At 36.3% G+C, this 230,686-nt stretch carries 186 protein-coding genes, 17 tRNA genes, 3 rRNA genes, 8 pseudogenes, 1 riboswitch and 1 other annotated feature (2 of these 216 cut by a window edge); of the genes and pseudogenes, 164 read left to right on the forward strand and 50 right to left on the reverse strand.

The annotated features are described in order from the left end of the window. On the forward strand, positions 1 to 929 hold the final stretch of the coding sequence (locus KDN24_RS06375; RefSeq protein ID WP_409972139.1) for a hypothetical protein. 1,261 nt of this gene lie to the left of the window's left edge; the window shows 929 of its 2,190 coding nt (coding positions 1,262-2,190); its start codon lies off the left edge, out of view; it ends in the stop codon at positions 927 to 929. A gap of 9 nt (positions 930 to 938) precedes the next feature. Here KDN24_RS06375 and KDN24_RS06380 read toward each other — a convergent pair. Next, positions 939 to 1,427, reverse strand: a pseudogene (locus tag KDN24_RS06380) (transposase); the annotation flags it as partial. Here KDN24_RS06380 and rlmD point away from each other — a divergent pair. Together rlmD and KDN24_RS06390 are read left to right on the forward strand one after the other, a co-directional pair. Further along, a pseudogene (gene rlmD / locus KDN24_RS06385) lies at positions 1,423 to 2,612 on the forward strand (23S rRNA (uracil(1939)-C(5))-methyltransferase RlmD); the annotation flags it as partial. The pseudogenes KDN24_RS06380 and rlmD overlap by 5 nt on opposite strands. Positions 2,613 to 2,787: 175 nt before the next feature. Next, positions 2,788 to 2,937 (forward strand): hypothetical protein, encoded by a 150-nt coding sequence (locus KDN24_RS06390; RefSeq protein WP_409972138.1) that lies wholly within the window; start codon positions 2,788 to 2,790, stop codon positions 2,935 to 2,937. A 693-nt stretch (positions 2,938 to 3,630) separates the two neighbouring features. On the opposite strand, the gene KDN24_RS06395 is transcribed toward KDN24_RS06390, so the two are convergent. Continuing rightward, positions 3,631 to 3,789 carry a hypothetical protein gene (locus KDN24_RS06395; protein WP_409972137.1) on the reverse strand — a complete coding sequence of 53 codons (159 nt, stop codon included), beginning with the start codon at positions 3,787 to 3,789 and terminating at the stop codon, positions 3,631 to 3,633. Positions 3,790 to 4,069: 280 nt separating this feature from the next. On the opposite strand from KDN24_RS06395, the gene KDN24_RS06400 reads away from it, so the two are divergent. From KDN24_RS06400 to KDN24_RS06415, 4 genes and pseudogenes are all read left to right on the forward strand, one after another. Continuing rightward, complete coding sequence (locus KDN24_RS06400; protein WP_409972136.1) at positions 4,070 to 5,107, forward strand: hypothetical protein; 1,038 nt, start codon at positions 4,070 to 4,072, stop codon at positions 5,105 to 5,107. Beyond that, entirely contained in the window at positions 5,097 to 6,710 is a 1,614-nt protein-coding gene (locus tag KDN24_RS06405; RefSeq protein WP_409972135.1) for a coiled-coil domain-containing protein, read from the forward strand. Before KDN24_RS06400 ends, KDN24_RS06405 begins: the two co-directional genes overlap by 11 nt. Positions 6,711 to 7,410: 700 nt before the next feature. Continuing rightward, on the forward strand, positions 7,411 to 8,046 hold the full coding sequence (locus KDN24_RS06410) for a hypothetical protein (protein ID WP_409972134.1): 636 nt from the start codon (positions 7,411 to 7,413) through the stop codon (positions 8,044 to 8,046). A 245-nt stretch (positions 8,047 to 8,291) separates the two neighbouring features. After that, positions 8,292 to 8,363 (forward strand): annotated as a pseudogene (locus tag KDN24_RS06415) (IS200/IS605 family transposase); the annotation flags it as partial. Here the strand turns inward: KDN24_RS06415 and KDN24_RS06420 are convergent. Beyond that, positions 8,336 to 8,569 carry a hypothetical protein gene (locus tag KDN24_RS06420; protein ID WP_409972211.1) on the reverse strand — a complete coding sequence of 78 codons (234 nt, stop codon included), beginning with the start codon at positions 8,567 to 8,569 and terminating at the stop codon, positions 8,336 to 8,338. The pseudogene KDN24_RS06415 and the gene KDN24_RS06420 overlap by 28 nt on opposite strands. Positions 8,570 to 9,251: 682 nt before the next feature. On the opposite strand from KDN24_RS06420, the gene KDN24_RS06425 reads away from it, so the two are divergent. The 8 genes and pseudogenes from KDN24_RS06425 to KDN24_RS06460 all read left to right on the forward strand — a co-directional run bounded on the left by KDN24_RS06425 (position 9,252) and on the right by KDN24_RS06460 (position 21,747). Then, positions 9,252 to 10,424, forward strand: coding sequence for a beta-ketoacyl-[acyl-carrier-protein] synthase family protein (locus tag KDN24_RS06425; protein WP_409972133.1), 1,173 nt, complete (start codon positions 9,252 to 9,254; stop codon positions 10,422 to 10,424). A gap of 626 nt (positions 10,425 to 11,050) precedes the next feature. Beyond that, the gene (locus tag KDN24_RS06430) at positions 11,051 to 12,172 is read left to right on the forward strand and encodes an ATP-binding protein (protein ID WP_409972132.1); all 1,122 of its coding nucleotides are present in this window, start codon (positions 11,051 to 11,053) and stop codon (positions 12,170 to 12,172) included. A gap of 100 nt (positions 12,173 to 12,272) precedes the next feature. After that, positions 12,273 to 12,365 (forward strand): annotated as a pseudogene (locus KDN24_RS06435) (3-ketoacyl-ACP reductase); the annotation flags it as partial. A gap of 944 nt (positions 12,366 to 13,309) precedes the next feature. After that, a complete protein-coding gene (locus tag KDN24_RS06440; protein ID WP_409972131.1) occupies positions 13,310 to 14,065 on the forward strand; it encodes a MerR family transcriptional regulator in 756 nt (251 codons plus the stop codon). A 1-nt stretch (position 14,066) separates the two neighbouring features. Beyond that, a complete protein-coding gene (locus KDN24_RS06445; protein ID WP_409972130.1) occupies positions 14,067 to 14,564 on the forward strand; it encodes a hypothetical protein in 498 nt (165 codons plus the stop codon). A 161-nt stretch (positions 14,565 to 14,725) separates the two neighbouring features. Beyond that, positions 14,726 to 15,589, forward strand: a complete 864-nt coding sequence (locus KDN24_RS06450; protein WP_409972208.1) for a YkwD family sporulation-associated protein — start codon at positions 14,726 to 14,728, stop codon at positions 15,587 to 15,589. Between the two features lie 453 nt (positions 15,590 to 16,042). Next, positions 16,043 to 20,557: an endonuclease gene (locus KDN24_RS06455; protein ID WP_409972129.1), complete on the forward strand. Its 4,515-nt coding sequence runs from the start codon at positions 16,043 to 16,045 to the stop codon at positions 20,555 to 20,557. 656 nt (positions 20,558 to 21,213) lie between these two features. Next, on the forward strand, positions 21,214 to 21,747 hold the full coding sequence (locus tag KDN24_RS06460; protein ID WP_491348354.1) for a hypothetical protein: 534 nt from the start codon (positions 21,214 to 21,216) through the stop codon (positions 21,745 to 21,747). 282 nt (positions 21,748 to 22,029) lie between these two features. Here the strand turns inward: KDN24_RS06460 and KDN24_RS06465 are convergent, their stop codons facing one another. Then, positions 22,030 to 22,956: a poly(ethylene terephthalate) hydrolase family protein gene (locus KDN24_RS06465; protein ID WP_409972127.1), complete on the reverse strand. Its 927-nt coding sequence runs from the start codon at positions 22,954 to 22,956 to the stop codon at positions 22,030 to 22,032. Between the two features lie 263 nt (positions 22,957 to 23,219). On the opposite strand from KDN24_RS06465, the gene KDN24_RS06470 reads away from it, so the two are divergent. From KDN24_RS06470 to KDN24_RS06495, 6 genes are all read left to right on the forward strand, one after another. Continuing rightward, positions 23,220 to 23,747, forward strand: coding sequence for a DUF402 domain-containing protein (locus KDN24_RS06470; RefSeq protein ID WP_409972207.1), 528 nt, complete (start codon positions 23,220 to 23,222; stop codon positions 23,745 to 23,747). A 104-nt stretch (positions 23,748 to 23,851) separates the two neighbouring features. Then, positions 23,852 to 24,424: a histidine phosphatase family protein gene (locus KDN24_RS06475; RefSeq protein ID WP_409972126.1), complete on the forward strand. Its 573-nt coding sequence runs from the start codon at positions 23,852 to 23,854 to the stop codon at positions 24,422 to 24,424. 575 nt (positions 24,425 to 24,999) lie between these two features. Next, complete coding sequence (locus KDN24_RS06480) at positions 25,000 to 25,260, forward strand: heterocycloanthracin/sonorensin family bacteriocin (RefSeq protein ID WP_491348470.1); 261 nt, start codon at positions 25,000 to 25,002, stop codon at positions 25,258 to 25,260. Between the two features lie 343 nt (positions 25,261 to 25,603). Then, the gene (locus KDN24_RS06485; protein ID WP_409972124.1) at positions 25,604 to 27,529 is read left to right on the forward strand and encodes a putative thiazole-containing bacteriocin maturation protein; all 1,926 of its coding nucleotides are present in this window, start codon (positions 25,604 to 25,606) and stop codon (positions 27,527 to 27,529) included. Beyond that, positions 27,529 to 29,469 carry a TOMM precursor leader peptide-binding protein gene (locus tag KDN24_RS06490; protein ID WP_409972123.1) on the forward strand — a complete coding sequence of 647 codons (1,941 nt, stop codon included), beginning with the start codon at positions 27,529 to 27,531 and terminating at the stop codon, positions 29,467 to 29,469. Before KDN24_RS06485 ends, KDN24_RS06490 begins: the two co-directional genes overlap by 1 nt. Before the next feature lie 24 nt (positions 29,470 to 29,493). After that, positions 29,494 to 31,065 (forward strand): SagB family peptide dehydrogenase, encoded by a 1,572-nt coding sequence (locus KDN24_RS06495; protein ID WP_409972122.1) that lies wholly within the window; start codon positions 29,494 to 29,496, stop codon positions 31,063 to 31,065. Between the two features lie 253 nt (positions 31,066 to 31,318). Here KDN24_RS06495 and KDN24_RS06500 read toward each other — a convergent pair whose 3' ends face one another. Both KDN24_RS06500 and KDN24_RS06505 read right to left on the reverse strand, forming a co-directional pair. Beyond that, positions 31,319 to 31,831, reverse strand: coding sequence for a DUF4279 domain-containing protein (locus KDN24_RS06500; protein WP_409972121.1), 513 nt, complete (start codon positions 31,829 to 31,831; stop codon positions 31,319 to 31,321). Positions 31,832 to 31,875: 44 nt separating this feature from the next. Then, positions 31,876 to 32,100 (reverse strand): hypothetical protein, encoded by a 225-nt coding sequence (locus tag KDN24_RS06505; protein WP_409972120.1) that lies wholly within the window; start codon positions 32,098 to 32,100, stop codon positions 31,876 to 31,878. A 653-nt stretch (positions 32,101 to 32,753) separates the two neighbouring features. Between KDN24_RS06505 and KDN24_RS06510 the strand changes: the two are divergent. The 4 genes and pseudogenes from KDN24_RS06510 to KDN24_RS06525 all read left to right on the forward strand — a co-directional run. Then, positions 32,754 to 34,316, forward strand: a pseudogene (locus KDN24_RS06510) (IS1182 family transposase); the annotation flags it as partial. Between the two features lie 253 nt (positions 34,317 to 34,569). After that, entirely contained in the window at positions 34,570 to 35,100 is a 531-nt protein-coding gene (locus KDN24_RS06515; protein ID WP_409972118.1) for a GNAT family N-acetyltransferase, read from the forward strand. A gap of 183 nt (positions 35,101 to 35,283) precedes the next feature. Continuing rightward, complete coding sequence (locus KDN24_RS06520) at positions 35,284 to 36,021, forward strand: MerR family transcriptional regulator (protein WP_491348355.1); 738 nt, start codon at positions 35,284 to 35,286, stop codon at positions 36,019 to 36,021. A 55-nt stretch (positions 36,022 to 36,076) separates the two neighbouring features. After that, complete coding sequence (locus KDN24_RS06525) at positions 36,077 to 38,338, forward strand: ATP-binding cassette domain-containing protein (protein WP_409972116.1); 2,262 nt, start codon at positions 36,077 to 36,079, stop codon at positions 38,336 to 38,338. Positions 38,339 to 38,405: 67 nt separating this feature from the next. Here the strand turns inward: KDN24_RS06525 and KDN24_RS06530 are convergent, their stop codons facing one another. Further along, positions 38,406 to 39,293 carry a hypothetical protein gene (locus tag KDN24_RS06530; protein WP_409972115.1) on the reverse strand — a complete coding sequence of 296 codons (888 nt, stop codon included), beginning with the start codon at positions 39,291 to 39,293 and terminating at the stop codon, positions 38,406 to 38,408. Positions 39,294 to 39,592: 299 nt separating this feature from the next. Here KDN24_RS06530 and KDN24_RS06535 point away from each other — a divergent pair. The 4 genes and pseudogenes from KDN24_RS06535 to KDN24_RS06550 all read left to right on the forward strand — a co-directional run bounded on the left by KDN24_RS06535 (position 39,593) and on the right by KDN24_RS06550 (position 43,754). Beyond that, positions 39,593 to 40,392, forward strand: a pseudogene (locus tag KDN24_RS06535) (zinc-dependent alcohol dehydrogenase family protein). A gap of 546 nt (positions 40,393 to 40,938) precedes the next feature. Further along, positions 40,939 to 42,489, forward strand: coding sequence for a caspase family protein (locus tag KDN24_RS06540; protein ID WP_409972114.1), 1,551 nt, complete (start codon positions 40,939 to 40,941; stop codon positions 42,487 to 42,489). 160 nt (positions 42,490 to 42,649) lie between these two features. Beyond that, positions 42,650 to 42,859, forward strand: a complete 210-nt coding sequence (locus KDN24_RS06545) for an AAA family ATPase (protein WP_409972113.1) — start codon at positions 42,650 to 42,652, stop codon at positions 42,857 to 42,859. Positions 42,860 to 42,983: 124 nt separating this feature from the next. Then, positions 42,984 to 43,754 carry a hypothetical protein gene (locus KDN24_RS06550; protein ID WP_409972112.1) on the forward strand — a complete coding sequence of 257 codons (771 nt, stop codon included), beginning with the start codon at positions 42,984 to 42,986 and terminating at the stop codon, positions 43,752 to 43,754. A gap of 396 nt (positions 43,755 to 44,150) precedes the next feature. Here the strand turns inward: KDN24_RS06550 and KDN24_RS06555 are convergent, their stop codons facing one another. Beyond that, positions 44,151 to 45,170 carry a hypothetical protein gene (locus tag KDN24_RS06555; protein ID WP_409972111.1) on the reverse strand — a complete coding sequence of 340 codons (1,020 nt, stop codon included), beginning with the start codon at positions 45,168 to 45,170 and terminating at the stop codon, positions 44,151 to 44,153. Positions 45,171 to 46,077: 907 nt separating this feature from the next. Here KDN24_RS06555 and KDN24_RS06560 point away from each other — a divergent pair. From KDN24_RS06560 to KDN24_RS06595, 8 genes are all read left to right on the forward strand, one after another. Beyond that, a complete protein-coding gene (locus tag KDN24_RS06560; protein WP_409972110.1) occupies positions 46,078 to 47,808 on the forward strand; it encodes an ABC transporter ATP-binding protein in 1,731 nt (576 codons plus the stop codon). Beyond that, entirely contained in the window at positions 47,801 to 49,639 is a 1,839-nt protein-coding gene (locus KDN24_RS06565; protein ID WP_491348356.1) for an ABC transporter ATP-binding protein, read from the forward strand. Before KDN24_RS06560 ends, KDN24_RS06565 begins: the two co-directional genes overlap by 8 nt. A 215-nt stretch (positions 49,640 to 49,854) precedes the next feature. Next, a complete protein-coding gene (locus tag KDN24_RS06570; RefSeq protein ID WP_409972108.1) occupies positions 49,855 to 50,727 on the forward strand; it encodes a phosphotransferase in 873 nt (290 codons plus the stop codon). Between the two features lie 120 nt (positions 50,728 to 50,847). After that, a riboswitch (SAM riboswitch) is annotated at positions 50,848 to 50,956 on the forward strand. Positions 50,957 to 51,061: 105 nt separating this feature from the next. Then, positions 51,062 to 52,078, forward strand: coding sequence for a methionine ABC transporter ATP-binding protein (locus tag KDN24_RS06575; RefSeq protein ID WP_409972107.1), 1,017 nt, complete (start codon positions 51,062 to 51,064; stop codon positions 52,076 to 52,078). Continuing rightward, a complete protein-coding gene (locus tag KDN24_RS06580) occupies positions 52,078 to 52,740 on the forward strand; it encodes a methionine ABC transporter permease (protein WP_409972106.1) in 663 nt (220 codons plus the stop codon). The genes KDN24_RS06575 and KDN24_RS06580 overlap by 1 nt, the downstream gene beginning before the upstream one ends. A 316-nt stretch (positions 52,741 to 53,056) precedes the next feature. Further along, positions 53,057 to 53,929, forward strand: coding sequence for a MetQ/NlpA family ABC transporter substrate-binding protein (locus KDN24_RS06585; RefSeq protein WP_409972105.1), 873 nt, complete (start codon positions 53,057 to 53,059; stop codon positions 53,927 to 53,929). Between the two features lies 1 nt (position 53,930). Next, complete coding sequence (locus tag KDN24_RS06590; protein ID WP_409972104.1) at positions 53,931 to 55,139, forward strand: M20 family metallopeptidase; 1,209 nt, start codon at positions 53,931 to 53,933, stop codon at positions 55,137 to 55,139. A gap of 592 nt (positions 55,140 to 55,731) precedes the next feature. Then, the gene (locus tag KDN24_RS06595; RefSeq protein ID WP_409972103.1) at positions 55,732 to 59,391 is read left to right on the forward strand and encodes a S8 family serine peptidase; all 3,660 of its coding nucleotides are present in this window, start codon (positions 55,732 to 55,734) and stop codon (positions 59,389 to 59,391) included. Between the two features lie 58 nt (positions 59,392 to 59,449). Here the strand turns inward: KDN24_RS06595 and KDN24_RS06600 are convergent, their stop codons facing one another. Continuing rightward, the gene (locus KDN24_RS06600) at positions 59,450 to 60,163 is read right to left on the reverse strand and encodes a hypothetical protein (RefSeq protein WP_409972102.1); all 714 of its coding nucleotides are present in this window, start codon (positions 60,161 to 60,163) and stop codon (positions 59,450 to 59,452) included. Between the two features lie 476 nt (positions 60,164 to 60,639). Here KDN24_RS06600 and sipW point away from each other — a divergent pair, with 476 nt between their 5' ends. The 5 genes from sipW (at position 60,640) to KDN24_RS06625 (ending at position 63,594) form a co-directional block, all read left to right on the forward strand. Further along, positions 60,640 to 61,218 carry a signal peptidase I SipW gene (gene sipW, locus KDN24_RS06605; protein ID WP_409972101.1) on the forward strand — a complete coding sequence of 193 codons (579 nt, stop codon included), beginning with the start codon at positions 60,640 to 60,642 and terminating at the stop codon, positions 61,216 to 61,218. 264 nt (positions 61,219 to 61,482) lie between these two features. Further along, positions 61,483 to 62,118, forward strand: coding sequence for a TasA family protein (locus KDN24_RS06610; protein WP_409972100.1), 636 nt, complete (start codon positions 61,483 to 61,485; stop codon positions 62,116 to 62,118). A gap of 377 nt (positions 62,119 to 62,495) precedes the next feature. Next, positions 62,496 to 63,062 (forward strand): DUF4256 domain-containing protein, encoded by a 567-nt coding sequence (locus KDN24_RS06615; protein ID WP_409972099.1) that lies wholly within the window; start codon positions 62,496 to 62,498, stop codon positions 63,060 to 63,062. A 140-nt stretch (positions 63,063 to 63,202) separates the two neighbouring features. Continuing rightward, positions 63,203 to 63,397: a hypothetical protein gene (locus KDN24_RS06620; RefSeq protein WP_409972098.1), complete on the forward strand. Its 195-nt coding sequence runs from the start codon at positions 63,203 to 63,205 to the stop codon at positions 63,395 to 63,397. Next, complete coding sequence (locus KDN24_RS06625) at positions 63,397 to 63,594, forward strand: YwbE family protein (RefSeq protein WP_409972097.1); 198 nt, start codon at positions 63,397 to 63,399, stop codon at positions 63,592 to 63,594. The genes KDN24_RS06620 and KDN24_RS06625 overlap by 1 nt, the downstream gene beginning before the upstream one ends. 293 nt (positions 63,595 to 63,887) lie before the next feature. On the opposite strand, the gene KDN24_RS06630 is transcribed toward KDN24_RS06625, so the two are convergent. The 3 genes from KDN24_RS06630 to KDN24_RS06640 form a co-directional block, all read right to left on the reverse strand. Next, a complete protein-coding gene (locus tag KDN24_RS06630; RefSeq protein WP_409972096.1) occupies positions 63,888 to 65,141 on the reverse strand; it encodes a YvbJ-related protein in 1,254 nt (417 codons plus the stop codon). Between the two features lie 13 nt (positions 65,142 to 65,154). After that, positions 65,155 to 65,943, reverse strand: coding sequence for a hypothetical protein (locus tag KDN24_RS06635; RefSeq protein WP_409972095.1), 789 nt, complete (start codon positions 65,941 to 65,943; stop codon positions 65,155 to 65,157). A gap of 139 nt (positions 65,944 to 66,082) precedes the next feature. Next, entirely contained in the window at positions 66,083 to 66,247 is a 165-nt protein-coding gene (locus KDN24_RS06640; protein ID WP_491348357.1) for a hypothetical protein, read from the reverse strand. 180 nt (positions 66,248 to 66,427) lie between these two features. On the opposite strand from KDN24_RS06640, the gene KDN24_RS06645 reads away from it, so the two are divergent. The 19 genes from KDN24_RS06645 to phoU all read left to right on the forward strand — a co-directional run bounded on the left by KDN24_RS06645 (position 66,428) and on the right by phoU (position 94,849). Continuing rightward, positions 66,428 to 68,212, forward strand: coding sequence for a vWA domain-containing protein (locus KDN24_RS06645; protein ID WP_409972094.1), 1,785 nt, complete (start codon positions 66,428 to 66,430; stop codon positions 68,210 to 68,212). A gap of 12 nt (positions 68,213 to 68,224) precedes the next feature. Further along, complete coding sequence (locus tag KDN24_RS06650; protein ID WP_409972093.1) at positions 68,225 to 71,614, forward strand: tubulin-like doman-containing protein; 3,390 nt, start codon at positions 68,225 to 68,227, stop codon at positions 71,612 to 71,614. 22 nt (positions 71,615 to 71,636) lie between these two features. Next, complete coding sequence (locus KDN24_RS06655) at positions 71,637 to 73,943, forward strand: hypothetical protein (RefSeq protein WP_409972092.1); 2,307 nt, start codon at positions 71,637 to 71,639, stop codon at positions 73,941 to 73,943. Between the two features lie 212 nt (positions 73,944 to 74,155). Continuing rightward, a complete protein-coding gene (locus tag KDN24_RS06660; RefSeq protein ID WP_409972091.1) occupies positions 74,156 to 75,436 on the forward strand; it encodes a vWA domain-containing protein in 1,281 nt (426 codons plus the stop codon). A 12-nt stretch (positions 75,437 to 75,448) separates the two neighbouring features. Continuing rightward, positions 75,449 to 76,084 (forward strand): beta-mannanase, encoded by a 636-nt coding sequence (locus KDN24_RS06665; protein WP_409972090.1) that lies wholly within the window; start codon positions 75,449 to 75,451, stop codon positions 76,082 to 76,084. Positions 76,085 to 76,096: 12 nt separating this feature from the next. Beyond that, positions 76,097 to 77,353 (forward strand): TRAFAC clade GTPase domain-containing protein, encoded by a 1,257-nt coding sequence (locus KDN24_RS06670; RefSeq protein WP_409972089.1) that lies wholly within the window; start codon positions 76,097 to 76,099, stop codon positions 77,351 to 77,353. A gap of 3 nt (positions 77,354 to 77,356) precedes the next feature. Further along, positions 77,357 to 80,086, forward strand: a complete 2,730-nt coding sequence (locus KDN24_RS06675; protein WP_409972088.1) for a GAP1-N2 domain-containing protein — start codon at positions 77,357 to 77,359, stop codon at positions 80,084 to 80,086. A 306-nt stretch (positions 80,087 to 80,392) separates the two neighbouring features. Next, on the forward strand, positions 80,393 to 81,760 hold the full coding sequence (locus tag KDN24_RS06680) for an MATE family efflux transporter (RefSeq protein ID WP_409972087.1): 1,368 nt from the start codon (positions 80,393 to 80,395) through the stop codon (positions 81,758 to 81,760). A gap of 328 nt (positions 81,761 to 82,088) precedes the next feature. Further along, the gene (locus KDN24_RS06685; protein WP_409972086.1) at positions 82,089 to 83,888 is read left to right on the forward strand and encodes a sigma-54-dependent Fis family transcriptional regulator; all 1,800 of its coding nucleotides are present in this window, start codon (positions 82,089 to 82,091) and stop codon (positions 83,886 to 83,888) included. 307 nt (positions 83,889 to 84,195) lie between these two features. After that, complete coding sequence (lpdA, locus tag KDN24_RS06690; RefSeq protein ID WP_486303955.1) at positions 84,196 to 85,551, forward strand: dihydrolipoyl dehydrogenase; 1,356 nt, start codon at positions 84,196 to 84,198, stop codon at positions 85,549 to 85,551. A gap of 18 nt (positions 85,552 to 85,569) precedes the next feature. Then, the gene (locus tag KDN24_RS06695; protein WP_409972085.1) at positions 85,570 to 86,538 is read left to right on the forward strand and encodes a thiamine pyrophosphate-dependent dehydrogenase E1 component subunit alpha; all 969 of its coding nucleotides are present in this window, start codon (positions 85,570 to 85,572) and stop codon (positions 86,536 to 86,538) included. Positions 86,539 to 86,553: 15 nt separating this feature from the next. Continuing rightward, positions 86,554 to 87,585, forward strand: coding sequence for an alpha-ketoacid dehydrogenase subunit beta (locus tag KDN24_RS06700; protein ID WP_486303954.1), 1,032 nt, complete (start codon positions 86,554 to 86,556; stop codon positions 87,583 to 87,585). 13 nt (positions 87,586 to 87,598) lie between these two features. Next, positions 87,599 to 88,804 (forward strand): dihydrolipoamide acetyltransferase family protein, encoded by a 1,206-nt coding sequence (locus KDN24_RS06705; RefSeq protein WP_409972083.1) that lies wholly within the window; start codon positions 87,599 to 87,601, stop codon positions 88,802 to 88,804. A 504-nt stretch (positions 88,805 to 89,308) separates the two neighbouring features. Then, the gene (locus tag KDN24_RS06710) at positions 89,309 to 90,256 is read left to right on the forward strand and encodes a hypothetical protein (RefSeq protein WP_409972082.1); all 948 of its coding nucleotides are present in this window, start codon (positions 89,309 to 89,311) and stop codon (positions 90,254 to 90,256) included. 395 nt (positions 90,257 to 90,651) lie between these two features. Next, complete coding sequence (locus KDN24_RS06715; RefSeq protein ID WP_409972081.1) at positions 90,652 to 91,494, forward strand: phosphate ABC transporter substrate-binding protein; 843 nt, start codon at positions 90,652 to 90,654, stop codon at positions 91,492 to 91,494. A gap of 95 nt (positions 91,495 to 91,589) precedes the next feature. Next, complete coding sequence (gene pstC, locus KDN24_RS06720; RefSeq protein ID WP_409972080.1) at positions 91,590 to 92,498, forward strand: phosphate ABC transporter permease subunit PstC; 909 nt, start codon at positions 91,590 to 91,592, stop codon at positions 92,496 to 92,498. Position 92,499: 1 nt separating this feature from the next. Then, entirely contained in the window at positions 92,500 to 93,324 is an 825-nt protein-coding gene (gene pstA / locus KDN24_RS06725; RefSeq protein WP_409972079.1) for a phosphate ABC transporter permease PstA, read from the forward strand. A gap of 18 nt (positions 93,325 to 93,342) precedes the next feature. Then, positions 93,343 to 94,176, forward strand: a complete 834-nt coding sequence (gene pstB / locus KDN24_RS06730; protein WP_409972078.1) for a phosphate ABC transporter ATP-binding protein PstB — start codon at positions 93,343 to 93,345, stop codon at positions 94,174 to 94,176. 13 nt (positions 94,177 to 94,189) lie between these two features. After that, positions 94,190 to 94,849: a phosphate signaling complex protein PhoU gene (gene phoU / locus KDN24_RS06735; RefSeq protein WP_409972077.1), complete on the forward strand. Its 660-nt coding sequence runs from the start codon at positions 94,190 to 94,192 to the stop codon at positions 94,847 to 94,849. A 133-nt stretch (positions 94,850 to 94,982) separates the two neighbouring features. Here phoU and KDN24_RS06740 read toward each other — a convergent pair whose 3' ends face one another. Next, the gene (locus tag KDN24_RS06740; RefSeq protein WP_409972205.1) at positions 94,983 to 96,443 is read right to left on the reverse strand and encodes an alanine/glycine:cation symporter family protein; all 1,461 of its coding nucleotides are present in this window, start codon (positions 96,441 to 96,443) and stop codon (positions 94,983 to 94,985) included. Positions 96,444 to 96,673: 230 nt separating this feature from the next. Here KDN24_RS06740 and KDN24_RS06745 point away from each other — a divergent pair, with 230 nt between their 5' ends. Then, positions 96,674 to 98,137 (forward strand): alpha/beta hydrolase family protein, encoded by a 1,464-nt coding sequence (locus KDN24_RS06745; RefSeq protein ID WP_409972076.1) that lies wholly within the window; start codon positions 96,674 to 96,676, stop codon positions 98,135 to 98,137. Positions 98,138 to 98,214: 77 nt separating this feature from the next. Here the strand turns inward: KDN24_RS06745 and KDN24_RS06750 are convergent, their stop codons facing one another. Continuing rightward, a complete protein-coding gene (locus tag KDN24_RS06750; RefSeq protein WP_409972075.1) occupies positions 98,215 to 98,712 on the reverse strand; it encodes a MarR family winged helix-turn-helix transcriptional regulator in 498 nt (165 codons plus the stop codon). A gap of 165 nt (positions 98,713 to 98,877) precedes the next feature. Between KDN24_RS06750 and KDN24_RS06755 the strand changes: the two genes are divergently transcribed. Further along, entirely contained in the window at positions 98,878 to 100,932 is a 2,055-nt protein-coding gene (locus KDN24_RS06755) for a DUF4179 domain-containing protein (protein ID WP_409972074.1), read from the forward strand. Positions 100,933 to 101,020: 88 nt separating this feature from the next. Here the strand turns inward: KDN24_RS06755 and phnE (KDN24_RS06760) are convergent, their stop codons facing one another. The 4 genes from phnE (KDN24_RS06760) to KDN24_RS06775 all read right to left on the reverse strand — a co-directional run bounded on the left by phnE (KDN24_RS06760) (position 101,021) and on the right by KDN24_RS06775 (position 104,534). Then, on the reverse strand, positions 101,021 to 101,827 hold the full coding sequence (gene phnE / locus KDN24_RS06760; protein ID WP_409972073.1) for a phosphonate ABC transporter, permease protein PhnE: 807 nt from the start codon (positions 101,825 to 101,827) through the stop codon (positions 101,021 to 101,023). A 12-nt stretch (positions 101,828 to 101,839) separates the two neighbouring features. Next, positions 101,840 to 102,643, reverse strand: coding sequence for a phosphonate ABC transporter, permease protein PhnE (phnE, locus tag KDN24_RS06765; RefSeq protein ID WP_409972204.1), 804 nt, complete (start codon positions 102,641 to 102,643; stop codon positions 101,840 to 101,842). A 2-nt stretch (positions 102,644 to 102,645) separates the two neighbouring features. Then, positions 102,646 to 103,407, reverse strand: a complete 762-nt coding sequence (gene phnC / locus KDN24_RS06770) for a phosphonate ABC transporter ATP-binding protein (RefSeq protein WP_409972072.1) — start codon at positions 103,405 to 103,407, stop codon at positions 102,646 to 102,648. A 68-nt stretch (positions 103,408 to 103,475) separates the two neighbouring features. Then, positions 103,476 to 104,534, reverse strand: a complete 1,059-nt coding sequence (locus tag KDN24_RS06775) for a phosphate/phosphite/phosphonate ABC transporter substrate-binding protein (protein WP_409972071.1) — start codon at positions 104,532 to 104,534, stop codon at positions 103,476 to 103,478. Positions 104,535 to 104,655: 121 nt separating this feature from the next. Here KDN24_RS06775 and KDN24_RS06780 point away from each other — a divergent pair, with 121 nt between their 5' ends. After that, on the forward strand, positions 104,656 to 106,194 hold the full coding sequence (locus KDN24_RS06780; protein ID WP_409972070.1) for a bifunctional metallophosphatase/5'-nucleotidase: 1,539 nt from the start codon (positions 104,656 to 104,658) through the stop codon (positions 106,192 to 106,194). A 56-nt stretch (positions 106,195 to 106,250) separates the two neighbouring features. Here the strand turns inward: KDN24_RS06780 and KDN24_RS06785 are convergent, their stop codons facing one another. Further along, positions 106,251 to 106,415 carry a hypothetical protein gene (locus KDN24_RS06785; protein WP_409972069.1) on the reverse strand — a complete coding sequence of 55 codons (165 nt, stop codon included), beginning with the start codon at positions 106,413 to 106,415 and terminating at the stop codon, positions 106,251 to 106,253. A 214-nt stretch (positions 106,416 to 106,629) separates the two neighbouring features. On the opposite strand from KDN24_RS06785, the gene KDN24_RS06790 reads away from it, so the two are divergent. The 4 genes from KDN24_RS06790 to KDN24_RS06805 all read left to right on the forward strand — a co-directional run bounded on the left by KDN24_RS06790 (position 106,630) and on the right by KDN24_RS06805 (position 114,064). Next, positions 106,630 to 108,858, forward strand: coding sequence for a DEAD/DEAH box helicase (locus KDN24_RS06790; RefSeq protein ID WP_491348358.1), 2,229 nt, complete (start codon positions 106,630 to 106,632; stop codon positions 108,856 to 108,858). Positions 108,859 to 109,045: 187 nt separating this feature from the next. Next, positions 109,046 to 109,603, forward strand: coding sequence for a hypothetical protein (locus KDN24_RS06795; protein ID WP_409972067.1), 558 nt, complete (start codon positions 109,046 to 109,048; stop codon positions 109,601 to 109,603). A gap of 12 nt (positions 109,604 to 109,615) precedes the next feature. After that, positions 109,616 to 112,513 (forward strand): tetratricopeptide repeat protein, encoded by a 2,898-nt coding sequence (locus KDN24_RS06800; RefSeq protein WP_409972066.1) that lies wholly within the window; start codon positions 109,616 to 109,618, stop codon positions 112,511 to 112,513. Between the two features lie 300 nt (positions 112,514 to 112,813). Then, a complete protein-coding gene (locus tag KDN24_RS06805; protein WP_409972065.1) occupies positions 112,814 to 114,064 on the forward strand; it encodes an ATP-binding protein in 1,251 nt (416 codons plus the stop codon). 69 nt (positions 114,065 to 114,133) lie between these two features. Here KDN24_RS06805 and yfkAB read toward each other — a convergent pair whose 3' ends face one another. After that, on the reverse strand, positions 114,134 to 115,258 hold the full coding sequence (gene yfkAB / locus KDN24_RS06810) for a radical SAM/CxCxxxxC motif protein YfkAB (RefSeq protein WP_409972064.1): 1,125 nt from the start codon (positions 115,256 to 115,258) through the stop codon (positions 114,134 to 114,136). A 266-nt stretch (positions 115,259 to 115,524) separates the two neighbouring features. Between yfkAB and KDN24_RS06815 the strand changes: the two genes are divergently transcribed. The 8 genes from KDN24_RS06815 (at position 115,525) to KDN24_RS06850 (ending at position 122,587) form a co-directional block, all read left to right on the forward strand. Further along, on the forward strand, positions 115,525 to 115,917 hold the full coding sequence (locus tag KDN24_RS06815) for a nuclear transport factor 2 family protein (protein ID WP_409972063.1): 393 nt from the start codon (positions 115,525 to 115,527) through the stop codon (positions 115,915 to 115,917). Positions 115,918 to 116,120: 203 nt separating this feature from the next. Continuing rightward, positions 116,121 to 116,633 (forward strand): YehS family protein, encoded by a 513-nt coding sequence (locus tag KDN24_RS06820; protein ID WP_491348359.1) that lies wholly within the window; start codon positions 116,121 to 116,123, stop codon positions 116,631 to 116,633. A gap of 28 nt (positions 116,634 to 116,661) precedes the next feature. Then, on the forward strand, positions 116,662 to 117,369 hold the full coding sequence (locus KDN24_RS06825; RefSeq protein ID WP_409972203.1) for a M48 family metallopeptidase: 708 nt from the start codon (positions 116,662 to 116,664) through the stop codon (positions 117,367 to 117,369). Positions 117,370 to 117,838: 469 nt separating this feature from the next. Further along, positions 117,839 to 119,077, forward strand: coding sequence for a serine/threonine transporter SstT (gene sstT / locus KDN24_RS06830; protein ID WP_409972061.1), 1,239 nt, complete (start codon positions 117,839 to 117,841; stop codon positions 119,075 to 119,077). Between the two features lie 260 nt (positions 119,078 to 119,337). Beyond that, positions 119,338 to 120,345, forward strand: coding sequence for a hypothetical protein (locus tag KDN24_RS06835; RefSeq protein WP_409972060.1), 1,008 nt, complete (start codon positions 119,338 to 119,340; stop codon positions 120,343 to 120,345). Positions 120,346 to 120,483: 138 nt separating this feature from the next. Then, entirely contained in the window at positions 120,484 to 121,296 is an 813-nt protein-coding gene (locus tag KDN24_RS06840; protein ID WP_491348471.1) for an alpha/beta fold hydrolase, read from the forward strand. Between the two features lie 86 nt (positions 121,297 to 121,382). Next, the gene (locus tag KDN24_RS06845; RefSeq protein ID WP_409972058.1) at positions 121,383 to 121,616 is read left to right on the forward strand and encodes a hypothetical protein; all 234 of its coding nucleotides are present in this window, start codon (positions 121,383 to 121,385) and stop codon (positions 121,614 to 121,616) included. Between the two features lie 83 nt (positions 121,617 to 121,699). Next, complete coding sequence (locus KDN24_RS06850) at positions 121,700 to 122,587, forward strand: GNAT family N-acetyltransferase (RefSeq protein WP_409972057.1); 888 nt, start codon at positions 121,700 to 121,702, stop codon at positions 122,585 to 122,587. A gap of 36 nt (positions 122,588 to 122,623) precedes the next feature. Here KDN24_RS06850 and KDN24_RS06855 read toward each other — a convergent pair whose 3' ends face one another. The 3 genes from KDN24_RS06855 to KDN24_RS06865 all read right to left on the reverse strand — a co-directional run bounded on the left by KDN24_RS06855 (position 122,624) and on the right by KDN24_RS06865 (position 125,272). Beyond that, entirely contained in the window at positions 122,624 to 123,178 is a 555-nt protein-coding gene (locus KDN24_RS06855) for a VanZ family protein (protein ID WP_409972056.1), read from the reverse strand. A gap of 398 nt (positions 123,179 to 123,576) precedes the next feature. Further along, positions 123,577 to 124,554 (reverse strand): sensor histidine kinase, encoded by a 978-nt coding sequence (locus KDN24_RS06860; protein WP_409972055.1) that lies wholly within the window; start codon positions 124,552 to 124,554, stop codon positions 123,577 to 123,579. Between the two features lie 19 nt (positions 124,555 to 124,573). Continuing rightward, a complete protein-coding gene (locus KDN24_RS06865) occupies positions 124,574 to 125,272 on the reverse strand; it encodes a LytR/AlgR family response regulator transcription factor (protein ID WP_409972054.1) in 699 nt (232 codons plus the stop codon). A 184-nt stretch (positions 125,273 to 125,456) separates the two neighbouring features. On the opposite strand from KDN24_RS06865, the gene KDN24_RS06870 reads away from it, so the two are divergent. From KDN24_RS06870 to KDN24_RS06890, 5 genes are all read left to right on the forward strand, one after another. Then, the gene (locus tag KDN24_RS06870) at positions 125,457 to 126,209 is read left to right on the forward strand and encodes an ATP-binding cassette domain-containing protein (protein WP_409972053.1); all 753 of its coding nucleotides are present in this window, start codon (positions 125,457 to 125,459) and stop codon (positions 126,207 to 126,209) included. Further along, positions 126,199 to 127,356, forward strand: a complete 1,158-nt coding sequence (locus KDN24_RS06875; protein ID WP_409972052.1) for an ABC transporter permease — start codon at positions 126,199 to 126,201, stop codon at positions 127,354 to 127,356. The genes KDN24_RS06870 and KDN24_RS06875 overlap by 11 nt, the downstream gene beginning before the upstream one ends. A gap of 161 nt (positions 127,357 to 127,517) precedes the next feature. Further along, positions 127,518 to 129,896 (forward strand): penicillin acylase family protein, encoded by a 2,379-nt coding sequence (locus KDN24_RS06880; protein WP_409972051.1) that lies wholly within the window; start codon positions 127,518 to 127,520, stop codon positions 129,894 to 129,896. 187 nt (positions 129,897 to 130,083) lie between these two features. Continuing rightward, positions 130,084 to 131,163, forward strand: a complete 1,080-nt coding sequence (locus KDN24_RS06885; protein WP_409972050.1) for a hypothetical protein — start codon at positions 130,084 to 130,086, stop codon at positions 131,161 to 131,163. A 60-nt stretch (positions 131,164 to 131,223) separates the two neighbouring features. Then, on the forward strand, positions 131,224 to 132,183 hold the full coding sequence (locus tag KDN24_RS06890) for a 2-hydroxyacid dehydrogenase (protein ID WP_409972049.1): 960 nt from the start codon (positions 131,224 to 131,226) through the stop codon (positions 132,181 to 132,183). A 65-nt stretch (positions 132,184 to 132,248) separates the two neighbouring features. Here KDN24_RS06890 and KDN24_RS06895 read toward each other — a convergent pair whose 3' ends face one another. Beyond that, complete coding sequence (locus tag KDN24_RS06895; protein WP_491348472.1) at positions 132,249 to 134,099, reverse strand: SLC13 family permease; 1,851 nt, start codon at positions 134,097 to 134,099, stop codon at positions 132,249 to 132,251. A 148-nt stretch (positions 134,100 to 134,247) separates the two neighbouring features. Beyond that, complete coding sequence (locus tag KDN24_RS06900; protein WP_409972048.1) at positions 134,248 to 135,006, reverse strand: AAA family ATPase; 759 nt, start codon at positions 135,004 to 135,006, stop codon at positions 134,248 to 134,250. A gap of 286 nt (positions 135,007 to 135,292) precedes the next feature. On the opposite strand from KDN24_RS06900, the gene KDN24_RS06905 reads away from it, so the two are divergent. Further along, on the forward strand, positions 135,293 to 135,535 hold the full coding sequence (locus tag KDN24_RS06905) for a hypothetical protein (protein ID WP_409972047.1): 243 nt from the start codon (positions 135,293 to 135,295) through the stop codon (positions 135,533 to 135,535). A 101-nt stretch (positions 135,536 to 135,636) separates the two neighbouring features. Here KDN24_RS06905 and KDN24_RS06910 read toward each other — a convergent pair whose 3' ends face one another. The 5 genes and pseudogenes from KDN24_RS06910 to KDN24_RS06930 form a co-directional block, all read right to left on the reverse strand. Then, the gene (locus KDN24_RS06910) at positions 135,637 to 136,449 is read right to left on the reverse strand and encodes an ABC transporter ATP-binding protein (RefSeq protein WP_409972046.1); all 813 of its coding nucleotides are present in this window, start codon (positions 136,447 to 136,449) and stop codon (positions 135,637 to 135,639) included. Positions 136,450 to 136,553: 104 nt separating this feature from the next. Then, on the reverse strand, positions 136,554 to 136,853 hold the full coding sequence (locus KDN24_RS06915) for a YrdB family protein (protein WP_409972045.1): 300 nt from the start codon (positions 136,851 to 136,853) through the stop codon (positions 136,554 to 136,556). 42 nt (positions 136,854 to 136,895) lie between these two features. Beyond that, complete coding sequence (locus KDN24_RS06920; protein ID WP_409972044.1) at positions 136,896 to 137,477, reverse strand: TetR-like C-terminal domain-containing protein; 582 nt, start codon at positions 137,475 to 137,477, stop codon at positions 136,896 to 136,898. 43 nt (positions 137,478 to 137,520) lie between these two features. Continuing rightward, positions 137,521 to 138,218, reverse strand: a pseudogene (locus KDN24_RS06925) (MBL fold metallo-hydrolase). A gap of 169 nt (positions 138,219 to 138,387) precedes the next feature. Continuing rightward, entirely contained in the window at positions 138,388 to 138,942 is a 555-nt protein-coding gene (locus tag KDN24_RS06930) for a DJ-1/PfpI family protein (RefSeq protein ID WP_409972043.1), read from the reverse strand. 226 nt (positions 138,943 to 139,168) lie between these two features. Between KDN24_RS06930 and KDN24_RS06935 the strand changes: the two genes are divergently transcribed. Further along, entirely contained in the window at positions 139,169 to 139,510 is a 342-nt protein-coding gene (locus tag KDN24_RS06935; protein ID WP_409972042.1) for a zinc ribbon domain-containing protein YjdM, read from the forward strand. A 110-nt stretch (positions 139,511 to 139,620) separates the two neighbouring features. Here KDN24_RS06935 and KDN24_RS06940 read toward each other — a convergent pair whose 3' ends face one another. The 3 genes from KDN24_RS06940 to KDN24_RS06950 all read right to left on the reverse strand — a co-directional run bounded on the left by KDN24_RS06940 (position 139,621) and on the right by KDN24_RS06950 (position 141,616). Next, the gene (locus KDN24_RS06940) at positions 139,621 to 140,127 is read right to left on the reverse strand and encodes a hypothetical protein (RefSeq protein WP_409972041.1); all 507 of its coding nucleotides are present in this window, start codon (positions 140,125 to 140,127) and stop codon (positions 139,621 to 139,623) included. Further along, positions 140,124 to 140,501 carry a hypothetical protein gene (locus KDN24_RS06945; RefSeq protein ID WP_409972040.1) on the reverse strand — a complete coding sequence of 126 codons (378 nt, stop codon included), beginning with the start codon at positions 140,499 to 140,501 and terminating at the stop codon, positions 140,124 to 140,126. Before KDN24_RS06945 ends, KDN24_RS06940 begins: the two co-directional genes overlap by 4 nt. Before the next feature lie 206 nt (positions 140,502 to 140,707). Then, positions 140,708 to 141,616, reverse strand: coding sequence for an EamA family transporter (locus tag KDN24_RS06950; RefSeq protein WP_409972039.1), 909 nt, complete (start codon positions 141,614 to 141,616; stop codon positions 140,708 to 140,710). A 182-nt stretch (positions 141,617 to 141,798) separates the two neighbouring features. Between KDN24_RS06950 and KDN24_RS06955 the strand changes: the two genes are divergently transcribed. From KDN24_RS06955 to KDN24_RS06965, 3 genes are all read left to right on the forward strand, one after another. Beyond that, complete coding sequence (locus KDN24_RS06955) at positions 141,799 to 142,659, forward strand: methyl-accepting chemotaxis protein (protein ID WP_409972038.1); 861 nt, start codon at positions 141,799 to 141,801, stop codon at positions 142,657 to 142,659. A gap of 187 nt (positions 142,660 to 142,846) precedes the next feature. Next, positions 142,847 to 143,332 carry a PTS sugar transporter subunit IIA gene (locus KDN24_RS06960; RefSeq protein WP_409972037.1) on the forward strand — a complete coding sequence of 162 codons (486 nt, stop codon included), beginning with the start codon at positions 142,847 to 142,849 and terminating at the stop codon, positions 143,330 to 143,332. 35 nt (positions 143,333 to 143,367) lie between these two features. Then, complete coding sequence (locus KDN24_RS06965; RefSeq protein ID WP_409972036.1) at positions 143,368 to 144,171, forward strand: PRD domain-containing protein; 804 nt, start codon at positions 143,368 to 143,370, stop codon at positions 144,169 to 144,171. 147 nt (positions 144,172 to 144,318) lie between these two features. Here the strand turns inward: KDN24_RS06965 and KDN24_RS06970 are convergent, their stop codons facing one another. After that, complete coding sequence (locus KDN24_RS06970) at positions 144,319 to 145,506, reverse strand: CynX/NimT family MFS transporter (protein WP_409972202.1); 1,188 nt, start codon at positions 145,504 to 145,506, stop codon at positions 144,319 to 144,321. Positions 145,507 to 145,807: 301 nt separating this feature from the next. Between KDN24_RS06970 and KDN24_RS06975 the strand changes: the two genes are divergently transcribed. Next, positions 145,808 to 147,505 (forward strand): methyl-accepting chemotaxis protein, encoded by a 1,698-nt coding sequence (locus tag KDN24_RS06975; RefSeq protein ID WP_409972035.1) that lies wholly within the window; start codon positions 145,808 to 145,810, stop codon positions 147,503 to 147,505. Positions 147,506 to 147,591: 86 nt separating this feature from the next. Here KDN24_RS06975 and KDN24_RS06980 read toward each other — a convergent pair whose 3' ends face one another. Further along, the gene (locus KDN24_RS06980; RefSeq protein ID WP_409972034.1) at positions 147,592 to 147,966 is read right to left on the reverse strand and encodes a DUF1360 domain-containing protein; all 375 of its coding nucleotides are present in this window, start codon (positions 147,964 to 147,966) and stop codon (positions 147,592 to 147,594) included. 291 nt (positions 147,967 to 148,257) lie between these two features. Between KDN24_RS06980 and KDN24_RS06985 the strand changes: the two genes are divergently transcribed. The 5 genes from KDN24_RS06985 (at position 148,258) to KDN24_RS07005 (ending at position 155,210) form a co-directional block, all read left to right on the forward strand. Continuing rightward, entirely contained in the window at positions 148,258 to 149,661 is a 1,404-nt protein-coding gene (locus tag KDN24_RS06985; RefSeq protein ID WP_409972033.1) for a cytochrome ubiquinol oxidase subunit I, read from the forward strand. After that, positions 149,648 to 150,661 (forward strand): cytochrome d ubiquinol oxidase subunit II, encoded by a 1,014-nt coding sequence (cydB, locus tag KDN24_RS06990; protein WP_409972032.1) that lies wholly within the window; start codon positions 149,648 to 149,650, stop codon positions 150,659 to 150,661. The genes KDN24_RS06985 and cydB overlap by 14 nt, the downstream gene beginning before the upstream one ends. Further along, the gene (gene cydD / locus KDN24_RS06995; RefSeq protein ID WP_409972031.1) at positions 150,661 to 152,391 is read left to right on the forward strand and encodes a thiol reductant ABC exporter subunit CydD; all 1,731 of its coding nucleotides are present in this window, start codon (positions 150,661 to 150,663) and stop codon (positions 152,389 to 152,391) included. The genes cydB and cydD overlap by 1 nt, the downstream gene beginning before the upstream one ends. After that, a complete protein-coding gene (cydC, locus tag KDN24_RS07000) occupies positions 152,388 to 154,115 on the forward strand; it encodes a thiol reductant ABC exporter subunit CydC (RefSeq protein ID WP_409972030.1) in 1,728 nt (575 codons plus the stop codon). The genes cydD and cydC overlap by 4 nt, the downstream gene beginning before the upstream one ends. 108 nt (positions 154,116 to 154,223) lie before the next feature. Continuing rightward, positions 154,224 to 155,210, forward strand: coding sequence for a diaminopimelate dehydrogenase (locus tag KDN24_RS07005; protein WP_491348360.1), 987 nt, complete (start codon positions 154,224 to 154,226; stop codon positions 155,208 to 155,210). 156 nt (positions 155,211 to 155,366) lie between these two features. On the opposite strand, the gene KDN24_RS07010 is transcribed toward KDN24_RS07005, so the two are convergent. The 3 genes from KDN24_RS07010 to KDN24_RS07020 form a co-directional block, all read right to left on the reverse strand. Continuing rightward, a complete protein-coding gene (locus KDN24_RS07010; protein ID WP_409972028.1) occupies positions 155,367 to 155,549 on the reverse strand; it encodes a YfhD family protein in 183 nt (60 codons plus the stop codon). 93 nt (positions 155,550 to 155,642) lie between these two features. Then, on the reverse strand, positions 155,643 to 155,768 hold the full coding sequence (locus KDN24_RS07015; RefSeq protein WP_409972027.1) for a YfhE family protein: 126 nt from the start codon (positions 155,766 to 155,768) through the stop codon (positions 155,643 to 155,645). Between the two features lie 103 nt (positions 155,769 to 155,871). Next, positions 155,872 to 156,774 (reverse strand): TIGR01777 family oxidoreductase, encoded by a 903-nt coding sequence (locus tag KDN24_RS07020; protein ID WP_409972026.1) that lies wholly within the window; start codon positions 156,772 to 156,774, stop codon positions 155,872 to 155,874. 107 nt (positions 156,775 to 156,881) lie between these two features. Here KDN24_RS07020 and recX point away from each other — a divergent pair, with 107 nt between their 5' ends. After that, positions 156,882 to 157,679 carry a recombination regulator RecX gene (recX, locus tag KDN24_RS07025; protein WP_409972025.1) on the forward strand — a complete coding sequence of 266 codons (798 nt, stop codon included), beginning with the start codon at positions 156,882 to 156,884 and terminating at the stop codon, positions 157,677 to 157,679. Between the two features lie 35 nt (positions 157,680 to 157,714). On the opposite strand, the gene KDN24_RS07030 is transcribed toward recX, so the two are convergent. Then, positions 157,715 to 158,389: an SDR family NAD(P)-dependent oxidoreductase gene (locus KDN24_RS07030; RefSeq protein ID WP_409972024.1), complete on the reverse strand. Its 675-nt coding sequence runs from the start codon at positions 158,387 to 158,389 to the stop codon at positions 157,715 to 157,717. A 185-nt stretch (positions 158,390 to 158,574) separates the two neighbouring features. Here KDN24_RS07030 and KDN24_RS07035 point away from each other — a divergent pair, with 185 nt between their 5' ends. After that, positions 158,575 to 158,898: a YfhH family protein gene (locus tag KDN24_RS07035; protein WP_409972023.1), complete on the forward strand. Its 324-nt coding sequence runs from the start codon at positions 158,575 to 158,577 to the stop codon at positions 158,896 to 158,898. Positions 158,899 to 158,940: 42 nt separating this feature from the next. Here the strand turns inward: KDN24_RS07035 and KDN24_RS07040 are convergent, their stop codons facing one another. The 3 genes from KDN24_RS07040 to KDN24_RS07050 all read right to left on the reverse strand — a co-directional run bounded on the left by KDN24_RS07040 (position 158,941) and on the right by KDN24_RS07050 (position 160,383). Beyond that, positions 158,941 to 159,099, reverse strand: a complete 159-nt coding sequence (locus KDN24_RS07040; RefSeq protein ID WP_409972022.1) for a YpzG family protein — start codon at positions 159,097 to 159,099, stop codon at positions 158,941 to 158,943. A gap of 28 nt (positions 159,100 to 159,127) precedes the next feature. Further along, positions 159,128 to 159,283 (reverse strand): small, acid-soluble spore protein K, encoded by a 156-nt coding sequence (locus KDN24_RS07045; RefSeq protein ID WP_409972021.1) that lies wholly within the window; start codon positions 159,281 to 159,283, stop codon positions 159,128 to 159,130. Between the two features lie 119 nt (positions 159,284 to 159,402). Next, positions 159,403 to 160,383 (reverse strand): metal-dependent hydrolase, encoded by a 981-nt coding sequence (locus KDN24_RS07050; protein WP_409972020.1) that lies wholly within the window; start codon positions 160,381 to 160,383, stop codon positions 159,403 to 159,405. A 196-nt stretch (positions 160,384 to 160,579) separates the two neighbouring features. Here KDN24_RS07050 and mutY point away from each other — a divergent pair, with 196 nt between their 5' ends. The 10 genes from mutY (at position 160,580) to KDN24_RS07100 (ending at position 171,323) form a co-directional block, all read left to right on the forward strand. After that, the gene (gene mutY, locus KDN24_RS07055) at positions 160,580 to 161,680 is read left to right on the forward strand and encodes an A/G-specific adenine glycosylase (protein WP_409972201.1); all 1,101 of its coding nucleotides are present in this window, start codon (positions 160,580 to 160,582) and stop codon (positions 161,678 to 161,680) included. A gap of 93 nt (positions 161,681 to 161,773) precedes the next feature. After that, positions 161,774 to 162,523 (forward strand): enoyl-[acyl-carrier-protein] reductase FabL, encoded by a 750-nt coding sequence (gene fabL / locus KDN24_RS07060; protein WP_409972019.1) that lies wholly within the window; start codon positions 161,774 to 161,776, stop codon positions 162,521 to 162,523. A gap of 132 nt (positions 162,524 to 162,655) precedes the next feature. Continuing rightward, positions 162,656 to 162,865: a gamma-type small acid-soluble spore protein gene (locus tag KDN24_RS07065; protein ID WP_409972018.1), complete on the forward strand. Its 210-nt coding sequence runs from the start codon at positions 162,656 to 162,658 to the stop codon at positions 162,863 to 162,865. A 145-nt stretch (positions 162,866 to 163,010) separates the two neighbouring features. Then, a complete protein-coding gene (ntdP, locus tag KDN24_RS07070; protein ID WP_409972017.1) occupies positions 163,011 to 163,541 on the forward strand; it encodes a nucleoside tri-diphosphate phosphatase in 531 nt (176 codons plus the stop codon). A 105-nt stretch (positions 163,542 to 163,646) separates the two neighbouring features. Further along, the gene (locus KDN24_RS07075) at positions 163,647 to 165,401 is read left to right on the forward strand and encodes an ABC transporter ATP-binding protein (protein WP_409972016.1); all 1,755 of its coding nucleotides are present in this window, start codon (positions 163,647 to 163,649) and stop codon (positions 165,399 to 165,401) included. 210 nt (positions 165,402 to 165,611) lie between these two features. Continuing rightward, entirely contained in the window at positions 165,612 to 166,607 is a 996-nt protein-coding gene (locus tag KDN24_RS07080; protein WP_409972015.1) for an ABC transporter ATP-binding protein, read from the forward strand. Continuing rightward, the gene (locus tag KDN24_RS07085) at positions 166,600 to 167,580 is read left to right on the forward strand and encodes an ABC transporter ATP-binding protein (RefSeq protein WP_409972014.1); all 981 of its coding nucleotides are present in this window, start codon (positions 166,600 to 166,602) and stop codon (positions 167,578 to 167,580) included. Before KDN24_RS07080 ends, KDN24_RS07085 begins: the two co-directional genes overlap by 8 nt. Before the next feature lie 88 nt (positions 167,581 to 167,668). After that, positions 167,669 to 169,291, forward strand: a complete 1,623-nt coding sequence (locus KDN24_RS07090; protein WP_409972013.1) for an ABC transporter substrate-binding protein — start codon at positions 167,669 to 167,671, stop codon at positions 169,289 to 169,291. Between the two features lie 109 nt (positions 169,292 to 169,400). Further along, on the forward strand, positions 169,401 to 170,405 hold the full coding sequence (locus tag KDN24_RS07095) for an ABC transporter permease (RefSeq protein ID WP_409972012.1): 1,005 nt from the start codon (positions 169,401 to 169,403) through the stop codon (positions 170,403 to 170,405). A gap of 18 nt (positions 170,406 to 170,423) precedes the next feature. Then, entirely contained in the window at positions 170,424 to 171,323 is a 900-nt protein-coding gene (locus tag KDN24_RS07100) for an ABC transporter permease (protein WP_491348361.1), read from the forward strand. A 33-nt stretch (positions 171,324 to 171,356) separates the two neighbouring features. Here KDN24_RS07100 and KDN24_RS07105 read toward each other — a convergent pair whose 3' ends face one another. Next, the gene (locus KDN24_RS07105) at positions 171,357 to 172,427 is read right to left on the reverse strand and encodes an FUSC family protein (RefSeq protein WP_409972010.1); all 1,071 of its coding nucleotides are present in this window, start codon (positions 172,425 to 172,427) and stop codon (positions 171,357 to 171,359) included. A gap of 228 nt (positions 172,428 to 172,655) precedes the next feature. After that, positions 172,656 to 173,948 carry a glutamate-1-semialdehyde 2,1-aminomutase gene (locus KDN24_RS07110; protein ID WP_409972009.1) on the reverse strand — a complete coding sequence of 431 codons (1,293 nt, stop codon included), beginning with the start codon at positions 173,946 to 173,948 and terminating at the stop codon, positions 172,656 to 172,658. A gap of 186 nt (positions 173,949 to 174,134) precedes the next feature. On the opposite strand from KDN24_RS07110, the gene KDN24_RS07115 reads away from it, so the two are divergent. From KDN24_RS07115 to perR, 3 genes are all read left to right on the forward strand, one after another. Beyond that, positions 174,135 to 174,539 carry an ion channel gene (locus KDN24_RS07115; protein WP_409972008.1) on the forward strand — a complete coding sequence of 135 codons (405 nt, stop codon included), beginning with the start codon at positions 174,135 to 174,137 and terminating at the stop codon, positions 174,537 to 174,539. Between the two features lie 95 nt (positions 174,540 to 174,634). After that, entirely contained in the window at positions 174,635 to 175,105 is a 471-nt protein-coding gene (bcp, locus tag KDN24_RS07120) for a thioredoxin-dependent thiol peroxidase (protein WP_409972007.1), read from the forward strand. A 349-nt stretch (positions 175,106 to 175,454) separates the two neighbouring features. Continuing rightward, complete coding sequence (gene perR, locus KDN24_RS07125; protein WP_409972006.1) at positions 175,455 to 175,892, forward strand: peroxide-responsive transcriptional repressor PerR; 438 nt, start codon at positions 175,455 to 175,457, stop codon at positions 175,890 to 175,892. A 56-nt stretch (positions 175,893 to 175,948) separates the two neighbouring features. Here perR and KDN24_RS07130 read toward each other — a convergent pair whose 3' ends face one another. Then, a complete protein-coding gene (locus tag KDN24_RS07130; protein ID WP_409972005.1) occupies positions 175,949 to 176,296 on the reverse strand; it encodes a YgzB family protein in 348 nt (115 codons plus the stop codon). Positions 176,297 to 176,448: 152 nt separating this feature from the next. Between KDN24_RS07130 and KDN24_RS07135 the strand changes: the two genes are divergently transcribed. The 26 genes and pseudogenes from KDN24_RS07135 (at position 176,449) to KDN24_RS07260 (ending at position 191,482) form a co-directional block, all read left to right on the forward strand. Next, positions 176,449 to 177,324, forward strand: a complete 876-nt coding sequence (locus KDN24_RS07135; RefSeq protein ID WP_409972200.1) for a nucleotidyltransferase-like protein — start codon at positions 176,449 to 176,451, stop codon at positions 177,322 to 177,324. A 414-nt stretch (positions 177,325 to 177,738) separates the two neighbouring features. Beyond that, positions 177,739 to 179,288, forward strand: a 16S ribosomal RNA gene (locus KDN24_RS07140). 641 nt (positions 179,289 to 179,929) lie between these two features. Continuing rightward, positions 179,930 to 182,865 (forward strand): 23S ribosomal RNA (locus KDN24_RS07145). A gap of 272 nt (positions 182,866 to 183,137) precedes the next feature. Then, positions 183,138 to 183,254: ribosomal RNA gene (rrf, locus tag KDN24_RS07150) — 5S ribosomal RNA — on the forward strand. Together the 16S, 23S and 5S rRNA genes with 16 tRNA genes alongside form the textbook arrangement of a ribosomal RNA operon. 17 nt (positions 183,255 to 183,271) lie before the next feature. After that, positions 183,272 to 183,346 (forward strand) — tRNA-Asn (locus KDN24_RS07155). Between the two features lie 3 nt (positions 183,347 to 183,349). Next, positions 183,350 to 183,442 (forward strand) — tRNA-Ser (locus tag KDN24_RS07160). Positions 183,443 to 183,460: 18 nt separating this feature from the next. Next, positions 183,461 to 183,535: transfer RNA gene (locus tag KDN24_RS07165), tRNA-Glu, on the forward strand. A 67-nt stretch (positions 183,536 to 183,602) separates the two neighbouring features. Continuing rightward, a tRNA-Val gene (locus KDN24_RS07170) sits at positions 183,603 to 183,678 on the forward strand. A gap of 154 nt (positions 183,679 to 183,832) precedes the next feature. Then, positions 183,833 to 183,906 (forward strand) — tRNA-Met (locus KDN24_RS07175). A 3-nt stretch (positions 183,907 to 183,909) separates the two neighbouring features. After that, positions 183,910 to 183,986, forward strand: a tRNA-Asp gene (locus KDN24_RS07180). 170 nt (positions 183,987 to 184,156) lie between these two features. Beyond that, a tRNA-Phe gene (locus KDN24_RS07185) sits at positions 184,157 to 184,232 on the forward strand. A 27-nt stretch (positions 184,233 to 184,259) separates the two neighbouring features. Next, positions 184,260 to 184,332: transfer RNA gene (locus KDN24_RS07190), tRNA-Thr, on the forward strand. A gap of 13 nt (positions 184,333 to 184,345) precedes the next feature. Continuing rightward, a tRNA-Tyr gene (locus tag KDN24_RS07195) sits at positions 184,346 to 184,430 on the forward strand. Positions 184,431 to 184,433: 3 nt separating this feature from the next. Further along, positions 184,434 to 184,507: transfer RNA gene (locus tag KDN24_RS07200), tRNA-Trp, on the forward strand. A 9-nt stretch (positions 184,508 to 184,516) separates the two neighbouring features. Continuing rightward, a tRNA-His gene (locus tag KDN24_RS07205) sits at positions 184,517 to 184,592 on the forward strand. A gap of 46 nt (positions 184,593 to 184,638) precedes the next feature. Next, positions 184,639 to 184,714, forward strand: a tRNA-His gene (locus KDN24_RS07210). A 60-nt stretch (positions 184,715 to 184,774) separates the two neighbouring features. After that, a tRNA-Gln gene (locus KDN24_RS07215) sits at positions 184,775 to 184,849 on the forward strand. Between the two features lie 3 nt (positions 184,850 to 184,852). Further along, positions 184,853 to 184,927, forward strand: a tRNA-Gly gene (locus tag KDN24_RS07220). 9 nt (positions 184,928 to 184,936) lie between these two features. Then, positions 184,937 to 185,011, forward strand: a tRNA-Cys gene (locus tag KDN24_RS07225). A gap of 33 nt (positions 185,012 to 185,044) precedes the next feature. Beyond that, positions 185,045 to 185,126, forward strand: a tRNA-Leu gene (locus KDN24_RS07230). Between the two features lie 742 nt (positions 185,127 to 185,868). Then, positions 185,869 to 186,624, forward strand: a pseudogene (locus KDN24_RS07235) (class I SAM-dependent methyltransferase). 312 nt (positions 186,625 to 186,936) lie between these two features. Then, the gene (locus tag KDN24_RS07240) at positions 186,937 to 187,608 is read left to right on the forward strand and encodes a response regulator transcription factor (protein WP_409971454.1); all 672 of its coding nucleotides are present in this window, start codon (positions 186,937 to 186,939) and stop codon (positions 187,606 to 187,608) included. Between the two features lies 1 nt (position 187,609). Beyond that, positions 187,610 to 188,245: an ATP-binding protein gene (locus tag KDN24_RS07245; RefSeq protein WP_409971455.1), complete on the forward strand. Its 636-nt coding sequence runs from the start codon at positions 187,610 to 187,612 to the stop codon at positions 188,243 to 188,245. An 80-nt stretch (positions 188,246 to 188,325) separates the two neighbouring features. Next, the gene (locus KDN24_RS07250) at positions 188,326 to 188,610 is read left to right on the forward strand and encodes an ATP-binding protein (protein WP_409971456.1); all 285 of its coding nucleotides are present in this window, start codon (positions 188,326 to 188,328) and stop codon (positions 188,608 to 188,610) included. A gap of 129 nt (positions 188,611 to 188,739) precedes the next feature. Continuing rightward, on the forward strand, positions 188,740 to 189,507 hold the full coding sequence (locus KDN24_RS07255) for an ABC transporter ATP-binding protein (RefSeq protein ID WP_409971457.1): 768 nt from the start codon (positions 188,740 to 188,742) through the stop codon (positions 189,505 to 189,507). Beyond that, positions 189,500 to 191,482 carry an FtsX-like permease family protein gene (locus tag KDN24_RS07260; RefSeq protein ID WP_409971458.1) on the forward strand — a complete coding sequence of 661 codons (1,983 nt, stop codon included), beginning with the start codon at positions 189,500 to 189,502 and terminating at the stop codon, positions 191,480 to 191,482. The genes KDN24_RS07255 and KDN24_RS07260 overlap by 8 nt, the downstream gene beginning before the upstream one ends. 220 nt (positions 191,483 to 191,702) lie before the next feature. On the opposite strand, the gene KDN24_RS07265 is transcribed toward KDN24_RS07260, so the two are convergent. The 4 genes from KDN24_RS07265 to KDN24_RS07280 form a co-directional block, all read right to left on the reverse strand. Next, the gene (locus KDN24_RS07265; protein ID WP_409971459.1) at positions 191,703 to 192,533 is read right to left on the reverse strand and encodes an energy-coupling factor transporter transmembrane component T family protein; all 831 of its coding nucleotides are present in this window, start codon (positions 192,531 to 192,533) and stop codon (positions 191,703 to 191,705) included. Further along, positions 192,524 to 194,236 carry an ABC transporter ATP-binding protein gene (locus KDN24_RS07270; RefSeq protein ID WP_409971460.1) on the reverse strand — a complete coding sequence of 571 codons (1,713 nt, stop codon included), beginning with the start codon at positions 194,234 to 194,236 and terminating at the stop codon, positions 192,524 to 192,526. Before KDN24_RS07270 ends, KDN24_RS07265 begins: the two co-directional genes overlap by 10 nt. A 189-nt stretch (positions 194,237 to 194,425) precedes the next feature. After that, positions 194,426 to 194,983 carry an ECF-type riboflavin transporter substrate-binding protein gene (locus tag KDN24_RS07275; protein WP_409971461.1) on the reverse strand — a complete coding sequence of 186 codons (558 nt, stop codon included), beginning with the start codon at positions 194,981 to 194,983 and terminating at the stop codon, positions 194,426 to 194,428. Positions 194,984 to 195,018: 35 nt separating this feature from the next. Then, a complete protein-coding gene (locus tag KDN24_RS07280; RefSeq protein WP_409971462.1) occupies positions 195,019 to 195,876 on the reverse strand; it encodes an SAM hydrolase/SAM-dependent halogenase family protein in 858 nt (285 codons plus the stop codon). A gap of 258 nt (positions 195,877 to 196,134) precedes the next feature. Further along, positions 196,135 to 196,422: a binding site (T-box leader), on the reverse strand. 552 nt (positions 196,423 to 196,974) lie between these two features. On the opposite strand from KDN24_RS07280, the gene KDN24_RS07285 reads away from it, so the two are divergent. From KDN24_RS07285 to KDN24_RS07420, 28 genes are all read left to right on the forward strand, one after another. Next, entirely contained in the window at positions 196,975 to 198,795 is a 1,821-nt protein-coding gene (locus KDN24_RS07285; RefSeq protein WP_491348362.1) for a polysaccharide biosynthesis protein, read from the forward strand. Between the two features lie 48 nt (positions 198,796 to 198,843). Further along, positions 198,844 to 199,446, forward strand: a complete 603-nt coding sequence (locus KDN24_RS07290; protein WP_409971463.1) for a sugar transferase — start codon at positions 198,844 to 198,846, stop codon at positions 199,444 to 199,446. Between the two features lie 46 nt (positions 199,447 to 199,492). Continuing rightward, positions 199,493 to 200,653: an aminotransferase class I/II-fold pyridoxal phosphate-dependent enzyme gene (locus KDN24_RS07295; RefSeq protein WP_409971464.1), complete on the forward strand. Its 1,161-nt coding sequence runs from the start codon at positions 199,493 to 199,495 to the stop codon at positions 200,651 to 200,653. Then, positions 200,650 to 201,501, forward strand: a complete 852-nt coding sequence (locus KDN24_RS07300; RefSeq protein ID WP_491348363.1) for an SGNH/GDSL hydrolase family protein — start codon at positions 200,650 to 200,652, stop codon at positions 201,499 to 201,501. The genes KDN24_RS07295 and KDN24_RS07300 overlap by 4 nt, the downstream gene beginning before the upstream one ends. Positions 201,502 to 201,567: 66 nt before the next feature. Further along, positions 201,568 to 202,320, forward strand: coding sequence for a YveK family protein (locus tag KDN24_RS07305; RefSeq protein ID WP_409971466.1), 753 nt, complete (start codon positions 201,568 to 201,570; stop codon positions 202,318 to 202,320). Beyond that, positions 202,289 to 202,987 carry a CpsD/CapB family tyrosine-protein kinase gene (locus KDN24_RS07310; RefSeq protein ID WP_409971467.1) on the forward strand — a complete coding sequence of 233 codons (699 nt, stop codon included), beginning with the start codon at positions 202,289 to 202,291 and terminating at the stop codon, positions 202,985 to 202,987. The genes KDN24_RS07305 and KDN24_RS07310 overlap by 32 nt, the downstream gene beginning before the upstream one ends. A gap of 21 nt (positions 202,988 to 203,008) precedes the next feature. Beyond that, a complete protein-coding gene (locus KDN24_RS07315; protein WP_409971468.1) occupies positions 203,009 to 203,773 on the forward strand; it encodes a tyrosine-protein phosphatase in 765 nt (254 codons plus the stop codon). 40 nt (positions 203,774 to 203,813) lie between these two features. Next, positions 203,814 to 205,016, forward strand: a complete 1,203-nt coding sequence (locus KDN24_RS07320) for a glycosyltransferase family 4 protein (RefSeq protein ID WP_491348364.1) — start codon at positions 203,814 to 203,816, stop codon at positions 205,014 to 205,016. Positions 205,017 to 205,043: 27 nt separating this feature from the next. Further along, positions 205,044 to 206,066: a polysaccharide biosynthesis protein gene (locus KDN24_RS07325; RefSeq protein ID WP_409971470.1), complete on the forward strand. Its 1,023-nt coding sequence runs from the start codon at positions 205,044 to 205,046 to the stop codon at positions 206,064 to 206,066. A 17-nt stretch (positions 206,067 to 206,083) separates the two neighbouring features. Next, positions 206,084 to 207,196 carry a polysaccharide biosynthesis C-terminal domain-containing protein gene (locus tag KDN24_RS07330; protein WP_409971471.1) on the forward strand — a complete coding sequence of 371 codons (1,113 nt, stop codon included), beginning with the start codon at positions 206,084 to 206,086 and terminating at the stop codon, positions 207,194 to 207,196. Positions 207,197 to 207,201: 5 nt separating this feature from the next. Beyond that, the gene (gene wecB / locus KDN24_RS07335; RefSeq protein ID WP_409971472.1) at positions 207,202 to 208,326 is read left to right on the forward strand and encodes a non-hydrolyzing UDP-N-acetylglucosamine 2-epimerase; all 1,125 of its coding nucleotides are present in this window, start codon (positions 207,202 to 207,204) and stop codon (positions 208,324 to 208,326) included. 5 nt (positions 208,327 to 208,331) lie between these two features. Then, a complete protein-coding gene (locus KDN24_RS07340; RefSeq protein WP_409971473.1) occupies positions 208,332 to 209,576 on the forward strand; it encodes a glycosyltransferase in 1,245 nt (414 codons plus the stop codon). Further along, entirely contained in the window at positions 209,548 to 210,660 is a 1,113-nt protein-coding gene (locus tag KDN24_RS07345; RefSeq protein WP_409971474.1) for a glycosyltransferase, read from the forward strand. Before KDN24_RS07340 ends, KDN24_RS07345 begins: the two co-directional genes overlap by 29 nt. Before the next feature lie 46 nt (positions 210,661 to 210,706). Next, the gene (locus tag KDN24_RS07350; protein ID WP_409971475.1) at positions 210,707 to 212,176 is read left to right on the forward strand and encodes an O-antigen polysaccharide polymerase Wzy; all 1,470 of its coding nucleotides are present in this window, start codon (positions 210,707 to 210,709) and stop codon (positions 212,174 to 212,176) included. Between the two features lie 16 nt (positions 212,177 to 212,192). Beyond that, positions 212,193 to 213,152: a glycosyltransferase gene (locus KDN24_RS07355; protein ID WP_409971476.1), complete on the forward strand. Its 960-nt coding sequence runs from the start codon at positions 212,193 to 212,195 to the stop codon at positions 213,150 to 213,152. 20 nt (positions 213,153 to 213,172) lie between these two features. After that, positions 213,173 to 214,660: a lipopolysaccharide biosynthesis protein gene (locus tag KDN24_RS07360; RefSeq protein ID WP_409971477.1), complete on the forward strand. Its 1,488-nt coding sequence runs from the start codon at positions 213,173 to 213,175 to the stop codon at positions 214,658 to 214,660. 5 nt (positions 214,661 to 214,665) lie between these two features. Continuing rightward, positions 214,666 to 215,184 (forward strand): GNAT family N-acetyltransferase, encoded by a 519-nt coding sequence (locus tag KDN24_RS07365; RefSeq protein WP_409971478.1) that lies wholly within the window; start codon positions 214,666 to 214,668, stop codon positions 215,182 to 215,184. A 21-nt stretch (positions 215,185 to 215,205) separates the two neighbouring features. Next, a complete protein-coding gene (gene rfbA, locus KDN24_RS07370) occupies positions 215,206 to 216,114 on the forward strand; it encodes a glucose-1-phosphate thymidylyltransferase RfbA (RefSeq protein WP_409971609.1) in 909 nt (302 codons plus the stop codon). Between the two features lie 37 nt (positions 216,115 to 216,151). Further along, positions 216,152 to 217,186 (forward strand): dTDP-glucose 4,6-dehydratase, encoded by a 1,035-nt coding sequence (rfbB, locus tag KDN24_RS07375; protein ID WP_491348365.1) that lies wholly within the window; start codon positions 216,152 to 216,154, stop codon positions 217,184 to 217,186. A 26-nt stretch (positions 217,187 to 217,212) separates the two neighbouring features. After that, on the forward strand, positions 217,213 to 217,944 hold the full coding sequence (locus tag KDN24_RS07380; protein ID WP_409971480.1) for a WbqC family protein: 732 nt from the start codon (positions 217,213 to 217,215) through the stop codon (positions 217,942 to 217,944). A gap of 15 nt (positions 217,945 to 217,959) precedes the next feature. Beyond that, positions 217,960 to 219,684 carry a M28 family peptidase gene (locus KDN24_RS07385; protein ID WP_409971481.1) on the forward strand — a complete coding sequence of 575 codons (1,725 nt, stop codon included), beginning with the start codon at positions 217,960 to 217,962 and terminating at the stop codon, positions 219,682 to 219,684. A gap of 44 nt (positions 219,685 to 219,728) precedes the next feature. Beyond that, on the forward strand, positions 219,729 to 220,790 hold the full coding sequence (locus KDN24_RS07390; protein ID WP_409971482.1) for an acyltransferase family protein: 1,062 nt from the start codon (positions 219,729 to 219,731) through the stop codon (positions 220,788 to 220,790). 20 nt (positions 220,791 to 220,810) lie between these two features. Beyond that, the gene (locus KDN24_RS07395) at positions 220,811 to 221,761 is read left to right on the forward strand and encodes a beta-1,6-N-acetylglucosaminyltransferase (RefSeq protein ID WP_409971483.1); all 951 of its coding nucleotides are present in this window, start codon (positions 220,811 to 220,813) and stop codon (positions 221,759 to 221,761) included. Positions 221,762 to 221,856: 95 nt separating this feature from the next. Further along, the gene (locus KDN24_RS07400) at positions 221,857 to 223,161 is read left to right on the forward strand and encodes a type III PLP-dependent enzyme domain-containing protein (protein WP_409971484.1); all 1,305 of its coding nucleotides are present in this window, start codon (positions 221,857 to 221,859) and stop codon (positions 223,159 to 223,161) included. A 24-nt stretch (positions 223,162 to 223,185) separates the two neighbouring features. Then, on the forward strand, positions 223,186 to 224,157 hold the full coding sequence (locus KDN24_RS07405) for an ATP-grasp domain-containing protein (RefSeq protein ID WP_409971485.1): 972 nt from the start codon (positions 223,186 to 223,188) through the stop codon (positions 224,155 to 224,157). Positions 224,158 to 224,172: 15 nt separating this feature from the next. After that, positions 224,173 to 225,228, forward strand: coding sequence for an acyltransferase family protein (locus tag KDN24_RS07410; RefSeq protein ID WP_409971486.1), 1,056 nt, complete (start codon positions 224,173 to 224,175; stop codon positions 225,226 to 225,228). Between the two features lie 79 nt (positions 225,229 to 225,307). Then, positions 225,308 to 226,363 carry a UDP-glucose 4-epimerase GalE gene (gene galE, locus KDN24_RS07415; protein WP_409971487.1) on the forward strand — a complete coding sequence of 352 codons (1,056 nt, stop codon included), beginning with the start codon at positions 225,308 to 225,310 and terminating at the stop codon, positions 226,361 to 226,363. A 325-nt stretch (positions 226,364 to 226,688) separates the two neighbouring features. Then, positions 226,689 to 226,762 (forward strand) — tRNA-Gly (locus tag KDN24_RS07420). Positions 226,763 to 227,237: 475 nt separating this feature from the next. Here KDN24_RS07420 and KDN24_RS07425 read toward each other — a convergent pair. Beyond that, complete coding sequence (locus tag KDN24_RS07425; RefSeq protein WP_409971488.1) at positions 227,238 to 227,906, reverse strand: B3/B4 domain-containing protein; 669 nt, start codon at positions 227,904 to 227,906, stop codon at positions 227,238 to 227,240. Positions 227,907 to 228,068: 162 nt separating this feature from the next. On the opposite strand from KDN24_RS07425, the gene queG reads away from it, so the two are divergent. The 3 genes from queG to trmL form a co-directional block, all read left to right on the forward strand. After that, the gene (gene queG / locus KDN24_RS07430; RefSeq protein ID WP_409971489.1) at positions 228,069 to 229,199 is read left to right on the forward strand and encodes a tRNA epoxyqueuosine(34) reductase QueG; all 1,131 of its coding nucleotides are present in this window, start codon (positions 228,069 to 228,071) and stop codon (positions 229,197 to 229,199) included. Between the two features lie 73 nt (positions 229,200 to 229,272). Next, the gene (locus KDN24_RS07435) at positions 229,273 to 230,148 is read left to right on the forward strand and encodes an amidase domain-containing protein (protein WP_409971490.1); all 876 of its coding nucleotides are present in this window, start codon (positions 229,273 to 229,275) and stop codon (positions 230,146 to 230,148) included. Positions 230,149 to 230,236: 88 nt separating this feature from the next. After that, positions 230,237 to 230,686, forward strand: partial view of a tRNA (uridine(34)/cytosine(34)/5-carboxymethylaminomethyluridine(34)-2'-O)-methyltransferase TrmL gene (trmL, locus tag KDN24_RS07440; RefSeq protein ID WP_409971491.1) — the 5' portion only. It continues 24 nt past the right edge of the window; only the first 450 of its 474 coding nucleotides appear in the window; its start codon is at positions 230,237 to 230,239; its stop codon lies off the right edge, out of view.

The following is a 230,686-nucleotide window of genomic DNA, read 5'->3' on the forward strand; positions in this document are numbered from 1 at the left end:
GTAAAAATAAAGCTACAGAAATAATAGAGTTGTTAGTTTTTAAACCTAACTCTAAACTAGATGTATTCTCTCAACCATTAATATATGTTGGCAATAATCATGTTGTATTTACACCGTATTTGATTGAACAGTTAAATATAGCTCGAATGGTAGAACAGCAAATAATCTTTTGGAAGGTTAAAGACATTGAAAAAGGTATTGAATTTGAAAAAACTCTTCGTTTTATGTTAAGCGTTTTGCCTCATATTAATATAAACCCAGAGTCTATTGAATTTCAAGCATATGATGGAAGAGATGTAGAGTATGATGTTATTGGAACTTTTGAGGGCAGATTATTATTAATTGAAATTAAGAGTATAAAGAGGCAATTTTCACCTTATGAATTTAAGAAAAGAGAAGAAGATGTTTTAAATGGGGTAAATCAAGTAAATAGAAGGGAAAGAATTGCCAAAAAACAGTGGGAAGTTATAAAAGAAAGAGCAACAATCAATTTGCCTGAAACTTGTCCAGGTAACATAATTAAGATTGTTTGTTTGAATACTCTTGACTTTACTGGTAGTAAATATGGGGATGTTTATATAACTGATATATCAGCGTTAACCAAATTTTTTATGGACCCTGTAATAAAATATAAAACAATTCAACCCAATCATAAAGCAAACAATCAAGTGGTTCAAAGACTATGGAGTAGTTCGAAACCAAATATTGATGATTTAATAAGGTATTTGGAAAAGCCTGTAGCAATGAGAAATTATTATAATAATTTAGAGGAACTACCTAGACTAATAATGCAAATTGAGGAAAGTAAAATTGTATTAGCAATGAAGGATTATATTATAACTGAAGACCCATTTGAATATGAAGGTAATAAAATAAGAAAGAAAAAAAGAAAGAAAAAGAGAAGAAAAAAGCATAAAAATAAAAAGTGAATGTGCTTGTCAACTAAAGTGTGTAAGTCTTTCTAAATCCTTTAACACACGCTCTTTGAGATGTTCATGAAGGAGTAGTTGATTCATCACCATAGCCCATTGCTGAATACGGCCATCATTCCATTTATTTTCTAATTCTTTTGTCCGTAAATATAAGACTTTTAGTAGGGCATTCTCATGGGGGAATGCTCCTTTTTTTGTAACTTTCCGAAAGCTTGAGTGAATGCTTTCAACGGCATTGGTTGTGTACATGATTTTACGTATGTTACTACCATAATTGTATAGTTGTTCCACATGATGAAAGTTTCGTTTCCACACGTCCACACCTCTGGGGTATTTAGACCACTACTTTTCAAAGGATTCGAACGCACTGTTTCAAGCTTTAAGGCTTGGGGCTCCATACACTTTCCTTAAGGAAGCCGTAAAATTCTTGTTATACATAATGGAATTTCGAATCAAGTGAACAATACATCGTTGAACGGTCACATTAGGGAAAATCCGTAAAAAATCCGAAATTCGTATCCAGCCATTATGCCCAATATATGAGCAATGTGGCGGCTGCCAGCTTCAGCACCTTCAATATAGCCAGCAGCTGAAGGAAAAACGCGATATCGTTATTCAAGCATTAGAACGCCATACAAAATTAAACATGAATGAGCTAAACATTAAAGAAATAATGGTATGGATGACCCTTGGAAATATCGCAAAAAAAAAGCAGTTCCAAGTTGGCATGCAGGATGGAAAAGTGTTAGCTGGCTTATACGGCATGAATTCTCACAGGCTCATTAATATTGACCAATGTGCCGTTCAGCATCCAGAAACAATAAGTGCAACAGAAACGGTCAAGAAAATTCTCCAAGATCTACAAATCCCAATTTACCATGAAAAACAAGAAAAGGTCTCGTGAGAACAATAGTCTCTAGAGTTGGCATTCAAACAGGAGAGCTGCAAATTGTCTTAATCACAACAAAGAAAGAGCTGCCAAAAAAAGCATTAATAATAGAAGAAATTAAGAAACGCTTACCTGAAGTGAAATCAGTTATCCAAAACATTAATGGTCAAAAGACCTCTTTAATCTTTGGAGAGGAAACAGTTGGCCTGGGTGGGAAAGACTTTATTCAGGAAACACTCGGTGACTTAAGCTTCGAGCTTTCAGCGAGAACCTTCTTCCAGCTAAATCCTGAGCAAACTGTCAAGCTGTATAATGAAGTAAAAAAAGCGGCTGCATTAACAGGTAAGGAAAAAGTTGTTGATGCGTATTGCGGAGTTGGCACAATCGGATTGTGGGTAGCGGGTGGCGCAAAAGAAATTCGCGGCATGGACATTATTCATGAATCGATTGAAGATGCTAAGAAAAACGCTGCCCGAAATGGAATTTCCCACACCAAATACGTAACTGGAAAGGCCGAAGAATGGCTACCAAAATGGGTAAAAGAAGGATGGAAGCCAGACGTCATTATCGTCGACCCGCCAAGAACTGGATTAGACGAACAGCTGATCAAAACCATTTTGAAAGTAAAACCGAAGAAGGTTGTTTATGTTTCTTGTAACCCATCAACTTTAGCGAGGGATATCGCAGTTCGAAGTTCGAAGTATAAGGTAGAAATGATTCAGCCGGTGGATATGTTTCCGCAGACAAGTCATGTGGAGTGCGTGACGTTGATAGAGTTGAAATTGTACTAACCAAAATTCCCAACCGACAACATAATAAACATTTCCGATTTCTCCTTCGAGTGAGAAAAAAGATTTCGTAAAAAAGCGTGGGAAAAACAGGGCTATCCCTTACGGGATAAGCCTTTTTTCTTTTTATGGTCTCGGAAAACTTTATTCTAATTCGAGATAAAGAGGGGAAAAAAGCGTGAAAAAAGAACGGGGAAAAGTAAGTAAAAGAGGGAAAAGAGCGGGAAAAGCGGGAGATTTCGGAAAACTTTATTATGACAGCGAACGAAGGAATGCGGGTTTGCGTGGGGTAAAATCGGAAGGGAATTTTAGCAATGTACAACGATAAGGCTGGAAATCCTTAATTTCAAGGACTTTTACAAGCATGTGGTGTTTGTATCTGAGGGTGATAAAATCAAAAATAAAGAGTTAAGGAAGCATATCAATGTTTCAGTAGTTATCGACCTAGAGTGTGGGAATACAAGAGAAAAATTATGAAATCATTTATAAATGAATGATATTATGCTTTTACAGGCAGTTGTGAAATAAGAAATTTTACAACCGCCGTTTACATTTAAATAGTAGGATTTCGTAATCAAAGGGTCATTTATACATCTAGAAACTAGTGAGGGTACACAAATTGAATATAACAGCAGTAACCAATTTATTCAGACAGAATATTGAAGTTGCTGCGATCAATAAAAAAATTAGGAAAGTCCTTGTTATATTGAAGGGTTAGGACTCTTGCTGCAACTCTGACTCTGTTTTAAGCGTACAGCATATAAAGCAAAATGCTGTAATATCAAGGAATTTGGGAACATATAAAAAAAATGTGTGGAAAATAATAAAAAGTGCAATAAAAATGAAATTTGCACCTAATCAGAATTTCTGCTTGCTATCTGAAAATCAGAGATTAAATTTCAATATTCTTAATAGGGCGTTCAAGTCTTTGAACGTCTTTATATTTGTCTATTCACTTTTCCAAGAGACTCTAATGGTTTCAATCCACGTCAAAACCCAGTCAAAAGTTTCACTATTATAATTACCCAATTGGCTGTGAAACGGCACGATTTAAAACATCTGTAATATCATATATTAATGTTCTTTCAAAGCTAGTAATGATATTGTTTTTTGATAAAATATTAGTCATTTTACTCTGGCCAAATCGTTGACCAACGAGAATTGTAAAATGTATAATCATTACTTATTTAATTCTCTTTAGTACCAGATAAAATTCCTGCTTCATTAGCGTTCTTCTGGATTGCTTGCTTTTGGTCATCTGTAATTAACTCTAGTTTACCAAGACCATTTATTTCTAAAGACTTTATGTACTGAATAAACCAAAGTATTAACGCTAATACAATTAGCATTACCGAAATCGAATCAATAAGTGATTAATTTGATTTAAATCATTAAATTGTTTCTTACCTTCCCTTAATATACAATGAAGTTAATAACTAATGTTAGAAAGGGAAAATAATATGGTCTATACTGTCTCATCCTCAGAAAAATTAAGGAAATCTGCAGCCGATTCTGAAACAAAAGCACTACTTTATTTAATGAATTTCCATAAAAACCGTGATGAAATTCACTATTTTGTTGTAGATTTTTTTAATGATTTAACAGGGATGGATCGAATGGCAGGTAAACTTTGGGATATTCAATCTAAAGGTGTAAAAAATAACTCTCCAAAAGCACTAGGTAGAGAACTTGTAACATTATATAAAAACTTTGTTAGTTATTTTGAATTTGATAGTTATATTTTATTTGTTGGAGGAGTGTCGCCCACTGTTCGTATTGATTCAACAAAAAACATTTTTAAAATCGATAACATTCAAGAGAATGCGCAGAAAAAATTAAAAGAAGGATTAGTTGAAGAGGCTCAATCAAAAACCTATATTAATCCTTCTGATATTTCTGACAAAAGAATTGATGAATTTTTAGGCAACGTTCTTTTCGTAATTGATGATAAAGAACCTAGTGATTACGTAAAATCTATTATTAAAGACCATATTGCTTTGATACCAAAAAATGATGAATTAACAGCAATTTTTAATGAGATTCGGAAAATTCAATCAGATAAGAAAAACACGAACCCAGTGGAAAGTATTAGCATTACTTCTATTGACCAGTCTTTATACTACTATCGACATCTAACTAGTGGACAAATAAAAACTCTTGTAATAGGAAGATTAATTAATAAGAATCCATTTGAAAAAGCGTGTCCTGTTCCTTTTATAGATATCTACAGTTCTTTTCCACCCGAATCAAGAAAAGATGCATTAGAGGAGTGCAAAATAGCATTCTCAAGAGCTCTTTTTAATAAAAATTGTGCTGAAGAATTTTGGATATTGTTTAACGAAACATATAACAAAATACTTGATTATCCAAATAAAAGTGTAGAAGAAATATTTAATTTACTAGATAAAAATACAAAACAAAACTGTCCAGATTTTGATGTCTTGTCTTTAAAATATTTTATCGCAACTGTAAAAGAGGGTTTACAAAATGATAATTAAAAAAATTGCTGTAGGAAATTCATATGAAGCATATATAGAAAATAGATTAACAGAAGAACTAAATGTTATTTCGAGTGATGACAATAACAAAGGAAAAACTATTATTATACAATCCCTCATGTACTGTCTTGGTAGCGAACCTGTTTTCCCATCATCTTTTAAATTCGAAGAATACTATTATATTATTGAGTTTGAATTCAATAGCACTACATACATCATCTCAAGGAAAAAAGACACATTTGTATTGTATGTAGAAAAATCAATATTAATATTTGATAATACTTCTGAACTAAAAAGATACTGGACAAAAAATATATCTCCATTGCCTGAAATTTTAAAAGACGGAATCCCAAAAATTGTAGATCCTGATCTATTTAATCAAATTTTCTTTGTTGGTCAAGATAAAAAAGATTCTTCAAATATTTCAAATAAAGGGTTTTATACAAAAAAAGACTTTTACAATGTCATCTATTCTTTTGCTGATCTAGGAGAAAAAATACTAAGTTCGGAAGAAGTTTTACTTGAAAAAGCTAAATTAAAAAGATTAAAAGAAGAAAAAAAGGTTCTTTTGGAAAAAAATAAAATTTTAAATTCAAAAGATAAGTCTATCACTTATATAAGTAGACATAGTGATAGAGTAGCCTTGGAAGATAAAATAAAACAGATTGAAAATGTAAAAGATAATTTAGTGCTTTTAAAAAATGGCAGGAATCGAACAATAAATCGTCGTATAAAGTATGAAAATACTTTAAAAGAACTTAACTCTTTAAATAGAACAATATCTACAGGTGAATTGCAGTGCTTAGAATGTCATTCTACGCATATAGGATACTCTTCTAGCATCAAAAAAAGTTTTACTTTTGATGTTTCAACTAAAGAGGTTAGAAACCAAATTATTGAATCTATCACTGAGAAAATAAATTCATACACTGAAGAATTAGAAAAACAAACTAGTGAAATAAATATCTATCAACAACAGCTTCAAGAACTATTATCTGATGAGGAAATATCTTTAGAATCAATTATCCTTTACAAGGAAGATACAATTGATATTAATAAAATTGAATCAAAGTTAGAATCCTTAGAAAATCAAATTTCTGAAATAAGCTACTCTATTAAAGAAAGTGAATCGAATAGTAAAGAAACAGTTGATAAACAAAATTCACTCATGGAAGATATTTTAAAGGTAATGAATGATATATATAAACAAATTGATCCAAATGGGAATTTGATTTTTGACGACATATTTACTAAGAAAAATGAAGTTTTCTCTGGAAGTGAAGCCACTGAATTTCATTTAGCTAAAATTTATGCTCTTGCTAAAGTTTTGAAACATCCCTATCCTATTGTTATTGATTCTTTTCGAGCTGAAGATTTATCAACAGATAGAGAACAAATTGTAATTGACCTATTTAACCAGCTAGATAATCAAGTAATATTTACGACAACATTAAAAAAGGAAGAAATTAGTAAATATAATGATGTTTCTGAGATAAACCATATTGATTATAGTTATCACATGCCTAGCAAAATTCTACAAAAAGAATATGTAGATGAATTTACTACATTAACACAAAAATTGATGGTAGATATTTTGAATTAAAAATTTAATACCTTTAGAATTTCTAAAAATACTCTAATGGGGCTGTCCGATAAGTCCCCAAAATAAAACAGTTGGAGAAAAATGAATCGTTTTTCTCCAACTGTTTTTGTATTTTTTCGATATCCCTTTGGAAGTAGCTGGCGGATGCCTGCTACTTCCAAAGGGATATTGTGGGCTAATGCCCCAATTCCAAACTCAATATATACCTTGTTGAGACTCCGCAAGGAAAAACTACGGAACGACCAATTGCCTTTGATGTGATGTCAAGACGTTCAAAGCACATCTGCAACAAGTAGTTTCATCATAGAATTCATTTAAATGCAATTTCTCATTAAAATATTGTCATCTTAGGTATTCCCTCTTTTTAATAATTACCAAAATATCTATGCTATATTATCTATTAGAAAATGGAGTTTTAATGCTCCCCTTAGCTGCATCATATCTTTATTATAATCTTTCAGTAGTCTCAACAAGAAATTTAGAGAAATAGGTTTTTAATTAGTTAGCATTTAAATTAGGATAAATTAGACAAATCTCCCTAGCCTTTGGTGAATTTTGTTATAATAGGACATATATACCGTGTGTCTTAGGGATAGCATATAGGCCAATATGAGGGTTTTAAATATGAACAAATCAGCATAAAAGTAAAAAGCAAAGTTCTAAGAAATAAATAGGCTGGGATTTGAGATAGGAGGAAAGTATGGGAGAAACTAAAAAAAATAGTAATCAAAATAACTTTAATGGGATGACAAATTTTAATGGTCCAACACAAATTGCTGGAAGAGATATAATTAACAATATCTCGGATGATTCTTATCAAGAGGCTCAAGAGGCAAAATATACACCTGAACCAATGTGGCGAAGTCCGTTTACTATGGCTGTTTTAACGTGGATTAGCGTGGCTATTGGGGTACTTGGAGTGTTTCCTATTGGAAAAATATTAAAAAGTGTTGTGGATTTCTTCAAATCTCAGGGGGTAACATCTATCACTAATGTTCAACCATACACAATAATATTTATAATACTGACTTTATTATTTTTTGTTTTCCTCAGTCTTAGGAGAATTGTAAAAAGACAGACGAGACATCCTCTGCTTTTTAATTTTGCAATTAGTGGTTACGATGGAAGATTGACCATAGAAAAAATACATATTGATAAATGTCCTCAATGTGGTGGTAATATGAAATATTATAATAAGCCTGTAGAATGGGGAGAAATTCTTCGCAGTAACGGTAGCATTAAACGAGAAATTACAAAAAGGATTCCAGTATTAGAGTGTAAGCGTAATTCAGAGCATTGCTATAAAGTTGATCCTGCTGAAGATAAGCTAAAATAATGTAACTAAAAGTGAGAATGGAAAATCTACGTAAGAATAAGTAATATAGCTCTAAGAAGTAAGAAAATATATTTACAAAAATTGCCCAACATTAAGATGGAAAATTCACATTTCGTCTTATTATAGAAATGAAAACCCCTTGGGCGAGGGGTTCCAAAAAGCTTTTAGCTACGGACAAGAAAAAAACCCCAGTCGTACAATGAAATCAGGTCTAGTCAACCGACTTCTTACGAAAGGGGCTCCAAATGTATAATAAAAGTTTAACACATACAACATGGAATTGTAAGTATCACATTGTCTTTGCACCTAAATATAGAAGTTCCGGAAAACGGTATTCTTCTGGAAGATTGTCATCTATGGGAACATCTTTTCCGGTTACAACAATTATGCTCTTTTCATTAAGTACGGATTCTCCGGTTTTCGTAACTACACTTTCGTCGACGGCGGCAAAAGCAAAAGTAGTTAAAAGCGCGGTTATTGCGCTAAGTGTCATAACAATAAGTATTAATAATTTTTTCAACATGTATTTTTCTCCAAATTAATTATACATTTAGTTGACTTTGAACAGTGATAATAATAGTAGACAAAACTCAAATGAAACGCAAAATGGTGAAATCGTCTATGTGGTACGTAAGTAATTGCAGCAGGTACACAATCTTGTATATATCATATCCTGTCTATAAAATGTAATCACATTATCGGCTTCAATAAAATCATATAAATTTGAGCCTGAATTGAGCATGAAATAATACAATGTTACATTATGAAATACTTTATTGAAAAAGAAAGAGGGACATGGGGACAGGTACACTGTCCCTTGTTTGATATGGGACAAGGAACCTGTCCCCGCGTCCTATGATAAGCCTGTGGAAAATGTGTGTGGAAATGCAGGAAGAAAAAGCGTGAAAGAAAGGGTGGGAACAGGAATCCCATCCTTTTTAATTCAGAAAAAATGTAAGATAATTATTTTCCCTCTGTTCGATTTTGTAGTCTTTGATAACATTCTTCTAATTCGTTAATTTTGTCTAATATGGGTTTCTTAAAATAAGCTTTGTCCCCATGTTTCTATATAATGGACTTTTTCTTTGCTCAAAATAATAAAATTATACATTTTGAGTGTTTTTAATATTGAGATATACTATATTCATTATATGTTAGAAAATTATAGTAATAATAGAATAATATAGTAAGAGGGGCACTCGAGAGTGAAAGTATATATTACTGGTTATGGCATTAAAGCGCCAAAAATTCAGTCGGTTTCAGATTTTAAAGACGTATTGGAGAATGGAAAAGTTATTTCAGAAATTGTTAAATTTAAAAATGGGTTAAAACTAGTGTGTGGAATAATCACGGAAGATTTATCCGTGCTTTCTCCAAAAGTATTAAAAAGATATCCACGAACAGCACAAATGGCGATTGCAGCTGCTTACGATGCAATTGAAATGGCTGACCTAACAAATAAAATGGAAGAAAAAAGGATAGGAGTTATTATAGGAACCTCTGGCGGGAATATTACTGACGTTGAAAAGTGGAGTGTGAAATTTCATGAAAAGAATCAAGTTTCTCCATTATCTATTGGAAATATGAACGCAAATGCTCTATCAACCGCTGTGAGCTCATTTTTTGAATTACATGGGATGGCCCTAACATTAAGCAATAGCTGTACCGCCAGCACTGACGCGATTAACTTGGGGAAAACGCTAATCGAAGCTGGTCAATTCGACATTTGTATTGTCGGAGGCGTAGAGAGCACAATAACAGATGTGGTGGTGCAGGGTTTTTCAAAACTTCGTCTTGTAGCAAAGGACATAGATCCGGGAGTGGCTGGAGGTCCTTTTTCAGATGACAAGGGATTTGTCTTATCAGAAGGGGCCGGCGTGATTGTGCTCGAAAGTGAAAAATCCGCATTAAGCCGAAATATAGAAGTTAAGGGTTGGGTCGAAGGAGCATATATGAATCAAGACGGAATATCTATCTACCACTCTGATTCTTCTGGAGCCAGAATGATCGAAGCGATGCAAAGCTGTTTAAACGGGAAAATTCCAACCTACGTTAACAGCCAGGCTCTTGGAATAAAAGAGAATGATAGAGTAGAGGCTATCGTACACAGAACGATTTTTGGACAAAATGTTCCTATTACGTCAATGAAAGGAATGACTGGGCATTTCCTCGGGGCAACGGGAGCAATTCAAGCGATTGCCAGCTTAATCAGTATGGAATATCAATTTATTCCTCCAACGATAAAATGTAATTTGGTTAACTATCCGGATTTACCAATTGTGACTGAAACAAAATATAGAGAAGTAGATAAGGTTGCTATCACGTCTCATGGCTATGGCGGCAACAATTCCTGTTTATTACTCTCAAAAAAATTGTAGAAAGGCTGTTTTTATTGGAGTTTATATTACTGTTTTCCATTTCATTGATCCCTTTTCTCTGCGGACTTATCATCTTTTTTGGATATAGAATTCCCTTAGCAAGATCTTTTTCTGTCTTCTTATTTTTGCTATCCATTTGGCAGATGGATGTTGCTATTTTGTATACGGAGAGTTTTTTATCCAAACAGGTGATCGAGATACTTTTTAGAATCTTTCGCTTTGGGCCGATTATGATTATGCCATTGCTATACTATTATGCCTATTATATCTTCAAAACAGAAATGGTTAATCAAAATGAAAAGAGATATTATAAATACTTAGTTAATCGGTGGAGCCTTCTTTTTTTCATACTTTTTAGTGTCATTGTTTATGGTATTAATTTAACTCCTTTTGGAGTGGTAGAAATATATCAGACCCATCCCTATCCATCCTTTCCGGGTCATTACATCCCAAAGTATGGAGAGTTTAATTTTACTTTTTATCTTAATATTATTCTTGTATTTGTTCACTCCTGTTTACTCCTATTTTTATCTTTAAAAATTTCAGATAAAAAGATCAAGAGATTTTTTCAGTCGCTTGTTTTTGCCTCGTTATTTATATATATAAATGGAATTTTAAGTGGATTTTTGGTATTTCCTTTATTTTTCTCAGTATTAAATTCGTTTTTCACAGGGATATTTTTATTCATTACCTATTTCATTTTGCAAAATGCAACAATTGAATCTTTCAATCAGCAATTAAAAGAAGAAAGAAACTTTCTAGAAATTATTTTAAATATCTATCCTAACCATCTTTATGTTAAAAATAGAAAAAACGAATTTGTAAGTGTAAATGGAAAATTCGCAGAAATATTCAATAAAAATCCGAATGAAATGATTGGTTTAAATGAATTTGAAATCACCAAACAATTCATTTCAATTGAGGAAAAGGATGATTCAAAAGAAATAGTAATCACATTAAACGGGAAGCAGCAAATGATGGAATGGAGTTATGTTCCAATTTCATTTAAAGGAAATCATGATCATACTTTGTGCATTGGTACGGATATTACGATGAGGAAAAAGGATGAAGAAATGCTGGTGAAGTCAGAAAACTTAAGAGTTCTGGGTGAAATGGCCGCGGGAATTGCTCACGAAATTAGGAATCCACTTACATCGATAAAGGGCTTTGTTAAATTATTGGATCAGAGTATTTATGATGCAAATGAGAAGTACTATTTATCGATTATTGCGGATGAAATTGACCGAATCAATGAGGTAGTTGGAGAACTTCTTTACATTGCTAAACCACAGGCTCCTGTGCAAAAAGGGAACGAAGTATCGATCGATAAAGTGATTCAGGATGTGAAGACTCTACTCGATAGCACAGCACTGCTTCTCCAGGCTTCCATTGAGATCCAAACAAATGACATGATAAAAACCCACTCAATAGAAGAACGGCAAATAAAGCAAGTGTTAATTAACATTATTAAAAATTCCTTGGAAGCTGTATCGAATGATGGGAAAGTTAGAATTAAAACGGAAAGCATTAGCGAAAAAAAATCTAGAATTCGAGTCATCGATAATGGCAGCGGTATGCCTAAGCCGATACTCCAGAAATTAGGAGAACCTTTTTATACAACAAAAGAGCGCGGTACAGGTCTAGGACTTACGGTTTGCTTTAAAATCATCAGGGAAAATAATGGAGAAATTCAAATTAGGAGTAAAGAGGGCTTAGGGACGATCGTTGATATTGTTATGCCTAAATGATGCTTACTACTAGTAGAGTATATTATTACTTGATTGATTAATTAATTCAGGATGTTTTAGGAGAGCTGGGGCTGCTTAAATAGCTTCTAAGCATGCAGTTGTTGCAAAAATAGCTCTTTTTCTAGCATCTGATGAATCCAGCTTCGTGAATGGAACAGTTATTACAGGGGGCTCTGGTTGGACAGCAAACTAATAAACTAATTCGTAAATAGACCGTTAAGATGATATCTTGACGGTTTATTTATTTATAAGAAAGGATAAGAAGAAATTGTTTTACTCCTTTCTAAAAGTGAAATTTGGTTTTCTCTATCCACAATTCATCCATAGTGAAATTAACTCCAAAGTCTAAAAAAATAAATATATTCTTTTGATGAGGTTTTTGGGGAAGAATAATGCTGTATAAATTTGAGTGCAAAATGTGATATAAGAGTACGAAGAAAGGACGCTCTCATTTGTCCTTTTTATTTTTCAGAAAAAACATGTGAAATATTTCGCAAAAATAAACAAAGGCTGCCAATAGAATCGGCAGCCTTTCAATTAAGTAAACAGAGTCCCCATAAGGGGTTTATTATGTTTACTTTGAGTGGGTTTCACTCTTCGTTGCGTATTTTTCTCTAAATTCTCGTTTTGGAAAAAAATCCATCTACTGATATATCATATAGGGTGACAAGCTCATAGAAAACTTGGGTGCTGTCCTTTGTTTTAATGGCTTGGCCGAAAGCCTTAAAATCATATTATCTCTGTTGCGCTTTAATATATCACCTAATGGACTTTCGAATATTTCTGGTTTTTTGTTTTCTTTTTTAATGAATACAACGCTAGTAAACTTAACTCTTTTTTTGATTTAAAAATACGAAAAAGAAATCGATTATTAAGATTATTAACCAAATAAAAATAACGGTTACATTCACTTCACTAAAGTAGAACCATATTTTGTTGGATTTGAAAATATCCTGTATATTTTCAAAGTTTTTAGGTGCCTTTTCTAATCTGATAAAAATATTTAACACGATATGTGCTGCTAAAAAAACAATCAAATGTAGATAAAATTTTTGTTTATTATTCATTGAAATCACCTCATAAATATCTTGACATTGACGTCGACGTTAATGTCAAGATATTTATGAGGTGATTAGTTTGTATACAATTTCAGAAGTAAGCAAAAGATTTAATATTTCGCAGCGAACACTGAGGTATTACCATGAAATCAAGTTGCTTTTACCCAATGTTGATAAAAAGACAAACTACAGAAATTATGACGATGCTCATTTGATTGATTTACAAATAATTATAAATTTTAAAAAATTAGGCATGGGTCTCGATCAAATCAAAATAATGTTAGAGGATATTAAATCTAAGAATACAAATCAGCGTTTAGAAAATGCGATTAATCTAGAAATTTCAGTTATAGAGAAACAAGTTGAAAAATTAATGAATCGAAAGAGTAAACTATTAAGACTTAAAAATGGAATAGAAATAAACTCTAAAATGGTGTCTCTTGATATTCAAAGACTTCTAGAATATATAACGCATAATGATATAGATAAAGAGAACACTTTTGCCTCACAAGATTTCAGTTTAGAAGAAATAGAAGTATTGAAAAATCTCCCTAATTTAGATGATCCTGCTGCTATTCATTCAGATATGAAAGAACTTCTACAAATGATTAGCCGTGGTATGGAAAAATCAAATGATTTGCTTGAACAACAAATATATACAAAATACATTCAAGTCGTCCCACCATTATTTAATTATGATCGTAATCTAGAAAAAAAGTACTTCGAAATATTAGAAGAAAGCTTGTTAAAAGAACCGAAAGTTATTCCTTTTAATCAAACATTTTTCAATTATATCAATCACATCCTATTGCATTTTGACGATAGGAGGGAGTAAAGTGCCCATATTAACACTAATTATTATATGTGAAATCTTATTTTGGGTATTTGCAATTCTTGGTGTCTTTTTCAGATCAATCATTAAACTGCCTAAACTTGGGAAGTTTTTCCTCATCCTTATTCCTATAGACGATTTGTTACTAATTATTTTTAATATTGCCTCACTATTAATAGGTGAACCTTTTTCTTATAGTCATAGTTTGTCTGGTATTTATTTAGGTGTAACAATCGCATTTGGAGAAACGATTATTAAATGGTTGGATAATAAGATTAATCGAGTGAAAACAAACAAGAAAAAAGATTACCACTATGAGATGTTCCACTTTAAAAAATGGCTGCTTGCTGTACTAATTTATCTAATAGTTATGGGTGTTTTTTATATTATACTTTCTATAATCGGAGAAGGATATAATACCTTCGAAGCATTGCCTGGATTCGCGATTGTTACAGTTATTTGGTATGTAACAGGACCCCTATGGGTGAAAAAAGAGAATTAGAATTCTACATTTTATTTCGATGAAGTTTGTCCCATCGCTAAGAGTTTCAAAAAATTCTGTAGTGAAATTCATTTGGACACCAATTTTTACCAGTATTTATTTTGAAAAAACAATCAAAAATAAAAAAGTATTATATTGTTTCAAAGGAGGCGTTTCAATTGATAAACAAGAAAGTCAGGATGTTAATAACACCTATTATCGTGCTCGGTCTTGTTGCATGTAATAACAATGCAAATAATGATAACAAGGATCATAATATCTCTAGTATGGCTACATCGATGTCTAGTAAGGACTATCCTCATACGAAAGCGGTCTTAACCCAACAGGCGAAATACCAATTTGAGCCGATAGAGCATGGAGATGAATTTCAAGCGGAAGCCCCTAATAGTAATGACGGTCAATCGCCAAATCAATGGCAAAATCAAACGGGTTTACCACCGATTTCTCAGCAAGAACCACAATGGCAACAAAGACAAGCGACTCCATCACCAAATAATCAACCAGCACCAACTGAGCAGCAAGGACAAGTGACTCCATCACCAAATAATCAATCAGCACCAACCGAGCAACAAGGACAAGCAGCTCTACCATCAAATAATCAAACAGCACCATCACAGAAACAGCCAGAACAAACACAAACGACTGGTATTAGTCAAGCAGCACAACAGGTGATTGATTTAACGAATACAGAGCGGAGAAAAAATGGCTTGTCCGATTTAAAAGCCGATACGCAATTAAGTAGTGTTGCCCAAAAAAAATCTGAAGATATGCAACAAAAACATTACTTCTCACATACAAGTCCTACTTACGGATCTCCATTTGACATGATGAGGGACTTTGGTGTGACCTATCAAAGTGCGGGAGAAAACATCGCACAGGGACAACAAACTCCTCAAGAAGTCGTTCAAGCATGGATGAATAGTGAAGGTCACAGAAAAAATATTTTAAGTAATAATTTTACGCATATCGGAGTCGGTTTTGAGCAGACAGGTAAGAATTGGTCACAAATGTTTATTGGTAAGTAAAAAGCGAAGTTCGTTCTTCTGTGAAATAAGGAAAATGAATGATACATTTTCAAATTGTGTGATTTAAGTAAACATTTCCGATTTTCCATGTTATTTTATTGAAAAAGTGAAAATAAGTAAACAAAATTGTTAAAATAGATGATTTTGTCAACGGAATATCTTCACATGTATTTATTAAGCAATTCTCCATAGTGGGTATTGCTTTTTTATTTTGGAAACGTAGGGACGGACCTGTCGAAACATTTAATATAAAACGTCACGATATTACAAAACGTCTCATAGTCATCTATCAATAGCGGTGCTACTATATGAAATGAAGGGCATAGAAATATGAATATTCAATAAAATTAATAGATAGGGAGTGGTTCTACCTTGTTGTCTTGAGCTTGATTTCCGAATTTTCCTTTGGTAAAGCAACTTCATTAATTTAGTATTGAGAGGAGAAGGGCTTAAATGTTTTCTAGGAAATTGAAAGCTTGTTTGCATACCCTTTTAACGATCATATTAGTAGTCGGTCTACTAGTACCAGCCATACCACAAAAAGCAACAGCGTCAAACTATGCTTCTGATTTATTAATTTCTGAGTATGTAGAAGGGAGTAGTTTCAATAAGGCCCTGGAACTGTACAACGGGACGGGAAATATGATTGATTTAAGTGCCTATTCTTTAGAGTTGTATGCGAATGGCGCTGTGACTACCACTGCTAAATTAGCCTTATCAGGCAGGTTAAATAATGGGGAAACTTATGTAATCTATCATCGAGACGCGGCTCCTGAATTGAGAAGTAAAGGGAATCTAGAAAATGTATCGGTAATTAATTTTAACGGGGATGACGCCATTGTTTTGAAAAAGTCGGGTGAAGTAATCGATTCTTTTGGACAAGTTGGTGCGAGAACTAACTGGGGAACGGATGTTACGCTTGTACGGAAAGCTTCTGTAACTGAAGGGGATCGGATTGCAAATGATCTTTTTGAAAGGGATGCGGAGTGGCTTGTTTACCCAAAAGATACGTTTGATTATTTAGGATCTCATGAGATGGATGGATCTGGACCAGTAGAGCCGGAGCCGACAGACATTCTTTCAATTGCTGATGCACGTAAGCTTCCAGTTGGCGAAACGGTCACAGTTAAAGGGATTGTTGCAGGAATCTTGAAGAATACAATTTCTGTCCAAGATTCGACAGGTGGGATCGCTGTTAGACCAACCAGTTTGGATATACAAATAGGTGATGAGGTAACTTTAACAGGTAAATTGGCTGATTATCGTGGCTTGCTTCAACTGGATGGGACAACAATCTTGGAGAAAGGTGAAAATGTTGGAGTACCAACTCCGAAAGTAATCACAGGTGTAGAAATTTCTGAAGCGAATGAATCGCAGCTTGTAACGATCCATAATGTCGTTCTTTCTGATGTGCAGTCGGGTAGCGGTTGGGCTAATTATGTTGCGACGGATGGACATGAGTTTATAGTACGAGATGAAACGGCATCGCTAGATTTAGCTGTTGGTACTACATATGACTCGATAACGGGCATTGTTCAGCAATTTGATAATAATTACCAAGTCATTCCACGTTCGATGGCTGATATTGTTGTCGATAGTACGATGATTCAACCAGTCATTGCGAATCCAGGTAGTGGGACATTCATTGGTGGAACAACAATTACATTAACGACAAGCACAAGTAATGCGAAAATCTTGTATACATTGGATGAAAGGGACCCGATTGAAAACGGTGTAGTGTATACAGAACCAATTGTCATTACGGAAGATACAGTACTGAAAGCTGTTGCAAAAACGGAAGATCACCGCTTTAGTGAAGTGAATACGTACACATATGTAATCACTGAAAGTCTTCGCATTCATGATATTCAAGGGGCAGGTCATACTTCACCCTTTAACAATCAAGTTGTAGAGGGAATTGAAGGAATTGTTACGTATTCATTTACGTTAAGCGGTTCCACCTACTATCATATTCAGACACCTGATGCATTGGTGGATAACGATCCGAAGACGTCAGAAGCAATCATTCTTTACAGTGGGCGAAATGCTTGGCCAATCCAAATAGGGGATCTTGTCTCGGTTACGGGTAGGGTCAATGAATACGCCATTGACGGCTATGATGATCGAAACGAGACAGATATGAAAGTAACACAAATTAACGTCCGTGATGATCAAGGCGGAAACGTCGCTGTTCTTCAAAGAGGTGTGGCTTTACCTAAGCCAATCATCATTGATGAAGCAAATTTACCACAAGAGTTTATTGATAGTGATAATCTAGCAATTTTTAATCCAGATGTTGATGCAATTGATTTTTGGGAGAGCTTGGAAGGAATGCGTGTTCAAGTTGGACCTGTGAAAGCTGTTGCACCGCAAGAGCATGGTGATCTGGTTACAGTTCTTGAAAGTGCGGCAACAAACACGCTCCATGGTGGTTTGTTATTGGAACAGGATAACCAAAATGCCAATCGCATTCAGTTCCGTTTAGAGCCGAATGGTCCAGGACGAGATTTCGATGTAGCTACGGGTGACACATTTGCAGGACCGATTACAGGAGTTGTCGGCTATTCATTCCAAAACTATAAGATTTACGTGTCATTGGATGAAATGAAGGCAGCGCATAGAAAAGGAAATGCGACACCAGAAAAAACGACGATCGTTAAAGCAGAAGATAAATTGACGATTGCATCGTATAATCTTGAAAACTTCTCCAATAATACGAAAACAACAACGGAGGACAAAGCAAAGAAACTAGCAAGAGCTTTTGCGATAGATATGCAAAGCCCTGATATCATTGGTGTCACGGAAGTACAGGATAATAATGGTCCAGATGCAGGAGATTCAAAAGCAGCTGCGAGCTATGAGCGTTTGATTAAGGCGATTAAAGATGCCGGTGGTGTTCAGTATGAATACGTTAATATTGACCCGGTCAACAATCAGGATGGCGGACAACCAAATGCAAATATTCGAGTTGGCTTTTTGTATAATCCCGCACGTGTAACGTTAACAGAAGGGATTCCTCACGGGAATGCAACAACTGCGGTTGGCTATGAAAATGGTAAGTTGACACATAATCCGGGGCGAATTGATCCGAACAATGCTGCATTTAGTAGTAGTCGAAAACCGTTAGTGGCACAGTTTGAATTCCAAGGTGAATCTGTCATTGTTATTGCGAATCACTGGAATTCAAAATCAGGTGACACGCCATTATTCGGTTCGAAACAACCTCCTGTATATGGAAGTGAGGTACAACGAAAACAAATTGCAAACATTGTTTATCAGTTTGTTTCAGATATTAAGTCGAAGAATCCGGAAGCAAATGTTATCTCTGTTGGTGACTTTAATGATTTCCAGTTCGCTGATAGTTTAAAAATCCACGAAGGCAATTTAATGACGAATATGATCAATAAAGTGGAAGCAGCTGATCGTTACTCTTATGTTTTTCACGGTAACTCACAAGTACTTGACCATATTTTAGTATCAAATCATTTAGTTGATCAAACTGAAATCGACATTTTGCATATCAATGCAGACTTTACGAATATGTCTGGCCGTGCAAGTGACCATGATCCAGTGATGGTACAGATCGGTTTCGATACGCCTGTTGTTTGGGAACCCGTTCCTATTGGTAAGGAATATAGTTTGCTAAATGTGAAGAAGAAGCAAGTGGTTATAGCAGATCCAAGTGCTTCTGTTTATATGGATACTTCAACAAATCTGAAGGACGGCATTATTCTAAAGGGAGACTATGTTGAACTGATAGGTGAAGGTTTTAAAACGAATCGCGTCATTATGCAACCGAAAGAAAATGGCTTGATTGTTGACATCAGAGGCGCAACGCTAGGTCATATCACTGTCGAAGGGCCGAATAAAGTTGAAGTTAGGGGTGCAGAAAATATCCTGAAAATCGAATATGTGGCAGGGGCCGATTCGGACAATATCGCTTTCTATCATTCGAATGGAAAACGTATGTACAATCCTACGAAAAATGAAGCTCCCGTTGTTATAAAAGGGATTGACAACCAACGGGTGAAAATTGGTGAGACTGTTTCGATAGACCTATCTAACCATTTTGCAGATCCAAATGGTGACAAGCTGCTGTATTCAACAACAAAGGGGATAATCAATCTTTCAACTGATGTATTAACGCTTAAACTAGAAGAAGGCATTCATAATATTGTTGTCACAGCAACTGACAGAGATAAATCAGTCACTATCAGTTTTAGCGTAACGGTATCGGATGAAGTACCACCAGTTGAAGATAATTACTACAAAGATGTAATTGGGAAAGAAGGGCAGGTACTTAAAAAGTCCCTTCATGACATTATTTCAGAGCATAGGCAGCTAGATTATTCAGAAGTATGGGGAGCGTTAAGTGAAACGGATGAAGATCCAAACAATTTAAATAATGTAATCCTGTTTTATTCAAATGAGTCTCGTTCAAAAACGCGAAATGGTGGCAATGTCGGTGATTGGAATCGTGAGCATGTGTGGGCACAATCCCACGGTAACTTTGGAACAAGTAAAGGACCAGGTACTGATATTCACCATCTACGCCCAACGGATGTTCAAGTAAATAGTGCTCGTGGAAATCTTGACTTTGATAACGGTGGTACCGCTGTCAAAGGCTGTAACGGTTGCTACAAAACATCGAATTCATGGGAACCACCTGACCATGTCAAAGGCGACGTAGCAAGAATGCTTTTTTACATGGCGACACGCTATGAAGAAGGTGACCGAGTTGATTTGGAATTGAATGAAAAGTTAAATAATGGAACAACCCCTTATCATGGGAAACTTTCGGTACTGTTAGAGTGGCATGAGAAGGATCCAGTAGATGAGTTTGAACGAAATCGAAATGAAGTAATCTATAAGTGGCAAGGTAATCGTAATCCATTCATTGATCATCCAGAGTGGGTTGAACTTATTTGGGAGAAGACTAGTTCGACAGATTTCTTGATTGCTTCTTAATTAGGTAATAGATTGGGACGGGGAATCTGTTCAATGGCTCTGAAAAACTCCCGGTTTTTGAACGAATAACAGATTTTCATCAATATTTAGGCAACAAAATAAGCTAGCATCCTATATATATTAGGTCGTTAGCTTATTTTATTGTTTCTTTAGTCTAGTCTCATATAGCTACAAGAATGATATGTATATACCCAGCCAACAATCCCTTTACAAAATATCGTTGCAAGAACAGGAACAGCAGAAGAGGAGGGATAATCATTGAGATATTCATTACTGCTTGTATTTTTTTTCTTTTGAATATTTACTTTTAGCCATTAATAATACTCCCCATTTGATAAACAAATTTTATTTTTTAATCTGTTTACCTAATAGGGAGCAAAGGATTGACTTAAAACATTACCTTTCATTTTTCTATTTATAACAAAAGGGACTATATTAAAAGTCTCAAATATCTTGTGAGATATTAATAGATGTAATTGATAGACTACATTTTATTTCGATAAAGATTGTCCTATCGTTAAGAGTTTCAAAAAATTCTGTAGTAATCATAAGGGTATTGGATTAACGTGTGGAATCATGTTTTCGCAACCCTTCCTTTTTGCTGGACAGTGGTATTTGATATACTTATTATATAAATCTGATAAGGAATGAGGAAATTGAAACGATATCAATTCAAAGATGTTTTATACATGAAAAAAGGAAAAACGCTCACAGTGGAAAATGATGAAAAAGAGATTGTTGGTATCATCGAAAAGGCAGACATTTCTGGATGTGAGAAAGGGCATACTTTCTCATTCAACATTGACGGTGGAACACCTGTTGTGCTTGGAATTAAAAAACGTAGTATCAAAAACTTCCTTGTTGCTACCTATATCATAAAAACGGAAGGGAAGACCTATGCCCTTAAAGATAAAGTGGGGAATAGCCTCCTCTATTTTTGTGTTGAGGGAGAAATTGATGGTCAAAATATACGAATTGAAGAAAATTGGAGCGAGGATATTGAAGTAAAAGTAGATCAAACACTTATTGCTACCATTAAGGCAAATGAACTAACGTTTAAAACAACGGTATTCATCGAAAATAACATCAGTAAATCGTCTATCCTTTTTGCTGTCACAGTGTTGATGTACTTTATGTACAAAATTTACAAAAGTGAATCTGAGTTTATTGAAAATATTTTATTAGATTGATGCGTTATGCTACGAAAGAATGCGAAGCAGTCTGACGATTCTTTGGAATCGTCTTCAGAGTTGTGTTCACAAGCGATATTTTAGCATTAAAAAGTAGCGAAGAAGTACATGGAACCGGATGCCCCTTAGATAGCCTACGTTTCGTCCCATATTAACCGATTCAAAGAGAAGAACCGAGGGCTGGGTGCTGTGGAGGAAGAGGAATAGGAAGCTGACTACTTAAAAGGCAGCAGAATATGATTATGCTAACAGTAATAACGGCAAACATGCCGTTTTCTGTTATTAATGCAAGATTTTATTATCATCCATATTTGCTTGTATAACGTCCACCCAATTTGTATTATGAGTCATCTCGGAAGAATCCCCATGAAACGCCTTCATGGCTTCCTGATCATCAAGCAGCCAATATCTCATCCAAGCCGTTAAATAACCCCTGTGATTGCCGCCATTACCTTCAATCGCTGTATGAGCTGCCCCTTTTGCCATCCCCATCATAACAGGTGTGTTTGCGTTAGTACTATGCAAAGCTAATTGATTCGTTGATACCGGTGAGATTAGAAAATCTCGTGTGCCGCCCATAATGAGGAAAGGAACGGTAATACGTGCTGTATCGTATATATCTTCTGGATCACAATGCTTCAAATCCGGGAGAGCGATGGATACAATCGTCTTAATCAACGATCCACTTTTATAGTTGGTATGAGCATTAATGACCCCAGTAGACCCTTGAGAATGTCCAGCTACTCCAATATGTTCCATTTGTATTTTTTGATAAAACAAGCTGTTTGCTAGTTGGTTTTCATTTCTCAAATAATCAATAGCCTCCACAATTTCTTTGCCTGTTCCTGTTGTCTTGCTATAGGAATCTATTACAATGAATCCCCAGCTAGCAAGATGAGTTAAGAGCTCATCATAACGATCTGGCGTGGCACCTGTTCCATTCCCCCAAGAAATAATAGGATAGGATTCGTCTCCTTGAAATGCTGGGTAGTATATTCTAAATAATGCCTCTCCGATCGTACTCTTAACTTCTTCTACCTTTACACGATAGCTTCCTTGCTCTGCATACCGCTGCTCAATGCTTCCTTCTGCAAGTTCTGGTACATTGGAATGAATAATTATTTGCATGAAAATTGTAATTGGAACTGCAACGATAAGGACTAAAGCTGACAACCATAAAATCCATTTTCGTTTTTTCAAAACCGACATACACGTGACCTCTACGATAGTCTATAGGTTTCTCTATCGTTCTCTCTGTTAAAATATGAAACTAAAGGGATATACGTGAAAGATGTAATTATGTTTCATTATACAAGATGCTAGATTGAATAATAAACATCTACGAATCAGGACTGATTTCAGTTTCTGATTCAATATTATCCCGGATTTCCTCCAATACGAGGCCGGGTTTTTTCTGGTATAATTGAAATATCCTTTGCGGTATTATGTATTGAAAGAGGGCTTATTGAATGATGAATAAAGAGATATATAAAGATAAGGCCATTATAGAAAGAAAAATACGCTATGATTCAACCGTCGTAGATCATAATTGCTGGCTCTTAAAATCCGAAGGTCATAAGATAATGCTGTTACATAAAATAGAAGAATCATTTTCTATGATGATGGATCAAAAGGAAATAACTATCCAAAAAGGTAGCTATACATTTGCATACTATTGGGTTGATAAACCATATAATTTATATTTTTGGAGAGATTCTAACGGGAATTATGTAGGAGCGTATTTTAATATTGTCAAGAATACAATCGTAACAGAAAAGATGGTTTCCTTTGAAGATTTAATTATTGATATTTTTGTGCTTCCTAATGGGGATTACATTATTCTAGATGAACATGAGTTACCAGAACCATTACAACAGTTTGAGGATGGATTCGTACAGAATGCTCTGGATGTATTAATAGATGTAATTGATAGCCTAATTCAGAATGCAAAAGTAGAAACTGAGAATCTTTTTAAATCCGGTATAACAAAACAATTTTGACATTAGGAATGGCAATAAAGAGATATTTACTGAGAATCTCCCTGTAATTAAGTAGGTTTGATGAAACAGCTATAATATAAAATTATAGAAATGCGGGTTGCATTATGAGTACTTTCATTTATATGGTAAGACATGGAGAATCACCTAAGACGGAAGGAACTGAAAGAACAAGGGGATTGACTGAAAAAGGGAAGATAGATGCTTACGAAGTCACAGATATAATGCAGGATGAGGGGATTGAAGTTTTTGTTTCAAGTCCATACAATCGAGCAATTCTAACAATACAGGAATTGGCTAAACGTTCAGGCAAGGAAGTTTTAGTGTTTGAAGATCTTAAAGAAAGAATATTTTCAAACGATGGTGTTCGATTATCTGATAAGGAATTATACCCTTTGCTAACGAAGTCGTTTTCTGATCCAAACTTAGCTTTAATAGGCGCTGAGTCAAATGCTGATTGTCAAAATAGAGCGATATCAGTATTGAGAGAAATATTAACAACCTATCAAGGGTGTAAGGTGGCGATTGGCACTCATGGTGCAGTCATGACACTAATGATGGGGTTTTACGACAGTCAATATGATTTAAATTTTTTATTGAATACATCTAAACCTGATATATATAGAATGGAATTTAATGGTCATGAGCTGGTGGGGGTTAAAAGGTTATGGTGTGTGTAAAAAAGTCTCTCTGCTTGTAAAGTAGAGAGACTTTTTTTTGTACTGAATATGAAAGGCTAGGAGTGGAATTTATGGACCAACTAAATATAAGGCAAAAAAATATGCGGACGAATATAGGCATCAACATAAGTTTTATCACAGATTATCGGGCTGTAAGACTCCCACTCCAAGAAGTTGAGTAAAACAAAAATTCAATCAGGCTCAGCGTGACTAACAATCAGCGGGGGATGAAGGCAGACTAAGTACGCGACGTCCTCCTAAAACATCCGTATTAGTCGTGCGATGTATCGCTGACGTAGCTTTCCTTATCCTGTCGCAACGTCTGCACTAGCACGTCCTGTGCGTCGAAAAACCCCCACTGATTGAGATTTCACTTTATTTTTACAACACTTTAAAATACTTCGATGCGAAATAGGCTCTTTGATTAGTAACAGAGACCTAAGAAAAGCATATTTTGTTGAAGAGAGTACACATCGTAATTAATGATTTCGTTTACACAGAACAGGCTTTACTTTTCCACTCTCTATTCAAGTTTAATCCAAATAAAAAAATACAATGGGGAGGAAGAATGCAATATGTATTATAATGAGTTACAAGGGTTGGGAATCGACCCTTATCAAGTTGGTCAGCTAGTTCCTATGGATTTTCAGAGCCAGGATTTGGATATGATGAGCAGGCGTTGTGGAGGCTGTGGATTCCGTTGCGGCGGCTGTGGAGGATTCCGTTGCGGTGGCTGTGGTTTCCGTTGTGGAGGATTTCGTTGTGGTGGCTGCTTCGGTTTTGGTTGTTTCGGCTTTGGTCTCGGTTTTGGCTGTTTCGGTTTCGGTTTTATTTAATCGCAGATTAACGGGATATAAGACTCCACTTCAAGAAGTTGGGTAAAACAAAAATTTCTAAGTGGGAGAACAACAGCCCGTAAAGGCCTGATTGAAGTTTCACTATATTGTTTTGGTTTGAGCTGTTTGGCGCGCGGGTAATTTCCTAAAGAAAAAATTAATTTTGTGAATCAAAAATGCCCCTGTGTAATTTGTTGCAGGGGCACTTCTTAAATTTAAAGAAAATATTTAACTTTGACCGATAAACAGGATGCTTCCGCTTTTCTTTTTATCATATTGGACAAAAAATCGTACATAAACTGATAGTGCATAATTTGTACGATGAAAAATAAGGAGGAGCTGAATGAAAAAACTGGACTCGTCCTCACGTCTGAAGGTCAAAAGGGATACTTTCTTTCTTCCAGATCCAAATGGTGGTGTGTATTTTAGAAACAACTTAAGCTCATTCCGTATGGAAGGCAATACCATCTATCAGTGGATTGAAAGATTGCTTCCTATGTTCAATGGAGAGCAAACAATGGACGAATTAACTAATGGCTTAACTGCCCCTTATCGGGACAGGGTGTACGAAATTGGAGAAACGTTGCACAACAACGGTTTTGTTCGGGATCTGAGCAAAGAGGATCCCCATCAATTGAATCGAAACATTCTTGAAAAGTATGCTTCACAAATCGAATTTATAGAGAATTTTATGGAATCTGGTGCGTGTCATTTTCAAGAATATCGTCAGGCGAACGTTCTGGCTGTTGGGTCTGGCCCCTTTATGGTTTCATTGGTTTTCGCGTTAATCGAATCAGGTCTGCCCAAATTAAATGTCATGGTCACAGATTCCATTCCAACTAATTGGCAGAGGCTTAATGAACTTGTGAAAAATGCCCGAAACACTGATTCCGAAGTCGAGATAAAGGAAGTGCCCTTTCATAAAGACGCGGGGAGCAGTTTCTGGAGAGAAGCCGTTCAGCCTTATGATTGGATTCTATACGTCTCGCAGGATGGCAATATAAATGAGCTTAGGGACCTTAATCTGGTTTGCAAAGAAGAAAAGAAGGCATTTATGCCATCCATCTATTTAGACCAGGTGGGGCTATCTGGTCCATTTAATCACCCGGATACAGATGGAAGTTGGGAGTCGGCATGGCGCCGTATCCATCACTCAGCATTAAAAAAAGATCGGCAGCCTCAATCCTTTTATTCAACAGCCGGATCGATTCTGGCAAATGTTTCTGTATTCGAATTTTTCAAAAGGGCTACAGGGATTGCAGATTCCAATGGAAATCATCAAATTTACATGCTTGATCTTGAAACCCTGGAAGGATACTGGCTTGACTTCATTCCGCATCCATTGGGTACGGCTAAACGTGATATTCTCACTCTAAGACTGGTGGAAGATTTTGATTTATGCCTCAAACAGGAAAGGGACAGAAATGAATCATCGGGTAATCTCTTAGAGTATTTCAGTCGACTAACGTCAGAAGAAATAGGAATTTTCCATACATGGGAGGAACGAAATTTACCCCAACTTCCACTTGCACAGTGCTATGTTCAAGCAGTTAACCCCTTTTCAGAGGGACCGGCAGAGCTGCTTCCTGAAGTTGTCTGTGCAGGACTATCACATGAGGAAGCAAAAAAAGAGGCCGGGCTGACGGGGATTGAAATGTATGTTTCACAAATGATAAGTTCGAATATACCTGAGGAATTTATAGGAATTGGTGCTGGAGAAACAATCGCAGAGTCTGTTTGTAGAGGCCTTCAAGAATATTTAGCTGAAGAATTGAAGCAAAGAGAGGTCGATCAGCAGAGTACGGTTTATCGTATGAAGCTGGGAGCCTTAGATGATAAGCGATGCAGATTTTATTTAAATGCCCTGACCACCTTAAATGGTGCTCCAACAATTGGTCTAAAAGAGGATGTACTAGGGTTCCCAGTGGTATGGGTAAGGTCGAATAGCCGTTGGCATAAAAGCGTAGGATTAAATACAACATTGGCATTACGAGATGCATTGGAACAAGCACTTTTGGATGCTCAAAACCAAGTGATTTCCCCAGGAAAGCAAGAGATGGAGTCAACTGTTTTTCTAGGAAGAAACGAAAGCAATCTGGATATCCCATCTTGTGATGAAATGACTTCTCAGGAGTTATTACAATCGTCAATTCAGGTTTTGAACCGGAACCGCATGCGGCTAGTAATCTATGACTTAGCCTTTGAGCCGTTTTTAAAACAAGAGCTGGCAGGGGTGTTTGGTGTTCAGGTTCAAGAGGGGGGATCCTAATGACTGCTTATATACTTATAGATGGTGAGGGTTTATTAGCGGAATATGTCTATGATCAATTGTCCCCAAACTATCTTGTTAGACGCCAAAGCATTCTTGAAGGGGTTCCCGAAAATACAGAATTAGTTCTTGTGCTGCACGATACCTGGAAACCATCCGTTCATCAAACAGCAGAAGAAAGGTTAAGAGTCTTAGGCATTCCGTGGCTTCGGGCTTTCGTTTCGTTTGGTGAGGGAATCATTGGTCCATTTGTACGTCCTGATGTACCTGGATGTTCTTACTGTGCTGACATAAGACTTATGTTAGCTGGACCAGATCGCCAAGAAATGTGGGGGCTTCGGGTGAAAAGGGCAACAGGAGAAGGTTTACTGCGTGATGCATGGGCCTCACGAACCGGGCTATCGCAAATGGCGATCTTGATTAGCAACGAAGTGATGAAGATCATTCAAGGAGAACAAAGCTGTTTAAGAGAACGGGTGTTCATAACAAACCTGAAAACGTTAACGATCTCCAGCCACTTTTTCTTGCCAGATCCGTTGTGCCCAATGTGCAGTCCATTACCTACTGACACAGCTGAATTAGCGAAAATCACGTTAGAAGCTAGTCCTAAATTGGAGCCTTCTAGTTACCGATGCCGTTCGATGGATGAATTAAAAAACGTGTTAGTCCAAGATTATCTGGATTATCGTACTGGGATCATGAATGGGAAAATGCAGGATTTCAGCCTGCCGTTCGCTGATGTTTTAGTGAATATGCCGTTGTTTGATGGGGACGAGGGAGTAGCAGGTAGGTCTAATTCCTATGAAATGAGTGAGCTAACTGCCGTTTTAGAGGGTTTGGAGAGATATTGTGGAATCGAACCCCGCGGCAAAAGAAAGGTGGTTCGTGATAGTTATCAAAATTTGGCGGATAAAGCACTAAATCCTGCAAAGGTAGGTTTGCATGAGGAGGAACAGTATGCAAAGCCCAATTTTCCATTTCAACCATTTCATCCTGATATACCAATGAATTGGGTCTGGGGATATTCATTTTTACAAGAACGCCCTATTCTAGTTCCGGAGTTGCTTGCCTATTACAGTTTGGGATATGGAGAAGGATTTGTTTATGAGACTTCCAACGGTTGTGCTTTAGGAGGGAGTTTAGAAGAGGCCATTTTCCATGCCATTATGGAGGTCGTCGAGCGCGACTCCTTCTTATTAACCTGGTATGCACAACTCCCCCTTGCCCCTCTTGACCTTAGTTCTGCGAACGATAAAGAATTGCAGTTGATGGTTAACCGGATTCGTGAAGTCGCTGGTTATGACCTGCATTTTTACAATGCGACAATGGAACATGAGATTCCGAGCGTTTGGGCAGTGGCAAAAAACAGAAGATCTGAGGGTGCAAACATCATTTGTGCAGGCGCAGCGAATCCTGATCCTGTAAAGGCAGTAAAAAGTGCAATTTACGAGCTTGCAGGAATGATGTTTAGACATGATGAAATATTGGAGAAAAATCGACAGAAATATGAAGCAATGTTACAGGATCCGTTTGCTGTGCGTACGATGGTGGACCATGGCATGCTTTACGGACTAAAAGAAGCAGAGGAAAACTTGAGCTTTTTATTGGATGAAAATCGTCCTTTTCGTACATTTGATGAGGAATTTAAATGTCCGCCAGTGAATGCTGATTTGAAGGATGATGTTGAGGATCTTCTAAATAGGTTCCGAAGGTTAGACTTGGAAGTTATTGTGGTTGACCAAACATCACCTATCATCAAAAGGAATGGTTTATTTTGTGTAAAAGTATTGATTCCTGGGATGCTGCCAATGACTTTTGGACATCACCTTACACGAATAAAAGGTCTTGATCGGGTACTAAACGTACCTGTGAAACTTGGGTTTAAAAAGAACCCGTTAACATATGAACAGTTGAACCCATATCCCCACCCTTTTCCATAACTGCAAGAGTAGGAGGGTTTCAGGTTGGAAATAGATACATTCCTATACAATCTGCATTTTGACACTGATAAACTTCTTCCGGCGGATTGGCAACCGGATTGGGAAGACGCTCCACTTCCCTATAAACTATACCGTGGCTTACCAGAGATTCCACTTACCGCAGATGTACCGTTAACTCTCAAAGGGAGAGAAGCAAATTCAATCCCCTGCCTGGAGGAGGTTGGTTATTATTTATGGTATGTATATGGTCTTACTCGATACGCTCAATCTGCTTTCATTGAGGGCACCGAGGAAAAAGCTGATATAAGCTACGCTCAGTTTTTTCGCAGATTTGTTCCCTCTGGTGGCGCGTTATATCCCAATGAATTATATGTGTACTTAAAGTTGGAGGATGTACCAGAGGGAGTTTACCACTACGATGTTGCACATCATCGCCTTTTATGCTTGCGAGAAGGCAACTATGATTCCTATTTATCCAGAAGTCTTGGAAATCGTTATAATCTTTCAGACTGTTTTTGTACTGTTTTTGTATCGACGGTTTTTTGGAAAAATTTCTATAAATACAGTAATTTCTCTTACAGGTTACAAGGGTTAGATGCAGGCGCACTAATTGGGCAATCGTTGGAAGTGGCGGATAGGATGGGGTTCTCAACACGGGTCTGTTACCAATTTCTAGATCGTTCTATTAATCATTTGCTTGGGCTATCTGAACAGGATGAAAGTGTATACGCTGTAATTCCATTATCTATTTATAATGTGGACCAATTTAATCTAGAAAAAAATATTTCTGCAACGGAATTGTCCCGGGAAGTTCCAGTGCTCCAGCATATAACATATAACCGTTCAAAGAGAGTCATTGATTACCCAGTGCTGAAAGAGATCAATAAAGCCTCGCTGTTGGAAACAACAGATTCATTTGTGAACATAAAAAAAGATGATCCTCTTAACAATGCATTAAGTACAGAGTTAATCATGCTGCCATTTACTGAAGAAATTTCTTACGATCTGGCATCCATCTGCAGAGAGCGGCACTCTCCTGATAATGATTTTATAATAGGGAAAGTCAGTCTAACAAAAGTATCTACTTTGTTAAAAGAGACTTTTTCATTTTCATATCAAAAAGACCTTAACAATACACAGGGGAATCTTGATACAGGTTTAAATTTGTATGGCACTTTTTATAATGTGGAAAGTGTTCAAGATGGTGCTTACGCCTATGATAAAAGTGCTCATGCACTTCGGAGAATATGTAAGGGGGATTTCCGCGAGTATATGCAAAATGGTTTAACAATGCCCTTTGTAAATCTGTTTCAGGTTCCGCTCTCTCTACATGTTGTTGGAGACAAGGACCACCTCAAAAAGGAACTGGGCTATAGAGGATACAGAATTCAACAGATGGAAGCGGGTATACTTCTGCAAAGGCTGCTCTTGGTTGCATGTGCTCTAGAGATGGGAGGACACCCACTATTGGGATTCGACTCAAACCAAAGTGATGAACTTTACGGAGTCAATTCGCAAGAAAAAACAAGCCTAATACAAATCCCAGTCGGTCCATACCTTCCCCGCGTCTGGTTAAAAGGAAGTTTGAATAGCTAGATGAGACGAACCTTATTAAGGTTCGTTTTTTCTTTAGGTTATAGTCCTTACATAACAATATGAGAAAGGATGTTCATTAATTGATGGCTTTCTTTACTTTTTTTCCTATGAATAGTACGTTTTTAACTAGTTAAGATAAAAGTATTTTCCTGACGCTACCCCTTCTTAAGGAATTATCGACCTTGTGATCGTTCAGAATGTCATAAAAAAATAGACCGTCTGATGACGGCCCCTAATTACGAAAATACTTTAATTAAAATTCAAATAACCTATTATACTGGTACGCTTTATAATGTGGTAAATTTTTACTATGTGTACGAATTGAAATGTCGACATTCAAGTTAGTTATAGCAGCTATTAAATCAGCTGGGATTGTTACTGTTTTTATATAATCCCCCACATTAAAGGTGTAAACATCTAAATAACAATGCGCATCATACTCTTCTATGATTTTCTTTAGGAAAAACTTTTTTTCTGGTGTAAATAAGGAATTTCTCATTTGCATAAATAATTCCTCTAACACAAACATCTCTAAAATCTCATTGTAACTTGATTCATAGTATCCTCCATTCCTATAAATCCAAGATGAACAATAGGGGTTATCTATAATGCCTGTTCTTAGGTAGCCATTAGGATTATACGATTGTGTACTGAATGGAGTTACTTGTAAATTTCTTGTTATAACCTGGGGGTTAAAGTGATTACTCACCCCTTCACTATCTATGTACGTGTGAATTGTAAAAGATGTAAAAATCAACTCACTCATTCTATACTCTCCATCTACTGATTTATTTTCTATTCTTTAAAATTCTAATTAATCATAAAAGTCATATTATACATAACACAAGGGTAAATTCTTATTAAAGAATTGCTCACATTATTTGGAGAATGGATATTCAATTCAGACGATTTATTTATTGAATATTTCTTTTGTTCTATTTTCTTAACCTTTTTAAAGGTAATTAAAGAAAAAACTGCACAAAATACATACCAACCATTAAAACTATCATCATTAAAGTCATTGATAATATTCAAAATAACTCCTCCTTGTTCAAACCAAGAAGTCAGCTATATCAAGGGCGGGTTTTGCTTTCGATGGCAATCATGTCCGCCACTCCATGTAAAGTTGCAACGCCAAGTTTGGATGCATTACTATGTTCTTTCATTCTTCATTAGACAATAAGTTAGGGAGCAATTGGATAATATCCTGAGTTTACATTATAACCTGTAATATAATAAACTCTTGTACTTGTATGATAAAGATAGATATTTCCTCTCTTTATCCCTGCTTCATTTGATTGGAACATATTATAATGTTCGCTCTTTATAAAATATGCCATATAATTCCTGTAATTGTCAATTATTTCAAAAAAATAATATACTAATTTGACGAAAAAAGTATTTTCTCGTAAAACTTGTATATTGCTTGCTTTTAATAGGGGTACAGCCAACATTTCAGAAATATATTTAGTTGTTCTATGAAACTTATAATATATTGGAAGATTTGTTTTTGTTCTTCATAAGCCTTTATAGAGGCTGGGACAAAACCCACCTCTAAGATGAAAAAGCCGGTGAAATTTTACGACGAGTAAAATTTCACCGGCTTTGATTATTTTTGTAATAAAATAAGGACAACTCCTGATAAAATTAAGTTACCACACAAAATCAAATCAGAAAGAAGTGTCCTTATGTTTAAATATTATAACATGAATCAAATCGTTTTGCCTTTAGATTTAGAAGTAAAATTACAAAAAAATGATATTGCCCTCCATGTTCATCATTTAGTTGAAAGTATCCCTCATGAAGCCTTTGAACCATTTCTTCGAAATGAGGGCTGCCCTGTCTATCATCCACGCATGATGCTTAAAATTATCCTATGTGCCTACACGCAATCAGTCTTCTCAGGGCGCAAAATTGAAGCCCTATTAAAAGACAGTATCCGTAGATGTGGCTAGCTCAAGGGTATGAACCAAGCTACCGAACTATCAACCGATTCCGTGTGCAACCGGAAGTAAAAGAATTAATCCGCCAATGTTTCGTTCAATTCCGCTGCCAGTTAGTACAAGAAAATCTGATTGACCAAGAAGCGATTTTTATTGATGGCATAAAAATTGAAGCAAATGCGAATAAATTTACGTTTGTCTGTAAGAAATCGATTGAGAAATATCATCAAAGTTTAATTGAAAGTCAAACCAGCTATACAATGAACTCCTTAAGAACGAAATCATCCCTGAACTTGAACGTGAAAGCGATGAACAGTTATCAATGGATGAGCTCACTCAAATGGTTCAAAAAGTAACGATGTCGTAATCGATTATGATAAACAAATTGAAGCATCATCAGACATTCCAGAGCGAAAAACTCTAAGAAGTGAACGTAAATACCCAAAACAAGTGCAAAAACAGTTGATTGATTTTGTCTTACGAAAATGGAAATATCAACGAGACTTTGAAATCTTTGGTACACGCAATAGTTATTCAAAAACAGACCATGATGCGACATTTATGCGGATGAAAGATGATTATATGCAAAACGGTCAATTGAAAGCTGGTTATAATGTACAAATCGCTACAGAAGGACAATACGCACTTGCCTATAGTTTATTTTCAAATCCGACAGACACACATACGTTAATTCCGTTCCTAGATGAGATCGAGCGACGTTATTTTGAGCTACCGAAACACATTGTCGTAGATGCAGGTTATTGGAGTGAACAAAATTATGATGATATCCTTTCAAATCGTAAACGAGAAGCGCTAATTACGTATAACATGTAATTGAAAGAGCAAAAGAAAAAATATAAACAAAACGAATTCAATCCAGATAACTGGCAGTATGATGAAGTAAATGATGCATACACTTGTCCGAACCAGCAACGCCTTGTATATAAATATCATTCTGTACGTACGGATAAAACAGGCTTCAAACGAGAGTTTAACATCTATGAATGTGAAGACTGTTCGGAATGCCCATTCCGTTCATCATGTACAAAAGCAAAAGAAGGTAATAATCGAAAATTAATGGTGAATAAAAAGTGGGAGCAACAAAAAGAATATGTAAGAACGAAGCTTTCAGAAGAGAAAACGAGTGCCATCTATCGAAAACGCAAAATCGATGTGGAACCAGTTTTTGGATTCTTGAAGGCTAATTTGAGTTTCGCTCGATTTTTTGTACGAGGAAAATCGAAGGTGGAAAACGAAATGGGCCTCGCGTTAATGGCAGTGAATTTAAGAAAATTCACTGCCAACAACTAAGGTTATAGTAATATATACACGCAAAAATAGAGAAAGGTGAATTTGAGAATCCTCAAATTCACCTTTCTCACTATTTGAAGCTAGTTATGTCCCAGTCTCTTTCTTTAGGTTTTGACTTGAAAAAACCTTTATCCACCAGATACACTATTGATGATTATTCTTACATGACGAAGCAGTCATAAATATAGGTAGAACTAAATTATTTCATACCCATATGACAATAGAAATTAATAGTTGAAGGAGAGAAAAGATGAATACAAGTTTATTTCATTCATTGGAAGGTGAAAATATCAGCTTTAAATCACTAAGTACAAATGATGTTAATGAGATACATAATTATGCGTCAGATGAGGAGGTTTCACGTTTTATTGGCTGGAATTTAATGAGTACCTTGAATGAAACTCGTGAGCACATTGAAACAATGATAAAACGTGAGTCAGCAGGTACTCATCTATACGCCTCTATTGTTCTAAAATCAACCCAAGCAATTATTGGGACCGCTATGATTTTTAATTTTGACCATGAAGCAAACCATGCAGAAATTGGCTATGTTTTTCATAAAGAATATTGGGGCAAGGGTTATGGCAGAGAGAGCGTTAATCTAATGAGTGATTTCGCATTAAATTCACTCAATCTTCATAAGCTCCATGCCCGTGTAGTGGATGCAAATATTGGTTCTGCCCGTATCCTTGCAAAGAACGGGTATGAGTTAGAAGGACGACTAAAAGACTACTATTTTATAGAAGATAAATATTATGATGCATTGCTTTCGGTAAAATAAAAACTAAATAACCGGTATACCATTCACTTGTTTCATTTTGATATCTAGCACATTGATACTTATCAGTGTGCTTCACTTTTAATAGGAAAATAAAAAATATGAAAACCCTCCACTGTCGCACTAGGGTTAAAAGAGTGTGCTATTATGATAGTTACCATTAAGGTAATAATAGAGGGGGATTCGATGAGAACCTATAGTACTTCTGAAATTGCCAGACTAATGGGGATACATCCAAACACTGTTATGCTATACGAGAAATGGGGTTATTTAGCTCCTGTTCAAAGAAAGAAAAATGGCTACAGAGTTTACACTGAAACTCATCTAGAGCAGATGAAACTGGTAAGAATGGCATTAAGAAGTGAAAAGATTAAATACTATATGAGGTTTAAAGTTCAAAATATCATCAGAAGTGCAGCACAAGGGGATTTGCAAAAGGCATTAAAGCTTAGTGGGGAGTATTTGATTCTTATCCAAAATGAAAAGGATAGCGAACTAAGGGTTATGAAAGTAATTCAGGAAATATTAAAAAGTGATTCACTGGAAGAAAAGAATCTTTCATTAAGTAGGAAGGAAGCAGCAAAACTACTTGGGGTATCAAAAAATGTCATGATAAACTGGGAGAGTTATGGTCTTATTGAAGTAGCAAGAAGCAAAAATGGTTATCGTGTTTATGGGGAGGATGAAATAAAGTTATTTAGAGTCATTAAAACCTTGAGGCAGGAAAACTACAGTACACAATGTATAAGGAAAATGCTTAAAAAGTTGAAAACTATTGGCAAAATAAATGATCTGTCTTTATCCAAAGGATCAGAAGAATCGGCAAACTGGTTGTTGTCTTCCCTGACAGAGGCTGAGAGTAATGCACGAGAAATGATTAGTTATATAGGTGAATTAATAAGTGAAAAAAAACAGAAGGTTTAAAATGGTTTAATGAATGCTATGAATAGGAATAAAGATTATTGTAAAGGAGAATTTTATGACTCAAGAATATATAGAAATCCGTGGCGCAAGGGAAAATAACCTAAGAGATATAGCTTTACGTATTCCAAAGCGCAAAATCACTATTTTTACTGGTGTATCCGGTTCTGGCAAATCGTCAATCGTTTTCGACACGATTGCCGCCGAATCTCAGCGTCTGCTGAATGAAAATTTCAGCACGTTTGTCCGCACCTTTCTGCCGCGAGTTCCGCAACCAGATGCAGACGCGATTGAAAACCTTAGTATGGCGGTAATCGTTGACCAAAAACGCTTAGGTGGTGGTTCTCATTCCACGATGGGCACGATTACCGATATTTCTCCACTTCTCCGTCTTCTCTTCTCGCGAGTGGGTCAGCCCTATGTTGGACCTGCATCAAGTTTCTCGTTTAACGATCCGCTTGGCATGTGTCCGGAGTGCAACGGGATTGGTCGCAGCATGTGTGTGGAGCTGAGTAAGGCACTGGATATGTCAAAATCGTTGAATGAGGGAGCATTAATGTTACCGGGCTATTCGGTGGAAAGCTGGGATTGGTCGTTGATTGTGCAGTCAGGTCCCTTTGATCCCGATAAAAAGCTAAGTGAATATTCGGATGAGGAGTTAGAGCAGCTACTTTATGGCAAGGCAAGGAAAGTGAAGGTGGATTTTGCTGGTAAGGCAATGAATGTAACGATGGAAGGTGTCATTGAAAAGTTCACCAACAAGTACATCAAGCAGGATTTGAAGACGAAGTCCGAGCGAACACAGAAAGCTGTTGCTCCATATATTTCCGATGGCCTTTGCCCAAGCTGTCACGGTGCAAGACTCAGTCAAGCCGCACTGGGGTGTAAAATTAATGGTCTCAATATTGCGGAAATGTCCTCCATGGAGGTTGGACAGCTCATCAGTGTTATTCAGGAGATTAACGATCCTGCTGCCGCACCGATTGTCAAGGCGTTGACGGAGCGACTGTTGCATCTGATGGATATCGGACTTGACTACTTGACGCTGGAGCGTGAGACGGACACATTATCTGGTGGTGAGTCTCAGCGCGTCAAAATGGTAAAGCACTTGAGCGGTAGTTTAGTGGATGTTACCTATATCTTTGATGAACCTAGCGTTGGATTGCATCCCCGTGATGTACACCGATTAAATGGTTTGCTTCAGAAGCTTCGCGACAAGGGTAATACCGTGATTGTCGTCGAGCATGATCCTGATGTAATAAAGGTGGCGGATCATATCGTCGATGTTGGGCCACATGCAGGCAGTCGAGGTGGGACCATTGTGTATGAAGGAAGCTTCCAAGGTCTACTTAAGGCAGATACACTGACAGGCTCCCATATGAAACAGCCGCTCCAGCTGAAGCACGATTGCAGACAGCCATCCAACAAGCTATCTATCAAGGATGCTACACTGCACAACCTACGGAACGTGAGTGTAGATATTCCTACAGGAGTGCTGACCTTAGTTACAGGTGTCGCTGGCTCAGGTAAGAGTACGCTAATTAACGAAGTGTTCCTGAGTAAGAATCCGGATGCGATCGTCATTGATCAATCGGCAGTTGGAGTGTCAACTCGCTCGAATCCCGCAACTTACACAGGCATAATGGATGATGTACGCAAGGCGTTTGCTTCTGCGAACAAAGTTAGCCCTGGCTTGTTCAGCTTCAACTCCAAGGGAGCCTGCGAGAACTGTCAAGGACTGGGCGTTGTTTATATTGACCTTGCATACCTTGACAGTGTGAAGCTGCCATGCGAAGTATGTGGGGGTAGACGGTTCAAGGAAGAGGTGCTCGAGTACAAGCTGAACGGCAAGTCCATTGCAGATGTGCTCGAGATGACTGTCGAGAAAGCTTTGGATTTTTTTCAGCAAAAAGAGGTTGTGAAGAAGCTTCAGGCAATGAGTGATGTAGGGCTAAACTATCTTACACTTGGCCAGCCGCTCAGTACGCTCTCGGGTGGGGAATGCCAGCGCATCAAGCTAGCGAGCGAGCTGCATAAGAAGGGTAGCATCTATGTGATGGACGAGCCGACGACTGGCCTGCATATGTCAGACATCGGTCACCTTCTGGAGATCATGAATCGCCTTGTGGATGCCGGCAATACAGTGATTGTCATCGAGCACAATCTCGATGTGATCAGTCAAGCGGACTGGATTATTGATATGGGTCCGGATGGAGGCAGCAAAGGCGGTCAGGTAGTGTTCGAGGGAACACCTTCACAAATTATTAATGAGGAGCATTCGTTTACGGGCAGATATTTAAAGGAACATATAAAAGGTTAAACTTAATTATCCTCAACAAAGGCTGCCAGTAGAATTGGCAGCCTTTTGATTTCTAAAGTTGTTTCTTCTAAAACTGCACTTCTATCGGATTTCGCTCTACTATCTCTTCTACTTCCTCATATCCAGGTAAAAATGCAAAATTATAGCGGGCTGGCAAAGCAAAGACATACTTTTCATTTCGCGCCAATTCTTTCGGTCCGATTGGAGCAGCACCTATATGGAAGTTTTCGGACTGCATGGATTCCCACTGTTCAATGGTAAAAACCATGATCGGAATGTCTTGGCGTGGCTGCTCGTTGGTCCATTCAGGATGACGGATTGATAGTATTGGACCTTTTTCGGTCACCTTGCCATTCACTTCACCAACCCATTCGTCTTCAATGATTGAATAATCTTGCCAGCTAACCGGAAGCTTAAAGCGAAAGCCATATTGATCATTTTCATAGACAATCGAATCCCCATTTTCACCTTGATTGATTTTTACATCAGTAATTATCCACTGTTCCCCGACCTTTTCCACAAATAGTTGAATCGGTCTCCGAGCAGCAACCCCAGTACTTGTAACTTCAACAATTTCACCTTTTACTGAATATTTATTGTCTGATTGTTTCTGAATATCCGTAATGTCGACACGATCCGGCCATGGGCTGGATGTAAGTCTCCCTGGAGCATTTTGCGGATCTTTCAACCACTGCTCTATCAATTCTAGAGAAACGATGCCGCCATAATTTTCTTTCATGCTTTTTTCCAATTCCGTTTGAGGTTCTAATAAAGAAACGTTTTGGAGCCTATTTCCAAATTTTTCGACTAGGCTTACGATGAATTCCTCAACAGATTCATTTGTTTCTGCTGGGCTTTGTTCCTTATCGGATCGATCTTCATTTAAGCTTTCTTTACCCATACATCCGAATAAAGAAATGCTTAATAGAAGAAGTAAATAAATGAATTTTTTCATGAACTTCCCTCCAGTAATCCGTATATATTTATAGACGGTATGAATTATTTTTTGTTACTTTAAATTTTTAAGTAATCGATTAAATTTCATAAATTAAAACCTAAGTACGCCAAAGGTTCTGGGACGCAAAACAAAGGAAGAACTATTAACATGTGAAAATAAATCTTTATTCCATTGAGGGTCGGACCATTTGTTTAAAGAATTTAATATAACGGTATAATTTTAGTTGCATTTATGAACTAGTAGAGATTAGTTTGATAAAATTAATTAAAAACTAACTTCTAAGGAGACATATTATTTTGAATGCGAAATGTATTAAATTTTACGAATTTGGCCGGCCAGAAGACGTATTAAGAGTGGAATTTAAAAGTATAGCGTCTCCAAAAGACAATGAAGTTCTTGTACGTATGTTAGCTCGCCCGATAAATCCATCTGACTTAATACCGATTAAAGGAGCTTATGCTCACCGAATTTATTTGCCTAATATTCCGGGTTATGAAGGAGTAGGCATTAGAGAAGAAGTAGGGCCTTTAGTTTCTAAATGATGTTTTAATGGTTGATGCGTATGGATCTGCTATCGGACATATTTTTGCTCAATTATCGAAGATTTTAGGTTTTTCGATTGATTGCAGTGACAAGAAATAATAAATATACAGAAGACTTACTTCATTTAGGTGCATCTTATGTGATAGATACTGCTAATTTTTCACTCCACAAAACAGTTATGGAATTAACAAATGGAAAAGGAGCAGATGCTGCTATTGATTCCGTTGGAGGTTCATCTGGAAACGACTTGGCTTTTTAATGGGAACTTTTTAACTATTAGTCTTTTATCAGGGGTACAAGTATACTGGGCTGATATTGTAAATAAAGCTAAAGTGAATGCTAATATGTTTCACTTACGGAATTGGAACAATAATATAACAGTAGAAAAGTGGCAAAAAACTTTCAAGCAAAATTATAACTTTATTAAATAATAATAGATTAAAATTAATGAACATAAATTCTCACTTTGACTTGTTAAGATATTAAAAAGGCCATTGAGGTTGTTGAAGCTTCTAAAATGTCTAAAGGGAAAGTGCTCTTAACAAGTTATTGAGATAAATATTACCGAAGGCGATTGCATTCATGAGCAGTCGCTTATTTGTTCAAAAACATTAGAATATTGGGGTAAGGTACATATATTATTAATATGTTAAGACTGTATGAATCTTGGTAGAAGAGACTTAGGAATCTAAGAAACTGCACCTTTTTTATATCTTGACCAAGTACTTTTTCTTTACCAAAAGGTTAAACTTAATTATCCTCACCAAGGGCTGCCTGTGAAATTGGTAGCTTATCGCTTTAGTAAGTGGGATTTCTCCAGTCTTCCGGTGTTACCACAAACACTTCACAACTAAGAAATGTGGATCGGCTAATAGTAAACTAGACAACTTTTTTTAGGTTTTCAAGTTTGTAATCAACCGGACTTACATAACCAAGTGTCCCGCGAATTCTTATGTGATTAAACTAGTGAACAAAGTCATTCAATACTCTTGTTAAATTTTCTAATCTATCAGTGCCTATTTGTTACTAAAACAATATTATTTAACTAAAATTCAATGCTATAATATTAATGTTAGAAATTGGAACAGGAGGATAAATTATGGGCATAAAGGCACTAGTGATAGGGGTAAGTGATTATTCAGTTATAAATCAATCTAATCTTCCTTTTTGCATAAATGATATTGAGGCTGTAACTAATGCCTTAGTTGAGGGGTTGTTAGTAGAAAAAAGTAATATTATATCCTTAGGCACTAATGGATTTGTTAATAAATCAGATTTTCTTGGTGCACTTGATTTGTCGATGTTCAATTTAGAAACTGATGATACTTTTATCTTTTATTTTTCAGGACATGGAGGAAATATACCTTATGACCATCATTTATTATTTAGTGATGGCATAATAAGAACACAGGATATCATTAAAGTGTTTGACAATATTCCTACAAAAAATAAAATAATAATTTTGGATAGTTGTATGTCTGGAAATTTCAAAGTTGATGAAACTGCTAGACTCGCTATGGATACAAAAATAGCTGATTTTTTTGGAAAAGGTTATGTAGTTATTTCTTCAAGTAATGCCACCCAATATTCTTATGGACATCCAGCTAAACCAGTAAGCTTATTTACTAGTTTCTTATGTGAAGCTCTAAAAGATAAATTTTTAATAAAAAACGGAAACAAGTCTTTGTATGACATACAAAAATTACTTTTTCTCTATCTTGATATTTGGAATAAGAATAATCCAAATTGTAAGCAAGATCCTATTTTTAGAGCAAATATAGGCGGAACAATATTATTCCCAGTTGAGACATATATCCCGTATGAAACAAAAGAATTCTATTACAAAACAGACAATTTCATTATCTATGCAGTAGAACCAACGCATAGCTCAATTGCAAAAAGATTCTCTGTTAAAGTAATTTTGAAAGGACCTCTATCATTTAAAGAAATTTCTTCCATTAATTATGAAATAGTTGAAAAAGTAAAAAGTGTTGAAATATACAGTAGTAAACGGGAGGAATTCAAATGGGGAGGCATGAATGCTAATATTATATTTTGCTATTACGGCAAAGATGAAACTGATATGACAAATTCAAATTATATATGTCGTACAACATGGATAGATGAAACTCAAGACAAAAAATGGTGGTATAGGTTATCTGATAAGTCCGAAATTATAGATGATATACATTTTAATTTCCATTCCTACTATACAACTTTAAAAATATTTCAGCAAGAAAATACAGGCCAAGAAATAACACTTATATCCCAAACTAAGGAGATTATCAGTCAACTTGTTACATTAGCCGAAAAAGTCATTACCATATACAATGAATTTTTAAACGGAACAAAGACTGAACAACAATTTATAGATGAAATGAACTTGCTAGTGCCACTCATTGAAAAATGGTATTTTGCAGAAACAGAACTTGATCTTCCCCCGAAGGAAATTAAAGAATGGTGTTCCGCTTGTTCTGGACTTTCAGCAACAATCTTTGATTTTACTTTGTTTTATAATGAGAAAGCTATAGCTACAAGAAGTTTTGATAATAGAATTGCTTGTATGAATATTACCAAAGAAAGATATTATGAAGACTTAGAGAAATTGAAAATCGAAGAAGATCGTATGAATTCATTAATCAATGGTTGATATATAGTGTAGGATAAAAGAAAATAGATCAAATTCATTTTGAGATAAGTTTATTCTAAATTGTATATTATATTATGATAATAATAGGTATTAAGAATTCAAAATGATTCTATATTTGCAATAAGAGGTGTAACAAAGTAATGGATAGAGGTAGTACAAAATGTATATATCAAATATTAATATTCAAAGTTATAAGAACTTTAGTTCAATCTCAGTTGATTTAATGACTGGACAAAATAATGCTGGAAAATCGAATTTGTTGAGAGCCTTAGCTATAGTATTTGACAGCTCTTCTAGGAAACAATTATCCATCAATGATATTTGTATGAATTTACCCTTAAAAGAGTTAAAAGCTCATTCCCTAAAGTAAAAACGAAGGAAAGCTGAGATGGTTTCGGAAAATGATAGGCTGACTGTAGAACTTAGGGCTAAGAGTATGCGAACTTTTGAGAGGCTGGTTATTTTTGATATTGCAGGATGAGAGGTAAAAAACTATGCGAGACAGAATATACGGTTGGATAAAAGCTGAATGGATAAAATTGTCTGGGATAATGTTGCTTTCATTATTGAATATATTAGCCTTAAAACCAATATATCTTCTGGCTGGGTATGTTAATACGCTTTTTTTACTGTTCGGCGTAATATCCATATCCTTTTTTCTAATCAGAGAGTATTTAAAGTACCAAAAAATTTCAATAATATATGTTATAGGTATCAATGTTATTGCACTAATTAATTTTTTAGGATCTCCTGGCGTGATTTTTGGGATTTGCTTGTTATGGATTAGATTTATTATTTTTTTAATACCTGTAGTGCTTGGGCTATTTATCGTATGGAAAGCAAAAACAAAAATCGTTAAACATTTCCACACCTATTTAATACTTAGTTTATTTACGGTAATCTTAAATTTTGGTGGGCTTTACGAATCACTATACTCTATGTATTTTCCGTATGGTCAAGAAAACTTTAAGATTGATCAGGAAATGAGTTGGTCTCAAGTAGTAATGCCGATAGATTTTATTTATTATAGCTCAGATGCATTTTTTGGAACCAATATAAGTGATGTAAGTATTAAATATATTGATTATATGGAGTTGCACAATGATGAAAGTATTATGGCAAATCATAAAGACAAATATGAAGGTGCTATAAATATAATTCAAATTGCAAAGATACTTTCTCTGCTTGAATCCATCCTATTTATTGTTTATATCTCCATAATTGTTATGGGTGCAGAAGGAGTTACCTCGGAAGAGACTTCGTGATTATTCAATGACTCTTATTGAAAAAAATTTTATGAAAAATACAATTAAACCTAATGAGCAGATTGATGACAAAAGGGGTTCGGAATGAGATCATTCCGAACCCCTTTTGTCGACAATCTGGCACGTTGATACTTATCAGTGTGCTTTACTTCAAATAGGAAAACAAAAAATATTAAAACCCTCCACAGTCGCACTAGGGTTAATGGAGTGTGTATTATGATGTATAGCCGTATAAATCATATATCGAATAATTCATTCTCATTGTACTTGTCTAAATTAGTAATTTAAACACTCATATTCTAAATGAAAATCAAATCCTTTCTGTTTTAAAAAGGAAAAAGTAGAGAAGTATATTAAACTCACTACTAGTTAAATATTATTTCATGTTATCCCATACTAGCTAGATTTATCAAAAATGTATATTCCTACTCTCTCTTCATTTCCACAATGTGGGCAGGTGTATAGGTAGTCATTTATGAATTCTTCAGATACAGTCCCTTTGAAATTAAAGCTATTAGAGCATTCTTCACATGTCACTTTAATATGTTCAAGCACACTTTTAAAAGTATTGATAAAATCATCACTAATAATTTGAGACATTTTTAACAATTTAATTTCCCTTACATATTTATTAAAAGTGATAATACTTGTTTCAGGCTTTAAGATTGATTCAAAAATCTTTATAATTACTTCAATAGCAAAGTTCATAATTAATGGTATTTTTTGGTAATAAATATTCCAAAACTCTTGCCATATTTCATCATAAGCAAAAATAAAATTTAAATTACCAGCTTCTGTAGGATAGTTTTTATTTCCTGTAACTAGATGAATAGATTGATCCCATATGCTTGAAAGACCATATTCACAGTCCCTTTTATATATCAAGTTGTATAATATATCTTTCTCAAACTCATTTCCAACTAATTTGTTTGAACATTCTAATATGTCTTTTTTTCTACTTGCGCTTATTGAAGAAACATCATATTCTCTAGGATTTTGTTTCATTAAATTATTCATTAATTCTTGTCCATCAACCAGCAACCAACAAAGATAAAAAAGAGTGTCTTTTATTGGTTTTCGACATATTGTATAAGCTACTGTAACCTTCCCACGTTCAGAACAATCAAATGATTCATGCATATAAAAAATAAAATCTCTCAAAAGGCTAAAGAAAAGATGAGCCTTTAATGAGGAATATGCTTCATTTTCAAATCCATTATCCAGCATCCAATCAATTAAATCTTCATCTTTCTCAGGTAACTTTATATCTTCCTTTACACTAAAAGTGGTTTGAGATAGATTAAATTCATCTGCTTTTCTTAAAATATCTACTATTATGTCATTGTAATATAAAAGAAGTTCATGCCTAGGTATAAATTCTTTAGGTAAATAACTTGATAGATAAGAACTTGCCATTTAAACACATCCTTTATTACTATTTTATCATTATTTAGTTTTCAGTGATTTGATTAAATAAAGTTTATACCACATCACTTTATATAAGTGATATTCCCATAGCAATTAGAGCTACAACTAAAAAATTCAATCAGTTTAGAAAACCAATGCCTGAATACCCTTTGTTTTGTTGCGTATCGCCATAGTGGATCAGCATAAATGATGTTGTATTTCATATTCAAATGACATTAGAATTTCTAAAGATATTTACTTATTCTCATATTTCTAAAATGCTAATTAGTCTCTAGAAAATAATAGTAGGTTTAAATAGCTGAACAAATTATCATTTCAGCTACTGGGATTGTTAATTTCCTTTACAGTGGCTATTTTAGTATATAAGAAAAAAATTTAAAAAAAGTATATTAATAAAGCCTGAATGATTCATCATTCCAGCTTTGTGACTTATTAAAATCAGTGGCACAGTCGTGGCATAATTTATATCAATTTTCATGTTTTTATAGCTTTTGACATTTCCTGAAAACCTATCATATCAACGATATTGCACTATATTGTATTGAAGAAGTACTGAGTGGTAGTAGTTACAGGTGTTATTATTAGTGTCAAATGGGTATCATTTTGAAAGAAAATCCTTAGAACTTAAATAAAGGTTTCTAAGGTTCCTTTTTTCTTCCCGCTCCATTTTAAGCATACAGCATATAAATGAAAATGCAGCAAAATCAAGGACTTTGTGACATTACCTCTACGCCCTTAAGCTAAATTATTCAAAAATTCCGCCATATGTTTTATGATAGAACCATAATTTATTTAGAGATTCGAAATAAAATGTGAAATAGGGGAATTTAAATATTCAATCATTCCACTATACTTATAATGTTTAGTATGCAAAACACCGACGGGGGATTCTCATATGCGAAAGCTAGCACCATTTTTAAAACCATATAAAGTTGCGATAATGATCGCACTCATTTTTACGTTATTGGAGCTTGCAGTTGAATTAGTGCAGCCACTCTTAATGGCGAAGATCATTGATGAAGGGATTCTTGTGAAAGACCTTAGTGTTGTCCTTAAATGGGGAGGGGTGATGCTCCTCTTTTCGGCAATCGCTTTTTTGGCAGGGATTATCAATTCATTTTATTCTGCACATGTGGGCCAAAACTTTGGCTTTGATGTCCGGAGCAAGTTATTTGCGAAAGTACAATCCTTTTCCTTTGCCAACTTTAATTTATTTCCAGCATCCTCGCTCATTACAAGAATGACGAATGATATTACGCAAATTCAAAATACGGTTTTTATGAGCTTAAGAATTGCCTTAAGGGCGCCATTGCTTATCATTGGTGGGCTTGTGATGGCCTTTATTGTTAATGTGAAAATGGCTCTTATTCTCGCAGTGGTCGTACCGTTTCTTTTCCTTTTTCTCTTCTGGTTATTGAATAAGGGAGGCAAGCTTTTTAAAATTGTCCAAGAAAAATTAGATGGTGTTAATAATATTTTAAGGGAAAATTTAACTGGAATTAGGCTAATTAAAGCGTTTGTCAGAAGAAAACATGAAGAAAAACGGTTCGGTAAAGTAAACGAATATCTAAGAGACAAAACGATTCACGCTTTACGTATCATGGAATTAACGATGCCAATTTTGCTCTTAATCATGAACATTAGTATTCTTGCTATTCTTTGGTTTGGGAGTATTCATGTCGGTACCGGCCAAGTAAAAATTGGAGAGGTTGTCGCCATTGTCAACTATGCGATGCGAATGACGGCTGCATTTTCTGTCTTTTCGATGATTATTATGGTGTTTTCCCGAGCAAGAGCCTCCTCAAATCGAATTGTGGAAGTTCTTGATACGAAAATAGAACTAATTGATGCAGAAGATGCAAACGAAAAGAATAAAATCCATGAAGGAAAAATCGTTTTTGACCATGTTAGCTTTCAATATCCTGGGAGTGATTCACCTGCGTTAACAAATATTAGTTTTACGGTCATGCCTGGTGAAACAATCGCGATTCTTGGGGCAACTGGTTCAGGAAAGACAACACTCTTACAATTAATTCCTCGTCTTTATGATATTGAGAACGGGAGCATCCTGATTGATGGGACGGATATTCGAAAAATGAAAATGGAGACACTTCGGAGGAATATCGGCTATGTTCCGCAAGAAGCTTTGCTGTTCTCGGGAAGTATTAAAGACAATATTTACTGGGGCAAGGAAGAAGCAACAATCGAGGAAATAGTTGCGGCACTCAAAAACGCGCAAATTGAGGAAACAATCAATTCTTTTCCAAGAGGGTTAGACACAAATCTAGGCCAAAAAGGGGTAAATCTTTCCGGTGGGCAAAAACAAAGACTATCGATCGCAAGAGCACTCGTTAGAAAACCAAAGCTCTTACTCCTTGACGATAGCACGAGTGCACTTGACGTGAAAACAGAGGCAAACTTGCTCAAGGCATTAAAGGAATATGCCTGCACAACACTCATTATCACACAAAAATTAAGTACGGCTGTTAAAGCAGATCAAATTTTATTGTTTGAGGATGGTGCCTTATTAGCACAAGGAACACACGAGGAACTACTACGAACATCTGCCCTATACAAGAAAATTTATCGATCTCAGTCAGGGGATGGTGAACGTTTTTATGCTTAATGAATGGAAAAAGCCGTTTCAATATCCGAAGTTGTCGCTAAATAAAGAAAATAATCAACAACTGAAAGGAGCGAAGCGGAAACCGAGCAATGTTAAAAATACGTTAATAAGAATTTGGTATTTTCTCGCAGCAGAAAAAGCACTCTTATTTCTTGTGCTATTCATGGTTGTTATTAGCTCGGCATTAGGACTTCTAGGCCCATACTTAGTCGGAAAAACAATTGACAACTATATTGTCACGACGAATCATATTGGTTTGTTCAAGCTGTTTATCGGATTAATCTTTATCTATCTCTTTCACTCATTATCCCTTTGGCTACAAAATTATTGGATGATCGGGATTGCACAAAACACTGTTTTTACAATGAGAACAAAACTTTTTCACCATCTCCATAAGCTGCCGATCCCTTTTTTCGATAAGCGGCAGCATGGGGAATTGATGAGTAGAATTACGAATGATATTGAAAATGTCAGTTCCACTTTAAATAGCTCATTTATTCAAGTTTTTTCTAGTTTATTAACACTTATTGGGACTGTTTCTGTGATGGTCTGGCTAAGCCTGCCATTAACATTGCTAACGCTAATCATTGTGCCGCTAATGTTTATTGGCATGAAGTGGATTACGAAGCGAACTGGTCCTTTATTTAAAGAACAACAGAAGCATATTGGAGAATTAAATGGCTTTATTGAAGAATCCATTTCTGGACAGAGAATTATTAAAACATTTTCACAGGAAAAAAAGGTTATGGATGAATTTTTGGAAAAAGCGGAGCATCTGAAGAATGCGGGTTTTTGGGCACAAACATATTCAGGTTTTATCCCGAAGCTCATGAATGGCCTAAATAATTTAAGCTTTGTGATTATTACCGGAATTGGAGGGATATTTGCATTAAAGGGCATGATTTCTATTGGGGTTATCGTCATTTTTACTGAATATGCACGTCAGTTTACTCGTCCACTCAATGATCTTGCCAATCAGTTCAACACATTATTGTCGTCTATCGCTGGTGCTGAAAGAGTATTTGAAATTCTTGATGAAGAGGAAGAGTTTACAAGAAATAAAAAATTCATTGAATTAAATACGGTGAATGGCGAAGTTGCCTTTCAACATGTAAGTTTCGGCTATGAGGACGCTGCGAATACACTCAAAAACATTCATTTCACTGTAAACGCTGGGGAGACTGCAGCCTTTGTGGGGCCGACAGGAGCGGGTAAAACAACGATCATCAATTTGTTATCAAGATTTTACGAGCTTGATAGCGGTTGTATTTTGCTTGATGGACATGATATTGCAAACATGAAAAAAGAAAGCTTGCGCTCACATCTTGGCTTTGTTTTGCAGGATACCTTTTTATTTCAAGGTACGGTTCGGGAAAATATTCGCTATGGGAGACTGGAGGCAACAGATGAAGAAATTGTTGCAGCAGCCAAGCTAGCCAATGCAGACTGGTTTATTATGAGGCTGCCAGATGGCTATGATACAGTTTTGAATCAAGATGGAAGTGGGATTAGTCAAGGGCAAAAGCAGCTATTGTCAATTGCGAGAGCCTTTCTTGCCAACCCATCAATTCTCATTTTAGATGAGGCCACAAGCAGTATTGATACGGTGACAGAATTGAAGATTCAAGAGGCATTGCAAGAATTAATGAAGGGGAGAACGAGCTTTGTAATTGCCCACCGTTTAAATACGATTCAAAATGCGGATAAAATTTTCGTTATTGAAAATGGGCAAATGATTGAATCAGGCAACCATGATTCACTTCTTAAAAAGAAGGGATTTTATTATCAATTACACGGAAAAGCTGTTACGAGCTTTGCTAGTGGGGGCTAAATTTTTTATTCTAGTAATTTATTCATTATGTACAAAGGAACTTACAATTATTTACTGTGTAAATATTTTTTACTCAGCTATTGAAAAAACTTTATCAAAAGTGTTTAGGCAAGATCAATTGGAACCATTAGCCTTATTTGGCGGGTAAAATTTTGGACACGTATAATATTTGAGATTTAACAAGTAGTGAGCAGAACATGGAAGGAAGAGTATTTTTGAAAAACTCTATTGGAATTGTGAATTGGATCGAAATAGATAAAGCTTTGGAGGATTTATTAATTCATGAGAATGCTTTAGTTATTCAACCGTTGGATCATGGTTTTGAAGCTGAGGTTATGAAGATTAGTTCAACTAAAGAGAGTTTTGTACTTAAAGTTTGGAATAAGAGTTCTAAACCTGATATTCATTTCCAATATCGATTATTACAGGTCCTATTTGAACGTGGAGTGCCAGTATCAAAACCATTGGGGTGGGGTGTAAATCCAAACGGAGATATGGTACTTTTAACAACATTTGATGGGGTATCAATACGTAAAGTGAATGAGAAGAATATGAAAGAGCTTGCAAAGATTCTATCGAGTATTCATCAAATTCTTGTTAAAGAAATTAGGGGTATTCATCTTCCAAAGTATGATTTTATTGACTACTTTTTTCCTAGGGTAAGAGAACACCAAGATATTTATCATGCACTAATCGTTCTTGTGCAAAATGCCCAAATAAAGAAAGAACATATTATCCATGGTGATTTCCATTTGAGAAACATTTTAGAGAAAAATGATAGATACACTGTTATAGATTGGACGAATGGACAATTAGGAGACCAGAGATATGATTTTGCCTGGTCGCTTATTTTGCAAAAAATCTATGTTTCAGATCGGGATGCGGATGTATTTCGCTCTACTTATCTATTAGATCATGCTATTCAACAGGAAGAACTTGAGATTTTCGAAGCAATAGCTTGTCTTAGATGGCTCTTGCTAAATAGGAGTGGTGGTGTACCAAAAGGTCTTAATCCAATAAAAAATGTTCGAAGTTTAATAGCAAATAATTTATTTTTAAAGTTAGTAAAATTTGATGAGTTAGTATAAATCCGTGAAAATCGAGTATTCCATTTTCAATAAAAACTTTAAAAAGAAAATGTTGACATATAATTTTTAAGGTATTATAGTATTGATTAAATCTTACGGACAATTAAATATGATGATTTCTTCTTATCCAGAGAGACTGAGGGACAGGCCCAATGAAGTCTCGGCAGCGGGTTTATTATTTAACACCGTGCCAATTCCTGCAAATGTGTTTACATTTGAAAGATGAGAAGGAAGTAGTTTCTTTTAATAGTTGGGACCTTCCTTTTTTTCTTATCGATAAGAGAAAAAGGAAGGTCCTTTTTGTTTATTTTTTATATTGGGAGTTGAGCAAGTAATGATTGAATTTCAGAATGTAGCGAAAACCTTTAAGTTTGGTGATCGCGAAGTAAATGCAGTTAAAGATGTATCTCTTTCAATTCAACAGGGGGAGATTTTTGGAATTATCGGATTTAGCGGTGCAGGGAAAAGCACATTATTGCGGCTGGTGAACTTATTGGAGAGCCCGACGTATGGCACTGTTCAAGTACAGGGAGTCGATATTAATTCGCTCACACAAAAAGAAGTGAGAAAGCTGAGAAGAAGAATTGGGATGATTTTTCAAAATTTCAATTTATTCTCCTCAAGAACGGTAGCTGGAAATGTAGCATATCCGCTAAAGCTGGCTGGGGTCCCGAAAAAAGAAATAAATCAAAGAGTGACAGATCTTCTTAGCTTCGTCGGTCTCACAGAAAAGGCAAATGATTATCCTGAACAATTATCTGGAGGACAAAAACAACGGGTTGGGATTGCAAGGGCGCTTGCTACCTCTCCTGATATATTAATTTGTGATGAGGCAACGTCAGCGCTAGATCCAGATACAACTGGAGAAATTCTTCGTCTTCTCAAAAAGGTAAACAAGGATTTAGGGATTACCATTTTGTTAATCACACATGAGATGCATGTCATTCAAGAAATATGTGACAGGGTAGCCGTAATGGAGAATGGAGAAGTTATTGAATTCAATTCAGTTTTTGATATTTTTACGAATCCACAGCATTTAACGACCCAACGGTTTATTCAATCGGTCCAGCAAGATCGACCATCGGCGTCTTTATTAGAGGAGTGGAGAAAAAAGGGAGGGGAAAATTTATATCGCGTTATTTTTAAAGGAGAAATAGCGAGCGACCCTGTACTTTCTCGTGTAACAAGAAAATTTGATGTAGATGTAAATATTGTCTACGGTTCTGTGCGAGAAATTCAGGAGAAGTTTTATGGAAACCTGCTTGTCTCATTTGAGGGACAGAGGGATAAAGTTTCTGACGTTCTTGCTGAGCTTAAGGATGTTGTAACTGTTGAGGAGGTGAAAATTTAATGAAAGTAGATTGGACGACTTTTTGGCCGCGTATTTTAGAATCTACAGGTGAAACGATTGTAATGGTCATCATGACTCTTATTTTTGGTTCAATTCTTGGTATAACGATAGGTTTACTTTTATTTGTGACACGAAAAGGAAATATATTGGAGAACAGATTTTTGTTCCAATTGCTAAACTTTTTGATTAATATGATTCGTCCCATTCCATTTATTATTTTTCTAGTGGCAATCAGCCCGTTAACAAGAGCAGTTATTGGAACGACGATCGGGACATGGGCCGCGATTTTTCCAATGACAATTGCTTCGTCATTTGGGATTGCGAGAGTAGTAGAGAACAACTTAGTTAGCATTGATCCTGGAGTAATTGAAGCGGCAAAGGCAATGGGGGCGAGTCCTTTACAAATTATTTTTACAGTATTGATTCCTGAGGCGCTTGGACCACTAATTTTGGGCTTAACGTTTGTCACAGTAAGCTTAATCGATTTTTCTGCGATGGCTGGAACAGTTGGCGGAGGCGGTTTAGGTCATATTGCGATGACATATGGCTATCAACGCTTTGATGGAAGTGTCATGCTTGTTACCGTTATGATTCTTATTATTCTCGTGCAAATTGCTCAGTGGATTGGGAATAAATTGTCAAGAAGAATTATGCGACGATGAGAGGGGAACTTGCCAAACAATGTTATTACTTTAAATTAGGCTCTATTAAAGGACAATGTTGATTTTTGCACCTGTTGATTGGAGTGGAAGGTGCGTGATTCCTCGAAAATGCATACGCATTTTCTTCGAGCGGTGCAAATTCACGGGAGCTTACTCAATGTCCTGCGGGAGGAAGGGACAAGGGTGACCCCGCAGGTGCGATAGCGCCGAGGAGGCTCCTCCCGGATCGCCCGCGATCGCTAAGCAACCTGGAGCGCAAATCAACAGCCATGTTTAACAGAACCTAAATTAAAAACAACGAAAAGGAGATGGAATGATGAAAAAGTGGTTTAGTATTTTATTAGTTTTAACAGCTGTTTGGGCATTGGCTGCCTGTGGATCTGATTCAGCCTCAGGCAATGCGGAAAAACCAGTAAAGGTAAAGATTGGGGTAACTGGAACAGATGGAGAAGTATGGCCGATTTTAAAGGAGAAAGCTAAAAAGGAAGGGATTGAAATTGAACTTGTTGAGTTCTCTGACTATACATTACCGAATCATGCATTAGCTAATAAAGAAATTGACATCAATTCTTTCCAGCATATTGCGTTTCTAACCCAGTTTAATAAAGAAAACAATGTTGATTTAGTTCCGATTGGCGCTACAGTTATTGCTCCGATGGGAATATATTCAGAAAAAGTGAAGGATGTAAGCGAAATTAAGGAAGGAGACAAAATTGCTATTCCGGATGATCCTTCAAACCAAGCTCGTGCCCTGAGATTATTAGAATCAGCTGGATTAATTAAATTAGCGGATGATTTTGGTCTCTTCGGTGACCCAAGTAAAATTGTTGAAAACCCGAAAAACTTAGATATATTGCCGATTGTTGCCCAACAAACACCACGTGTATTACCTGATGTTGTAGCATCTGTTATTAATAATGGTGTTGCTGGACAGGCTGGATTTGATCCAGTAAAGGATCCGATTTATCTTGAGGATTCGAACGATCCGAATGTCTTGCCTTACGTGAACATTTTTGCTGCACGAGCAGATGAGCAAGATAATAAAACCTATCAGAGAATTGTCGAGCTGTATCATGAAGAGGACGTAACGAAAGCAGTTGAAGCTGATACAAATGGAGGATCCATTGTTGTAGATTTATCAAAAGATGAGCTAATAAAACAAAGCAAAGGATTATTAGGGGGAGAGTAATATGAGCAAAACGTTATCGGGGATTGAATTAATACAGGAATCAATTGAAACGAATCAAGCTTTGTATATTAAAACGAGCCAGACGATTCATGCCAACCCAGAGATAGGGAATCAGGAGTTTTTTGCGAGCAAAAAGCATGTAGAAATCTTGACGAATGCTGAATTTAAAGTTGATACAGCTGTTGCTGGGCATGAAACCTCCTTTTATGCGGTGAAAGACAGTGGGAAACCTGGTCCAGCTATTGCTTTTCTTGCTGAGTATGACGCGCTTCCGGGCTTAGGGCATGCGTGCGGCCATAATATTATCGGGACGACGAGTGTAGCAGCTGCGATTGCTCTTTCTAAAACACTGGATGAAACTGGGGGGCGTGTTATCGTTTTAGGAACACCAGCTGAGGAAGGCGGTCCGAATGGCAGTGCGAAGGGCAGTTTTGTCGCGCATGGCTATTTAAAAGGAGTAGATGCCGCGTTAATGATTCATCCAGCTGGTAAAACTTCATTAACAGGTGAAACACTTGCTGTCGATCCGCTTGATTTTCATTTTTATGGGAAAGCTGCGCATGCATCAGGATCTCCTGAGGAGGGAATTAATGCATTAGACGCTGTTATCCAGCTTTTCGTCGGGATTAATGCCCTGCGCCAGCAGCTTCCTACAGATGTTCGAATTCATGGAATTATTACCCATAGTGGAGATGCGCCAAACATTATTCCTGAATATGCAGCAGCAAGATTTTTCATTCGTGCGGAATCATGGAAAAAGACGGAGGAAGTTTCGGCAAAAGTGCGTGCAATTGCTGAAGGTGCTACGCTTGCAACTGGTGCAACTGTGAAAATTGAACGATTCCAAAATGAAGTGAAGGATTTTGTGCTAAATCCCGTACTAGATCATCTTTTGAAAGAAGAGTTAGAGGCAGTAGGTGAAAAGGTTTGGACTGTTCGAGGAAAAGGCAAAGGTTCAACAGATGCTGGGAATATTAGCTATGAGGTTCCGACAGCACATCCGCATATTAAAATTGGTCCAGACGATCTAATTGGGCATACGAATGAATTTAGAGAAGCTGCCAAATCTCCAGAAGGTGATGCTGCTCTAATAAAAGGGGCGAAAGCACTTGCATCAGCTGGCTACCGCTTATTAAAAGACAGTGATCTTTTAAACGAAGTAAAAGCCGCTTTTGAGGAAGCGAAGGCAAAAAAAGCTGAGACACTTTAATAGTCGAGTCGAAAGAGTTAATCAATCTAAGATTTGACTATGAAGCTACTAAATAGAACAGCTTTAGGCTCATGGCTTCTGATAATCACCCATTGGGGCTGTCTGATGAGACAGCTCCTCTCCTAATTTTGAAAATATTTTATACGCTGCGAAGGACAATTTCAAATGGTGTTATTACTTGGGAGTATGAGCATTCTCATATTGTTCTTATTGAAATAACTATGACCTTCGGCCTGTTTATATCTAAAACGTTCTTAATTAAGAAAGTTTTTTGTATTATTGCTTTTATTTTCAGAATATTATTGTATAATTTAATTAAAATGTAATGAGTTTGCAGCCATTTCATTTTTTTTTACCTCTATCGTTCTTTATAAAGAACTTTAGAGAGGATAAGAGAAGTATAAAATTAAGCAAATTTAAAATAAAGGGGGTTGGAAAATTATAGAGCAAATCTTTTCACTGAACTAAAGAACAGCAATGAACAACCGCTCAATTATTTATTACTAGAGGGGATTACATAAAGGTTTAATACTTTGGTAAGTGAATAGATTAATAATATCCGCCTAATGGTGGAGTAGAGGAGGAAAGTTCATTGGGGAAAAGAAAGTTTACAAAACTGTTTAGTAGTCTTCTAGCATTTATTATGGTGCTTTCACTTGTTTTGCCAGTATCGGCACAAACAGAAAGTACGGAACTAACTGATTTCAAACAAGGGCATCAAAATGAAAGAAATTTGCAGTTAAAGGCGGCAATTGCTGAACAACTTGAAGCCACTGAAGGCTTGCCAAAGCTCCATAAAGATTTACAAGATATATCGGGCAATGAAGAAGTACCAGTAATTATTAGCTTATCCGAAAATCCAGTAGGATTAGAAAAAGGAATTAATAAATTAAAAGGAAGTCAATTTACAAGTGCACAAGAAAGGATAGTTAAAGATAGAGTCATTCAACAACAGGCAGCTGTTACGAGAGATATGAAATTAAAAGGGATTTCCTTTGAAAAAGGATTTTCATTTGATACGGTTTTAAATGGCTTTGCGGCTAAGGTGAAAGCGTCTGATCTTAAAAAGCTTCTTGAAATTAAAGGAGTTGCTTTAGTCGAGCCAGACACAACTGTTTATGCGCTGGAAGACCCGAAGTCACCAGATTTCTCGTCAGATCTTGAAAAGATTGAAAAAAATGATGAATTTGAAGCAGCCATGAACACAAGCATTTCATTCCTTGGCATTGAAAAGCTGTGGAAGGAAGGCTATAAAGGAAAAGGCATTAAAGTGGCTGTACTTGATACAGGAATTGACCCAGACCACCCGGAATTTGCAGGAATCTACAAAGGTGGCAAGAACTTTATTCCAAATAGCTCAATGTATGCTCGCGAACGCGCTGATAACGACGCTAGAGAAACATCACCGAAAGAGCGTCCAGCTAGCCAGCCGGAGTTTAATGATAAAGGAAGAGCATTTTACACATCCCATGGGACACATGTAGCTGGTACGATTGCAGCAATCGGAGCAAATCAATATGGTATCAAAGGGATTGCCCCTGAAGTGGATCTCTATGCTTATCGTGTACTTGGCGCATATGGCAGTGGCTCCAATTCTGGTATCATCAAAGCGATCGATACGGCTGTTATTGAAAAAATGGATGTCATTAACCTGTCATTAGGGGATTCAAATAATTCTGAAACAGATCTCGGTTCCTTTGCGATTAACAATGCAATGATGGCAGGTACTATTTCTGTAGTTGCAACAGGAAACTCTGGTCCAGGTCGGTCAACGATCGGGACTCCTTCAACAGCTCGACTCGGCATTGCTGTTGGGAACACAACAAATCCCGAAATAACGTACAATGGAGAAGTGAATATTACAGTAGGCGATTACAATTATTCAAAACAACTAAACTTTATGGCAACAACCTTTGGACAAGAGCTTTCTGCACAGCTTGAAGGCGAGTTTGACTTAGTGGCAGTTCCAGGTGTTGGTAAAGCTACTGATTACAACGGAATTAATGTTGATGGAAAAGTGGCCTTGATTTCCCGCGGTGATATTGCATTTGTAGATAAGATTGCAGCCGCAAAGGAAAAAGGTGCGATTGCAACCATTATCCATAACTTCGATGGAGGAACAAATGCACCAAATCCATCTGACGTTTCCCTTGGAGATTCCTTCGCTTTCATCCCGACAATTGATATGTCCGTAACAGATGGAGCGGCTATTCGTGAATCACTTAAGAATGGCGTAGGAAAAGTCACTTTTGGAAAATTTGGTTCATCTAAAACTCTCGGAGATGAAGTAAATGACTCTAGTTCACGTGGTCCTTCCACTCCGAACTTTGATATTAAACCAGATGTAACAGCACCAGGAACGAATATCATATCTTCAGTTCCAGCTTATAAATGGGATTTCCCAGAAGCAAGCTATGAAGAGTCATACGATCGTTCTACAGGAACATCAATGGCAACCCCACATGTCGCTGGAATTGCAGCTCTTATTAAACAAGCAAATCCAGATTGGAATGCATTTGACGTGAAAGTAGCACTTTCGAACACAGCAAAACTTCTAGACAAGAATAAGTATGACGTATTTGCCCAAGGTCCTGGACGTGTTGATGCCTATGCAGCAGCTCATCCAAGTGTCCTTGCCTATGCTTTAGACAAGGCGAATAACAATGGAAAAGAAGTTGATAACGTTAAAGGAACGGTTACTTTTGGTCCGCAAAAACTCGACAAAAATATTTCAGTCACGAAGCAAATCCGCGTAAAAGACTTAAAGGGTGTAGGCGGAAGCTTCAATGTGAATGTGGAAGTAACGAAGTCATATGCTGATGCAAAATTAACAATTGACAAGTCGTCCTTTACATTAGCGCCAAATGGTGAGCAGCTCGTAAACGTAACATTAACAGCCTCGAAAAATACTGCAACTAGTAAGGCTGGGGATGAATATTTAGGCTATATTCATATTAATGGCGGCCAGAATCATGTATCCTTGCCGTTTGCAGTAGATTTCAGTGGTGAAAAACCTGTTGAAGTCCAAAATATGCGGATTACAGAAACAGACCTTTCATTTAATAATGATGGCGTGAAAGACGAAGCCATGCTTTATTTCACCATTACAGGGGATGTTTTAACGAACTATATTGAAATTTGGGATATTGAGAATCCAAATGGTGGGTATTATGGGGATGGCTATATCGGCTATTTGCATGCTGCTACTTCTCTAGGAGCGGGATCATATCAATTAAGAATCGCTGGTCAATATAGGCCATGGGGAGGAACTGGAGCTGCACAAATCCCTGATGGACTATACACAATTGACTTTACAGCAGAGACAATGGCAGGAAATATTATTGATGATTATGTTGGTCCAATTATTGTTAAATCAACAAAGCCTGCGATTGAAGGGAAGGTAGCGGAGAATAAATTAACAGGTCAAGTAACCGATAAGTATATCGACTACAATGATGTTCTTAAACAATACGGACTTCATTACGACCTTAATTCAAAGCTAAAGGCATCTTATGTTATCACTAGCGATGGTAAGGCAGGAAATGCTGTGCCATTAACATTAAAGCAGGACGGTTCATTTGAAATCGATTTAACTCAGGAAGCAGATTCAGTTACAGTACATGTAGAGGATGCTGCAGGAAATAAAGGGAAAACAGATTTCAAGATAGAAAAACAAGAGGAAATTACTTTAACAGTCGACCAGTCGGAAGTTTCGCTTGAAAAAGGGCAAACAGCAACACTAGTAGTAACCCAAACAAAGAAGGTTGGCGATAATGTAGTAGAAGAAGATGTTACAGACAAAGCGGTATATACAGTGGCAGACGAAACTGTCGCATCTGTTCAAGCTGGTGTGATCACAGCGAATGAAGCTGGTGTAACAACAATTACCATCACATATGGTGAAAACACGGTAAATGTAATGGTGACTGTAGTTGATGAACCGATTGAGAAAACAGTGAGTTTAAAGGCCGATAAAGAGCAATTCCTTATTAAGGAAGGTGCAACGGATAGTGTGAGGATCACCGAAGTAACGACAATTGGCGATAAATCAACTGAAGAAGATGTAACGGCAAAAGCAACTTACAAGGTGGCCAATGAGGAGATTGCAACGGTTACGGATGGAGTTATCCTAGGAAAGAAAGCTGGGATTACGGAAGTGACCGTCACATATGGTGATAACTCTGTGAAAATAACGATCGCTATTTCAAAAAATGATGATACTAGACCACCTAGACCAAAGCCAACCCAATAAGTAAAAAAATAAATGAAGAAGAGTCAGCATTTCTATTGCTGACTCTTTTTCAATGTCTTTAGCGCCTTGGAGGTCTTACTTCAAGATTTCCTTTATCCAAATTTGTCTGATCAATTCGTTCTTCGTCCTTTTTACTTTTGGTAGGAAGTTTAACTCTTAACTTCCTAATTTCCACTGCAGCTTCTTCTTTGGAAATCGTACCATCCATTCGTTTTTTATAGATAGCTTCAGCCCTAGTCCTTGCTTCCCCGTCTAAGTGGGAAAGAGGCTTAAGCATTTCTAGAGAAGGTAAGTTAATATTAAGTTTTTTAAGCTTTTCGATGGCCTCATCCTTTGTCATCTTACCAGCCGTTACCTTTTCCAACATTTCCATGATTACCTTTGCTTCCTCGTCAAGTTCCGCAAACCTTTTATCGTCAGTTTCCTGTTTAGGGATATGAATTCTTTGCCTTCTTATCTCTTTTGTTTCGTCCGATGTTAACTTATTTGCTTTTATTTTATCGATCATTTCTTCTATCTTTCTTCTAGTGTCTGCATCCAAATTTTCGATATAATCATCTTTCTCTGCTTGGCTATGAGGTGAAACCCCTAGTGCATTTAATTCATCCTTAATCTTTTGAAACTTTTCCTTTTTAGTTGAAAAATCTGCTGATACCTTCTCTTTATCGCTTTCTTGGGAAGTGTCTGCAAATGCCGATGGCCCAATCCCTCCAATAATCCCAACTGATAATATTCCGGTCATGACACAACTAATTAACTTTTTATTATACATTCATTCAACCTCCACTCAAGTTCTTAATAAAGAACTATTCTTTTTTATTTTAACAATAAATTCAAAAAATACAAGCCTGACAGAATGTTGAATCTCAATCAATCCGCATTACCTTTAGAAGTATGACTTACATGGACAGAAGTAAGGAGAAAGTAAGGAAAATGATAGTTTAAGATAAATGATAGTAATTTTTAATATATTTACAGAATCATGAGGAAATGAGAGGAAAATCGAGTTAAAAGCAGATAAAGAAAGTTTTATTAATGAATTTGCAATATTTAGACACTTTCAAAACTAGTAAATATAAACTATAATCAATTTATTACGTTCGTTAAAAAGAACGAAATAATGTAGTGATTATTCATAGGAACAAATAGATTATCTAAAAATAGTTGAAGTAAAAGGTGGTGCAGTGAATAGTTTTGAATGTAAGAAAACGACTATTTGGATTATAGAAGATTAGGGGGAGCCTAGTTTTGAAAAAAGTTTGGAAGATTATTAGCGGTCTTATAACAATCGTTCTATTTTTGAATTTAATTCTCTTGGCATTCGTAGTCATTTCATCAAAAGCCTCAGGTGGAGAACCTCAAGCATTTGGGTATCAATTTAAAAGTGTTTTATCCGGTTCCATGGAACCAACATTTCAAACGGGTTCTATCATTGTGGTTAAGCCTGTTGAAGGAGAAAACAAGAAAAAACTGCAGACAGGGGATGTTATTACTTTTGTGGATAGTCAAAAACGACTAATTACTCACCGTATTGTCGAAACAAAAATGAGTGGGCAACACATCATGTACGAAACAAAAGGTGATAACAACAATGCTGCTGACAAAGACCTTGTTCTAGCTGATAACGTTAGGGCATTGTACACAGGATATACGGTTCCATATATCGGTTACTTCATTAACTTTGCCCAATCAAAGGAAGGAAGTGCCATCCTACTTATTGGTCCAGGTGTTCTTCTCCTTATATATGCTGGCATTAGCATCACACAAGTGCTGAGAGAACTTGACGCAAAATCCAATAATAAAAATATAAAAGAAAAAGTCAGTTAACTTTTCAGCAGAAGTAAAGTCTCCGGTGAATGCCTCAGATTATTTAGGGGGTATGATCTCGAGTAAGCGAGATAAGGCGAACTTGTTTCGCCAATCGGACATTTACGGACAGAGTTCCTTAAGGAACATACTGACCGTTAATCGCGATAAAAATCTATACACAATTTCGCCGAGACGAATTTGATAGTGTTTGATCTCCTTGTTAAGTAAGGATCAAAATAATTAATAATACATACCCAAAAAGGGTAGAGGAGGAACACGTTAATGAGTATGAAGAAAAAATTAGGTATGGGAATTGCATCAGCTGCTTTAGGATTGGCACTAGTAGGTGGGGGAACTTATGCTTATTTTAGTGACACAGAAGTAACAAATAATACATTTGCAGCAGGTACATTAGATTTAGCTGTTAATCCATCCGTTATCATGGATGTATCGAACATTAAGCCAGGCGATATTATGGTTAAAGAGTTTCAATTAGAGAATAATGGTACTTTAGATATTTCTAAAGTAGATCTTACAACAGTATACAACGTAATTGATGTTAAGGGCGATAATACAGATGATTTTGGTAAGCATATTAAGGTGTTATTCCTTGAAAATATCGATAAGACAGGAGAAGGTTGGCTAATAGATGATTTTAATGATGTTATTTCCGAAACAACATTATATGATCTTCAACATATGACACCTGACGCTGTTGAAAACTTACAACATTGGATTACATGGTTTTTTGAATTAAATGGGGAAGAGAGCGGCTTAAAAGCAGGTACAAGTGATCAAATGTATGTAGCCTTTCAATTTGTTGATAATGGTGAGGACCAAAATGAATTCCAAGGTGATTCTCTCGAACTTGAGTGGACATTTACTGCATATCAAACTGAAGGGGAAGTAATAGAATAATAGGCTCTTTAATCAAAAGGTGGGAGAGAGTTCCCACCTTTTGTTAAAAACAGATAATAGGAAAAAGTTGATGATGGTTTTGATGATGAAACTATTGAAAATCCCGAAGCAATAAATGAGGCTGAGCATGTTGATTCTCCGTGATTATAAAATAGAATATTTTTCTATGGCTCGCCAATCGGTGAGTTTTTTTATTTCAAGCAACCAATACAAAGCTATACTTATTAATAATACAAGTATTCGTTACTTGTATACTAGACTAGTAAAAATTATTTCTGTTAAAATGGGGAAAATAATGATGTTTATTATATATTTAAATTGTGAATCATGGGAACAGTTAAAAAGAATTCAAAATATATTTTCACAAGGGGTTTAGTATGAAAAATGAAAAAAGAAATCTGTCACCAGAACAACGTGAGGAAATCCTTGCAACATTGAAAGCCCGTTTTGAGAAAAACATGGAACGTCATAAAGAACTAGAATGGGTCGATGTACAAGCCAAGCTAGAAACGAATACTGAAAAACTATGGTCACTTAATGAAATGGAAAGAACTGGTGGTGAACCAGATGTGATTGTTCATAATAAAGAGGCAGGCGAATATATTTTTTATGATTGTTCAGCCGAAAGTCCGAAAGGTCGAAGAAGTGTTTGTTACGATCGTGAAGCGCTGGAATCAAGGAAAAACCATAAACCAGAAAATAACGCTATTGATATGGCGGCTGACATGGGTATTGAGATTTTAACGGAAGAACAATACCGGGACTTGCAGAAGCTTGGGAATTTCGATTTGAAAACATCTAGCTGGGTGAAAACACCTGCTAATATTAGAAAACTCGGTGGAGCCATCTTTTGTGATCGTCGCTATGACACAGTCTTTGTGTACCACAATGGAGCCGAATCCTACTATGCTGCCAGGGGTTTCCGTGGCTCGCTAAGGGTTTAAATTTTGTTAGGGGGATAACTTAATACTTTTTTGGGTGCATGGGGTACTGCCTTTTAATTTTTACTATTATGCTCTTTCACAAATTAACAAAAATAGACTATACTGGACTAACTAGCATATTCAATAAGGAGGAATTTATTATGACGGAGAATAATCAATCCGAAGCACCAAAAAAGAAGATCAGCCTGCAAGAGGCAATGAGACAGCAGCTTGAAAACAAAAAGAACCAGTCTTCGACTGGTAAAGGAAATAAAAATGCCGATGTTTCAACAAAAAAAATGAAGAGCCAGCTAACGAAAAAACCAAGCAATACTCGTAGAAAAATGGGTGTTTAATGAGCGGACAAAATCGGAGTGATGTATTACCAGGCATGGATGTTGAAATTATTTTAAAAAAGGATCAAAAAACAGGAAAGCTTACTAGGGGCGTCGTGAAAGATATTCTTACAAAGTCAAGCATCCATCCTCACGGTATTAAAGTCAGATTAAAAGATGGACAAATTGGACGCGTCCAGAAAATTCACGCTAAATAAAAGAAGTGTAAAAGCATTCATAGGACAGTCCCCAGAATGCTTTTTTATCGCAGATTAACGGGCTGTAAGACCCCCACTTCAAGAAGTTGAGTTAAGAATAAATTTCTAAGTGGGGGATCAACAGCCCGTAAAAGCCCGATTGGTTCAACTAACAATCAGTGGGGAATGAAGGAAAACCCCCACTGATTGAAGTTTCACTTTATTATTCCAATTCACAGGATGTCATATTCTCGTTTGGGGTGCAGGGATTTTCGTCTTTTTTTATATAAGTGGAACGTGGGCTTGCACATGATTTAATTATTGTAAATAAATTCAAAAACTTTCGTATTAGAGTAGTTAAAATCTACAATCTCTTTGCGTTCACTAATCATCCAACCACTATCAGTGTTGATTAACTTATAATGCCACGGGTTTAAGGTTTCTTCTAATTCATAGTCCTCTCCTAATAAGTAGGAAGCTGAATTCATTATTAAAACTACGTTCAGTTCAACGCTTTCAATTCCATCTTCATTCCTATATTTAAAACTTTCTAAGTCGAATTCAGTGTACAAAAGTTCTCCTATAAAAGAAGCGTCTTCGGACCTAATATTTTCAAATCGCTCATTAAAGAAGTTCAGTAGATCTGGAGTAATATTAACAAAATATGAAGAATCTAGGGCATTATAGGCTGACATCCAACTAACAGCATAGTCATTTACAATTGTCATGATTTTTTCCTGGAACACAGGGTCATTTGCTTTTTCATTTTCTAATGCTTTCTTGATTTCTTCTTCTCTCTTTTTGCGTCGTTCTTCAAGAGCAGCAAGTTTTGATTCATGTATCTTTTCGAAGGTTTTGAGGTCTTCATTCAGCCAATAAGCATCAATCCCACTTTCCTTATAAGAAGTCAACTGGTTATTGATTGTACTCTTAAGCGCTTCAAAAGGGAGAGATTCCTTCAAAAATGAATATTTCCTCGCATCATACGTCTTAAATTGCTCAGTAAGTTCTTTTGACTTTTCAGTAGCACCACCATAAACTTCAATTGGTAACTTACCTAAAATAAAAATAAAATTTTCATTATCAAAATTATGCTTATCTATATTATTATCCATTTGTTTATATGAATTGGCTTGGACAATAGTCAAAAGGGAGAAAAGTTGTTTTTCCGTATTGTAGTGCTTATCGAAATCAACAAAAATAGGGTCCTTCTTTTTTATTTCTTTTACTTGGAGATAGTCTGTGTAGGTCATAATAAGTTCGACATAATTTTCATTCTTAAATGCCAAGTCAGCTATGTTTAAGAAAGAGGAAATTTCTTTACTAGTTCTTGATAGTTTACTGTAAGTTGCTTGATTTTGCTGATCTTTATAGAGAATCGAACCGTTGTCAATAGCATTCTTATATAAGGGTTCTGATTTAGCATATTGCTCTGATTGATAAAATTGCTCCGCCTTTTTAGTTACCGCTATTTTCTCAAGCCCCAGATAGCCTTTATATCCAAGAAATCCTAATGAAATGATAAACAGAAGAAATAGCACGTTTCTTAATCTTAAAGTATTTTTCATCCTTATATCCTTTCTAATTGATTACCATTTCCTTTTGGCTTCCATAATTTCTCGAGCGTATAAGATTATTGACCCTTTCTTTTGAGTGTTCAACTTCTTGGATATTGATCAATTCCAGCAGTTTGGATAACCGAAGGACTCTCTCTTTAGGCATATCTTCCACATATTTCATAATAAACTCTTCATATAGTATAAAGTAATGTTTCATTCGTAAGGCCGCACCAGCTACGTTAATTAATATTTCTTTAGAAAAATGTTCTAGAATCTGTTCTTCATAGGTAACAACATAATCTAATACTTTTTTATTGACGAGATTTCGCTGTACTTTCACAGCATTACCTAAATAGGTAACATATTCCTTGCTATACATATTAGGAACAACCGTGTCCATTTCTAAAGGCATATCTTTTCGAATAATAAATGAATTTAAGCATATTAATTTTAATTCCTTAATAGAATCATCATTCCAAAATAATCCTATGCTGCGTAAGATTTCATATGCATCTAGATAGGAGGTATGTTGTATTTTCTTTTCTGCAATTTTCTTATTTAATAGCAGACCTCTTTTTATTTTTTCCATATCAGTGGTTACTTGATGCAAGAGTATATGCTTACTCTCAGAAGAGCGGGTTAATAATTTGAAAATACTGTAGAAAGTAATAGCAACAAGTCCAAATGAGGCTATGATAGCTATTTTAACAAGAGAGAATGTGAAGATAACTGCAATGAACAATAGGATCATAAATAGTAAAATATCACTCTGAAATTTAAGTCGATATTGTCTGGAGATCATTTGGTTCATTGTATAGTAGCCTTTAAAATTGGAGCAATGGCTACACTTTTCTTCAGGCAGAAGGGTGTATAATCCGCAGGTTTTGCATATGTACAATTGGCTTGTCAAATTCTTCGGTGAAGGAAAATGATTAAGTTTAACAGGGATTTTATCCATCTGAATACTTATCCCCCTGTTTCTTATTTAAATAATCATAGATTAGTTTGTCTACATGTTTATGTTGTATATCCAATTTTTTGTAATTGTATAATTGATACGACTTCCATAGAAGTGTCAATGTGAAAATGAGTAAGGGTATATATTGCATAATCATAGGTACATCCTCCTTGGAATTTTGGTATAAATTTCAATAATATCAAAATTGAACTAATCTTTACAATAGCTACTAAATTAATTATAGTTAAAAAGAGCATAATTTACTATAAACATAACCATGATTACTAGACTATTTCGAATAATCTAGTATTGTCTATTTGTATAAGGGGGACCTTCCATGAAGATGGGTAAGTATATGGCTTTTTTCTTGTTCTGTTTATTATTTGTAAGTTTTCTACTTCCAGCTGGTTCTATTGCAGCAAATAATCCGGCTAAAGTTGAGCAAAAGATGGATGCTGTACTGGTTGTAGATGTCAGTAATTCCATGAAGACCAGTGATAAAAACAAAATTAGTTACGAGGCCATGAAAATGTTCATTGATATGCTTTCAATAGAGGGCAATAAGGTCGGGCTCGTTGCTTACACAGACCAAATTATTCGGGAAAAGGCCTTAATGAAGATTAGTTCAGATGCTGATAAAAATGATTTTAAGAAGTATATAGATTCATTGTCACTTGGAGCTTATACAGATATTACTGTTGGTGTCAGTGAAGCGGTTAAAATACTTGATTCAGGTAAAGAAGCTAGCCACTCACCGCTTATTATTTTACTAACTGATGGCAATAATTATTTAAATCCTAATTCAGGGAGAACAGCGGAACAGTCTAACAAGGAACTAAATGAAGCGGTAAGTAAAGCGAAGTCAGAAGGATACCCGATCTACACAATTGGTTTAAATGCAGATGGAACATTAAATAAGGATATTTTGGAAAATCTCTCCAAAGAGACGGATGGTAAATTTTTCACTACAACTACCGCGGACGATCTTCCGAAAATTTTGAGTGAGATCTTCGCAAACCATCTAAAATTAAAGGTAATTCCCATTACAAATTTGACGGGAAGTGGCCAATTTCAAGATATTATTATCAATATTCCGAACAGCAATGTAATGGAAGCAAACATTTCAATTACATCTGGGAAACCGATTGCAGTAAAGTTATTTTCCCCTGATGGGAAAGAAGTAGAGTTGCCTTCCAAAGACGTTTATTTTTCTAAATCAAAAGCTTATTCATTAGTTAAACTAATTAAACCCATTTCAGGTGATTGGAAACTTCAAGTTAAAGGTGTAGAAAAGGAAAAGATTGATGTAAATATGGTCTTTAACTACGATTTAGGGCTTCGTTTAGAGGAACCTATTCAAAAGAATTATAAAAAGGGAGATGTCATACATATCCAGGCATTCCTTGAATCGAATGGACAAAAGCTTCAAAGTCCAGAATTGTACCAAGAGATGAATTCAAAACTAATTGTTACAGATCTGATATCAAAGGAAATAAAGGAATATCCTCTAAATAATGATGGCGAAAGCTTTAAAGGTGATTTTACACTACAAGAGGAGCATAAATATGAATTAATGGTTGTAGCTGAAGATAAGAGCTTTTTTCGCGAAACCAATAAGGTCATCGTTGATGCAAGTGTATCCGCTGCAACTTCTGCTCCAATTAAAGTGAAAGATGAGAAAGAAATGGGAAAAAAAAGTCCATGGTTATTATATTCGATAATTGGATTAACTCTCATCGTCTTGGTGGGTCTTGCTTTCTATATTCTTACTCTCATTAAAAAGGCAAATAAAGGATTTATTGGGCAAGTAGTCGTCGAAATAAGGGATGAAAATACGGGGGAGAAAACAACCCCACAATATCGTAAGTTAAATGCATTTAAGGGGAAGATTAAGCTTCACCAATTGCTGCAGTTATCACCAGAATTTATAGAAACCGAATCTATCATTTTTATGCCAAGCAAAAATGACACACTTACGCTTATTAATAAGGGTGAATCAATCATTGAGAAATCTGGACGAGTGATCGATGCATCTAAAGGAATCACCATTAAAAAGAATGATAGGTTAAATGTAAAACTAAGCAAAGTTAATAAATTGATTTCTCTAGAGTATTTAATATAGGGGGAATACGGCATGAAAGCAACAGTTAGAGAACATATCCAACAATTAGACGTCTCATCAGGTGGTGGGATTGTAAGTGAAAAGATTCGTGTTGATACGATTGATAATCCAATGCTTGTGATTGGACTCGGAGGGACAGGGATTGATGCACTACTCCGCTTAAAGTATCAAGTGAATAGAAGGTTTAAGCTTCCCGCAGATCCAGTTTCTAAAAAGAAGAAGGAAAAACCAAACAATATTGAGTATCTTGCATTTGAAACGAATGAACAAGATCGTTTTAAGAAATATAAAGGAATCGGGCTGGACCCCGTAACTGAATTCGTACTGCTCTCTAATGCGGAAGTGGGTAGTCTTTTGCAAAACCGAAGTACGCTTCCCACTTACATTACAGATTGGCTTTCTCCAGAACTGCTAATTACAGATGGAATTAGTGGTGCTTCTGGAGTAAGACAAGCGGGGCGCCTGTTGTTATTTACAAAAATTAATCAAGTAGTGCAAACGATCGAAAAGAAAATAAAAGTTTTATCTGAAGGAACGAACAAAAGATTGTCAGTCTTTATCTTAACGGGTATTTCTGGAGGAACGGGTTCGGGATGTTTCCTAGATATCTCCTATATTGTGCGCGGAATTATGGAAAAAGAGCACGGCGCTGCAGGTATTGATAAAGTTAGTATACTAGGGTACTTATTTACCCCAGACGTCAATTTATCTAGTAAAAGTTTAAATACGCATACGAGTGAATATATCAAGAAAAATGGCTATGCTGCCTTGAAAGAACTTGATTATTGGATGAATGTCGATGAGCGAAACGAACGATTTAAACAGCAGTATGGAAATGTTCTGTCTGTTAATTCACCAATGCCTCCATACAATCTTTGCCATCTTATTTCTGCAACTAATCTAGATGGGAAAGCACTTGAAAATGCGTATGATTACACGATGAACGTAACGGCTGAAAATATTACTAACTTTATGGCGAACGAAGATAAGCAATCAGGAGAAGAATTCGCTATCCATGATTATATTAGCAATATCGGCACAAACATTAAGCAGATGCATAAAGCTTATACAGCTAACTATACATATAATATTCTAGGGGCATCATCTGCCATTTTGCCAGTAGAAGAAATGACAACCTACCTTGCCTTTAAAGTGTTTAAAAAGATGGAAAAAATGTTCCCGGCTGCACCTTCACAAGAGGAAGTTGAAACATTTGCCAATCGGATAGGGCTTGATATTGAATCCGTAAACCGGAAGTTTAATTCCCATGTTCCTGAACCGATTCCAGGTTATGAAAATAGCGACCGATTAAACTATAACAATGTTATTAAGCAGCAAGTGGTTAATATGGACCATGAGCTTGAACAAGGATATTTATCAAAGGCTAGAGAAAACTACATTAAGTTGAAAAAGCAATATCCAGCTGAGCTACTTGAGAACTTTAAAGACCAGATAAGACGTGTATTTTTAAACCCTGAACAAGGTCCGTTTTTTGTTTCTCGGCTTATCTATACTGCCAAAGGAAATAGTGTATTAAACTTGATTCAGTCGTATATAGAATTATTACAAGATCGAATTTATCGGAAACCAATCGAAATAAATGATGTTGCCCTGCAAGCTGCAGAAAGGATGGCAGATGCAAAAAGCGCATTATTCTCAAAAGATAAAAAGAAAAATGCTTACATTGCAACTAAAATTGATGAATATCATCTTCGCGCAGACAAAGAATGCATGGAGCACATGATTGATTTTTATCAAGATATCCATACGATGATTAATGATGAAAATAATAAAATGTATTCTGTTGTGACAGAGATATTAAATGCATTAAATCTTATCTTTGAGAAGAATGGCGACATTTTGACTCGTGGTGAGGAAACGCAAGATGGAATCGGGAACAAAACTTATTATTGGAATGTTGTAAGTGTTCCAGATATGGCTACTAAAATAGCGGAAATCATGGAAACGAAAGACGGAAATGATATGATCGCAGATTTCACAAAAGAGCTACTAGATCAATCAAACCGCTGGGTAAAAGAACAAGAATTAGATATTATCAGTTCCATATCTGATTTTCTTTCTGATAAATTTGGAGACCTAATCACGAAGTCGATGGAAGACTTTCTCGTAATGAAATACGGAGAAGAAGAGTCGATAGAACAAATTATCGAAAGAAAAATCGCAAAATCACTTGATGAAGAAGCTGTTCCAGTATTTCATTTAAATAATAGCGTTGGCAATCTTGTGTTTCCATCATGGGGATTTGTTTCAGTCCCTCATAAAGCACCAAGTATTCTGAAAGGAATAAAAGACTTTCAAAGAATGTCTATTGGGGGTACCCGTTTCACAGTCAAAGAAAGTGAAGTGAAAAACCGGATATTCTGGTTAAATACTAAAAACGGTATCCCGTTATTTGTCTATACACCGCTTACAAGTTATGAGCAAAGCTATGAACGAACGATTTTTGAACAAGAGGGAGTAGGACGTCACCTTTCTCAAACGGAAAAAGATAACTGGGCATATCTCCCGTCTCCGATTCCTGAAAAATCTTGGGGGGATATTTATGAAAATACGAGACTTAAAGATTATAATCGTCGGATAAGAGAGTTATTTAAAAGGGCAATAGAATTTGGTGTCATCAAGAATAAAGGGGAACATGTTAACACAAACAATAAGTTTGAAGTCAGACTTTCTAGTGATTTTCAACTTTCAGAAATCCTAAACCGTTACAATATGGATATTCAGTCTGATAAGCCGAATTTAGGTGAAGTAAAAAGCTGTATTACAGAACTTCGTCGACTTCTACAAGAACAATTGCCTGTCATTTCCAAAAAAGATATTTTTGGTAGTAGTAATGAAGGAGTTGCTATTGAAAATTTAATTCGTACACCAAAACTTGTTCTTTCTGTTAGAGAGGAAGTTCAAAAATACGAATCCATCCAAGAAGTACTCCATGAGCTTGAAACATCACTAAAATCCTTCCAGGATGAAGCTGAGAATGTCGATAAGTTTATTGAGGTATTATATACAAACACGATTACGAAAAAAGGTGCTGTCTTTATTTATGATCATGATAAAGAAGAAGAGGGATGGGAGCCATTTCTTAACTTAACGAAGGTCAATAAGTTTATTGAATTTGAACTTTACCAAGCGTACCGCGCTCTTGATGAAAAACGTAAAACCATTATTGATAAGAAAGCTGATCGAAGAAATAGACTAATGTCGACTGATGATAATACAGAGATTTTGATGAGTAGATTAGAAGCCTTAAGTGACATAGCCTTAGATACAAAATCATTGTTAGAGTACGATAGAAAAGAATTCGTCAATGGAGAAGAATTGTATTCATTCTATAAACAAATTCTTGAAAAGGTTAATAGTCTAGTCAAGGTGATTCGATGAACTTTTAAGGGGTCAAAACAGAATGCAAAAGTTAATTACAAAATTCACCGAAGATTATATCTTGAAGGCTGAAAACAACCAGCTTGGGAAAGATGAGAGACGAATAATCAATAATCCGATTGTTTATCTTTTTATTGGTGATGAATCCCTGCCAGCTCTTAAATCTATTTATAAGATAAATGAAAACAGGTGGGCTAACCATGAAGGGGTTCTTTATCTTCATGTCTATCTGAAAGAAACATGGGCAGCAGAAAATGTCTATTCATTTAAAGCTTCTGAATCTGATGAAAAAGGAAAAAGAAGCAGACCTTTCTTATATGACTCCTTTTATGTAGATGAGCAAAAGCTGGTTGATTTTAACCAGCTTTTGCGTCAAATAAATATTCGTTTTGCAGAGCTAGGAAAGAAGTTCCATTCCTTCCTAAAGGTCAATATATCAGTTATTACACAAATAAATGATCCACTGACAGTTATTTTTCCTGAATTAACTATATTGCTTGAACATTCCTTAAGGGATGTATTCACCATGACCTATTTAGATGCTTTCTGTTTACTAGAAGAAAGAGTTGCAGAAGAGGGAACTTCGGTGCTTGGCATAAGCTTTCTTCGAGAATTAAAGGATGTGCAACAGCAGTCATTTTCCTTTTCAAAGGAGATTCATGTAACAAAAGATAAGATTAAGATGCCTGTTACACGAAATGGTCCCTTATTTGACCTTGTGTACTTACTAAGTGATAAAAATGAACAAGGAATGTTTGCTGAAAATAGCATGACGAAAAACTATGAAATTATTTCTACGATTAATATGATGAAGAACAAGAACGTAAATGAAAATGAATATTTTAGCACCAATGAAATGTACAACAATGTTCATTTTTCAAAAAACATTCAAACTGAAGATCGAATACCAGCTTTTGTCACAGCGGGGTTTTCAAAAGTTAGCCGTCCAAATGAAGCCATTATCAATCATGTTCTTTATTCCTTTGTTAAACATTTAAACAACGTAATACGTGATCGGACAACGAATATTGAACAACAAAAGGTTTTTGAAATGCTCGAAATAGATGGTAACTCTATTGACAGAAAGGTTACTTCCTTTTTTCCCACTGAAGAAACGATTGAAGAAATGCTTGCATTAATGCCATCTGGATATAAGTATAGTCAATTAAAAAACGTAACATTAAAAGAAGCTGAAGATTTATTATTTGGGCGGTCAGCTGAGGAGTTTTTTCAAGAAAACATGCTGAAGCCATCTTTGGAAAGAATGAAAAAGTATCATTCAAAACAATGTTTGAAAGAGTTGCTAGAAAATAGGGTCGAGAATAATCCGAAATATGGGGTTTATAGTGCTTATCAATGGATAGATGAATTCGTTGTCCAATACCTGCAAAAACTTCGTAAGGAATATGTACATCAATCGGAAGTGCTCGAGGAAGAGTTGGACACAATTTACAGGGAATACGGAATCCAACAAGATTTCCGAAAAATCCCATTTTTCGAGAATAGGACAACAAGGAATTTTATTTCCCATTTACTGTTAAAGATCTACCAGCATAAGTTGAAAAAGGTAATCGTGAAATCAAAAATTGAGTTCATCAACGAGTATATGATGATTCTTGAAGAATGCCAAGGGGATTATAAATCTAATATTCAAGCACTTGAAAGCTTAGAGCAAGATTTACATCGACGGGCTACTGAATTAACATCTGGCTATCAAAATAAAATTAACCAAAATATTCCTGAGTATTATGAGAGAATGGTTGAATCAATTCTTTATGATATAAAAGAGAAACGTACAGCAGATTTCTACTTCGAAGAAAAGAATTTGGGAAGCTATTCGTTGCTTCTTAAACAAGGGATGTTTGCAGAACGAGTGTTAGAAATGTGTCAAAAGCTTATATTTGAATCTGGTAGTCTAGACCAATCTTTTGAACAGGAAATATTAGCTAGGAGTAATGTAAAGGTAGCTTATGGCGACCCACAGGTCATGACAAAAGAAGAGCTATTTAGCGAACTTTACCAACTCCTTGAAAAGGATTCAGCATGTAATATTCATTTACTAGAATTCGCACAAAAACATAGGTATGAAGAGAAGTACTACATCGGTGACTTTCAAAGTAGTTTTATCCAATATGCTTTAGGAATTGATAAAGTTAATCACTCTTACCGTCTTGGGTGCATTCATGAAAATAGAATGAGCGGCATTGAGAAGTTGAGTTTAATGGGTGGCTTTGCAATTGAAGACTTGAGGTTCTATCAAAATAATGTTCGATATTATGAAAAGTATCAAGAAAATGGGTATGAATTTCATCCTAAAGCAATTAATTAAATGATAAGAAAGTATAAAGTTTTCGAGTTAGATGAGTGTCTAGCTCCAGCGCCTAGCGTCTGGCGGACTTCCCTCCCTCTCCCTACGATAAGTCAACATCGACTCGTTATCACTCGTCGTGTTTCCTTTATCTCAGTCGAGGTCAGTCCAGTCCGTACGCCGCTGACCAAGGCGCTTCCGCTTTTCTAATTTTGATCTAAAGGAGAATCTTGATGAAGGTAAGAAATTTTAATGTTCTTCTTTTTATTTTTACAGCTATTGGAGGCGTTATTGGGGCACTCGTCGGCGAGGGATTGCTTTCAGAATTGAGAGGGCAGCTTCCAAATAGTATTCTCGTGGGACTCTATTTCGGCCAACTTGGCCTATGGATTGGTTTAATGGCATTAATTGCAGAAAAATGGAAACCAAGATTAAATGGTCGAAGATGGGCAGAACAGTATTCGCTCTTTTCAATGAAATTACTTATTCCAGTTATGGTGATTCTCCCATTTGTTGTGGGTACTATCCTTCAGTTTATCTATGAATTAGATGTCTTAGCTATTAAGCCTCCAGAAGATATTGTTCTAATTGTGGATATTTCGGGAAGTATGCTAGAAACTGACCCAGAGAAAAAAACAGTTGATGCCGTCAAAGATTTTTTAATGAAGATAGATGATAAACAGAGGAGTGCTCTTTTTGTTTTTAATAGTGAGACAAAGATGCTTCAACCATTCTCCTATTTGAAAAGCGAGAGCGCAAGAAAACAGGCAGGAGAAGAATTTGAAGAATTGCTCAGTTTTGAAGGTGGAACAGACATTGGCTTGAGTCTTTCTACTGTTATTGATTATATTAACAGTGAAAATACGGGCAGAAGTGCAATGGCTGTTCTTTTATCGGATGGTATTAGTGAAATGGATGTTAAAGAATCTGTTAAACCATATCAAGAAAAACGGATTGTTATTAACACAGTTGGTTTAAGTCAAAAGCAATATGAAGGTGCAAAGCTGTTAGCTAATATATCTGACAGCACTGGAGGTACGTATTATAGTGTAAATGATGCTAAAAACCTTACCTTGACTTTCCAAGCAATTCAAAAAGATAAACAAGACAGGCTTTTAATTGGCGAACGCCTTGGATTGGCACAATATGTAATTCTATATAAAGTGTTAAGGATTCTATTTATTACTTTAATAGGTACGTTATTGGGATTGGCTTTAGGTTTGATGTTTGACAATCGTTTCCTTGCAAGAAGCTTTGCTTGGGGTGGGTTAGCAGCTGGAGGAATTGCCGGCTTAATCTTAGAATGGGGATTCAGTGGACTTTTTTTCAATGGATTTTATATTAGGCTTTGGAGTGATATCGTTCTTGCTGTCATAGTGAGTTTATTTTCAGCAGTCGTCCCATATAAAATTTACAATACTGAAAGTGAAACGAGAAGGTCAGAAGTTACTTTGTATCGAGGGAAATCAATTGCTAATTCTGATAAGAAGGATGCAAGCAAAACTTTTTACTAAGGAGTTTTTATCATGAATTGGAGAATTGCTGAATCAGGTATGTGGATTAATGATCCAAGTGTAAGGATACTTGATAATGTTATTATTCTCTCCTGGCAATGGCCGAAGGATATAGAATTTGTTTATATTGTTAAAGCACTTGAAGGGCAAGAGCTTTCCTTTGGCGAGGAGAGCTCTCTTCCTATGAAGTTTTATACAAGGGAGGAATACAAATCGCATGCTGGATATAAAGATTATATACATTCTATTGGGAAAATCGTCTACAAAATATACCCAGCCCTTCGAGAGAACGGAAATATGATTATTCTTAATCAGGATAATCAGAAAAATGAAATCACCATCAAAGGACAAAAAGCAAAGATTTATTATTCGATACACTACAAAAAGGGATGGTTTAATCAACAAAAAAAGGTGAAAATCAACATTAATTCTGAATTATTCGTACCAAGAGAAACCCTTTGTTATGTTAAAAAGAAAGGGAGCATTCCAACGAGTTATGATGATGGGTCTATTTATCCCTTTGCCAATGATTTTGAACCAGGACGAACATACTTACCCGAAATCCAAGTAAATAAGGATGACTATATTCGCATCTTTTTTACAAATGGAAAACAGTACGGTGATTTATATGAACTCATACCAGAGTAGGAGGATACAAAAGTGCTTAGCAAATTTTTGAATCTATTTAAAAAAGAAGAAGTAAAAGTAAAGCCGCCATTTTATGATATTGTTTGTCCTTATTGCTTTGAAAGATACTCACCAGTTGATGTCGTATTCCGTGCCTCGCATCATAAGGAAGATGATGAGAATTTTGCGCTTCAAGAGGATGAAGAATTGAATAAGTATAGAGCAAAATTCGGGATGGACTCAGCACCAGAGATGGAAGCAGTTTTACATCCAAATCATATTCATGAAGAAGATAAAATGTTTGCTGACGGTGTGCTTATTGGTATTACAGATGCACATGGCATGGTTACTAGAAAACGACTATGCCCATCTTGCCATAATGAACTGCCTATTAATGCTGGTAAGGTGCCGAGTAATATTATCTCGATTGTAGGAGCCTCATCGGTAGGTAAATCTGTGTACATGACTTCATTAATCCATACACTTCAAAATACAACAGCCTATAATTTTAATGCAGCATGTATGCCGTTAAATGGTGAAATTAGCCGGAAGTTTAAAGAAAGATATGAAGAGCCTATTTTTGAATCTGGTAGAATGCTTCCTTCAACAAGAATGGAGTTACAGGAGCCCTACATATTTCAGCTTGTTTTTAAAAATGAAGAAAAAGCACCGCTTACATTAGTCTTTTTTGATGTGCCAGGTGAAGGTATGGTTGACCAAGACTTTTTGTCTATTTTTGCTTCTCACATCAAGAACTCTGCTGGAATTTTATTTTTGGTCGATCCATTACAAATTAAAACGATCCGGAGCCGCATGCTTGTCAATTTAGATGAACGAGGGGACTTAACGGAAAGGTATGCTGAACCTCGTGATGTAGTACTTAACCTATTCGAGAACTTTATTGGCCATCAAGATAAAGGTAAAACAGACATTCCGACGGCAGTAGTCCTAACAAAGAGTGATTTGTTAAACACTTTGGCGGAAGAAGACGGTGAATATATTCAGCCTAATAGCAATGTGTTTAAAAATTATGTACATACAGGAGCTCTAAATTTAGTAGAATTTGAGAATATTAATGGAGAAATTAGAAGACTTATTGAGAAAATCGACCGCCCTTTTAAAGATGCTCTAGATGTTTACTTTTCTAACACCTCCTATTTTGCAGTTTCGGCACTAGGGACAAACCCAGTAAATAAAGAGATTTCCGGGGTTGTAAATCCGATTCGAGTTGATGAACCTGTTATATGGTTATTAAACCAGCTAGGTTATATTGATGGAAAGGAATATTAAGTCATGTCACGAATTCAGCAGCATATGTACACAAGGGAACGAGAAGGTGTATTTACCTCATCTCCTGGATATGACACAATTGCCGTATCAAAGGGGCTAGATCATCTATTCATAAAAAATATTATCCATCCCCTTTGTACTTATTATCCTCCAAAAGAATTAACAAGTATTGGAGAAAGAGATGAAGGGAAATATCCGAAATCAAAGCTTATCACCATTACGGAAACAGGGGAATTGATTTTAGGACAAAGTGTATATAAAGATTCTGATTACACAGGTGAAAGAGAAACCTTCTTTACTCATAACTATATCGTACCAAAAGAAAGAGTATGTGATTATCTTTATTCAACTGAGGCTGTATTTGGAAAACTCTCTTTTCAAACAAAGTATGATCTCGCGAGTGGAAAACAGCTGGAGGAATTGGATAACTTACCGTCTGAAAAGATAACCTTTAAACCATTAAATTCTATATTAGCAGAAATACAAATTTCGCCTGAGCAATTTCAGCAATTAGTGTTTGCCCTGATCTCTTCTTTAACATCAAAGAAAAAGGTGTATGTGTCTTTACCTGGGAATGTAGTTAATAGTACAGAAATGGCCTTTCAATTAGCCTATTATTTATTTCAATGTGTACCGTTTGAACTTCGCAAGTCATTTGGATTCATATCATATTCAGCTGAACCGCAAAACAAAAAGAATATTAATCTAATGTTCGTTGAAAAAGGAAGCATTCGACCAAATGACAGTTTGATTAGCAAGGACTTTGTTTTCGATTTTGCTCAAGGAATCTACTTGAATGCGAAAGAAAATATTGAAGCACATCCTTTTATCAAATTTGCATATGAATGTCTGCAGAAAAATCCTTCTAAACTAGCGGAATTTTATGTGTTTGCGAAGAATGCACTATGTGAGAAAAAGGTTCTTTCACTCCAGACATACAATGATCTAGTTGCCCTTTACTCTATTAAAGATGGAAACTACAGTGAAACTAAATATAAAATATCTTCCCTTTTTAAAATCTTTCGTTCATTTTTAACGATTGATAACATTGATCAAAAGGTGGAATTATATGATCTATTAGTGAAATTAGTAAGTGACGAGATCCAAAAGATCACGGAGAATGCACTGCCAGATGACGATGCAATAATAGAGATTTTACACTTTTCCTCCCTTTTTGCTCAAAAGGACTTTGGTAAATTGACAAGTTATTTGGTTTACTCTTTGTACTATGGATCAAAGGACTTAAAGTATTTCAATCAAGTTTATCAGCATATAAAGCAGTACCCATCTTTATTTAAGAGAGTCAATGCAACCATCTTAAAAAATCCGAAATTGGTCCCAGCAATTTTTGAAAGATATGTAAAAATGAGATTCAATACGATTACTTCCTTAAAAGAGTTAGTAAATGAAGTAAAATTTATGTTAGACCATAACCCAGAAGTTGTGGGTAATTATGTTTTTGAAGATTTGACGAAACAAACATTTCTTTCCATTTTTAAAAAGGAAAGAGATCTCTTAAAAGCTTTTTACACTGTTAAAAGAGATCTAAGTACTGTCAGAAAGCAAGACGAGAGAGTCATATTGTTTATTAAAACCATCTTGAACATGCTGTCATTGGAAGTAATTAGAGGATTAAAATTGGAATCACTAGGTCCGGATGAATTTGAACAAGCTTCTCTTATAGTCAGCAATATCCCAGTAGAATTCAGAAATGGTGATATTAAAGAAAAAATTGAACTTATCGGTAATGTCTATGTAATTATGGAAAAAAGGCATTTCACTGAACTAGAACGCTTTATACAGAATTCGAATTTTGATAAACTTCAAGCAATTATTTTGAAATTACTACCAACTAGTCATTTAATCGAGCAAACTGAAAAGATAGCTTTTTGTTTTTACAACAAGGAACATAGAGTAGATACTATTTACCACTATGATAAAATGTTTTCATATGTTGATTCAAATGGCGGAATAGAAGCAATGAGAAATTTCTTGCAGCGGTTTACGAGGATGTGGGGAGGCACTCATTTTAATGATCCCGTTTTTAAACTTGCTGTCGGGCGCTATATAAAAGCACATGCGAAGGAAATTTTCTCGGAAAAAAGAGTGGTAAAAAGATGGGAAGTCATTCATCCTTATGTAAAAAAGGCAATGGAGGAAGTTAAATTTCAGCAGCGAAGTGCGATTGGTAAATTCCTTCATAAAAATATAAAAGCTGTAACACTCAGCTTAATAGTTTTCATGACTATCGTTATTATCGGAGGCGCAGGTGCGCTAGTTTACAAGCATTTAGAGGAAGAGAAGGCAGCAGAGGCTCTTGCTGCTCAGAAAGAGGCGGAAAGAAAAGAGGCCATTGCTGCTCAGGAAAAGGCCGAAAAGGAAAAAGCTGAAGCAGAACAAATGGCAGCCAAAATTATAACTCTTCAAGCAATGGAAATAAATTACAAAGATATTGATAAGGATGGTCAAGTTTCAATTTCAGATGTATTAACAATAAAATCTTCAGCTATCATTGATGATTCTAACCTATCTACGCTAGAGCAGCTTACAATTATTTATAAAGAAAAAGAGGCCTTCGAAATAAAAAATGTAACTGAAGGTGATTTGGAATTCAGTGAGCTAAAAGATAGTGTTGATTTAAAGATTACTGAAGCTAATTTAGCCGATGTTGAAGCTATAGTAGAAAAGGTAATTAACGAAGCCGAGGAACTTAATGAGTCATCGGAAATGTGAGCATAAAAATGATGATAAATGATATTCATGGGAGTAAGGTCAAATTCTCCACACCTTGCACCGGTACGAGCAGATTGTAGAGAGAATCTTTTTTCTCTGCAATCTTTTTTTGTATTTTCTCATTTATTGCTACTCTACAGGAAGCCTTGAAACGAGTGATTATTGAGGCCAAGAAATTAAGCTAATGCTTGAAAAGGAAGGAAAATTAATAAAGAGGTTAAATAAGAGACCAGTTTCTCTATTTCCTTTTAATCGCATTTCAAGTAAACTAAGTTCCATATGCTCCTAGAAAAGAAGGTTTAACGAGTGCCAAACGAAAATAACAAATATCAAAATCAATCATTGTTTAGTATTACATGGCCGCTTTTTATAGAAATTTCTCTGCATATGAGTGTTGGGATTATTGCGACGTTAATTTTAAGCGGGTATTCAGATAAGGCTGTTGCGGGTGTTGGGATAGCGAATCAGATTATTAATATTTTTATCCTCATTTTTAATGTAACTGTCATTGGAGCAATGATTTTAATTGGTCAAAATTTAGGTGGGAACCAATTGAAACGGGCACGCCAGCTTGCCCGCTCTGCTTTTGGGATAAATTTATGGGTTGGCGTCGCGATGACTGTCATTGTTGTATTGTTTGGTGATGGATTTTTACGATTTTATGGGCTAAGTGGGGAGATTTATGACTTTGCCCTTACATTTCTAACGATTACAGGTTTTTCGCTTGTTCTTGAAGCTATTTCCCTTGCATTAAGTGCGATTTTACGCAGCTATGGGCATACAAAAGAAGCCATGATGATGACGGTTATGATGAATATTATTAGTGTGACAGGTTACTTTATCGCGATTAAAGGCTGGTTTGGCCTACCGGTAACAGGAGTTGCGGGCGTTTCGTATTCTATCATTATCGCAAGGATTTTTCTCATATTAGCTCTTTTTTACTTTGTTTATAAAATATTAGATTTAAAGTTTACGATAAGAGATGTTTTTTTTATTCATAAAACAGATGTAAAAGAAATCTTTCACATCGGCATTCCATCAGCTGGAGAAAACCTTTCCTATCAGCTTTCACAAATTGTGATCACAAGTTTTGTTGCCATGATTGGAGACGATGCATTGGCGGCTCGCGTATATATAATCAATATATCCATGCTTTGCTTTTTATTCACAATGGCGATTGCTCAAGGGACTCAGCTGCTCATTGCGCGTTATATTGGCGCGAAGGACTATGATAGAACGTTAAAACGAGGACTTAAAACATTAAAAATTTCGATGGTTGTTTCGTTAGCCGTGTCGCTTGCGATTGCTCTTACTGGAGAGCCCGTATTAGCCGTGTTTACAGATGAAACCAGCATCATTTCGATTGGACTTCCTGTTCTCTGGGCAATTGTTTTTATTGAACCTGGCCGTGCAATGAACATTGTCCTGATGGGGTCTTTAAAATCCGTCGGTGACGTTCGATTCCCTGTTATTATCGGCATTATTTGCATGTGGGGAGTTGCAGTTGTATTTAGTTATCTATTTGGAATTATCCTTGGATTCGGGTTGCTTGGCATTTGGATAGCTCAAGGGTTTGATGAATGGATTCGTGGAATCTTTGCCTTAAGGCGCTGGTTATCTAAGCCGTGGTTAAAGAAAAACGTGGATGAAAAGCATGAAATTGCAGCAAATTGAGGTTAATAGCAAATGTGAAAAACGGGTGAATACACAATAAAGAAGGAGATATTCGCCTCCTTTTCTACACCTATCATAGGCAAAAAAATATAATACAATACCTTGACACAGAGGAAATCCCTGTCGTGTCAAGGTTTTTTGTTTTCTCAAAATAAGTTCCATTCTTGATATCTATTAAAAGTAATAAACAGGCTAGTGAATGATATACAGTTATAATAATAAAAAATTTCAGACAAATATAGATTATCAGATAGTTTTTTTAGTAGAATAATAAGTATGAAGAAATTTGCCTTTGAAACAAAGCATTACCGCATAAGGGGGAATTGCAATGGATTTAAAGGAACGTATTTGGAAAAGCTTTATTGCCGATGATTCGGCCGATCTAAAAATCCTTCCTAAGAATGTAGCGTATTCATGGCTGCATTGCCGCAATCAAGATGTTGACCCATATCGAAGAAAAAGTTTTTCTATTATCTCGAAATCGAAACTAAAGGAAAAGCAACAAAAAAATAAACGCATTATTGGACTTGTGGAGAAAGAACTTAAAACGTATCAACAATATTTTCAATTGAAAATGCCAATCTTCATATTAACGGATGCCGATGGCTACATTATTTGGCGTGATGGTTATGAGGGAACAAAAGGTTTAGCGAATGAAATTTCTTTTGTCGAGGGCAATCGTTGGCATGAAGAGGATGTCGGTACGAACGCCATCTCTCTTGCCCTAAAAACAGGTGAGGTGACGACTTTACGTGGCTATGAGCACTACGCCATTTCTTCGCATGAGTGGGAATGCACGGCCGCTGCGATCCATAATGAATTTGGAGATATTTGTGCCGTGATTGACATCTCCTCGCATTTAAACAATTCAGCAACACAGGTAGAAGTTCATTTATTTCTACAATTATTAGCGAGTACGATTTCGGAGAAGCTACACAATGATTATTTAACGAGTCATAAGCAGCTCCTCGACTATGCACATAAAATGACACGTCCAGGTATTGTCTGCAATGAACACGAGCAAATTATAACGATTTCAAAGGAGCTAATGCTCGATGAGGATGAATGGACAGGGCGCAATGTACAGGAGCTGCTCACCGCGCGATTTATTCACGCATTACCCGAAATGATTATGTTCGATGGACAGCTGATTGGTTATTATTATCCGATTTTACAAGCATCCCAGAAGCAAACGAACTTCTTCTATTTCGGTGTCCCCTCAAAAAATGTTGACTACCGCCAATTTATGAATCAAGTTGTAAAGGCGGCAGCGAGTATGTTACCGATTCATATTCATGGAGAATCAGGTAGTGGGAAAGAAATAATTGCTAAAACGATTCATCAAAATAGTTCTGCTTCAAGCGGCCCGTTGGTTGCAATTAACTGCGGGGCAATCAGTGAAAACTTATTGGAGAGTGAACTTTTTGGCTATGCCCCCGGTGCGTTTACCGGTGCAAGCAATAAAGGACACCAAGGAAAAATTTTGCAGGCAAATGAGGGGACACTGTTTTTCGATGAGATCGATAGCATGTCACTACGGATGCAGGCAGCGCTTCTCCGCGTACTCGAAGACAAAAAAGTGACAGCGCTCGGTAGCACAAAGGCAGAGACTGTATCGTTTCGAATTGTAACCGCAAGCAATCGGAATTTAAAAGCGCTAGTTCAAGAGGACAAATTCCGACTCGATTTATTTTATCGACTATATGTTTGCCCACTCTCCATCCCCCCACTTCGGGAGCGCAAGGAGGATATTTATACGCTGATGCAAGATTATTGCGACAAGCGACATTGGTATCCACATTGGATGAGCGCTGCATACGAGGTAGCGAAGGAGTATAACTGGTTTGGCAATATTCGCGAACTTAACAATTTTTTAGAACGTCTACATTTGTATTATGAACAGGACACACCAACAATTTCGAACATTCAGGAATTAATCGAAATTGGTTCCGTTTTCAGTGAAAAAGGAGAGCGCTTACAGCAAAATATAGTTCCTGTTCCTCTTGAGCAGCGAGAGCTTGAAGAATTATTAAAACGCCATCAATATAATATTTCACGGGCTTCAGAGGAGCTTGGGATTGCTAGAAGCACGCTTTATCGTAAGATGAAAAAATACAACTTAAAATAACCATGCTACAAAACGCTACAAACTGTTGCAAAGTTTGTAGCGTTTTTTTTATTGTCTTTTCTTCAAAACCGCATTATTACGCCTTTTTATCCCGCATTAACGGGCTGTAAGCCCCCCCACTTCAAGAAGTAGTGGAAATAAAAAATTCTAAGTGGGAGCTCTAAAAGCCCGTAAATGCCTGATTGGTTCAACTTACAATCAGTGGGGGATGGACAAAACCCCCACTAATTGAAGTTTCACTTTATAAGTTGGCACGGAACTTGCTACATACATGGTATTAGCACAATACAGAAGAATGGAGGGGAAGTTGGTGAAACAATTTGATTTAGTTGTTATCGGTGCAGGTCCAGGTGGCTATGTCTCAGCTATCAAAGCCGCACAGCTCGGTCAAAGTGTAGCAGTGGTTGAGCGTGAAAAAATCGGTGGCACTTGCTTAAACGTTGGCTGTATACCATCAAAGGCCTATCTGAAGCATGCAGAGTGGCTGCTATCAATAAAAGAAGCCAATCAATTTGGCGTTCAAAGTACAGTAGAAGCGATTGATTTTTCAAAACTTGTCGAGCGAAAAGACAAGGTCGTAAGCACATTGCAGGGTGGAATCAACCATTTATTTAAACAAAATGAAATCGCTTACTTTACAGGTGAGGCAAGCATTGCCGGAAAAACGGTAACCGTTAATGGTGAGAACTTAAGGTCCAAAAATATATTACTAGCCACTGGCAGTAAACCATTCGTGCCACCGATAGCAGGGATTGAAGAGGTTGCTTATTTAACGACCGACACTTTTTTTGAGTTAAGAAAGCTACCGAAACAGCTTGTCATTATTGGAGGTGGAGTCATTGCGGTAGAGCTTGCCTTTGCAATGGCCCCGCTTAATGTCAGTGTGACGATACTAGAGGTTGCCGAGGATATTTTATTAACAGAGGATCCAGAGGCGCGTGCCATTCTTAAAAAGAAGCTGCAGCAATTAGGCATAGTAGTGGAAACAAAGGTAAACATTCAAAGGGTTACAAAGAATTCGGTACACTTGCAGTCTGGTAAAACTGTACCATTTAAGCAATTGCTTCTTGCGGCGGGGCGAAAGGCAAACTTAGCTTTACCACAAGAGATTGGACTAGAGCTTGATGAGGCAGGACGGTTCGTGAAAGTAAATAAGCATTATGAAACATCCAAAAAAGGTATTTACGCCATTGGTGACATGATTGGTGGCTATATGCTCGCTCATGCAGCAAGTGCAGAAGGATTAAGGGCAGTAGCACATATGGCGGGCATCCCACAGGAACCGCTGAATCAAGCAAGTATCCCTCGCTGTATTTACACTACTCCAGAGGTTGCAAGTTTTGGACTTAGCGAAGCAGAAGCAAAGCAGAATGGCTATGATGTCAAAGTCAGCAAGCTGCCTTATAGCATTATCGGAAAGGCGATTGCAACAAATGATACTGAAGGCTTTGTCAAAATCATTTCTGAGAAAAAATACAATGAAATACTTGGTGCCGTTATTGTTGGCAGTCATGCAACAGAAACAATCCACACGCTTCTTGCTGTCAAGCAATCGGAGGGTCGCGTCGATGAACTAGCTAATCTGACATTTGCCCACCCTACTTTGTCTGAATTAACAGACGAAGTGTCCAATAGTATCATTTCAAGAGCCATTCACGGCTAACTAAAAGGAGGATTTATCATGCAAAAATTAGATATGAAGAAAGCCGCCTGGATTTATGAAAAGATGAATGATATTCGTAACTTTGAGGATGAAGTGCATCGTATTTTTACGAGTGGTGAAATTCCAGGATTCGTCCATTTATATGCAGGTGAAGAAGCTGTTGCGACAGGTGTTTGTGCGCATTTAACTGATGCCGACTATATTACAAGTACGCACCGCGGGCATGGTCACTGTATTGCAAAGGGCTGCGATCTCAATGGCATGATGGCGGAAATTTTTGGCAAGGAGACCGGACTTTGTAAAGGGAAGGGTGGCTCAATGCACATCGCTGATATCGACAAAGGAATGCTCGGCGCGAATGGTATGGTTGGTGGTGGTTTTCCGATTTCAGTCGGCGCAGGTCTTCGCAATAAATATTTGAAAACGGATAGCGTTGTTGTGTGCTTCTTCGGTGATGGTGCAGCCAATGAGGGCACATTCCACGAGGGTATTAACTTAGCTGCGATTTGGAAGCTGCCTGTCATTTTCGTTTGTGAAAACAATTTATTCGCAGAGTCAACACCGCAGAGCTATTCTTCTGGTTCTAAAACGATTGCACAGCGCAGTGTAGCTTACGACATTCCAGGAGTTACAGTTGATGGGATGGATTTAAAGGCGGTATTTCAAGCAGCTGGTGAAGCAATTGACCGCGCACGAAAAGGTGAAGGTCCAACGATTATTGAATGCTTAACATATCGCAAATACGGTCACTTCGAAGGTGATGAGCAAAAATATAAAGCAAAAGAAGGACCGGAAAAGGAGCGCGCAGATTTCGATTGTATTCAGGCATTCCGTAAAGAGGCAATTGCATCAAAGCTATTAACAAAAGAGCAAGCTGATGAAATTGAAGCGAATTCGGTAAAGGCGATTGTAAAAGCGATTCAATTTGCGCAGGAAAGTCCAATTCCACGGCCAGAGGCTTTATACGAAGATGTGTACGCAGACTAATAAAAGGAGTGAAGGATGATGACAAGAAAAATTACATTTATGCAGGCAATCAATGAGGCAATGGACCAATCTATGGAGCGTGATGAGCGTGTTATTTTGCTCGGTGAGGACATTGCAGGTGGCGCAACAATCGAACACTTAGGCACTGAAGGAGCTTGGGGCGGCGTATTCGGCGTCACAAAGGGCTTAGTTGAAAAGTACGGTCGTGAGCGTGTCATCGATACACCAATTTCTGAAATGGGCTATATGGGGGCTGCTGTAGGTGCGGCGGCAACTGGCCTGCGCCCTGTACCAGAATTAATGTTCAACGACTTTATTGGCTTCTGCTTCGATACTTTGCTCGCACAAGGATCGAAAATGCGCTATATGTTTGGTGGCAAAGCCAAAATTCCTATGACTGTGCGGACATGCCACGGGGCAGGTGCTTCAGCAGCTGCACAGCATTCTGGCTCTTACTATGGATTGCTTGGCTCAATTCCTGGTATTAAGGTTGTTGTCCCATCGAATCCATATGATGCAAAAGGACTTTTAAATGCAGCGATCGAGGATGATAACATTGTCATGTTCTTTGAGGACAAAACATTATACGGGATTAAAGAAGAAGTACCAGAGGAATATTACACTGTGGAAATCGGTAAAGCAAAGGTGAAGAAGGAAGGCTCTGATTTAACGATTGTGACAATCGGTAAAATGCTTTACGTGGCGCTCGAAGTCGCTGAAAAATTAGAAGCAGATGGTGTGAGCGTTGAAGTCATAGACATTGTAACAGTCGCTCCTTGGGATCAAGAGACGATTATAAATTCTGTAAAGAAAACAGGACGCCTCATCATTATTGATGAAGCAAACCCACATAATAATACTGCAACAGACATATCTTCGGTCGTAGCAGATAAAGCATTCGACTACTTAGATGGCCCAATCAAATGTGTTTGCGCACCGAATACACCAGTGCCATTTGCCGCAAATTTAGAACAGTTGTACATGCCAAATGCCGATAAAGTATTCGAACTAGCAAATGAACTAATTGCTGACTTAAAAAAATCATAAGGTGGTGATGACAGTGGCAACAAGCATTTTAATGCCAAAACTTGGTTTAACGATGACGGAAGGAACCGTCGAATCATGGTATAAAAAAGAAGGCGATGTCGTGAAGAAGGGGGATATCATTTGCACGATTAGTTCAGAAAAACTAACACATGATGTGGAGGCACCAGCAGATGGCATCCTACTCAAAATTATCGTAGAGGAAATGGGGGATATCCCTTGTAAAGAGCCAATTGGGTACATTGGTGAGTCTGGTGAGAAGGTAGTGGATGCATCTGCTCCTGCTAAAGAAACGACACCTACTGAAGATCAAGTACAGCAAGAAGCACAAGTAGTTGCACCTCCTACCTCTAGGGATAAAGAAGTTGAACGCATCTTTATTACGCCAATTGCTCGTAAAATTGCCGCAGAGCAAGGCATAGATTATTCAGATATCACCGGTACGGGTGGCAATGGCCGCATTACGCGCCGCGATGTTGAAAACTTCGTGCCTCCCATAAAAGCCGCTTCTGCCACAGTAACTGGTACTAATGCTGGTGAGGGCTTATCTGGTATGCGTAAAGTCATTGCGAAGCGCATGCATAATAGCTTGCAGCAAACGGCGCAAGTGACATTGCACCGTAAAGCCAATGTCTCACCGCTAATGACATTCCGAGCAGATATGAAGGCGAAGCTTGGTGAGCGTTTATCGGGTGGTCAACTAAGCATCAACACGCTACTAGTTCGTGCCGTCGTGCTCGCATTAAAAGATTTTCCAGAAATGAATGCCTCCTATGCCAATGGCGAGCATGCTGTTCACGAGGATATTCATATCGGCGTGGCCGTTGCAGTTGATGAAGGCTTAATCGTTCCTGTCGTAAAAGATGCAACGAACAAAACGTTAACGAAACTTGCAGAAAACATAACAAACATCACAGACGGTGCACGCAGCAATACGCTTAGCGGCGATTTACTAACAGGCTCGACATTTACGATTTCAAACTTAGGATATGCAGGAATCGAATACTTCACACCAATTTTAAATACACCGGAAATCGGTATTTTAGGTGTAGGTGCCATCGACTGCAAGCTTGTCTTCAGTGACAATAAGGAAATCGTTGAGCAACATGAGATTCCACTAAGCCTAACATTCGATCATCAAGTAGTGGACGGCGCCCCAGCAGCAGAATTCTTACAGCGCATCTGCTACTACTTAGAAAACCCATATCTATTACTTTTTTAGAATGTTTAAAGAAAACCATTTAAAAAAACTCCTATGCCACATAACAAACTCACAGTTAAATCAATATAAAGTTTTGATATGCCTCTAAAGAACGTGTGAACAAAGGCAAAAATAAACAGCAGGATAGAAAGGGTGGGAACAGGAATCCCATCCTTTTTCTGTTCTTAAATGTTAGAAAAATAGAGAGAAGAAAAGCAGGGAATCTTTGGTATAATAAGGATTGAAGTAAATGTAAGAAAGGGTTCTACGGACCTTAAAAATAGGAAGAAAACAGGGGAATTACCTTGTTTTATTGTAAATGGAATTAATTAGGGGACGTGGGAATACGGGGTCAGGTGGGATGGTGTAGCAGGAGATTAATATTACTGAACAGTGATTCAAAGGAGAAATAGGACAAATTGGCCCAATATGTAGTGGTTTGAGGAAAAAAATGTGAACTAAGTATATAGTATCTATAAAACTGGCTCAATGAGCAAACTACTTTAATTTAGGAGAGATTCAACCATGAGTATATTTGATGAGCTTGAATTTAAATCGTATTTATGGAAAGGTCAATTACATGAGGCTGTAAGTTATCTTAGTAAATTTCATGAAAAGAAAGATTGGTTTCAGAAGTATATTAATATTTTTGAAAATGAGCAATATTATAAAAGGACAGATAATAGGATTATTGGAGATATAGACAGAATCTATCAAAATTATTATAGAAATGTATTTTGGATGAATACACCAAACGAAGAAGCAAAAAAATTACTCTTCCAAGAATTAACGAATTTTTGTGGAGCAAAATCAGATTTGTTAAAGGATGATAGTATTGAAAATGAGATTGAAAAGATAGTGAAAGCGGAAGGTTATGAATATTTAGGTGGATATACATCGGGATTTTTTGGACCATATATTTGGAAAAGTTCCACAAAAGTAACGTATGATGTAGAACTGCCAAGTGGTATAGAACCATATACAATCATTATGATGGATGGGTTTATATCACGAAGTTGGTTGGACTTTATTTCTTTTGGGAAAACAGGAACTGGCGGTTGGGTTGGTAAAGATGGGACTTTATGTTGTGTCAGAAGTGTATACGATACAGAAAGTGATCAATTCAATATTTCATTTCTGAAGCATGAGGCGCAACATGCTTATGATAAGAAAAAATATCCAGATATAACAACCGTTGATTTGGAGTATCGGGCCAAGCTAGTGGAATTGATTTATTGGTCTAATGATGAAAAAATAAAGACAATATTTAGTGAGGCGGATAATACTAATCCTGATAATGGGCATTCAGTAGCAGCTTATAGGATTATTAATGAAATGTCACGAAAAATATTTGAGTGTGAATATATGAATGATGAAAAGGCTTGGGAGGATAAAGTAGATAATGTTAAGAAGTATGCTTCAGAACTTTTAGGGGAAAGTAGTAAAGTCTTGAAATTAGCAAGCGTTGTTTAACGCAGAAGTACTATTTTTTTACAATAAGAATAATGGACCAAGCATTTGACCTTTTAAATGAAGGAGAGACCCCTATCCACCATTCAGACCAAGGCCTTTTTCTTAATTGAACTGTATCTCCGTTGTTAGAATTGACTAAACAATGGAGGTACAGTTTTTTTGTATTCACTTATCCATTAATACTTTTACTAAAATGTAAACCCATCATGTACGTAACCATCCTCAATATCCTCATTCTCTTCTTTTAACAAAAATTAACACAAAATATCTTGTTTTTAATAAAATTTACAAAACCTTTACAAAGTTCGTGTAGAAAATTTACATTGAACATTTATTCTACTAAATGACAATATACGACAGCGAAGTCGCTAACATTATTATCTCGGAGGTAATAAATGAGCATTTTTAAAAAAATAACAACGGGCTTCTTGTTGTTATCTTTACTAGCTGCATTATCAGCATGTACAAGTAATAGTGATAGGAATACAGAAGCGTCAAATGGCAGTAGTTCTACAATCTCTATTTCAGGATCGACATCTGTTGGGCCGCTTGCTGAAAAATTAGCAGTAAAATATAAAGAGAAAGATCATACAAATATTGAAATCAACCAAATTGGTTCTTCTGCCGGTATTACAAACGCAATCAATGGTGTGTCAGAAATCGGTATGTCTTCGCGAGATTTAAAGGAAGAAGAAAAAGCGAATAGATTGAATGAAGTTGTTATTGCATATGATGGCATTGTCGTAGTGACTCATCCAACCAACAATGTTATTAATCTTACGATGGAGCAAGTAAAACAGATTTTTACTGGTGAAGTTACGAATTGGAGCGAACTGGGTGGGGATGACTTGGAGATTGTCGTCGTCTCTCGCGAGGATGGATCTGGTTCTCGCGATGCATTCCAGGAAATTGTAGGCTATCGATCTAGTGAATTAGTAAGGAGCGCCATTATCGCAAGCGGGAACGGAAATATTAAAACAACCGTTGCGAACAATAAACATGCGGTTGGCTTTATTTCTTTTGAATATATCGACCAATCGATATCAACAATTGATATTGATGGCGTAGAGGCAACGGCCGAAAATGTGCTTCAACAAAAATACAGTTTGTCACGACCATTCTTATTTGTCTACAAAGATGGGAATTTATCGAAAGCTGGCCAACAATTTATTGATTTTATTTTAAGTGATGAGGGCCAACTTATTGCAGCAGAAGCAGGGGCAATTCCTGTTAATTAATTTTAAAATGTTGAGCTCAATTCTTATTGATTGGAGCGGTAATAAACTGCATTTAACTGACCTAAATTTTAAAATGTAATCTTGGAGGAATACAGTTGTCTATCCCAACAAATCACAATGTAGAAATTGGCAAGGCCAATAAAAGAAAGTATTTTTTAGAGAAAGTATCAGCAAGAGTGTTCTTGGTTTGTGCTCTTCTCTCAGTCATTTCTTTATTATTAATCATCGGATTTGTTTTTTATAAAGGCTCACATCCATTTGTTGCTTCTGGCTATAGCTTTATGAACTTTATTTTCGGTACAGAATGGTTTCCAAGTGAAGACAAATTCGGCATATTCCCAATGATTGTTGCATCAACTTTTGCTACGATTGGGGCATTAATTATCGGGGTGCCTGTCGGCTTATTTACAGCGATTTTCTTAGCAGAAATAGCCTCAAAAAAAGTAGCCAAAATCATTTCACCTGCGATTCAATTATTAGCAGGTATCCCATCTGTTTTATATGGAGTGTTTGGACTTGCTATCATCGTTCCTTTTTTACAAAATACTTTAGGCTTAGTGAAAGGCCAAAGCTTATTAGCTGTTATTCTTGTACTAGCCATTATGATGTTGCCAACCATTGTGACTGTAGCAGAAACAGCGATTCGTGCTGTGCCAAACACCTATCGTGAAGGGTCACTCGCTCTCGGAGTGTCGCAGATCGGAACCATTTTCAAAGTCGTTGTACCAGCAGCTAAATCAGGGATTATGGCGGCAATCGTATTAGGATTGGGTCGGGCCATTGGCGAAACGATGGCTGTTATATTAGTGGCTGGGAATAGTTTAATCTTACCAACCAGCTTGACTGATAGTGTTCGTCCACTCACGACAAATATTGCGTTAGAAATGGGATATGCTGCTGGCACTCATCAAGAAATGCTATTCGCAACAGGAATTGTATTATTTTCATTTATATTATTATTGAATTTTGTATTAGCGAAAATTAGTGCGAAGGGCGGTAACTAGAGTGAGACCATTGAAAGATAACATATTACGTGGACTTTTATGGCTTTCAGCTTTTCTTTCCGTTGCTGTTCTCGTCATGATTGTTGGATTTATCTTCTATAAAGGATTTAATTTGATTAGTTTTGATTTCATCTTTGGTGATTATTCACCTACTGGAGATGGTGGTATTTGGCCAATGATTGTCACAACTATTTACACGATTGTTATTTCATTAATCATTGCCATACCAATCGGAATATTAGCGGCTGTTTATTTACAAGAATATGCTAAACAAGGACGATTAGTAAAAATTATCCGCTTTGCAACAGAAAGTTTAACAGGAATTCCTTCGATTATTTATGGTTTGTTTGGTGCGGTATTCTTTGTCACAACATTAAAATTAGGGATGTCCATTATAGCTGCATCGTTAACATTAACAATTATCGTTTTGCCTGTTATCATCCGAACAACTGAAGAAGCTTTAAAAACAGTCCCTGGTTCGTATCGTGAAGGTTCATTAGCGCTTGGAACAACAAAGTTTCAAACGTTATACAAGGTGATTTTACCTAGTGCGATGCCAGGAATATTATCTGGTATCATTCTCTCGATTGGACGAATTGTTGGTGAATCAGCTGCCATATTTTTAACTGCTGGAACAGTAGCTGCCATGCCAGAGAGTATTTTCTCATCAGCTAGAACTTTAACTGTCCACTCCTATTTAGTAACACAAGAGTCTGGGGATATTGAACTGGCTGCTGCTGTTGGTATTGTTCTCATCATTATTATTTTGGCTATCAATCTATCAGCAACATTTATATCAAAAAAATTAAACAAAGCAGACCAATAAATAATAAGGAGAATGTTTATGAGCACATCAGTAATGGAACGTGGCGAGATAGCGATTAATCAAAATCAAACAGGGAAGCTATTTTCTCAAATAGAAGAAGGTACAATGAAAATTAGTGTGAAGGATTTAAATCTATTTTATGGCGAGAAACAAGCCCTGTTCGGAGTGTATCTTGATATTTATGAAAAACAGGTAACGGCTTTAATTGGCCCTTCAGGATGTGGCAAATCGACTTTTTTGCGGACGTTAAATCGAATGAATGATTTAATTGATGGTGTGAGAATTATTGGTGATGTTGAAATCGATCATGAGAATATTTATAGAACAAATGATGTGATTAAATTACGTACAAAAGTGGGAATGGTGTTTCAAAAACCAAATTTATTCCCCATGAGCATTTATGACAATGTTGCCTATGGTCCAAGAATGCAAGGGATTAAAAATAAAAAAGAATTAAATAAAATTGTGGAAGAGAGTTTGCGTAGTGCGGCGATTTGGGATGAAGTAAAGGATCGTCTTAAAACATCAGCACTCGGCTTGTCAGGTGGTCAGCAACAACGTGTTTGTATTGCACGGGCGATTGCGATGAAACCTGAAGTGATTTTAATGGACGAGCCTACTTCAGCCTTAGATCCAATCTCTACGTTAAAAGTAGAGGAATTGATCTCAAATATGAAGAAAGATTATACGATTGTCATCGTCACTCATAATATGCAACAAGCTGCAAGAATTTCCGATAAAACAGCGTTTTTCTTAAATGGAGAAGTTATCGAATACGATGATACAGATAAGATTTTTTCTACACCACTCGACCAGAGAACAGAAGATTATGTAACAGGTCGATTTGGATAATAGGAGGTAACAAATGGTTATTCGTGAGAACTTTGAGAATAATTTATTGAAAATAAAATCAAAAGTCACTGAAATGGGAGAGCTTTCAATTGCTTCCTTAGAAAAAGCGTTTAATGCCTTAAAAACACAAGATGTAGAGATTGCTTTAAAAGTGATAGATGAAGATGCAGATATTGATAATCTTGATATGGAAATTAATCAACTTGTCATATGGCTCATGGCAAAAGAACAGCCGGTTGCAAGAGATTTACGTGTCATGATTGGTGTACTCAAAATCTCTTCTGAAATTGAACGTATTGCGGATTTTGCGGTAAATATAGCTAAAGCCACAATCAAAATTGGGAAAACAAATTCTTTATTGTCTATTACCCATCTAGAGCAGATGAAAGAAGTATCTATTCAGATGTTGCAAAAAGCAATGCAATCCTTTATGGAAGAGAATATTGTTCTTGCGAAAGAGGTTAGTGGGCTAGAGGACGAAGTTGATAAATATAATGGTGAAACATATAAAACACTTACGAATTATTTAAGCGAACATCCAGAAGAAACAAATCAGCTTGTACAATTATTATTTGTCAATCGTTATCTTGAAAGAACAGCTGACCATATAACAAATATTGCTGAAAGCTCAGCTTATTTGATTAAAGGAAAAATATATGATTTCAATTCATAAATCGACATTTTTAGGGAGTTAAGCTGATATGGCTTACTCCTATTTTGATCGTTAAAAAATATTATGTAATGCACAATAAGTAGAGCATGAAAAGACCCAAATGATTAAACTTCATTTGGGTCATATTAGAACTTTACGAAATATTCCTTTTATCTTTCTCTTTTGATCTTTCATACCCATTTGCCCAGAAATCAGCATTCTTAATTCCATATTTAGATGAATTGAATTCTGGATCTTTCCCTTGCTTAAGCTGCTCCTCATAATCCTTTAAAGCAATATTCGCAGGTTTAAATAAGAATAGAATCGCTATTAAGTTCAGCCATACCATAATTCCGAGTCCGATATCGCCCATTGCCCATGCTGTTGTTGCAGTTTTAACTGACCCAAAGAAAATGGCACCTAAAAGGACGAGTTTTAATGCGATAAAAGCAATTTTCCTGAATCTACCACGTATTAAATAGGCCAAGTTTGTCTCTGCGATATAGTAATAAGCATAAATGGTCGTGAAAGCAAAGAAGAATAGTGCAATGGCAACAAATCCTGCACCGAATCCTGGAATGAGCGTATCAACTGCCGCTTGAGTGTAGCCAGCTCCCGGTTCAACTCCCTGAATATTTTCCGTTATGACTCCTCCGGTTTTTTCATCGATAACATTGTATTGCTGTGTAAATAAAATCATCAAAGCAGTTGCTGTAACAACTAAGAATACATCTAAATAAATGGAAAACGCCTGTACAAGACCTTGCTTCGCAGGGTGGGATACCTCAGCAGCGGCCGCAGGGTGAGCACCAGTACCTTGCCCAGCTTCATTCGCATAAAGACCACGTTTTACTCCCCACATAACAGCAGAACCAATAATACCGCCAAACATTTCTTCAGCTCCGAAAGCGCTTTTAAAAATTAACCCAAATACTGTTGGTATATCTCCAAAATTAACTCCTATAATTGCAATTGCAAGTAACACATAACCGGCTGCCATAAAAGGAACGACCAATTCTGCAACCTTAGCAATACGCTTAACACCGCCAAAAATAGTAAAACCAACAAGTGCGACAACGATTAGACCAGTGATTGTTTGATCAAGACCAAAAGCGTTATGAACACTATCTGCAATTGAATTTGCCTGTATACCTGGCATTAAGAATGCCATTGCAAGAAGTGTTGCCACTGCGAAAATGACCGCAAACCATTTCCAGCCAAGCCCCTTTTCTATATAGAATGCCGGTCCCCCACGATACTTCCCGTCCTGCTTTTCTTTATAGATTTGAGCAAGAGTCGACTCTACATAAGCCGAGGATGCACCGATAAAGGTAATGACCCACATCCAAAAGACGGCACCAGGTCCTCCATAAGCAATACCTGTTGCGGTTCCAGCGATATTCCCTACGCCGATACGGCCTGATAAAGACATCGCTAATGCTTGAAACGAAGAAACCCCTGCATCAGAACCCTTCCCCGAGGTCACAAGTTTTATCATTTCTTTAATGTGACGAATCTGTAGGAATCTAGTGCGGAAACTAAAGTACAAACCGCATAAAACAATGAACCCTACCAATACAGGGCTCCATAGCAAGTCGTTAATGGTATTTACAATTTATAGTCTGAATTTTATAATTTCAATATAGGATAAACCTCTCTTCATCATTAAAAGACCTCAGCTTTTATCCCCATTTTAGGAGAAAATCTCTACTGAATTCAATCTGTTCCACGATGAATTTTATTATTGATTTGAAGCTTTAAAGAAAATTGACATTTAGATTCTTGGAATATATAGTTAAGTATAGTTAACTAAACTAAGGAACTTTAAAATAGGAGTTGAGACTATTGAGGTTGTTTGAGGGGATTTTAATTACAGTTCATATTTTATGGCTTTTTTCTTTTCTGTTTAGATTTGATGCAAAAGTAAAAACAATCACGAATATCATTGCACTTATTCTTTTGATTATTCATTTGGGGCTTGAGGGTTATCGATGGCAAATGGGATTTACCTATCTATTATTTATTCTTCTAACTGTATTCACACTGAAGTCATACATACAAAGGAATGCAGAAAAAGCCATACTAGAAAACGCGAAAAATAGAAGGAAGGCCACAAAGCTTTTTTTTATTTTGTTTATACTCATGTATTCGCTCTGCAGCTTTGGCTTAGTCACTGTCATGCCTGTATTTCAACTTCCAAAGCCTGCAGGTCCTTTTGAAGTAGGTATGAACTCAAGGCATTTGATAGATGAATCTAGACTTGACTCAGAACAAAAGGATCGGGAAATGATGATACAAATATGGTATCCAGCCAAGGTGAACGATGATGCGAAGGGGATTCATTATGAATTCTTTCCTTACGAAGAATGGTCGGGAACGATGGAATTCATTTTTTCTGTTCCGCGCTTTTTATTTGAGTATTTGAAGTATGGACAAACTAACAGCATAAAAGATATTGCAGTATCCAATCAAGAAGATAAATTTCCGGTTCTTTTATTTTCTCACGGATTTGGAAGTACAAGAATGCAAAGTTTTTCGCAAATGGAGGAATTGGCAAGTCATGGATATGTTGTTGTCAGCGTTGACCATACGAATGATGCAGCCTATACGAAGTTCCCGGATGGGCGGGAAATCATGAATCAGACAGATGCATATTCTTATTCCTTTGATATTGAAGACGAGAAAGATGTTACAACGCGATCAATAGATATGAGCTATGTCCTAGATCAATTAACAACAATAAATAATCAGGATCCTCAAGGGTTGTTTACTGGAAAGATGGACATGGATAGAATTGGTATATTTGGTCATTCATATGGAGGTTCAACAGCAGCTCAAGCATTGTTGGATGATAGCAGGATTTCGGCAGGAATCAATATAGATGGGCCTTTGCATGAACCGGTGGCCAGCTCAGGATTTGAACAGCCTTTTCTGTTTATTTTAGATGAAGATTATCTTTATATACCGGAAGAAGAAATTCAGTATACGAATATCACGCCAGAAGAATTTCAAAAGTATCATAATAAAATTACAGAGCTTGCTGATTTTCATTATAAAGAGGGAATAAAGGGAGATACTTTTATGCTTACTTTTATAGCAGGAGATCATTATACTTTTACAGATTTCCCCTTTCTCTCTCCATTATTGTCATGGAATATTGATGTAAATCAATTTCATCAAGTCATGAATCGGTATATTTTGGCTTTCTTTAATCATTATGTGAAAGGCGAAGAGCCTGATCCCTTGCTTAGGAAAGAGAAAAAAGAGGATAAGTTTTACTATTTTAAAGCCAATATTAAAAATGATTGATAGATTAAATGAGCATAGTCAATATGAAAAAACGGCACAATAGCTTTCTTTATAGCAAGTTTGTTTTCAATTTGTTTTCAAGTTCCGACAATCTTATTTAATGTTTCAAGAACATTTTTTAACTCTGTTAAGCTTGCTTTTGAGTAATACTTTTCTACAAGACTGTCGTCAATTTTTTTTAGAAGCTGATGAAAAGCTTGCCCCCTATCCCCAAGATAAATAAAGGTCTCTCGACGGTTGACTAAATTTTCTTGACGATAAATCATTTTCATTTCTTCAAGCTTTGCAATTACTTGGCTAACCGCACTTTTTGAAATATCAAAATGGTTGGCAATATCTTTCGCTATTACCGGCTCATTACGAATGATATAACACATGATAACTTCTTGTTGAGGGGTTAATTGAAAGTTCTCTAATTCCTCAACCTCTTTCGTTTCTTGTAAGACTAATAATTTGAACTGCTCAAATTTTTGATTGATTTTGTCTATCATTATTAAATAATCATGCACAGTTTTATCATCCTCATTCATTTTAAGTTCATTTTGCTTAACTATTATATATTTGTCAATAGACATAGACTTACGTACTAATAAGAAGTTTGCTATTCTATATATAAACCATTATTTGTAATATTTATCATTTGTTTAGTAAAACTTATTATCTGTCAGCCTTGAATAAGGGAGATTAAATATTCGAAGGTGCTAAAACAGTGAAATACGCCTAAAGGGGAGATCACGTTTATGATTCCAGCAAAAATAGATCCCATTCCTACCACTACAAATATAGACAAGGACGTGGACTCCATCTTCGGTTGGTTCGATCAGCATAAACAATCGTTCTATAAACTAGGTTGGTGTTATCTACGTCATCATCAGCAAATGGAGGAGCTTTTTTACCGCTCCATTATAAAAGCCCAAAAGGAATGGCCTCGATTTAAAGGGAGGGCACCATTTGAAAAGAGGATGACATCCATTTTCATCGATAACTGCCGGGAGCTTTCTCGTGATAGAAGCTTACAAGCTTCAGAGGAAAGTGAACCACGTCAGGGCTTCTTTAAAGCTCTCGATCAATTGAAAGAGGATGAGAAGGAAGCGATCGTCCTTACATATGTACAAGGATTCTCTCAGGAGGAAGTGGCACATCTTCTCCAAGTTTCAGGGGAAAAGATTAAAGAGCTTTTGTTTTCTGGAATCCAGTCACTTGGAAGAGAATGGGGGTCTGACACAACCATTCATGGTTGTAAGGAGTATCAAAAGGATTACATTAATTACTTAGAAAGATCCATGGATCGCCCGAAAAAGATTGATTTCGAAGTACATATTTATCATTGTCAAAAATGTCAGGAGGATTTGGCTGCGTTTCAGGATGTCATCTTAAATCTGACTGATAGAATGGAAGATTTGCATATCCCATCTGATTTCATGGCGAAGGTCAATGATAGGTTGATAGAGAACGAGAAGGATAGACAAAGGAAAATCAAAAAACGTAAAAAAATGAGACTTGTTTTTGTAAGTATTTTTGCATTCTTAATAGGGATAGGTTTTTTTACAGGAACGTTTACAAAGCTCTACTATACATGGACAGAAGAAGATCCTGAGTTGCGTGCCTTTCTCCAACATGACCTGGGTCAAAGGCTGAACCTTGAAGCGGAAAGTGATGGAGTGAAAATTAAGATTAAGAGTGTGATTGCTGATGATGTTCAGACACTTGTTTTTTATGAAATAGAAGATTTATATGAAGAAAACCAATATGAGATAAGTTATTATAATGGGGTTATGGTGGAGAACGAATCTGAAATCATGAGTCGTTCAGCATCTCCAATGCATTATCCCCCTGACTTTGAATCAGTTGTAAATAAAAATGAAAAGAACGTATTTCAAGGGAAGATGAGTCTGCCTCCACTTACAACGGATAATGGGACAATCAAACTCACAATCTTTAAGCTCCAGAAATTAATTCATCATTCCTCAGGGCGGAATGATGATTGGAGTTACGATGATACTGAATTTAAATCAGGGGGTTGGAACTTCGAGATACCAGTCACAAAAAAAACTTCCATTGAATATGCATTGGACGAAAAAATGGAAATAGAGGGGATTCCAGTTCGATTTGATAAACTAATCTTTGCACCAACAACGACGATTCTGCAATTTGGTATTAATAATGAACATCCAGAGAAACGGATCGATTATCTTATTTTTAACAATCTAGAAGTGAACAATAAAGAAACGAAAGTTGATTGGTATGGCAGCGCTTATTTGGATACACAGTATGATATGAATTGGACTACTTTTCAAACACATTTTGACCCTCTTTTTGGAGAAAAACCAAAAGAAGTGAACGCTCAATTAAACTCTGCTTATTTAACAATTGAAGACAATTTTATCATCGATTTTGACGATATTCTAGAGTATCCTTATTCTTTTGAATATGCAGGAAGTTCAATCTCCTTAGACAGGCAGGAAGTTGGGCAGAATACGAACATTGTCATAAGCAATCATGAAATTGAGAATCGCGCATATGAGATGCTTCGTTTCGATATTTTAGGTGAGGATGGAAATCAACTTAATTCAATAGGGATGGATTTTGAAGGAGTAGCTGTTGATAAAAATGGGGTAGAATACGATATGAATAAAAACGTATTCTCCTATAAAGAAATCGAGCAGCCCCGTTATTTCCATACCGTTCAAAACATTCAGTTACAAAATAACAACGTGCTGCCTTCAAAACTAGTTATTTATGAATATAATACAACGAAATATTTGGATGATGTTGTGAAGGTTACATTCGAATAAAAGTTTTGCAGAAAACTTTAAAAGAAGAAGCAGGTTCCCTAAAAAGGGGAAAACCTGCTTCTTTTCAAATGCGATTATAAACACATTTCTAACCTCTAACGAGTTTATTACGTACTTTATTTGAGATAAATTCAACAATTAAGATTAATATCATTAGTCCAATTAAAATAGAACCAACCTCAGACCATTTATAACCATTCATAGCAAAAATCAATGGAGCCCCGATACCGCCTGCACCAACTAATCCAAGGATAGCGGCATCACGTAAATTCATATCATAACGGTAAATTACAACTGACATAAACATGGCTGATAATTGCGGGATAATCCCATAACGGATTTTTTCAAAAGTAGTACAGCCAATGGATTCAAGTGATTCTAAGATGTTCACTTCTAAATCCTCAATAATATCAACAAAAAGCTTGGAAAGCATGCCAATCGATGTTAAAGCCATTGTTAAAACACCGGCAAACGGTCCAGGACCAGTAACACGGATAAACATTAAACCGTATACAATTGCTGGAATTGTTCGGACAAAAATTAAGAATAAACGAACGATAAAAGCAATTGGTTTTGGGACAATGTTAGATGCTGATAAGAATGCAAGAGGGACGGCTAGGATGGCCCCTACAATCGTTCCTAAAAAGGCAATGGCCATAGTCTCCACTAATAAATAGGGAACACCCTTTGTCCCAAATGTAAATAGCAGATCTGTATTTGGTGTTACGATCCCAAGTAAAATGTTTTTGGCAATTTCTAAGCCGTTATTACTAAAATTGGACAAATCAACTGCGGTTAAAGACCACATGATAAAGATGAATAATATAACAGCGGTGATCACATTTTGCAAAATACGCTTAGGTTCATTTAAAAGTTGTTTCTCGATTGAATTCATTGTGATCACCCCCTACATTAATTTCTTTCTGAAATATTCGCTAATGTTTTCGATAATAAATACTGTGACTACAAGCAAGAGTAAAATCATCCCAACATTGGCGTAATTACGCCAGCCAAGGCTCTCATTGAGCATTAGACCGATACCACCAGCTCCAACATATCCTAAAATGGCAGCATAGCGTACATTTCCCTCGAAACAAAAGATGGCATTTGAGAGATAGTTAGGCAGAATTTGCGGCATAATCGCATAGCGAAATGCGGAAATGCCTGAGTGTCCCATCGAGTGCATCGCTTCAAACGCTTTTAAATCAGCATTTTCAATTGCCTCATATAAAAGCTTTCCGACATAAGCAACTGTAAAAATAAAAATCGCAACAGTCCCCGCCATTGTCCCAATTCCAAAAATGAAAGTAGCGATTAATGCTGCAACTAAGGTAGGCAATGTGCGTAATAAGCTCAAAATAAATTTGCTTACTGCAACTACCGTCTTACTTTTAATCATATTGGAAGAAGCCAAATAGGCGAGAGGTAATGCAAAAATGGCTCCTAAAATAGAACCTAGCAAAGACATTTTTATTGTGTCAAAGAGAGGCTGCCAAAGTTTATTAAGATAGTTCCAGTTTGGCGGAATCATTTCGTCGATAATAAACCAAAAATTCCCAATTCTTTTTGCTAAAACCTGCATGTCAAAATTTGTGATCTGAACGGAATAATAGAAGCAAATGATCAAGATGATAATAATCCATGGAGCCTTTGAACGTTTAAAAGTAACGGTTTTTCCGTTTGGTAACGTAACTGATTTAGCTTTTAACATGTTCAATGACCACTCAGCTCCTCTTCAAGCTTCCCATTGTATATGTGCTCTAGAATTTCTTCTGAAACTTCACTTGCTGGACCATCATATACAATTTCGCCACTGCGAATTCCAACTACACGTGTTGCATACTCCAATGCTAAATCTACGTGGTGAATATTGATGATAATCGTCATATTCAATTCTTCATTTATTCTTTGAAAGTCTGTCATTACTTGTTTCGCTGTTATCGGGTCAAGTGACGCAACAGGTTCATCAGCTAAGATGATGCTGGGCTTTTGAGCAAGGGTACGAGCTAGCGCCACTCTTTGCTGCTGACCGCCGGAAAGCTGATCGACGCGGGTAAAGGCTTTATCCAAAATATTCATTCGGTCAAGCGCTTCTAATGCTTCAACTTTTTCCTGTTTTGTATATAAGCCTAGTACCTTTCGCCAAATAGGCATATCTGGAACAAATGAGACAAGGACATTTTTTAATGAGGAAATACGATTTACGAGGTTAAATGATTGGAAGATCATCCCGATTCCTCGGCGAAGCTTGCGAATTTCTTTCCCCTTCAGTGTTGAAACTTCAACATCATTAACCATTAGAGAACCTGTTGAAATATCGTGCATCCGATTGATGCAGCGGAGAAGCGTAGATTTCCCTGCTCCAGATAGACCGATGACGGCAACATATTCCCCTTGTTCAATGGTTAAATTAATATCCTTTAATGCGACATATCCATTGTCATATTTTTTGTGTACATCTTGGAATTTTATCACGCAGAAATCCCTACCTTTGCTTAAAAAGAGGGAACACATAAAATGTTCCCTCCTTTATTTCATTGTATTTAGTTAGAACTTAGTTCTTGAACGAGTTTTTGAGCTTTACGTTCATTATCGTAGTCAGAGTCTTTTGCGATTTGATAGCCATCGTGACTATAGATCGCGATAACCTCTTTCCCTTTTTCTGAGTTACCAATATTAATGAATGCTTTTTGTAAAGCTTCTTTTAAGCCATCATCCATAATGTCAGAGTTTTTGCTAACACTAATTGTATCGTTGTAAATAGCAGGCATTACACCAATGACATCTGTATCATCCCAGATCGTAGTAGCAGAACGTCCGAATTCAGAAGTCCACTTATCAGCAAAGTCAATACGAGCATCAGCATAAGTTACTAATACGTCTGTTTGACCTTGAGCTAGACGTGCAAATGCACTTCCATATGAATCAGCTTGAACCACTTTAGACAAATCTGTAATCGTTTTTCCATAGTTTTCATCTAACCATAATGCTGGATAAATATAACCAGCTGGAGAAGAAGTAGACATAACATTCCAGTTAACATTATCTAAATCTTCGAAAGTAAGTTCTTCACCGTTATTTACTTTTTCTGCAAGAGCTCTACCTTTTTCAGATGGACCAGCAATTAGTAATGCGCGATAAGAGTTTGCTTGTTTATCAGATTTTTCTGTAGGCTTATTCTTATTCCAATCTGCTGGATTTTCAGAATCATTGCTTAGTCCAGCACGAGTAGCTGTTAAAATCACTTCTGCACCATCATCATACAGCACATAAGTACCACCTGGAATTAAACCAATATCTGTTGTACCTGCAGATAATGCTTCCCCAACAGCTTCATAGTTTGTTCCTACTGTGATGTCGACTTCGCCAACATCATAACCTAAATCTTTTAATTCTGTTTTTAATAAATCTTTCAGTGGCTCTGTTGCTGTAATAATTTCGTCTGGATCACGAGATGGAACGAATGCAATTGAAATTTTGTCTAGTTTCTTTCCGCTCGCATCGTTACTGCTATTGCTATCAGATTTATTTTTATCTGAATTACATGCAACAAGAGAAATGCTTAGTAAAAGTACAAGCATTGCAGTGAATATTTTTTTCATGACTTACCTCCTAAAAATTTGCATACTAGACTAGTATAAATTAATTCTGTTAGAATTGGAAAATAAATATTCGATTTTTATATTTTTTTAATACAAAAATAGTAAAATATTGAGGTGTATCATGAAAAAAATTTCCGTTTTAGTTACTAGTGATGTCCATGGATATATCATGCCAACAGATTTTTCAGGTGATGTTGACTTGCCATTAGGACTAGGCAAAATGGCAACAGCAATTGAGGAAGAAAGAAAATGGAATCATGTTCTATTAATTGAAAATGGCGATTTTATTCAAGGAAGTCCATTAACTTACTATGAACAAAGTTTTAAAAGTGGAACGAATAATTCGGTCATCCGTTTAGCAAATGCTATGAAATACGATGTAGCGGTATTTGGAAATCACGAATTTAACTTCGGATTACCTGTATTAAATAGAGTAGTGGAGGAGTCCGATCATCCTTGGCTCGCGGCTAACATAAAATGGGAGGATGGAACCTATTTCACTCAACCATATATCATAAAGGAAATAGATGGGGTCAACATTGCAATTGTAGGCGTAACAACACAGTTTGTCCCAATTTGGGAAGAGGCTGATCGGATACAAGGACTTATTTTTGAAGATGCCTTTGAAGCCGCACAAAGAGAAGTTGCATGGTTACATACCAATCATCAAATAGATGTAATGATTATTGCCTATCATGGTGGATTTGAGTCTGATTTAACAACTGGAGAAAAGCTTGAAAATTCCCTGGAAAATGTCGGTTATCGAATATGTAAAGAAATTGAAGGGGTGAACGCAGTGATCACAGGGCATCAACATCGTGAGATTGCCCAGCATCTATTCGGAAAGGCCATTGTGCAGCCTGGCACTAAAGGGGTTTGCCTAGGCAAAATTGAACTGACCATAAATGATAACGGCCAATTAGAAAAATCCGAACCCTCCCTTATTTATATGGATAACATTCCATTAAATGATACGATAAGAGATTTAATCGCACCGATTCATAATGAAACGGAAAACTGGCTTGACCAAAGTATTGGGGAAATAGAAGGAGATATGCTCATTGATAGTCCTTTTATGGCGAGATTAAATGGTCATTCATATGTTGACTTTATTAACCGCATTCAAAATGAAGTGGCAGGTACTTCTATATCATGCATGGCCATTTTTAGTGATAGTTGCCGTGGTTTTAATCAAAAAGTTACAATGCGGGATATCGTAACGAATTATATTTATCCGAATACGTTAAAGGTATTAGAAGTAAAGGGTCAATATATTATCGAAGCACTTGAGCAATCCGCAACGTATTTTAAACTGGAAGATGGGAAACCAGTAGTATCCAAAGCTTTTCAAACGCCTAAAGCTCAGCCCTTTAATTATGATTTATGGAGCGGGATTGATTACACAATTGATTTACGTGAACCGGAAGGAAAGCGTGTAGCTGAGGTGCTTTTCAATGGGGAAGCTATCCAGCTAGAGGAAACATATGAGGTTGTCATGAATAATTATCGAGCCACAGGAGCAGGAAATTTTGATTATTTCAAGGACTGTCCAGTAGTAAAAGATATTCAAACAGATATGACAGAGTTAATAGCCGATTATCTCATTAACCATGGGATTGTGCAGGCGAAGCCAATGAATAATATGAAAATCTTATATTAAAGTAAAACGTTAAAAATGAGTATGATTCATTTTTGAATGATACTCATTTTTTGTTTTTAATCCCGCATTGCTCCCGCTTCTCTGGAAGTCATCGCACCTTGTCCTTCACTTACATCTTTATTAATTTCTCGTTTTACTTTTTGTGCATCTGTTCCAGCAAATCCTGATTTCATAGTAGAACCAGATCCTAAATTCCCTTTAGCTTGTTGATCCTGTTGCATACAAGTCCTCCTCAATTTAAGTATTAACATTTATATTATTTACAAATTCGCCTGAGCTATTCCGAAGATTTGCACCTTTACTAAATGGAAGAGGATCACCTTACTGGGCAACCATTTTAAGGTATAATATATCGATATTCATTATAATCACTATTATCTTTACTAGGTCGAAACTTGAAACAATCTTATAAGTAGCAATGACAAGGGGAAGGAAATGACAACAACGAAAATATATATGAAGGAATGGCAGCAAGCACTGCAAAAGGAGATTAATCATCTAAAAAAGTTTGGTGGGAGCCGCTATTCTGTCATAAATGGGAGGCTTTTATCAAACGATAGCTCATATAGCTACTATTTTGATACAGCTATCTCATTAAAGATACCAGTAGGTTCCTCGATAAAATTAGAATGGGGAACAATGAAAAGTAGTGGAAAGGTACTTTCCTCTGAGGGCAGGGGAATCATTCTTTTATTAGAGCAAAACCTAGGTGACCTCATTCCAGCTGCATATGTGCTGCATGACCCTTGGGAATTGCTTGAACAATTAATCGAACGACTGGATGAAATCAAGAAGAGCAAACAGAAGCGGTTGAGAGTGCAGAGGTTGATGAATCCTTCCATGGAAATGAAACATCCTAAGGAAAAGATTAAGAGCCATGTCCATGAATTGATTTTGCGGTCTAAATACAATCCTGCTACATTTGTCTGGGGGCCCCCAGGTACCGGCAAAACATACACCTTGGCCAGAACAGCGGCTAATAAATATTTTCAGAAGAAAAAAGTGTTGATTTTATCGCATAGCAATCAAGCAGTTGATGTATTGATGGGGGAACTGACTGATTTTATAAAAAAGAAAAAAAGGTTTCGAGAAGGTGATGTGCTTCGCTACGGTGGAAACATCGGAGAAACTTTATCAGCCCATCATGAAATTACGACGAATCTAATGATTGAAAAGCAGGACCCGCTCCTTGCCAAGGATAGAGAGAGATTAATTGAAGAAAGGCGCAACTTGAAGCAGGACTTGACCCGTTCTTTCAGTAAACGCGATTCGGATCATCTGCTGGAACTCGAAACAAAAATCGCCAGATTGCTGGAAAAGGTTCGGAAAAAAGAAATTCAAATCGTAAAGGATGCGTTCATTGTCGGCACGACGCTAGCAAAAGCGGCTAGTGACAGTGCTATTTATGAACAAAATTATGACCTCGTCATCCTCGATGAAGCAAGCATGGCCTATGTACCACAGGCAGCCTTTGCCGCAGCGTTAGGTAGGCGAGTCATTATTTGTGGTGACTTCAAGCAATTGCCTCCGATTGCCGCAAGCCGGGATTCGCTTGTGGCGAAATGGCTGAAAGAGGATGTGTTCCATAAGGCTGGAGTGGTGGAATGGTTGAGTGAAAAGAAGCTTCATCCTCAGCTTTTTTTATTAAAAGAACAACGAAGGATGCATCCTAATATTTCCGCTTTTACGAATCGGTATATTTATCATTCACTTGTTGGCGATCACGAAAGTGTCTATAAAAGCAGAAATAAGATTACTTGCCTTTCTCCTTTTAAAGAGCATGCAGCTATGCTTTTGGATACGAGTTTCACGGGCTTACATTGTGTAAATGATAAAGCAACTAATTCAAGATTTAATTTATGGCAGCTATTGCTGTCTTTTCAATTGATTCATGAAACAACCTTAAGTGGAGCGAAATCGATCGGGTATGTGACACCATATCGTGCCCAGGCTAATCTTATGGAGCTGCTTCTTGAAGAGATATATGAGAAAGAGCGGAGCCAAGCGGATATTATTGCGGCGACTGTCCACCGATTCCAGGGGAGTGAACGAGATGTAATGATCTTTGATACGGTTGATAGTGCCCCGCAAGATCGGGCTGGTATGCTACTAACCGGCAAAGATAGTGAACGCTTGATTAATGTAGCCATTACGAGAACGAAAGGGAAATTTCTTCACGTCAGCAATAGAAATTTTATCGAAAAGCACATTTATCAAGGAAAAACGCTGAGTCAACTTGTTGATCATCATGTCCGAAACAAACAAACAGTCACAACAAAAGAAATTGGTTCATGGATTCAAAACCAACACCCGAAAGTAAGATGGATGCATGCGCGAAAACTGGAAGCTGTTTTTCAAGACTTAAGTGCTGCAAAGTCATCAATTACCATCTCCTTGCCAGAGGGAACCATCGTTTCCGAAGAATGGACAAAGCAGTTAATTAATAGAAGAAAACGAGTGAAATTAACCGTTATGTCGAATCAACAGTGGAATGATTGCGATGTCTGGGTAGGTGAAAGTTTTCCATTTCCGTTTGTGATCCTTGACGAGAAAGTTTTGTGGTTAGGACTTCCGCTCGAAGGCGCTAGAGGAGTCCAGCCCCCTTATGTAGCAGCTAGGCTTCGTTCGAGTAAAGTGTGTGATTACTTATTAAAACAGATTTAGGTAATCTGTTTGCACAATCGCATATGTGGAGAGAATAACGAATATTTTTTGAAAGGCAACCCCATACTAGGCGTTGCCTTTTTTACTATATTTATTAGGTGAAAAGTCATATGTATTTGATAGATATATGATGATGTGACTATAATAATGAGACTAGAGATGAAAAAATAATTTAGAGGTGTTATTTATGGATTTAATAAGTACGTTATATCCGCAAGAGAAATTAATAACGTTGATGCAAACTATGCCAAATAATGAGCAGCTATCGATTTTCCCTTGGATAGATGATCAAATGATTGTATTGGATGCAAGTGGGAATACGCAAGGATTTATTATTGAAAATTTAGCTGGTCATAATGATTTTGCTTTATACAATGAACATATGAATTTTATCTCTTCAACAAATGAAGTATTTGATTTTACTGTATTACAAGATTTTTCTGGGAATGCTTTGTCGTTTGTTTCGAATAATGGCAATGGTGGATTTAGTGAATTCACATTATCGGGAGAGCAAATTTCTGCTTTTGGGAATGCATTTGGAGGATATGATATGTTTAATTCATCTTTTCAACAGATAGGGCAAAGTCAGAGTGCTTATGATCATATTCAATGGACACCTTCGCCAAATATCGATTCATTTTCCGACTATCTAACGAATCATACAATGGGAGATTTAGCTGATATACAAATTGACCATCTCGATTTTTTAACAAATGATGCGTTAGATTTTCTAGATTTATTGTAAGAGGTGTCTAAATTGCAATCAAAACCATTATTTGATGATTTTTTATTCGAACATCTATTTGATCTAACATATGAAACTGCTGAAATGGAAAGAAGTTTACTAGAAGATTTAGAGTTAATTGTACAGTTTGATGTAGAAAATTTATATCATATATTAGAGAAACCTTGGGAAACGTACGGCGAAAATATATCGAATTATTTTACTGCGATTCAACATCTTTCAAATAATAATGAAAGTAAACATATATTTAAAGAGGCGATGCAACATATTGCGCCGAATCGAATAGTAAATGTAATAGACAATACTTTTGATAAACGTTATTTTGCTAGTATTGAAGAGACATATAGGGATACCTTCTACCGGTTAACGAGCAATGGCTTAGGTAAAATTGCTGATCGATATCGGATATCACCGTCTATTTTTAGTCAGTTAGAGAAAGAGTTAATGGAAGATAGGCAGCTAATGCTAGAGCCTATTCAGCACTATTGTGATGCATATAAAAATATGATTAATGTATTAAAAACTTCTAATAACAACGGCGATGATCTGTTTATTTTCGGAGCGGGTATTTTAAGTTCTGTACTTGCAGGACCACTTGCAGGTATTGCAACGAGAACAGCGCTGCGTTCGATACAATCGAATGATAATGCGATAGTACGTGCTTCACATCAATTATTAGCTCGATTAATTGATGTTGATTCAACGCTTCGTGCGATATTTGCACGAATAAGCAGAAAGTTAGTTTATTTCTTTAGCCATACATATTACGGGCTTTATAGTCGGCTGAAAGATGATGCGAATGTTATTCAATTTGAAGTAATCGGAATGGATCCATTGAATAAACAAATTAAAGTTCGCAAACCGGCTCATTACGAATCTTCTAGCAATCGTTATTTTACTGACTGTGTGATGAAAATAAAATCAGGGCTAGAATCAAATAACTTCCAATTAGCTGATTCACTGAGTATGCAGCTTGTTCAATTTGCAAATGAAGATAGACAGTTTAGTGAACAACGTAGTGGAAAACACATTAGGGGTTATGAGGCGAATCTTATTCGTTACATTGTTTTAATAAAACAAATTGAACAAATTGACGATGTGAGTCATGATAGTATTCATTTCCACTATAGCAAGTTCTTTCAAGGTCTTTATGTCGGAACAAGCGATGTAGATTCAGTGGCTGGTATTTTGGTCCCAAATATAAATGAGCACATTGTACGTTATATTTTAAGTACGGAATATTTAGCGAATAATAGTACTGATAAAGCGAGTGCATATCGAGGTAGTACGTTAAGTCATTTACATACATATGTTAAAAACTTTTTATCAGTGGATCAGTATAAACGTGTTTATCGCTCAAATGAAGAAGTAATCCTTGGTGATACTTTAACAATGATACAGAGTTACGAGGACTTTGTGAAAACACTGGGTATTCAAGTTGAATCTGATTTATTAACACGAGTTACAGATGGGCGAAAATCGTATACATATGTGTTAAACACCTATTTTAATCGTTATATTAATCAATTTACGATGTTTTTAAAGCGTCAGCCAAATACGAATTCAGCTGTACCAGATTTGAAAAAGAATGTCGTATCATTTAAAGAACCGGAAAAGAAGTATAGCATTTTAAATTTATATTCATTTTACGAGTTATTAGAAAAAACAAATTTAGGTGAGATAGAAGATACAGAAGAGGGACAGGATGAATTCTTTCATTATAAAAAGGAATATGTAGATTTTCGTTTTAGTTTAATGGAAGCAAAAAATGGCAATGTTGATCAACAATATAATACAGGCCTTCATTATTACAAGGGAATGGGTGTTGATGTTGATGATGAACAAGCCTATTATTGGTTGAGCTTAGCTGCAAAGTCGGATCACTTACATGCAATTGACGTGCTAATTCACATGTATGGCTCAAGGCGTATATCTAAAAATCCACAGGTTGAGTTTCAATTGTATCAGAAATATATTGAAGAAATGAAGTATGACGATCCTAATTTACAATGGATACTCGGTCTATTTTATTTAGAGGGATATGGTACACAAGTTAATCCTACGAAAGCCAAGTACTGGCTTAACATCTCCGCGGAGAAAGGCAACAAAGAAGCAAAATTTGAATTAGCGAAAATGTATGAACAAGCTATTGGTACTGAGAAAAATATAAAAAGAGCAAATAGACTATATAATGAAGCAGCGGAGTTAGGTCATCAGGAAGCGATCATAAAAGTACAAGAAATTAATCGGAAAAAATATAAGAAAATTTTAAAATATTTTGTAGCACCTGTCGCTATTATTGCACTTATCGCATTGTCTATTAATACGTATATGAATAAGCTTGAAGATAAGCGGGTGCAGGCTGAAAGGGCTGCTGAAGCAGAAGCTGAATTAAAAGACAAACAAACACGATATAAAGAGAATGTACCAGAAGAATACACGATATATATTACGAATTATTGTGAAGGAATTGAAACTGAAAATACTAATTTCCCGACAAAAGAGTATCATTTTTCCCTTTACCCGCAAATTGGAGAAACTCTATATGATTTTCATGCTTATGAACAACAATTGAAATGTGTCGTCAACAAAATTGAATCGAATCTAACGAGAACTAATAATGGAGAAAATATAATTAATGGATTAAATAAAGATAACATAATAGAGGCATTTGAGAATTTATCAAGTAAATTGAAAAAGGCCGATTACAGTACGATCGATCACACAGAAGTTATAGACAACCATAGAGAAACATATGGTGAAGCAATTGATGAGTTTTTAGTATTGCTAAATACTGGCTTTACGAAAGAGGAATGGGATCATGCGGTCAATAAATTGAAAGAAGCTGAGGCCGCTTTGAAAAAATCGCTAGAGGAGAAGGATTTATATAACTATTATTTATCACTTTAACTTGTATAAGTAATAAATGGCACTTTTCTTAAAAAAGTTATCTTAGTGAAGCTGATAACTTTTTATTGAAAAGTGTCTTTCTTTTAAGGAAGCTCCATCCTTGCATTTCTAGCTAAATAATTTGTCTTTTGTAATAGTTGTTTTCATTAAAATACCTCCAATATCTTTTAGACACTTTAGTTTATAATTGGAATGTGAACAAAAAGTGACCATAAAAAATTATATTTAGTTTCTGTATTAGAAAGATGGTTAAAATATAGATGAGTTTCGGTTGGCTGAAATATTGAAAGGAGCTTCACTTTGCTTGAATCATTTCTCATAAACTTCCTTTTCTTACTTTTACCAGTATTGATTTTTTTGCTATATTTTGAAAACAGATTTTACCATTATAATAAATATATGATTTTACTTTTATCGTCCATTTCTATGATCCTTTGTATGGAATTCCCGATTAAATTGGAGATTGGTTATATTGTTGACTTACGCTATATTCCTTTTTTACTTTTTGCACTATACGGAGGATATAAATACACATTTGTACTTTATATCGTATTAAATGGTTGGCGGTTTTTTATTGGCGGCCAAGGATTTTATCAATCCTTAGCTTTCTCAACTATCATATTTATGTTGGTTCCTTTATTAAATAAATGGTTTATGAAGCAAACTTCGAAGAAGCGAATTCTGTTTGCGGTCATTGTTTCATTCTCGACGATGATCTTCTACCTTTTAACGCTTATAGCCTTTTTGCCAAATTTAAATAAGGAATATTGGGAGATGGCCTACAATACTTTAGCTACACATGCCTTTGTAATGGCTGTTATTATGATTTTGCTCGAGCAAATTATTGCAAATCGACATACCCGAGACTTATTATTTCAATCGGAAAGATTTGATGTGGTGAGCGATTTAACTGCAAGTGTTGCACATGAAATTAGAAATCCCCTTACTGTAACAAATGGATTTTTACAGCTTTTACGTCAATCACAGACGATCACACAAGAGGAGAAGAAGTATGTTGAGTATTCATTAATTGAATTAAAGCGGGCTGAAGGAATTGTGAGCGACTTCTTAGCATTTTCTAAACCCCAATGTGAAAACATGGTTTTTTCAAATCTTAAAGATGAGACAGAATATGTAGTAAATATTTTGACACCATATGCCAATATGTATCATGTTCATATTCACTTAAATTTTCATAACACATCGATGTTGAAATATGATAAAAATCAAATTCAACAATGTCTAATAAATTTATTTAAAAATGCCATTGAAGCAATGAAAGAAACAGGCGGGACCCTAGATATCACGGTGTCTGCGAATAAAAAAATAATTAACATCAAAATTAGAGATACCGGCATTGGAATGTCAAGAGAAGAGGTTACGCAATTAGGAAGACCCTATTATTCTACCAAGAAGGAAGGTACAGGTCTTGGAATGCTGATGGTTTACAGTACAATCAGTAAATTAAATGGAAAAATCCATGTAGAGAGTGAAAAAGGGAAGGGAACGACGTTTAATATTACTATTCCGGTCGTGAAAAATCCTAGTTGATGAAAAAGGCACTTTTCAAAAAATTATCTTGTTGTAAGTGATAACTTTTATAGAAAAGTGCCAATCTTTTTAAGAAAGTCCTATCCTTGCTTTTCTAGCTAAAAAATTCATCTCTTTGTAATAATTGTTTTTCACTAGCACATTCGGGCCAAGGCAGCGAACATGTGGACAGTGGCAATTTAAAGAGTGGGCTAAATCTGTATTAAGCCATTTATCAAAAACATCGACAAGTTTGTCAGTTTGGATATTTCCTAGTGGTGGTGTATCGCCAAAGTCAGTTACGATCACATCCCCTGTAAAAATATTAATATTTAGACGGGAGCGTCCATCTGGGTCGTTTCGGACTGTTACATTTTTTGCGGCATACAATCGTTTTAATAGGGCTAAATCCTCTTCTTTATCACTGCATGCGTAAAATGGAAGTGTACCGAAAAGCATCCATGTATTCTCGTCACGAATATCTAATAGATGATGAATCGCTGTTCGAATTTCCCCTAATGATAATGTTTCAAGCTGTGAAGCGAAATCAGATGGATACATCGGATGGACCTCATGACGTTGACATTTCATATCATGCACAATTTGATTATGGATGTTCTCGATATGAGGAAGTGTTCGTTTATTTAGCATCGTCTCCGCTGAAACGATAATCCCTGCTTTCGTTAATTCACTGCTATTGTGAATGATACGTTCGTAAAGAGTTTTACGCTGTTCTCTCGTTGGCTTTTTTTCCATCATCGCAAAGCCACCTTCGATAAAGTCCTCTTCAGTACCCCAATTGTGAGAAATATGGAGAACGTCCAAATATGGAATAATCGCTTCATAGCGGCTTAGTTCTATCGTTAAATTGGAATTTATTTGTGTTTTCACCCCACGATTATGGGCATAGCGAAGGAGAGGGGCTACATAATTCTCCACGGATTTCTTCGATAACATTGGTTCTCCGCCAGTAATACTGAGCGCTCGTAAATGAGGAACCTCATCCAAGCTCTTCAGTAATACATCAATTGGAAGGGCATTAGGGTCTTTTGGTTGTAGTGTATAGCCTACCGCACAATGCTCACACCGCATATTACATAAAACCGTTGTCGTAAATTCAATATTCGATAAGGTCAGCTTTCCGAATTGCTCAATATCTCTATATGCTTCCCACGCATCTTGAGCGGGTTGTAATTGTTTTTTTGTTGTTAACATATTGCTCACCTTTCAAAGAAAATTATGGATGATTTCATGTCTTACTTTAAAATACTATAATGGTGGACAATCTCAATTGTAAATCTTGTAAAGCAAATTGGCACTAGTTTATTCAATATAAAATAATTCAAACTTCACACAAAATTAGCATGATAGTTGAGACTTCTTAAAAAATCCCAATATTGACATAGGTTCGTATAAACCATAACATGATATTAATTTTAGAACAGAATAACACCAAAAATGGAAGGATGATTGTGATAAAAATGGATAAGCAGATGAAAGCAAGCCCCTCTTTTAAAGATAAAGCCGTTTCGTTCTTGCGACTTGTTGCCTCAGGGAAAGTAGATGAAGCATACAAGCTCTACATAAGTGCAGACTTCCGCCACCATAATCCTTTTTTTCGTGGCGATGCAGATTCCCTCATGCAAGCAATGAAAGAGAATGCAGAGATAAACCCTGATAAGACACTTGAAGTCAAGCATGTAATTGTAGAGGGAGAGATGGTTGTGGTTCACTCCCATGTAAAACAGAATTCTGAGGACCTTGGTGCAGCCGTTGTGCATATCTTCCGTTTCCGTGATGACCATATTGTTGAATTATGGGATTTAGGTCAACCTATACAAGAGAGTTCCCCTAATGAGAATGGCATGTTTTAACGATGGAAGAATAATTTGAGAAAGAAATATGTTTCTTAAAGGCTCTGTAAATACACTATCTTGATTATTACGCTGTTGATTAGAGCGGAAAGCGAGTGCCTGCAGCGAAAATCAACAACAAAGTTTAACTGCATCTCCTAAACAAAATGTGAATGAAAGATGAAGTTGCTATACAAATTGGCAAAGCCATAGGAGGTTTATTCATGGATAATAATGATATATTAATTAGATTAAGATATGCTCTAGATATAAAAAATACAGATATGGTAGAGATATTTAAACTTGGTGGCGTGGAAGTAACAAAAGCAGAAGTGCTAAAGCTTCTAACAAAATCAAATGACAGTTATGATGATGATGAGATTGCTGAAAATGATGAGAATATTAAATGCCATAATAGTATGTTAGATTCCTTTTTAAATGGTTTTATTATTTTTAAAAGAGGAAAACAAGATCCAAAACCAGGACAGCCTGATATACCAGAACCGTCTATAAAGAAAAATGCTAACGTTAATAATCTCTTGTTAAAGAAAATAAAGATAGCTCTAGCATTAACAAGTGAAGACATGCTTGATATTTTTGAAAAAGCTGGAATTATTGTAACAAAAGGAGAACTAAGTGCTTTATTGAGAAAAGAGGGCCATAAAAATTATAAAGAGTGCGGCGACAAATTCGCTAGGAATTTCTTAAAAGGATTGACTGTAAAATACAGGGGATAAGGCATTGAAAAATCCTACAGGTGATGAAATGATACATACCCACTTAGGTGAGACAATACGTTTTGATCTAAAATACAAAAAGCGGACATCCATTGGTATTACGATGGATCACTATGGAAATATTGAAGTCCAGGCTCCAAAAGAGACACCCAATGAAAGGGTAATTTATTTATTGGAGAACAACTGGGAACTGATTCAACAAAAATTAAGAGAACATAAGAAACGATTGCTTGGACCACAGGTGAAGGTTTATGAGCATGGAGAGAGATTTCTTTATTTAGGAAACAGCTATCCTATTAAGATTTCCCAAGATCTAAAAATTAAGCAAGACCATGTAGTATTTGAAGATGAGCAGTTATATATTTATGTAGAGCAGCTTGATGATGAAAAAATAAAACAGGCTTTAAAACGTTTTTATTATCAGCAATGTAAAGCTTTGATCGAGATGAGAATCCAGTACTTTCAAAACAATTTTAAAACAAAACCACGGTCTATCCGTATCTCTGATAGCAAAAGTACTTGGGGAACCTGTGATTCAAAACGACAGTTAACCTTTAATTGGAGGCTGGCAATGGCACCAATTAAAGTAATCGACTATGTAGTCGTTCACGAAATGTGTCATATGGTCCATTTGAATCACGACCGCTCCTTCTGGCGTCTTGTTGGAGGAATCATGCCCGATTATAAGGAACAAGAAAACTGGTTAGCATTATCAAGCTGGAAAATGACTGTTTAACTATAAACAAAGCATCTATTACAAATTGTAGAACTGAATTTAGACATAAAGGTAAGCGATTTTCTATCATGTTAGAAAGTCGCTTACCTTTATGAGCATTGTGGGAACTTCATAGATTCAGAGAATAATTGCACGGCTAAATATTTCCATGACGTCCCAGTTTACCTTTCACGAATTAGTTGGGGCATATAAAGAATATAAAACAAATAGTAAAAAGAGGCTGAAATCAAATGGTTGTAAAAAACGACTTTTGGTGTCAGCCTTTTCCCATTTGTACGGCTACTTTATTTTCTGTTATAGTACTAAAATAAAAAAATAATATTGTAATATATCAATAGAGTCAGTATAATACTATTTATTAGAAAGACAAATATCTTTCTGGAGTGGAATCAGGAGGAGATGTTTGTCAGTCAAACCTTAATCTAGAAATCATGGTACAAAATTATCCTAAACTAGTGGAGGAACATCGATGAAAAGTTTACTGAAAAAATGGAACCAAATAAGTCTAGTAAAACAAATAATAGTAGGCTTGATTATTGGTATTATCCTTGCTTTAATGATTCCAGATATAGCAAAACCAATTGTCATTTTTGGCTCTTTATTTGTTGGAGCCTTGAAAGCTATTGCACCTGTATTAGTACTCTTTTTAGTCATGTCAGCTATTGCTCAGCACAAAAGTGGTCACCAAACAAATATGAAATCCGTTATTATTCTTTATTTTTTAGGAACTTTTTTAGCTGGACTCATTGCCGTAATTGTTAGTTTTATTTTCCCAGTCAGCTTAACGCTTGCACAGGGTGCTGAAGGTGTGACGCCTCCGAGCGGTGTTGTTGAGGTTCTAAAAACATTGTTGTTGAATATCGTGGATAACCCAGTGAAGGCTATTTTTAATGCGAACTATATTGGTATTTTAGCTTGGGCTATCCTCCTTGGTTTGGCATTAAAAAATGCAGCAGATTCGACAAAAACGATGATTGCTAATTTTTCGGATGCTGTTTCTAAACTTGTTACATGGGTAATTAAGCTAGCCCCATTAGGAATTATGGGTCTAGTGTTTGAGTCTATTACGACAAGTGGCTTGGATGCTTTACTAGGCTATGGGAAATTACTTGCTGTATTAATTGGTTGTATGCTTTTTGTGGCATTAGTTGTTAATCCAATGATTGTGTTTGTCGTTATTAGGCAAAACCCATATCCGCTTGTGTTTAAGTGCTTAAGGGAAAGTGGGATTACCGCATTCTTTACACGTAGCTCTGCTTCGAACATTCCGGTAAATATGAAATTATGTGAAAATCTTGGTTTAAATAAGGATAGTTATTCCGTTTCTATTCCATTAGGTGCTACTATTAATATGGCTGGTGCCGCGGTTACAATATCTGTTTTAACTCTTGCAGCGGTCCATACTCTTGATATTCAAGTAGATCTTCCTACAGCCATTATTTTAAGTGTATTATCTGCGATATGTGCGGCTGGTGCTTCGGGAGTTTCAGGAGGTTCATTACTACTGATTCCTTTAGCGTGTAGCTTATTTGGAATCTCAGCTGATGTTGCGATGCAAGTAGTTGGTGTAGGCTTTATCATCGGTGTCTTACAGGATTCTTTTGAAACTGCACTTAACTCATCGACAGACGTACTTTTTACAGCTGCTGCTGAATATAAAGAGTGGCGTAAAGAAGGGAAGAAAATCGATATTCATAAAGCTGCATAATGAATAAATGATTATATTAATTGAACTGTATCTTCTTGTTAGAATCAACTTAACATTGGAGGTGCAGTTTTTTTATGTATAACAGCATTTAAACAAAACAATTTGAGCTTTTGAAAATGAACAAGTTTGATAATTGATCTACGTATATATATTAGTTCGTAATTTTCTAACAATATATGTTACTATTTACAATATATTGAACTATCGTGAATGATTAAACATCATAATATTTTATTTTTAAATGTGAAAGGGGTTGGAATATGAAAAGGTTCATTCTTATGATTGTTTGTTTAGTGGGAGTAGGAATCCTTGCTGGCTGTACGAATCAAACAAATGCTGTTGAAACGAATGAATTCGATGAATTAGAAAAGAAAATTGAGAAGTTATTAATGGAAAACAAATCTCTGCATAATACGGTGGAGGAGCAAAGGAAAGTTATTGAGGAGCAGATGAATAATAGTTCCTCCATTATTCATCCAAAGAACATTGAAAAATATCCGCTTTCACTCTATAAGACAACCACCCTTGATCTTAATCAGGATGGAAAGGATGAAATGATTGAATTATATGTGAATGCAGAGAAAATGAAAGATGGTTTGTTTGCTTGGGATGATGGACAGACATGGCTTTTGGTAGTAAAAGATGGAGAGGACACTTATCCGCTTTTTGATGATTACGTTCAGCTAGGGTCAATTAATTTTAGTACAGCAATGTTCGAGGGGAAAGCAGGCATTGTCGTATTAGAGACGTCGCATTCTAATAAATTCATTCATAAATTTGTATACGATCAAGATAAACAGGGATTTGTTAAGGAAATCTTGTATAAAAAGGAGAATATTTTTGAGCATTATAATCAGCCTGCTTCCTACGGATTATTTAAGGATGCATACGGATCAATGCAACAGGCTTTGACAGATAAAACAGTAAAAGCATTGGAAGCGAGTGAGAGCGATTTACAGAACCTTCAGAAGCGTGCTGCAATCTTTGGCCCAATCCAAGAGGAGCTTTGGAAAGCTGAACGATTGTTTGAAACTGCCGCCGAGTTGAATTCAGAGCTTACGATTTCTTTAACCAGCACACTTAATCTGCTTAGTCAAATGGTGGAAAAACCACCAACAGATCGGCAAATGCAGCAGTTAAGAAGTATTTATGAAGTATTTAAGGAAAATGAAGGCGACCATTTGATAATAGAAGAGGAGAATCAAATTCACCCAAATATTCAGGAAAAGTTTCGAAGAATGAATATTATTTTTAATGGAATAAAGTGATTTTTTATTAGATAAACTTATTTTTAATAAATGTTCTGTTAAACATAGCTGTTGATTTCCGCTCCAGGTTGCTCGCTAAAGCCTTAATTTTGAATATAATCGTTATCACTAGAATGGGAGGTAATGCGTGTGTCCCTTATGAATGGGAAATATATCGAAGTCGATTCAGGTGTAGAGTTGTTTGTTCAAGAGATAGGTAGTGGAGAACCGCTCATTTTCATTCCTGGCTTTACTTTTACAACAGAAGTTTTTTCAAAACAGATAGAATATTTTTCAAAGACACATCGAGTGATTGTCATTGATCCGAGAAGTCATGGGAGATCGACAATGTCTATCCATGGAAATGATTATGTTACTCACGGTTCAGATTTAGCCTCTGTGCTTCAAGCATTAAATGCAACGAACGTAACTCTCGTTGGATGGTCTTTCGGTTGTTTAACTGTTTGGGAGTATATAAAGCAAAATGGATTTGAGCATGTTAAATCATTAATTTTGGTCGATATGCCGCCAAAATCTCTAACTGTAAACGATGGAGAATGGGCGGAAGGTACATTAGATAATATAGCAGCAATCTATAACACATATTTACGAAATTCAAGTGGTCAAAGAGAATTTATTACAAATTATATTACTCAAGTGATGGTGCAAAGAAAGCTTGAAACAGAAGAATTAACATGGCTGGTTGAGCAATCTTTAAAAACACCCTATTATATTGCAAGTAATTTGTTTGCTTCTGGAATGTTTTCTGATTATCGTGAAGAAGCAAAACAAGCAAGCGGAACAGTTCCAATTTTAACCGTTGTGGCGGAGCATTGGGCTGACCTTGCTATTCGTTACACAAAACAATTAACAACACAATCGAAAGTAGAGGTTCTTGGTGGACATATGATGTTTTGGGAGCACAGTGAAAAGTTCAATGAGATTGTCGATAGATTTTTATCTGATCATTAACATAAGGGACATACATTAGAAGAAAACTACATGAATTTAGGTAAAGGTTGAAAAAAACTCACTTTCTTTATGAAGGGGTGTAGAAATTGGATAATATCGATAAGCGAAACAAGCTTAAAGAAAATGTTTTTTCCTATCGAACATCAAAAGATAATAAAGTCTTTATCTTTTGGAAAGGAAAACAAATAATGATATTAAAAGGGAAGGAAAGTGAAAAGTTTTTAGCAAAAATATCGAAAGCAGATAGTATGGAAGCACAGTTATTAATGGCAAAAATTACTGGTAATTTTAAACATGGAAATGAAAGGACTAATAAATAAGAAACTGCACCACAAACAGTAATTATTTAAGGGCCATGGACCAGTCCCTTTGTCCCATGTTTTTCAGAAAGCGGGGAGTGTGAATGATAAAGATTAAAAGATTAGTAGATTGTACGATACAAGAAGGGGTGGAGGCTTGGAATTCAGGCTTCGAAGGGTATTATTTTGATGCGACGATGACACCAGAAAAATTTATTAACCGTTTTACTTCTGAAGGCTTATCACCAAGCTTATCGATTGTCGCTTTTCAGGATCATAAACCTATTGGCATCGTTAAGAATGGGATTCGTGAATTTAATGGAAAAAAAATAGCCTGGAATGGAGGAACTGCAGTCGCTTCACAATTAAGAGGTAAGGGCATCGGAAAGCTGTTAATGGAAGAGACCTTATCGATTTTAGAGAAAGAGAATGTCCATTTAGCTACATTAGAGGCGATAAGTGAAAATCAACATGCTATTTCTCTTTACGAAAAAATGGGCTTTGAAATTGTTGATGAATTAGAATATTTGAGCTTAAATGGTCCGATGGAAACGGATAAGTTTGTTGATTATATGAAGGATATTACCATCGAGCGGTCAGTCCCACAGCAGGTTGGACATCTTCCTTTTTATCAAGGCATGCATCCTTGGCAAACGCAATGGCAAAGTGCGAAGGATGGAGAGGCGTTAATAATAAAGGATTCAACTAATGCCGCAATCGGCTATGCATATTTTCGAAGAGGATTTGATGACAAAGGCAAACATATCTCAACTGTTCTATACCAATGTGAAGCAGAGCCTAGCCATAAGGATTCTAAAAAGCTTATTAAGGTATTATTACATGAGGTTTTCGGCACTTTTGACGACAGTATTAACCGTGTTATTCCTAATATGCCGATTAGAAAAAGTGAACGAACCCATACGATTTTAAAGGAAATTGGCTTTCAGCATACAGCTAAACAAGTGTATATGATGAAAAAAATGCAAGAGTAACCCCTATTCTATCATTTTCGACGAATGGGCTCTTAATCAACTATTAGCAATCGTAATTAAAATGTAAATTACTAGTATTGGTAGTCCAATTATTGTTGAAATAATCATAATGACGGTCTTAACCCGATTGGTATTTTTAAAAACTAAGTAAAGTAATTTATAAAGAAGGATTCCAATTGCTCCGCCAGAAAAATTAAGAATAATATCATCAATATCACTAGCACCAATTCCAAAAACATATTGAATGATTTCGACACTAAGGCTAATAAGGAATATCGAAAGTAAACTTCTAGCTACTTTCATATTCCTTTTAAAAACATGAAAATAGATGCCTAATGGGATAAAAACCAATATGTTGCCAAAAACATTTGAACTTGCAACACTCCAACTTACATCAAAGCCGCCGAATAAATAGTTTGATATTGTATGGAACGGGACTAAATTAACGTCTCTCGTGAATGTTCTACTAGAATCAAACAGTTCTATTGGAGAGTAGTATTTAAAAAGCAAAAGATCGAGTAGAAGAAACAAGTAAAATAGAAAAACAAAATAAAGAATAATCGATTCTGTTGTTTTCAAAAATTTTGTCATTTCATTTATCTCCAATTCTAAAAATGTTCATATTATAAAAATACGCATTGTCTTCATGATAATAGACGAAATATAGCAACGAGTCCCTACACTTTTTTCAAAATCAGTTGCACCACAGATGATTAAATCAGTCACTGATACTGTGGTTTTTTACAAATTTTCGCTGTGTTGGCTGATAAATGTGCATAATCGGCTGATAAATACCTAAACTCGGCTGACAAATAGCAAAAGTCAGCTGATAAACAGTTGAATTTCGCTGATAAAATTTAAAAAACCTATTTCGCTAAAAAATGGGGGATAAACTAAAGTTCAAATCATGTTAGCATTTATAACATCGCATAAGAAAAGCTAAGGCATTCGCTGAAAGACAGCGGCGAATGCCTTAGCTTTTTCTAATGTCAGATCATGATCGCGGGTATTTTAATTTTGACAGTAAATTCTTCATCTTTATGGATGAAATCAAGAAATCCTTGATGGTCTTTAACAATATCTTGGATTATTTTTGTACCGAGACCTTCATGGTCACCTGTTTTTGTTGTTTTTCCGTATGTATGAAACAATTCATCCAAAATCGCAGCTGGGATTGGTAAACTATTATTTTTACAAATTAATAAATATAAACCACTTCTTTTATAAAACTGCAATGTAATGATTGCTTGTTTCTTATATTTGATTTGCCACTCTTGACATGCCTCAATACTATTTGATAGCAGATTGCCAATCAATGCGACCATATTTTGATCAGAGATGGGCATTGTTGACAATGGCATGTCAAAATCATAGACGATCGAAATTCCAGCGTCTTTCGCTTGTCGGTACATTTTATGTAAAACCGCAGCTACAATGCCCCGCTCCCCTTTAATGGATAAATTTGTTTCTTCATATCCGTCTACTAAATGATCGAGATATGATTTTGCTTCATCGTTTTTTCGATTTTCTAGTAAGTAATGAATGGCGGAAACATGCTTTAAAAAATCATGTCTTTCTTTACGAACAAGATGAAAGGTTTCATTAAATTGTTTATTCTGTTCTTCAAATTGTCCGAGCTTCTTAGAAAGTGGTGACAGCTCGTTTGCCCAACCTAATCGTATCGCTTCAATCCCGACAAACATGAAGAATGGAACAAGGTATATCCATGATGGCTTTACTGCAATATAAATCAAAACAAGTAATAGCTGCATGAAAGAAAAGATGCCATTCCACTGAATACTTATATTAGCTATCATAAGATGAACTTTTTTATAAAAATAATAGCTGATACTAACTGCTAAAATGCAAGTAAAGTAGACAGGAATTTCAAATGGAAGCCATCGTAGCAATGATTGCAGATGAACAATCAATAATAAAGCGATTACTGCCCAATATATTTTACTCATTTTCAAGTCCTTTCTACTTTTAAAAATAATATTCTTGTAAGAATTCCACTTTATCCTTCGTAATCATAGCTTGCTCCTCAATACCTTCGAATGTGACGATATAAGAATTTTTCGCATAGAGAGAAAAGTTCAGTACATAGTGAATATTAATGATAAACGATCGATGTGAACGGATAAAATCTCGTTCGCGAAGTTCCCCCTCTAATTCATTTAATGTTTGATATGTTTTAATTGGACCAGTTTTCGTATAGATGGTTGTTGATCTTCCAGATCTTTCAATAAAAATAATATCCTTCTTCTGGATAATATGGATATTGTTTTTTAATTTAATATAAAGCCTCCCATTTATTTCAGAGGATTTTGTTTTCTCCATGAGCCGTTCGATCGATTGGATTAACCTTTCCTTCGGGTAAGGCTTCATAATATAATCATGTACATTTATTTCAAAAGCATGAACAGCATACCCGCTATTTCCAGTTACGAAGATAACCGAAATATTAAGTGCATGGGAATGAATAATATCTGCTAATTCATATCCAGATAAATCTGGCATTTCAATATCAGCAATCAATAAATCGATCGACTCTTTTTTTATATGTTCATATGCCTCTTCAGCAGATGTTGTTGCAAAGATGATTTCGATACCTTTCATGCTTGAAATGATTCCAATTAATTTATCTAGATCAATTCTTCGATCATCGACAAGTCCAATTTTCATAACGAACTCCTTACATATAAGCTATATTCTGACAGCGCCTATACCCATATATTTTACCATTTTTAATAGGAGATTTGTCGTTTTCGCGACAATAAAAGGACTATTCGCGACATAGTTGCAGACCTATTATTTATTTCTTTGTATGATAAAAACAAGAAAGCAATCAGAAGGAGCGAGAAAGCCGATGATTCAAATTCATGAGGTAACAAAACAATTCAAGGATAAGAAGAAATATGTAACAGCATTAAAGCATGTCTCTTTTGAAGTTTCTAAAGGAGAAGTACTCGGATTGCTTGGTGAGAATGGCGCAGGAAAAACAACGTTACTGCGAACAATTGCGACACTGCTTACACCAACGAAGGGCAATGTCATTGTAGATGGATATGACACAGTGAAAAAGCCTGATGAAATTAAGAAACGAATCGGTGTGCTGTTTGGAGGAGAAACAGGGTTGTATGAACGATTGACAGCCCGTGAAAATCTAGAATACTTTGCAAGCTTATATGGTTTAGGAAAACATGAAACAAAGGTGCGAATCGATGATTTGACGAAAATGTTTGGCATGAGGGATTATCTCGATCGAAAGGTTGGGGGGTTCTCTAAAGGAATGAGGCAAAAAGTAGCGATTGCTAGAACACTCATTCATAATCCAGATATCATTCTTTTTGATGAACCGACGACAGGGCTGGACATAACGTCTTCAAATGTATTTCGACAGCTTGTCCACCAGCTTAAACGTGAGGGAAAGACGATTATTTTCTCAAGCCATATTATGGAGGAAGTATCCATGCTTTGTGAGTCTGTTGCGATGATGCATAAGGGTGAGCTTGTCTATCATGGTGAACTTGAAGCACTCTATGTTTCAGAAGGAAGCAAGGATTTGAATTATATTTTTATGAGTAAGCTTGTTAAAGGGGGAGAGCATTATGCTTCTTAAAATCTATTTGAAAGAAATGAAAGACTGCTTCCGTGATCGTAGAACTTTATTATTAACAGTGTTGTTGCCAATTATCATGATGACTGGGTTAACCTTGTTCTATGAAAAAATGATTTCACATGATGGAGCGGAAACATATGAGCTGGCTGTGGAGGAATCCTTTAGTATAGAGGAAGAAAGTCTATTCGCTAACTATGACAATATTGAATTTGTTAAAGCTGAAAATCCTGAAGAAGTTTTACAGGAAGGCAAGGCAGTTGCTGCATTAAAGTTAAGTCCTGAATTTTTCAAAAGCATTGAGAATGGAGAAGAAGCTTCTGCCACGTTAATCGGTAATTCCTTTAGCCAAAAATCTGCAACCTTGATGAATTTAGTGACGACAGCTTTAACGGCTTATGAAAAATCAGTTACTTCCGAGCGTCTCTTAGCTCTTGGAACAAATGCTTCCACTATCGAGCCTTTTACAATTAACCAAATGGAAATGTCAGATGAGGATCCGGGCATTAACATAGTTGCGATGCTCATTCCATTAATATTAGCTGTAGCGATTGGAGTAGGTGCAGGCCCAGCTGCTTCGGATTTATTTGCTGGAGAAAAGGAAAGAAAAACGATGGAGGCTCTCTTAATTACACCTGTTAATCGAGCTGTACTGCTTTTTTCAAAATGGCTGACGATTGCCTCTATTGGCGCCATTACGGGAATGATTACATTAATTGTCGTCGCACTAGAAATTGGCTTCTTGACTGAAAATCTTAAAAAAGCCATTTCCTTCGGAGACAATGCGATACTCATCATTGCGATTGCCGTCATCATTTCAATTCTATATGCGATGTTCAATGCATCAATATTAATGCTAACAAGTATTATGGGCAAAACGATAAAGGAAGCACAAAGTTACAGTACACCGATAATGATGCTTGCGGTGCTTCCATTAATGGTGATTTCAGGGATCGGAATTAATGAGTTAGGCTTTCAGCATTTTGCTATCCCAATCATGAATCTTTTCACGATATTAAAAGAACTATTATTTGGAATTGTTAATATTGAGCATATTTTAATTACGATTGCCAGCAACTTCATCTGTATGATCATTATCTTTATCATTGGGCGAATTTTATTTATGAAGGATAAGTGGGTCATGAATTAATGATAAAAAGTCCGTTCCCCGTCTACTAATTAGATGGGGAATATTTTTTTGAATAAAAAGCCTCGCTGTTCATAATTGAATTTTTCTTCTCAAAAGGAAAGTCCCTTACCTATTGCGAATAAGTATAAACAAGTATTTTTGTAAATAGGGGGGAAGAGATTTTGGAGACAGTTGTTATGGCAAAGAAAAAGCAAAGGGCAAAATGGAAAACAATTAGTTTATGGGCTATAGTGTCGTTAGTTTTACTTTGTCTCATTGTGCTAATAGGGGCCAATCTTTATTTAAATCGATCACTTCCAAAAATTACTGGTGAAATCACGATTGCGGGGTTAAATGAGCCAGTTACGGTCATCCGGGATGAAATGGGCATTCCGCATATTAAGGCAGCAAATGAGCATGATTTGTATGTCGCTCAAGGTTATATTCAAGCACAAGATCGGCTTTTTCAAATGGATTTAAGTCGAAGACAAGCTTCTGGCCGTTTAAGTGAAGTAGTTGGAGAGGCAGTGGTGGATCAAGATAAATATTTCCGTACGCTGGGATTACAGAGAGCAGCAGAAGCATCAGCTAATGTCTATTCCGATGATGGAATGGAAGTATTAAATGCTTTTGCAAAAGGGGTAAATCTTTATATTGATGAGTTACGCGAAAATGGGAAATGGCCAATTGAATTTACATTTCTTGGCTATGAACCTGAAGATTGGTCGCCTATTGATTCATTGACAATTGGGAAATACATGGCCTTCGATCTAGGCGGTCATTGGCAGGAACAAGCATTTCGACACTATTTACTGCAAGAGTTTCCAGAAGATAAGGCATATGATTTATTTCCAGAATACCCTGAAAATGCCCCATATATCATTAGCAAAAATGAACTCGACATGAGTAAGCAATTTGCTAATGTCATCATTCCACATGAATATAATGGGAGTAATAATTGGGTGGTAAGTGGAGAGAAATCAGTGAGTGGAAAGCCGCTTTTAGCAGATGATCCACATTTAGGACTTGCTACTCCGGCCATTTGGTATCAGATGCAGCTTGAAACAGATGATTTAAATGTAAGTGGAGTTATTTTTGCAGGAGTTCCAGGGATTATTTTAGGACATAACGAGGACATTGCTTGGGGTGTGACAAATACGGGACCAGATGTTCAAGATTTGTATATTGAAAAAAGGAATCCTGATAATCCAAAGGAATTTCTCTATAACAATAAATGGGAAGAAGCAGAAATAATTAGCGAGCCCATCAAAATTAAAGATAAACAAACATTAGAATATGAGGTTCTTATTACAAGGCATGGCCCCATTATTTCGGAGTTTGCAGAAGACATAGGTGCGAGTACCGTACTTTCTTTACAATGGACAGCGCTGCAGCCATCTGCGGAGCTTGAAGCTATTTTAAATATGAATAAGGCGAATGATTGGTCTGAATTTGAGAAAGCACTACAGCAATTTGAAACACCTGCACAAAATTTTGTATTTGCTGCTCAAGATGGAACAATTGCCTTTAAAGCGAATGGAAAAATTCCAATTCGTAAGAAAGATAATGGATTACTACCTGTTCCGGGCTGGACAGACGAATATGATTGGATTGGCTATATCCCTTTTGAGGAATTGCCAAAAACCGTTAATCCAAAAGAAGGATTTATTTCTACAGCTAATAATAAGGTCATTAACGATGATTATCCATACCACATAAGTCATGACTGGGCGCAACCTTACCGACAAATGCGGATTCAAGAGGTGTTACAGGCAAATGATAAGCTAACTGTTGAAGATATGATGAATTTACAAATGGATGAGAAAAATTTACAAGCGAAAGAGTTTGTGCCAAAGCTTATTGGATTATTGGAAAATATAAATGGAGATAGAGAGAAAGCAGTGTTAGAGAAATTAACAAATTGGGATTTTTATGACCGTAAGGAGGACGCAGCCCCATATATTTTTAATATTTGGATGGGGAAAATTAGTGATGTCCTATTAAGTGAAGAGATTAATGAGGAAATGTTAGAATTATTCTCTGGAAGAAAAGCGGCGGTTGATAAGCTTTTGCGCAGAGCTATTGAAGGAAATCCAGGCCCTTGGATTGAGGAAAAGGGAGGGATTGAGGCTGTGTTAATAAAATCATTACAGCTTACACTGTCACAAATTGAAGAAGCGGAAGGCAAAGACATGAGTAAATGGCAGTGGGGAAACTATCATCAAGTTCAATTCAAGCATCCATTATCAAGCGTATTTCCTCTACACTATGTATTTAATCGTGAAGGAAGTATTCCTGTTGGCGGCAGCAGTGTGACTGTTAAGGCGGCTGCCTATTTAGATACTGGTATCGTTGATCATGGGGCTTCATGGAGATTTGCAATCGATATGGCAAATACGGATGAGGCTTACCATTTAGTTGGCCCTGGGCAATCCGGCCATATTAAAAGCAAATGGTATCATGATCAGATGGATGATTGGGTAAAAGGAACCTATCATAAAACCGCATTAAAACAACCTGTCGGTGAAACATTAATGTTAATGCCTCTGGAAAAAGACTAACTTTAAAATCCCAAAATATTCACAACTCCTCCCATTGTCAAATTATACATAGCGGGGGAGTTTTTATATTATTTCATATATTTAAATATTATTATTTCCCCATATGGTTTAGATTTGAAATAATGGTAGAATACATGATAGAAAGAAATTATGATTCTTTTTGAAAAATGAACTAAGGGTGGAAATATTGACTCCGTTTAATGAACAATTATTACAAATAGAGGTTATCGATCAAGAAGGTATTAAAAAAATAAGAGAGCAGATTAACTCTCGCTATGAGACATTAACCTCTAAACAAAAAGCTAGTATACTAGCAAAAACGATTTATGACATGATTGATCATTCACTTCCGAATTTTTCAACAGAAACAAAAAAAAGGATTAGGATGGAGCTTTTGAATAAAAAGCTTTCTACAAATTCCTTATCTATTTCTGCTGACGATATTATTAAATCAAGTATTGCGTTTGCAACTCAAGAGGAATTAAAAAAAGAACTTCCTCAATGGGTACATAAAAAAGTAGATAATTTTTCAGATATAGCAGAAATATACATCGATCATTTACTAAATAACGATAAAGATGAAGTAAGTGCTACATATTCCAGTGAGGAAGCGACTCAGCCAACTATTCACTTAGAGGAAAAGGTTCTTTCTATTCATGAGCAAGAAGTTATGAATAAGCTGCTGAAACATAAAAGAATCATTTTTACAGCTGCCGCACTTATTATTGCTTTATTTTTCATCGTTCGGGAAATCGATTTTTCTAAACAAAAACATGTTAAGAATATAGCTGTTGTTGAATTTCCAGAAGCAGCTAATCAAGAAAGAATGTCGAATGAATTACCGATATACTTGCAATATGAACAAATTAATGAAGGAAAATTACGAGATTGGCTGAATGGCCGGAATTCATTGTTAGCAGATGAGCCCTATTTTACCACGATTATTGAAATCGCAAATGAATATAATATTCATCCATTATTACTGTTTGCCATTACAGGGCAGGAACAAGGATTTGTCTTAAGAGACAATAAGAATGCTGCAAAAATCGCAAACAATCCATTTAACGTCTTCCATAGCTGGGAAGATTTCAACACAAATATTTCCGATACGAGTCAAATTGCTGCCCGCACCATTGTTAATTTAAGTAAAGATCGCCCAGCGGATGTTGATCCGATTCAATGGATTAACCGAAAATATGCGGAAGACGAAAACTGGTGGCGGGGAGTATCGTCTATTTTTAAACAGTTAAAAACAGTTGTTCAGTGATGTTTTAGAGACAAGAGTTCCTTAAATATAGCAAACTTGAATGAAAAAGGTGGGAGAACGATGAAAAACAAAGTTTATATCACTCGGAAGCTACCTGATGAAATCTTGCATAAACTAGCAGTCCATTTTGAAATTAGCATGTGGAAAGAGGAATTCATTCCTGTACCAAGGGAAGTGTTAATGAAGGAAATAGAGTTTGTTGATGGGTTGTTTTGCTTGTTGACAGATATGATTGATGAAGAATTATTAAAACACGGAAAAAATCTAAAGATTATTAGCAATATGGCAGTTGGCTATAATAATATTGATATTGAATTTGCTGTTCAGCAAGGAATAATGGTTACGAATACACCTGGTGTTTTAACTGAAACGACAGCAGATTTAACCTTTGCATTATTAATGGCAACAGCAAGAAATATCTTTCCAGCAGATGCTGCATTGCGTAATGGAGAATGGGGTGCTTGGGCACCGATGCAATTTGTTGGCAGAGATATTTATGGTGCAACCATTGGCATTGTAGGATTAGGAAGAATCGGGCAAGCTTTAGTAAAACGTGCGAAAGGGTTTAATATGAATATTCTTTACTATAATCGGACGAGAAAACGAGCTATAGAAGAAGAATTTGAAATTGAATATGCAGAATTACATACATTGCTGCAGCAATCAGATTTTGTTTGTCTAATGCTTCCTTATAGCCCGGAAACCCATCATTTAATAGGCAAAAAAGAGCTATCTCTCATGAAAAAAGAGTCTATTCTTATTAATACGGCTAGAGGTGGAATCGTCGATGAAGCAGCACTTTACGAGGCATTAAAGAACAAGGAGATATGGGCAGCTGGTTTAGATGTGTTTGAAGAAGAGCCAATCCCGATTAATCATCCACTGCTTACTCTTAATAATGTTGTGACCTTGCCCCATATTGGGAGTGCAAGTATTAAAACAAGATTGAATATGGCACATTTAGCTGCGGATAATATCATCGAAGCTTTAAAAGGGAATGGTCCGATTACACCTATTTAGATACTAAAATCATTCACCTTCCAAGAAGTTTCGATTCTCGGAAGGTGAATTGATTGTGCTCGCTTTTATAAAGGAAAGAAGATTGGAATAACAATCATCATGACAATAAACATAACGATTTGCAAAGGAACGCCAATTTTTACAAAATCAAAAAATTTATAGTTCCCAGCTGTCATCACAAGTGAATTTGTTGGTGATGCAACAGGGGTGGAGAAGGCCATACTTGATGCAGAAGCAATAGCAATTAAAAAAGTATAAGGATTGGCATCCATATTAATCGCAGCAGTCATCGCAATTGGCGCAAATAGGACGGCGGTAGCAGTATTGCTAATGAATTGACCAAAAACCATTGTTAAGAAATAGATCCCAGCAAGCACCCCAATAGCTCCAAATCCACCTAGCAACTGGATAATTCCTTCTGAGAGAATAACCATTCCACCTGTTTTTTCTAGAGCGGTTGCCATCGGAAGCATTGCTGCTATTAAAATAATACTTTCCCAGTTAATTTGTCCGTATGCATCTTCCATACTTCGTAAACATCCGGTCACGATCATTAGTAATGCTCCGATTAATACAGAAATAACAGTTGGAAAAATATCGAATACCATTAGGATAATCATAAGCAGCATTATTCCGCCTGCAATGGGGGCCTTTCCATTGGCAGAGGCAATACTTGCATGTTCCTTTGGTTGCCCAACGACAACAACATCTTTCGTTTCTCTTGAAAGAAGCTCAATTTCATCCCAAGCACCTTGCACTAATAATGCATCTCCAAAGCGAAGCCGCTGTTTAGACATTTCTTTTAACACATATTTCCCTTGGCGATTGATGCCAATAATATTTAAGTTATACTTTTCTCGGAACCCAATGGTTCTAATGGTTTCATTGATTAAACTTGAATGGGGGGTTAATAGAACTTCTGCAATCCCAAGCTGCTTTGAAACGAGCACCCCAGCCTCTGATTCTTCTTCTTTAATCTTCAATTTATAGTCGCTGACAAATCTTTTTACATTTTCGTGAGAACCTTGAAAATAAAGGATATCATTTGCTTGAACCATAGTTGTAGGTCCTGCCATTTCTTGATAGGTAATCGGTAAAAGGTTGATACCTTCCATTGATTTACGTTGTATTTTCAATACACATAATTGATAGGTATGCGGAATTTTTAGTTCGGCCAACCGCTTTCCAATCATTTCGGATTCTTCTGGAACTTTTACTCGAAATAAATTACCCCCAAGATTGTAGTCGATAGCAAGTTGTTTAGGTGAGAGAGGGTGGCTCCCTTTAGATTTATTTCGTTTTTTCTCATTTGGAAGTAAAATATTTCGCGTTAATACTAAATAAATAATCCCCGTTATGACACCAACAATGCCAATAGGAGTAATTTCAAAAAATCCGAGCTTCTCATAACCATTGTCGACTAATAGCTGACTGACAATTAAGTTCGGAGGAGAAGCAATCAATGTCAAAAGGCCCGATAAACTGGCCATATAAGATAATGGGATTAGAAATTTCGAAGGACTGCTATTTATACTTATAGCAACACTGACAACGATCGGAAGCATTAAAGCAACCGTTCCTGTGTTGCTCATAAATGCACCGACCGAAGCAACGATGATGAGCAATAATAGAAATAATTTTCTCTCGTTGTTTCCAGAGGAGCGAAGAAGTATGTTCCCTGCCATTTTTGCAAGACCAGTACGAAAAATACCGGCACCAACGATAAATAACCCTGCAATCATAATGACGACTGAATTAGAAAACCCTGAGAGTGCCTCTGTCGGTGTTAGTATTCCTGTTAGGACGAATGCTAATAATGCCATCACCGCAACGAGATCAGCTCGTAAACGATTGCTCATAAATAAAATAATGCTAATACTTAAAATAGTAAATGTGACAATAAGCTGCAAAATAATCCGAATCCTTTCCATTGAAATGATGATCAATTTGGAACAGTATATATTATATAATAATAGTCTTTCGCTGATGAGATAAGGATGATTTGTTCACGATAAATACGAAAAATAATGGTTAAATTTTAGTAAACTTTATTTTAGCTAACAACTAGTCCGTTAATAAATGGTGTATCATTCTATTCTTATCTTCAAAAAACTGTTTCATAATGTGGTAATGGCTTGTCTCCTCAAGTGTTACTTCCTTTGCACCCTCTTCAGTAAATTCGATAATCTTCGCGTGTGGATATGACATAATGATTGGTGAATGGGTGGCGATAATAAATTGCGAATTTTCTTCGACTAGATCATGAATTCGCTTTAGCATGGAAAGCTGTCTAAGCGGTGATAGTGCAGCCTCAGGCTCATCTAATATATAAATGCCATTTCCATAGAAACGATTCATAAATGTGGCCCAAAAAGATTCACCATGTGATTGTTCATGTAGTGACACTCCTCCAAATGAATCGATAATACGTGGGCCAGAAGAAAGCTCGCGATCTAAACTCTCTATATTGGTCGCAACATTATAAAAGGTTTCTGCCCGCAGAAAAAATCCATCTCTAGGTTTTTCAACACCCTTTATGAGCCTTATATACTCATCCAAAACAGAATGGGAGTTATAAGTGGAAAAATTAAAATGAAATGATCCTCCTTCTGGATTAAATCCAGCCGCTACAGCAATGGCCTCTAATAAAGTTGATTTTCCCATCCCATTCTCGCCAACGAAATACGTCACATTTGGATGAAGGGATAGTTTTTCCAGCACTTTTATACTTGGTAAATGAAAGGGAAACGTATTCAAAGAAGGGATGCTTTCACGTTTCAGACTAATATTTCGGATATATTGAGTTTCTTTCGTAAGCTTCATTATACGTCTCTCCTCGAAAAGAAATTATTAATATTATTAGTTTAACAAACAATTGGAAAATAACTAGTAGCATGATTATTTTTAAAATTAACGGAAAATTTTAAACCTATTAACATACGGAATAAAATTACAACGAATAATGCATGGGAAAACGCCTATTTGATTGTAAATTCAGAAAATATTAATTAAACTTAGTTAAAATACATTAATAGGCTGGTGGTGAATTGCGAAAAGGCTGCACGAAAAAAGACATAAACAATAATTAGCTTCTACTTGGAGGATTAACATGAGAATATTTATGGCGATTGGCTGCTTTTTTATAGCCATTTCTGCGTTTTTATATGCTACGAAGCATATAACAGCGGCTATTATTAGCGCAAATATGAATAACACAAAAGCAAATTATTATGAAGGAGCGTATGAATTAGTTGGCTTTGGGATGTCCTTTTGGATAATTGCTGCGCTTCTTACAGGTGTTTCATTACTGTTCGTTGGTATATGGCCTTTTTTAAAAAATAAAAAGGCGTAATAAAAATCCAGATGTCCTCTACTGAAAAGGGAATATCTGGATTTTTTTGAACGGGTTTTTTAGAATAAAATTCCACTGCATTATGATTTTACGGCAACAACTCATCTCCCCACTGTTTGCGTACTACTAGACTCAGAGATGACCGATAACCATGGTCGGTTTCCTTGCCATTGAACTTGTACAGGAGTACAAAATGCCTCCGACAAGTAGGAATCTGTAATGATATCATGTTTTGGACCTGCGGCGATCATTTTTCCATTCTGAAGAAGGAGAACATGGGTGATTTCTTCTACAAGTTCTTCAATATGGTGGGTAACATATATTAAATGACAATGGCTTCTCGTAATTTCCTTTATGATCGCAAGTACTTCTTCTCGGGATAATATGTCTAATCCAGAACAAGGTTCATCCAAAATAAGAATGCTCGGATCACTCATTAATGCCCGGGCAATTAAGGCTCTTCTTTTTTCACCTTGAGAAAAAAACTGAAATGTTTTTCCCTTTAAATAGTTTAATCGAAGTCTGCTTATTAAAAATTCAGCTTTTTCCAAATCTGCTTTTGATACTTTCTCATATAATCCAACTGAGGCAAATAATCCACTTAAAACGATTTCCTCGATCGTTTGGAAATTTAATGTGGGGGAGAAGCGATCTAAAGAACTGCTGACAAACCCAATTTTCCTACGAAGCTCTGGCAAGTTTGTCCTTCCAAATGGACAGCCAAGCACTTCTACTTGGCCAGATGACGGAAATTGATACCCTGTAACAATATTTAGGAGGGATGTTTTACCTGAACCATTTAATCCGAGGACTGCCCAATGTTCATGTTTATTTATTTCCCAGGTTATATTACTCAAAATTTCCTGTCCAGATCGACGCCATGATACGTCCTTAAAGAAGATGATTTTATCCAAACGAAAAACCTCACTTTCTAATAAGCACATTTTTATACTATTTTAATCTGAAAATTCTTTATATCAAACCTAAAAATTAAAAAGTGTACTAGAAAGCAGGAATATTATTGTTTCCAAATAAACAATAGACTTCGGTTTAGTAGAACAATTAAGCCATAAATCCAAGCTAAATTTGTCCTCCCTTGGCTTAAAAGCAGCACGACAGGGAGGAGCAGGATGAACATTTCGACTAATAAATGAATCGAATCTGGCAGAGGGATGCTCGCTTTCGGTGAGATGAATAATCCCCAAATTACGGAGATTGTTAATGGGATGACGATTGCAAGACCCAGCTTTAGCAGTGGTGTGCTTTCAATTTTATATCCCCAATAGCTATAGATAGCAAGTCCAGTAAGTTCCAGCATAAAGCGAACAACGATTTATTGTTTTTAAACTTGCTAAAAGCATTAGCTTAATCCCTTTCCTAATTCGATTTCACATATAGAGTGAAGGCCTTTAATAAAAGTTTCGATTAGAATGGTAAGACTCTTATTCGAGTCAAAAGGGAGTCCAAAACCTCCTATTTGTTCAAGAGAGGCGAAACCGTGCAATAAACTTCTGAAGCTTCTTACCATGTGAATGGCTAGCTCATCATCTAGCTTATATACTTCTAACACTTGAATAGCAAGCTGGACAACATCTTGCTGTGCTTCTTGTAATTCTCTGTCATTTGCATGAGGAAATCTCGAAGTTGCTTCATAAAGACCTGGATGATTTCGAACAAATTGGATATATGCCTCACCAATAGCACGAATGGCGTCATCCCCTGAACGTCCTACTGCTGATTGAAGTAAGACTTCATTCAGTTTTTTCGTTCCGTAAATAGCTAATTTCTGCTTTAATTCTGTTAACCCGCTAATATGGTTGTATAAAGAAGGGGGACGAATTTGCAGCTTTTCAGCTAACATCCCGAGTGTAAGTTGATCTAAACTATGTTCATCAATTAATCGCGTGGCTTCAAGTAAAATAATAGGTAAATCTAATTTCATTCGACGAGACAACCTATCCTCACATCCTCATTAAATAGTATGATTAATTTTCAGCTTTCATAATGGCCTGTTTCATTAATTCAATTGGGTTTTCAAGTATTCTCCCATGACCAACTGCAAGTAGGCTAGGCTGATAGCTTACTAATTTCTTTGCACTTTCAAGAGCTGTCGCTTTATCCCAAGTGGCGAAAGCCGGAAACGGGAACCATGGCGTAAGTGTTCCTGAAACAGCTATTCCTCCTCTAGTTTGAAAAGCATCACCCACAATGATACTTTGATTGCGTGTATCAACGAGAGAAATGGAACCGGGTGTATGCCCAGGCGAATGGATGACTTCCAATGAACCAATACGATCTCCCTCATGAAGTAAAATATCTGGTTGAGTTTCAATCTTTTTCGGAATGCCTCCTCGAATCGGGACGTTTTTTTATGTGGCAACAAAGACGTGTCACCAGCTAACAATTTTGCGTCACGAATAGATATACAAACTTGGACTTCAGGTAATAATTTTTTCAACTCGTCTAAAGCACCGACATGATCTGCATGAGCATGTGTGAGGATAATATTTCTAATGGGTTTACCCATTTTCTTAGCAGTGTGAATAATACCTTTTGCGCTGTATGGCATGGCAGCATCAATAAGGGTCAGCTCGTTCTCTTCTTCGACAAAGTAACAGTTTACCGGAAACACTCGTGGCATAAATGCTAATTGAAAAACGGTATGAATCTTCGTTATCTTCATTTTTTATCATGCCTTTCTTTATAAACTAATCTCATTATCATTTTAACTAACACAATTAGTTTTTGGCAATCCCTTTTTTAAAAAAAAGAAAAAGAATCAGCATAATCATCTGATCCCTTTCCTTTAATTGTTCGGTCTTGTGAGGTAATTTTAAATCACATCTACATTCTTATTGTTCTTTCATTTGTTTCAAAAATTCTTTCATAAAACCTGGTAAGTCAGGCCATGCATGACCAGAAATAAGATTTCCTTGGACATGAAGATGGTCTTCAATATAAGTGGCACCAGCAGCTTCTACATCTGGTTTGCAAGCAATATAGGCTGTTAATTCTCTACCTTCTAAATATTGGCGAACAGTTGTTAAAATAAGACTAGCATGGCAAATGGCAGCAACAGGTTTATTTGCTTCAAAAAAATGTGCGACGATCCGAGGAACATTCTCATTCAAACGAATGTATTCTGGTGCGCGTCCACCAGGTATAATTAATCCATCATATTCCTCGGGATTCACATCTTCAAATGCAACATGGGCATCAATTAAGTATCCTTTACTCTCCGTATAAGTATCCCATCCAATAAAGTCGTGGACAACGGTCTGCAGCTTTTTCTTTGATGGTGCCGCTATTTGCACATCAAATCCTTCCTCAAGACAACGATAATATGGATAATAAATCTCTAATGCTTCAACAGCATCTCCTGCAATAAGTAATACTTTCTTTGACATTTAACCTTCCTCCTTTGAAAAAAATAAGGCGCCGCCTTTAGTTTATATATTCTGAATTGGAATTATATTCCCTTTATTTTTACATAAATTTAATAAACCTTCCTAATGCAGAAAAAATTATCATGAACATAAATCTAAAATGGTAGAAAAAACAGGAAGGGTTGTCAATAAGTGAATACTATGACACTATATAAGCATTAGTGAGAATAGATGGAGGAAATGAAATATGTCAAATTTGCCTAATTGCCCAAAATGTAATTCAGAATATACATATGAGGATGGTAGTCTATTAGTTTGCCCTGAATGTGCACATGAGTGGACATATGAATCAGAAAATGATAGTCATGATGATAAAAAGATTGTGAAGGATGCAAATGGAAATGTATTAAACGATGGAGATACAGTAACAGTCATTAAAGACCTTAAAGTAAAAGGAAGCTCATCTGTATTAAAAATAGGAACAAAAGTAAAAGGCATACGCCTAGTGGATGGGGACCATGATATTGATTGTAAAATTGACGGATTCGGAGCTATGAAGCTAAAATCTGAATTTGTTAAGAAAGTATAATGGTAGAGTTAAGTGATGAAAAAAGTGGTCTCAAAATATGAGACCACTTTTTCATATGGAGACGTAAACATTCGTTTTTTAAAAGTCTAGTAAATATTTACTTCCAATCATTAATTTTTGAAAATGATCGAGATTATTTCATCGGTTGTCATTCCGCTTTCGATTTCAAATATGCCAAGACGTAATTTTGTCTCTACACCTTTCTTTTCAACCTCTTTTGAAAATTTTACTGGGTCATCGATAATTTTTGCGCGCTTAAGTGCATTTCCAACATCAATGCTCGTCATTCCTGAAGAGACATTCAAGATCGTGCGGTATACAACCTTTTCCTTTGTGTCAGTTTTTTCTTTCTCTGTTTCTTTTTTAGGCTCATCTGTTTTCTTAGCGGCAGCAAGCTCATTATTCCACTCACTTTCTGTTTGAACAACATAGCCTTTGGAAGTTAATAAATCTTTCATTTCTCCTTCTGAAAGTTGTTTAGTTTTATGAGTGTTTGGTTTATCTACTGTTTCAGTATTTTTGGCAGCTTCGGCTGGACCATTGAAATACACAATGCCACATACTGTAGAGGCGACAATGAGCCCTGCTGCAAAGCTGCGAATAGAGTTTGGTGTCATTGGGCAAGCTTGCTCCTTTCACCTTTTGTTGTCATATAAGGTGCTAGTAGGCTTTCAACTTCATTTACGGTGAGTTCTTTTTTTTCTGCGATACTTTGTATGGCATACCCGCGTCTATGTAAATCAAGGATATCACGTACTAATATTCGCTGTTCATCTGTTCTTGATAATATTCCCGCCTCATGTGCAGAAATTTCTGCGTCGAGCTCAATATTGCGAATTTGCTTTTGAAGCTGATGAACTTCATTCATAATCGAAAAAGAAGTTTGATCTATTTGTTTTTCTAGTATTGAACTTGTTTGTTTCGTTTTTATAAATGATAGAATAAGCAGTACGACTGCTGTGCTTAACAAAATGGCTAACGTCCATTCCATAATCATAATCCTCCTTCAATATCTCCGTCGCTGCAAGCTAAATTATACTCTGATTAATAATAGATTTCGATTTAAAATAGAAAAACAACACTTTAGTCCTGTAAGATGATTGTTTAACAGGCAGATAGACCCCCGCCTATTAAAGCTATCTTTACTAAATTAGCACTGCTTTTTTATATTAAATGATTAGTAGATTTCCGAATTACTTATAACTCGTCTGCTATTCCAAGCAGAACAATGCCTAATATAACAACACAAATTACGGCATAATGTTTTTGACTCAATTTTTCCTTTAAGAAGATTCGAGAGAGAATGACGGAAAAAATACTATATGAAGCAATGAGTGGAGCGGCAATTATGGCATTTCCAGACATTGCAAATACATAGAAGAACTGTCCTCCCGTTTCTAAGATGGCTGCAAATCCTTTATCACGTTCTTTAAAAATATGAATCGTTTCTTTTTTGATAAATTTAAGGAATATGAAAGCAACTAATGCACAAATAAGAAAAGTAAACTCGTAGGCAAGCAGTGCGGCGTCTTCACTAATCAATTTCATTTCATCTAAATAGATTCCATCAGCAAAGGTCCCAAGCCCGTCAATTAGGCAGTATAAAAGTGGGAAAGTAATAGCTAGGAAGCCAATTTGATATTTTTTATCTATTTTTATTGCGCTTGCTTTCAATGCTTCAGTTTCCGCTTTTTTTTCTAAAATGGCAATTCCAATAACACCAATCGTAATGATAACAATACCTAAAATTTCAACAATTCCAAGGTCGTGTGTGAAAAAGATAAATAAGAGAATGGCTGTTACTGCACCAGATGAGTTTTGAATAGGAGAGGCAATAGAAAGCTCGATATACCTTAAACCGATATAGCCGATTGTCATTGATAATATATACATTGAGGATACAGGCAAATATTTAATAATATCTATCGGATCAAAAGTGATTCCTTTTAAAGACATATAGATCATTGCGTGAAGCCCCATTACGAAGCCAACCATCATGACAATTTTGAGATGACTGAACTTATCATTAGGGTTTGTCCCTTTTTTATAAAAGAGATCGGCACCACCCCATGCAAGTGCAGTGATGAGTGAAAAAACAAACCACATACATTTGTCTCCTTAAGATTGTTATTCAAAACCACTCAATTATAAACCTTTGCTCTGCTTTTATGTCAAGAAGAAAATAACGGAAAGCAAACTTGGCAATATTGATATTGATTGTTTAATCCTTCCAAAAAGATTAATATTATATCAGTACAAATTGGTCGAATGAATAGGAGGTGGATGAAATGATAAATCAAGTTGAGGAAAAGATACAAGCAGAAATCAATTTATTACAAGCTTTTGTAAAGATTGCACCTACTCTTCACAAACTTATGCAAGAGGATATGTCTATCAGTGTATATGATACTGAAAAACTGTTAATTTATGTTCCTGCTAAAACATTTAATTTAAATTTAAAGCCTGGAGAACCGTTAATTGAAGGTGATATTCTTTCAACAGCGATTAAAGGCAATAAGGAAATGGCTGCCATAGTCCCGAAAGAACTATTCGGAGTTCCATTTGCTTCAAAAGTTATTCCACTTCATGATGAGCAAGGTCGTGTCATTGGAGGAGTTGGTGTAGCAACGAGCATTGAGAGGGCGAATCAACTGCATAATGTTGCGGAAAGTTTATTATTAATCGTTGATCAAACAGTGACATCTCTGAAAGAAATCACAACTTCAGCAACGAGTTTAGCGAATCGAGCTAGTGGGGTTTCAGAGCATATGAAGGAAGTAAGTTCAGGTGCTGATCAAATTGAACAAATTTCCAAAGTCGTTAAAGGTGTGTCAGAGCAAAGTAATCTATTAGGATTAAATGCTGCAATAGAAGCAGCAAGAGCAGGAGAGGCTGGCAGAGGTTTTTCTGTTGTCGCTGATGAGATTAGAAAGCTTGCTACAAACTCGAAAGAAAATGTCACCCAAATTGATGAAATAACAAAAGGAATTCAGCAAGCCATTCAGAATTTAAATTCAGCGTTTGCTGGGATTACTGAATTTGCTGATAATCAAGTGGTCTCTATTCAAGAAATTTCAGTGATCGTTCAAGACATAAGTAAAAGCGCCCATCAATTATCAGAAATGGCGGGTAACAATCATAAGAAATGAGCGTATTTTTAACTTGTTTTTGAAAATGGCAAATGTTATGATTATTGTAATAATTATATAATTAATCACATGTTACTGATTCGACCAGGCATGGTGGTAAATAAAAGAAGCCTACTCTTTTATGTACCGCTATGCCTTTTTTAAATTCATTTATTATAACTCGAAAATAAAGGAGAACTGATCAATCTTGTTCAATTTCTTTAAAAAAACTAAATTGCAAATATATGCTCCAGTCTCAGGTCGTATTATTCCACTTGAGGATGTTCCTGATCCTGTGTTTAGCCAAAAAATGATGGGTGAAGGGATAGCGATCATCCCTTCAGGAGGAAGTATTCATGCCCCAATAGAAGGGACAATTATTCAAATAGCGGGAACAAATCATGCCATTGGCATTCTTGCAAAAGACGGAACTGAAATTTTAATTCATGTTGGTTTAGAAACAGTCGGATTAAAGGGAGAGGGATTTGCCGTATACGTACATGTAGGTGACGAAGTATCAATGGGACAGCTACTAATCGAAGTGAATTGGGAATACATTGAGGATAAAGCGAAAAGTATCATCACGCCAATTGTCATAACAAATAGCCATGAGGAAAATAAGCAATACATTTTAACAGAAGAAACAGTCGGAAAGCAGGGACAGACAGTCATCTTAACTGTTTCCACAAGTTAAAACCATTTTGAAGTGAAAACAGGGAGTGGTACGACTTGAAAATAAAGAAAATTCTGAATAATAATGCGGTTGTCATTTATGATGGTGAACAGGAAAAGGTTGCAATGGGCAGTGGCATTGCATTTGGTAAGAGAAAAAACGATCCCGTTAATAGCCATCAAATTGAAAAGGTTTTTGTTATGAAGGAAAATGAAAAGCTCCAACAGCTGCTAAGTCGCATTCCAGAAGAGCATTTTACAATTTCTGAAGAAATTATTACTTATGCAGAACAATATATTGGAATCAAGCTTAATGAGCATATCCATATTGCTCTTACAGATCATATTTCATTTGCAATTGAAAGAGTGAAAGAAGGCACTTTTTTGAAAAACAAGCTTTTGCAAGAAATTAAGGTTTTATATAAAAAGGAATTAGAGATTGGCCTTTGGGCCATTTCACATATGAAAGAAAAATGTAAGTTAGACATTCCAGTAGATGAAGCAGCCTATATTGCACTTCATATTCATACGATGAAGCCACAAGGAGGTGATATGCGTCAAACTGTTAAGCAGACGACGATTGTTAGAGATATGCTGAGCGTAATATCAGCTTATGAAAAGTTTGCAATTTTGGCTGCGAAAATTTATGAAGGATTAGGTGGAGATGAGAATGTTATCGCCGTAGATAACTGTACAACACGTTTAAGAATTGAAGTAAAGAACATGGAAGCTGTTGATCAGAACAAAATTAAGGCCACGGGAGTGCCGGGAATTAACATAGTCGGTCCCCAAAGCATACAAGTCATCGTCGGCACATCCGTCCAATTTGTCGCAGACGAAATCGAAAAACTCCACAAATAATAGCTGCCATTAAACGGTGCCAGGCACCACATATGTACAAATGACAGAGTTTTGTCCACCGACGGTGCTAGGCACCATTGACGTGTCCACCGACGGTGCCAGGCACCGTTGAAAGACAGATCTAATGGAAAAAGGAAGAAGTCTCTTCTAAGCAGTTGTAGAAGAGGCTTCTTTGTTTTTCTGATTAAGTTTATCTAGGACATATTGATTCCTGCCTGCACCAATGCCTGCGATTGTAAATAAAACTGAAGCAAAGATGAGCAGAATCAATGGCAGTGTCCAAGTATGGAATAAATCAAATAGGAACCCTATGACGAATGGACCGATAGCAGCCAGCATATAGCCGACAGATTGAGCCATTCCAGATAATTCTGAGGCTTGCCTTGCATTGACAGCACGTAAGCCAATAAGGGTTAAAGAGTGGCTAATAGCTGCCCCAAGAGCAATTCCAATCATAATGATACAAATGATAATGACGAATGGACTGCTTCCATAAAGAAGTCCGAGTAGTCCTATAATACATAAGAGCCCGATAGCAAGGGCAATCCCTTTTTGATGTTGAAGGCGATCAGCTAGAACAGGAATGATAAAGTTTGCTGGAAGTCCGGAGAATTGCATTAAGGTGACCATCCAACCTGCAGAAGCAATGCTAAATCCATAGCTAATAAGGATTTCAGGTAACCAAGCAGTAATGCTAAAGTAGACAAATGACTGCAAGCCCATAAAAAAAGTGACTTGCCATGCTATGGCTGAAAACCATAATGAAGAGTGCGAGTGAGTGATGTTATGGTGAGTTTTATGTACGTTTCTTTTTAGTTGCGGCAACCAGATGATTATGGCAATAAAAAGCAAGAGAACGTAGACAGCTAATGATATTTGCCAGCCCAATTGTAAATTTATTGCTAATGGAGTGCTAAGCCCAGGCGCTAATCCAGCCCATAATCCCATTGACAGTGTATAAACACCAGTAAGCAATCCGACTTTTCGTGGGAAATTTCCTTTGACAATCCCTGGTAAAAGTACATTGCAAATGGCAATTCCCGAACCAATTAAAACAGTCCCCATAAATAAGAAAATAATAAGACCTGTCGATCGAATGAGCAGTCCCAAAGATAATATGATTAGCCCAAGAAGAATGCTCCATTCATTGCCGAGTTGGCGGGAGATTTTGGGGATAAATGGTGAAAGTAATCCAAAGGCTAATAGTGGAAGTGTCGTAAGTAGACCTGCTGCCCCATTCGAAATTCCAGTATCTGCCCGAATCTCTCCAACCAATGGACCAACTGCTGTAATAGCAGGTCTTAATGTAAAAGCAACAAAAATAATTCCGATCATTAATAATGTATTACTCGTCTGCCTACTATTTGCTTTAAGGCTTGTTTTGCCCACTTATTCAATTCCTCCTATATTTAGTTATACTCTTCACAAATGGCTAAACAAACATCAGAAGAGTTTGAATTTTCTATCTATTATAAGGATATTTGAAAAATTTGTAAATAGTCATAAAAATATATATTCCCTTCATAAGCAAGATGAGTATAAGAGATTACATAAGACTATATTAATAATTTTTTCAATAGGCCGATAATACTTTTGTAATTACGAAAAGACATCTAATCAAGAGGGGAAATCTTACATGAAAATCAAAACAAAGTTAATTACAATCATCTCAATATTAGTTATATCACTTGTCAGTATTGGTGGTTTTTCTAATTATATTATTGAATTGACAGTTGAACAGAACAATATTTTGAAAAATAAAATGGAAATCCAAAAGAAGATTTTGAATATCCAAAATCACTTGGCTGGTCTTTCAAATGATGAAAGAGCACTTTTGATCTCAGGTGAGAAAGAGTATGCAGACGGGATGGAAAATAAAGCAAGTAATGTGAAGGACACTATTGCCGAAATAAAATCGATGATTGTAAATGATAAATATGATTATATATATGAGGAAGAAATTAACTCGTTAGACGAAAGCTTTGAAAAATTTTGGGGAATGAATCAACAAACTATTAAGATTTTTTATTCGAATCCAGAAGAAGCAAACAGAATCCATTTTGGGGAAGAACGGAAACTTAGAAAAGAAATATTAGATCCTGCAGTCGATCAATTAGTCAGCGAGCTTGAAAAAGACGTAGACAATTTAGTCAAAAAAATTAACACACAAAGCGACTGGAGTAAAGCAGCACTTATTGCTATAACGGTTGTTTCAACTATCATCGGCATCATTTTAAGTATCACTTTACTTAGAGCTATTCTCGTACCGCTTGGAATGATAAACAAACAATTAGATGAAATATCTAGTGGGGAAGCTGATTTAACAAAACGAGTTCGAGTAAAGGGAAATAATGAGTTCGGTCATTTAGCAGCATCATTTAATTCATTTGTTGATTCATTAAGAGAGATAATCGTCCAAATTGGCAGTTCTGCTGAACAAGTAGCAGCTTCCGCAGAAGAACTATCGGCAAGTGCAGAGCAGTCTAAGGCAACATCTGAACAAGTAACTGAATCAATGCAAACGATTGCCGATAGTAATAGTCAATTAAGTATGACGATGGGACATAATATGAATATGGTTAATGAATCCATTCAGGGCCTTATAGAAGTTTCTGCAAATTCTAACTCGGTTGCAGAAGTATCTTCAATGATGAAAGAAAAGGCAGAAGATGGAGCAGATTCAATTGAAAAAGTATTACAACAAATGCAAAATATTAATCAATCTGTTGAGCTAGCTGGGCACGGAATTCAGTCATTATTATCGAGTGCTACAGAGATTAGTGATATTTCTGCACTGATTACTGAGATTTCGAACCAAACCAATTTATTAGCATTAAACGCCGCAATTGAAGCAGCTAGAGCAGGAGAACACGGAAAAGGCTTTGCAGTCGTTGCTGAAGAAGTAAGGAAGTTGGCAGATCAAACAAGTGTTTCAGCAAATCAAATTCAAACATTAGTCTCGACTATTCAAACTGAATCTAATGATACGGTAAACAATATTAATCTCGTTAATGAAAATGTAATATCAGGAATCACTTTATCTCAGGAAACAGCAGTCAATTTTAAAGAAATTTTACTGTCAATTGAACAAGTAACATCACAAATCCAAGAGGCTGCTGCAGCGACACAGCAAATTTCAGCAAGTTTTGAAGATGTTCAACAATCGCTTGAAGAAGCGGCAGAAGGAACGAAGGAAACGTCGTCTAATACTGAAAGTATCGCTTCAGCGACAGAGGAGCAATTAGCTACGATGGAAGAGGTTACCTATGCAACAGAATCTTTATCAAATTTAGCTGAGGATTTACAGACGATGGTTTCGCGTTTTAAAGTTTAATTTTTAAGAATAACAGGCTAATAAAGGGTGAAACTGTCCATATGGAGGTAACAGCCCTTTTTAGCTAATGATAAAAGCAAGGATCCTCATGATTTGCCGCGTTTAATTTCTTCATTATATAGTTCTGTTCTTTTTATGTTTACACCTACAAATGACTCTAATATGGCTTGACCACCAGCAATGGCAAGAATAAATATTATATATTTAGCTAACGAAGGGAGAAATATATACAGCAAACAGAGAAGAATGGCAGACCAAATACCTGTGCACCAGTAACATGTAAGAAGATAACCGATCATTGATTTTGGCACTTTTTTGATTTCATGGTCTTCATTTTCTATTTTCTTAAGAAAAAGTTCCCTTATAGGTTCTGTTATTTTATCAAAAACAACTAAATGTGTTAAACGGTAGCTTGCCAATATGATCATTAATAAAGAAATCCAAGATAAATCCATTATCATCTCACTCCTTATGACTTTTATATTATCACCCGAATGAGAAGATATTATTTTTAATGGAATAACATTTTTCATCTATCTTTATTAAAAATTTTTATGAATCTAAATATCTTTTGTAGTATCCATTCATAATGTCAAATTATCTGCTGTGATATAAACCTCGTTTTTGTTAAGTGTTGAAAATTTGTCTAATTCTATTCAACACTTCGTAACAATCCCTCCACCGCGATCACACATATATCACATACTATATCAATATAGTAAGTAGGCACCATATTAGGAGGGATTTATTTAATGGAAGAACTTATTCTTGCTCGAATTCAGTTTGCTTCCACAACACTGTTTCATTTTATTTTTGTCCCCTTATCTATTGGCTTAGTTTTCATTATTGCCATAATGCAAACAATGTATTTGGTGAAGAAACAAGAAATCTATAAGAAGATGACGAAGTTTTGGGGGATTTTCTTCTTAATTAATTTTGCTGTTGGTGTTGTAACAGGAATCATTCAGGAATTCCAATTCGGAATGAATTGGTCAAGCTATTCAAGATTTGTCGGAGATGTGTTCGGTGCGCCGTTAGCCATTGAAGCATTACTTGCTTTCTTTATGGAATCGACCTTCATTGGCCTTTGGATTTTTGGTTGGGATAAAATTCCGAAAAGATTACATTTGGCAAGTATTTGGCTTGTATCAATCGGAACAATCTTATCCGCCTTTTGGATTTTGGCTGCTAACTCATTTATGCAAAACCCAGTTGGATTTGTGATTCAAAACGGTCGAGCAGAAATGAATGATATTGTTGCAGTTCTTACGAATCCAAAGTTGTGGGTTGCATTTCCACATACGATTTTTGGTAGTTTTGCAACAGGCGCTTTCTTTATTATAGGTGTCAGTGCTTGGAATATATTAAAGAAAAAAGATCTTGAATTTTATAAGCGTTCGATGACAATCTCATTAATTGTTGGATTAGTAGCTGGATTAGGCATAGCTTTTTCAGGACACTCTCAAGCAACATATTTAATGACAGCTCAACCGATGAAAATGGCTGCAGCTGAAGGACTTTGGGAAGATAGTGCTGACCCTGCTCCATGGACAGTTATCGCTAATATTGATGTCGATAACAAGAAAAGTAGTGGTCGAATAGAAATTCCATATTTATTAAGCTATCTAGCTTATAGTGAGTTCACAGGAAAAGTGGAAGGCATGAATACATTACAAGAAAAGCTTGTTGAACAACATGGAGAAGGAAACTATATTCCACCGGTAAAAACAACCTTTTGGAGTTTTCGCATTATGGCGGGAACAGGTGGTGTGCTGATTTTGTTAAGCATGCTAGGGTTATTCTTTACATGGCGTAAAAAAATAGAAAAGACTACTCGCTACTTAAAATTTTTAATTCCTGCTATTTTTTTACCGTATATCGGAAATTCCTTCGGTTGGATTATGTCTGAAATTGGTCGTCAGCCATGGGTCGTAAATGGATTAATGTTAACAGCAGATGGTATTTCACCAAATGTATCAGCAGGACAAATTTTGTTTTCGTTCATTTCATTTTCACTCATTTATACAGCTTTAGCGATTGTGATGGTGTATTTATTCATTAAAGTCATTAAACAAGGACCAAATGAGAAGCCAAAGGAAGATATTTCAGCTTCAGATCCGTTTAGTGCAGGAGGGATAACAAATGCTGCTAAGTGAGGTATGGTTTGTTCTTGTTGGCATCTTATTCGTCGGTTTTGTATTTTTAGAAGGCTTTGACTTTGGAGTCGGAATGAGTACAAAATTTCTCGCGAAAAATGAAATAGAAAAACGTGTATTAATTAATACGATCGGCCCATTCTGGGATGCAAATGAAGTATGGTTAATTACTGCTGGAGGTGCGATGTTTGCTGCATTTCCACATTGGTATGCAACATTGTTTAGTGGCTACTATTTGCCTTTCGTCATTTTATTGCTTGCATTAATTGCTCGAGGAGTTGCTTTTGAATTCAGGGGAAAGGTAGAGTCAGAGAAATGGACGAAAACTTGGGATTTGTCTATTTTACTAGGAAGTATATTACCGCCGTTTTTGCTTGGTGTATTATTTTCAAGTCTCATTAAAGGGCTGCCAATTGATGAGAATATGAATATGTATGCTAGTTTCCTAGATATTGTGAATGTATATACAGTTGTTGGAGGAATTGCCTTTGTGCTTTTATCCTTCCTCCACGGTTTAATGTTTATTTCATTAAAAACAACAGGTTCGCTACGTGAGCGAGCACGTAAAATGGCTCAAAAAATATATTTTGTCACTGGAGCTGTTATTGTTCTGTTTGTCGCATTAACTGCGATCTACACAGATGCATTTTCAAATAGAGGAGCAATTTTAATCCCAATGTATGGGGCCGCAATCGTGTTATATGTATTGCTCTTCCCGCTATTACGCAATAAAAGGGAAGGCTACAGCTTTACGGCAACTGGATTAATTATGGTCATTGTAACCGCATCATTCTTTATTGCTTTATTCCCAAATGTCATGATTAGTTCAATCGATGCGGTCTACAATATGACTGTATACAATGCAGCCTCTGGGGATTACTCATTGAAATTCATGACAATCGTTGCCGCGATTATGGTACCAATCGTTCTTGTGTATACCATTTGGAGTTATTATATATTCCGTAAACGTATTACAAGTAAGGAGCATTTAGAATACTAATGGATAAACAACTCTTTCATTATAAAGGCAGTAAGGGTCTCATGTTAGTAGTTGGCATACTTACGATTGTGCAATCACTTGCGATTATTTTTCAAGCGGTGTATTTATCTGAGGCAATTGTAAAAATGTATAAAGGGACTGCTTGGTCGGCAGTCCTTCCCTCTTTTTATCTTTTTATCGGAGCGTATTTGCTGAGGCATTTTCTTCAATGGGGGAAGGAAAGACTTAGCTATAAATTCGCCGATGAAACATCTCTTCAATTCCAACAGCGTTTAGTTAAGAAGCTTTTTGAGCTTGGCCCGCGAAAAATAGGAAAGCAAGGATCTGGAAATATGATTACGCTTTGCCTAGAAGGCATTCCAAAGTTTAGAAAGTATTTAGAGCTGTTTATTCCTCGGTTTATTGCAAACATCTGTATTCCAATAGCATTGCTTATTTATGTTGTAAAAGTTGATCTGATGTCGGCAGTTATTCTTGCTGTCGTTATGCCAATTATGATCATTTTTCTGATTTTATTAGGCCTCATTGCACAGAAACAAATTGATGCACAATGGGATACGTATCAATTGCTTTCTCGACATTTTGTTGATTCTTTGCGCGGACTCGTCACGTTGAAATATTTAGGGCAAAGCAAAGCACATCAAGGTGCGATTGAAACGGTAAGTAATAAATATCGCATTGCGACAAATCGAACTTTACGAGTCGCTTTTTTATCAACTTTTTCTTTAGATTTTTTTGCGAGTCTATCTGTTGCTATTGTTGCTGTAGGGCTTGGTTTAAGATTGATTAACGGAGACATTGAACTTGGACCGGCTTTAACCATTCTCATTTTAGCCCCTGAATATTTTCTGCCTGTACGTGAGCTCGGTAATGATTATCATGCAACAATGGATGGAAAAGAGGCGGGAAAGAGTATTCATGATTTGTTTGAAAAAGACAATAGCAAAATGAATCAAGAAAAACTCACCTCGATTCCTAAGTGGAATAACGTTAACACATTATCATTACATCATGTGTCAAAGCAGTCAGAGGATGAGGATCGATCATTACTAAAGGATATTAATTTTCAAGTAAATGGCTTCAAAAAAGTTGGAATTGTAGGGGTGTCAGGTGCTGGAAAATCAACACTTATCGATATATTATCAGGCTTCTCTCTTCCGACAGCTGGTGAGATTAAAATGGACGGAATCAATGTAGACCACTTTTCTATACCAGATTGGCAGGAGCAAGTAACATATCTTCCCCAGCACCCGTATATATTTTCTGGAACCGTAGCTGAAAACATTCGTTTATATGAACCAAATGCCCCCCACGAGAAGATAAAACAAGCTGCAACTATGACTGGTTTAACAGAATTAATCAAAAAGTTTCCGAATGGGTTAGAAGAAAAAATTGGGCAAGGGGGGAGAAGCTTAAGCGGTGGCGAGGAGCAGCGAATTGCCTTAGCCCGTGGAATAGTGCAGAACCGTCCAATTATGATCTTTGATGAACCAACCGCCCATTTAGATATTGAAACAGAGCATGAGATTAAGAACATGATCTTGCCATTATTAGAAAACAAGCTTGTCTTTTTTGCCACTCATCGCCTCCATTGGATGCGACATATGGATGTCATTTTAGTTTTGGATAATGGCGAATTGGTTGAGAGTGGAACACATGAGCAATTATCTCAGCAAAAGGGAGCTTATTATCGTCTTGTTAAGGCACATAGGAGAGGGGGGATGGCATGAATTTAGTTCAAACATATATATGGCCATATTTGAAGCAATATAAGCGGTTAATTTTCCTGACTATTTTTCTAGGAATTTTAACTGTGCTCGCTGCTTCTATGCTTACATTTACATCTGGATATTTAATAACGAGTGCCTCAGAAATGCCTGTTACGATTCTTCTCCTCTATGTTCCGATCGTTGCTGTGAGGACATTTGGAATTTCGCGAGCTGTAACACGTTATTTGGAAAGATTAATTGGTCATAATGCGGTGCTAAAAATATTAGCTGATATGCGGGTGAAGCTGTATGGCATCTTAGAACCGCAAGCTTTATTTATTCGGTCTCGTTTCAAAACGGGTGATTTGCTCGGTACACTTGCTGATGATATTGAGCATTTGCAGGATGCTTATATTCGGACCATTTTTCCGACGATAATTGGGGTGTTTTTGTTTGTTTATTCCGTAATAACCTTAGCTTTATTTGATTGGATGTTTGCCATTTGGATTGCACTTTGCTTGAGCATAATCGTTTTTGTCTACCCACTTCTATCACTATATATGTTAAAAAAGCACCAAATTCAATTAAAGGGCAAGCGCAGCTTTTTGTATCAAACATTTACCGATGCTATCTTTGGTTTAAGTGATTGGATTATTAGTGGCAAAAAGGAGCGCTTTATTAATCAATTCATGTCGAAAAGTCGGGAAAGTCATGCAATTGAAAAGAAATTATCCCATTGGAATCAGTCACGGGCTTTCCAATTACACGTAATATCAGGCTTAATTCTTATCATGGTTGGCATATGGGCAGGGTTTACTGCTCAAAATGGAGAAATTATGCCAACATATATTGCCGCTTTCACTTTAGTGACATTGCCGATTTTAGAAGGGATGCTCCCGTTATCTCAAGCAATTGAACGGATTCCCACTTATGAAGAGTCATTGCGGAGAATTGACAGCATTCGTCAATTTGTTCCAGAAAAAAATAGTCCTTTAATAAATAGTGGACTAAGCGCTAGTCCGGCAATAATGATACAAAATGTTTCTTATCGTTATGATCATGAAAAAGAAGATGCCATACATGATTTTTCTCTATCTATTCCATACGGTCAAAAAATTGCTATCCTTGGAAAAAGTGGAGCGGGAAAATCAACGTTATTACAATTGCTGCAAGGTGCTCTAATTCCTAAGTCAGGCTCTATCACAATTAGTGGAGGCAATCCGCATGATTTCGAGGATCATATATACGAAGTGATGGGGGTTTTAAATCAAAAGCCTTATTTATTCGCGACAACAGTTGAAAATAATATTCGACTTGGAAATCAAAATTCCACAACGGAAGAAATGAAGAACGTGATTAAACAAGTAAAGCTTGATCATTATATTCAGTCCCTTCCAGACGGGATAGAAACACAAATGGAAGAAAGTGGACAGCGATTTTCTGGAGGAGAAAGACAAAGGATTGCTCTTGCACGAATTTTATTAAAGAACACTCCAATTGTTATTTTAGATGAGCCAACAGTTGGACTTGATCCGATAACAGAGCTTGACTTACTTGAAACGATGTTTGCGAATTTAAAGGAAAAAACTGTTATCCTCATTACTCATCATTTGATCGGAATTGAAAAAATGGATAAAATTATTTTCCTAGATGAAGGGGAAATGGCGATGTGTGGAACACATGAACAATTATTAGCTACAAATGAACGGTATAAGCAATTATATTTATTGGACCGTGGGGAATAAAGGAAGTTTATCGCTTCCTTTTTTTTATTGTTTGTGCAGCCGAAAAAAGGTAACATAGAAAAAAAGAATTTTTTTAATTAAGACACTTGCTGCAATGGAGGGAAAATTATGAACAGTCTTATAAAAGTTGGTATTATCGGCTATGGCAATCTTGGTAAAGGTGTTTTGGAAGGAATCAAGCAATGTGCAGATATGGAGTTAGTTGGAATTTTTACAAGAAGAGAACCTGAAAGTATTCAAGTAGATGATTCAAATATAAAGGTGTTGCATATTTCTCAAGCTAAAAATTATCAAGATCTGATTGATGTTATGATATTATGCGGAGGCTCAGCAACTGATTTACCTGAGCAAGGTCCGGAATTTGCTAAATTATTTAATACGGTTGATAGCTTTGATACACATGCAAAAATTCCTGAATATTTTTCAGCTGTCGATCATGCTGCGAAAGAAAGTGGAAAGACTAGTATCATTTCAGTTGGCTGGGATCCAGGGTTGTTTTCGATCAATCGGTTAATGGCTGAAGCCATTTTGCCTAATGGGGAAAATTATACGTTTTGGGGTAAAGGTGTAAGTCAAGGGCATTCTGATGCTATCCGGAGAATAGATGGTGTAAAAGGCGGCGTTCAATACACTGTACCAATTGAAGCTGCTGTTGAAAAGGTACGCAGCGGTGCGAACCCCAAACTGACAACTGCAGAAAAGCATTTACGTGTTTGTTATGTGGTTGCAGAAAAAGGCCATGATCAAGCGAAAATTGCAGAAACCATTAAAACAATGCCAAATTATTTTGCTGATTACGAAACAGAAGTATACTTTATTACGGAAGAAGAACTACAAGCAAATCATGCCAAACTCCCTCATGGAGGATTTGTTATTCGCGGTGGGAATACTGGAAATGAGCATAAACAAATTATCGAATTCTCACTTAAGCTCGACAGTAATCCAGAATTTACTTCCAGTGTACTCGTTGCCTATGCACGAGCAGCATACAAACTAAACAAAGAAGGTCAATCTGGTGCAAAATCAGTTTTTGATGTAGCTCCAGCTTACCTATCTCCAAAATCAGCTGAACAACTGCGAAAAGAACTACTTTAATCGGGTACCTTTTAATCGGTGCCTGGCACCGTCCGTGGACAGTTTTGATTAAGTGTCCTCTCTGTATGAACAGTGGAGGTTAATACGTGATTTGATATAGAGGGGCTTATCATGGGTATGAATCATACCTTATGATAGAAGCCCCTTTTTTACGCTTTACTTTTTATTTTTTACTCTCTGGTTAGCTGCATTTGCTCGAGCTTGTGCTTCTAAATCAGCTTGGTCTGCGACCTCTTGTGAGAACTCAACATCAATTCCATCAGATTTCATATTTTCTGGTACTTGTGGCAGTGTAGCTTTGTTTTTGTCACGAGATTTTTGTCCGCGCGAACGACCCATCGAGAAAAATCCCCTTTCTATGTATTAATACGAAAACCAATTTATTGGTTTATTTGTATTGTTCACTATTTCAGTGAAAACTATTATGGGAAATTAAGGTCGTTCATTTCGATCCACATATCCACCTGCTCGGTCAGCCCTTTTGAACTCTCGGGAATACAGTACTTCCTGTGTAGCAGATAAAGATCGTTTCTTCTTGTCTTTTGTTTTCTTATCCATTTTGCCTGCCAGCCCTTTCATAATAAGGTAATGATTTACTTCCTTATTTTTCCCTTAAGTGAAAGGATTGATACAAATTATTTTTGAGCAATGCCCCATTTTTCTAATAGAGATGAAGCAATGCATCTTTTAACTGTTTAAATAAAAAGGGATAGCCAGATTTTATCAGCTTCTCTGGTAATACTTTTTGTCCTTCTAGTACGAGAATGCTCATTTCTCCTAATCCAGCTTTTAAAGCAGATGCAGGAGCAGGAATCCAATGAGGTCGGTGCAGAACTTCTCCAAGTGTTTTTCCGAATTCTTTCATTGTAGCTGGATTTGGAGCTGTAAAATTCACTGCGCCTTCGATAGTTGTATTCAGTAGTACAAAGTGTATGGCATTGACGACATCAGCAATGTGAATCCAAGAAAGCCACTGTTCTCCAGAGCCGACAGTCCCACCAACAAACATTTTGTATGGAAAGGCAATTCTAGGCAACGCTCCATCATGTTGATCTAGTATGATCCCAAATCGGCAATAAACCGTTCTGCACCCGAATTCCTGCGCTTTTTTTGCTTCAGCCTCCCATTGTTGAACCGTCTTAGCGAGGAAATCCGTCCCAGTTCGCTCCGAGCTCTCTGTCAATATTTCTGTGCGAGAAGTTCCATAATACCCAATTGCACTTGCATTTATCATTGTATAAGGCTTCTTCTTCAAGCTATTAATTATTCGTAAAACTTCTTTTGTTGCTGAAATCCTACTGTCTATAATTCGTTGTTTGCGTTCTTCTGTCCATCTTCCACTATTGATAGATTCCCCAGCAAGATTAATTAGAACATCAATCCCTTCTAAAGCTTCTTCTGGTTTGTCCCCATCATTTAACCATTGAAGATACGTAATTTGCTTATTGTTTACTTTGTTTTGAATACTTCTTGTTAAAATAAATAATGTATATCCTTTCTCGATGAAATCGCGAATAAGTGCTTGTCCAACAAAACCAGTACCACCAGTTATAGCAATTTTCATCAAAATCCTCCTTCATAAAATCCCTCATCTTATTCATTATATTTTCTCTATCCATACCTTAATCCCTCTTAAAATGTGGTAAATTAAAGAGGGAGAGGTGAGCGAGAATGCCTATTATAACGAAGATAGCGGTTCAGCAAAAGAAAAGCGATCGCTATAATATTTTTTTAGATGAAAAATATGCATTTAGTGTGGATGAAGATGTATTAATAAAGCACCAGCTAAAAAAAGGAATGGAGCTTGACGAATTTTCAATCGCTGAAATCGGTTATCAAGACGAGATTCGAAAAGCATATAATATGTCCATCCAATATTTATCGACAAAAATGCGATCTGAAAAAGAAGTTCGCCAATTTTTAATAAAAAAGGAAATAGACGAAGTAATTATTCAGGAAGTCATTCATAAATTATTTGAGTTTCGTTTTTTAAATGATAAAGAATATGCGCTTGCTTTCGTTAGAACACAAAAGAATACGACTGATAAGGGCATAGAAATGGTAAGAGCGGAATTGAAGGAAAAAGGGGTTCCAGAACCTTTTATTGAGGAGGCTCTGCTAGAATATCCAGAAGAAGATGAGTTTAAGAAAGCTTTCAATTTATGTGAAAAGTTTGTGGCAAAAAATTCACGTGACTCAGCTAAAATAGTAAAGCAAAAGCTGGAACAACTGTTAATGAGAAAAGGATTTTCTTTTAGTACGATGAAAGCAGCAATTGCAGAAACAGAAGTGGAAAAGACTGAGGATGAAGAGCTGGATGTATTGCGAGCACATGCAGAAAAAGCACATCGTAAATTCTCAAAGCTTCCTCATTTTGAATATGAGCAAAAAATGAAACAAACGTTATATCGTAAAGGATTCTCACTCGAAATAATTGACAGAGTATTAGAAGAATATCGAGAAATATAATAATCACATGGCCAATTTGACCATGTGATTTATGTTTATCCTTTTGATTCAATGATAATTGTTTTCTCATTTTGATGTTCATAAATAATCTTTGCGATTTCTGCAGCCGAGCGAAGTCCTGATTTATCTTTTATATGTGTGCTATTTTCCCAGAAAGGAGTATCCATTCCACCCATATAGACATCTTTTATCTCGAGTCCCGTATTTTCATATTCTTTTTGCAAGCTTTCGGTTAACCCTCGAACGGCAAATTTACTTGCAACATAACCCGTTTCGTTTACTTTTCCAGTTAGTCCTGCGGTTGAAATGATATTCATTAGAAGACCATTATTTTTTTCCTTCAAGAAAGGTAGTATGGCTTGTGTCATATAGATAGTTCCTAACACATTCGTTGAGATCATTTCTTCCATTTCATCTTGCTTTAAGTTTTCAAAAGGTCCGAAATGGCCAACTCCTGCATTGTTAATTAGACCGTAAAGATTAAAGTGATTGGCAACCTCTTTAATAAAGTTTTGGACGGATTTCTTATCTGTAATGTCAACTGTATATGAGTCAGCATGACCATTATTAGCTTGAATTTGTTCTTCGACTACTTTAAGTTTCTTCATTGTTCTTCCGATTAAAATAATATGAAAGCCTTGAGAAGCATACAGTAATGCTAATTCTTTTCCGAGACCTGAGCCTGCACCAGTAATTATGATTGATTTCAAATTGTTACCTCCCCATGAATGCGCCACAATATTTGCCTCATTGTCTTCTTTCATAAAATAACTCTCATTAATTGAGGTTTCACCTTATTGTAGCACTTACTCGAGGCTTTTTCCCTTTTCTTCATAAATAAAATTCAATATACTTAGTAGGGAGAAAAAATGTACTTTATTTGGAAGGTGAAAAGATGCAGCGGGATAAAAGGTATAGTGAAATGACTACATATGAGCTTCAGCAAGAAATAGCCAATCTTAATGAAAAAGCTAGGAAAGCGGAGCAATTAGGAATGGTTAATGAGTTTGCTGTATTAGAAAGAAAAGCGGTAATGGCAAAGGCTTATTTACTAAATCCAAATGATTTCAAGTCTGGAGACGTATATGAAATTGAAGGGGATCCTGGGGCCTTTTTCAAAATCGATTACATGAATGGTGTATTCGCCTGGGGATATCGATTGAACGGAAATAAAGCTGAAGAAGCACTACCGATTTCATTACTAAAAAAAGCACAATAAAAAAGAAAGAGGAAATAATAATCCTCTTTCTAAAGCATTTGGTTAAGGTGTTCTTTTTACAATGTTCTCTAAAATGATAAGAGATTGAGTTTGCTGACTTTGTCCATTTACTTGTCTGAATGCATGCTTTGGCCTGGCTGTTGGATAATCAAAAGGGCTAGAATATGAATTCTTTTCGACATTCTTTTTTGATTTGCCCATTCGTATGCCCTCCTCAGGAATTAATATTCTACTGTTCACGAGTAGTTGAAGCCCTCATCCGTTCTTGAGGCTGTGTATTAATCGTACCGTCTGCTCTTTTTGAGGCATACTCTGCTTTAGCTTGTGGTTCACCACCAAATTTACTTGTGCTTTGATTTGGGAAGTTCGTAACTTTATTTCGCATATGCAGCCTCCTCACTCAGATAAAAAAACGTGAGTAGCAAATTAGAAAATCGATATGCTTCTCACGTAAATATAGTATTTGTCATTCTGTGAACAGTATTAGCAAAAGAAAATGGGATTTTAACCAGGGATAAAATCAAGCTTTTTTCGCAGCTTCTCTTCACTAAAAATCCATCCTGTATAAGAGGTCATAATATTTAAGTCAGAATCGAGCTGAACGACAGCGACAAATGGGTAGTAGTCATTGCTTCGATAACGTAAATCGATAAAGCGGACTTCAGTATATTCATCATATTCATCGATTTCCCAACGATAAACACGAGAAAAAGATAAAAATGCTGATAAGTTCTCATCTTTTTTGGCTGCTTCCAGAATAGGTGTTTTCGGTTCAGGCACCCGATTGAACTGATCGATAATGTTAACAGTACGATTAACTCCACGTCCGACAAAAAATTGCTGTTTATTCATGACAGCTATTCTCCATTGTCGATATTTCATTGTCGGAGCTATAATGATATCTGTTGCATCGGGGATTAGCTTTTTCACTTTTCGCATTATTATTCGTTGTTCCCTAAATCGTAAAATATAATAGATAATCAACAATGCGTAAATCGTTAGAAAGGTGTATCCGGGATTTGCTCCAAATGCCCAAACAATAAGGCCGAAGACATGTAATGCAAAAATAAATGGATCAAATGTGTTTATCGTGCCTAAGGCAATCCATCTTGATGAAAAGGGTCTTAACGCTTGAGTTCCATACGCATTAAAAATATCTACAAAAACATGGAGAAAAACGGCAATAAATGTCCACAACCATAAATGAAATAGATTAGATTCTGGAAAAAAAGAATAAATGATTGCAGTAATCAATATTGGCCAAAGTAAAACAGCAGGAATCGAATGGGTAATCCCTCGATGATTTCGAATATAGACAGCATTGTTTCTAAGCTTTAATATGGTATCGATATCTGGTATTTGTGAGCCAATAATCGCTCCAATCATAACACTTGTTGTTGTAGCAGAGGTTTCAGCAACAATTGGGTCCAATGTTGCAATGCCTGCAAGTCCAAGTCCCATAACGATATGTGTACCTGTGTCCAAGAGCATGAACCTCCTTTAAAATGATTATTCAATTGCAAAATGATTTTGTCCTAAAAAATTTTCTTACACAATAATATTAAATCTATTCCGCTCATTTTAACAGAGATTTTTGTAATAGTTCAAATGATCGACAACAATATGAAATAAAATATTCCCATTTTGCTGATAAATTATCCAGCTAGGAGGAATTTACATGATGAAGACCATCAATCAATTACAGCAAATAAAAAATATAAATATAAATGAATTTCAGCAAGATTTAATTAGGTGGTTTGAAGCGGAACAGCGCGAATTGCCGTGGAGACAAGATCAGGATCCATATAAAGTTTGGGTTTCTGAAATTATGCTGCAACAAACAAGGGTAGATACGGTAATCCCGTATTTTAATCGGTTCATTGAACAATTTCCCACCATACAGGCTTTGTCAGAAGCTGACGAGGATAAAGTATTAAAAGCGTGGGAAGGACTTGGGTATTATTCCCGAGCAAGAAACCTTCAATTTGCTGTAAAAGAAGTGTATGAAAAATATAGTGGAATCGTTCCAAATAACCTTAAGGAAATTTCGACATTAAAAGGAGTTGGACCATATACAGCCGGTGCGATTTTAAGTATCGCATACGGACTTCCTGAACCAGCAGTTGATGGGAATGTTATGCGAGTTTTATCAAGAATATTATCAATTTGGGATGATATTGCCAAACCCTCAACACGAAAAATATTTGAAGAAGCCGTCAGACAGTTAATTTCCCATGTGAATCCTTCTTATTTTAATCAGGCGCTTATGGAGCTTGGCGCATTAATTTGTACGCCAACATCACCTAGCTGTTTATTATGTCCAGTTCGGGATCATTGCCATGCCTTTCATGAAGGGACAGAGCAGGAGCTCCCAGTGAAAACGAAAAATAAAAAGCAGCGCCATGTGCAAATAGTAGCGGCTGTTCTTGAAAATGAAGAGGGGAAAATTCTAATACATAAGCGAGATAATAAAGGATTATTAGCGAATTTATGGGAATTCCCAAATACGGAGGTTCATTTGCCAAATGTAAATGAAAAATCTCAACTAAAGGAATTTGTAAAAAGCAATTATGCTGCCACTATTCAGGTAGACGAGCTGATCGGGCAAATTGAGCATGTTTTTTCTCACCTGACTTGGAATATTAATGCTTATAAAGGTAGAGTTGAATCTATTATGAATGAAACGGAGGCGCTTAAATTCGTAACAGTAAAGGAGATGGAAAATTTCGCTTTTTCGGTCTCTCATCAAAAAATAATGGAGCATTATATTGCAAGTAAATAGTATTCTAATTGCCATCTAAAAATGAAAAAGCTAAAATGAAATGCAAAAGAAAAAAGATAGCAAGATGTTGCTATTAAAGAAGGGGATTTTTTCATGACTCAAAAAGTAGCATTAGTAACTGGAAGTAGTAGAGGAATTGGCAAGGCAATTGCCTTAAAATTAGCAAAAGAAGGCTATAATATCGTCATAAACTACGCGCGAAGTAAAACGGCTGCACTTGAAACGGCAGCTGAAATTGAAGCGCTTGGTAGAAAAGTATTAACTGTAAAAGCCAATGTCGGTGATGTTGAAAAAATTAAAAAGCTATTTCAAGAAATTGATCAAGAATTTGGTAGACTCGATATTTTTGTCAATAATGCTGCTTCTGGTGTTTTAAGACCAGCAATGGAGTTAGAAGAAACTCATTGGGATTGGACGATGAATATAAATAGTAAGGCCCTTTTATTTTGTGCCCAAGAAGCAGCCAAACTGATGGAAAAAAACAATGGTGGCAAAATAGTTAGTATTAGCTCATTAGGCTCCATACGTTATTTAGAAAATTATACAGCTGTTGGTGTTTCGAAAGCAGCGCTTGAAGCATTAACAAGATATTTAGCAATTGAGCTTGCATCTAAAAATATTATCGTTAATGCTATTTCAGGTGGGGCGGTTGATACTGAAGCATTAAAGCACTTTCCTAATCGAGAAGAAATGCTTGCTGATGCAAGAGCCAAAACTCCTGCAGGAAGAATGGTCGAAATTGAAGATATGGTAAATGCTGTGATGTTTTTATTAGCAGATGAATCAAGTATGATCCGTGGTCAGACGATCATTGTTGACGGGGGCATTTCTCTGTTAGTTTAACTTATTTAGCCGAAATGATTAAAAAGAAATGGTAGAAATTCATTCATTTAAATAATTTGTTCGTGTGATTTTTGAAATTTGAGGATAAAACTTCTGCGCTTGGATAAATTAATGAGCGTGGAGGTGAAAATGATGGCAAAACAACCAAACAAAAGTGCGGCGGGTACTAATGTTGAAGAAGTAAGACAACAAAATGCCCAATCTGCAGGTGCAGGTGCAAGTGCAGGTGCTGGCCAATTCGGCACAGAATTTGCTAGCGAAACAAATGCACAAGAAGTAAGACAACAAAACCAACAAGCTGAAGCTAAAAAGGCTACAAACTCAGGTCAACAAAACCAATAATGCACATGGAGGGCACTCAATATACGAAAGAGTGCCCTCTTTTTTATTTTTGGTGGTGACTCTTTGTTTTAAATTGTTAACGAAACCGTTATAATAATAGAATGTAGACTTAAAAGCCCGGGAAGATGAAAGTAGGGGAGAAACAATGGCTGTACCCATAGAAGGAGAACCAGTACAGATTCATAGTTACAAACATAATGGGCACATTCATCGCGTCTGGGAGGAAACGACAGTTTTAAAAGGGACACAAAATTTAGTCATTGGCGGAAATGATCGGACTATTGTAACCGAATCGGATGGAAGAACATGGATTACAAGAGAACCGGCAATATGTTATTTCCATTCTCAGCAATGGTTTAATGTAATTGGAATGATTCGTGAAGATGGAATATATTATTATTGCAATTTAAGCTCACCATTTATTTACGATGGTGAAGCTGTAAAGTATATTGATTATGATCTTGACATTAAAGTGTTTCCAGATATGACTTTCAATTTATTAGATGAGGATGAATATGAAAGGCATCGTCAAGAAATGAATTATCCAGAGCCAATCGATCGAATCTTAAAGTCAAATGTCAACCAATTAATCCATTGGATCCGCCAAAGAAAGGGACCTTTTGCACCAGATTTCGTTGATATCTGGTATGAACGATACTTAACATACAGACGCTAAATGAATGGATGGGAACCCCATATATAAACGCCTGTTGATTTAAGAAATGGTCAACAGGCTTTTATATGTTTCTTTCGCTTCCAGCATTTCAAGGAGGAGAAAAGGTTGGGCAGCATTAGACGTTACATGCAATTTGTTAAACCTTACAAATTCCAAATATTTGTGACGATCATGATCGGAATTATTAAATTTGCCATTCCATTAATGATTCCGTTGTTAATTAAATATGTTGTCGATGATATTATTGGAAATTCGAGTATAGATACTGCCGCTAAAACGGAGCAGCTATTAATCGTAATGGGGATTATGCTGGCATTATTCATTATTGTTAGACCACCAATTGAATATTATCGGCAATATTTTGCTCAATGGGTCGGGAGCAAAGTTTTATATGATATTCGTGATCAGTTATTCACCCATATTCAAAAGCTAAGCTTTAAGTATTATGCGAATACAAGAGCTGGTGAGGTCATTTCTAGAATCATTAATGATGTTGAGCAAACAAAGACATTTGTCATTACTGGCTTAATGAACCTTTGGCTTGATGTGGCAACGATTATTATCGCCGTAATTATTATGATGAAAATGAACTTTACGCTCACAATCGTATCTTTAATTTTGTTTCCTTTTTACGCATTTTCCATTAAATATTTCTTTGGGAATTTGAGGAAGTTGACGAGGAATCGTTCACAAGCACTTGCTGAGGTGCAAGGCTATCTTCATGAACGTGTACAGGGAATGGCCATTATTAAAAGTCTAGCAATTGAAGACTATGAACAAACTCAATTTGATAGAAAGAATAATAACTTTCTAACAAAAGCGATCGATCATACGAAATGGAATGCGAAGGCTTTTGCGGTAGTAAATACGGTGACAGATATTGCACCACTTCTAGTTATTGGTTATTCAGGCTATCAAGTTATAACCGGAAGCCTTACACTTGGGACAATGATGGCTTTTATTGCCTATATTGATAAATTATATGCACCATTAAGAAGACTTGTAAATTCATCAACAACTTTAACCCAATCTATTGCTTCAATGGATAGAGTATTTGAATTAATAGATGAGCAATATGATATTGATGATGCACCAAATGCGATTGAATGTAAAAACGTTCATGGAGATATCGATTTTGAGAATATAAGTTTTTCCTATAACGAAAAAGATAACGTAGTCCTCAAAAATATTTCACTTCGAGTAAATAAAGGGGAGACAATCGCTTTAGTCGGAATGAGCGGTGGTGGAAAATCCTCTTTAGTGAGTTTGATTTCACGTTTCTATGATGTGACAAAAGGTAGAATCCTATTAGATGGTAGCGATATTCGTCATTTCAAGGTACGATCATTAAGAGATAAAATTGGGATGGTTCTGCAAGATAATATCCTTTTCAGTGAATCAGTCAAAACAAACATATTATTAGGAAGACCTAATGCAACGGATGAAGAAGTAATTGAGGCAGCTAAGGCTGCAAACGCTCATGAATTTATTATGAATTTGCCTGATGGCTATGATACGAAGGTTGGTGAAAGAGGGGTTAAGCTATCTGGCGGTCAGAAACAAAGAGTGGCAATTGCAAGAATCTTTTTAAAGAATCCACCAATTCTTATTTTAGATGAAGCAACATCCGCTTTAGATTTAGAAAGTGAACATCTAATCCAAGAATCACTAGAACAGCTAGCAAAGGATCGAACGACATTTATCGTTGCCCATCGATTATCGACAATAACTCATGCTGATCGGATTATATTAATTGAGTATGGTGAAATAATCGAATCTGGTACACATGAGGAATTAATGAAAAAGCAAGGAAATTACTATAGATTATTTCAAGTGCAACAGCTTGATACTCAGGACTAACTCTGAAAAGGGTTAGTCTTTTCTGCTGTTTTAAGGAGAAAATTGTTTAATTTTAGCTCTATATGTCGGAATATGCGGAAATATCAGTATATTTGTATAATTCAGAAAATATATAGACTTATCCTTTCTTTTTTAATAAAATGATGTAAAGAATGGGAGATAAGCTATAAATTATTTCATAAAAAAGCGCATTCAGAAAGGAGTATCTTTGTGACTCAAGCTCCAGTGTTGGAGGTAAAACAATTAAAAACAACTTTTTTCACAAACGATGGGGAAATACCAGCGGTTGATGAAATAAGTTTCTCAGTAAAAAAAGGAGAAATTCTTGGGATTGTAGGAGAGTCTGGCTGTGGAAAAAGTGTCACATCCTTATCCATCATGAAATTAATTCCGAAGCCGCCTGGGAAAATAGTTGGCGGAGAAATTTTACTTAATGGAGAAAACTTAGTTTATTCTTCAGAAAAGAGAATGCGTGAAATAAGAGGGAATGAAATTGCGATGATCTTTCAAGAACCAATGACTTCGCTAAATCCTTTATTTACGATCGGGAATCAGTTAGTAGAAGGAATTTCGATTCATAAAAATATCAAAAAAAGAGCAGCTTTTCGGGAAGCGGTTGACATGCTAAAGCTAGTTGGATTGCCACGACCTGAGGAAATCATGAACGAGTACCCTCATCAGCTTTCTGGAGGAATGAGGCAGCGGGTAATGATTGCGATGGCACTTTCGTGTCATCCGAGGTTATTAATTGCCGATGAACCAACAACTGCACTTGACGTAACGATACAGGCCCAAATCCTTTCCTTAATGAAAAGTCTTAATGAGAAACTTGAAACAGCTATCATTATGATTACTCATGACCTTGGAGTAGTGGCAGAATTATGTGAACGTGTCATCGTTATGTATGCCGGAAAAATTGTAGAAGAAGCGAACGTTAGGGAAGTATTTAAAAATCCGAAACATCCCTACACGATTGGACTTCTTCAATCAATCCCTGATATTCGTGAAAATAAGGAACGTTTATATTCTATTCCTGGTAATGTCCCTCAGCCTGGTTCCATTCAAACAGGCTGTCGATTTGCTGCAAGATGTGAATTTGTCCATGATAAATGCCTTAAAGAAAATCCACCTCTTTATCAGATTGAGCAAACAGAGCATTATGTACGCTGTTTTTTACATCGTTCTGGGGGTGAAAAAAATGACTGATATTTTACTTGAAGTGAAAGGATTAAAAAAATATTTTCCCATAACCGGGGGGATATTCGGCAAAAAAATGGGCGAAGTGAAAGCAGTCGACGATATTAGCTTTTTCGTTCATAAAGGGGAAACACTTGGAATCGTCGGTGAATCCGGTTGTGGTAAATCGACTACAGGTCGGATGCTAATGCGTTTAATTGAACCGAGTGAAGGGAAAGTCATTTTCGAAGGAAAAGAGCTTACAAACTTAAATGACACTGACATGAGAAGAATGCGTAAACATATGCAGATGGTTTTTCAAGATCCTTTTGCTTCTCTAAACCCTCGCCATACAGTTGAGAAAATTTTGGAGGAGCCGCTTATCGTTCATGAAAAGATGAAAAAAGAGGAACGAAAGCAAAAAATAAAAGAAATGTTGGAGGTAGTCGGTTTAAGTAGCTATCATGCGAAAAGATATCCCCACCAATTTAGTGGAGGCCAAAGGCAGCGTATTGGGATTGCAAGAGCATTAATGACAAGGCCGAAGCTAATTATTGCGGATGAACCTGTATCAGCATTAGATGTTTCGATTCAATCACAAGTCTTGAATTTACTTGAAGATTTACAAAAGGAATTTCGGCTTACATATATTTTCATCGCACATGATTTAAGTGTGGTGAAGCATATAAGTGATCGAGTAGGGGTTATGTATCTTGGCAGATTGGTTGAGATTACAACAGCAAAACAATTATACGAAAAACCACTTCATCCATATACGAAAGCTTTATTAAATGCCGTGCCAGTTCCCGATCCCGATCTAAAGCAGGAAAGATCCCTATTAGCAGGAGATATACCTAGTCCTGCAAACCCGCCTCAAGGCTGTGCATTCCATACGAGATGTACAGAATGCTTGGATGTTTGCAAATCAGAAAGACCTCAATTAACGGAAATTGAACAAGGTCATTTTGCAGCTTGTCATTTGTATACGACTAATCTTAAGTGAATTGTGTACAGGGCTATAGTCTGCATTGTTGATAAAAAAACATCGCACCTGTTTAAGATGGTGCAAGCAAAGAAAAAGGGGGATAACAATGAGAAAGCGTAATGGTCTATTGCTTATCGTATTTGCGTTCTTATTATCGTTCGCATTAGTGGGGTGTGGCAATAAAACTACTACTTCACCATCTTCGAATGAAAATGAAGGAAGCCAAGAAAATGAGGCGGAAAAAGGGACTGAAGGAGAAAAAAATACGACTCTTGTATTCGGACGAGGTGGAGATTCAACCTCCCTTGATCCTGCAGCCACTACAGAAGGAGAAGCCTTTAAGGTAACTGTGAATCTTTTCGAAACATTAATTAACTTCGGGAAGCAGGACACAGAGATAGAGCCAGGACTGGCGACTGAATGGGAAGCAAGTGAAGACGGATTAAAGCATACGTTAAAGCTGCGTGAAGGAATTAAATTTCATGATGGAACAGACTTTAATGCGGATGCCGTAGTATTTAATTTTGAACGTTGGAAAGTCGGAAATGCTGAACAATTCTACTATTATAACTCACAGTTTGGTGACAAAATCAAGGAAGTAAAGGCGGTAGATGAATTTACCGTTGAATTTACGCTAAACCAAGTAATCGCACCGTTTTATAAAAATTTGGCGATGTCGCCATTTGGAATTGCAAGCCCAACAGCCATTGAAAAATTTGGCGATAAATTTAATGAAAACCCGGTTGGAACGGGACCATTTGTATTTAAAGAATGGAAGCGAAATGATCGAATAACCATTGTGAAAAATGATAATTACTGGCAAGAAGGCCTCCCAAAATTAGATACTGTGATTTTCCGATCAATTCCTGAAAATTCGGCCCGTTTAAATGCGTTATCGGCTGGCGAGGTTGACCTGATTGATGGGGTGAACTTTAGTGATGTTACCGCAATTGAAGGAAATGCTGATCTCCAAGTGTTCAATCGGCCCTCGATGAATATTGCCTATGTTGGATTAACAAATACACGTGGACCTTTACAAAATAAACTCGTTCGTCAAGCGCTTAATCATGCAGTTGATAAACAATCATTAATCGATGCGTTTTATGCTGGAGCTGCTGATCCAGCAAAGAATCCAATGCCACCTGTTATTGCTGGATATAATGATGAAGTTGTGGATTATGATTATAATCCAGAGAAAGCGAAAGAGCTGTTGAAGGAAGCAGGCTTTGAGAATGGCTTTGAAATGGAGCTATGGGCAATGCCTGTACCTAGACCATATATGCCTGACGGACAAAAAATAGCTGAAGCACTGCAAGCAAATTTTGAAGCAATCGGTGTTAAAGCAAAGATTGTTAGCTATGAATGGGGTACTTATTTAGATAAAGCAAAAGATGGGGAAGCAGATACATTCCTTCTCGGATGGACGGGTGATAATGGAGATGCAGACAACTTCTTATATGTTCTATTAGATGAAGACGCAATTGGATCGAATAACTATGCCTATTATAAAAACTCTGAAGTGCATGATCTACTTATTAAAGCACAATCAAGTACGGATGAAGCAGAACGAACTGAGCTTTATAAGCAGGCTCAGTTAATTATCAAGGATGATGCACCATGGATTCCATTAGTTCATTCTCTGCCTGTTTTAGCTGGAAAGGCAAATATATCTGGCTTCTTGCCGCATCCAACAGGTTCTGACATCCTAACAACTGTTGAATTTAAATAAGAACATTCATTTGAAAAGGGAGTTTCATTCACGAACTCCCTTTTCTATTAAACATAAAAGGGTAACAATCAAAGTCTTAGCAATGCCTTCTGAATAGAGAGGTGGAAAAATGCTTTCATATATAATTAAACGGATTTTTTCATTAATACCTGTTTTACTTGGTCTATCTTTAATTGTGTTTTTTATAATTCGGGCAATTCCTGGCAATCCTGCCCAAATTATATTAGGTCAATTAGCGACAAAGGAAGCAATTGCAGAATTAACAAAGCAATTAGGGCTTGATGAGCCTTGGTATATTCAATATGTAAAATATTTAGGAGGTCTTTTGACAGGTGATTTAGGAGATTCGATTCGCACGAAGTCAGCGATTAGCACAGAGATTTGGCCATACTTAGCAGCAACGATCGAATTGTCGTTTTGTGCTATGGCAATAGCGATTTTTATTGGTGTGAATGCTGGCATCATTAGCGCCTGGTTTCAAAACTCATGGTTTGATTACATTGCTATGGTACTAGCTCTCATAGGAGTGTCCATGCCTATATTTTGGTTAGGCCTAATGGAGCAGTGGATTTTCGCTATCAATCTTGATTGGTTTCCAACTTCAGGTCGCGAGGAAGTAAGGAATCCTATTACAGCCATGACGAATATTTATATGATCGATACATTACTACAAGGGAGAACAGATCAGTTTCTCGATGTTGTGAAACATTTAGTTCTACCGAGCTTTGCTTTAGCAACGATCCCAATGGCAATTATCGCAAGAATTACCCGTTCTACGATGCTGGAGGTCATGAGATCTGACTTCGTTCGAACTGCGAGGGCAAAAGGGTTAAGAATGTTTTGGGTTGTCTATAAGCATTCTTTGAAAAATGCCATCATCCCAGTAATAACAATCATTGGTTTACAAACAGGATTGCTGCTAGGTGGGGCTATTTTAACAGAAACCATTTTTAGTTGGCCTGGTATTGGTCGTTATATTTATGATGCAATAAACTATCGAGATTATCCAGTTGTTCAATCAGGGATATTAGTGATTGCTTTTATTTTTGTCATGATAAATTTATTTGTCGACTTGCTTTATGCAGTTATTGATCCACGGATTAAATATAACTAGAGAGGAGGCAGTTTTCGCTTGGAACTATTAACAAATAAAAATGTACAGCCTTTACGTAATAAAGAGGAAGAAAAAGCTGTTTCCCCTTGGTTAGATGCGTGGAGAAGCTTTAGAAAAAATAAATTAGCCGTAATTGGAGCGGTGATTGTAGTATTCTTCATTTTATTAGCTGTTTTTGCACCGATCATTGCCCCATATGGCTTTAAAGAGCAAGTGCTGGCAAAAAGATTGCTGCCTCCCTCAAGCGAGCACTGGTTTGGCACAGATGATTTCGGGAGAGATATTTTATCCAGAGTCATTTTTGGAGCAAGAATTTCATTATGGGTTGGTTTTTTAGCTGTTTTTGGATCAATCATGGTTGGATGTTTACTTGGAATTATTGCAGGTTATTATGGTAAATGGGTAGATGCTGTCATATCACGTATTTTTGATATTATGTTAGCTTTTCCTAGTATATTGCTAGCCATTGCCATTGTAGCTGTTCTCGGTCCATCATTGAAAAATGCGTTGATTGCCATTGCCATTATTAATATTCCAAACTTTGGACGGCTCATTCGCTCTCGTGTTTTAAGTGTTAAACAGGAAGAGTATATTATCGCTGCAAAAGCAGTTGGCCTGAGCAATAAACGAATCTTGTTTTTTCATGTGCTGCCAAATAGTATGGCACCCATTATCGTCCAAGGTACACTGGCCATCGCAACAGCGATTATTGAAGCAGCTGCCTTAGGGTTTATTGGGTTAGGGGCAACGGCACCAGAACCCGAATGGGGAAAAATGCTGTCTGATGCAAGACCATTTTTAATGCAAGCGCCATGGACAATGATTTTTCCTGGTTTAGCCATTATGTTAACTGTACTAGGATTTAATCTAATGGGGGACGGCCTAAGAGACGCGCTTGATCCAAGAATGAAAGGCTAAACAATAAGAAAAGCAGCTGATAATCAGCTGCTTTTACTCTTCCATAGAGACTTTACCGACTTTTTTATGGTGTGTTTGCAAACTTGTGATTAGTTTATCAAGATGTTCCACTTGCTCGTCATAATCAATAATTGCTGAAATAATTTGCATTGTATGGGTCAACGTCGCTTCATTTAATACATTCGCTTCTTTTTGCTTTGAAAAGAAAAGTTGAGCAAGCTCTTTTCTGTTTAAATAAATGTCGCCTTCTTCAAATGTTACTTGAGGACGTACTTTCCCGATAAATTTTAACATGACATGTTCATGGTAATGGATGAGACAATCAAGCTGTTGTTGGACAATGTTTTGGAACTCAGCTGGCATTTCTTGCAAATTGTTCTCAAAGCGATGCAGCTTTCTTAAAGTTTCTAATGATCGTTTCACAGTCGAAATCATTTGTCGATAAATTACAAGCTTTCTAGCCTTCTGCCAAGTATCTCTTTTTAAATAATTTCGTTCTTCCTTATACATTAAATATAAATGATCAAGACTTCGTACAGCCGCTTTCATTTTTCCAATATCATTCTTTAGTAGCTTATGCTCAGAAGCATGTCTAATTGTAAGCCTAATCCATTTCGTCGTTTCCTCTGTAATATTAGAGATTTCGAAATAAAGCTTTTTCTCATACTTAGGTGGTAAAAATACAAAATTTACGATAAATGCAGAAAAAACGCCAAGCATGATCGTAGAGAAGCGCATTAGTGAAAATTGAAAGAAAGTGTCACTAGGCGTTTCCATAATAACGAGCATCGTCACAAGTGATAAAGAAATGGTGTTTTCTAGTTTTAACTTTAGATTAATCGAAATGACAATAATGGCGGCTAATCCAATGATAAAAATATGATTGCCAAATGACAGCACAAATATCGCTGCGATGACGGCCCCAATGATATTCCCTTGAATTTGTTCAATTATCGATAGAAATGATCGATAAATGGTTGGCTGCACAGCGAATATTGCTGCGATTGCTGCAAAGACAGGGGATGGAAGTTGAAATAACTGTGATAAAAATAATGATAAAATAATTGCGATTCCCGTTTTAAGTATGCGGGCGCCAAGCTTCATACTAATTTTTTTCCTTTCTTGCAGAAGAGGCTTCTTCTTTTCTTTATGAATGTACTATACAGGGATCTTGAAAGAAGTACAATGAACATTTTATATCCTTTTATATGGTGAGTATGGATTAAGTTGTATTGTATATGTGAAGTGTTTCTTTTTTCAAGAAAAAAGGTGGAGGAATTATGTAAATCCGTCTGAATGGCTATGTCTTTCAGACGGATTTGGAGTTATTGATTATTCGTTTAAGGCTTCGAAAGCATTTTCGACTGCTTGAATAGTTGCATGAATGTTTTCCTCTGTATGGGCAATCGTTACGAACCAAGCTTCATATTTAGAAGGAGCAAGATTAATTCCTTGTTTAAGCATTAGCTTAAAGAATTTTGCAAACATCTCACCGTTCGTGTTTTCAGCTTGTTCATAATTGACGACTACTTCATTTGTAAAATAAATGGTTAAAGCACCTTTTAAACGGTTAATCGTAATGGGAATGTTGAATTTTTGCGCAGCTGCCGTAATTCCATCCTCTAAAATGGCTCCTAGCTTGTCAAGGTACTCATAAACACCTTTTTGTTTCAATACTTCAAGGCAAGCAATACCAGCTAAAATCGAAGCTGGATTTCCTGCCATCGTACCAGCTTGATAGGCAGGGCCTAATGGAGCGACGGTTTCCATTATTTCTTTTTTTCCACCGTATGCACCAATGGGCAAGCCACCACCAATAATTTTCCCCATAGCTGTTAAGTCAGGAGTTACTCCAAGCAGGTCTTGAGCACCACCGTACATGAAACGGAAAGCTGTAATGACTTCATCATAAATAACAAGTGCACCGGCAGCATGTGTTAATTCATTAACTTGTTCAAGAAAACCTGGTTTCGGTTCTACAATCCCAAAGTTGCCAACAATCGGCTCAACAAGAACAGCCGCGATTTGGTCGCCCCATTTTTCTAAGGCCTCTTTATAAGGCTCAATATCATTAAATGGAACCGTGATCACTTCCTGAGCAATACTTTTTGGAACGCCAGCAGAATCGGGTGTTCCTAATGTTGAAGGCCCTGAGCCTGCAGCAACGAGAACGAGGTCTGAATGTCCATGGTAACAGCCAGCAAATTTAATAATTTTGTCTCTACCGGTGTATGCACGTGCAACTCGTATTGTTGTCATAACAGCTTCAGTACCAGAGTTAACAAAACGGACTTTTTCTAAATTTGGCATTGCTTCCTTTAACATTTCAGCAAATTTCACTTCGTGTGGTGTAGGGGTACCATAGAGCACACCTGTTTCTGCTGCTTTTTTTATCGCTTCTGTAATATGTGGATGTGCATGCCCAGTAATGATTGGACCGTAGGCTGCTAAATAATCAATATATTGATTGCCATCTACATCCCAGAAATAAGCGCCTTGAGCTCGTTCCATTACAACTGGAGCGCCTCCTCCGACAGCTTTATAGGAGCGGGATGGACTATTCACACCGCCAACAATATGATCAAGTGCTTGGTTGTATATACGTTCAGAATTTGTAAACTGCATAGTAATCCTCCTTAATGAGATGAACAGAGCTTGATTTATTCGTTAATATTTTAACATGTTTAAGTGCTGCACTGCTCCGTTTAATAATTGCGACTTTTTTAAAGCAAGAAGACTGGGAAGCTTGTCATACTATATATGAAGAAAGCGTATAGATTATAAGAGCTAAATTAGGAGAGAGGGAGTAGCATGGTTTTTTATATTTCCCTTGTCATGATTGTTTTTTGTATGGTTATGAGCTTGCGGACTTTGTTTATTCCTCACCGAATTAAAGGAAAGAAAGTTTCCTTTGAAAACTTTATGTATTTAACTTCTATTTATGTAACGGTCATGATTGGATTTGGATTAATATATATTCTTCTTGAAATGAGAGGGTTTGAAGTTTTTATAGAGGACACTGCAGGGATGGATGGTAGTTTTGTTAATCGTTTAGAGACGGGATTTTATTTCAGTGCAGTGACCTTATTTTCAGTTGGATATGGGGATATTGCACCAATTGGCATTGGAAGAATGATAGCCGTTGTTGAAGCATTAATTGGCTATACAATTCCAGCAGCATTTGTTTTCATGGCTGTATTTGAAATGGAGAAATAGCAATAAGCTGGTAATCTCAAAACGAGTTAGTTGTATTTATGAATTAAATTAGATAGGCTTATGATAATAATAGTTTAACATGGAGGGATTTCGAAATGGGAGTGGAAATAGGAGAACTTGCTCCGGATTTTGCGCTTGAAGCAAGTAATGGCGAAACGATTAGGCTGTCTGATTATCGTGGGAAAAATATCGTTCTTTATTTTTATCCTAAGGATATGACCCCAGGGTGCACGACCCAAGCTTGTGATTTTAGAGATCACTATGAGAGTTTTTCCGAATTAAATGCTGTCATATTAGGAGTAAGTCCTGACCCGTTAGGCAAACACGAGAAATTTATTGAAAAGCATGGCTTGCCTTTTGTTTTACTAGCTGATGAAGAGCATGCGGCTGCAAAAGCATACGACGTTTGGAAATTGAAAAAGAATTTTGGAAAAGAATATATGGGAATTGAACGTTCGACCTTTATTATTGATAAGGACGGTAAAATAGTAAAGGAATGGAGAAAAGTAAAGGTAAAGGGGCATGTTGAAGAATCACTTCAATTTATTAAGGAAAATTTGACATGAATGAGGTAAATTAGTAGCCTATTTTTTTGTTTCAAGGCATTTGTCCATTCATCTGAACAAGTTTTGAATATCCTTTTATTAGGGCATACCTCCTCAGATATATTTTTGAAGCGAATCATTATAGATTCGCTTTTTCTTTTAACTAAGTTTTTAAGTTAAAAAGGAGCTTTTTTGTTTTTAAATGTATACATCATACATATAATATAATAAGAATGAACATCGTTGATTGGAGGAAGAAATATCTTTGGAGTTATGGAGTTTGTTATGTTGACAAAAGTGGCAATTAATTAGTACACTATTTATAAAGATTATAAAGTAATAATTCTTTTTAGAAAAGAGGTGCATGGCGGTGGCACAAATACAGTTAAAAGAAGCGCTGGAAACATTAAAAGATACCGGAGTTCGCATTACACCTCAGCGTCATGCGATACTTGAATATTTAATAAACTCAATGTCACATCCAACAGCCGATGATATTTATAAAGCACTAGAAGGTAAATTCCCTAATATGAGTGTGGCAACAGTTTACAATAATTTAAGAGTATTTCGTGAAGTTGGCCTTGTAAAAGAATTAACGTACGGAGATTCCTCAAGTCGGTTTGATTTTGTAACCTCACATCATTATCATGTTATTTGTGAAAAGTGCGGCAAAATTGTTGATTTTCATTATCCTGGACTTGATGAGGTTGAGCATCTAGCTTCTCATGTGACAGGATTTAAAATTAGTCATCACCGTATGGAAATTTACGGAACTTGTCCCGACTGTGCCAGTATAGAAGCCCATTAATGACGGCATGAAGTTAGAGAATATGTAAAAAACTCGACAAAAATTGCCGAGTTTTTTTATTTTAACTTTTTATTATATTTTTCATCAAATTCTCTGCCCTCAAGCTTTTTATCAAGTGTTAACGGTTCGTTGCAATACATACATAAATCTACACGACCAAGAATTTTCGTATATTTACCGCAATTTGGACAAACGACTTGTACCGTTTTTGTCGATAACATCCCTATCCAAAAATATACGACAGTGCTTGCGATAATGAAGATAGTGCCTAGTAACATAAATATTGTCATGACGATTGGGGAATTTCTAAAAAAGATACCGAAATACATAACAATAAAACCAACAAATATTAAACTAAGAGCAAAGGTTCTAATTTTATTAATTTTACTCGAATATTTTGCCATACTAGTCCCTCCTAAATGATAACTATACCATATCAATAAGTAGAAAATAAAAAGAAAGTTAGATAATCTTATCCTTTTCTTTTTCTTTAGGAGGATTATATTCAAAAATTGTCGAAGATATATTCCATCAATAATATGGAGGAATGAAGAAGATGGAAGACATTCTCCGCCCTATTTATCAGGAACGAGCAAGCCAGTCAAATACATTAGGTGTATTGGCAATAGAAAAAGGTCAAAAGGACATATCCGTCACAGATACGTTCGATGTAATCATACTTGTATTAGTAAAAGAAGCGGTATCCCCTATCTCTATAAAACATTATACATATCACGACAAAAAAGCTGCGCTTCATATCGTAACCGATCAACAATTAAAAGAATGGCTATTGCTAGGCTCGAATAAGAAAATTTTTGATTGGCTTTATAATGGGAAAGTCACGTTTGATCGCAATGAATATATTCAAAAAATCAAAACGGAATTAAAAGAGTTTCCGTTTTATGGGCGTAAATTAAAGATGGGATTAGAATTTGCCAAATTAATCCGACGTTATATGGATGGTAAAGCTCTATTTGAAAAAGCCCAATATCTAGATACTTATAATCATGTTGTTCATTCTCTTCACCATCTTGCAAGATTAGCCATTATCGAAAATGGGTTTCATCCTGAAGTGACCGTCTGGCAGCAAGTAAAACAAATTGAACCAGAAATCATAAAATTATATGAAGAACTAGTTACAAGCACAGAAGCATTAGACAAACGATTAGAATTGCTTTTTTTAGCGAGTGAGTTTTTGATTCATTCAAAAATGAAGAGTGGTGTTAGTCACTTAGTTAATGTTCTTTCAGAAAAAGAAGCTTGGTCTATTCAAGAAATAATTAATCATGAAGAATTGAAACTTTATTCTGTTGATTTAGAGATGCTTCTTGAATATTTAATTGATAAGCGAGTAATAGAAGTTATTGAGAAAGAAACGAAGGGACACGGTATATATCATCGATACTATAAGATCGGCAAAAAATTATTGTGAAAAAATAATAAAAAGGTATTGACCTTTAATTTAATACTTGGTATATTAATATCCGTCGCTGCAAAATGTTTGAAAAAACAAAGTGTGGCCGACGGAATATCCTTTAAAAAAGTATTGACAACGATAACAACACATGTTATATTAGAAAAGTCGCTGTTGAGGCGACTGGATGAAAAAACAGCTTACTAAAATCAGTTGCAGATCGAATAAAAACCTTGCTCCTGCGCCGCGGGTTACTCGGGGAAGTAAATCCTCAGCTCGTCGCAAAGCTGCATGAAGTAGATTCGAAGAGGTTATTCATCATGTGATTGAAGTTAGTTGCTTTGTTCTTTGAAAACTGAACGAACAAAAACGTCAACGTTAAATCTTTAGTCTTTTTTGAAAAGACAATTTATGAGCTAATCAACTCACATCTTATTGGAGAGTTTGATCCTGGCTCAGGACGAACGCTGGCGGCGTGCCTAATACATGCAAGTCGAGCGAACTTTTGGGAGCTTGCTCCCAAAAGTTAGCGGCGGACGGGTGAGTAACACGTGGGCAACCTGCCTGTAAGACGGGGATAACTTCGGGAAACCGGAGCTAATACCGGATAACTCTTTTCCTCCCATGAGGAAAAGCTGAAAGATGGCTTTTGCTATCACTTACAGATGGGCCCGCGGCGCATTAGCTAGTTGGTGAGGTAACGGCTCACCAAGGCCACGATGCGTAGCCGACCTGAGAGGGTGATCGGCCACACTGGGACTGAGACACGGCCCAGACTCCTACGGGAGGCAGCAGTAGGGAATCTTCCGCAATGGACGAAAGTCTGACGGAGCAACGCCGCGTGAGTGATGAAGGTTTTCGGATCGTAAAACTCTGTTGTTAGGGAAGAACAAGTATCGGAGTAACTGCCGGTACCTTGACGGTACCTAACCAGAAAGCCACGGCTAACTACGTGCCAGCAGCCGCGGTAATACGTAGGTGGCAAGCGTTGTCCGGAATTATTGGGCGTAAAGCGCGCGCAGGTGGTTCCTTAAGTCTGATGTGAAAGCCCCCGGCTCAACCGGGGAGGGTCATTGGAAACTGGGGAACTTGAGTGCAGAAGAGGAAAGTGGAATTCCACGTGTAGCGGTGAAATGCGTAGAGATGTGGAGGAACACCAGTGGCGAAGGCGACTTTCTGGTCTGTAACTGACACTGAGGCGCGAAAGCGTGGGGAGCGAACAGGATTAGATACCCTGGTAGTCCACGCCGTAAACGATGAGTGCTAAGTGTTAGGGGGTTTCCGCCCCTTAGTGCTGCAGCAAACGCATTAAGCACTCCGCCTGGGGAGTACGGCCGCAAGGCTGAAACTCAAAGGAATTGACGGGGGCCCGCACAAGCGGTGGAGCATGTGGTTTAATTCGAAGCAACGCGAAGAACCTTACCAGGTCTTGACATCCTCTGCCAACCCTAGAGATAGGGCTTTCCCCTTCGGGGGACAGAGTGACAGGTGGTGCATGGTTGTCGTCAGCTCGTGTCGTGAGATGTTGGGTTAAGTCCCGCAACGAGCGCAACCCTTGATCTTAGTTGCCAGCATTCAGTTGGGCACTCTAAGGTGACTGCCGGTGACAAACCGGAGGAAGGTGGGGATGACGTCAAATCATCATGCCCCTTATGACCTGGGCTACACACGTGCTACAATGGATGGAACAAAGGGCTGCGAGACCGCGAGGTTAAGCCAATCCCATAAAACCATTCTCAGTTCGGATTGCAGGCTGCAACTCGCCTGCATGAAGCCGGAATCGCTAGTAATCGCGGATCAGCATGCCGCGGTGAATACGTTCCCGGGCCTTGTACACACCGCCCGTCACACCACGAGAGTTTGTAACACCCGAAGTCGGTGGGGTAACCTTTTGGAGCCAGCCGCCTAAGGTGGGACAGATGATTGGGGTGAAGTCGTAACAAGGTAGCCGTATCGGAAGGTGCGGCTGGATCACCTCCTTTCTAAGGAAAATGAAAGGCTGAGGCGACTGTTCATCGACGTATAGACTGGACTGCTTCTGACGAGATAAAGGAAACACGTTAAGCGATAGCGAAACGATGTTGACTTATCGTAGGAAGAAGAAGGAAGTCTACTAGTCGATAGGAGCCGAAGCTAGACAATATGAAGTGGAAACTTCATAAAAAGACGTCATTTGTTCGTTCAGTTTTGAGAGAACAATCTCTCTAAATTATCTTGCGTAAGTAAGATGAAATAGCTGCTTAACTTTATATTGATTCGTGAATGTAAAGAGTATTTGCTCCAGCGCCACAGCATATTCGAGGAAGTAATTCTTCAGCTCGTCGCAAGGCAGCACGAAGCTTTATCAAAGAAGCTTATTCACGATGTGATTGAAGTCAGTAGCCTCGTTCCTTGAAAACTAGATAATGAAAGAAGAAGAAAAACCGAGTAATCGCCATTTTAGTATTTCTCTCTATTATTTAATAGAGTTTAAAACCAATCACAATTCTTACGAATTGTGAGGGTAATGAGAAGCAAGTAGATCAAGGAACCAAGTGAGTGAACCCCGGAGTGTGCTTCAGCACATGAGGAGGTGAACGAGCGCAGGTGACGCAGAGATACGCCGCTTATCATTAGCCGAACAGGTTAAGTTAGAAAGGGCGCACGGTGAATGCCTAGGCACTAGGAGCCGATGAAGGACGGGACTAACACCGATATGCTTCGGGGAGCTGTAAGTAAGCTTTGATCCGGAGATTTCCGAATGGGGGAACCCGCTGTTCGTAATGGAACAGTATCTTTACCTGAATACATAGGGTAGAGAAGGCAGACCCGGGGAACTGAAACATCTAAGTACCCGGAGGAAGAGAAAGCAAACGCGATTCCCTGAGTAGCGGCGAGCGAAACGGGATTAGCCCAAACCAAGAGGCTTGCCTCTTGGGGTTGTAGGACACTCTACACGGAGTTACAAAGGAATGAGGTAAATGAACAGGTCTGGAAAGGCCGGCCAGAGAAGGTAAAAGCCCTGTAGTTGAAACTTCGTTCCCTCCAGAGTGGATCCTGAGTACGGCGGGACACGTGAAATCCCGTCGGAAGCAGGGAGGACCATCTCCCAAGGCTAAATACTCCCTAGTGACCGATAGTGAACCAGTACCGTGAGGGAAAGGTGAAAAGCACCCCGGAAGGGGAGTGAAATAGTTCCTGAAACCGTGTGCCTACAAGTAGTCAGAGCCCATTAACGGGTGATGGCGTGCCTTTTGTAGAATGAACCGGCGAGTTACGATTACATGCGAGGTTAAGTTGAGAAGACGGAGCCGCAGCGAAAGCGAGTCTGAATAGGGCGAATGTAGTATGTGGTCGTAGACCCGAAACCAGGTGACCTACCCATGTCCAGGTTGAAGTCCAGGTAACACTGGATGGAGGACCGAACCCACGCACGTTGAAAAGTGCGGGGATGAGGTGTGGGTAGCGGAGAAATTCCAATCGAACTTGGAGATAGCTGGTTCTCTCCGAAATAGCTTTAGGGCTAGCCTCATGTAGTAAGAGTCTTGGAGGTAGAGCACTGTTTGGACTAGGGGCCCCCATCGGGTTACCGAATTCAGACAAACTCCGAATGCCAAAGACTTATCCATGGGAGTCAGACTGCGAGTGATAAGATCCGTAGTCAAGAGGGAAACAGCCCAGACCACCAGTTAAGGTCCCAAAGTATACGTTAAGTGGAAAAGGATGTGGAGTTGCTTAGACAACCAGGATGTTGGCTTAGAAGCAGCCACCATTTAAAGAGTGCGTAATAGCTCACTGGTCGAGTGACTCTGCGCCGAAAATGTACCGGGGCTAAACGTATCACCGAAACTGTGGATGGACACCGTATGGTGTCCGTGGTAGGAGAGCGTTCTAAGGGCGTTGAAGCTAGACCGTAAGGACTAGTGGAGCGCTTAGAAGTGAGAATGCCGGTATGAGTAGCGAAAGATGGGTGAGAATCCCATCCACCGAATGCCTAAGGTTTCCTGAGGAAGGCTCGTCCGCTCAGGGTTAGTCGGGACCTAAGCCGAGGCTGAAAAGCGTAGGCGATGGACAACAGGTTGATATTCCTGTACCACCAAATTACCGTTTGAGCAATGGGGGGACGCAGGAGGATAGGGTAAGCGCGCTGCTGGAATAGCGCGTCCAAGCAGTTAGGCTGATAATGAGGCAAATCCCATTATCGTGAAGGCTGAGCTGTGACGGCGAGGGAAATAGAGTACCGAAGTTCCTGAATCCACACTGCCAAGAAAAGCCTCTAGCGAGGTAACAGGTGCCCGTACCGCAAACCGACACAGGTAGGCGAGGAGAGAATCCTAAGGTGAGCGAGAGAACTCTCGTTAAGGAACTCGGCAAAATCACCCCGTAACTTCGGGAGAAGGGGTGCTCATTTGGGTGAATAGCCCGGATGAGCCGCAGTGAATAGGCCCAGGCGACTGTTTAGCAAAAACACAGGTCTCTGCGAAGCCGCAAGGCGAAGTATAGGGGCTGACGCCTGCCCGGTGCTGGAAGGTTAAGAGGAGGGGTTAGCGTAAGCGAAGCTCTGAATTGAAGCCCCAGTAAACGGCGGCCGTAACTATAACGGTCCTAAGGTAGCGAAATTCCTTGTCGGGTAAGTTCCGACCCGCACGAAAGGCGTAACGATCTGGGCACTGTCTCAACGAGAGACTCGGTGAAATTATAGTACCTGTGAAGATGCAGGTTACCCGCGACAGGACGGAAAGACCCCGTGGAGCTTTACTGTAGCCTGATATTGAATTTCGGTACAGCTTGTACAGGATAGGTAGGAGCCTAGGAAGCCGGAGCGCCAGCTTCGGTGGAGGCATCGGTGGGATACTACCCTGGCTGTATTGAAATTCTAACCCGCGCCCCTTATCGGGGCGGGAGACAGTGTCAGGTGGGCAGTTTGACTGGGGCGGTCGCCTCCTAAAGAGTAACGGAGGCGCCCAAAGGTTCCCTCAGAATGGTTGGAAATCATTCGTAGAGTGTAAAGGCACAAGGGAGCTTGACTGCGAGACCTACAAGTCGAGCAGGGACGAAAGTCGGGCTTAGTGATCCGGTGGTTCCGCATGGAAGGGCCATCGCTCAACGGATAAAAGCTACCCCGGGGATAACAGGCTTATCTCCCCCAAGAGTCCACATCGACGGGGAGGTTTGGCACCTCGATGTCGGCTCATCGCATCCTGGGGCTGTAGTCGGTCCCAAGGGTTGGGCTGTTCGCCCATTAAAGCGGTACGCGAGCTGGGTTCAGAACGTCGTGAGACAGTTCGGTCCCTATCCGTCGTGGGCGCAGGAAATTTGAGAGGAGCTGTCCTTAGTACGAGAGGACCGGGATGGACGCACCGCTGGTGTACCAGTTGTCTTGCCAAAGGCATAGCTGGGTAGCTATGTGCGGACGGGATAAGTGCTGAAAGCATCTAAGCATGAAGCCCCCCTCGAGATGAGATTTCCCATAGCGCAAGCTAGTAAGACCCCTGAAAGATGATCAGGTTGATAGGTTTGAGGTGGAAGCGTGGTGACACGTGGAGCTGACAAATACTAATCGGTCGAGGACTTAACCAAAAACGAAAAGCGGAAGTGCCTTGCTTAGGGGCGACAAGCTTAAGACGAGACGGCGAGAAGGTTGTACTTTAACCTTCTTGACGGATTGACTTAAGACCTCGAGCCCCTAGGCACTGGAGCTGGACACGCTTTAAGATTACTCTTTTTTCTTCTTACCATTATCTAGTTTTGAGGGAATGAAATTGTAAATTTTCCTCTTGCAAAAAGCTAAAAAATAGTTATAATAGAGTATGTCTTTGAAAATCTCTTAAATGAGAATATAAAGATATTGGTTTGGTGGCGATAGCGAGAAGGTCACACCCGTTCCCATCCCGAACACGGAAGTTAAGCTTCTCAGCGCCGATGGTAGTTGGGGGCTCTCCCCCTGTGAGAGTAGGACGCCGCCAAGCAGCTTTATTATTATCATTCCGCAGTAGCTCAGTGGTAGAGCATTCGGCTGTTAACCGAACGGTCGTAGGTTCGAATCCTACCTGCGGAGCCATTAGGAGAGCTGTCCGAGTGGCCGAAGGAGCACGATTGGAAATCGTGTAGGCGGTTTATAGCTGTCTCAAGGGTTCAAATCCCTTGCTCTCCGCCATTTACATAAATATATAATGGCCCCTTGGTCAAGCGGTTAAGACACCGCCCTTTCACGGCGGTAACACGGGTTCGAATCCCGTAGGGGTCACCATTTTAAGAAGGCATGCTAAATGCGCGACGTCCTGTCGCAACGCATGCACTCGCACGTCCTGTGCTTCGGAGGATTAGCTCAGCTGGGAGAGCATCTGCCTTACAAGCAGAGGGTCGGCGGTTCGAGCCCGTCATCCTCCACCATTAATATTATTGTCGCGGGGTGGAGCAACGAGCGTTACTTCATCGATTAAACTGCGAGTTGTACCGATTGAGCTGCTTTTTGACTAAGCTTCCTGAAATCGGGACAGTCCTAATGCTTAAAACAAGCATTGTGAAATCTAATAAATATTATTATCGCGGGGTGGAGCAGTCCGGTAGCTCGTCGGGCTCATAACCCGAAGGTCGCAGGTTCAAATCCTGTCCCCGCAATCTGGTCCGGTAGTTCAGTTGGTTAGAATGCCTGCCTGTCACGCAGGAGGTCGCGGGTTCGAGTCCCGTCCGGACCGCCATTTAAAAAAATGTTTGGCTCAGTAGCTCAGTCGGTAGAGAATTTTAAAAGATTACAGCGACAGAGCAAAACATCACCGAATGGTAAACTTTTAAAATTTGCAACAAATCGAGAAGAGATTTGGCGCACACTTTTTATCGCAAAATTAGTTTAGGAAGTAATATTTCATTTGGCTCAGTAGCTCAGTCGGTAGAGCAAAGGACTGAAAATCCTTGTGTCGGCGGTTCGATTCCGTCCTGAGCCACCATTTAAATAATGAATTAAAAATGAATATGCCGGCCTAGCTCAATTGGTAGAGCAACTGACTTGTAATCAGTAGGTTGGGGGTTCAAGTCCTCTGGCCGGCACTGTCTTGTATACGGTGGGGTAGCGAAGTGGCTAAACGCGGCGGACTGTAAATCCGCTCCCTTTGGGTTCGGCGGTTCGAATCCGTCCCCCACCACCATTTAGGGGTATAGTTTAATGGTAAAACGAAGGTCTCCAAAACCTTTGATGTGGGTTCGATTCCTACTACCCCTGCCATTCATTATGGCGGTTGTGGCGAAGTGGTTAACGCATCGGATTGTGGTTCCGACATTCGTGGGTTCGATTCCCATCAGCCGCCCCATAATATAATATTGATTATGAAATTAATACCCTTTCCATTCATTATGGCGGTTGTGGCGAAGTGGTTAACGCATCGGATTGTGGTTCCGACACTCGTGGGTTCGATTCCCATCAGCCGCCCCATATTTTAAGTAATATATATCAAATAAATTCGTATAATGAATAGTAATAATAAATTATTATTGGGCTATAGCCAAGCGGTAAGGCAACGGACTTTGACTCCGTCATTCGTAGGTTCGAATCCTGCTAGCCCAGCCATCTGCGGAAGTAGTTCAGTGGTAGAACACCACCTTGCCAAGGTGGGGGTCGCGGGTTCGAATCCCGTCTTCCGCTCCATTTTAATCTGGCGGCATAGCCAAGTGGTAAGGCCAAGGTCTGCAAAACCTTTATTCACCGGTTCAAATCCGGTTGCCGCCTCCAATTATTAAATATTAATCGTCTCCTTTTATATATGCCGGTGTGGCGGAATTGGCAGACGCGCACGACTCAAAATCGTGTTCCTCACGGAGTGCCGGTTCGACCCCGGCCACCGGTATCGTTAGAATAATTTACGTTCAATTTTTAAAAAATTAAATGCTGAGAAACCATTGATTTAGCAATGTTTCTCAGCATTTTTTGTTTTTCAGGAACACGAAGAAAACGATAAGATTTGAATTCATTTTACACAAAACTTACATAGGGAACACTTTTGATAACACTGATTTGTTAAGTTCAAAATGATAAGAGCTTAACAAAAAAAGCATATCTGAACAAAATCCAGATAATATGCATCAAGTCTCGTATGTTAATATATGAAGGGCTGCAGGGATTACTCCACAGCAATTTTCCGATTGGGTCAAAAAGCGTTGTCCTGTTCCAAAGAGGCTACAATCTTTAACTGAGTATTTTGAGATTGTGGTAAATTTAATAATCGATGAAAGAATTATTTACAAGAACTAACACAAGAAAAAAAGATTGATATTCAAATTTTTTTCCTTAATCAAAAGTTAGATAAAGGTGAGAACGAAGTTGAAAAGGAAGAGTATCGTGAGAAATTAGTTCTTCTTCAAACCGAAAAAGAGAAATATATCCCCATTAGTAGGTTTGATACTATAGTTAGTCAAAACAAGGAACAAACCCGCAGAATTTGCGAAACTTTCTTAGAAGAAATGGAAAACGGTAATATGTCTTACTTGAACAATTGTTAAATCCGAAGGAGTAAAATACGTGAGTACAGCTTTTCAAAACAATCAAAATGGTGAATATTTTGTCTGAAGAATCAAGGAGAAGGTGATTTTATGAAATCAACAGATAAATTCACAGATAAAAAACTGAGGTATATGCAAAATACCGTCCTAGTTATCCTCATGAATATATTGAATATTTAATCACTGAAGCTGGGTTAAATGAGGATTGCATTATTCAGATATTGGCTCGGGGACTGGAATATTAAGCAGGCAGCTGATTGATAGGGGATTTACTGTAATAGGTGTGGAACCAAATGATGATATGAGAACTGTTGCGAAACAATCGCTGATGCCTGATTCCCGTTTTATTTCGATTAAGGCAACGGCTGAAAACACAACTTTAAATGATAATAGTCTAGATTTAGTTACGACGGCACAGGCATTTCATTGGTTCGACAAAAAGAAGTTCAGATTAAAATGCCAACGGATTTTGAAACAGGATGCGAAAGTGAATCTTGTATGGAATAGCCGGGATGGGTCGAGCGAAATAAACAGGGAGAGTGCTGAAGTTTGCCAAAAATACTGCCCCAATTTTAAAGGTTTTAGTGGTGGGATAGAGGAAACTTCAATTGTCTATCAGCAATTTTTTAAAGATGGAAAGTATGATTTTAGAAACTTTCGCAATGATTTGCAATTTGATCTTAATGGATTTTTGGGCAGGTACTTATCCGCTTCCTATTCCCCAAAAAAGACCGACAAGGAGTATAATCTATTCATTGCTGCATTATCGAATTTATTTGAAAAATACAGCAAATATGGAAAAATAGTTATTCCAAATATACAAGAAGCTATTTGGGTAAAGTATAATTATTTCAAAATTCCTAAATCGGGCGCTTTCCTGCAAGGAACAGCGCTTTTTTCCATTTTAGGGTCATTTTGTAGAATAAATGTGGCATTGATTGTAAAATAAAATTAATTAAACTGATGAAATAGTAGCAGTTAAATGAGAAATTCATTGTTATTGAGAACAGAGGCATTCTATTCAATGACCTTTTGGTTTAATTTAAATAGTAGTGAAGAAGAGTACAAATCCCTTTAAATTACGTCAAAGTATATTGTAACCGGATTGATTTAGCAATGGGGATCTAATTAAAATGACTGACGAGCGGAGCTAAGATTATGTACAAGATATATATTGTAGAAGATGATATGGTCATTGCAAGAACGGTAAAGAATCACCTTCAGCCGTGGGGATTTGAAGTGGAATATGTTTCTGATTTCCAGAATGTCATGACACAGTTTGTTTCTTTTGATCCGCAACTAGTTTTATTGGATATCTCTCTTCCTTTTGTGAACGGGTTTACCTTGTGTCAAGAAATTCGCAAAGTATCTAAGGTACCGATTATCTTTATCTCTTCTGCTTCCGATAATATGAATATTGTCATGGCTATTAATATGGGCGGGGATGACTTTATTGCCAAACCTTTCGACCTGACGATTCTTACTTCCAAAGTACAAGCATTACTTAGACGCACTTACGATTTTACCGGACAAACAAATTTGCTGGAACACCGTGGGGCTATTCTAAACATAAGTGATGCAACAGTTACCTTTAATGGCCAGAAAATCGATTTAACCAAAAACGACCAAAAAATTTTGCATGTTCTTTTTGAAAATAAAGGGAAGGCTGTTTCAAGGGATGTTCTAATGATGCGGCTATGGGAAACGGACAGTTTTATTGATGATAATACACTAACGGTGAATATCAACCGTCTCCGAAAGAAATTAGAAGCAATTGGACTAAATGATTTTATTAAAACAAAGAAAGGAGTCGGCTATTTGGTGGACTAATATGAATAAGCATAAAGAAAATTTATTTCTCCTCTATTTATATAAAAACTGGAAACCGATAGCCTTGTTCTGCCTTTTTGTCCTATGCTTTACCATCGTTTTTTCGCTTAGCCACTACCCCCTCGATCCAATCCTCTACTCGATCCTTCTATGTTCATATATTGTCCTCGTCTTTTTTGTTGTTGATTTTTTAAAATTTATGAAGCAATACAAAAAGTTAAAAAACGCAGAAAAGACTATTATGGTACAAATCGATCAATTGCCTGTCCCAAAGAATGCAATTGAACAGAAATATCAAGAACTGCTGCATATTTTATATAAAAATAAGAACGAATTGACCGTTCAAGCTGATAATAAACAGAAAGATTTAGTCGATTATTTTACGCATTGGACCCATCAGATCAAAACACCAATTGCGGCAATGCGGCTCCTTCTCCAATCAGAGCAAAAGGAGCAAACAGCAGAATTGGAATTGGAATTGATTAAAATTGAACAATATGTTGAATTTGTTCTGCAATATCTTCGTTTAGAAAATATGTCCAATGATCTTGTTTTTAAGAAATATGAATTAGATGATATTATCAAACAAGCGATCCGAAAAAATGCCAAAATGTTTATACGAAAAAAATCAGCCTGAACTATTCGGATTTTAACCGTACCGTATTAACGGATGAAAAATGGCTGCTCTTTGTCATAGAGCAAATTCTATCCAATGCATTGAAGTATACAAAGGAAGGTTCCATTTCAATTTATAGGAAAAATAAAAGGCTGGTTATAGAAGATACTGGAATAGGCATTCAAGGAGAGGATTTACCCCGTGTATTTGAAAAGGGCTTTACTGGATTCAATGGTCGTGCCTTTAAACAATCTACGGGGATTGGTTTGTATCTTTGCAAACAAATATTGACCAAGCTATCCCACGACATAACCATTGAATCAGAGGTAGGAAAAGGAACAAAGGTTATCATTGATTTGGAAACGAAGGAAATCGGACTGGAATGATACCGGTAACTATTCAGCCTTACATTTTTGTAAGATTGAGCTCTTATTTGTAAGCAAAAGCTATGTCTGTGAAAATGAAGCCATTGCTATACTGAACTAGTAGTTACAGATGAAACGGAGGAATTTTTCATGACAGTACTAGAGGTGAAAAATCTAAAAAAAGTATACACAACTCGGTTCGGTGGCAATCATGTTCAGGCACTTACAGACGTTAGCTTTTCAGTGGAAGAAGGGGAATATGTTGCGATTATGGGCGAATCCGGTTCTGGAAAGACGACTCTATTAAATATTTTAGCTGCTCTAGATAAACCGACCAGCGGCGAAGTTTTACTGAATGACAAAGATATCGTATCAATTAGTGAAAAAGAAATTTCTGCATTTCGTCGGAAAAATCTTGGCTTTGTTTTTCAGGACTTTAACTTACTCGATACATTTTCATTGCAAGACAATATCTTTTTACCGCTCGTATTATCCGGCACATCATATAGTGAAATGAGTAACCGTTTAAAGCCGCTTGCCAAAAACTTAAGGATTAAAGATATTTTAACAAAATTCCCATATGAAGTTTCCGGCGGTCAAAAACAGCGGGCAGCGGTTGCGAGAGCGCTCATTACGAATCCAAAACTCGTTCTTGCTGATGAGCCGACCGGTGCGTTGGATTCGCGTGCTTCTGATGATTTATTGCAGATTTTCTCACAGATTAATCAAGGAGGCCAAACGGTTCTTATGGTGACCCATAGTACAAAGGCCGCCAGCCACGCGAGTCGCGTTCTGTTTATTAAAGATGGTGCCGTGTTTCATCAAATCTATAAAGGAACCTTATCCAATGAAGCGATGTACCAAAAAATCTCGGATACATTAAACATCATTGCAACGGGCGGTGATAGAAATGAGTAGATTTTTCTACACCAAACTTGCTCTAACTAATATCAATAAACACCGGAAAACGTATATCCCTTATATTCTTACATGTATCGGTACCATTGCTATGTTTTACATGATGCATTTTATGTCGGGTAATCCGGGTCTGAAAGAAATGTCCGGTGGTGAAGTCTTGATTATGATTTTAAATTTGGGCAACATTGTCATCGGGATCTTTTCAGTTATTTTCCTCTTCTATACTAATAGCTTTTTAATTAAACGACGAAAAAAGGAGTTTGGACTTTTCAACATTCTTGGAATGGAGAAAAAGCATATTTCCAAAGTGATTGTTTGGGAGACCTTTTTTGTTACTGTCTTCAGTCTTGCTATTGGATTAGCAAGCGGAATGATTATAGGCAAGTTAATGTTTCTGCTCTTAAATAATATTTTACATTTTGATGTGTCGCTTACGTATTTTGTTTCGATAAAATCAATAGGAGTTACATCGATCCTTTTTCTTGGCATTTTTGTCCTAACCCTTCTAAACAATTTAAGACATATTCACCTAGCAAAACCGATTGAATTATTGCGAGGCGGTCAGGTTGGTGAAAAAGAACCAAAAACGAAATGGGTTCTCGTTATAATCGGGGTGGCAGCACTTGCATCCGGATACTATATCGCACTAGTAACTGAATCTCCATTAGCTGCGCTTAATAAGTTTTTCTTAGCCGTACTACTTGTTATTATCGGGACATACGCATTGTTTACAGCCGGCACAATAGCCCTATTAAAATTAATGCGAAAAAACAAAGGTTTCTATTATCAAACTAAACACTTTATCAGTGTATCAGGCATGATTTATCGGATGAAACAAAACGCAGTAGGTCTAGCTAATATTTGTATTCTTTCAACAATGGTCTTGGTCATGTTGTCTAGCACGGTCTCCCTTTACATTGGAATGGAAGATGTGTTAAAAAGTCGCTATCCGAAGGAAATTGATATTTCAGCCAATAATATTTCTGAAGAGCAGGCACAAGAAGTAGAAAAAATGATACAGGATGAGGCAAAAAAGTATCAAATCAAAATAGAAAATCCGATTCATTATCGCTTCGCGGGCTTTCCGGTAATTAAGGAGGGAAACACATTCACAACAGACCGCATCACTATGGAATCAAATACGAATAAGTCTATGATAAAACTAGTCCCGCTTGATGAGTTCAATCAATTGGAAAAAAAGTCTGCTACACTGAAGGACAATGAGGTCCTCGTATACACGTTTAGGGGAGAGCCTGTTGAAGATACGATTTCAATCGAAGGAAAGGAATTTCAAATTAAAGGTCAGTTAAAAGACTTATCTTTCAATGACGATCCTTCTACCATGGTTTCCCTAGTAGATAGTTACTTTCTTGTTCTAAACGATGAAGAAACGATTAAATCTATATACCCTGTTGAGGAATTGGAGCAAGTAGTATGGAAGGATTTATCATATTTTTCAAGCTTTGATGTTAAGGGAAGCACTGAAAATGAAATTGCCCTAACAAAGGCATTAACCCAAAAGCTAAAGGAAACCTCCATCGATGGCTATGCAGAAGGGCGAGAGGAATCAAAAGAATCTTTCTATTCCGTATACGGCGGTTTATTTTTCCTTGGCCTATTTCTTGGCGCATTATTCATCATGGCAACCGTCTTAATTATGTATTATAAGCAAATATCTGAAGGTTATGATGACAAGGAACGATTTGCAATTATGCAAAAAGTAGGCTTGAGTAAAGAGGAAATTAAAAAATCGATTAAGAGCCAAGTGCTCGTTGTGTTTTTCTTGCCACTTGTCGCAGCCGTTATTCACATAGCCTTCGCATTCAAAGTGATCACGAAACTATTGGCTTTGCTAAACTTAACAAATATTGGTCTTTTTGTCATATGTACAGCCGTAACCATACTTATATTTGCTGTCTTTTATGCTTTGGTTTACACATTAACAGCAAGAGAATATTATAAGATTGTCAGTTAGAGTTTTGTATTTGCATGTTTAATTCCAATATTGTATGTAAAGATTAGGGCGGGCAAAGTAATTAAATATTGTCAGCATGGTATAGGCAGTTGAAGGGTAAGAATTTATAAGTCAAAATCCTGCGACTAAATGCTTGCAGAAGATAGGCTATCAATATTTTTTACTAGATGATTTAGTCAAGGCAAGGGATAGGTTCACCATCCCTCTGCCTTATGTCTTACTAAAGAAATGGGTTGTAAAATCGATTTCCATCGTGAAATGTGATGAATAGCGTTACTAATAAGATGAGAATAAATCCGCTAAGGACTAAATAGTCTAGCAGTTGAAAAGGTCGAGCACGGTACCATGTTCGTTTTTTATTTTTTCCAAAGCCTCGTAGCTCCATGGCATTGCTAATCATTTCGATTTTGTCTAAGCTTGATAAAATAAGTGGAACGATGATGGAAGCAGCATTTTTTATTCTTTTAGGAAGTTTCTCTTTACGAGACATGTCAATTCCTCGAGCCTGCTGTGAAAGGGAAATATTGCGAAAATCTCGTTGTATATCGGGAATATAACGTAAAGCGAGTGCGACAGAATAAGAAATGCGATAGCTTACACCGATTCGATTCAATGAAGCCGCAAATTCGCTAGGATTTGTCGTTACAATAAATAATATCGCTGCTGGAATGACGGTGAAATATTTAATGGTTACATTAAATTGATAAAAAATCTGTTCAGCAGTGAGATTGTAGCGTCCAGCCATTTCAAGCAACACATGGCTTGTACCGTAAATTTTTACTCCTTCCTGTGGTGAGAGTACATAAATAGCGATATTATTAATAAGTAAAAAGAGCAAAATAAAGATAAGGACAAAGGCAATTTCTTTTAGCTTTATTTTAGAGATGATGAAAATCCCCACACTTATTAAGAAAAGAGAGACAAGAATTCGTGTATCATAAGTGAGCATGGCTGCTGACGACCAAATAAGAAAGCATAGGAGCTTTGTTACCCCTGTTAATTGGTGGACAGGTGATGTTCTATCAATATAGGAAAGCATTTCTACTGCCATTTCTGTCTAACCTCCTGATCATAAGCGATAAACCGCTTAACAAACTCTCTTGGTTCATGGATGTCAGCTTGTATGGCCAATTCAAATAATGAAGTTTCCTTCAAGTTAGCTTCATATATAATCTCTGTATTTGTTAATATGTTTACAGCTGAATCATCAGCAATTTTTGCTCCTCCTGCGATCACGATGGCACGGGGTGTGTATTCGAGCATTAAATGCATATCATGGGTTATCATGATGATCGTTATATTATGTCGATTTAATTCAACTAGAAAGTCCATTATTTCTGTATAATGACGAAAATCTTGTCCTGCCGTTGGTTCATCAAGAATAATAACTTCCGGCTCTAATACTAGAATCGAAGCAATCGTTACCCGCTTTTTTTGGCCGAAGCTTAGTGCTGAAATCGGCCAGTTTCGAAAAGGAGAAAGTCCGCAAATCTTTAATGTTTTTTCCACCCGCTTTTTCACTTCATCTTCAGGAACTCCACGTATGATCAGACCTAAAGCGACCTCATCATAGAGCATATGTTTTGAAATCATATGATTTGGGTTTTGCATAACCATCCCAATGCGCATAGAGCGCTCTTTTATCGTATCTTCCGTAATGTCCTCGCCTCCATAAAGGATGCGTCCTGAACTTGGTTTCTCAAACCCACAAATTAATTTAGAAAGTGTTGATTTTCCAGCACCATTTTTTCCAACAATACTAACCATTTCACCTTTATTTATTGTGAAAGAAATATCAGCAATTGTTTGTTGCCCTGGCTTATAGCCAAAAGATAAGTGCTCTACTTGTAAAATGGTTGTTGAATCATGCTTTTTTGCAGGTGGATTCGTTTCTTCAAACCAATGAAATAATTTTTCTTTACACCTATCAATCGCAAAGGAGTGCAAATGGCTCGGCTTCATATCAGCTGTCATTTGACAGCCAGCATATTTTGCTGCCTTTACGTAAAGTGGCTCACGAATATAGCATTCTTCTAAAATGGGTGATGCTAGAAGCTCATCAGGAGTCATATCACTCACAATTCTTCCTTCATCCACAACAATAATGCGGTCAATACGGCAATGTAATACATCCTCTAATCTATGCTCAATAATGACGACTGTCGTATTTGTGTCTTTTTGAATGCGATCGATTAGTTCGATTGCATATTTTCCTGTTGCTGGATCAAGATTGGCAAGGGGTTCGTCAAATAAAAGAATGTCTACTTTATCAACCATGACTCCAGCGAGTGAAACTCGTTGCTTTTGCCCTCCAGATAATTGATGAAGGGAAGACTCTAAATAGTTATTCATTTCAACCATCTTCGATACATCTTCTACAATCGTAAGCATTTGCTTTTGCAGCTTACAGTCATTTTCAAGTGCAAAAGCAATATCCTCGGCCACTGTGAGGCCAATAAACTGACCGTCAGGATCTTGTAGAACTGTCCCAACCTTTTTGGAAAGGGAAAAAATGTCTAGCCCCTTTGCTTCTTCATTCAAAATTTCAAGACTTCCCGTTATATCTCCTTTATAGGAAAAAGGAACAAGGCCATTGATACAATGGCCTATTGTACTTTTGCCGGAACCTGAAGGGCCGACAATTAATACTTTTTCACCTTCATAGATTGTGAGGTTAATATTATTCAAAGTAGGCTGTGCCTGGCTTCGATATTTAAATGTATAGTTTTTAAAATGAATAACCGGCTTTTTCATATATATTCTCCTTAGAAAAACTTGGCGTTCGCCAAGTCTTTCGGCGAATACTTAGTTTTTCTTATGCGGTATTATAAATGCTGCAATTAGTTGAACTATATTTTACTTTATTAATAAATTTAAACTTCCTTATTAGCTAAAAAATAAGTGCGTTTTTTTTATAAAATTAAATTATCAAGTTAATCAAATTTACACTTCTTTACTTAGACTGTTACTTTTGCTTCGAGTTTTGGCATAGGTTAATAATAATAAAGTACCGATTACTCCTACTGTCACCATGTTAGCAACCCCTGCAATGACACCTTGTAAATATACTTTATTTGCTGGTTCAGCATAGATTTGTACGTCTAAAAATGGCGCAGCTGCGAACCATCCGAATGCTTGAACAATGATTTGAACAATATTAAAAAGAATGATTTTCTTTTTATTAAAAATACCTGATTCGATGTCAATCTTCTTCCAAGCAAACCCGATTAGCAAACCAACAAGTGCAGAAACGATAACCCAGCTCCACCATATAGAACCGTAGAAGATTAAATCTTTAAGTGCGTGACCGATTAAGCCAATTAATCCTCCGGCAATAGGTCCAAAAACAATCGACATTAATGCTAAAAAACCATAAGATGTTTCAATCGTTGTGTTTGGAATTCCTGTTGGAATGGATACGAACCTTCCTAAAATAACGAATACTGCTGCACCAATTCCGATGGCTACAATGGTTTTAATGGATAATACATTTTTAAACATTGCACATACCTCCTAAAAGTTTTTTTATAAAAAAATTAATTATAAATAATTTTCGGTGCTTTTCGGATAGAGATTTTCCATTGTGCACCTGTTTCAATATGGTATGCTTTCGCAAAAGACCCTTGATTAATTGCGACTCCGATCTTGTCGAGAGAATTAATGAAGAGAAGTGGCTCACCTAAATGACTGTCTGCAAATGAACGCCCAAATGTCATGATGTTTTTATAGACTTGACGTGTTTCATTTTCAATTGTTACTTCAAAAGAATCCCCATAATGGACGATTAGTTCTTTAAAGAGAGTGCGATCAATATTTGTCCATAAATTCCCAAATCGTACATCGAGAATATCAATATTTCCTGTTAAAGTGGCATTGTCAATATGAGCATTTGCTTTTTGCAGCTCAACAATGGAATCCACTGGAACTTCTGGTCCTACTTGCTCAAAAGTGATGACGCCAGCTGCGAGTCTTGCACCTGTAAAGGCATAAACATCTCGACCATGGAACGTATATGACTCTCCAGAATTTGGCAGGCGGTTGATTTCTTCGTCAATCATTCTGACTTCAACAATCCCGATGCTGTCTTTAATATGTGTAAGGGTTCCATTGTCAGGTGTAACAATGTATTGGTTTTTGGCAGTTTTGACAACAATGCTTCTACGTTCTGAGCCAACTCCTGGATCAACAACAGAAACGAAGACTGTTTCATCAGGCCAATAAGAAATAGTCTGATACAAGCGATAGGATGCCTCCCATATATTGTATTGAGGAATGTCATGGGTTAGGTCAAAAATCTTCAGTGAAGGTTCAACTGAAACGGCAACCCCATACATGGCACTGACGGCACCATCACTAATCCCAAAATCTGTTTGTAAAATTAAATGATTATTCATTATGAATGCCCTCCATTTGTAGTAAGTATTTATTAAGCATGATAAGAATTCTTTGTTTATTATTTTTCCTTCATTCCCCCTTGGAATATTAGAAATAACTTGGCGTTCGTCAAGTTATTTTGACGAATGCATTAGTTTTTCTTATGCGGTGTTATAAACACTAAAATTATTAGAACTGCATTTTATTTTAGTGTGTTAATAAACTTAAACTTTCCTTCTAGCCAAAAAAAACCACGTCTTTATCTATTGAAATAAATAGATAAGGACGTGGTTTATAACTCACGCGGTACCACCTTAATTTACTGTTTGCTCACACAAGACAGTCTCTGCAAGTACTTGAGCAAAAATATGCTCTTTATACTGTGGTATTGATAACGAGTACCAAATCTCGTCGAAGCCTACTGATATTGCCCATAATAATGGTCAATATGTTCAGCACGAAGCTCTGAGGCCATTTTTCGGATTAGTATTTTTGCTTCTTTTCAGCTACCGAAGCTCTCTGTGTAAAAATAACTTAATCGTACTTTCCCTCTTCATCGCTTTAAATTAAATATGCAACCTATTGATTTAAAATTGATTATAATCACTCCTTTTAGAATAGTCAAGAAGCTTTTATTAAATGATGAAAAAAATAAAAAGCCGTTGACACGTTCTTAATAATGAACTAAACTGTAAATGATTTAAAAAATAATGAATTTTTTCCTTTTGTTTAGTTAAAAATAGTGAATGATTCATTTTTTTATGAATAAAATGTTCTTTATAAAGAATTTGTGTTTTTTGTTATTTTCAAATCTAAAATAGCTTTATTTCTTTTTTTTGTTCGTGTTGTTCTATATTAAGAACTAACTATTCTTTTTAACGTTGGTGATGTCTCCTAACCACTATCAATGGAGGCACTCGGTCATGCTGTGGGTTGTAAGACCTTAGACGCAAGTCGTCGAAAGGGTGATGTGAGGGTGGGTTAGATGCCCATTATATTTAAAGATTTTAACGAGGCGGTTTTATGAGAACCGAATGGTTAAAGTTTTTAATAAAAACAAAAAGAAACAAAAATTCAAAGCAATTTGGTGAAATTAATTTTTGAAAGGAAGAAAGAGGATGCCATACCACCAACGATTACCGCTACTAATCATAATCGATTCATTATTCATTTTTTTAGCGGTAATAGCAAGTAATTTACTTTTTCAAGAACCGTTTATTATGTCAACACTCAGTAGTGCAGTAATTGCCCTCATAATTAGTTATCAATTTTTTTCCGTAAAATATAAACTTTATAAAAAAGTTTGGGAGTATGCAAGCATTGGAGAATTAATTACCATTCTTAAGGTTGTGACTCTTTCTTTTCTTATTGTCCTTATCCTCCAACTATTAATGATAAAGGATATTAATATTCGATTTCTATTAGTTAGTTGGCTGCTGCTAATGTTTTTCATTGGAGGGTCGCGATTTTATTGGCGGGTTTCACGTCATAAATTAATTAAAATGCAAGAAAATAGAAAGAGAGCATTAATCATTGGTGCGGGTTCTGCTGGGACGATGATAGCCAGGCAGCTCCAGAAAAATAATGATGTGCATATTCTCCCTGTTGCCTTTATCGATGATGATGTTAAAAAACATAATCTAGATATTCTTGGTATTCCTGTTGTTGGCGGAAGTGACATAATAGCACAGGCTGTTCGAGAAAAACAGATTGAAAATATTATTATTGCTATTCCATCTTTACATAAGAAGGATCTAAACAAAATTTTTCAAGAGTGTATGAAAACAGAGGCAAAAACACAAATATTGCCTATGCTCGAAGATTTAATTACAGGGAAAATTTCTGTCAATCAATTTCGTGATGTTCAAGTAGAGGATTTACTAGGAAGAGAACAGATCGTATTAGATACAGAAAGTATTTCTGATTATGTTATGAATAAAGTAATTTTAGTTACAGGTGCAGGTGGCTCAATAGGCTCTGAAATATGTCGTCAAATTATTAAATTTATTCCAGAAAAATTAATATTATTAGGACATGGTGAAAATAGTATTTATTTAATAGAGATGGAATTAAGGAATTTTTGCAGTAAACATAACATAAAATTAGTGACTGAAATTGCAGACATTCAAGATCAGCAGAAAATGTTAAGGGTGATGGAGCTGCATAATCCTAATGTCGTCTATCATGCTGCAGCACATAAACATGTCCCACTTATGGAAAGGAACCCAGAAGAAGCAGTAAAAAATAATATGGTTGGAACGATGAATGTGGCAATGGCAGCTAGCATTAATAATGTGTCCACATTTGTGATGGTTTCTTCTGACAAGGCTGTAAACCCTACTAGTGTTATGGGGGCGACGAAACGATTAGCTGAAATGCTCATTCAAGATATAAATAAAAAAAGCAAAACAAAATTTTTTACTGTTAGGTTTGGGAATGTGTTAGGAAGTAGAGGAAGTGTGATTCCCTTATTTAAAAAACAAATTCAAGAAGGCGGACCAGTTACGGTGACACACCCTGATATGGTCCGTTATTTTATGACTATTCCCGAAGCATCTAGTCTGGTCATTCAAGCAGGGAGCTTTGCACATGGTGGGGAAACATTTGTTTTGGATATGGGCTCACCTATTAAAATTGTCGAACTAGCTAAAAGCTTAATCATTTTATCTGGCCATACCGTTGAAGAAATCGGAATAAAGTTTTCGGGAATGAGGCCTGGAGAAAAGTTATATGAGGAATTATTTTATTCGAATGAAATTCATGAACAGCAAGTTTACCCGAAAATTTATATTGGCAAAACATCTGAAATATTTATCGATGAGATCGAAGAGATCTTATTAAACTTTTCAAGCTATGACAAGGAAGAACTTAAAAATATTTTATTAACTTTAGCCAATAAAGAGTCAGCAAAAGAGAAAGTCCTTTCTATTTCAGGGTGAATAACTAATATGTTCTAAATATTAGATTGGGAGTGGAAGTTGATTTTTATGAAAAGACTTATAGATTTAAGCATTTCATTAATTGGATTTGTTTTTTTGTCACCGCTTGTTTTTCTTATTGTAGTACTTGTAAAGAGCAAACTAGGCTCTCCTATTTTCTTTAAACAACAACGACCTGGTTTAAATGGAAAGCCTTTTTATCTTTATAAATTTCGCAGTATGAGTAATGAAACGGATTGTAAAGGAAAGTTATTGCCAGATAATCAACGTTTGACGCCTTTTGGTGTTTTTCTAAGAAAATATAGTTTAGATGAATTGCCTCAACTTCTTAATGTCATTAAAGGAGATTTAAGTTTAGTAGGACCGCGGCCACTATTAATGGAATATCTTCCACTTTATACAGAAGAACAAGCGAAGCGGCATCTAGTCAAGCCAGGGATTACGGGCTGGGCTCAAGTAAATGGACGTAATGTCATTACTTGGGAAGAGAAATTTAATTATGATGTTTGGTATGTGAATCATCAATCACTCCTGTTAGATTTGAAAATATTATGGCTCACATTGACAAAGGTCGTTCGCTCAGAAGATATCATTCATGATGAAGCTGATTTTCAAGGAACGAAGGTAAAAATGAAAGTGAGAAATGGGTAGAAATATTTAGTAACTAATATTTATCGAATTTTAGGAGATGAATGACATGGCAGAAGTACTAGTGAAAAAAAGAATCTCACTTTCCGTTCCTCATATGAGCGGGAATGAAATGAAATATATTAATGAAGCATTCGAATCGAACTGGATTGCTCCATTAGGACCGAATGTTGACGCATTTGAAAAGGAAATCGCCAGCTATGTAGGAGTCAAGGAAGCTGTTGCGGTGAGTTCAGGAACTGCAGCGATTCATTTGGCTCTTATTTTATTAAATGTAAAGAAGGATGATTCTGTTTTTTGTTCAAGCTTAACTTTTGTAGGCTCTGTAAACCCTATTTTGTATCAAGGGGCCCAGCCTGTTTTTATCGACTCAGAGCCAGAAACATGGAATATGTCACCGGAAGCATTGGAAAATGCTTTTGAGGAAGCAGTCCGAATGAATAAGCTTCCCAAAGCCGTGATCGTCGTTAATCTTTTTGGACAGTCTGCAAAAATGGATGAGCTTGTTTCGATTTGTGCAAAGTACAATGTTCCAATTGTTGAAGATGCAGCTGAATCACTAGGTGCTTTATACAAAGGGAAGGCTAGCGGTACCTTTGGCGAATTTGGAATTTACTCTTTCAATGGCAATAAAATTATTACAACGTCTGGTGGAGGGGTGCTTGTTTCAAATAATACGGAGAAAATCGCTAAGGCAAGATTTTTAATCACACAAGCAAAGGATCCAGCGCCATATTATCAGCATAGTGAACAAGGATATAATTATCGATTAAGTAATATTTCTGCAGCTATTGGTAGAGCACAATTAGAGGTATTAGACAGTAGAGTGAATGCTAGAAGAGCTGTATTTCAAAAATACGAAAATGAGCTAAGGTCTCTTACAGCCGTTACTTTTATGCCGGAATTAGAAAATACTTTCTCAAACCGTTGGCTAACGACAATGACGATAAATGAAAACTTAACCGACATAACAAGTTCTGAATTAATCGCTTATTTAGCTGAGGAAAATATTGAAGCGAGGCATGTATGGAAGCCGATGCACTTACAGCCACTCTTTCAAAACTGTCAATATTACTCACACGGTAAAAATGAAAGTATTTCAGATAAGCTTTTTCATACAGGCATTTGTTTGCCATCAAGCTCGAGTATGACGATAGAGGAGCAAATGCGGGTGGTTGACTGTCTAAAAATTAAGTTGGGGAACAAATGAATAAAATTTTAGTTCTAATCATGGCAATCATTTGCGTAACTGTTCTAGCTTATGGACAACAACATTGGAAACAAAAAAATATTGCAGCGAGTATTGAGGGAAAAGCAATTACAGAAAAAATGCGTAAAAAGGAGCAGGCAAAAAAAGAGGCATTAATAGAAAGTTTAGATCCAAAAAAAAATAAATCACAATCATTAATAGACTATCTTCAATATAAAGCTGTAACAGAAGATAAAGCTATAGTGGCGGTCTTTGGTAGTGATATGACTGCTGCAGCTTCTGCAAGCCATAATGGAGCAAAATGGATAGAACTTCTACGAAAAAGCATACAATCAGAAAATGAGCATTTGGCATCGCTTGTCTTCGTCAATCATGGATTCCCAGGGTATTCAACTGCGGATTTGTTAGCAGGGAAGAAAATGGACTTACTAATAGAAACGTACCCAAATTTAGTTTTGTTTGAAAACCCGATTTTTAATAATTTTTCGCAGTCGATCACAATTGAACAGACTTTGAAAGATATGGAAACCATCATGTCTAAACTTAATAAAGAACTGCCAAATAGCAAGATTATTATTATGAACCCTAATCCAATTATCAATCCACAAAATGAAAATAGTGTAGGACAAAAATATTTAGATTATATAAGTGAATCTGAACAATTTATTACTGAAAACAAATGGTTTTATATTAATAACATAAAAGAATTTGAAAAAAAACTCAAAAGGAACAATGGTTTACTTGTAGATATTTTAGCACATGATTATGTGCAGCTAAATGACAATGGGAATGTTTTTTTATATGAAATTGTAATCGAATATTTAAGTAAAAAAATCATAATGGATTAACATCAAAAATTCCATCATTAAAGCTTCATATTCGCCTTTTTTAGGACAATATGACTGGAGGTCTATATGGAAGAAACAGTCAGTTTAAAGGATATTTTCAAAATCCTGCAAAAGTCATGGAAACTAATTTTTACTTTTGTTTTCGTTGCAGTTTTAATTAGCGGGATATTATCTTTTTATGTCATAACTCCTGTTTATCAGGCATCTACACAAATTCTTGTTAATCAAAAGGACTCTCAGGATCAGCTTGATTTTTCTCGTATTAGCTCAAATATTGAGTTAATTAATACGTACAGTGTCATCATAAAGAGCCGAGCAATTCTTGATAAAGTCATTGAAGAGCTTGAGATTGAACATAGCGTTGAAGCGTTATACCAAAATATTTCAATTAATCGTGATCAAAATTCTCAAGTTTTTTCTGTCATTGTTCGAGATAGTAATCCGGGTCGAGCAGTCGATATTGCAAATGCAGTCTCTAAAACATTCCAAAAAGAAATTAAAGGAATTATGAATGTGAATAATGTTAGTATCCTAACTGAAGCAGTATTAAAAGATCATCCGTCCCCAGTAAAACCAGTACCATTAATAAATATTGCAATCGCCATTGTTGTAGGTTTCATAATGGGTGTAGGGGTATCATTCCTTATCGCATTTTTGGATAATACATTAAAAGATGCGAAAGATGTTGAAGCATATATAGGCTTGCCTGTTCTTGGGGATGTGCAAAAAATGACAAACAAGAAGGAAAAAAAACGTTTATCTCATTCAACAGTAAATAAAATTGGGGTTGAAGCACTTGAGCCGAAAATTAATAAATAGAAATAAACGTGCAGTCCCATTAATTGCACATCAAAATCCAAAGCTTCCTATAACTGAACAATATCGATTAATAAGAACAAATATTCAGTTTTCATCGATTGATAAAGAAATGAAATCTATTGTCATTACATCAGCTGAACCATCAGAAGGTAAATCGACAACAGCTGCAAACTTGGCGATAGTCATTGCACAACAAGGGAAACCTGTGTTATTAGTTGACACTGATTTAAGGAAACCAACTGTTCATTATGCATTTAATGCTAGTAATATGGATGGATTAACATGTGTACTTACGAAAAAAATGAGTCTAGACGAAGCGATTGTAAAGACATTTGTTCCGAACTTGTCCATTTTAACAAGTGGTTCATTACCCCCGAATCCTTCTGAATTATTGGCATCGAATGCAATGGAGACAGTATTGAATGAACTTAAACAGAAGTTTGATTATATTATCTTTGATACACCACCCATATTAGCGGTTGCCGATGCACAAATTCTTGCAAACAAATGTGATGGTGTTGTAATGGTTGTTGCTAGTGGAAAAACACATAAAGATCGAGTGATTAAAGCAAAGGAACTGTTAGAAAAAGCAAAAGCTAAATTACTTGGTGTCGTTTTAAATGGAGTAGAATCAAAGAAAAAAGAATATTATCACGAATATCATTGATAGAACAAGAGGGTTTATACAGTGGTTGATTTACATTGTCATATTATACCTTGTATTGATGATGGTCCAGGTAATTTGAACGATTGTTTAATAATGGCAAATAGAGCAGTCAGTGCTGGCATTACACATATTTTTGCAACACCACACCATCTAAATGGCCAGTATGAAAATTCGAAATGGATCATCTTAAAGTATGTAGATGAGCTAAACGAATATTTCAAAGACGAGGGTATACCTATTACCGTTTTACCTGGTCAAGAAATAAGAATTCATCGTGAATTTTTTCATTCACTTAAGACGGATGAATTATTAACACTTGCTAATGCAGGAAAATATATATTAATTGAACTGCCTTTTTTGGATATCCCATCATATACACATGAAATTATCTATGAATTACTATTAAAAGGAATTACGCCAATTATTGCTCATCCCGAAAGAAATAGAAAATTCATTGAAGATAGTAGACTATTAGTTGAATTGGTTCAAGAAGGCGCCTTAACCCAGCTTACAGCGGGGAGTATTATTGGGCGATTCGGAAAAAAGGTGAGAACGTTTGCTGAAACGATGATTGAACATAACTTAGCCCATTTTATCGCTTCTGATGCGCATAATGTTACGACAAGAGGTTTTTTCTTGAATGAGGCATATGACAAGATCACTAAATCATATGGAGTCTCACAAATGTTTTACTTCAGAGAAAATGCTCAATTGCTTTTAAATGGACAATCAATCCAAAGAGAAGAACCTATTCCAATAAGAAAAAAGATATTTCGCTTATTTTAAATAATAAAAGAACTAATAATGATTTTAGCTAGGTGATTTTATGAATATCTTATTTTTAACTTTAGCAAGCATGGAAAATGTATTAGAACGAGGAATTTATACGGATCTCGTGAGGGAATTGGCGAAAAAAGGAGAGAATATACATGTTGTATTTCCTAGAGAGAAGCGTGAAAATTTACCTACTGAGCTGACAGCGGTTGAAAATATCAAATTATTAAAAGTGAGGACTGGAAATATTACGCAAACAAACTTTCTCGAAAAAGGAATCTCAACACTTACAATCGAGAACCAATATTTAAGAGCAGTACGTAAGTATTTCTCTAATGTGCAATTTGATTTAATTATGTATTCGACCCCGCCCATTACGTTTGAAAAAGTAGTAAAGTATTTTAAAAAACAGCATAAAAGCAAAACATATTTAGTTTTGAAAGATATCTTTCCGCAAAATGCTGTAGATATTGAGCTAATGAAGGAAGGAAGCCTAATCTGGAAATACTTTCGGAATAAAGAGAAAAAATTATATGAAGTATCTGATATAATCGGTTGTATGTCAAAAGGAAATGCAGAATACATCTTAACCCATAATTCTTATATTAATAAAGAAAAAGTAGAGATTTTTCCAAATGCAATTGAACCAGTGAAAAGAATTAGCAATAGAAGTAAAAGCAGTGAATTATTAAATAAATACCATATACCTAAAGATTCAACACTATTTGTTTACGGTGGAAATTTAGGGAAACCTCAAGGGATTGATTTTCTCTTAAATGTGATTAAGAATTTTCATAAAGTAAAAAATGGATATCTTTTCATTGTTGGCTCAGGTACGGAATATGAAACAATTAGGAGCAAGATAGAGGACATACGCCCTAGCAATGTCCAGTTATTCTATAAATTAGCTCAAGATGAATATGACGATTTATTGAAGAGTGCCGATGTCGGCCTTATTTTTTTGGATTCAAGGTTTACGATTCCAAATATCCCATCGAGATTAATATCCTATATGGAGCATTCGATACCAGTTATTGCTGCAACAGATAAGCATACAGATCTAAAAGATATATTAGCGGAATCAAATAGCGGCTTCTGGTCTGAGAGCGGAAATATTGCCACCTTTCTTGAACATGCTGAAAAACTAACAAACGATGAAACGATGAGAATTGAAATGGGAATGAACGGAAGGAATTATTTAGAGGAGCATTTCGATATTCGAAAAACGGTAAATGTCATTACAAAGCATCTTTGAGTAAATTAAAGAGAAGGGGGTTTTGCAATGTTTAATGGTAAAACACTTTTAATTACTGGCGGAACAGGGTCATTTGGTCACGCCGTAATGGAGAGATTTATCAATACTAGTATTAAAGAGATTCGGATATTTTCCCGCGATGAAAAAAAACAAGATACTATGAGAAAAAAATATAATCATGAGAAATTGAAGTTTTATTTAGGAGATGTCAGAGATCTTGCAAGTGTAAAAAATGCAATGCATGATGTCGATTTTGTTTTTCATGCGGCAGCTCTTAAACAAGTACCATCCTGTGAGTTTTTCCCACTTGAGGCGGTAAAAACAAATATTCTTGGCACAGATAATGTTTTAACGGCAGCGATAGAGTATGGAGCAAAAAAAGTCATTTGCCTATCAACTGATAAAGCAGCCTATCCAATCAATGCGATGGGAATTTCAAAAGCAATGATGGAAAAGGTATTTATTGCTAAATCCAAAACGATTATGGAAGAAAAAACATTAATTTGCGGAACAAGATATGGAAATGTAATGGCTTCTCGCGGTTCCGTTATCCCTTTGTTTGTTGAACAAATAAAAAGTGGAAAACCTATAACAATAACAAATCCGAAAATGACAAGATTCCTGATGAGCCTTGAAGAGGCTGTGGAACTTGTCATTTTTGCATTTCAGCATGCAAAAACGGGGGACATGATGGTACAAAAAGCTCCATCCTGTTTCATTATTGACTTAGCTGAAGCACTATTGGAGCTCTTTCATGCGGATAATGAAATTAAAATAATTGGAACACGCCATGGAGAAAAGCTCTATGAAACCCTTCTCACTAGGGAGGAGTATTTAGTAGCCGAAGATTTAGGTGGATTTTTCAGAGTTCCAGCAGATACTCGGGATTTGAATTACGACAAATATTTTGTTGAGGGAGACAATCTATTATCAACCGAAGAATACAACTCCCATAATACAAAAATTTTAAATAAAGATGAAATTAAAGAAAAACTGCTTAAATTGGAATTCATTCAAAATGAACTTAAGAATATAAAGGTAATGTTATAAGGGGGAGCTGATAATAAGTGAAAATACTTGTTACCGGTGCAAATGGATTTGTCGGAAAAAATTTAATCGCAGAATTAAACAATCAAGGGTATAACGATATTTTCAGGTTCTGTAGAGAAACAGATGCCGCTTTATTAGATACTTACACAAAAGAGTGTGACTTTGTTTTTCATTTAGCCGGTGTTAATCGCCCGAAAGAGGAACAGGAATTTATGGATGGAAACTATGAATTAACGGGAAAATTATTAGGACTGTTGAAAAAACATGATAATAAATCTCCAGTACTTCTTACATCTTCTATTCAAGCTGAACTGAATAATCCATATGGAAGGAGTAAAAGAGCCGCGGAAAATTTATTGTCCTTCTACAGTAAGGAAACAGGTACAAAAGCATATATTTATAGACTTCCAAATTTATTTGGGAAATGGTGCAGGCCAAACTATAACAGTGTTGTCGCAACCTTTTGCCATAATATTGCCAAAAATAACGAAATCCAAATTCACGATTCGAATGCAGAACTTACACTATGCTATATCGATGATGTGATTGCAGAATTTATCCGTGCACTTGAAGGAAACCAGTCAATAAATGCGGATGGCTTCTGTTTTATCCCGACAACACATAAAGCAACGGTAGGTGAAATAGCTGAAAAGCTCCATTCCTTTAAGAATAATCGTGAATCGCTTATTATGCCTTCACTTGAAAAAAAATTTGATCGGGCTTTATATAGCACATTGTTATCTTACTTAGAGGAAGATAATTTTTCCTATAAATTAAAGAAAAATGTTGATAATCGGGGTTGGCTTGCAGAGTTTATTAAATCAAAAGAAACAGGGCAAATCTTTATTTCGAAAACGAAGCCTGGCATTACGAGAGGAAACCATTGGCACCATACAAAGGTAGAGAAGTTTCTCGTCATTCAAGGGGAAGCAATGATTAAATTTAGAAAAATTGATTCGGAGAAAGTACTAGAATATAAGGTAAATGGGGAAATGCCGGAAGTAGTTGATATACCAGTAGGATATACACACTCCATCGAAAACACAGGAGATGAAGATGTTATTACTTTATTTTGGGCTTGTGAAATCTTTAATCCTGAAAAACCAGATACTTATTTCGTGGAGGTATAGGAAACGTGGGAAAATTGAAAGTGATGACAATCGTAGGTACGAGACCTGAAATTATTAGATTATCAGAAGTCATTAAAGCTTGTGACAGATACTTTCACCATATATTAGTACACACAGGGCAAAACTGGGATTATTCATTGAATGAAATCTTTTTCGAAGAATTAGCATTGAGAAAGCCGGATCACTTTTTGGGAGTTGTTGGTAGTGATCTCGGCGAAACGATGGGAAATATCATTTCAGCTTCATACAAAATTTTGTTGGAAGAAAAACCTGATGCTCTGCTAGTTTTAGGTGATACAAATAGCTGCTTAAGTGTCATAGCGGCAAAAAGATTAAAGATCCCTATTTTTCATATGGAGGCAGGAAATCGCTGTTTCGACCAAAATGTTCCTGAAGAAATCAATCGCAAGATCGTTGACCATGTAGCAGATATTAATCTCCCATATACGGAGCATAGTCGTCGTTATTTATTATCTGAAGGAATTCGCAAGGAGCATATTTTTGTAACAGGCTCTCCGATGACAGAAGTCTTAACAAAAAACATGGAGAGTATTGAGAATAGCCAAGTTCTTGAGGATCAAAATCTAGAGGCCGGAAAATATATTCTTGTGTCAGCGCACCGTGAAGAAAATATGGATCATGAGGAAAACTTTCTAGGCTTAATGAACGCAATTAACAAGATGGCTGAGACATATCAGCTACCTGTTATTTATTCAATTCATCCACGCAGCTGGAAGAGGATTGAGGAAAGGGGCTTTCATTTCCATTCCCTTGTTCGTCAGTTTAAGCCATTCGGTTTTATTGACTATAACAAACTGCAAAAGAATGCTTTTATCGTTCTTTCAGATAGTGGGACACTATCAGAGGAAGCTGCCATACTTGGCTTCCCAGGTGTTTTAATTAGAACATCTACCGAACGGCCAGAAGTGCTTGATAAAGGAACAATCGTAATTGGAGGGATAATCGAAAAAGAAATCATTAACGCTGTGGATTTAAGCAGGTCAATGTGGGAAAAGGGAGAAAAGACGTATCTAGCTAATGATTATCATGATGAAAATGTTTCTGTAAAGATAGTGAAGATTATTCAGAGCTACACAGGAATCATTAATAAGGTGATTTGGAGGAAGTAATCATAATGCGTGTTCTACAAATCAATTCTGTCTGTGGAATTGGGAGCACAGGGAGAATCGTTACGGATCTAGATAATGTTTTGACAGAGGCAGGTCATGAGAGCTATGTCGCATATGGTAGAGATGCTGGAAGAAATTGCAATCATGCAATAAAAATAGGAAGAAAAATAGATAATTATATGCATGTAGCAAAAACTAGATTATTTGATAAGCATGGTCTAGGTTCAGTTAAAGCTACAAACGAATTCATTGAAACAGTTGATCAATTAGATCCAGATATTATTCATCTGCATAATATTCATGGCTACTATCTTCATATAAAACTCCTGTTTGATTATATTAAGAAAGCAAACAAGCCTGTTGTATGGACACTTCATGATTGTTGGCCTTTTACGGGACATTGCTCATATTTTGAATATGTAAATTGCAATAAATGGGAAACGGAATGCTGCAGTTGCCCATTAAAAAGCAGCTATCCAAGTAGCTTATTTATAGACAATTCACTGGAAAATTTTCTAATAAAAAGGGAGATATTTACTGGCGTAGACAACTTAACGATTGTAACACCCTCAAAATGGTTAGAAAGACTCGTTAAGTTATCTTTTTTAAAGAAATACCCTTTGACAGTTATAAATAATGGGATAGATCTAGATGTTTTTAAACCGTTAGCTAGTAATTTTAGAGAAAAAAATAATTTGCAAAACAAGTTTATTATTTTGGGTGTAGCAAGTATTTGGTCAGAAAGAAAAGGATTTAAGTATTTTTCAGAGCTATCAAAAATGCTTAATGATGATGAGGTCATTGTATTAATTGGGTTAACAGATAAGCAAATCAGAAGCTTACCTAATAATATGATCGGGATAAAAAAAACGAATAGTACAATTGAACTTGCACAAATATACTCGGCTGCTGATGTCTTTGTAAATCCAACTTTAGAAGATAATTTCCCTACAACGAATTTGGAGGCGTTAGCATGTGGGACTCCTGTTATTACTTTCAAGACGGGAGGTAGTCCTGAAAGTATTGATTTAAGTTGCGGCATGGTCGTTGAGAAAGGGAATATTGATGAACTAATGACTGCCATAAGACTTTGCAGGCAAAAGGACAGCACAATGTATCTAGCTAATTGTCTTAGCAGATCTAGATTATATGATAAAGAAGCAAAATTTAATGAATATTTAACGCTGTACGAATCTTTATTAAATAGAACGGTGGATTATGATGAAGAAAGTTTTGTTCTTAATTTATAAGCTTGTCGGGGGAGGTGCTGAGAAAGTATTAGTTGATATTGTAAATCATATGGATCACACATTATATGAAGTAACGGTCATGACAGTAGCAGACTGTTCTGCAGATGCTCATTTACTAAATAGCCATATTAAATATGAGTATATTTTTAAGGGAAAATGGAAAGAGGATCGTATTTTTTTTAAGCTATTCCATCAAGCAAGCCCACAATTTTTGCATGACTTGTTTGTCAAAAAAAAATATGATGTTGAGATTGCTGCTTTAGAAGGAATTCCAGCAAAGATTATTAGTGGTTGTAAACATCTACATACGAAGAAAATCGCTTTTATTCATGCAGATGCTAACAATATAGCCTGGCCATCGAAACGATATAAAAATTCGCTTCAAGAATATGAAAGCTATAATAGCTATGATCATTTAATATTTGTTTCAAACCATTCGAAAAAGAGTTTTATTGAGAAGTTTAATATAGAACTTAGTAAGACGGTTACATTATATAATCCATTTGACTTTCAGCAAATTAAAATGAAAGCCCTTGAACGAGTAGATGATTATAAAAAGACAACGAATTATTTGTTTTGTGCAGTAGGAAGATTAGATAAGGTAAAAGGCTTTGATAGATTAATTGAGGCCTTTCATATCGTTCATAAAAAGTTTAATCAGATGAGCTTAATCATTATTGGGGAAGGAAAAGAAAAAGATATCCTTCTACGAAAAATAGCCAAATATAAGCTGAATCATAAAATTACTTTATTGGGATATCAAACAAATCCATATAAATATTTAAAGATGTCTGATTGTTATATTTGTTCATCCTTTTCAGAAGGATTAAGTTCAACTGTCATTGAAGCCATGATTTTGGGTGTGCCGGTTATCGCAACAGATTGTGGTGGGATGGATGAATTATTAGGGGAATACAAAAACGGGGTAATTGTCAACAATGAAACAGAGGCGCTTATGAATGGGATAGAGCAATTCCTATCTGAAATTGGAGAAAGCAATGAAAAGGATGAGGAAGGAAGTATGCATCATTTACAGAAATTTTCCTATAATCATTATTTCGATAAAATCGTGAAAATGATGTAATTCATGATTAGTAAATTGGATAACTCTTAGTTTTGAAGGAGAAAATATGAAGAACATTAGTTTTCACCAATTACACGTAAAAAATGGTCAGAAGAACTTATATTTTCGAATTTTCTTGCTTGCTGTCATGATTGTGCTTAATATTTTCCTTTTGTTAATGGCTACGACTGCAGAGCAAAATAGCTGGATAAAAATAATAGCCATACTGTCCATATTGCAGCTCGTCATTAATGTTTTGTTAATCACTAAATTAGATGGAACTTTATTCTCGCTTCCTGTGCTGTTTTTATTATTTTCATGGATTTTCCATTTTGGGAATATTATTATTATCGGTTTTGATTTAAGTAGTACTTTAACAATATATAGAATGACAAATGTTGTTCCAGGTAATATTTTTAGAGATACAGTTGAATTTGCCCTTTATGTACAGTCAATTGTGGCATTTGGAATGTTTCTAGTTTTATTTTTCAGTAAAAAGTATGAAACTACTGAAGCAACCAATATAGAAGATGATAAAAACTATTTAAATTTAATAAAAAATATAGGAATCATTCTCTTTATAATAGGGATTGTTCCAACACTATATATTGATATCGGTAAGCTAATATTGTTTATGAATTCTGGCTATCTTGCTACTTATTCATTGGAGCAAAGTGGATCATTAATTGTTTTAGCAAGATTGTTTAAAGTCGGCATAATCATGTTGATTATTGGCAACAAAAATAAACCGAAATTGGCGACAGCTATATTTATATTAATTGTCGTTTATCAACTTTTCGCCATGTTATCAGGAAATAGAGGAAGAGCAGTAATTGAAATAATTGTTTTATTCTATATTTATACAAATATGATTTATCGAATAAGATTCAAAAATATATTACTTTATGGCTCACTTGGTTATTTGCTGATCATTATTCTGAATGCGATGAGTATTTTCAGATTAAATCAATCGCCTAACTTGGAAGGGTTCATGAATGCCATAACAGAAAGCTTGCAAACATCACCAATTATGCAAGTATTAAGTGAATTTGGTGCAACGGTCATCACTGCATGCTACTCACTCATGTTTTTTTCTGGGGACGAATTTATTCAATACGGGAAAAACTATTTATACTCGTTTATCACTATTTTTCCGAATGTAGGCGGAATATATAATGCCTTTTACGAAAAAACAATATATGTCATGAATTTTCCCGAATCTTATAGAAGGTATTTAGGTGGTTCTTATATAGGTGAGTTATTTTATAGTATGAAAAAAGGTGGAATCCCCTTTGCCATGATTATTGGCATTTTCATATCACTTTTTTCACAAAAAATAAAGCAGGCACGCATTCAAAAAAAATATATTCTATTAAGTATATATATGATTATTTTTCCTGACATAATCTGGTGGATAAGAGGATATTTTATTGAAATAATTAGATATCCGATTTGGATTGCATTCGCAATTTATGTAATTTATAACTTTCTAAATAGAAAATCAATAAGCTTTAAAATAGAAGCGAAAAAATTGTAGAGAGGATTATCTATTGATGGGCCTATTAGTTAGTGTTAATTGTATTACTTATAATCATGAAAAGTATATAGGTGATGCGATTGAAGGATTTTTAATGCAAAAGACTAATTTTGATTTTGAAATTCTAATTGGAGAAGATTGTAGTACAGATAACACGAAAACGATTTGTGAAAACTATGCTAAAAAGGCAAAAGGGAAAATCAGATTGATAACTTCAGATAATAATGTTGGTGCAAGAAAAAATAGTGAGAGACTCTTAGAACATTCAAGAGGAAAATACATTGCTTTATGTGAAGGGGATGATTTTTGGACTGACCCGTATAAATTGCAAAAGCAAGTTGATTATATGGAAAGCCATCCTGAATGTACTCTTTGCTTTCATGCAGCTAAGGTTGTTAATGAAAATGGAAAAAAAACAGGTGGATTATTCAGGTCTTATAATGAAAATTCTATAAGTTTAACAGAAGAGATTATTACGGGAGGCGGTGAGTTTTGTCCAACAGCTTCTCTTTTTTTTCCTAAAAAATATATAGAAAATCCACCTGATTTTTTTCAAAAAGCTCATATTGGTGATTATCCTTTACAAATGCTGTTAGCAAGTTATGGGTATGCCTATTATATTGATGAAATTATGTCTGCCTATCGAATTGGAGTCTCTGGGTCGTGGACAAATCAATTACATTCAGGAACAAATGTTATTCAAAAAATTATTCAAGCTAAAAAGAACGATATTAGCTTATTAAATGGGTTTAATCAGTTTACAAAGAATAAATATATAAACGAAGTTGAAAAAGCAAAGTTGAAACGGGAATTTGACATTTTATTAATACAAAACAAGATAAAGGAAGCCAAGGGGACAAAGTATTTAATTTTTTATAACAGCTTGAGTATAAAGGAAAAAACAAAAATATACTCTAGAGCCTATTTTCCTAATCTATATGCAAAAATGATAAAAATAAAAAAAGCAATCATGTAAAAAGATAATGGGTGAATATTATGGAAAATGAGCTACTGAAAAAAAAGACAGCTTCAGGACTTCTTTGGAGCTTTGCTGATATATTTGCTTCTCAAGGTATTCAGTTTATTGTTTTGATGGTTCTTGCAAGGTTGCTTGCACCCGAGTATTTCGGTTTAATTGGTATGGTGGCTGTATTTATAACGATAGGCAACTCTATCATTGACAGTGGGTTTACACAAGCTTTGATTAGAGAAAAGAACGTAAGCCAACAAGACTATTCGACAATCTTTTATTTTAACTTAATGATGTCTATCCTGTTATATTTGCTTCTTTATTTGACAGCTCCCCTTATTAGCCATTTCTACGGGGAAAAAGAGCTTATATTCATAATTAGGGTTTTATCGATAGGATTAATTATTAATTCATTTGGAATTATTCAAAGAGTGTTCCTAGTTAAGAAAATTAATTTTAAAACACAAACAAAAATTAATTTAATTGCTGCACTCCTTTCATCATTGGTAGCTATCCTATTAGCCATTCAGGAGTTTGGGGTCTGGAGCCTTGTTGCGCAAACATTAATCATGCAATTCACACGAACAATCCTTTTATGGATTATTAATAAATGGATGCCAATTTATTCTTTTAGCATTCAATCCTTTAAAAAGTACTTTGGCTTTAGCTCAAAACTATTAGTGTCAGGTTTAATCGATACTTTATTCAATAATGTCTTCTCAATTATTATCGGAAGGTTATATCCTGCCGCACAGTTAGGATACTATACGAATGCAACGAGGCTAGGAGATGTGATAACGAATTCAATTACAGGTGCCTTGCAGCGGGTGACTTATCCAGTATTAAGCAGCATAAAGGACGATGAAACTCGTTTAAAAAACAGCTTTCGAAAATTAATAAGAACAACCACCTATTTGATGTTTCCTATCATGATCGGATTAATCGCTATTTCTGATTCACTCATTCCGCTCATCTTTGGGCCAAATTGGTTCCAATCGATTATTTATTTTAAACTATTATGTATTTCGGGAATGCTTTATCCCCTTCATGCGCTAAATTTAAATATATTACAAGTTAAGGGCAGGTCTGATTTATTTCTAAAGCTAGAAATTATTAAAAAGACACTATTATCACTTTTAATCGTTGTTTCCTTATATTTCTCATTAGGTATTATTGGACTCATTGGAGCGGCGATTATAAGCTCATACGTATCATTATTTATTAATGCATACTATTCAGCTAAAGAAATATCGTATTCAATTACTCAGCAGCTAAAGGATTTGGCACCTACTTTCTTTATTGCAATAGTCATGGGTTGCCTAGTTTACATAATTGGAATTATATTGCCAGAAAATCTATTCGCAAAACTATTTTTGCAACTAATTAGTGGAGCTTTACTTTATCTCCTAATTAGTTGGCTATTTAAGATTAAAGAATTTGCAATGATTTTGGAAATGATTTTTCAATTTTTCACTAAGCTTAAACAAGGAAAGGTGAGGTCAAGAGGTGCATAATTCAGATGAAGGTTATTGAGGGTACAATTGAAGAATTTCAAGATGTTTTCCAAAGGCAAAATATTCATTTAGAATTGCTAAATAAGGAAGATTACGATGTTGAGAGAATGGTTGAGCTTTTTAAAAAGATGGACTCCAAATATTTATTTCCTACTGATAATGAGGAAAACTTAAGAGTGTATTTAACAAAATTAATTCGTCATGCATATAATTTTGTTTTGACTAGTCAAAACAATGATGATATTGCCATCATTTCAATTTATGCAAACGACTTTAAAACAAAAACATCTTATAGTAGTGCTATCGGTATTTTACCAACATTTCGTGGTGGAAATATTGCTACAAATATGGTAAAGTTTGCGCTGAAATTTGCGAAGGAAAAGGGTATGGACTACTATAAAGCTGAAATTAGTAAAAAAAATGCCTCCTGGCTTCGTTTTTTGGAAAGAAATGGGTTTCGAATTAAGGATGAAACTGAAAATCATTCATATATAGTGATCAAGGATTTAAGAAATGATGAATAACTATGAAAGTAGGGATGCATGATGAAAGGCATTATTTTAGCTGGTGGTAGTGGTACGAGACTTTATCCAATAACACAAGCTATTTCGAAGCAATTATTGCCTATTTATGATAAACCAATGATTTATTATCCCTTATCTGTTCTAATGTTAGCGGGAATTAAAGAAATATTAATTATATCCACACCAAAGGATATTCCGTTATTTACTAATTTACTTGGGGATGGTTCGGATCTAGGGATTAAACTTGAATATAAGGTACAAGAGCATCCGCGTGGTTTAGCGGATGCTTTTATTATTGGTGAAGAGTTTATTGGTGATGATAATGTCTGTCTAATCCTTGGAGATAATATTTTTTATGGAACCGGATTTACGCCTTTATTAAAAATTGCTGCTAGTTTAAAAGATGGGGCTATCATATTTGGTTATCAAGTAAAAGATCCGCACCGTTTCGGTGTTGTAGAATTCGATAAAGATTATAATGCAGTATCGATTGAAGAAAAACCGACTAATCCGAAATCGCCTTATGCCGTAACAGGTTTATATTTTTATGACAACAATGTCATTGAGATTGCGAAAAATATTAAGCCTTCGGAAAGAGACGAGCTAGAAATTACAGATATTAATAAAGAATATTTGCGACGAAAGCAATTAAAAGTAGCGAATCTTGGTCGTGGTTTTGCTTGGTTAGATACTGGGACGTTTGAAAGCTTCCTAGAAGCTAGTCAGTTTGTTGAGACGATTGAAAAACGTCAAGGGTATAAAATCGCTTGCCTTGAAGAAATTAGCTATAGAAATAAATGGATCACTGCTGAAGATGTTTTGGAAAGAGCGATGAAATATAAAAATGACTATGGTGCGTATTTAACAAATTTAGTGTATGGAAAGTTCAGCGATACATCTAGTTTGGTTGAACTTTCTACAAGTATTTAATGAGATTCACCTTATTATTTTTAATGGAGAGAAGAATATGAATTTACTTGTTACAGGTGGAGCCGGTTTTATCGGCTCTAATTTTGTTTTGTATATGTTAAAGCAGTATGAGCATATCCAAATTGTGAATCTCGATAAATTAACGTATGCAGGGAATCTGAATAATCTCCATAAAGTGATGAATGATCCTCGTCATACTTTGATTAAAGGAGATATTTGTGACAAAGTACTTGTCGAAAGTGTTTTCGAAAAGTATCAAATTGAAGGGGTTATTCATTTTGCGGCTGAGTCACATGTTGATAATTCAATAAAAAATCCACAAGTATTTATTGAAACGAATGTGCTTGGTACAACGATCCTTCTAGAGGCTGCTCGAAACTATTGGATGACAAATATCGGCATTTATAAAGAGAAGTTTAAACATGCAAGATTCCATCACATCTCAACAGATGAAGTATATGGTTCCCTTAAAGAGAATGGATATTTTACCGAAAACACAGCTTATGCACCGAACAGTCCATATTCTGCAAGTAAAGCTTCTGCAGACATGATTGTTCGTAGTTATTTCCAAACTTATGGGATGAATGTCGTTACAACAAATTGCTCAAATAATTATGGTCCAATGCAGCATGAAGAAAAATTAATTCCAACAATCATCCGGAAAGCGATGGCATTAGAAAAGATTCCGATATATGGGAATGGGGAAAATGTTCGTGATTGGTTATATGTAATGGATCACTGTCATGCTATTGATAAAGTATTTTTTTCAGGAAGATCAGGAGAGACTTACTTAATTGGTGGTCATAATGAAATGACAAATATTGAGGTTGCTGAAGTCATTTGTGATCAGCTGGATAAGCTAATGCCTGATCATGAAAATAAGAAAAAGATTTCAAGCTATCGACAATTGATTACATTTGTTCTAGACCGCCCTGGACATGATTTTAGATATGCAATTGATGACACGAAACTGCGACAAGAATTTGGTTTCCAGCATAAATACAAGTTTGAGCAAGGAATAGATAAAACGATTTTGTATTATCTAGCTAAGAATATAGAAGTGGTTTCGTAGTAATAAACCTAAAAGGGTGATAATATTTGAAGATTGCGATCATGCAGCCATATTTATTTCCGTATATCGGTTATTTTCAATTGATAAATGCTGTCGATAAATTTGTCATTCATGATGATGTGCAATTTATTAAGGCTGGCTGGATTAATCGAAATAGAATTTTAGTCAATCATCATGAGCATTTGTTTACATTTAGTTTGAAGAAGAATTCATCTTATTTAAATATTAATGAAAGATATTTTTCCGATAACTTTGACGAAGAGAAGAATAAGTTATTTCGGACTCTAAAAAACAGTTATGGAAAGTCCAAAAATTTTAAGGAAGTTTTTTCACTCATACAGGAAATTCTAAATGTTAATCATACTGACAAGGATATTTCGAAAATAATCACGCGAAGTTTGATCATGATTTGTGACTATTTAGAAATTCGCACACCCATTATTACTTCATCAGAGATGGAAAAGAATTCTGATGTGGCGGGAGAAAAAAGAGTAATAGAAATTAATAAGCAACTTAATTCCACCCATTATATTAATCCTATCGGAGGGGTAGAGTTATATTCTGAAGAGAATTTTCTGAAACATAATATTCAATTAAGTTTCTTGAAGTCAAGGCCAATCAACTATATACAAAATGGGGCAGAATTTTTACCATGGCTATCGATTATCGATGTATTAATGTTTAATACTACAGAAGAGATAATCGGAATGCTGAATGAATATGATTTCGTACAAAGCGCAAATGTTAGTGTTACTTAATTGAAAGGAGCAGCTATGAAAAGAACACCGCCATCTAATCATTTTTCAATTTATATTGGGGTGTTTTTTAAGAATTTAACAATAATCCTTTCATTTTTAGTCATTGTTTTAATCGTTGTTTGGATAAGCTTGCTGCAATTCCGAGCACCTAAGATTGTTCCAATAAATGGGGATATGAATCAGTTTTCTGCTGAACGGGCATTCGAACATGTAAGAGAGCTTGCGGTAAAACCTCATCCAATTGGAACGGAAGAGCATGATAGAGTGCGAGACTACTTAGTAAGAGCTTTAACAGACCTAGGTGTTTCACCTGAAACTCAAAAAACGAAAAGTTCTTATTGGGATTTAGAAGGCGATAAGATAGAGATAGAAAATATTATCGCTAGAATTCCGGGCAAGGATCATTCGAAGGCGATTATGCTTTCGGCCCACTATGATTCTGTTGAAGATAGCCCAGGGGCAGCTGATGATGGAGCAGCTGTTGCTGCCATTTTGGAAACAGTTAGAGTATTGTTAAATTCTCCATCGCTAAAAAATGATGTCATAATCTTAATTTCTGATGGCGAAGAATATGGACTTTTAGGGGCACAAAGCTTTGTAAATAGTCATCCCTTCGTTAAGGATGTTGGATTAGTATTTAACTTCGAAGCGCGTGGAAGTAGTGGCCCTTCCATTTTAATTGAGACAAATGAGGGGAATGAACGACTCATATCTGAGTTTATTAAAGGAACCCCAAATCCAGTGGCCCATTCATTTCTCTATGAAGTTTATAAACGGATGCCAAATGATACGGATTTTTCTATTTATAAAAACTCAGGAATAGATGGATTGAATTTTGCCTTTTTTGAGGGATTAAAAAACTACCACACGCTTGAAGATAATATTGAAAATCTAAGTCCAAATAGTCTTCAACATCATGGGGAATATATGGTTAATCTCATTCAGCATTTTGGCGATATGAATATAGTTGCCCAAAATGATGAAGGAAATAAAGTCTATTTTAATGTAATGGGCAAGCATATTGTGAGTTACTCGGAAAAGCTTGTCATTCCACTAATGGGACTAGTGATTATTTGCTTTGCTCTTACTATCATTCATGGATTTAAACGAAAAAAACTTACCGTTCAAGGAATTTACTTGGGATTTTTCTTTTTTTTACTTGCGATTTGTTTAGCTTATTTTCTAGGCTACGGCTTTTGGCATTACTTGCCTCTCATCATTCCGCAAAATAGTTCGTTAATGCAGTTGGATTTAAGGATTAGTCATCCATTATTTATTAGCCTAGTATTGATAACTTTTGCGATATTTTCTCTTTTTTATCAAGTAGTTTCAAAGAAAATTAATTTGGGCAATCTTACAATCGGAGCTTATTTTAGTTGGTTTTTATTAGTCATTTTTACGAGTTTTTTTATGAAGGGAACAAGCTATATCTTTATTTGGCCAACACTAATTGGATTAATTGGAGTAAACATTTTGTTTAGTTTAAAAGTGGAGGCTTCACTTAAGAGTAGAGTCATTACAACTATATTTGCTCTTCCTGTCTTAATCATAACAGTACCTGTGTTGTATTTAGTGTATGCTTTGCTTTCCTTGGAAAGAGTTGATCTATTATTAGCTTTTACAATATTGAATGGGGCATTTATTATACCGCTATTAAATAAGCCAAAACAATCATTTGCTTTTGAATTACCCGTTATTCTGCTTTCAGTCGGTTTATTAGTCTTCTGTTTTATTAAATGACCGTAATTTGAGTTACTTATGTAGATATAAGAGGAGAGCCTTTTATGAGAAAACAGTTAACTATGATCCAACTCTCACGGGCATTAGTACCGATTTTTGTCATGCTATTCCATGCAAATTCATTTATGAACTTTTATTTCCAATATGATTTTATGAGTTTAATTAATGTTGAGAAATCTGGTGGAGTCTATTATTTTTTTGCCCTTTCTGGATTTATGGTTTACTACCTACATCACAATGAAATGGGAAGTGGGAGTGGCATTAAGAAATTCTTATATAGTAGGTTTATCAAGATTTTTCCAATTTATTGGATTTGGAATCTTTGTATTTTACCTTTTCCCTTTCTTTTTTTTGGGATCATAACGAATGCTGACAGAAGTATTAGCTCCATTATTGCCTCATTATTATTGCTACCAAGAGAGGCAGCACCCTTATTAATTGTTGCATGGTCATTAGTGCATACAGTGTTTTTTTATTTGGTTTTTTCTTTAACATTTTTTAAAAATAAATGGTTATCAATTTGTATACCTGTAATATGGATAATTGTTTCGATTGCTTTCAGTTTCAATATTCTTTCTAGCTCTAACTACTATATTAATTTTTTATTTAACTCTTATAATTTAATCTTTATTTTGGGTGCTGCATGTGCATATTTTGTACAAAAAATTAAGTTGAACTCATATGTAGCCTCTTCCATTGCATGTATTGGATTACTCGGATTTCCTGTATCGTGGATAATGATTCAATATGGACTTATGGAAATTAATCTTGAACATATGACAACATTGTCATCGGTCTTGTTGATTCTAGGGTGTTCTTCCATTGATTTACAAAGGGATATAAAAATACCTAAATTTGCAAAGCTTCTTGGTGATGCTTCTTTCTCCATTTATTTGACGCATTTTTCGATCATGTCAGCTATATGTATTAGCCTTCGTTCCATGCCTTACATAAATATAAATGGATTTTTATTAGGCATATTATTAATGCTGATTTCAATTATTTTTGGCTGTTTACTATATAGATATGTAGAAAAACCGTTTCATAGATGGTTAAAAAATTTACTCGTTAGAAAACAAACGATTTTAGCAGCCAGGGAAATCTAAAAGTGAAAGGAGAAATAAGCGTGTACACAGTAAGGCGAACCGCTTATATATTACAAATTCATAAAAATCCAAACCAGGTTAACAAGTTTATTTCTCAGCTAATTTCGGAAGAACAGGCTGATGTATATATTCATATTGACAAAAGAAGTTATGATGAAATTTATCCAAAAATAATTAAAGTCCCGAATGTGAAAATTTTGAAACAAAGTATCCATTGTGAATGGGGAGATATTAGTCAGATTGATACAACGATCATGTTGCTAAAAGAGGTGCTCGCTTCAAAAAATGAATATGACTATGTTTGTTTAAGAAGTGGGCAGGACTTATTAGTGAAAAATGGTTTTAAAGATTTTTTATTGGAACATAAAGGGAACATATTTATGAATTATCGAAACGTTGGAAAAGAAAACATTGGGTTAATGATGATCAAATGGCCGAAGGTAATGAGAAGACGCTATACGGGTGTTCATCCAATCAGGATATTCAGAAGGATTCTATTAAGTCTTTATGGAAAGGGAATAAAGATTTTTGCTAATAAAAAAAGCTGGCCATTACAATATTCATTTTATAAAGGTTCACAGTGGTTTGCTGTTCCATTCGAAGTAGCAAACTATATGGTGCAATTTTTAGATGAAAATGAATGGTATTATCAATTTTTTGAGGATTCATTAATTCCAGATGAAAGTTTTTTTCACACATTAATTATGAATTCACCGTATAAGCATAAGGTGGTAAATAATAATCTATTTTTCTTAAAATGGGGAGAAACATTGAGCGAACGGAATTCCCCTCAAGATCTTACAAAAGAGGATATACAACTAATTGAGCAATCCGAACAGTTTTTTGCAAGAAAATTTGAAGAAGATATTGATAACAATGTTATTGAGTATTTTTCCGAAAAGGCAAAGTTTGCCAAGTGTAGAGTAGAGAATGTAGAAGTTGGTGAAAAAATTAGAGTTGTTCAATCATAATAAATTCAGGAAGACATGTCAGTTCGTTACAAACTGGGGTGTCTTTTTTGTTATGCAAGAAATACGGTTGACCAAAAGGAAAGGGAGTCATGGATATGATCACTATTTCTGAAACAGAGGATAAATCTAATGTAAGCAGTTTAGCAAATGTAATAGATTTTCAGACTATCAATAGAATTGAAGAGGAAAATGGTTCTTCATTTTATATTTTCGATGAAAATAAATTACGAGAGAATTATCGAAAAATCGAAACAGCTTTTAAAAGTAGATATGAAAACTTTATTATTGGCTACTCTTATAAAACAAACTATCTTCCTTATATGTGTAAGGAATTAGCTAAATTAGGTGCTTATGCAGAAGTTGTATCACGATTAGAGTATGAATTAGCCTTAAAGCTTGGGCAAGATCCAAAAAAAATCATTTTTAATGGACCATCAAAAGATAAAGAAGATATTTACCTTGCGTTAAATAATGAAAGTATGATGAATGTTGATTCCCTAAATGAATTACAAGTTGTGAAAGAATATTGTGCTAGTAATAAAAATAAGCAAGTGAAAATTGGATTAAGATTAAATTTTGATCTATCCGAAAATGGAGTTAGCCCACTTATAGATGGAGTTGAAATTAGCCGATTTGGGATATCTGTAGAAAATGGAGAGCTGGATCAAGGATTAGCTGAAATAAACAATGTTGAAAACCTTAAGATTATTGGCTTACATGGGCATTTTACGACAAGTAAAAGAAAGGTTGAAACGTTTAAGAGAATAACTAAGGTGCTCTGTACAATTGCGAAAGAAAAAGGCTTAAAGCATTTAGAGTATATCGACATTGGTGGTGGAATCTTCGGGGAAGTTCCGAAGACTCTAATTGATCATGCACCAACATTCGATGATTATGCAGAGGAAGTATGTAAAGTAATGAACGATGAATTCCGATCTGCGACAAATAAACCAACTTTAATAATTGAACCTGGAATAGCGATGGTGGCAAATACTTTTATTTTTATTGCCAAAGTAAAAGGAATCAAAAAAGTTGCCAATGATACTCTGATTCTCGTTGATGGCAGTGTTCATAATGTAAAGCCAACCATGCATAAAAAGAATTTGCCAATGAGGATAGTGAAGAAAAATAAAGATTTACATAATGTTAAAGCTAACTTTCATATCGTTGGTTATACATGCCTAGAGAAAGATTATTTGGCAAATGATTTTAACGAAATAATGCCTGAGAAAGATGATTATATCATTTTTGAAAATGTTGGCGCCTATACGATCGTTTTTAATCCGCCTTTTATTAAAGAAAGACCTGCCATTATCGCAATTGACGGCAATGAAATGACTGTTGCAAGGAAAAAAGAAACAATAAAGCAGTTTTTTAACGAAGAAATCTATCATTTTTAATCGTTGTTAAATGGGGGATATTTAGTGAATATTTTAATTTGTAGTGTTGGGCGACGTGTTCAACTAATTGACTATTTCAAGAAAGAGTTAAATAAAGTAAAGGGAAAAGTGATTGCTGTAGATTGTGATAATACTGCACCAGCCCTGTATCATGCGGATATTTATGAGATTGTTCCTAGAATCGATCATCCTGAATATATCCAACACTTAAAACGTATTTGCCAGAAGTATCATATTAAGGGCATTCTTACGCTAATCGATCCTGAACTGAGTTTATTAACTCGTTATAAGGAAGAGTTTAAAAAAGAAGGTATTCAAATGATTATTTCGGATAGAAAAGTGATTGATATTTGTTATGATAAATACTTAACTTTTCAGTTTTTGCAAGAAAATAATTTACCGTCGGTTCCAACCTATATAGATTTGAATGAAGTAACAGAAGAACTGAACAGTGGAAATCTCGAATTCCCATTAATCGTTAAACTAAAAAATGGGAGCGGAAGCATAGGGATTCATAAAGTGACAAATAGACAGGAGCTTGAAAGTCTTTTAACGCCAAATCATAAATTTATTGTACAGCCATTTATGCAAGGAAGCGAATATTGTGTAGAGTGCTATGTTGATATTATTAGTAAAAAAACAACTAGCTTTTTCAGTAAAAGAAAGTTAAATATGAGGGCTGGAGAAACAGATAAATCGGTTGTGGTGAAAGATCCAGTTCTACACATATTAACAAAAAAATTAATAACTTCATTGGGGCCGGTTGGACCAGTTGATATTGATTTCTTTAAGACGGAAGAGGGATATGTTATTTCGGAAATTAATCCGCGGTTTGGTGGGGGATATCCATATGCATATGAAATGGGGCAAAACTTTATCAAAGATATTATGAATAATTTAAATGGTTTTTCAAATGTTCCCTATGCTAATTATTTAGGTGAATATGAAGAAGGAAAAACAATGGTTAGATATGATCAATTTGTAGTTCTCACATAAGGAGGCATAGCTTGAATGAGAAAAAAATTAAACTTAATCCAGTTTTCACGGGCATTCGTACCGCTTCTCGTTCTATTATTTCATGCGAATGAATTTATGCTTGCTTATTTCAATGTAAATGTTTTAGGATTTGCAGTATATACGGCTTCAGGTGGAGTCTATTATTTTTTTGCTCTTTCAGGTTTTATGGTTTATTACTTATATCATGAAAAGTTTGGAAATCTACAAATATTAAAAGATTTCCTCTTTAAAAGATTCATAAGAATATTTCCAGTATATTGGATTATTACGATTTGTGTATTGCCCATTTTCTATTTCTCCTCAGGCTTTAGTCATGGAACAGAAAAAGAAGTGATTAAAATCATTACATCATTTTTACTAATACCAACAGGAGACGAGCCTATTTTGGGTGTTGCTTGGTCATTAGTGCATACAGTTTTTTTCTATTTAATGTTTTCACTGCTTTTTTTGAAAAATAAAACAATGATTATTGTTCTTCATGTTATTTGGACAGTCATTTCACTTTTATTTAGTATAGGTATCCTTTCAAGTTCTCACTTCTTGATTAATTTTTTGTTTAATTTTAATAATATCATTTTTATCTTAGGTATAGCCTGTGCTTATTTCGTGTTGAAATTTAATTTAAATCAATATCTTTCTTTCTTATTGATTATTTTGGGGATGAGCGGATTTCCGCTTGCTTGGTTTAATAGTAAATATTTGTGGGTTGATGTCAGTCTACAAGTCGTTACGACTATAGCCTCTACTTTATTAATAATTGGATTCGCATCAATAGACTTAAAAAAGGAATTTAAAATCCCTAAATTGGCTAAATATCTTGGTGATGCCTCATTTTCCATTTATCTTATTCATAAAGTAGCATTATCAATTATATGTCGGATACTTAGCTCATTCCTGTTCTTTACTACCCACTATTTAGTAGCAAATTTCATAATTATTGTTTTTGCGATAGCTGCAGGATGTATTGTGCATACATTTATAGAAAAACCAATGAATATAAGATTAAAAAAATTACTTTATCAAAAGCAACAGATTGCTTTATTTAGGTAAGAAAGGCTATTCCGTGTTCGGAGTAGCCTTTTTTTGATCCAAACATTAACGATGAAATAGAAACAATGGAGGTTATGAAATGCCAATCCTAATTACAGGTGGTGCTGGCTATATCGGGACTCACACATGTGTAGAACTGCTTCAAGCAGGCTATGAAATTGTAGTCGTCGATAATTTTTTAAATAGTAAGCCTGAAGCATTGAGACGTGTCGTCGAGATTACGGAGAAAGATTTTCCAGTATATGAAGTTGATTTATTAAATAAAGAGTCATTAATGAGAGTTTTTGCTGAAAATAATATTGAGGCAGTCATTCATTTTGCTGGTTTGAAGGCAGTTGGAGAATCGGTTGCCATTCCTCAACGTTACTATCAAAACAATATAATTGGAACATTGAATTTATGTGAAGTGATGGAAAGCTTTGGCGTGTTTCGGATGGTCTTTAGTTCATCAGCAACAGTTTACGGAATGTCAAATAACATCCCATTCATGGAGGAGCTCCCACTTCAAGCAACTAATCCATATGGAAGAACAAAATTAATCTGTGAGCAGCTTCTACAAGACTTATATATATCCAATCAAAAATGGAGTATAGCTCTATTACGCTATTTTAATCCAGTGGGTGCACATAGAAGTGGTCTTATTGGCGAGGACCCTAATGGAATCCCTAATAATCTTCTACCTTATATTAGTCAAGTTGCAGTAGGAAAGCTAAAAGAATTAAAGATTTTTGGGGATGATTATCATACACATGATGGAACTGGAGTTAGAGATTATATTCATGTTGTTGATTTAGCAGTTGGCCATCTGAAAGCTTTAGATAAAATTTATAACAGTCAAGGTGTTGAAGTGTACAATCTTGGTACTGGAAGAGGATATAGTGTTTTAGAGATCGTAAGAGCATTTGAACATGTTGCTGGTCTAGAAATTCCTTATCGAATTGTTGAAAGAAGAGCGGGTGACATTGCGGTTAGCTATGCAGATCCCCAGAAAGCAAAAAGAGAGTTATATTGGGTGGCGGAAAGAGGAATTGATGAAATGTGTGAGGATACATGGCGCTGGCAAGTAAATAATCCGAATGGGTTTGAAGAAGAGCAGAATCAATATAATATGAATAATTCTCTTATAATTGAATAAAAAATAATTCGACAAATTCCGCGAAAAAATCTTGACGAAACATAAAAAGGAGAGTATTATATAGTAGTTATCACATCAGAAACAAACGATTACAGGGAAACCTGTTTTATTTTTTTTATGATGATATACAATTTCTTGTATACTCTCCATGTGAATTTTATAACAAATAATACGCGGGTGTAGTTTAGTGGTAAAACCACAGCCACGAGCAAAGCTTCCAAGAATTTTCATCGAGTTGCCTCGACGCATTTACATCCTTGAATATGCTAGAAGAGGAAGAGGCATTTGCTCGTAAAGTAAAATTACTTAAAAATACAAATAATATGCGGGTGTAGTTTAGTGGTAAAACCACAGCCTTCCAAGCTGTTGATGAGGGTTCGATTCCCTTCACCCGCTCCATACATATCAACGCAGTGTTTCGATTCGAAAAGAACGAGGTGTTGCGTTTTTTTATTTGCCGGAAATGATTAAATTTTAGCTAAATGGAAAGAGGCCGATATAAACGGAAAGAGACCGATATAAACGGAAACTGGCCGATATAAACGGAAAGAGGCCGATATAAACGGAAAGAGGCCGATATAAATGGAAAGAGGCCGATATAAACGGAAAGAGACCGATATAAACGGAAACTGGCCGATATAAACGGAAACTGGCCGATATAAATGGAAAGAGGCCGATATAAACGAAAACTGGCCGATATAAATGGAAACTGGCCAATATAAACGGAAAATTGCCGATATAAACGGAAAGAGGCTGATATCATTCATAAAGTCGCTGATATATCTAGAAAGTCGCCGATAAACCAGGAAAAGTTACTATAAAAATGCAGGAAGTCGCAATTTTTTTTGTGAAGATTATGAAAAAAGGGTGCCAATCAGCACCCATTAATCGCAAACTCCCCTTCTCCCCCATGAACCTGTAAATACATATCCATCAACGATTTCACCATTTGCTTTGCTTCGTCTATATTTATGGACGGCCGCAAAAAGACGATTTGGACGGCATTCTTCGTTTCCTCTGTTACACAAGTTCTCTCTGAATCTACAAAAGGGCTACCGAACGGACCTTGTTCGTCTACATTAATGATTAAGCGGTGCAGTGAATTTGGTCTTCCATTTAAACCTTGATATTCTTCTCCTTCATCTCCAAGTCTAATGGTAATGTCTCCAGATAATTTATCTAAATCATAAATCCCAATCGGAATTTCATATTGCAAGGAAAAAAAGTTATTTAAATCGATGGAGCTGTTGACTGGCTGTAAGTAGTTTTGCTTTTTTACCCTGCGATATAAAGCTTCAGCTGAAAGGCGGTAACGGTTGGGGTCCTTTCCAACTGATTTGAAAATTTGTCTCCATTCTTTAATTCCTTCTAATTCGTTTACATTTTTATCTTCTAAATCAAAGAAAAGGGACTCCTGGAATAATTGCAATCGCCCCTTTACCATTTGAGGTGATTCGCCAACATGTATATTGTGATAATGGATAACCCCAACCTTAAAGTTAGGAACGAGTGTGCAAAGTTCCTGTGAAAGATGAATTTCCAACGTTTCCACCTCCAAATTTATTTAAATTTAGTTTATCATAATAAACAATGGTCTTTAAATGTAATGCAGTGATGATTAACTGCTAATATAGATGCGAAAAAAGTATTCTTTATATGATTTGCAGCAATTTTAAGGTTTTTTTAGAAAAGAAGGTGACAAATAATGAACTATGCTCAATTAAAGCAAGAGATTATTGAATATAGTAAAACGATTGGAATTGATAAAATCGGGTTTACGACTGCCGCCCCTTTTGATGAGATGAGAAATCGGTTAATCCGGCAGCAAGAGTTGCAATATCAATCAGGCTTTGAAGAAAAGGATATTGAAAAAAGGGTGAATCCAGCTTTATTAATGGAAGAACCTCGTTCCATAATTTCTATTGCACTAGCCTATCCTTCGAAAATGAAAGTAAGAGTGGTCAGTAAAAAGGGAGAGAGAAGAGGCATTTTTTGTCGGGCATCATGGGGAAAAGACTATCATCTCATTTTGCGTGAACGATTGCAGCAGTTAGAAGAATTTATTCAATTAAAGCTGCCTACTGCAAAGTGTAAATCAATGGTTGATACGGGTGAATTAGTTGATAGAGCTGTCGCTGAGAGAGCAGGCATTGGTTGGAGCGGGAAAAATTGTTCAATTATTACACCGGAATTTGGGTCATATGTTTATTTAGGAGAAATGATCACAACCATCCCCTTTGAACCAGATGAACCAATCGAAGATCGTTGTGGGACTTGTAATAAGTGTATTGATGCTTGTCCAACCGGTGCGTTAGTTCAAGGTGGGCAGCTAAATGCGCAGCGCTGTATCGCTTTTTTAACACAAACAAAGGGATATATTGCTGAACCATTTCGTGAAAAAATCGGAAATCGAATATATGGGTGTGACACGTGCCAAACTGTTTGTCCAGTAAATAAAGGAAAAGATTTTCATTTTCATGAGGAAATGGAGGCTGGTCCTGAAATCGTTAAGCCACTGTTAACCCCAATTTTGCATATGAGCAATCGAGAATTTAAAGAGAAATTCGGACATCTTTCAGGTTCTTGGAGAGGGAGAAAACCGATCCAACGTAATGCTATTATTGCATTAGCACATTTTAAAGATGAAACTGCAGTTATTGACTTAATTCAGGTGCTGACAAAGGATCCACGTCCAGAAATTCGCGGCACGGCTGCTTGGGCACTTGGAAAAATTGGTGGAGAAACAGCTCATTTAGCTTTACAACAACGTCTTAAAGAGGAAGATGATGAATCCGTGTTGTCAGAAATACATGGTGCCATAAGAGTGTATAATTAAAGTTTACTTATCAATCGTGTTGAATGAAAGCAATATCCTTTCATATAAATAAATGTGAAAGGAGTGTTTGCTTATGCGAGATCAGCTTCAACAATTATTGGAAAAACGTGTTCAACAATGTGTTACTCCCAATAAAGGTACTTGCACGAAAATTGAGCAGAAAAAGGAAAACTTAGGTAAACGTTCAGGAGATATTGTGAAAGCTCAAGCGACCGGAAAGATTATTTCAGTTGGTGATGAAGTAGCAGATATTCGTAATGTGAATTATCAAGTTCACTTTAAATATTTAATTAAACAAAAAGAGATGTTTATTATGGAAGAGGAAGTGGAAGAGCGCATAGCCGAGTTTTATAAAGGGGTAATCGTGGATGATATAGAAGTCAATCCATTTGAAGTCGTTAAAATAGAGGAAAAGCAAGAAAATGAAAATGTGAGAGAGGAAGAAACACTAGAAAGAATCTCATATGAATATGACCGTTTAAAGGCTGTTCAATATGCTGAAAGATGGTGGAATAGCTATAATCCAGCATATAAGACGTTTGAAGTAAATTGTACGAACTATATATCACAATGTTTATATGCGGGAGGAGCTCCGATGAGAGGGCATCCTAATCGGGGGCAAGGATGGTGGACGACAAATAGTAATTGGAGCTATAGCTGGTCTGTGGCCAATGCGATGAAGAATTATTTGCCACACTCAAAAATTGGTTTGCGAGCAAAAGAGGTATCAAGTCCTAAAGAATTATTATTAGGCGATGTCATCTGCTATGACTTTCAAGGGGATGGACGGTTCGATCATACAACCATTGTTACAGCAAAAGATGCTGACGGAATGCCATTAGTGAATGCAAACACTTATAATAGTAGAATGAGATATTGGGCCTATGAAGATTCAACTGCGTATACTCCAAATATTAAATATAAGTTTTTATCGATTGAAGACGTATAATTAAATATTCCTCTTATGCGCCGTCCTAATTCCTTTGCATAGTGATATAATAAATTATTATAGTTAAATTCTTTTAGAGGTGAAAGACGTGGCATTGCATGTTGTATTATATCAACCAGAGATTCCAGCTAATACCGGCAATATCGCTCGTACTTGTGCAGCGACTGATACGATTTTACATTTAATTCGTCCGCTCGGTTTTTCGACTGATGATAAAATGTTAAAACGGGCTGGATTAGACTACTGGCAGTTTGTAAACATTATTTATTACGATTCCCTAGAGGAATTTTATGAGAAAAATGATGGTGGGGAATTTTATTATTTAACGAAATTTGGGAGTATGCCTCATTCTACTTTTGATTATAGTGATAAGAATAAAGATTATTACTTTATTTTTGGAAGAGAAACGACAGGCCTTCCGAAAGATGTTATTGAGAAAAATAAAGATCGAGCACTCAGAATTCCGATGAATGGAAATGTCCGTTCATTAAATCTTTCAAATACTGCTGCGATCCTTATTTATGAGGCGTTGAGGCAA

Origin of the sequence: Cytobacillus sp. Bva_UNVM-123, from assembly GCF_046351715.2 — a bacterium.
Classification (GTDB): Bacteria; Bacillota; Bacilli; order Bacillales; family Cytobacillaceae; genus Cytobacillus.

What these genes read in the sequence shown, in the direction of transcription:
- KDN24_RS06395 (WP_409972137.1), bottom strand. Translation starts at nt 3,789, where the DNA reads ATGATTATACATTTTACAATTCTCGTTGGTCAACGATTTGGCCAGAGT.
- KDN24_RS06400 (WP_409972136.1), top strand. Translation starts at nt 4,070, where the DNA reads ATGGTCTATACTGTCTCATCCTCAGAAAAATTAAGGAAATCTGCAGCC.
- KDN24_RS06405 (WP_409972135.1), top strand. Translation starts at nt 5,097, where the DNA reads ATGATAATTAAAAAAATTGCTGTAGGAAATTCATATGAAGCATATATA.
- KDN24_RS06410 (WP_409972134.1), top strand. Translation starts at nt 7,411, where the DNA reads ATGGGAGAAACTAAAAAAAATAGTAATCAAAATAACTTTAATGGGATG.
- KDN24_RS06420 (WP_409972211.1), bottom strand. Translation starts at nt 8,569, where the DNA reads ATGTTGAAAAAATTATTAATACTTATTGTTATGACACTTAGCGCAATA.
- KDN24_RS06455 (WP_409972129.1), top strand. Translation starts at nt 16,043, where the DNA reads ATGTTTTCTAGGAAATTGAAAGCTTGTTTGCATACCCTTTTAACGATC.
- KDN24_RS06465 (WP_409972127.1), bottom strand. Translation starts at nt 22,956, where the DNA reads ATGTCGGTTTTGAAAAAACGAAAATGGATTTTATGGTTGTCAGCTTTA.
- KDN24_RS06470 (WP_409972207.1), top strand. Translation starts at nt 23,220, where the DNA reads ATGAATAAAGAGATATATAAAGATAAGGCCATTATAGAAAGAAAAATA.
- KDN24_RS06475 (WP_409972126.1), top strand. Translation starts at nt 23,852, where the DNA reads ATGAGTACTTTCATTTATATGGTAAGACATGGAGAATCACCTAAGACG.
- KDN24_RS06480 (WP_491348470.1), top strand. Translation starts at nt 25,000, where the DNA reads ATGTATTATAATGAGTTACAAGGGTTGGGAATCGACCCTTATCAAGTT.
- KDN24_RS06485 (WP_409972124.1), top strand. Translation starts at nt 25,604, where the DNA reads ATGAAAAAACTGGACTCGTCCTCACGTCTGAAGGTCAAAAGGGATACT.
- KDN24_RS06490 (WP_409972123.1), top strand. Translation starts at nt 27,529, where the DNA reads ATGACTGCTTATATACTTATAGATGGTGAGGGTTTATTAGCGGAATAT.
- KDN24_RS06500 (WP_409972121.1), bottom strand. Translation starts at nt 31,831, where the DNA reads ATGAGTGAGTTGATTTTTACATCTTTTACAATTCACACGTACATAGAT.
- KDN24_RS06515 (WP_409972118.1), top strand. Translation starts at nt 34,570, where the DNA reads ATGAATACAAGTTTATTTCATTCATTGGAAGGTGAAAATATCAGCTTT.
- KDN24_RS06520 (WP_491348355.1), top strand. Translation starts at nt 35,284, where the DNA reads ATGAGAACCTATAGTACTTCTGAAATTGCCAGACTAATGGGGATACAT.
- KDN24_RS06525 (WP_409972116.1), top strand. Translation starts at nt 36,077, where the DNA reads ATGACTCAAGAATATATAGAAATCCGTGGCGCAAGGGAAAATAACCTA.
- KDN24_RS06530 (WP_409972115.1), bottom strand. Translation starts at nt 39,293, where the DNA reads ATGAAAAAATTCATTTATTTACTTCTTCTATTAAGCATTTCTTTATTC.
- KDN24_RS06540 (WP_409972114.1), top strand. Translation starts at nt 40,939, where the DNA reads ATGGGCATAAAGGCACTAGTGATAGGGGTAAGTGATTATTCAGTTATA.
- KDN24_RS06545 (WP_409972113.1), top strand. Translation starts at nt 42,650, where the DNA reads ATGTATATATCAAATATTAATATTCAAAGTTATAAGAACTTTAGTTCA.
- KDN24_RS06550 (WP_409972112.1), top strand. Translation starts at nt 42,984, where the DNA reads ATGCGAGACAGAATATACGGTTGGATAAAAGCTGAATGGATAAAATTG.
- KDN24_RS06555 (WP_409972111.1), bottom strand. Translation starts at nt 45,170, where the DNA reads ATGGCAAGTTCTTATCTATCAAGTTATTTACCTAAAGAATTTATACCT.
- KDN24_RS06560 (WP_409972110.1), top strand. Translation starts at nt 46,078, where the DNA reads ATGCGAAAGCTAGCACCATTTTTAAAACCATATAAAGTTGCGATAATG.
- KDN24_RS06565 (WP_491348356.1), top strand. Translation starts at nt 47,801, where the DNA reads ATGCTTAATGAATGGAAAAAGCCGTTTCAATATCCGAAGTTGTCGCTA.
- KDN24_RS06575 (WP_409972107.1), top strand. Translation starts at nt 51,062, where the DNA reads ATGATTGAATTTCAGAATGTAGCGAAAACCTTTAAGTTTGGTGATCGC.
- KDN24_RS06580 (WP_409972106.1), top strand. Translation starts at nt 52,078, where the DNA reads ATGAAAGTAGATTGGACGACTTTTTGGCCGCGTATTTTAGAATCTACA.
- KDN24_RS06585 (WP_409972105.1), top strand. Translation starts at nt 53,057, where the DNA reads ATGAAAAAGTGGTTTAGTATTTTATTAGTTTTAACAGCTGTTTGGGCA.
- KDN24_RS06590 (WP_409972104.1), top strand. Translation starts at nt 53,931, where the DNA reads ATGAGCAAAACGTTATCGGGGATTGAATTAATACAGGAATCAATTGAA.
- KDN24_RS06600 (WP_409972102.1), bottom strand. Translation starts at nt 60,163, where the DNA reads ATGTATAATAAAAAGTTAATTAGTTGTGTCATGACCGGAATATTATCA.
- KDN24_RS06610 (WP_409972100.1), top strand. Translation starts at nt 61,483, where the DNA reads ATGAGTATGAAGAAAAAATTAGGTATGGGAATTGCATCAGCTGCTTTA.
- KDN24_RS06615 (WP_409972099.1), top strand. Translation starts at nt 62,496, where the DNA reads ATGAAAAATGAAAAAAGAAATCTGTCACCAGAACAACGTGAGGAAATC.
- KDN24_RS06620 (WP_409972098.1), top strand. Translation starts at nt 63,203, where the DNA reads ATGACGGAGAATAATCAATCCGAAGCACCAAAAAAGAAGATCAGCCTG.
- KDN24_RS06625 (WP_409972097.1), top strand. Translation starts at nt 63,397, where the DNA reads ATGAGCGGACAAAATCGGAGTGATGTATTACCAGGCATGGATGTTGAA.
- KDN24_RS06630 (WP_409972096.1), bottom strand. Translation starts at nt 65,141, where the DNA reads ATGAAAAATACTTTAAGATTAAGAAACGTGCTATTTCTTCTGTTTATC.
- KDN24_RS06635 (WP_409972095.1), bottom strand. Translation starts at nt 65,943, where the DNA reads ATGAACCAAATGATCTCCAGACAATATCGACTTAAATTTCAGAGTGAT.
- KDN24_RS06640 (WP_491348357.1), bottom strand. Translation starts at nt 66,247, where the DNA reads ATGATTATGCAATATATACCCTTACTCATTTTCACATTGACACTTCTA.
- KDN24_RS06645 (WP_409972094.1), top strand. Translation starts at nt 66,428, where the DNA reads ATGAAGATGGGTAAGTATATGGCTTTTTTCTTGTTCTGTTTATTATTT.
- KDN24_RS06650 (WP_409972093.1), top strand. Translation starts at nt 68,225, where the DNA reads ATGAAAGCAACAGTTAGAGAACATATCCAACAATTAGACGTCTCATCA.
- KDN24_RS06655 (WP_409972092.1), top strand. Translation starts at nt 71,637, where the DNA reads ATGCAAAAGTTAATTACAAAATTCACCGAAGATTATATCTTGAAGGCT.
- KDN24_RS06660 (WP_409972091.1), top strand. Translation starts at nt 74,156, where the DNA reads ATGAAGGTAAGAAATTTTAATGTTCTTCTTTTTATTTTTACAGCTATT.
- KDN24_RS06665 (WP_409972090.1), top strand. Translation starts at nt 75,449, where the DNA reads ATGAATTGGAGAATTGCTGAATCAGGTATGTGGATTAATGATCCAAGT.
- KDN24_RS06675 (WP_409972088.1), top strand. Translation starts at nt 77,357, where the DNA reads ATGTCACGAATTCAGCAGCATATGTACACAAGGGAACGAGAAGGTGTA.
- KDN24_RS06685 (WP_409972086.1), top strand. Translation starts at nt 82,089, where the DNA reads ATGGATTTAAAGGAACGTATTTGGAAAAGCTTTATTGCCGATGATTCG.
- KDN24_RS06695 (WP_409972085.1), top strand. Translation starts at nt 85,570, where the DNA reads ATGCAAAAATTAGATATGAAGAAAGCCGCCTGGATTTATGAAAAGATG.
- KDN24_RS06700 (WP_486303954.1), top strand. Translation starts at nt 86,554, where the DNA reads ATGATGACAAGAAAAATTACATTTATGCAGGCAATCAATGAGGCAATG.
- KDN24_RS06710 (WP_409972082.1), top strand. Translation starts at nt 89,309, where the DNA reads ATGAGTATATTTGATGAGCTTGAATTTAAATCGTATTTATGGAAAGGT.
- KDN24_RS06715 (WP_409972081.1), top strand. Translation starts at nt 90,652, where the DNA reads ATGAGCATTTTTAAAAAAATAACAACGGGCTTCTTGTTGTTATCTTTA.
- pstB (WP_409972078.1), top strand. Translation starts at nt 93,343, where the DNA reads ATGAGCACATCAGTAATGGAACGTGGCGAGATAGCGATTAATCAAAAT.
- phoU (WP_409972077.1), top strand. Translation starts at nt 94,190, where the DNA reads ATGGTTATTCGTGAGAACTTTGAGAATAATTTATTGAAAATAAAATCA.
- KDN24_RS06750 (WP_409972075.1), bottom strand. Translation starts at nt 98,712, where the DNA reads ATGTCTATTGACAAATATATAATAGTTAAGCAAAATGAACTTAAAATG.
- KDN24_RS06755 (WP_409972074.1), top strand. Translation starts at nt 98,878, where the DNA reads ATGATTCCAGCAAAAATAGATCCCATTCCTACCACTACAAATATAGAC.
- phnE (WP_409972073.1), bottom strand. Translation starts at nt 101,827, where the DNA reads ATGAATTCAATCGAGAAACAACTTTTAAATGAACCTAAGCGTATTTTG.
- phnE (WP_409972204.1), bottom strand. Translation starts at nt 102,643, where the DNA reads ATGTTAAAAGCTAAATCAGTTACGTTACCAAACGGAAAAACCGTTACT.
- KDN24_RS06775 (WP_409972071.1), bottom strand. Translation starts at nt 104,534, where the DNA reads ATGAAAAAAATATTCACTGCAATGCTTGTACTTTTACTAAGCATTTCT.
- KDN24_RS06780 (WP_409972070.1), top strand. Translation starts at nt 104,656, where the DNA reads ATGAAAAAAATTTCCGTTTTAGTTACTAGTGATGTCCATGGATATATC.
- KDN24_RS06785 (WP_409972069.1), bottom strand. Translation starts at nt 106,415, where the DNA reads ATGCAACAGGATCAACAAGCTAAAGGGAATTTAGGATCTGGTTCTACT.
- KDN24_RS06790 (WP_491348358.1), top strand. Translation starts at nt 106,630, where the DNA reads ATGACAACAACGAAAATATATATGAAGGAATGGCAGCAAGCACTGCAA.
- KDN24_RS06795 (WP_409972067.1), top strand. Translation starts at nt 109,046, where the DNA reads ATGGATTTAATAAGTACGTTATATCCGCAAGAGAAATTAATAACGTTG.
- yfkAB (WP_409972064.1), bottom strand. Translation starts at nt 115,258, where the DNA reads ATGTTAACAACAAAAAAACAATTACAACCCGCTCAAGATGCGTGGGAA.
- KDN24_RS06815 (WP_409972063.1), top strand. Translation starts at nt 115,525, where the DNA reads ATGGATAAGCAGATGAAAGCAAGCCCCTCTTTTAAAGATAAAGCCGTT.
- KDN24_RS06820 (WP_491348359.1), top strand. Translation starts at nt 116,121, where the DNA reads ATGGATAATAATGATATATTAATTAGATTAAGATATGCTCTAGATATA.
- KDN24_RS06825 (WP_409972203.1), top strand. Translation starts at nt 116,662, where the DNA reads ATGATACATACCCACTTAGGTGAGACAATACGTTTTGATCTAAAATAC.
- sstT (WP_409972061.1), top strand. Translation starts at nt 117,839, where the DNA reads ATGAAAAGTTTACTGAAAAAATGGAACCAAATAAGTCTAGTAAAACAA.
- KDN24_RS06835 (WP_409972060.1), top strand. Translation starts at nt 119,338, where the DNA reads ATGAAAAGGTTCATTCTTATGATTGTTTGTTTAGTGGGAGTAGGAATC.
- KDN24_RS06840 (WP_491348471.1), top strand. Translation starts at nt 120,484, where the DNA reads ATGAATGGGAAATATATCGAAGTCGATTCAGGTGTAGAGTTGTTTGTT.
- KDN24_RS06850 (WP_409972057.1), top strand. Translation starts at nt 121,700, where the DNA reads ATGATAAAGATTAAAAGATTAGTAGATTGTACGATACAAGAAGGGGTG.
- KDN24_RS06855 (WP_409972056.1), bottom strand. Translation starts at nt 123,178, where the DNA reads ATGACAAAATTTTTGAAAACAACAGAATCGATTATTCTTTATTTTGTT.
- KDN24_RS06860 (WP_409972055.1), bottom strand. Translation starts at nt 124,554, where the DNA reads ATGAGTAAAATATATTGGGCAGTAATCGCTTTATTATTGATTGTTCAT.
- KDN24_RS06865 (WP_409972054.1), bottom strand. Translation starts at nt 125,272, where the DNA reads ATGAAAATTGGACTTGTCGATGATCGAAGAATTGATCTAGATAAATTA.
- KDN24_RS06870 (WP_409972053.1), top strand. Translation starts at nt 125,457, where the DNA reads ATGATTCAAATTCATGAGGTAACAAAACAATTCAAGGATAAGAAGAAA.
- KDN24_RS06875 (WP_409972052.1), top strand. Translation starts at nt 126,199, where the DNA reads ATGCTTCTTAAAATCTATTTGAAAGAAATGAAAGACTGCTTCCGTGAT.
- KDN24_RS06890 (WP_409972049.1), top strand. Translation starts at nt 131,224, where the DNA reads ATGAAAAACAAAGTTTATATCACTCGGAAGCTACCTGATGAAATCTTG.
- KDN24_RS06900 (WP_409972048.1), bottom strand. Translation starts at nt 135,006, where the DNA reads ATGAAGCTTACGAAAGAAACTCAATATATCCGAAATATTAGTCTGAAA.
- KDN24_RS06905 (WP_409972047.1), top strand. Translation starts at nt 135,293, where the DNA reads ATGAGAATATTTATGGCGATTGGCTGCTTTTTTATAGCCATTTCTGCG.
- KDN24_RS06915 (WP_409972045.1), bottom strand. Translation starts at nt 136,853, where the DNA reads ATGCTGGAACTTACTGGACTTGCTATCTATAGCTATTGGGGATATAAA.
- KDN24_RS06920 (WP_409972044.1), bottom strand. Translation starts at nt 137,477, where the DNA reads ATGAAATTAGATTTACCTATTATTTTACTTGAAGCCACGCGATTAATT.
- KDN24_RS06930 (WP_409972043.1), bottom strand. Translation starts at nt 138,942, where the DNA reads ATGTCAAAGAAAGTATTACTTATTGCAGGAGATGCTGTTGAAGCATTA.
- KDN24_RS06935 (WP_409972042.1), top strand. Translation starts at nt 139,169, where the DNA reads ATGTCAAATTTGCCTAATTGCCCAAAATGTAATTCAGAATATACATAT.
- KDN24_RS06940 (WP_409972041.1), bottom strand. Translation starts at nt 140,127, where the DNA reads ATGACACCAAACTCTATTCGCAGCTTTGCAGCAGGGCTCATTGTCGCC.
- KDN24_RS06945 (WP_409972040.1), bottom strand. Translation starts at nt 140,501, where the DNA reads ATGGAATGGACGTTAGCCATTTTGTTAAGCACAGCAGTCGTACTGCTT.
- KDN24_RS06950 (WP_409972039.1), bottom strand. Translation starts at nt 141,616, where the DNA reads ATGTGGTTTGTTTTTTCACTCATCACTGCACTTGCATGGGGTGGTGCC.
- KDN24_RS06955 (WP_409972038.1), top strand. Translation starts at nt 141,799, where the DNA reads ATGATAAATCAAGTTGAGGAAAAGATACAAGCAGAAATCAATTTATTA.
- KDN24_RS06970 (WP_409972202.1), bottom strand. Translation starts at nt 145,506, where the DNA reads ATGATCGGAATTATTTTTGTTGCTTTTACATTAAGACCTGCTATTACA.
- KDN24_RS06975 (WP_409972035.1), top strand. Translation starts at nt 145,808, where the DNA reads ATGAAAATCAAAACAAAGTTAATTACAATCATCTCAATATTAGTTATA.
- KDN24_RS06980 (WP_409972034.1), bottom strand. Translation starts at nt 147,966, where the DNA reads ATGATAATGGATTTATCTTGGATTTCTTTATTAATGATCATATTGGCA.
- KDN24_RS06985 (WP_409972033.1), top strand. Translation starts at nt 148,258, where the DNA reads ATGGAAGAACTTATTCTTGCTCGAATTCAGTTTGCTTCCACAACACTG.
- cydB (WP_409972032.1), top strand. Translation starts at nt 149,648, where the DNA reads ATGCTGCTAAGTGAGGTATGGTTTGTTCTTGTTGGCATCTTATTCGTC.
- cydD (WP_409972031.1), top strand. Translation starts at nt 150,661, where the DNA reads ATGGATAAACAACTCTTTCATTATAAAGGCAGTAAGGGTCTCATGTTA.
- cydC (WP_409972030.1), top strand. Translation starts at nt 152,388, where the DNA reads ATGAATTTAGTTCAAACATATATATGGCCATATTTGAAGCAATATAAG.
- KDN24_RS07005 (WP_491348360.1), top strand. Translation starts at nt 154,224, where the DNA reads ATGAACAGTCTTATAAAAGTTGGTATTATCGGCTATGGCAATCTTGGT.
- KDN24_RS07010 (WP_409972028.1), bottom strand. Translation starts at nt 155,549, where the DNA reads ATGGGTCGTTCGCGCGGACAAAAATCTCGTGACAAAAACAAAGCTACA.
- KDN24_RS07015 (WP_409972027.1), bottom strand. Translation starts at nt 155,768, where the DNA reads ATGGATAAGAAAACAAAAGACAAGAAGAAACGATCTTTATCTGCTACA.
- KDN24_RS07020 (WP_409972026.1), bottom strand. Translation starts at nt 156,774, where the DNA reads ATGAAAATTGCTATAACTGGTGGTACTGGTTTTGTTGGACAAGCACTT.
- recX (WP_409972025.1), top strand. Translation starts at nt 156,882, where the DNA reads ATGCCTATTATAACGAAGATAGCGGTTCAGCAAAAGAAAAGCGATCGC.
- KDN24_RS07035 (WP_409972023.1), top strand. Translation starts at nt 158,575, where the DNA reads ATGCAGCGGGATAAAAGGTATAGTGAAATGACTACATATGAGCTTCAG.
- KDN24_RS07040 (WP_409972022.1), bottom strand. Translation starts at nt 159,099, where the DNA reads ATGGGCAAATCAAAAAAGAATGTCGAAAAGAATTCATATTCTAGCCCT.
- KDN24_RS07045 (WP_409972021.1), bottom strand. Translation starts at nt 159,283, where the DNA reads ATGCGAAATAAAGTTACGAACTTCCCAAATCAAAGCACAAGTAAATTT.
- mutY (WP_409972201.1), top strand. Translation starts at nt 160,580, where the DNA reads ATGAAGACCATCAATCAATTACAGCAAATAAAAAATATAAATATAAAT.
- fabL (WP_409972019.1), top strand. Translation starts at nt 161,774, where the DNA reads ATGACTCAAAAAGTAGCATTAGTAACTGGAAGTAGTAGAGGAATTGGC.
- KDN24_RS07065 (WP_409972018.1), top strand. Translation starts at nt 162,656, where the DNA reads ATGGCAAAACAACCAAACAAAAGTGCGGCGGGTACTAATGTTGAAGAA.
- ntdP (WP_409972017.1), top strand. Translation starts at nt 163,011, where the DNA reads ATGGCTGTACCCATAGAAGGAGAACCAGTACAGATTCATAGTTACAAA.
- KDN24_RS07085 (WP_409972014.1), top strand. Translation starts at nt 166,600, where the DNA reads ATGACTGATATTTTACTTGAAGTGAAAGGATTAAAAAAATATTTTCCC.
- KDN24_RS07090 (WP_409972013.1), top strand. Translation starts at nt 167,669, where the DNA reads ATGAGAAAGCGTAATGGTCTATTGCTTATCGTATTTGCGTTCTTATTA.
- KDN24_RS07095 (WP_409972012.1), top strand. Translation starts at nt 169,401, where the DNA reads ATGCTTTCATATATAATTAAACGGATTTTTTCATTAATACCTGTTTTA.
- KDN24_RS07105 (WP_409972010.1), bottom strand. Translation starts at nt 172,427, where the DNA reads ATGAAGCTTGGCGCCCGCATACTTAAAACGGGAATCGCAATTATTTTA.
- KDN24_RS07110 (WP_409972009.1), bottom strand. Translation starts at nt 173,948, where the DNA reads ATGCAGTTTACAAATTCTGAACGTATATACAACCAAGCACTTGATCAT.
- KDN24_RS07115 (WP_409972008.1), top strand. Translation starts at nt 174,135, where the DNA reads ATGGTTTTTTATATTTCCCTTGTCATGATTGTTTTTTGTATGGTTATG.
- bcp (WP_409972007.1), top strand. Translation starts at nt 174,635, where the DNA reads ATGGGAGTGGAAATAGGAGAACTTGCTCCGGATTTTGCGCTTGAAGCA.
- KDN24_RS07130 (WP_409972005.1), bottom strand. Translation starts at nt 176,296, where the DNA reads ATGGCAAAATATTCGAGTAAAATTAATAAAATTAGAACCTTTGCTCTT.
- KDN24_RS07135 (WP_409972200.1), top strand. Translation starts at nt 176,449, where the DNA reads ATGGAAGACATTCTCCGCCCTATTTATCAGGAACGAGCAAGCCAGTCA.
- KDN24_RS07240 (WP_409971454.1), top strand. Translation starts at nt 186,937, where the DNA reads ATGTACAAGATATATATTGTAGAAGATGATATGGTCATTGCAAGAACG.
- KDN24_RS07245 (WP_409971455.1), top strand. Translation starts at nt 187,610, where the DNA reads ATGAATAAGCATAAAGAAAATTTATTTCTCCTCTATTTATATAAAAAC.
- KDN24_RS07255 (WP_409971457.1), top strand. Translation starts at nt 188,740, where the DNA reads ATGACAGTACTAGAGGTGAAAAATCTAAAAAAAGTATACACAACTCGG.
- KDN24_RS07260 (WP_409971458.1), top strand. Translation starts at nt 189,500, where the DNA reads ATGAGTAGATTTTTCTACACCAAACTTGCTCTAACTAATATCAATAAA.
- KDN24_RS07265 (WP_409971459.1), bottom strand. Translation starts at nt 192,533, where the DNA reads ATGGCAGTAGAAATGCTTTCCTATATTGATAGAACATCACCTGTCCAC.
- KDN24_RS07270 (WP_409971460.1), bottom strand. Translation starts at nt 194,236, where the DNA reads ATGAAAAAGCCGGTTATTCATTTTAAAAACTATACATTTAAATATCGA.
- KDN24_RS07275 (WP_409971461.1), bottom strand. Translation starts at nt 194,983, where the DNA reads ATGTTTAAAAATGTATTATCCATTAAAACCATTGTAGCCATCGGAATT.
- KDN24_RS07280 (WP_409971462.1), bottom strand. Translation starts at nt 195,876, where the DNA reads ATGAATAATCATTTAATTTTACAAACAGATTTTGGGATTAGTGATGGT.
- KDN24_RS07285 (WP_491348362.1), top strand. Translation starts at nt 196,975, where the DNA reads ATGCCATACCACCAACGATTACCGCTACTAATCATAATCGATTCATTA.
- KDN24_RS07290 (WP_409971463.1), top strand. Translation starts at nt 198,844, where the DNA reads ATGAAAAGACTTATAGATTTAAGCATTTCATTAATTGGATTTGTTTTT.
- KDN24_RS07295 (WP_409971464.1), top strand. Translation starts at nt 199,493, where the DNA reads ATGGCAGAAGTACTAGTGAAAAAAAGAATCTCACTTTCCGTTCCTCAT.
- KDN24_RS07300 (WP_491348363.1), top strand. Translation starts at nt 200,650, where the DNA reads ATGAATAAAATTTTAGTTCTAATCATGGCAATCATTTGCGTAACTGTT.
- KDN24_RS07305 (WP_409971466.1), top strand. Translation starts at nt 201,568, where the DNA reads ATGGAAGAAACAGTCAGTTTAAAGGATATTTTCAAAATCCTGCAAAAG.
- KDN24_RS07320 (WP_491348364.1), top strand. Translation starts at nt 203,814, where the DNA reads ATGAATATCTTATTTTTAACTTTAGCAAGCATGGAAAATGTATTAGAA.
- KDN24_RS07325 (WP_409971470.1), top strand. Translation starts at nt 205,044, where the DNA reads ATGTTTAATGGTAAAACACTTTTAATTACTGGCGGAACAGGGTCATTT.
- KDN24_RS07340 (WP_409971473.1), top strand. Translation starts at nt 208,332, where the DNA reads ATGCGTGTTCTACAAATCAATTCTGTCTGTGGAATTGGGAGCACAGGG.
- KDN24_RS07345 (WP_409971474.1), top strand. Translation starts at nt 209,548, where the DNA reads ATGAAGAAAGTTTTGTTCTTAATTTATAAGCTTGTCGGGGGAGGTGCT.
- KDN24_RS07350 (WP_409971475.1), top strand. Translation starts at nt 210,707, where the DNA reads ATGAAGAACATTAGTTTTCACCAATTACACGTAAAAAATGGTCAGAAG.
- KDN24_RS07355 (WP_409971476.1), top strand. Translation starts at nt 212,193, where the DNA reads ATGGGCCTATTAGTTAGTGTTAATTGTATTACTTATAATCATGAAAAG.
- KDN24_RS07360 (WP_409971477.1), top strand. Translation starts at nt 213,173, where the DNA reads ATGGAAAATGAGCTACTGAAAAAAAAGACAGCTTCAGGACTTCTTTGG.
- KDN24_RS07365 (WP_409971478.1), top strand. Translation starts at nt 214,666, where the DNA reads ATGAAGGTTATTGAGGGTACAATTGAAGAATTTCAAGATGTTTTCCAA.
- rfbA (WP_409971609.1), top strand. Translation starts at nt 215,206, where the DNA reads ATGAAAGGCATTATTTTAGCTGGTGGTAGTGGTACGAGACTTTATCCA.
- rfbB (WP_491348365.1), top strand. Translation starts at nt 216,152, where the DNA reads ATGAATTTACTTGTTACAGGTGGAGCCGGTTTTATCGGCTCTAATTTT.
- KDN24_RS07385 (WP_409971481.1), top strand. Translation starts at nt 217,960, where the DNA reads ATGAAAAGAACACCGCCATCTAATCATTTTTCAATTTATATTGGGGTG.
- KDN24_RS07390 (WP_409971482.1), top strand. Translation starts at nt 219,729, where the DNA reads ATGAGAAAACAGTTAACTATGATCCAACTCTCACGGGCATTAGTACCG.
- KDN24_RS07400 (WP_409971484.1), top strand. Translation starts at nt 221,857, where the DNA reads ATGATCACTATTTCTGAAACAGAGGATAAATCTAATGTAAGCAGTTTA.
- KDN24_RS07410 (WP_409971486.1), top strand. Translation starts at nt 224,173, where the DNA reads ATGAGAAAAAAATTAAACTTAATCCAGTTTTCACGGGCATTCGTACCG.
- galE (WP_409971487.1), top strand. Translation starts at nt 225,308, where the DNA reads ATGCCAATCCTAATTACAGGTGGTGCTGGCTATATCGGGACTCACACA.
- queG (WP_409971489.1), top strand. Translation starts at nt 228,069, where the DNA reads ATGAACTATGCTCAATTAAAGCAAGAGATTATTGAATATAGTAAAACG.
- KDN24_RS07435 (WP_409971490.1), top strand. Translation starts at nt 229,273, where the DNA reads ATGCGAGATCAGCTTCAACAATTATTGGAAAAACGTGTTCAACAATGT.